At 40.7% G+C, this 185,371-nt stretch carries 135 protein-coding genes and 1 pseudogene; 88 read left to right on the plus strand and 48 right to left on the minus strand.

Annotated elements, in window-relative coordinates; all coding sequences use genetic code 11:
- Positions 1 to 572 precede the first annotated feature (572 nt).
- Positions 573 to 1,418 (minus strand): LysR family transcriptional regulator, encoded by an 846-nt coding sequence (locus AAEU31_RS12660; protein ID WP_054560757.1) that lies wholly within the window; start codon positions 1,416 to 1,418, stop codon positions 573 to 575.
- 124 nt (positions 1,419 to 1,542) lie between these two features.
- On the opposite strand from AAEU31_RS12660, the gene AAEU31_RS12665 reads away from it, so the two are divergent.
- From AAEU31_RS12665 to gcvP, 4 genes are all read left to right on the plus strand, one after another.
- The gene (locus AAEU31_RS12665; RefSeq protein WP_062570363.1) at positions 1,543 to 2,142 is read left to right on the plus strand and encodes a hypothetical protein; all 600 of its coding nucleotides are present in this window, start codon (positions 1,543 to 1,545) and stop codon (positions 2,140 to 2,142) included.
- Between the two features lie 180 nt (positions 2,143 to 2,322).
- A complete protein-coding gene (gene gcvT / locus AAEU31_RS12670) occupies positions 2,323 to 3,405 on the plus strand; it encodes a glycine cleavage system aminomethyltransferase GcvT (protein ID WP_199526747.1) in 1,083 nt (360 codons plus the stop codon).
- 51 nt (positions 3,406 to 3,456) lie between these two features.
- The gene (gene gcvH, locus AAEU31_RS12675) at positions 3,457 to 3,846 is read left to right on the plus strand and encodes a glycine cleavage system protein GcvH (RefSeq protein WP_062570365.1); all 390 of its coding nucleotides are present in this window, start codon (positions 3,457 to 3,459) and stop codon (positions 3,844 to 3,846) included.
- Positions 3,847 to 4,045: 199 nt separating this feature from the next.
- On the plus strand, positions 4,046 to 6,934 hold the full coding sequence (gene gcvP, locus AAEU31_RS12680) for an aminomethyl-transferring glycine dehydrogenase (protein WP_421967365.1): 2,889 nt from the start codon (positions 4,046 to 4,048) through the stop codon (positions 6,932 to 6,934).
- 143 nt (positions 6,935 to 7,077) lie between these two features.
- On the opposite strand, the gene AAEU31_RS12685 is transcribed toward gcvP, so the two are convergent.
- The 4 genes from AAEU31_RS12685 to AAEU31_RS12700 are packed head-to-tail and all read right to left on the minus strand — an operon-like array spanning position 7,078 to position 17,066.
- A complete protein-coding gene (locus AAEU31_RS12685; protein WP_421967366.1) occupies positions 7,078 to 11,208 on the minus strand; it encodes an esterase/lipase family protein in 4,131 nt (1,376 codons plus the stop codon).
- 24 nt (positions 11,209 to 11,232) lie between these two features.
- Positions 11,233 to 13,446, minus strand: a complete 2,214-nt coding sequence (locus tag AAEU31_RS12690) for a DEAD/DEAH box helicase (protein WP_421967367.1) — start codon at positions 13,444 to 13,446, stop codon at positions 11,233 to 11,235.
- A complete protein-coding gene (locus AAEU31_RS12695; RefSeq protein ID WP_269408919.1) occupies positions 13,443 to 14,750 on the minus strand; it encodes an ATP-binding protein in 1,308 nt (435 codons plus the stop codon). The genes AAEU31_RS12690 and AAEU31_RS12695 overlap by 4 nt, the downstream gene beginning before the upstream one ends.
- 3 nt (positions 14,751 to 14,753) lie before the next feature.
- Positions 14,754 to 17,066 carry a tellurite resistance TerB family protein gene (locus AAEU31_RS12700; RefSeq protein WP_421967368.1) on the minus strand — a complete coding sequence of 771 codons (2,313 nt, stop codon included), beginning with the start codon at positions 17,064 to 17,066 and terminating at the stop codon, positions 14,754 to 14,756.
- Positions 17,067 to 17,703: 637 nt separating this feature from the next.
- Here AAEU31_RS12700 and AAEU31_RS12705 point away from each other — a divergent pair.
- The 24 genes from AAEU31_RS12705 to AAEU31_RS12820 all read left to right on the plus strand — a co-directional run bounded on the left by AAEU31_RS12705 (position 17,704) and on the right by AAEU31_RS12820 (position 52,825).
- Positions 17,704 to 18,564: a TnsA endonuclease N-terminal domain-containing protein gene (locus tag AAEU31_RS12705; RefSeq protein WP_105200887.1), complete on the plus strand. Its 861-nt coding sequence runs from the start codon at positions 17,704 to 17,706 to the stop codon at positions 18,562 to 18,564.
- On the plus strand, positions 18,554 to 20,800 hold the full coding sequence (locus AAEU31_RS12710) for a TnsB C-terminal domain-containing protein (protein ID WP_421967369.1): 2,247 nt from the start codon (positions 18,554 to 18,556) through the stop codon (positions 20,798 to 20,800). The genes AAEU31_RS12705 and AAEU31_RS12710 overlap by 11 nt, the downstream gene beginning before the upstream one ends.
- The gene (locus AAEU31_RS12715; protein ID WP_421967370.1) at positions 20,793 to 22,280 is read left to right on the plus strand and encodes an ATP-binding protein; all 1,488 of its coding nucleotides are present in this window, start codon (positions 20,793 to 20,795) and stop codon (positions 22,278 to 22,280) included. The genes AAEU31_RS12710 and AAEU31_RS12715 overlap by 8 nt, the downstream gene beginning before the upstream one ends.
- Positions 22,280 to 23,215 (plus strand): TniQ family protein, encoded by a 936-nt coding sequence (locus AAEU31_RS12720; RefSeq protein WP_421967371.1) that lies wholly within the window; start codon positions 22,280 to 22,282, stop codon positions 23,213 to 23,215. The genes AAEU31_RS12715 and AAEU31_RS12720 overlap by 1 nt, the downstream gene beginning before the upstream one ends.
- On the plus strand, positions 23,208 to 24,827 hold the full coding sequence (locus AAEU31_RS12725) for a TnsD family Tn7-like transposition protein (RefSeq protein ID WP_421967372.1): 1,620 nt from the start codon (positions 23,208 to 23,210) through the stop codon (positions 24,825 to 24,827). The genes AAEU31_RS12720 and AAEU31_RS12725 overlap by 8 nt, the downstream gene beginning before the upstream one ends.
- A 732-nt stretch (positions 24,828 to 25,559) precedes the next feature.
- On the plus strand, positions 25,560 to 25,880 hold the full coding sequence (locus AAEU31_RS12730; RefSeq protein WP_421967373.1) for a hypothetical protein: 321 nt from the start codon (positions 25,560 to 25,562) through the stop codon (positions 25,878 to 25,880).
- Positions 25,880 to 26,329, plus strand: a complete 450-nt coding sequence (locus tag AAEU31_RS12735; protein WP_421967374.1) for a hypothetical protein — start codon at positions 25,880 to 25,882, stop codon at positions 26,327 to 26,329. The genes AAEU31_RS12730 and AAEU31_RS12735 overlap by 1 nt, the downstream gene beginning before the upstream one ends.
- A gap of 434 nt (positions 26,330 to 26,763) precedes the next feature.
- Positions 26,764 to 29,454, plus strand: a complete 2,691-nt coding sequence (locus AAEU31_RS12740; RefSeq protein WP_421967375.1) for a hypothetical protein — start codon at positions 26,764 to 26,766, stop codon at positions 29,452 to 29,454.
- A gap of 451 nt (positions 29,455 to 29,905) precedes the next feature.
- Positions 29,906 to 31,420 (plus strand): sigma-54 interaction domain-containing protein, encoded by a 1,515-nt coding sequence (locus tag AAEU31_RS12745; protein WP_421967376.1) that lies wholly within the window; start codon positions 29,906 to 29,908, stop codon positions 31,418 to 31,420.
- Positions 31,421 to 31,466: 46 nt separating this feature from the next.
- Positions 31,467 to 34,883: a DEAD/DEAH box helicase family protein gene (locus tag AAEU31_RS12750; RefSeq protein ID WP_421967377.1), complete on the plus strand. Its 3,417-nt coding sequence runs from the start codon at positions 31,467 to 31,469 to the stop codon at positions 34,881 to 34,883.
- 22 nt (positions 34,884 to 34,905) lie between these two features.
- On the plus strand, positions 34,906 to 36,447 hold the full coding sequence (locus tag AAEU31_RS12755; protein WP_421967378.1) for a class I SAM-dependent DNA methyltransferase: 1,542 nt from the start codon (positions 34,906 to 34,908) through the stop codon (positions 36,445 to 36,447).
- The gene (locus tag AAEU31_RS12760) at positions 36,444 to 37,592 is read left to right on the plus strand and encodes a restriction endonuclease subunit S (protein WP_421967379.1); all 1,149 of its coding nucleotides are present in this window, start codon (positions 36,444 to 36,446) and stop codon (positions 37,590 to 37,592) included. Before AAEU31_RS12755 ends, AAEU31_RS12760 begins: the two co-directional genes overlap by 4 nt.
- A gap of 42 nt (positions 37,593 to 37,634) precedes the next feature.
- Positions 37,635 to 39,293 (plus strand): AAA family ATPase, encoded by a 1,659-nt coding sequence (locus tag AAEU31_RS12765; RefSeq protein WP_421967380.1) that lies wholly within the window; start codon positions 37,635 to 37,637, stop codon positions 39,291 to 39,293.
- A 2-nt stretch (positions 39,294 to 39,295) separates the two neighbouring features.
- Complete coding sequence (locus AAEU31_RS12770; RefSeq protein ID WP_421967381.1) at positions 39,296 to 40,180, plus strand: hypothetical protein; 885 nt, start codon at positions 39,296 to 39,298, stop codon at positions 40,178 to 40,180.
- Between the two features lie 159 nt (positions 40,181 to 40,339).
- Positions 40,340 to 42,241: a DEAD/DEAH box helicase family protein gene (locus AAEU31_RS12775; RefSeq protein WP_421967382.1), complete on the plus strand. Its 1,902-nt coding sequence runs from the start codon at positions 40,340 to 40,342 to the stop codon at positions 42,239 to 42,241.
- Positions 42,242 to 42,243: 2 nt separating this feature from the next.
- The gene (locus tag AAEU31_RS12780; RefSeq protein ID WP_421967383.1) at positions 42,244 to 43,047 is read left to right on the plus strand and encodes a hypothetical protein; all 804 of its coding nucleotides are present in this window, start codon (positions 42,244 to 42,246) and stop codon (positions 43,045 to 43,047) included.
- A 345-nt stretch (positions 43,048 to 43,392) separates the two neighbouring features.
- Positions 43,393 to 44,658 carry a DUF2130 domain-containing protein gene (locus AAEU31_RS12785; protein WP_421967384.1) on the plus strand — a complete coding sequence of 422 codons (1,266 nt, stop codon included), beginning with the start codon at positions 43,393 to 43,395 and terminating at the stop codon, positions 44,656 to 44,658.
- A 358-nt stretch (positions 44,659 to 45,016) separates the two neighbouring features.
- A complete protein-coding gene (locus AAEU31_RS12790; protein WP_421967385.1) occupies positions 45,017 to 45,886 on the plus strand; it encodes a TnsA endonuclease N-terminal domain-containing protein in 870 nt (289 codons plus the stop codon).
- The gene (locus AAEU31_RS12795; protein ID WP_421967386.1) at positions 45,876 to 48,065 is read left to right on the plus strand and encodes a TnsB C-terminal domain-containing protein; all 2,190 of its coding nucleotides are present in this window, start codon (positions 45,876 to 45,878) and stop codon (positions 48,063 to 48,065) included. Before AAEU31_RS12790 ends, AAEU31_RS12795 begins: the two co-directional genes overlap by 11 nt.
- 10 nt (positions 48,066 to 48,075) lie before the next feature.
- Positions 48,076 to 49,638, plus strand: a complete 1,563-nt coding sequence (locus tag AAEU31_RS12800; protein WP_421967387.1) for an ATP-binding protein — start codon at positions 48,076 to 48,078, stop codon at positions 49,636 to 49,638.
- On the plus strand, positions 49,638 to 50,567 hold the full coding sequence (locus AAEU31_RS12805) for a TniQ family protein (protein WP_421967388.1): 930 nt from the start codon (positions 49,638 to 49,640) through the stop codon (positions 50,565 to 50,567). Before AAEU31_RS12800 ends, AAEU31_RS12805 begins: the two co-directional genes overlap by 1 nt.
- A 31-nt stretch (positions 50,568 to 50,598) precedes the next feature.
- Positions 50,599 to 52,182, plus strand: a complete 1,584-nt coding sequence (locus AAEU31_RS12810) for a TnsD family Tn7-like transposition protein (protein WP_421967389.1) — start codon at positions 50,599 to 50,601, stop codon at positions 52,180 to 52,182.
- 73 nt (positions 52,183 to 52,255) lie between these two features.
- A complete protein-coding gene (locus AAEU31_RS12815) occupies positions 52,256 to 52,573 on the plus strand; it encodes a hypothetical protein (protein ID WP_421967390.1) in 318 nt (105 codons plus the stop codon).
- A gap of 9 nt (positions 52,574 to 52,582) precedes the next feature.
- Complete coding sequence (locus AAEU31_RS12820) at positions 52,583 to 52,825, plus strand: hypothetical protein (protein ID WP_421967391.1); 243 nt, start codon at positions 52,583 to 52,585, stop codon at positions 52,823 to 52,825.
- Between the two features lie 26 nt (positions 52,826 to 52,851).
- Here AAEU31_RS12820 and AAEU31_RS12825 read toward each other — a convergent pair whose 3' ends face one another.
- On the minus strand, positions 52,852 to 53,661 hold the full coding sequence (locus AAEU31_RS12825) for an ImmA/IrrE family metallo-endopeptidase (RefSeq protein WP_421967392.1): 810 nt from the start codon (positions 53,659 to 53,661) through the stop codon (positions 52,852 to 52,854).
- Between the two features lie 10 nt (positions 53,662 to 53,671).
- Complete coding sequence (locus tag AAEU31_RS12830) at positions 53,672 to 54,010, minus strand: helix-turn-helix domain-containing protein (RefSeq protein WP_421967393.1); 339 nt, start codon at positions 54,008 to 54,010, stop codon at positions 53,672 to 53,674.
- 108 nt (positions 54,011 to 54,118) lie between these two features.
- Between AAEU31_RS12830 and AAEU31_RS12835 the strand changes: the two genes are divergently transcribed.
- The 9 genes and pseudogenes from AAEU31_RS12835 to AAEU31_RS12875 form a co-directional block, all read left to right on the plus strand.
- Complete coding sequence (locus tag AAEU31_RS12835; RefSeq protein WP_421967394.1) at positions 54,119 to 54,343, plus strand: DUF2188 domain-containing protein; 225 nt, start codon at positions 54,119 to 54,121, stop codon at positions 54,341 to 54,343.
- The gene (locus AAEU31_RS12840; protein WP_421967395.1) at positions 54,297 to 54,749 is read left to right on the plus strand and encodes a metal-dependent hydrolase; all 453 of its coding nucleotides are present in this window, start codon (positions 54,297 to 54,299) and stop codon (positions 54,747 to 54,749) included. The genes AAEU31_RS12835 and AAEU31_RS12840 overlap by 47 nt, the downstream gene beginning before the upstream one ends.
- Before the next feature lie 159 nt (positions 54,750 to 54,908).
- Positions 54,909 to 56,153, plus strand: a complete 1,245-nt coding sequence (locus tag AAEU31_RS12845) for a nucleotidyltransferase domain-containing protein (protein WP_421967396.1) — start codon at positions 54,909 to 54,911, stop codon at positions 56,151 to 56,153.
- Complete coding sequence (locus tag AAEU31_RS12850; RefSeq protein WP_421967397.1) at positions 56,143 to 56,634, plus strand: type II CBASS E2 protein; 492 nt, start codon at positions 56,143 to 56,145, stop codon at positions 56,632 to 56,634. Before AAEU31_RS12845 ends, AAEU31_RS12850 begins: the two co-directional genes overlap by 11 nt.
- The gene (locus AAEU31_RS12855; RefSeq protein ID WP_421967398.1) at positions 56,631 to 57,734 is read left to right on the plus strand and encodes an SAVED domain-containing protein; all 1,104 of its coding nucleotides are present in this window, start codon (positions 56,631 to 56,633) and stop codon (positions 57,732 to 57,734) included. Before AAEU31_RS12850 ends, AAEU31_RS12855 begins: the two co-directional genes overlap by 4 nt.
- Positions 57,735 to 57,750: 16 nt before the next feature.
- Entirely contained in the window at positions 57,751 to 58,074 is a 324-nt protein-coding gene (locus AAEU31_RS12860; protein WP_421967399.1) for a hypothetical protein, read from the plus strand.
- Between the two features lie 27 nt (positions 58,075 to 58,101).
- The gene (locus AAEU31_RS12865) at positions 58,102 to 58,824 is read left to right on the plus strand and encodes a hypothetical protein (RefSeq protein WP_421967400.1); all 723 of its coding nucleotides are present in this window, start codon (positions 58,102 to 58,104) and stop codon (positions 58,822 to 58,824) included.
- 431 nt (positions 58,825 to 59,255) lie between these two features.
- Complete coding sequence (locus AAEU31_RS12870) at positions 59,256 to 61,730, plus strand: hypothetical protein (RefSeq protein ID WP_421967401.1); 2,475 nt, start codon at positions 59,256 to 59,258, stop codon at positions 61,728 to 61,730.
- A 341-nt stretch (positions 61,731 to 62,071) separates the two neighbouring features.
- Positions 62,072 to 62,194 (plus strand): annotated as a pseudogene (locus tag AAEU31_RS12875) (integrase); the annotation flags it as partial.
- A 298-nt stretch (positions 62,195 to 62,492) separates the two neighbouring features.
- Here the strand turns inward: AAEU31_RS12875 and pdxR are convergent.
- The gene (gene pdxR / locus AAEU31_RS12880; protein WP_421967402.1) at positions 62,493 to 63,965 is read right to left on the minus strand and encodes a MocR-like pyridoxine biosynthesis transcription factor PdxR; all 1,473 of its coding nucleotides are present in this window, start codon (positions 63,963 to 63,965) and stop codon (positions 62,493 to 62,495) included.
- Positions 63,966 to 64,063: 98 nt separating this feature from the next.
- Here pdxR and AAEU31_RS12885 point away from each other — a divergent pair, with 98 nt between their 5' ends.
- Entirely contained in the window at positions 64,064 to 64,780 is a 717-nt protein-coding gene (locus tag AAEU31_RS12885) for a GNAT family N-acetyltransferase (RefSeq protein WP_421967403.1), read from the plus strand.
- Positions 64,781 to 65,358: 578 nt separating this feature from the next.
- On the opposite strand, the gene AAEU31_RS12890 is transcribed toward AAEU31_RS12885, so the two are convergent.
- The gene (locus AAEU31_RS12890) at positions 65,359 to 66,807 is read right to left on the minus strand and encodes an efflux transporter outer membrane subunit (RefSeq protein ID WP_421967404.1); all 1,449 of its coding nucleotides are present in this window, start codon (positions 66,805 to 66,807) and stop codon (positions 65,359 to 65,361) included.
- Between the two features lie 115 nt (positions 66,808 to 66,922).
- Here AAEU31_RS12890 and AAEU31_RS12895 point away from each other — a divergent pair, with 115 nt between their 5' ends.
- The 6 genes from AAEU31_RS12895 (at position 66,923) to AAEU31_RS12920 (ending at position 76,099) form a co-directional block, all read left to right on the plus strand.
- Entirely contained in the window at positions 66,923 to 67,540 is a 618-nt protein-coding gene (locus AAEU31_RS12895) for a TetR/AcrR family transcriptional regulator (protein WP_421967405.1), read from the plus strand.
- Positions 67,541 to 67,619: 79 nt separating this feature from the next.
- Complete coding sequence (locus AAEU31_RS12900; protein WP_421967406.1) at positions 67,620 to 68,735, plus strand: efflux RND transporter periplasmic adaptor subunit; 1,116 nt, start codon at positions 67,620 to 67,622, stop codon at positions 68,733 to 68,735.
- On the plus strand, positions 68,732 to 71,797 hold the full coding sequence (locus AAEU31_RS12905; RefSeq protein ID WP_421967407.1) for an efflux RND transporter permease subunit: 3,066 nt from the start codon (positions 68,732 to 68,734) through the stop codon (positions 71,795 to 71,797). Before AAEU31_RS12900 ends, AAEU31_RS12905 begins: the two co-directional genes overlap by 4 nt.
- Positions 71,798 to 71,837: 40 nt before the next feature.
- Complete coding sequence (locus AAEU31_RS12910) at positions 71,838 to 72,647, plus strand: oxidoreductase (protein ID WP_421967408.1); 810 nt, start codon at positions 71,838 to 71,840, stop codon at positions 72,645 to 72,647.
- 54 nt (positions 72,648 to 72,701) lie between these two features.
- Entirely contained in the window at positions 72,702 to 73,988 is a 1,287-nt protein-coding gene (gene fabF / locus AAEU31_RS12915) for a beta-ketoacyl-ACP synthase II (RefSeq protein ID WP_421967409.1), read from the plus strand.
- Positions 73,989 to 74,509: 521 nt separating this feature from the next.
- A complete protein-coding gene (locus AAEU31_RS12920) occupies positions 74,510 to 76,099 on the plus strand; it encodes a Na/Pi cotransporter family protein (RefSeq protein WP_167658077.1) in 1,590 nt (529 codons plus the stop codon).
- A 357-nt stretch (positions 76,100 to 76,456) separates the two neighbouring features.
- Here AAEU31_RS12920 and AAEU31_RS12925 read toward each other — a convergent pair whose 3' ends face one another.
- The gene (locus tag AAEU31_RS12925) at positions 76,457 to 76,960 is read right to left on the minus strand and encodes a hypothetical protein (protein ID WP_421967410.1); all 504 of its coding nucleotides are present in this window, start codon (positions 76,958 to 76,960) and stop codon (positions 76,457 to 76,459) included.
- 489 nt (positions 76,961 to 77,449) lie between these two features.
- Here AAEU31_RS12925 and AAEU31_RS12930 point away from each other — a divergent pair, with 489 nt between their 5' ends.
- The 7 genes from AAEU31_RS12930 to AAEU31_RS12960 all read left to right on the plus strand — a co-directional run bounded on the left by AAEU31_RS12930 (position 77,450) and on the right by AAEU31_RS12960 (position 90,366).
- Positions 77,450 to 81,256, plus strand: a complete 3,807-nt coding sequence (locus AAEU31_RS12930) for a glycosyl hydrolase (RefSeq protein WP_421967411.1) — start codon at positions 77,450 to 77,452, stop codon at positions 81,254 to 81,256.
- Positions 81,257 to 81,594: 338 nt separating this feature from the next.
- Entirely contained in the window at positions 81,595 to 82,077 is a 483-nt protein-coding gene (locus tag AAEU31_RS12935; RefSeq protein WP_235404572.1) for a hypothetical protein, read from the plus strand.
- Positions 82,078 to 82,440: 363 nt separating this feature from the next.
- Positions 82,441 to 83,307: a hypothetical protein gene (locus AAEU31_RS12940; protein ID WP_199526767.1), complete on the plus strand. Its 867-nt coding sequence runs from the start codon at positions 82,441 to 82,443 to the stop codon at positions 83,305 to 83,307.
- Positions 83,308 to 83,316: 9 nt separating this feature from the next.
- Positions 83,317 to 84,399 carry a DUF4785 domain-containing protein gene (locus AAEU31_RS12945; RefSeq protein ID WP_421967412.1) on the plus strand — a complete coding sequence of 361 codons (1,083 nt, stop codon included), beginning with the start codon at positions 83,317 to 83,319 and terminating at the stop codon, positions 84,397 to 84,399.
- Between the two features lie 589 nt (positions 84,400 to 84,988).
- On the plus strand, positions 84,989 to 85,570 hold the full coding sequence (locus AAEU31_RS12950; RefSeq protein WP_421967413.1) for an acyl carrier protein phosphodiesterase: 582 nt from the start codon (positions 84,989 to 84,991) through the stop codon (positions 85,568 to 85,570).
- Between the two features lie 677 nt (positions 85,571 to 86,247).
- On the plus strand, positions 86,248 to 87,786 hold the full coding sequence (locus AAEU31_RS12955; protein ID WP_135925786.1) for a glutamate synthase-related protein: 1,539 nt from the start codon (positions 86,248 to 86,250) through the stop codon (positions 87,784 to 87,786).
- A 471-nt stretch (positions 87,787 to 88,257) separates the two neighbouring features.
- Positions 88,258 to 90,366 (plus strand): TonB-dependent siderophore receptor, encoded by a 2,109-nt coding sequence (locus AAEU31_RS12960; protein ID WP_421967414.1) that lies wholly within the window; start codon positions 88,258 to 88,260, stop codon positions 90,364 to 90,366.
- 58 nt (positions 90,367 to 90,424) lie between these two features.
- On the opposite strand, the gene AAEU31_RS12965 is transcribed toward AAEU31_RS12960, so the two are convergent.
- Positions 90,425 to 90,733, minus strand: coding sequence for a hypothetical protein (locus AAEU31_RS12965; RefSeq protein ID WP_421967415.1), 309 nt, complete (start codon positions 90,731 to 90,733; stop codon positions 90,425 to 90,427).
- Positions 90,734 to 90,776: 43 nt separating this feature from the next.
- Positions 90,777 to 91,724 carry a GlxA family transcriptional regulator gene (locus AAEU31_RS12970; protein ID WP_421967416.1) on the minus strand — a complete coding sequence of 316 codons (948 nt, stop codon included), beginning with the start codon at positions 91,722 to 91,724 and terminating at the stop codon, positions 90,777 to 90,779.
- Between the two features lie 119 nt (positions 91,725 to 91,843).
- On the opposite strand from AAEU31_RS12970, the gene AAEU31_RS12975 reads away from it, so the two are divergent.
- A complete protein-coding gene (locus tag AAEU31_RS12975) occupies positions 91,844 to 92,380 on the plus strand; it encodes a cysteine hydrolase family protein (protein ID WP_235382650.1) in 537 nt (178 codons plus the stop codon).
- Here the strand turns inward: AAEU31_RS12975 and AAEU31_RS12980 are convergent.
- Positions 92,361 to 93,260, minus strand: a complete 900-nt coding sequence (locus tag AAEU31_RS12980; RefSeq protein WP_421967417.1) for a LysR family transcriptional regulator — start codon at positions 93,258 to 93,260, stop codon at positions 92,361 to 92,363. The genes AAEU31_RS12975 and AAEU31_RS12980 overlap by 20 nt on opposite strands.
- Positions 93,261 to 93,366: 106 nt before the next feature.
- Here AAEU31_RS12980 and AAEU31_RS12985 point away from each other — a divergent pair, with 106 nt between their 5' ends.
- The 3 genes from AAEU31_RS12985 to AAEU31_RS12995 all read left to right on the plus strand — a co-directional run bounded on the left by AAEU31_RS12985 (position 93,367) and on the right by AAEU31_RS12995 (position 99,029).
- Positions 93,367 to 94,200, plus strand: a complete 834-nt coding sequence (locus AAEU31_RS12985; protein ID WP_421967418.1) for a type 1 glutamine amidotransferase domain-containing protein — start codon at positions 93,367 to 93,369, stop codon at positions 94,198 to 94,200.
- A 43-nt stretch (positions 94,201 to 94,243) separates the two neighbouring features.
- Positions 94,244 to 95,398 carry an iron-containing alcohol dehydrogenase gene (locus AAEU31_RS12990; protein WP_135925774.1) on the plus strand — a complete coding sequence of 385 codons (1,155 nt, stop codon included), beginning with the start codon at positions 94,244 to 94,246 and terminating at the stop codon, positions 95,396 to 95,398.
- Positions 95,399 to 95,960: 562 nt separating this feature from the next.
- Complete coding sequence (locus tag AAEU31_RS12995) at positions 95,961 to 99,029, plus strand: Ig-like domain-containing protein (RefSeq protein WP_421967419.1); 3,069 nt, start codon at positions 95,961 to 95,963, stop codon at positions 99,027 to 99,029.
- A 155-nt stretch (positions 99,030 to 99,184) separates the two neighbouring features.
- Here AAEU31_RS12995 and AAEU31_RS13000 read toward each other — a convergent pair whose 3' ends face one another.
- Positions 99,185 to 101,983: a TonB-dependent receptor gene (locus tag AAEU31_RS13000; protein ID WP_421967420.1), complete on the minus strand. Its 2,799-nt coding sequence runs from the start codon at positions 101,981 to 101,983 to the stop codon at positions 99,185 to 99,187.
- Positions 101,984 to 102,285: 302 nt separating this feature from the next.
- Complete coding sequence (locus AAEU31_RS13005; protein WP_135925771.1) at positions 102,286 to 103,071, minus strand: IclR family transcriptional regulator; 786 nt, start codon at positions 103,069 to 103,071, stop codon at positions 102,286 to 102,288.
- A gap of 432 nt (positions 103,072 to 103,503) precedes the next feature.
- On the opposite strand from AAEU31_RS13005, the gene AAEU31_RS13010 reads away from it, so the two are divergent.
- The 4 genes from AAEU31_RS13010 to AAEU31_RS13025 all read left to right on the plus strand — a co-directional run bounded on the left by AAEU31_RS13010 (position 103,504) and on the right by AAEU31_RS13025 (position 109,442).
- Positions 103,504 to 104,646, plus strand: coding sequence for a Gfo/Idh/MocA family protein (locus AAEU31_RS13010; protein ID WP_421967421.1), 1,143 nt, complete (start codon positions 103,504 to 103,506; stop codon positions 104,644 to 104,646).
- A 19-nt stretch (positions 104,647 to 104,665) separates the two neighbouring features.
- A complete protein-coding gene (locus AAEU31_RS13015; protein ID WP_199526781.1) occupies positions 104,666 to 106,441 on the plus strand; it encodes a sodium:solute symporter family protein in 1,776 nt (591 codons plus the stop codon).
- A gap of 268 nt (positions 106,442 to 106,709) precedes the next feature.
- Positions 106,710 to 108,206, plus strand: a complete 1,497-nt coding sequence (locus tag AAEU31_RS13020) for a hypothetical protein (protein WP_421967422.1) — start codon at positions 106,710 to 106,712, stop codon at positions 108,204 to 108,206.
- Positions 108,207 to 108,440: 234 nt separating this feature from the next.
- Positions 108,441 to 109,442: a family 43 glycosylhydrolase gene (locus tag AAEU31_RS13025; protein ID WP_421967423.1), complete on the plus strand. Its 1,002-nt coding sequence runs from the start codon at positions 108,441 to 108,443 to the stop codon at positions 109,440 to 109,442.
- A 67-nt stretch (positions 109,443 to 109,509) separates the two neighbouring features.
- Here the strand turns inward: AAEU31_RS13025 and AAEU31_RS13030 are convergent, their stop codons facing one another.
- Complete coding sequence (locus AAEU31_RS13030) at positions 109,510 to 110,319, minus strand: DUF2306 domain-containing protein (RefSeq protein WP_421967424.1); 810 nt, start codon at positions 110,317 to 110,319, stop codon at positions 109,510 to 109,512.
- A 227-nt stretch (positions 110,320 to 110,546) separates the two neighbouring features.
- On the opposite strand from AAEU31_RS13030, the gene AAEU31_RS13035 reads away from it, so the two are divergent.
- The gene (locus AAEU31_RS13035; protein WP_421967425.1) at positions 110,547 to 111,683 is read left to right on the plus strand and encodes a helix-turn-helix domain-containing protein; all 1,137 of its coding nucleotides are present in this window, start codon (positions 110,547 to 110,549) and stop codon (positions 111,681 to 111,683) included.
- A 3-nt stretch (positions 111,684 to 111,686) separates the two neighbouring features.
- Here the strand turns inward: AAEU31_RS13035 and AAEU31_RS13040 are convergent, their stop codons facing one another.
- Complete coding sequence (locus AAEU31_RS13040; RefSeq protein ID WP_421967426.1) at positions 111,687 to 113,414, minus strand: response regulator; 1,728 nt, start codon at positions 113,412 to 113,414, stop codon at positions 111,687 to 111,689.
- A gap of 1 nt (position 113,415) precedes the next feature.
- A complete protein-coding gene (locus AAEU31_RS13045) occupies positions 113,416 to 113,955 on the minus strand; it encodes a heme NO-binding domain-containing protein (protein WP_199526785.1) in 540 nt (179 codons plus the stop codon).
- A gap of 188 nt (positions 113,956 to 114,143) precedes the next feature.
- On the opposite strand from AAEU31_RS13045, the gene AAEU31_RS13050 reads away from it, so the two are divergent.
- Both AAEU31_RS13050 and AAEU31_RS13055 read left to right on the plus strand, forming a co-directional pair.
- Entirely contained in the window at positions 114,144 to 115,751 is a 1,608-nt protein-coding gene (locus tag AAEU31_RS13050) for a sensor domain-containing diguanylate cyclase (RefSeq protein WP_421967427.1), read from the plus strand.
- A 158-nt stretch (positions 115,752 to 115,909) separates the two neighbouring features.
- Positions 115,910 to 117,523 (plus strand): RICIN domain-containing protein, encoded by a 1,614-nt coding sequence (locus AAEU31_RS13055; RefSeq protein WP_421967428.1) that lies wholly within the window; start codon positions 115,910 to 115,912, stop codon positions 117,521 to 117,523.
- Between the two features lie 58 nt (positions 117,524 to 117,581).
- Here the strand turns inward: AAEU31_RS13055 and AAEU31_RS13060 are convergent, their stop codons facing one another.
- Entirely contained in the window at positions 117,582 to 118,730 is a 1,149-nt protein-coding gene (locus AAEU31_RS13060) for a PA0049 C-terminal domain-containing protein (protein WP_421967429.1), read from the minus strand.
- Between the two features lie 264 nt (positions 118,731 to 118,994).
- On the opposite strand from AAEU31_RS13060, the gene AAEU31_RS13065 reads away from it, so the two are divergent.
- From AAEU31_RS13065 to AAEU31_RS13075, 3 genes are all read left to right on the plus strand, one after another.
- Entirely contained in the window at positions 118,995 to 119,789 is a 795-nt protein-coding gene (locus AAEU31_RS13065; protein ID WP_421967430.1) for an alpha/beta hydrolase, read from the plus strand.
- A gap of 72 nt (positions 119,790 to 119,861) precedes the next feature.
- Complete coding sequence (locus AAEU31_RS13070; RefSeq protein ID WP_421967431.1) at positions 119,862 to 120,419, plus strand: DUF2975 domain-containing protein; 558 nt, start codon at positions 119,862 to 119,864, stop codon at positions 120,417 to 120,419.
- Positions 120,419 to 120,625: a helix-turn-helix domain-containing protein gene (locus tag AAEU31_RS13075; protein ID WP_054560721.1), complete on the plus strand. Its 207-nt coding sequence runs from the start codon at positions 120,419 to 120,421 to the stop codon at positions 120,623 to 120,625. Before AAEU31_RS13070 ends, AAEU31_RS13075 begins: the two co-directional genes overlap by 1 nt.
- Here the strand turns inward: AAEU31_RS13075 and AAEU31_RS13080 are convergent.
- On the minus strand, positions 120,622 to 121,392 hold the full coding sequence (locus AAEU31_RS13080) for an AraC family transcriptional regulator (RefSeq protein ID WP_421967432.1): 771 nt from the start codon (positions 121,390 to 121,392) through the stop codon (positions 120,622 to 120,624). The two genes, AAEU31_RS13075 and AAEU31_RS13080, sit on opposite strands and share 4 nt — an antisense overlap.
- Entirely contained in the window at positions 121,385 to 121,831 is a 447-nt protein-coding gene (locus AAEU31_RS13085) for a carboxymuconolactone decarboxylase family protein (protein WP_421967433.1), read from the minus strand. Before AAEU31_RS13085 ends, AAEU31_RS13080 begins: the two co-directional genes overlap by 8 nt.
- A gap of 159 nt (positions 121,832 to 121,990) precedes the next feature.
- Here AAEU31_RS13085 and AAEU31_RS13090 point away from each other — a divergent pair, with 159 nt between their 5' ends.
- Positions 121,991 to 122,239, plus strand: a complete 249-nt coding sequence (locus AAEU31_RS13090) for a hypothetical protein (protein WP_421967434.1) — start codon at positions 121,991 to 121,993, stop codon at positions 122,237 to 122,239.
- A 94-nt stretch (positions 122,240 to 122,333) separates the two neighbouring features.
- Complete coding sequence (locus tag AAEU31_RS13095; protein ID WP_036966724.1) at positions 122,334 to 122,564, plus strand: hypothetical protein; 231 nt, start codon at positions 122,334 to 122,336, stop codon at positions 122,562 to 122,564.
- 65 nt (positions 122,565 to 122,629) lie between these two features.
- On the opposite strand, the gene AAEU31_RS13100 is transcribed toward AAEU31_RS13095, so the two are convergent.
- The gene (locus tag AAEU31_RS13100) at positions 122,630 to 124,900 is read right to left on the minus strand and encodes a TonB-dependent receptor (protein WP_421967435.1); all 2,271 of its coding nucleotides are present in this window, start codon (positions 124,898 to 124,900) and stop codon (positions 122,630 to 122,632) included.
- 378 nt (positions 124,901 to 125,278) lie between these two features.
- Here AAEU31_RS13100 and AAEU31_RS13105 point away from each other — a divergent pair, with 378 nt between their 5' ends.
- The 3 genes from AAEU31_RS13105 to corA all read left to right on the plus strand — a co-directional run bounded on the left by AAEU31_RS13105 (position 125,279) and on the right by corA (position 126,914).
- Positions 125,279 to 125,416, plus strand: coding sequence for a hypothetical protein (locus AAEU31_RS13105; RefSeq protein WP_421967436.1), 138 nt, complete (start codon positions 125,279 to 125,281; stop codon positions 125,414 to 125,416).
- Positions 125,417 to 125,476: 60 nt separating this feature from the next.
- The gene (locus tag AAEU31_RS13110) at positions 125,477 to 125,665 is read left to right on the plus strand and encodes a hypothetical protein (RefSeq protein ID WP_421967437.1); all 189 of its coding nucleotides are present in this window, start codon (positions 125,477 to 125,479) and stop codon (positions 125,663 to 125,665) included.
- Between the two features lie 292 nt (positions 125,666 to 125,957).
- Positions 125,958 to 126,914, plus strand: a complete 957-nt coding sequence (corA, locus tag AAEU31_RS13115; RefSeq protein WP_421967438.1) for a magnesium/cobalt transporter CorA — start codon at positions 125,958 to 125,960, stop codon at positions 126,912 to 126,914.
- Positions 126,915 to 126,974: 60 nt separating this feature from the next.
- Here the strand turns inward: corA and dps are convergent, their stop codons facing one another.
- The 5 genes from dps to AAEU31_RS13140 all read right to left on the minus strand — a co-directional run bounded on the left by dps (position 126,975) and on the right by AAEU31_RS13140 (position 131,197).
- The gene (dps, locus tag AAEU31_RS13120; RefSeq protein ID WP_135925754.1) at positions 126,975 to 127,493 is read right to left on the minus strand and encodes a DNA starvation/stationary phase protection protein Dps; all 519 of its coding nucleotides are present in this window, start codon (positions 127,491 to 127,493) and stop codon (positions 126,975 to 126,977) included.
- A 224-nt stretch (positions 127,494 to 127,717) separates the two neighbouring features.
- Entirely contained in the window at positions 127,718 to 128,137 is a 420-nt protein-coding gene (locus AAEU31_RS13125; RefSeq protein ID WP_054551886.1) for a CBS domain-containing protein, read from the minus strand.
- A gap of 80 nt (positions 128,138 to 128,217) precedes the next feature.
- Positions 128,218 to 129,228, minus strand: a complete 1,011-nt coding sequence (locus tag AAEU31_RS13130; RefSeq protein WP_421967439.1) for a substrate-binding domain-containing protein — start codon at positions 129,226 to 129,228, stop codon at positions 128,218 to 128,220.
- Between the two features lie 119 nt (positions 129,229 to 129,347).
- Complete coding sequence (locus tag AAEU31_RS13135) at positions 129,348 to 130,484, minus strand: GGDEF domain-containing protein (protein ID WP_421967440.1); 1,137 nt, start codon at positions 130,482 to 130,484, stop codon at positions 129,348 to 129,350.
- 122 nt (positions 130,485 to 130,606) lie between these two features.
- Entirely contained in the window at positions 130,607 to 131,197 is a 591-nt protein-coding gene (locus AAEU31_RS13140) for a LysE family translocator (protein WP_421967441.1), read from the minus strand.
- 98 nt (positions 131,198 to 131,295) lie between these two features.
- Between AAEU31_RS13140 and AAEU31_RS13145 the strand changes: the two genes are divergently transcribed.
- Together AAEU31_RS13145 and AAEU31_RS13150 are read left to right on the plus strand one after the other, a co-directional pair.
- Positions 131,296 to 131,745 carry an Lrp/AsnC family transcriptional regulator gene (locus AAEU31_RS13145; RefSeq protein ID WP_138556612.1) on the plus strand — a complete coding sequence of 150 codons (450 nt, stop codon included), beginning with the start codon at positions 131,296 to 131,298 and terminating at the stop codon, positions 131,743 to 131,745.
- Between the two features lie 372 nt (positions 131,746 to 132,117).
- The gene (locus AAEU31_RS13150) at positions 132,118 to 133,485 is read left to right on the plus strand and encodes an alkaline phosphatase PhoX (protein WP_421967442.1); all 1,368 of its coding nucleotides are present in this window, start codon (positions 132,118 to 132,120) and stop codon (positions 133,483 to 133,485) included.
- Positions 133,486 to 133,561: 76 nt separating this feature from the next.
- Here the strand turns inward: AAEU31_RS13150 and AAEU31_RS13155 are convergent, their stop codons facing one another.
- On the minus strand, positions 133,562 to 134,470 hold the full coding sequence (locus AAEU31_RS13155) for an alpha/beta fold hydrolase (protein WP_421967443.1): 909 nt from the start codon (positions 134,468 to 134,470) through the stop codon (positions 133,562 to 133,564).
- A gap of 119 nt (positions 134,471 to 134,589) precedes the next feature.
- Positions 134,590 to 136,959 carry a TonB-dependent receptor domain-containing protein gene (locus tag AAEU31_RS13160; protein ID WP_421967444.1) on the minus strand — a complete coding sequence of 790 codons (2,370 nt, stop codon included), beginning with the start codon at positions 136,957 to 136,959 and terminating at the stop codon, positions 134,590 to 134,592.
- Positions 136,960 to 137,210: 251 nt separating this feature from the next.
- Between AAEU31_RS13160 and AAEU31_RS13165 the strand changes: the two genes are divergently transcribed.
- Together AAEU31_RS13165 and AAEU31_RS13170 are read left to right on the plus strand one after the other, a co-directional pair.
- A complete protein-coding gene (locus AAEU31_RS13165; protein ID WP_138556608.1) occupies positions 137,211 to 138,467 on the plus strand; it encodes an MFS transporter in 1,257 nt (418 codons plus the stop codon).
- Between the two features lie 68 nt (positions 138,468 to 138,535).
- Positions 138,536 to 139,009: a VOC family protein gene (locus tag AAEU31_RS13170; protein ID WP_281546466.1), complete on the plus strand. Its 474-nt coding sequence runs from the start codon at positions 138,536 to 138,538 to the stop codon at positions 139,007 to 139,009.
- Here the strand turns inward: AAEU31_RS13170 and AAEU31_RS13175 are convergent.
- Positions 139,006 to 140,643 carry a BamA/TamA family outer membrane protein gene (locus AAEU31_RS13175; protein ID WP_421967445.1) on the minus strand — a complete coding sequence of 546 codons (1,638 nt, stop codon included), beginning with the start codon at positions 140,641 to 140,643 and terminating at the stop codon, positions 139,006 to 139,008. The two genes, AAEU31_RS13170 and AAEU31_RS13175, sit on opposite strands and share 4 nt — an antisense overlap.
- Positions 140,644 to 140,879: 236 nt before the next feature.
- On the opposite strand from AAEU31_RS13175, the gene AAEU31_RS13180 reads away from it, so the two are divergent.
- Both AAEU31_RS13180 and AAEU31_RS13185 read left to right on the plus strand, forming a co-directional pair.
- Positions 140,880 to 142,196 carry a DASH family cryptochrome gene (locus AAEU31_RS13180; RefSeq protein ID WP_421967446.1) on the plus strand — a complete coding sequence of 439 codons (1,317 nt, stop codon included), beginning with the start codon at positions 140,880 to 140,882 and terminating at the stop codon, positions 142,194 to 142,196.
- 110 nt (positions 142,197 to 142,306) lie between these two features.
- Positions 142,307 to 143,989: a sensor domain-containing diguanylate cyclase gene (locus AAEU31_RS13185; protein ID WP_421967447.1), complete on the plus strand. Its 1,683-nt coding sequence runs from the start codon at positions 142,307 to 142,309 to the stop codon at positions 143,987 to 143,989.
- On the opposite strand, the gene AAEU31_RS13190 is transcribed toward AAEU31_RS13185, so the two are convergent.
- The 8 genes from AAEU31_RS13190 to fucP all read right to left on the minus strand — a co-directional run bounded on the left by AAEU31_RS13190 (position 143,975) and on the right by fucP (position 153,904).
- The gene (locus tag AAEU31_RS13190) at positions 143,975 to 144,544 is read right to left on the minus strand and encodes a DUF2799 domain-containing protein (protein WP_421967448.1); all 570 of its coding nucleotides are present in this window, start codon (positions 144,542 to 144,544) and stop codon (positions 143,975 to 143,977) included. The two genes, AAEU31_RS13185 and AAEU31_RS13190, sit on opposite strands and share 15 nt — an antisense overlap.
- Positions 144,545 to 144,672: 128 nt before the next feature.
- Positions 144,673 to 146,340 carry an asparagine synthase-related protein gene (locus tag AAEU31_RS13195; protein WP_421967449.1) on the minus strand — a complete coding sequence of 556 codons (1,668 nt, stop codon included), beginning with the start codon at positions 146,338 to 146,340 and terminating at the stop codon, positions 144,673 to 144,675.
- 113 nt (positions 146,341 to 146,453) lie between these two features.
- Entirely contained in the window at positions 146,454 to 148,337 is a 1,884-nt protein-coding gene (locus tag AAEU31_RS13200; RefSeq protein WP_421967450.1) for an acetate--CoA ligase, read from the minus strand.
- A 406-nt stretch (positions 148,338 to 148,743) separates the two neighbouring features.
- The gene (locus AAEU31_RS13205; protein WP_421967451.1) at positions 148,744 to 150,924 is read right to left on the minus strand and encodes a tetratricopeptide repeat protein; all 2,181 of its coding nucleotides are present in this window, start codon (positions 150,922 to 150,924) and stop codon (positions 148,744 to 148,746) included.
- A gap of 39 nt (positions 150,925 to 150,963) precedes the next feature.
- The gene (locus AAEU31_RS13210; protein WP_138556599.1) at positions 150,964 to 151,719 is read right to left on the minus strand and encodes a substrate-binding periplasmic protein; all 756 of its coding nucleotides are present in this window, start codon (positions 151,717 to 151,719) and stop codon (positions 150,964 to 150,966) included.
- A gap of 84 nt (positions 151,720 to 151,803) precedes the next feature.
- Positions 151,804 to 152,184 (minus strand): hypothetical protein, encoded by a 381-nt coding sequence (locus AAEU31_RS13215; RefSeq protein ID WP_135925735.1) that lies wholly within the window; start codon positions 152,182 to 152,184, stop codon positions 151,804 to 151,806.
- Complete coding sequence (locus tag AAEU31_RS13220) at positions 152,184 to 152,534, minus strand: hypothetical protein (protein ID WP_421967469.1); 351 nt, start codon at positions 152,532 to 152,534, stop codon at positions 152,184 to 152,186. Before AAEU31_RS13220 ends, AAEU31_RS13215 begins: the two co-directional genes overlap by 1 nt.
- 80 nt (positions 152,535 to 152,614) lie before the next feature.
- A complete protein-coding gene (gene fucP, locus AAEU31_RS13225) occupies positions 152,615 to 153,904 on the minus strand; it encodes an L-fucose:H+ symporter permease (protein WP_421967452.1) in 1,290 nt (429 codons plus the stop codon).
- Between the two features lie 154 nt (positions 153,905 to 154,058).
- Between fucP and AAEU31_RS13230 the strand changes: the two genes are divergently transcribed.
- On the plus strand, positions 154,059 to 155,189 hold the full coding sequence (locus AAEU31_RS13230; RefSeq protein ID WP_421967453.1) for an ROK family transcriptional regulator: 1,131 nt from the start codon (positions 154,059 to 154,061) through the stop codon (positions 155,187 to 155,189).
- Between the two features lie 33 nt (positions 155,190 to 155,222).
- Here AAEU31_RS13230 and AAEU31_RS13235 read toward each other — a convergent pair whose 3' ends face one another.
- Both AAEU31_RS13235 and AAEU31_RS13240 read right to left on the minus strand, forming a co-directional pair.
- Positions 155,223 to 157,262, minus strand: coding sequence for a S9 family peptidase (locus AAEU31_RS13235; RefSeq protein WP_199526811.1), 2,040 nt, complete (start codon positions 157,260 to 157,262; stop codon positions 155,223 to 155,225).
- Between the two features lie 142 nt (positions 157,263 to 157,404).
- Complete coding sequence (locus AAEU31_RS13240; RefSeq protein ID WP_421967454.1) at positions 157,405 to 158,637, minus strand: TMEM143 family protein; 1,233 nt, start codon at positions 158,635 to 158,637, stop codon at positions 157,405 to 157,407.
- A 237-nt stretch (positions 158,638 to 158,874) separates the two neighbouring features.
- Here AAEU31_RS13240 and AAEU31_RS13245 point away from each other — a divergent pair, with 237 nt between their 5' ends.
- The 3 genes from AAEU31_RS13245 (at position 158,875) to AAEU31_RS13255 (ending at position 162,092) form a co-directional block, all read left to right on the plus strand.
- Entirely contained in the window at positions 158,875 to 159,783 is a 909-nt protein-coding gene (locus tag AAEU31_RS13245) for a GGDEF domain-containing protein (RefSeq protein ID WP_421967455.1), read from the plus strand.
- A gap of 59 nt (positions 159,784 to 159,842) precedes the next feature.
- The gene (locus tag AAEU31_RS13250) at positions 159,843 to 160,427 is read left to right on the plus strand and encodes a YqaA family protein (RefSeq protein WP_135925729.1); all 585 of its coding nucleotides are present in this window, start codon (positions 159,843 to 159,845) and stop codon (positions 160,425 to 160,427) included.
- A gap of 78 nt (positions 160,428 to 160,505) precedes the next feature.
- Positions 160,506 to 162,092 carry an L-lactate permease gene (locus AAEU31_RS13255; protein WP_421967456.1) on the plus strand — a complete coding sequence of 529 codons (1,587 nt, stop codon included), beginning with the start codon at positions 160,506 to 160,508 and terminating at the stop codon, positions 162,090 to 162,092.
- Between the two features lie 58 nt (positions 162,093 to 162,150).
- Here AAEU31_RS13255 and AAEU31_RS13260 read toward each other — a convergent pair whose 3' ends face one another.
- Both AAEU31_RS13260 and AAEU31_RS13265 read right to left on the minus strand, forming a co-directional pair.
- Positions 162,151 to 164,091, minus strand: a complete 1,941-nt coding sequence (locus tag AAEU31_RS13260) for a phytase (RefSeq protein WP_421967457.1) — start codon at positions 164,089 to 164,091, stop codon at positions 162,151 to 162,153.
- A 58-nt stretch (positions 164,092 to 164,149) separates the two neighbouring features.
- A complete protein-coding gene (locus AAEU31_RS13265; RefSeq protein WP_421967458.1) occupies positions 164,150 to 166,450 on the minus strand; it encodes a TonB-dependent receptor plug domain-containing protein in 2,301 nt (766 codons plus the stop codon).
- A 284-nt stretch (positions 166,451 to 166,734) separates the two neighbouring features.
- Between AAEU31_RS13265 and AAEU31_RS13270 the strand changes: the two genes are divergently transcribed.
- From AAEU31_RS13270 to AAEU31_RS13285, 4 genes are all read left to right on the plus strand, one after another.
- Positions 166,735 to 167,652: a GGDEF domain-containing protein gene (locus AAEU31_RS13270; RefSeq protein ID WP_421967459.1), complete on the plus strand. Its 918-nt coding sequence runs from the start codon at positions 166,735 to 166,737 to the stop codon at positions 167,650 to 167,652.
- Complete coding sequence (locus tag AAEU31_RS13275) at positions 167,636 to 168,634, plus strand: helix-turn-helix transcriptional regulator (protein ID WP_421967460.1); 999 nt, start codon at positions 167,636 to 167,638, stop codon at positions 168,632 to 168,634. The genes AAEU31_RS13270 and AAEU31_RS13275 overlap by 17 nt, the downstream gene beginning before the upstream one ends.
- Before the next feature lie 155 nt (positions 168,635 to 168,789).
- Complete coding sequence (locus AAEU31_RS13280) at positions 168,790 to 170,142, plus strand: magnesium transporter (RefSeq protein WP_253038738.1); 1,353 nt, start codon at positions 168,790 to 168,792, stop codon at positions 170,140 to 170,142.
- A gap of 208 nt (positions 170,143 to 170,350) precedes the next feature.
- Complete coding sequence (locus AAEU31_RS13285; protein WP_135925723.1) at positions 170,351 to 171,256, plus strand: tetratricopeptide repeat protein; 906 nt, start codon at positions 170,351 to 170,353, stop codon at positions 171,254 to 171,256.
- Here the strand turns inward: AAEU31_RS13285 and AAEU31_RS13290 are convergent.
- The 5 genes from AAEU31_RS13290 to AAEU31_RS13310 all read right to left on the minus strand — a co-directional run bounded on the left by AAEU31_RS13290 (position 171,253) and on the right by AAEU31_RS13310 (position 179,397).
- On the minus strand, positions 171,253 to 171,801 hold the full coding sequence (locus tag AAEU31_RS13290) for a hypothetical protein (protein ID WP_421967461.1): 549 nt from the start codon (positions 171,799 to 171,801) through the stop codon (positions 171,253 to 171,255). The genes AAEU31_RS13285 and AAEU31_RS13290 overlap by 4 nt on opposite strands.
- Positions 171,802 to 171,953: 152 nt before the next feature.
- Positions 171,954 to 174,473 (minus strand): TonB-dependent receptor plug domain-containing protein, encoded by a 2,520-nt coding sequence (locus tag AAEU31_RS13295; RefSeq protein WP_421967462.1) that lies wholly within the window; start codon positions 174,471 to 174,473, stop codon positions 171,954 to 171,956.
- A 134-nt stretch (positions 174,474 to 174,607) separates the two neighbouring features.
- Positions 174,608 to 175,591 (minus strand): GGDEF domain-containing protein, encoded by a 984-nt coding sequence (locus AAEU31_RS13300; RefSeq protein ID WP_421967463.1) that lies wholly within the window; start codon positions 175,589 to 175,591, stop codon positions 174,608 to 174,610.
- Positions 175,592 to 175,741: 150 nt separating this feature from the next.
- Positions 175,742 to 176,119: a DP-EP family protein gene (locus AAEU31_RS13305; RefSeq protein ID WP_421967464.1), complete on the minus strand. Its 378-nt coding sequence runs from the start codon at positions 176,117 to 176,119 to the stop codon at positions 175,742 to 175,744.
- Positions 176,120 to 176,142: 23 nt separating this feature from the next.
- Positions 176,143 to 179,397 (minus strand): nSTAND1 domain-containing NTPase, encoded by a 3,255-nt coding sequence (locus tag AAEU31_RS13310; RefSeq protein ID WP_421967465.1) that lies wholly within the window; start codon positions 179,395 to 179,397, stop codon positions 176,143 to 176,145.
- Positions 179,398 to 179,635: 238 nt separating this feature from the next.
- On the opposite strand from AAEU31_RS13310, the gene AAEU31_RS13315 reads away from it, so the two are divergent.
- Positions 179,636 to 180,064: a hypothetical protein gene (locus AAEU31_RS13315; RefSeq protein ID WP_421967466.1), complete on the plus strand. Its 429-nt coding sequence runs from the start codon at positions 179,636 to 179,638 to the stop codon at positions 180,062 to 180,064.
- Positions 180,061 to 180,252: a helix-turn-helix transcriptional regulator gene (locus AAEU31_RS13320; RefSeq protein WP_062570454.1), complete on the plus strand. Its 192-nt coding sequence runs from the start codon at positions 180,061 to 180,063 to the stop codon at positions 180,250 to 180,252. Before AAEU31_RS13315 ends, AAEU31_RS13320 begins: the two co-directional genes overlap by 4 nt.
- Positions 180,253 to 180,348: 96 nt before the next feature.
- Here AAEU31_RS13320 and AAEU31_RS13325 read toward each other — a convergent pair whose 3' ends face one another.
- The gene (locus AAEU31_RS13325) at positions 180,349 to 181,539 is read right to left on the minus strand and encodes an MFS transporter (protein WP_199526826.1); all 1,191 of its coding nucleotides are present in this window, start codon (positions 181,537 to 181,539) and stop codon (positions 180,349 to 180,351) included.
- Positions 181,540 to 181,806: 267 nt separating this feature from the next.
- Here AAEU31_RS13325 and AAEU31_RS13330 point away from each other — a divergent pair, with 267 nt between their 5' ends.
- Entirely contained in the window at positions 181,807 to 182,658 is an 852-nt protein-coding gene (locus tag AAEU31_RS13330; RefSeq protein ID WP_421967467.1) for a universal stress protein, read from the plus strand.
- A gap of 104 nt (positions 182,659 to 182,762) precedes the next feature.
- On the plus strand, positions 182,763 to 184,895 hold the full coding sequence (locus tag AAEU31_RS13335) for a TonB-dependent receptor (RefSeq protein ID WP_421967468.1): 2,133 nt from the start codon (positions 182,763 to 182,765) through the stop codon (positions 184,893 to 184,895).
- Positions 184,896 to 185,371 lie beyond the last annotated feature (476 nt).

Below are 185,371 nucleotides of genomic sequence, written 5' to 3' on the forward strand. Positions count from 1 at the left end.
ATTTTGCTGAACTAAGTTTAAACTCTTGAGAAAAAGAGCGACGTTGTTTTGTCATAGAACACCTCTGTTTGAGTGGTAATAATACCACCTAAATTAGTGTCCGGTTTCATTGAAGCACAACAAAGAGAGGACAATGAGAAAAGAATGAGAAAGACCATAAAGCTATGTAGTCTTTCTTCTAAAGCGCAGCGTCTCTTATCCTCTTTGTGATTATTACTTTCTCTATGTAGCGCGAAGCGCCTCGGTGTACTCTGTGGTTCAATATTCTTTTGCACAAAGAGAAGATAATGAGAAGAGAATGAGAAAGACCATAAGATTATGTAGTTTTAACTCTAAAGCGTAGCGTCTCTTTTCCTATTTGTGAGTATTACTTTTTTTATGTAGCGCGAAGCGCCTCGGTGTACTCTGTGGTTCACTATTTTTTGCACAAAGAGAAGATAATGAGAAGAGAATGAGAAAGACCATAAAGCTATGTAGTTTTTCTTCTAAAGCGCAGCGTCTCTATACCTCTTTGTGAGTATTCATTGAATTACGAGATATAAAATCGTTTTTACAATTTTGAAAACTCACACCTACGTCAAACGTAGGGCGATGAATTCGGCGAGTTTATCTACGGCGGTGCCTGGATCGTCGGTGCGTTTAATTAAACTAATACCGATTTGACCAAGCTCGGGGAGGTCTTTGGTTTGCAGTTGGTAGTTAAGCTCATTTGGCACGGTACTTTTTGCCAGCACTGTAATGCCTAAGCCTTCTTTTAACGCCGCAGTTAGGCCGGTTAAGTCGGCATTACTGTAGGCAATGCGGTATTTAATACCCGCACTTTGTAGTGCTTCGATTGCGCGGCGACGATATATACATCCCTCAGGGGCGGTTACAAGCGTGACCACATCGTTCTGTGCAAGGTTTAAATCACCTACCCATACTAGTTGGTCTTGCATAAAAATAGGGAACTTAGCTGATTCGAGCTCTTCGTTTAATGCCAGCACTAAATCGAATTGATCTTGGCGCGAGACCGACAACAAATGCTTACTCAAACGAGAGCGCACTTCGAGCGATACGTCAGGGTAGAGGGCCACGAAGTCACCAATAATTGAAGGTAGAATACGTGCGGCAAATTCACTGGGGATCCCCAAGCGCACTTTACCGGTCACGTTTTCGCTGGTGAACTGCTGCAAAATAGCATCGTTTTGTTGCAGCATTTGCTTCGCTAATGGCATAAGTAATTCGCCATACTGATTAAGCACTTGGCGCTGGCCTTGCTTTTTAAATAGCTTATGGCCCAGCATGTCTTCAAGGCGCTTTATTTGTAAGCTCACAGCCGGTTGTGATAGCCCCAATAATTCACCCGCTTTGGCAAATCCGCCAACTTCAACAACGGTGACTAAAGTACGTAAACTATCGGTAGAAATGTTTTTCATTAAAAAATTCTATTTATAGGGCTATATATATAAGTATTATTTATCAATTGATAAATAATTACAATTTGTTGTTGCTAGCACGGCGCAATATACTTCAGCCATTAATGATTGATAGGTGTCACATATGACTTTTACGCCAATAATGTTTGCTCGCCACAGCCAAGCTGAGACCCCAGCAGACAACGTGCTACAAGCTAATAACGATACTGCCATTATGGATTTTAGTGGCACTGAAGCAATCCCATTTTTAACGGCTATTTTAGGTCTTGATATTAATAAGCTAACCGCTAGCGGTTTAGGCTTACGTAGTTCATTAGACGATGACCTAACAAGCAGCTACGCTTATGCCCTGTATTACTTTAACGAAACCGCATTTCGTTTTGTGTTAGGTAAAGATGCCAGCGTGCAATTACAGTCACTTATTAATGAGCAACAACTTCGTTACGACATTGATTATGTAATGCGTGACGACTTAAGCGCACTAACCCTAAGTGGTGAGCAAGCGTTTGATGCCTTGGTCGACAGCTTTAAGCTAACGCCGGGACTGCGTTTATCAGACATGCGCAGCTGCTATGGTGCACAAAGCGGTGAGGTATTTATTACCGCGATAGATAACCAAGCAACACAGCAATTTCAGCTGGTGGCGCGCCAAGCAGAGCTTGATAAATGGCAAACGCACTTACAGCAGCTCGGCTTTGATTTAGCCTTAGCCAACGTTGCTTAAAAGATAAAATTTTTAAAACAGCTACGCACTTGGGTGTTTAGCTGTTTTTTAGTTACAAAATCGCAATTTGGGTGTGACAACTGTGCAACTAATGTATAATCGCCGCCCATGTTATTCCCCCTCATTAAATTGAGGCCACGCCCCACAACTTGTGGGTTAATTTAAAAGTGAAGGAATATTATGACTTCTAAAACAGTTTTACATGCTAAGCACCTTGAAGCTGGCGCAAAAATGGTTGATTTTCACGGCTGGGAAATGCCAATCAACTACGGCTCACAAATCGAAGAGCATAATGCGGTTCGCACAGATGCAGGTATGTTTGACGTATCTCACATGACAATTGTTGATGTTCAAGGCGATCAAGCGCAAGCGTTCTTACGTAAGCTAGTGGCAAACGACGTTGCTAAGTTAACTGTACCGGGTAAAGCACTTTACACAGGTATGCTTAACGAAGAAGGCGGCGTAATCGACGACCTTATCATCTATTTCTTCTCAGAAACGAACTACCGTTTAGTTGTTAACTCAGCAACACGTGAAAAAGATTTAGCGCATTTAGCTAAAGTTTCGGCTGATTTCGCCGTAACGGTTACTGAGCGTCCTGAGTTTGCAATGATTGCCGTTCAAGGCCCTAACGCACGTGCTAAAACAGCAACAGTACTTAACGCGGAGCAACAAGCTGCTGTTGAAGGTATGAAGCCTTTCTTTGGTGTGCAAGCAGGTGATTTATTTATTGCGACAACAGGCTATACTGGCGAAGATGGTTATGAAATCGTAGTACCTAACGATCAAGCTGCTGATTTATGGCAACAACTTCTAGACGCAGGCGTAGCGCCAGCTGGTCTAGGTGCACGTGATACGTTACGTCTTGAAGCAGGTATGAACCTTTACGGCCTAGATATGGACGAAAGTGTTTCTCCACTTGCTGCAAACATGGCGTGGACAATCGCATGGGAGCCAGAAGATCGTAAGTTTATCGGTCGTGAAGTATTAGAACAGCAACGCGCTGACAAGAGCACAGACAAACTAGTTGGTTTAGTGCTTGAAGAAAAAGGCGTATTGCGTAGCGGTTTAAAAGTCATCGTTGAAGGTGGTGAAGGGGTGATTACCTCTGGTACATTCTCACCAACTCTTGGTCACAGTGTTGCGCTAGCACGCGTTCCGCGTTCAACTGGCGAAACAGCCCAAGTAGAGATGCGTAAAAAACTGGTTAACGTTAAGGTTGTTAAACCTTGCTTTGTACGTAACGGCAAATCAGTTATCTAAACTATAAAAAATTTGGTGTTATCACCCAATATAAACCAAAGGAACAAAAAGATGAGCAATATCCCAAGCGAATTAAAATATGCTACTTCACACGAGTGGGTTCGCGACGAAGGTGACGGTACGTTTACTGTAGGTATCACTGAGCACGCACAAGAACTTCTTGGCGACATGGTATTCGTTGAATTACCAGAAGTTGGTGATGAAGTTGACGCGGGTGAAGACTGCGCAGTAGCTGAGTCTGTAAAAGCAGCATCAGACATCTACGCACCAATCGGCGGTGAAATCGTTGCAATCAACGAAGATCTTGAAGATTCGCCTGAAACAGTAAATAACGACCCGTACACTGACGGTTGGTTATTCCGTATCAAAGCATCTGACACATCAGAGCTTGATAACCTGTTAGACGCTGAAGGCTACGCTAACACAATCGACGAAGACTAATTAATTAGTCACGCCGACTAAAAGCCCCGTCTAGATCTCCAGCTAATTAAATGCGTAGCTTGGGTTTCACAGGGGCTTTTATGATTTTATAGCTTACCTTTCCATACGCTGTAAGTTACTAAATCAACACGTTTTTAAGTTATTGCCAGTTACCCATTGGCAGTAACCACTTTTTTTTGGATCATAGGAATCTGGACAAATGTCAAACGCCAAATCTCTTGAACAATTAGAGCAAAAGCAAGATTTTATTCGCCGTCACATTGGGCCAAGCCCAGCGCAAGTAAGCGACATGCTGAGCGCTCTTGGAGTATCGAGTGTTGAAGAGCTGATCGGTCAAACGGTACCTGCAAGCATTCGCTTAGAGCAAGGTTTATCAATTGGCGAAAGCCGCACTGAAGTTGAAACACTAAGCTACTTAAAATCAGTGGCAAGCAAAAATAAAGTGTTCAAATCATACATCGGTCAAGGCTACCACCCAACTCACGTACCACACGTAATTTTACGTAACGTACTTGAGAATCCAGGCTGGTACACTGCGTATACACCTTACCAACCAGAGATTGCACAAGGTCGTTTAGAATCATTATTAAACTTCCAGACTATGACCCTAGACCTAACTGGTCTTGATTTAGCAAGCGCGTCATTACTTGACGAGTCAACGGCTGCGGCAGAAGCAATGGGCCTTGCAAAGCGTGTTGCTAAGTCTAAAGCAAATGCATTCTTCATCGCTGATGACGTGCACACACAAACAATCGACGTTGTTGCAACACGTGCAGAGCAGTTCGGCTTTGACGTTATCGTTGGTAAAGCAGCTGAAGCACTAGACCACGATATTTTTGGTGCGTTATTCCAATACCCATCAACAACGGGTGAAATCACTGACGTAACCGATTTAATCGCTGGCGTACAAAGCAAAAAAGCGATTGCCTGTGTTGCTGCAGACATCATGAGCTTATTACTGCTTAAAGCACCAGGTAAGCTAGGTGCAGACGTAGTGCTTGGTTCAGCACAGCGTTTTGGTGTACCTATGGGTTACGGTGGTCCACACGCTGCATTCTTCGCAACACGCGACAAGTACAAGCGTTCACTACCTGGTCGTATTATCGGTGTTTCTAAAGACCGTTTAGGTAACGACGCACTGCGTATGGCAATGCAAACACGTGAACAACACATTCGTCGTGAAAAAGCCAACTCAAACATCTGTACAGCGCAAGTACTACTAGCGAACATGGCAGCGTTCTACGCGGTTTACCACGGTCCACAAGGCCTTAAAACTATCGCTGAGCGTATCCACCGTTTTGCAGACATCTTAGCGGCAGGCTTAAAATCAAAAGGCTTAAACCTTAAGCACGACACATGGTTCGATACACTGACTGTTGTTGCAGATAACAAAGACGAAATCGTTGCACGTGCAGTAGCAAACGGCGTTAACTTTGCGTCTAACCGCGCAGGTGAATACTCAATTTCTGTATCAGAAACAACAACTCGTGCAGACGTAGCTGAGTTATTCGACATCATCTTAGGTGAAGATCACGGCCTAAGCGTTGACGCACTAGCAAACGAAATCGAAGTAAACGGCAGCAACTCAATTCCTGCAAGCCTAGTACGCGATGACGAAATTTTAACGCACCCTAACTTCAACTCGTACCACAGCGAGACTGAAATGTTGCGTTACATCAAGCGCCTAGAGAACAAAGACTTAGCGCTTAACCACTCAATGATCTCATTAGGTTCATGTACGATGAAACTTAATGCGACAGCTGAGATGATCCCAATCACTTGGCCTGAGTTTGCAAACCTACACCCATTCTGCCCACTTGATCAGGCAGCAGGTTACCAAATCATGATGACAGAACTACATGATTGGTTAGTAAATATCACAGGTTACGATGCAGTTTCACTACAACCTAACTCAGGTGCACAAGGTGAATACGCAGGCTTAATCGCGATTCGTAAATACCATGAGTCACGAGGTGAAGGTCACCGTAACGTATGTTTGATCCCAAGTTCAGCGCACGGTACAAACCCAGCGTCTGCACAAATGGCAAGCATGAAAATCGTGGTAGTTGACTGTGATAAAAACGGTAACGTTGATATGGCAGACCTTAAAGCGAAAGCCGAAGAGGTATCTGAAAACCTATCTTGTATCATGATCACTTACCCATCTACACACGGTGTTTACGAAGAAACAATTCGTGAAATCTGTGACATCGTGCACCAGCACGGCGGTCAAGTGTACATGGACGGCGCAAACATGAACGCGCAAGTAGGTGTTACAAGCCCAGGTTCAATCGGTTCTGACGTATCGCACCTTAACCTACACAAAACATTCTGTATTCCACACGGTGGTGGTGGTCCAGGTGTTGGCCCAATCGGTGTTAAATCTCACCTAGCGCCATTTATGCCTAACCACAGCGTAATTAATGTTGCTGGCACAAACATCGGTAACGGTGCGGTTTCTGCTGCTCCTTACGGCTCAGCAGCTATTTTACCAATCTCGTGGGCATACATTGCCATGATGGGCTCTGAAGGCTTAAAACAAGCAACAGAAATGGCTATCGTGAACGCTAACTACTTATCTGAGAAGCTAAGCGAGCATTACCCAATTTTATACCGTGGCCGTAACAACCGCGTTGCGCACGAGTGTATTGTTGACCTACGCCCACTTAAAGAGCAAACAGGCATCACTGAAATGGACGTAGCTAAACGTCTACAAGACTACGGCTTCCATTCACCAACTATGTCATTCCCAGTAGCTGGCACACTAATGATTGAGCCAACTGAGTCTGAGTCTAAAGTTGAGATCGACCGTTTCATCGAAGCAATGGTGTCAATCAAGTCAGAAATCGACCGTATCGCATCTGGCGAATGGTCAATTGAAAACAACCCGCTAGTGTTTGCACCGCACACACAAGCAGACGTACTAGGCAATGAGTGGGATCGTGCATACGACCGTTTCTACGCTGCATTCCCAGTACCAAGCGTAGCAAAAGACAAATTCTGGCCTACAGTAACCCGTATCGATGACGTATACGGCGACCGTAACCTAGTTTGTTCATGCCCAGCGGTTGAGACATACCGTGACTAAGTGATCACGTGATAACGACAATTGAAGTTGGAAACCACGTAATCGAAGTTGGAAACTGCAATTGAAGTTGGAAACTAACTAAGTATAGAAGGCGAACCAGAAATGGTTCGCCTTTTATTATCGCTAATTCTCGATATATTTATTTACCATTCAAATCGCTCACCATTTTCAGTGTCATGTTCTACTTCTCTTTCATATTCTCTTGCAATGTAAGCTTCCCATTGTGGCTTTTTAGCAATAGCCCATTCTGATACTCTTTTATCAGTTGAATCTATCAATGGTTGAAATAAAGGTAATCGAGACTCAAGTATTTTTGCCCATGAGCCTGCCCCTCCACTTGGAGTGAAGTTAGATAAGTATTTATCCAAAACCAAAGCAGGTTCTGGACAAGCTTGTAATAATTCAATCGCTAATGGTGTCCACTCTAAAGTTTTTTCATTTGATTGGTAAGGTGTAATAATCGATGCTAAAGCCGGATAGCTATCTTTGCCGTTGTATTTACACCAATTTAACGTGCTTTTTATATTAACTTTCGAGAATGGACTTACTTTCTTGTCAAGCCTACCTTTTATTGCATTTCTTATCTGAGGTTCTATTTCTTTATTTTTACCTATAAATATTTCAAGGGCTAAAATAGGATGTAATTGAATAATTGTGGACATAAATTCTGGGAAATCATATCTGTCGATAATATGAGTCAAAATTTTCGCTTTAATTGCTTCTAGAACAGTTAAAGCATACTTTTCATTTGTACCGGCAGAAAAGCATACATTGGCTATTTGGGTTAAACTATAATCGCTGCCACCTGAAGTTCCTCTTTCTTCAGCGTAATTGAATGATGCTAAAAGTGACGCTGATTTCTCTTTAAGCAAATCTGAAACAACATAGTGTTGGTTTTGCTTTAGCTCGTGAAAGCGCATTGATAGTATTTCTATGGCAACTGCCTGGCCGTCTTGTTGTTTCCAAATTAAATCCAATATTTCACATAGCTGATCGTCGGGTATTGGTTCGTGACTGCGACCACATGCTAAGTTTCTATACATCCAAACTGGAGATGTATTTTCTTTTAATGCTTTGAGTATTCTAGCAATTGCATCTTGGTCGATAACGTAACTCAGTTGGACTAATATAAAGTATTTCTTGAGTTCAGGGTGTGTCATGAACTTATCTAAGAAAGTATTAGTGAGGCTGATATTAACTTTCGAGAGGTGCTTAATTTGACCACATAAGAAGTTAATGTTTCGTTCTTTCTCAGGAATTTCTTCTAATGCAGAAATAGTAAGGGTTAATAACTCTTGGTTATTATGCGTTCCTTCAGCACAGCCTTCTCCAAATTCAAATAAGTTAGAGTTAGAACCACTGTATGATAGAAGTTCAGTCAACATAGATTGAAGTAACTGACTATCAGTATTTGCTACTTTTACCCCCAAATCTATAGCGTACTGCTGCCCTTTTTTATAACCATGTTCAATTAAAATACCATTCTCATCGTATTCATCTAAATCATGAAATTTCCATTTATCAGCCAATACATACATGTTTATATCGTCTAATAAGGACTTAGGTGATAATTGGTTTGCGATTGATTGCAACCGCTGTTTTTCCTTTTCTGTGGAAGTTTTGCAATCCCATTTTAAAATATCATGAATGGCAGAAAAGCCATCAGCCCACATTCCTAAAGTGCTTATTTTTATACAAGTACTTTCAATTAAATTTCTTAAGTGATTTTGTCGCCACAAGCTACGCAGGCTTTTGCCTAGTACTTTTTTAGCTCGTTCTGAGTGAGGAGTTTTATTAGTGATAAATTCAGATGTATATTCAATGAACAACTGATACCAGTCTGCAACATCTTGGTTGGTTTTTGGTCTATAACCAAAGTCTCTTGGATTTGCACCAAAATCAAAGCTATGGCTTGAGGAAAAGTGCCAAGCTTCAAGAGATGAATCTAATAGCTCGAAAGCAAGATATACACTCTGCTCGTTAGCGGTAGAAATTAAATTCTTTATAACATCTAAACGCTGTTCTTTGGTTGCATGTGTTCCAGATAAATAAAGTTGGAACAATGATTTTAAAATATCTCTGATAGAGTTGTAATTCTCAGTTTTACCTTCAGATAGTGAGAATTGACATAGCAATTTGGCACATGTGCCGAAATACTGTTCCTCATATGCAATAGATCTAATAAGCCTTGTTATTGCGGTGAATTGTTTATTTTTTCGTGTACAAAACTCAGGTTGTTTAGCTAAGGTTTCAATGTAAAGTAAAACTTCTTTAGTTGAAATAGGAGCTATATTGGTGAGCAATACCCAGGCAAGTTCACTTTTACCCTCGGCGTATAGTTTATGTAATAATCCATTTTCATTTAACCAATCATTAACGATGATTTTGGCTTCTTCACATTTTGGCAAGTAGCCTAGTCTCCTTGAAAAGGATTTTAGTAAGCGTTCATCTGTTGATTCATTAAAGTTATCAGAAATAACACCTGTACTTATATTTTCTAACGCATACTTTGCTAACCTATTCGCAATTGGGTGCGGTAAAACAGCCATCCATTTACTTCGTTGCTGAACTAAATTTCGACGCTTTAGCTCTTTAGCTGATTCATAAATATCTCTTGTTGGAATTTCTGATAGTTTACTGAGGAAAGTAATATCATCACTATAAGTCTTCTCACTGTTAATTTGGAATGAATAAACGAGTGAAAGACATTGAGCTGCTGTTTCGAGTGACTTTTCATTAGCATGACGTTGGTAAAATAGCCTTTTAAATAGTTCTTCATCCCTTAAACTTGAGATGTTTTCGTCTTTACCTATTGTTTCAGCTAAAGCTAAAGCTATTCTTGAGTTACCACCTGAAAATTCACTGATTGTTCTAGAGTTTTGCTGACCTAGATGCTGATATCTAGCGTTAAGTATTTTTTCTATAATCTCAATTGAAGATGGTTCTAAAGAGAATACTTCAGTTTGCTCAGGTTGGTCTTCTCTTAAATCATATTCGACAGTCAGTAAATTGGTGTTGCTGCTTTCAGTGCTGCATAAGGTTGTAAGAGATCTATGTAGGTCAGGCGGACAGTTATCTATTATTAAAACTGCTTGTCTCCCTTCACCAACGATTTTTTCAGCCAAAGCTTGAGGTGTTGGTTTTGGGCCGTTTGCCATATCAGTATAAAATACAGCCTTGTGGGGCAAAGGGTTGTCACCAATACGCTCATCAAACAAGGCTTGCACGAACCTAGTTTTTCCAACACCAGATAAACCAACAAGTCTAATAGACGCTTTTCTTTCTAATAACTTATTTCTAATAAGGTTTAAGCCGTCTAAACCTTTAAGTCCTTCATTATTGCTTGAAGATGAATCAAGCAATCTAACCTGTTCATCAACGAAATATTCACCGGTCGTTCCATGGGGGCAATTTGCCCAGTTACTATATCCTTCCCATGCGTTTATATCGTTATTAAATCGTGAACTTATCCATAGCTTATGAAAATCTCTTTTTTTTTGAGATACAAATTCTTTGATATGAGTATATATCTCATCATTTTTATCATTTGGCTTACAAATGTTTTCATGACTAACCGCAATAGGAATAGCTCTAATCCCAGCTATACCTGGATCAGCACTGTCTGGTTTAACAACAGTGATAGTACCGTACATTTTTTCAGTTTCTATAAGGACAAGATGTCTCAGTACTTTGTGCTGGCACCAATCTCGATACCAAGTATTTAATTCTCTTAGGTTTGGATCATTTCGACTTAATGATGCAGCAACTATTGATGGTTTTTGGAGGGTTAGACACCTTAGAAGTGCTCTGGAAGCTAAATTATGACCTGTAGAAGCAATATCAGCACCTAGATGAGGTGTGCCCAGAAACGCCACGCCAGTAACCCTGCCAACGAATTGCTGAGCAATTTCTCTTTTTATCTGATCATTTGCAAGTCTCATGATTTGCTTTGTAATTAATCCTCCAAGGCTATGACAAATAAATATTATTTCTCCTTCAGCTAATTCAGGTACCTTTAGTATGTGTTCGAATATATTTGTAGCAAGATCTGGAATGCCCATTCCTGAACTATTAAATTTAAGCTTTGGAGCATCATATTCTACTGTCCATATATTTAGATCATCACAATCCTCCATAAGCCACAGTGGCCAAGCCTTCTGCTTAGTATTTCTATCTAACCATGTACTTTCTGCATTACCACCCAGTCCATGCATGAAAATCACATGAACATCTTTGATTTCATTATGGTTTGATCTTAAAACGATTTTTGCCAAGGAGTTTTCTCTCTTATTCTTATGTTAAATACTTAGTGGTCTATCTTGCTTTATGTTTTGCAACCACTCAGCTGTAGTTGTTAGGTCAAATGCTTTTGCTCCATACCCTATGGATAGAATACTTTCTGGCAAGAACTCATCGAACTTCTCGATACGTTTTTCCTGTACTTGTTGTGCTAGTTCTGTTTCTGTTGGGAGTTCCGTTGAAGCAAGTTTGAGCAATATTGAGCGAACACTTTCTAATGGCGCTTTTTCTACTTCTATGACTCCTGCATATGCGCCAGCTTCAAACCCATGTTGGATTAGCAAGGCGACAATTGTATTTACCACTTTGTCGCCAAGCCATGGGAATATATAAGTAGTATTGCCAACCTGGAGCAGTGGTTCTCTAGAGAGCTTTGCATCTTCGAAATATCGTACGCTTTCACCAAACAGTTCTCGTGCAGCTGAATCAGCGAAGTCGACTTTCTGATCCCCCACAGAAATTCTGTAGTCACCGTCTTTTAATATTTGGAACATCTCTTGCCGGACAACATCATGTATGTTCAAGCCAGCACCACCAAATTTAGGCGGCTTGCCACCTTTTGCATGCTCCACATAAATGACTTTCTTTTCGCTATCTATGTCGTTTACTTTCCAACGTTTTCCACCGAAAACAATATGCTGACCTTCCAATACCAATGAATCTACAGGCAGCGTTCCGAGTGATTTTGTTCCACATACAATCCGAAACTCTTCAGGCGTTTTGAAAACAGCATAGAACGAGTAATGGCTTGTCAGCTTTTCTCCCAAAAGGCCAAGAACCAATTCACCACTTCCTAACTGAGTTATGAGTTCTGTTTTGCCCATGTGGACAAGTAGTGCTTTAAAGTTTTCAACATTAACGTTTTGAAAAGGGCCATCTTTACAGAGCAAACTAAATAATTGCTCGGCTCTAATTCCTCCCCATTGTGCAGTAACCGCAAGTACTTGGTGAAGGAGTGTTGAGAAGTGGTAAAGTGATGTATCAGCTGGTTCATACCATTTACTGCCGATAAGAAGTCTGATCATGGCCAGAGATTGAATAAGCTCCAATCTCAGCTTGTCGATGACGCTAGAGTCTTTTGTCAATTCAGCTTCAGCGATTAGCATTCGCAATATTGAGGCTCCACCGCGTCTTCCTGAGCGTCCCATTCTTTGACGTAAACTTGAAATAGAGTGGGGGGCTGTTACTTGAATTACGGAGTTTACCTTGCCGATATCAATGCCTAGTTCAAGAGTCATTGTGCAAATCGCTGTGGTAGGATAATGCTCCTGTTGCAATCGCTTTTCTAAGCTTTCTCGAAGATCTTTAGATAGCGAACCATGGTGAGGAAAAAATTCATTCGGTACAATTTTCTCTTCACAGAAGTCAGATAATGTAGCCGCAATGCTTTCTGTACGGCTTCTACTATTTGCAAACACAAGGTGATTTCCGCCTCGACAAAATTTAAATAAATCTTGGCAGATCGTATATTCGGCATCATTGGAAGACTCAGCTTCTAAGTTAGCAGGGTTGACATACCCCTTTACCTGAACCTTCAAGGTGGAAGTCGAATGTGTATCTTTGATGATCTTGCAAGGTAAAGAGCGATTAGGGCGAAGTGATAGAGGTACTTTCTCTAACTCACCAAGCGTAGCACTCAAAGCGACTCTCGGGATTGGTGTTTCTAGTCTTCCGAGAAGGTGTTCAAGTCTATGAAGTAAAGAGAGTAAGTGATGGCCGCGCTCAGAGCCAATAAAGGCATGAAACTCATCAATAACGATATATTTCAAATTAGAGAATGCTGCTTTGATCCAGCCAGAGTCACTGATGAGTAATGACTCCAATGACTCAGGTGTTATTAACACGACACCGGATGGTGATGCTTTTAATTTCTTCTTTCGGCCCTGTGAGCTATCACCATGCCAGGGAGTAACCGGTATTTCTAACAGGTCAGACAGACTTTCTAAGCGCCTATCTTGGTCATTTATAAGGGCTTTTAGAGGGCTAACGTAAAGGATCCCTACACCCGTTTCTTGAGGTGCTATGGCGCTGAGCGCAGGCAAGAAAAATGCCTCTGTCTTTCCTGCTGCGGTTGAAGCGCTGATCAGCACATCTGTCTTTTCAGACAATATAGGTTCAATAGCAAGGCATTGTATTTCTCGTAAGCCAGTCCAGCCTTGTTTGAATATCCAGCGCTGAATCCGATGGTCTAATTTTTCATGTTCATCAATCATAGTTTGAAGTCAGCAAATCCATCTTCATTGTCCTCTGTTTCGAGTTCAACATCGGAAGGCTTATCTTCATTAATTGCTACTGATGAGATTAGACTATGCCATGCAATTTGCGGGTTTTGGTCGATCACCGCGAGCATATCTAAAAATGCTTTAATGGTGTTACGTGGCGTTCGAAAATACGCATCTCCTATAGTTTGGCTGCAATGCTGTAAGAACGCTTTGAGAGATTCGTCTGGAACCAAGTACTTTGCTTCGTCACCTTCAGCATAAACGTGACGCAAGTTTTTAAGCAAAATATAGAGTTCTTCAGGGGTTAAGCTAGCGAGGTGTAGTGCCGGTGACGAATAATCAATCACGCCCGCTTGTTTAGCAAAACTGTTATCTGCCAACCTAGATTGTAGTGCTTCATAGCTATACAAGCCTTTACGTGGATCTAGCAAAAACTCAGGGGTTCCGCCGAGAAGGAAACCCAAATGCTCAGCGCTTCCTTGCAAGCAATCGTTTAGAATTCGGAGTATTTGCTCATAGTTAGAAGTTCTCGCTGTGGTGTTGTTCAACTTATATAGATTTACCATCTCGTCTAAGTTAACTAGAAGCCCTTGGTAGCCAGCTTGTCTGACAAATAAACTCATTAATTTCAGCGCATCATAAAAAGATGTATCCGAAATAATTGTTCGAACACCTAGGTCATTTCGGGCATCGGTTTTAGTTGAATACTCTGCTCGTAACCATTTTATGGCGTTAGCTTTTAGTATCTCATCATCTTTCTCATGACCTATCCAATAAGCCTCAATAACTTTAGCAAAATCATAACCGCCAACGAGTTCAGAAAGTGATGCTAATTTTTCATGGATAATTGAATTTATACTTTTTCCTGAAGTATCAGCTTCTTTCATCGCTTCTGTGATGAACTTTTCAACTACACTGGTTAAAGCATTACCATCAGGTTTGTTGCGAGTCGCCATGTTACGCATTAGCTCAGAGTAAAGGTTTCTAGCTTGACCAGCCGATGCATGAATACGTCTATCAGGAGATAAGTCTGCATTGACGGTTACAAGCTTATTCTCTAGAGCAATAGCACGTACAACACTTAAAAAGAATGTTTTACCAGAACCATAATCGCCGATAATGAGCCTGAAAGCTGAACCTCCATCTGAGATCCGATCAATGTCTTGGATCAGAGCTTTTAATTCATTTACTCGACCAACTTGGATATGCTGGATTCCAATCTTAGGAGTCACACCTGACTTCAGAGATTGGATAATTGCATCCCTTTCTTTAGCTCGTATTCTTTTTGCAACCATTGTTTATCCCTTCAATTCTTCTACGATTTCTAGATCGACATAGATATCACCATCGTCATCTAGAACTGGCGCATCGACTTTGTCATAAGCCCAGTCATTAATAGTTTCTAATGCGCCATCAACCATTATGTTTAGTTTGCTGCACAGTTCATGAACTTCTTTACGTGGCCACGACTCTTTAGCTATCAAAGTTTCAAAAAGTTCTTTGTAAGGGCTCTCTAAGCCTTCTTCATTGACATCAGTTGTGGGGATCACTTCCAGGTCAGCTTCTTCATCAACGGCAAATATACTCTCCAGCATACTCTTTGCATCGTTGGTGTCACTTTCATGCATAGCCAGAATACCTTCATCCAACTGAAAGGTACTTTTATCAATTGAAACGTCTTTAGGTGTGGCAGAAATAGGCTGTTTACTGGAGGCAAACGCATGAATGTCACTTGTAACGAGTGATTTATCTAAGCCTAACGAGGTATATAACTTTTCAATTTGCTTAATTTCAGAAGCATCGATTCTTCCATCAGCAAGAGCGATGGAAAGCATGAATCTTTTCAAGAATTCCACCTGTGGAACGCCGAGTTTTTCAATCCTAGCTTTCAAGCCGGTATTATTTACAGGGGCATTTAGACGCCAAGTTAAATATGCATTTAACGAGTTCTTTTCAGAAGGTGAGAGTTTGTCATCGTGGTTTATCAACGTTTGTAAGGCGATTTTCTCATGCTGATCTACAGTACCGTCTATCGTTGCGACCATTGCCCCTAACCTAATTGCTAAACTTACTTGGTTGAATGCCGAGCTTGGCTCAAAAAACTCTCCATGGCCCGGTGAGAAGAGCACAATGTTGTCATCGATTTTCAATTTTGCATGGTGAAAACGTTGGTCTGGCGCAATACCTATTTCAGCCTTAGCAGCCAAGTTAGCGACAAGTTCATTTTCTTTTTTGTTAAATGCCTTAGGGAGAGGTGTACCTGTATGAGTCCAGAAATCCTTGACAGTGGTTAGTCCATCATTTGAACTAATTATCTGATTTGCCCAAGACTTAAATGTTTCTATAACTGGTGAATTTGCTTCGTTTGCCAGTTCTTTAGGTAATAACATCAACGCTGCAATGTCACTCCTTGAGGTTTCAGCTTTTCCTAAGTAACGGCTATAGCTGCTCAATTCTTCTGTACATTGTTCGGCAATAGGAATGAGCTTTTTAATTGGGCCTTTGAGAATACTTGGATCAGGTAAGTCACCCAACTCCAAATCAACCCCATGCACACCATTACTTGCCGCATGGTATGAAAGTCGCAGTTTAGTTTTATTGGGTTTTACGGAAATTCCTTCGCCAAACTTTTCAGAAAATCTAATTTGGAAAAGCTGGCTAAACTCTTCTTCACATCTACGGGCGGGAGTTTTTAGGGAATACTCGAATGTATTTTTTAGCCACTCTAAAGCTAAGGGAGCTGTTACAGGGTTTCCATTGGCTATAGTTGTTGCAAGTTTTACTTTGAATGACAATGCATTATTAGTTTCTGGTATATCTGACAGTCTATCTTCAAATAAGGCGGGTCTTTGAAGTGCCATTAGTTCGAGGAAATTAGCAGAGTATCCTCTGAACGAACGATTTGCGTTAAAAACGCTATTGAGACGCAACACTTCTTCAAATATTGCTATGTACTCTTCATTAGATATTTGATTATTTGATTTGTTTTCGATGACTCTTCTCTCAAACCCGTAGAAATAGATGAAGACATAACCAATTGGCGTATTGGGGTTTGAGCGATCAGAGGCGAGCCAATCTAGGTAAGCGCCTCTACAGCCTTTAGATAAGGATGCGTAAGTTGGCCAGTACCCTAAGGATTCATCAGTGTATATTTCTGAATCTACCGAGGGACTTGAAGCCGGGCGTTTATCATCCACTAGAGATGGCTCTATACCGTACCCATCTAGTGAATTCATTACTCCACCAAAGTAGAAAAAGCCTTTCGTTAACTGCCTTCCATTAACAGAAAGTTGTTCTTCTACACTTATCCATCGACCTTTTTGTTTGTTCGTTGTTTTTTCTGGCTCTCGGCCAAAGCTTGTATGAATAGTAAAAGTAGCAAAGTCATCATCATCGTCTAAATAAGCATGATTAGACGAACTGGATACACTTATGCTGGAAGAGCCTACAGCAATACTGGGGGATGAGGTTCTACTTTTAGGGACTTTTGTTTTTTCAGAAAAAGGTTGGGGAGTTCTTTTAGGGGGAGGATTGTGTGCAGAAGGTTTACTGTTACCTTTAAATAATTTATAAATCAAATAAATTACAAATAACCCAATAATAAATTCCATTTTATTTCCTCTTTTTCCAAGGCTCTAAATTAGGTTACTTTGATCCTTGTTTTTTATATGTTTTGATTGATTTTTTATATCAAATAAAGATAAATAATGCAAAATTTGAATCAGTAAAAGTGATCAATAGTGGTGTGATAATTTAAGCTTTTCAAGAGCTCTACTCCCTTCAAAACAAATATAATCCTAAATAGCCTTGTGCGGCCATTCAATACATGACCAACCTATCATTGTAATGAAATATCTACCACAAAATGAAACCCAGCAAAGGTTGAGTAAGCGGCAACTCCTACTCAGGCTAGTTCAGTAATTTGTCTACAATTGAATTGCGGTAAAAAGTTACATTTGCGATCGGGCTTGGTTCTTACACGGTACTTTTCTCATTAAATTGCAGCATTAATATACTCTTTCTAAATACCTTATTCTTTCTGGTTATATACATACTATATTTAAATATAAGCGGCTGTTAATAATTGTTTTTCAAGTCTTTGATTTTACAAAAGCTCAAAAATTGACCACTTTAAATTATTAGTGCCTACTAATAAAATTCTTTAATTATCAGTATATTATGTGTGTTGATGTAATTTGAACGTTCGACTATCTTCCTCTTTTTTTACTATTCAAAGAGGAAATCTAGATGAAAAAAGTCACTCAACCTATCATCACAGATAAAGAGCGAAGTCGCATTGCTCGATATTATGCAAAAGTCAAAAAAGAGGGATATCGCCCTTGGATTACTGTCAGGCAGTCTCACACGATCGGGCAAGGGCAGATCATATACAGTCACAAAACCAAACGCGCTCATCACTTTCTGAGCCGTGGAGAACTTCAGGCATTTTTTCACTTTGAAGCAAACAAACGAGTGAAAAATATCTTAGAGCAATTCCCGCTTCCCATAGCAGATACGATGCAAGTGGCTACAGAGCTTAATATCGTGCACCCATCTTCGTATCAAGAAGCGGTAAATTTCAATGGTCATCGTCCAGCGAAAACGATGACGCTGGATTATTTAGTGATTCACTCCGACAAAAGCCGACATGCTTATAATTTCAAATACTCTGATGCGTTAGATAAAAACATTACCAGTCCGCAAGCTGTAGCGCGGACAAACGCTAAAGCGGAAATAGAGCGAATCTACTGCTTACAAAATAATATTTCGTGGACACAGTTGACCGAGAAGTCATTTGATAAATCAGTAACAAGCAATCTGCGTTATTTTCGCGAATGTTATGACTCTCCTTATGATATTGATATTAGTGATGACTTGAAATCCGCTGTGCTTTGTCACTTAACGCTTAATTTCGAAAACTATCCCACAGCTACAGTGCGCAATAATCTTGAACGCACTGCAAGTGATATCAATCTGCCATTACATCAGATCCAAAGCATTTTTCAGATGCTCGCTTATGAGCGTGTGCTGCATTTTGACTGGACGACTGAGATTAATCTAAACCGCCCGTTACCAGCGGTAGCGAAGGAGGTGGACTATGTTTGTTAATCAGATTATTGCTTCCGTTAATCCGAAGCACCCCGAAGTGAAATACCGCATCGTAGCGGAAGAAAAAGACGAAATTGCTGTCTCTGACTTGAGTTGTAACAGACCTCGTCGACCATTTACAATAAAAATTAAATATTTTGAGCAGAAAGTAAAACGTAAAGAGTGGGTGTTGTTACCTCCGAATATACCCGATATTTTGTTCGAAGATGACAGCTATTTCAAACAAAAGCTTTTAGCTAAAAAGCTCAAATTACTCAAGAAAAATGCAGCTAATGATGAAGTGAAAGACCCTCTGGAGATGCGAGATGCCGCCTGGTCGACAATTAAGCCTCTTGTGAAGGATCCTGAAAAGTTGCATCGTTATCTATTTGGTGATCCTAAGGGATTATTGCAAGAGCTGATTGAGCTTTCTCAGCGCAATAAGAAATATGTCACTAGCATGTTAAATCGCTATTTTCGGGATGGTGGGATAAAAAATGCCTTACTCCCGAATTATTACTATTGCGGTCAAAACTTTTCTCTCCCTGACTCTCCAATATTGAATGAGGATGGGCTGCACGATCTTTCATCCAAACCCGGTCCAAAAACGGTTAACGGAACTGCTTATCGTCATGTCACGCAAAAAGACGTTGAGGATATTGAACAGTTTGCACGTTCGCACTTACGCAATCGCAAGGAAGTCGTACTTCAAGACTTATATGAAGACTATATCTATCGTTACGGCAGCGTATCAATTCGACCAAAAGGGGCAACGATTGATGAGATGATAGAAGAATTGCGTGTTCCGCTTGGTAACAATCACGTGATTTCGTCAAGGGCGTTCAAACGTCAAATTAATAAAATTGTGTCTAAATTGACGTGGTTAAGAAAGCGTGTCGGTGAGAAAAACTATACACGAGATCACAAAGCGAGAACGGGAAGTGCGAAGCACGGATTGCGCGGTGCAACAAGTCGCTATGAAATTGATAGCACAATATTAGATGTCTATGTGCGCTATGAGTTTTCGAATGAGTTAATGTCAATTGGTAGACCGGTTCTGTATTTAGTGGTCGATGTTGTGACCAGTATGATCGTTGGCATGCACATCGCTTTTCATGGCCCTGACTGGACAGGGGCCTGTCACGCTTTACTCAATGCATGTTCTGATAAAGTCGAATTTTGCAAACAGTTCGGAGTCAAAATCAGCTCCGAGGATTGGCCGTGTTGCCATCCTCCGCGTGAGTTAACGGCAGACCGTGGTACAGAAAACAGTGATAAGAATATGGAGGCCTTGCTCAAAGGTAAAATTGGCATAGAAGTGGTCAATTTAAATGCGTATCACATGGGAGTGTGTAAAGGCACTGTAGAGAAAAGTTTCGATATTATTCAAAAGAAAGCATTTTCTCCGCTTGAGCACGGTAAAGTCATCAAGATTAATAAATTTGATGAACAACATCCTAGCCGCAACAATGTTTTGACTAGCGATGAGTTAACTCGCGCAATCATTAAGTGTGTTCTTCACGCTAATAATCACTCTACACGTATTAATAATCGTACCTTCGAAATGGAGCGCGACGGTGTGGCATTTGCCCCTCGCGATGCTTGGAATTACAGCTTAAGCAACTGCGTCATTGCACCTGCAAAGTTGCCTCGGGAGCAATTGTTGTTCGGTTTGTTGCCGGAGGCAAAAGTCAGTGTGCGAAGCCAAGGCGTGTATTTCAAGGGGTTGTATTATTCTTCTACTGATTTTGAGCGTTTGCCGCTTTTAGAGCTTTCTAAAAATTTTGGTCGTCAGTCTATCTCAATTCGTTACTCAGAGAGCTCGACGAATCATATCTGGTACAAAGACGAAGAAACTAAGACAGTATATCAACTTGAGCTTACAGAGCGCAGTGAAGCTTATAAAAACATGGTCTGGGAACAAATACATCATCGTATGGTGATCTTAAAGTCTCAGCTTGCTGTCGCAGAGGAACAATCTCGGATTAGTTCAGTGATTTTAAGATCTGACTTACGCACCTTAGAGAGAATGGCTAAAACGCGTACTAATCAGCATCAAAAATCGCAGGCTAAAGGGATTGTGTCTGATATCAAAGATAATCGAAAAACCGAGGCTGATAGACAGTATCATCAGTATCGACAAGATATTGAAAAAGGCATGCAAGGTGCCGTTAAAGATATTGCGCAAAATGATTTAGTCAGTTCTTCATCAGACATGTTTGGTAATCCGAACGCTGTGGAGGTGACTCATGGCTAAAGCTAACTATATTCGTCATCCCAATCCGATGCACCGTGGCAACCCGCTTGTCGAAGGGTTAGGCTTTCCGCTCGCTAAACAGCAGATTCATACACAGTGCGGAGTATCATTTGTTGATGGATTAGATTTGACCGGTGTCCCAGAGGAACTTCATGGCTATTACACTCGCTCTAGTATTCTTAACTTGTTTAGTTTGCACGTTGTGCAAGATGAGATGGTTGAGATTTATGAAGCGATTCGGCTTGGCATTGAAGTGTCTTACCTCGGGCGCAATCCACTCAATGATGATTGGCAAGGTATTTTAGCGGCTATTGAAGCTGATAAAGATGCACCGCTTAAGTCATTAAATATCAGACGTCTAAACTTGCTTGAGAACAGCTATACCTTCTTGATATCCGGTTTGAGCGGGCGCGGTAAGTCCAGCATGGTCAAGCAAGCGCTGGAGCAGATTGAGCAAAAGATTGAACACACGGCCTATTCTATGTCGGATGCCACAATGAAACCGTGTCCATTGACGCAGATAACGTATGTATACGTTGAACATCATGATCGAGTCGGTCAGAAAGCATTTTTAAAAGCCATATTAGACGCGATTGATGAAGCAACGGGTGAGCAATATGCGTATAAGCAGCGCAATAGTAGCGTGTATGAACTGATCCAAACGGTGCGTAAAGCGGTTGTTAAGCATCATATCGGCGCTTTAATCATAGATGAAGCACAAAACTTTGCGCCTAGCTCAAGTGATTTCAAGATCGGCACCAATGAAAAAACGTCGATGAAGTTTGTGGAAGAACTGGTAAATACCTTAGGGGTATCGACAATTTTTGTTGGCACCTTCAGTGCGCTAGAGCTTTTTGCTAAAGAGATGACTATTACACGGCGTACACTTCGCGCCGGTTCACTCAATTTGGCTAGCTGTGATGTCGAATCAGGATTTTGGAAAAACCTTTGTCATGCATTATTCAATTCTGTTCGATTCTCAGCCGCCAGAGACAGTGATGAAGCGCTTCGCTATAAACTGCATGATTTAACTGCGGGCATTCCTGCTATTGCCGTATCGGTAGTTCAAGCAACATTGCGCTTTTTAAGCTATTTTGAAGCTTCCAAACAAACTCTGACTGCATCCGCGTTAGAGCATGTATTCCTCAAACAGTTTTCGCCTTTGTCCGGTCCCATTGCGGCATTACACAGCATGCGTGTTGGTTCTGGTTACAAAGCATATGAAGACTTAAAACCCATGCGTTTACTTGAGATGGTTAATCCTAAGAATGCCCATCATGATGTCGAAAAGCTTAAAGCTGTCGAGAGCAAAGCGAAGCAGATGATGCAGGAATGTGAGCGAGATAACGCAAAGCTGCTAAGAGGTAAAGTGCAGGTGATACCTCACAAGCCACCTCGAACGGCGTATGAAGTGGATGCGAGCCAAGAAAGTGACAAGATGTCCCCTGATAACTTTTTATCGATGTTAGGGGAAGACTGATGACTCATTGGCGAACAATATTGCCTGGGGAAGATTGTCAATCTGCCCCGGCTCGCTGGCATTATCTTGAACGCATTACGTGTTTAGTTCCTGACGAGCCGCTAATGCGACTTGCTGTGCGCAGTGTGTCACCTCATCAGGCTTTCGGCGCATTAGAAAACGAAGCACTTAATGCCATGGGTAAGCTTGAAGATAGTGAATTTCATGCTGAACATAGTTTGGTGAATTATTTTCGAGCATTTTTACCACAAGATTTAGTGTGGGAAAAAGCAAAGGAGCCTAACCAAGTTGTAAGAGGAGGAGAGTCAACGCATGTTGCACGCTGGCGTTGGTGCCCGATGTGTGTGGGTGAAAACGAAGCTCATTATGGTTTGGCGTACTTTCATCGAAACCATCAGTTGGCTGGCGTATTTTATTGTCACAAGCATGATGAAGCATTAATTGATAGTTGTCAGGCATGTGGTTGGCGACAGCATCGATTGAATGAACAAGCATTTCCTCCAAAGGGAAATACTTGTCCTGATTGCGGAGCCTGGCTTGAAGCTGCACCTATCGCGATGACAGATACGATGAAGCGAATTGAAGCGGCGAGTCTACGGCTAGCTCATAGTCCTATTATGCGTGATAGGCGGTTAGCGTTAGTTAAGCGCGTTCGGGAGTTGGCTGAGGTATCGACACTTGAGCGAAACAGTGTGGCGGAGCGGCGATTATTGGGGGTATGGCAAAAGCGCTTCTTGTCATACTTTAGTGAGTACGAGCTCAGCGCTTGGTTTCGTAATCTTAAACTGCACAGAGGGGTTTTATGTCACCCAATGATGCTAAGTCCGCACTTAACGCAAATAAGTTCAGTAGCCGCTCATCCACATCCTTTGGTGTATTTGCTTTTAGAAGACTTTATTGCAGTAACGTACCCTGAGCTGGCAACGCATGGATAAGCTCAGGCTTTTACCCGGTGAATGTGGGTATAGCTTGGCAGCGAGAGCCCATTTACTGTCTCCCTACGGTTCGTGGAAAGTGACGAACCAAACTTTATTCGGACGCGAATCTGTCCGTATCAATGCCCTGTTACCGGGGCATTTATCATCACTAGCGCTATTGGCAGACAGCACTGTTGAGCACCTTCGCCTTGAAGCATCAGCCCATCCTCTCGTCGCTTTTGGATTGAGCGATAAAGAAAAGCGACTCGCATTGGCAAACAGTGAAGTGCAAAACAATGCATCAACAGTCTACGAGCAAGCCAGAATGGCTGCTAGCAAGTTGAGCTTCGGCAATGTGTTGAAGTGCTGCTGTGCTTGTATGGAAGAAGATAAAGCGCGGTATGGGCTGGCGTATTGGCACACCATGCATCAACTTCATGGGGTTTCTGTCTGTCCTGTGCATGCGAGAGTACTGTCTACCGTTGAAGCCGGTGAAGGGGCGCTAAACCATGCTTACGAATTACCCCTTGTATACAATACGCTCAATCTTGAAGTCGAGTCGAATGCGCTCAAGTTAAGTCGCTACATCGTCGAATTACATGCGTTATTAAGCCAATTTACCCCACTAGGAAGTATGTCCGAGCGGTACATTGCGTGGTTAGATGCGAAAGGTTTTATCACTGCTGGTGGGCGAATACGCTGGAAACAGCTAAAAAAAGAATTACAGCGTACTTGGCTCACTCTTTTTGATGTTCAAGGCAAAGTGCTGCCTCCAGAGCTGTCTACATTTCATTTTGTACCCCGGTTAGTGCATCAAGATGCACCAACTCATTATATTCGTCATGTATTACTAATGGCGTACCTGACTGACTCACCTGAGCAGTTCTTTGCTGGGCAGAAAAGTAAGTCGGCCGTCATACCGCATCAGAAAACGCATACAGTGCCCGAAGAGCGCAAGGTGCTTCAACTGCTCAAGCAACACTGTTCTCTTCGTCAGTGTGCCGCACAGCTAAAATGCAGCGTAGGTTATGTGAAAGGAGTGGCCCTTCGACACCAAATTACGATTGAGAGACGTCGCAAACGCATCACTCCACAGATGGAACGCTGCATATGGCGTAAAGCCTTTGTAGGTCAGCATCGGCAGGACATTGCGCATCAGTTAGGATTGTCAATTGGAGCCGTAGAGCAAGTTATTCAGTCGCATGCAGGTTTATCCGCATGGCGTCATCATCTACTGATGCAGCAGCGAAAACTAAGCAATCGAACATCGCTGATAAACTTTATGAGGCGGTTTCCTGATGCATCACGCAATGTGATTAAACATCAGTGTAATGCATATATGTGGCTCTATAAACACGACAACGCATGGTTATACGCTCAGCTTCCTGAAGCGAAGTCACCAGGTAAGCCTCAAGGCATAAACTGGGCTGTACGAGACTTGGTGTTGTGTGATCAGCTTGAAGCGCTGCAAGGTAAGTTTACTTCGTTGTCTGCAATCGATAGAGCTGTGGGTGGTCACAGTTGGCTAAGGCGCTATCGTGAAAAGGTTCCGTTGGCTTTTGGGTTGGCTCAGCAGATTTTGGCTCGCGGGACTTCAAACTCGCGGGACTTCAAAAGAGTAATTTTTTAAAATTGGTAGACAGTTATTTATTGTTATCAATTAATCTTGTTATTCCGCAACTGCGTTGCGAAGAAAGCCAGTTAAGTAAGATACAAGCAACTCAAACAGCTAATTAATAGGTTTTTAATGCCTATCTCTCACCAAAAACATGTTTTATTGTCTCCAAATAAGAGACTAATGGTTTCAAAAAAAATTGCAAGCATGAATTTGCTAAGTCATTGATTCAGGCTGTTCGTTTGCTTGTTTTGCAACCAAAATGGTAGAAAAAGTGCTTGACAGGAAAACTGTGAATTTTGGTAATTGGTTTATAAATCAATCTATTATATGAAGCCTGTTGCATGTGTTTTCTGTTTGTAGAGTATTCGTTTCTTCGGTTTTAAAGAGTGACATTGGAAATACAGAGAACTATCGAAAATGGACTGTTCGCGGCTAATTTGCTCTCAACTTATCAAAAATGGGGGATAGCTCATAATGCGTGGTTATGTTTAATGGGCTTTCTCCTCTGATTTTACTGCTATTCAACTCTGTTAAGGGGGGATTTTACAGACTTGAACTAATTAGGTTGCGATAGCGTCGTTTTTTGAGCGTTTAATCGTTTTGTTTTTTGTTCGTCGAGACCATTAAACAATTTTTTTGCGAAATTTTAGTGACACTTCCGAGATTTAAGTGACACTTCCGAGATTTTTCCCACTTTTTGTCTCATTCTATATAGAAGGTTTTTTATCGCTCTAAGGGGCTCATATGTATGCGACTGCACTTGAACAGCACCTTCGTGAACACTCACCGAATGTACTCATTTACACCCCTTTGCTGGTGGACGATAAGTTCGTGTTCATAATGAATCGATTACTTCGGACACTGTCCGGCATGGTTGAAGGCGGCGAAGTGGAAGTGCTTCATGTTGAGATATGCCCCGAAACACACATTCCAACCGTTCAGCTGATGTTACCGCCTCAGCTTAATGAGAAAGACTTTGGAGCATTATTTGACGATACGCAGAAGCTATTACATCGAGCAGCTGCTCAAGAGTGGAAACGGCAGTCAACTGAGGAGAAGCTGTAATGAATATCTTATTTTTATGCACCTCGAATTTAAATCGCAGCAAAACAGCTGAAGAGCACTTTGCAGCAAAAGACCCATTACGTGAATACCGTTCTGCGGGTTTGAGTGAGAAAGAGTGCAAGCGAAACAATACAACATTATGCAGTGAAGAGTTATTAACTTGGGCAGATGTCGTATTTGTCATGGAGAAGGAACATGTTCGCCGTATCGAAAAGTACACTGGTCAACGCTTCTTAGAGAAAATCATCAACCTCAATATTCCGGATAAATATCAACGTGGTGAGCCAGCTTTGATCGAGCAACTTGAAAAACGCCGAGATGCGATGCAATTTGAAGAGTTGTTTGCTCGTATTGAATCGCCATCTTCTACTCGTGCGGCACTACGTCTTTTTAATGTTAGCAATGAAGAGCTTGCGGCAACTTTTAAGCCTAGCCCAACTGAAAACTAGTCTTAAAAATTAGTAACTAGTAGCCGAAATTACTCGTCGAAAAGAAGTTTATAAAAAATCTCCCGCTGATATGGTCATCTTCAATGAGTTGGAGCTTACGATTTCTCAATAGTGCTTTTTTCCATTATTAATGACATAAACACGACACTACAGTGGAAAAAAGCATTATTGTGTGTCTATCCATTTGAGGAAGATCATTTCGATGTTGTTACTACTGTATCTTTTAGTCCACGCAAGTTTGATTAGAAAGGATTAGGGTTTTAGAAAAGTCGTAAGTAAATTGACTTACTAACCTTTTTAAATACTTGTTAGTATTTCGAAGGATGTGTAATGTCGTTGTTTGGGGGGGGTGAGCTGGTTTAATTAATTTTAAAGATAAACCCGCCACAAGCTTATGATATAACCAATAAATAGCGACCACTAAGGAGATTTTAGTGTTCAAAATTGACACAAATAAAGCGCTTAAACAGATCTTTTCTTTTATTATTGCATACTTCAGGCCTTCGCTTGCAAAAGTCCTTATTTGGCCATTACTAGTTACAGGATTAGGTTTATTAAATCCCCCATTATGGATTGAAATAGTAAATTGGATATTAGTTAATCAATCGATTTTTCCTCAATACAAGATACCGCTTGCAGAACCAAATGGAGTTTGGGGTTGGTCGTTAATATTGTTAAGTGTCTTTGTTTATCTTGTTGAAACAGTTGCTCAAGTCGTCAAGAGTAAAAACGAAGGTGGTATTGCACTTTTAAATAAATTTGAAGATATTCAGGCAAATAAAGCTGATGAGTTTGTTCATAAATTAGATAAAGAATTTGACTTACCTCGTGTAAAACCATCGCATAAAGTTGCCCCTCTTTGTGAACATCATGTGCATGACCCTATTACTTATGGTGTGTTAGAAAAGCACTTCGAAAGTGGAAAAAATATTGGTATTTTGTCTGGTGCTAGCGGTTCAGGAAAAACACAAGCTTTAATTGATTATGTCAATAGGTGCGCTCAAAAATTTGATAACCAATTATGGATCAATGGAGATGATTGGATAGATGGATATGCTCTTAGTGATATACATAGAACGCGTGGTGGTAAACCAATAAATGTTGTGAAGACATTTAATTCATCTAAAACTATCTTAGTTATTGATAGCATTGAACGAATATTAAATGACAATGACTTTAGGGACTTACAAGGTGGGTTTTCCTTAGGTGGAATTGTTGTGCTTAGTTCCCAGCTAAGTGACCCTAATAATAAGTTATATATTTCAAAGCCAAACATCCAGAAAAAGCAAGCTATTGAAATACTTGGTGAAAATCCATCTAGCATTAGTGAGGCATGTGATGAGTTTTTGAAAGCATGTAGCTTCTCTCCCTTAGTCTTAGCTCTAGCAAGAAAGGTTATTTCAAAGGGAAAGAATAGTAATGATAAGTTTTATCGAGATGTTTTGGATGTGCCTGTTGACATTATTGATCATAAAGGGGAGTCAATAATAAGTAACATTTTGAAAAAGGTCCCTCCCGCTACACTAAAAGCATTAAAGAAAATTGCCAATTCAAATCTAAATTTTTACGATTCCGATTTCTTAGAGTTTTTCATTAATAAGTTAGAACTACATAACCTTCAAGGTTTGTCTATAGTTGTTCAATCCAACACACCAGGTATATTAAGGTTGCATGATCTGGTAGCGATTGCAGTTAGAGAAAATATAGATCAGAGTTGTATGGTAAATTCGATTTCTGAATATGTCGGCAAAGCCTCTGGTGAAATGACTCCAAGTATTCTTCGGCAAGTTCATTTGGCTAAGAAACAGATAAGGGATGAAGTAGAAAACAATCGTATTGGCAAGGTTGACTGGTTAACATATAGCCTTCTTCAAATTGAAGATAGTTACAAAAAGATCATCCATGATGAGCTGTATAACAAGGAGTTTACAGGTGAGCTATCATTGGCCGAAGTTATGTGTATTATTGACTCTAAAGAGTCTTATTCTTACTCAATCGCTCAAGATTCTCGAATTGATTACTACGAAAACTGTGCTAAAGATTACGAATCAGCCTTAAATATATATCAATGTGATGAGATCAGAGCAGAGCTAATGCATCATAGGGGAAAAGCTTTAAGGCGATGCGAAAAGCACGAACAGTCATTAGAGTGCTTTGAAGAATTGCTTAAGTTAAAGCCCAATTGGCATGCAATTCATGGTCAAATAGCCCACCTAGGAAGTCTGTATAGAGTTAGTCCACGAGTTAGAGAAGCTGGGGAATTTTCTATAAAAGTGCTTTTAAAGGATATCTTATCAGACTCTTCAGTAGTGCCTCTCAGGGTCTCTTTGGCTGCAATAGCGAGGATAAGATCTTACTATAGTGTTAAAAATGAAATCTCAAATAATCCAGAACAAGTTCAAAAATTAGCTAGTTTAATAACGATGTCAAGTATGGAAGGGTTAGATCAATTCTACGAGGCATTTGTTTCATTTACTTCTATTTTTGGCTATCACCATAGTGATTGCTGTTTAGACTTGGCTGAAAGTATTCCTGACATGCTTGAATTGCCGCCTGAGTTCGTCTCTAAAAGGCAATGGGTTAGTGCTTGTGAGGCATTAGCAAATATTTCTGATGCAGCTAATCGTCAAGGTAAGAGTGTAATTTCTAAGAGATTATCTGATGCTAGCTTAATGTTTGCTGATAAGTTATCTGCTCGGACTGAGCTTAAACCTTTCGACGCTAGAGCTGTGGCCAAATCCTACATTATATCAACAAAATATGATGAGGCTCTTAGTGTATTGTCAAAGGTTTCGCAAAAAGAGCAAGCTTCACACTGGACTTTGTATCGGAAATCGCAGGCTTTATTGGGACTTGGTAAAAGTAGTACACCTCCAGATAGTGAAGAATATATGGCTATGGCTTTAAGTTGTGCGAAAAGTGCTTTAGAAAATGCATTAGAAGATACAAAAGCTAAAGATAGAATTTCTATATATTATGAGTTGAGAAGTCAGTGCCTGCTTGCTAATAAAGAATATACATTAGCAAAAGCGGATTTAGTTATGGCGATAGAGTTGTGTAAAGATGATAAATATTTGGAAGATCTAAAAAGTCGACATCAAGCTATAGAGTTAGAGGTTGCTTAAATGACTGGTTTAATACTCAAAATATGAAAACGACGTTAACCCATTTAATTTGAATTAGGTGTTCTCGAACCCTAATTTGCTCTTTGGCAACGAAGTTAAGCTCTGATATATAAGGCCCCGTAGTCTAGTTTCTAACTACTATTGCTTTACCAGTAAGTTTTCTGAAACAAAAAAGGGCAAAGTTTCCAACTAGGTTTGTAACAAACAATCTCTTAAGTTATTGAAAAAATATAGGTGCTGAGTTTCCAACTTCGATAGTTGTGATCATCACGGCAGATCTGAATGGAAACTAGCCCAATGTACTTGGAAACCGTAAATGTACATGGAAACTAGTTAGATCAGATTGTCGAATATTTAAAAGGTGAGCAAATTAGCTCACCTTTTTTGTATGTAATAAATATTAGATAAGGTAAGATTATTTACAATTGAATAAGAATAATAAGTGTGGACTGTGAAAACTTTATTTACGTGGTTTGGTCAAGCTGATATTGATGGCATGAAGGAGGATACTTCCTCTCCGATTTCTAATATCGCGTTAAAGCATCCTGAACCCTTCGACCAAATAGTAATTATTTCGAATATTTGGGAAGACGAAAGGCGTGACTATATTCCTTGGTTGGAAAAAAAATTAGCTATAGCTCAACGTCCCTTTCAAGTAGTTGAAGGTCACACTGTTAGGATTACAAGTCCAATAGATTACGTATCTATATCCAAACAATCTCAGAAGTGGATCAATAAACTTTCAAGTGAAAGCGAGAAGCTCTATATAAACTTAACTTCTGGCTCACCGGCTATGTCAGCCGTAAGCATTATATTGGGTAAAGCTAAACCTAACACATATTTCTATCAATCAAATAGAAATAGAGAAATATTTTTAGATGACATTCCTTTTGATTTTGTAGCTGAACATGATGCTTCAGTAGCTAGGGCAATAACCTCTAAAGCAACTAAATTACCTACCAATGACAAAGCTTTTGAGGACATCATTGCTGTCTCACCACAAATGCTTGAGGTTGTTAATAAAGCAACGAAATTAGCTCCTCTTGATTTACCTGTCTTGGTGTTAGGCGAAACAGGCACTGGTAAAGAAGTTATATCCAATGCGATTCATAAAGCTAGCAGTCGTGCTTCTCAACCGATAAAAACGGTGAACTGTGGCGCTTTACCCGAAAACCTAGTCGATTCAATTCTTTTTGGGCATGTAAAAGGGGCGTTCACTGGCGCATTAAAAGAGCATAAAGGTTTATTTGAACAGGCAGACAGTGGAACTTTGTTTTTAGATGAAGTCGGTGAATTGTCGTTAGATGTCCAAGTTAAGCTATTAAGGGCGTTACAACAGGGTGAGATCACCCGCGTTGGCGATGATAAGACAATAACCGTTGATGTCAGAGTAATTGCTGCTACACATCGCAACTTGGTTGGCATGGTTGAGAATGGTGAGTTCCGTGAAGATTTATTTTATCGATTGGCGCTTGGTGTAATTGAAATTCCGCCATTAAGAAATCGTGAGAAGGATATTGAACCCTTAGTAAACGCCTTGGCAAAAGAAATAAATGATAGTGCAAAAAAACATCCAAACTATAAAAGTAAGAAAATTTCCAATAAGGGAATGAAGTTTATATTGGCACAGCCTTGGCGAGGAAATATACGGGAGCTTTGGAGTACCTTGAATAGAGCTTTATTACTCTCTGACAAAGATGAAATATCCGATTTAGATATTCAAAATGCACTTATAAAGCGAGAAAATAAACAAAAAGAACAAGATATTCACTTGGCTTACGGTGATGTGGTGGACTTAAAGCAAATAACTGAAAGTATAGAGAAAAGTTACGTGGAAGCTGCGCTGAAAGCTACGGGCAATGGTCGGGTAAAAAGCGCGGAAATGTTAGGCTTGGGTAATCATCAGAATCTAAGAAATATGATGAAGCGCTTGAAGATGATCTCTGATAATGAGCCTGAAAAATAGAGTTGGCATTGCAATTGCGATTATAGGAAATAAGGAATAACTAGGAATGAAGCAATCAATGAATTTTGAGTTCTTAAGAAAAGACTGGCCTGAATTAGCCGACTTTGGTGCTTACGCTGAAGAATACGCTTTTAGCGACCCCCAAAGTGCGCTAATTAAGCTGCGTTCATTCAGCGAATTTATGGTGAACTTTATTTACCGTAAATTGAACTTACCATGTTTGCCAAAAGCTTCATTCCACGAAAAGTTAATCGGTGAAGACTTCATACAACTAGCTTCAGCACCTGTTTTAGATAAATTTCATGCTATTAAAACATTGGGTAATAAGGCTGCTCATGAAAACAAAGGCACTGACAAAGATGCTATGTTTGGCGTTAAACAGTCATACCAACTAGGGGCATGGTTTTTTTGTAGTTACCACAATGTCAAAGCTGATACGGTTCCTGAATTTATTGAGTTTAATACCGATATTTCAGCGGCGAGCAAATTAAAGAAAAAATTAGAAAAGAGTGACGCCCTTTATCAGCAAGCAATGGCTGAGTTAGAAGAACAGCGCCTAGTAAACGAAAGAATATTAGCTGAATCGAAACAAGCAACAGCTACTCGTGATGAGCCAGTATTTGAAGCCTTTACAACAAACAGTCAATCTATCTCTAAAACGCTGGATTTCAACGAGGCGGAAACGCGAAAATACCTTATTGATATGGAATTGCGTGAAGTAGGCTGGGATGTTGCAGAAAATGAAGTATCAACAGACGAAGTTGGACAAGAAGTACCAGTTAAGTATCAACCTACTGATTCAGGTAATGGGTCTGTAGATTATGTTCTGTGGGATGACGATGGACTGCCTTTGGCTGTTGTTGAGGCCAAGAAAACGTCAAAAGATGCTCGCATAGGCAAGAAGCAAGCGAAAGATTATGCCGATGGTTTAGAAAAGGAACATGGGCAGCGACCAGTCATTTTTTACACCAATGGACATGACATCTATATATGGGATGATGATCAAGATTACCCGCCTAGAAAGATCTATGGATACTACTCAAAAAGCTCATTGCAACATTTAGTTAAGTTCCAGCGAGTAGAAAAGAAAAAGCTATCAGATGTCACTATCGATGCAGGCATTGCAGGTCGTCGTTATCAGTTAGAGACCATATCTCGCGTACATGATACGTTTGAGAAAAAACGTAGAAAAGCATTAGTTGTTCAGGCAACGGGTACGGGCAAAACTCGTGTCTCAATTGCACTAACTAAATCCTTGCAAGACGCGAAATGGGCAAAGCGTATCCTGTTCTTATGTGACAGAAAAGAATTGCGTAAACAAGCTGACCAAGCTTTTGTCGAGTTCTTAGGTGTTAAGCCTTATGTTGTAGGAAAGAGTGATAAAAAATACGAAAGCACAGCGCGTATATTCATTGCCACCTATCCGGGCATGATGGGGATCTATGAAAAGTTTGACGTTGGTTACTTCGATTTAATTGTTGCAGATGAGTCGCATCGTTCAATCTACAACGTATTTGGCAATATTTTTAAATACTTTGATTGTTTACAAGTTGGTTTAACCGCAACGCCTGTAGAAATGGTCTCGCGCTCAACTTGTCAATTGTTTGATTGCGGTTATAAAGACCCAACTGCTAACTATCCGTTAGAAAAAGCAATATCAGAAGATCATCTTGTGCCGTATGAAATTGTCTCGATGACAACCAAGTTTATGCGAGATGGTATTAATCAACGGTCTTTAACTAACGAGCAAATTGCAGAGTTAGAAGATCAAGGCGAAGACCCCAACGAATTTGAGTTTGACTCAAAAGACATTGATAAGGCTATCTTAAACAAAGATACCAACCGTAAAGTACTCCGAAATTTAATGGAAAATGGTATTAAGGACAAAGACAATCAATTAATTGGTAAGTCGATTATCTTTGCCAGAAGAATCGATCACGCTCGTTTGCTTAAAGAACTGTTCGATGAAATGTATCCAGAGCTAAGTAACGGCTTTTGTGAAGTTATTCACTCAGATGAGCCGAGAGCAGAAGCATTGATCGACCAGTTTAAGGTGACTGAGGAAGAAAAGGCGAAAGATCCTTCGTTACCAGACCCAATAACGCTGGCGATATCAGTTGATATGTTAGATACCGGGATTGATGTGCCAAGTGTGGTAAATCTTGTTTTTGCCAAACCTGTAAAATCGAAGGTTAAGTTCTGGCAAATGATAGGCCGTGGTACACGCCTATGTGAAAACTTATTTGGTAATGGAAAACATAAAACGCGCTTCTTAATTTTTGATCACTGGAACAATTTTGATTACTTCGAATTTGAATACGAAGAAGTCGAGCCAACTAATAGCAAATCACTGGCGCAAAAGCGTTTCGAGTTAAGAATGGTACTAGCGTCAACTGCGCTAAATAAACTAGAAATCCCTGCGTTTGAAACAGTAATTAAGTTAATTCAACAAGACATAACAGCCTTAGATACTAAGAACATTAATGTACGTGACAATTGGCAAATCGTTGAACAAATGTCAGATACTAAGCTGTTAAAGCAGTTTGCTAAGCCAACAGTTGCACTACTTGAAAGCGAAATTGCGCCATTGATGAACTGGCTTGATATTCGTGGGCAAAGTAAAGCACTTCGTTGGGATTGTTTAATTGCTCAAACACAAACAGAATTATTAAAAAATCCTCAAGCAATTGGTGAGCTTAAATTTGAAATTAAAGGTGTGTTAGAACGCTTACCTAAAAATACAGCTCAAGTGCAAGCCAAAGCCGCTGAAATCAAGTTTCTGATGGATGACAATAATTGGCACAGCATCACATTTGATGAGCTAGAGTTACATCGTATTGCGTTAAGAGAAGTCATGTATTTACTAGAAGGTGAAATTCTACCGCCAAATCCCGGCCCTAAATATACGGATGTGCTAGAGGATGACGCTGAGACAGAATACAAAGCGAGAGCAACGAACATTCACACGGTTGATTACAAAATCTATCAGCAAAAAGTGCAGGAAGCATTAGAGCCGATTTTTGAGAGTGATCCAGTTATTCAAAAAATCAGAAATGGGCAACCTGTTACTGAAGATGAAATTGTGCAACTCAATGGCGTTATTCATGCCAAATACGCAGATTTAGATCTTGAAACCCTTAAAACGTTTTACCCGGACACCACTGAGCCACTAGACAAGTTGCTCCGCAGTATTGTTGGCATGGATGCTAAATATATTGAACAGAGTTTCACGGCTTTATTGCAAAACCACCGTATGCCACCTCAGGCGATGCGTATCATCGATATGTTGGTTGGGCAGATTGCCAGAAGCGGCGGTATTAAAATGGCTGATTTAGACAAAGCGCCATACAACAGAATATATGAAGGTGTGCTTGGTAGCGGCGAAGATGACGTTTTTTCATTATTAAAGTCATTAGAGCTACCAACACCGTTAAACAAATTAGATACGTCTTTTAAAGACTAATTAGAATTGAAAAGAGAACACTATGATCACTGGTAAATTAAAAAGCGATATTGACAAGTTATGGGAAGAGTTCTGGACGGGCGGTATCGCTAACCCTCTGACCGTAATCGAACAAATCACTTTTTTAATGTATGCCCGTTTGCTCGACTTACATGAGCAGCGCGATGAAAAACGCCAAAAGTTAAGAGGTGGAGAGTTCAAGCGCCGTTTTAGTGAAGACCAACAACATATTCGTTGGCACCGCTTCATCCACCAAGATAAAGACAGCATGTTAAAAGTGGTGCGTGATGAGGTATTTCCTCATTTCAAAAGCACTTCGGGTGAAGGTTCATTGTTTGCTGAATTTATGAAAGACGCACAATGCATGATCCAAAAACCAACGTTAATGGAATCCGCAGTTGAGATGATCAACAAATTGCCATTGGAAGACAGCGATACCAAAGGTGATTTATATGAATATCTTCTAAGTAAGCTAACAACAGCAGGCATTAATGGTCAGTTTAGAACACCGCGCCATATCATTCGCGCCATGATCGAAATGCTAGACCCTACCCATGAAGATCGCATTATCGACCCTAGCTGTGGCACAGCCGGATTCTTAACGGTGGCCTATGAGTATTTAATGGAGAAATACACCTCACCAGAAGGTATCCATACTGAAACATTAGTGAATGAAAAAGGCGAAGAGCAAAAGGTAAAAATCTTTAGTGGTGATTTGCTGGTTGAGCATCGTGATCATGTAAACACCGATATGTTTCATGGCTTCGATTTTGATACCACCATGTTACGTATCGCCGCGATGAATTTAGTAATGCATGGCGTGACTGAGCCTGATATTCATTACCAAGACACATTAAGTGGCAGCTTTACAGAGCGTTTTCCAACACAAAGTAAAGACTCTTATACCATATGCGCAGCCAACCCACCGTTCAAAGGCTCACTGGATGAGGAAGACGTTGACCCGGCTATATTACGCATGGTGAAAACCAAAAAGACAGAGCTATTGTTTGTCGCACAAATTCTTCGTTTACTTAAAAACGGTGGTAAAGCGGCGATTATCGTGCCTGATGGCGTACTATTTGGTTCATCAAATGCACATCAACAATTACGTAAACACATAGTTGAAAATAATGAACTGCAAGGTGTTGTTTCATTGCCATCCGGTGTATTTAAACCATACGCTGGGGTTTCTACGGCTGTTCTTTTTATTACCAAAGGCTCTCAAACGGATCATGTTTGGTTTTACGATTTACAAGCTGATGGCTTCTCACTAGATGATAAACGCACACCGATTAAAGATAATGATCTTCCTGATTTAGTAGCCAAGTTTAAAGCCCGTGATAAAGCTGTTGCAGGCACTGAAGCCAACGATAAAACTAAAAAAGCATTTTGGGTAAGTAAAGACGAGATTGTTTCTAATAAATACGACCTGTCGATTAATCGTTATAAAGAAGTGGTTTATCTACAGGAAGAGCATGACGATCCAAAAGATATTCTGGCAAATTTAGTTAGCTTAGAAAACGAAATATTAGCTGACTTAAAAGATCTGGAGAAAATGCTGTGAGTTGGCCTTTAGTTAAACTGGGGACACTGTGTAAGGTTGTTCGCGGAAGCAGTCCTCGTCCCAAGGGAGACCCCAAGTACTATGGGGGAAATGTACCTAGATTAATGGTGAGCGATGTTACAAGAGACGGAAAGTTTGTTACCCCAAAAATAGACTTTTTGACAGAAGCAGGAGCAGAGAAAAGTCGCCCTATGAAAAAAGGTGACTTTATAATCGCTGTTAGCGGACAACCCGGTCAGGCATTGATTTTGGCAATTGATGCATGTATTCACGATGGTTTTGCGGGATTAAGAGAATTAGATGAATCTAAGGTCAATAAAGATTATTTATTTCATTTTATGAACGCTACTAAGGAGCGATTTTCAGCCTCAGCAACAGGAGCTATTTTTAAGAACCTTACAACAGAACAGATTCGAGAGCTAGAAATCCCACTTCCACCACTCAATGAACAACAACGAATTGCTGCGATTTTGGATAAAGCCGACAGTTTGAGCCGCAAACGCCAACAAGCCATCGAACTCGCCGACGATTTCCTCCGCAGCGTATTCCTCGATATGTTCGGAGACCCTGTTTCTAACCCGAAGAAGTTTCCAGTATCAAGAATTGATAATATTTGCAAAATAGTTAGAGGAAGTTCTCCTCGACCAAAAGGAGATCCTAAATATTATGGGCCGGGAGTTCCAAGGTTAATGGTTGCAGATCTCACTAGAGACGGAAAATATGTTACGCCTATGATCGATAGCTTGACTGTGGAGGGAGCGAAAAAAAGCAGGTTTACTTCGAAAGGAACTGTAGTTATGGCTGTAAGTGGAAACGTAGGTCTAACATCTATTCTTGCGATAGACGCATGTATACACGATGGTTTTATTGCATTTAATGAGTTGGATGAGGAAAAAGTAAAGCCCGAGTTTCTTCAAGAATTAATGATGTTTCTTAAAGTTACACATTCGACTAGACAAGCAGGTGCTATCTTTCAAAATTTAACGACTAGTCAGATAAAAGAAATGGAAATACCCTTGCCGCCTACAGAGCTGCAAAACAAGTTTATAACTGTTTCTAAACTCAAAACTGAAATTGTTGAGAAGTACTCAACTTTGGGATTGTTTGAGTCGCTAAGTCAAAAGGCATTTGCTGGTAAACTGTAATTAATAAACAAGGAAGTGAGCAGCTAGCTCAATAATAATCATATGAGAATAACAAAATTATCGTTAACGAACTTTAAATCATTTAAGCAAGAGCAAACCATAGAGTTCGCGCCAGTAACCTTATTGTTTGGCCCGAATAGTGTTGGTAAAAGCTCTGTAATTCTATCGCTGTTTTACCTTCAAGAGATTCTTTCTAAGGGGCAGGCAAATCCATCAAGGATAAATGCACTAAAGTCAAAACAACTTGGTGGCTTTTTATCTTTAGTGCATGGAAAAGATCTTTCCAACGATATTATTATTAAAGTTGAATTGGATAAATTAGGCTTAATTGGAAAAAGCTATTTATCGGAAGCATCAGAACTGACTCAAGCAATCATTGATGATGACTCTCTATTGTTAGATGAGCAAGCATTCCTTATGCCTTCAGTGGTAGAGAATAGTGAAAAGATTGAGCTTGAGTTCACAATTGCTTGGTCCGACATCATTAATAGTGCCAAAATTAAGTCATACAGGGTATGGAGCGATGGAAACTTCTTAGGTGAGTTATCTTCCGATTTGAATCAAAGTGGTTCTTCAATATCCAGATTGAATTTTAAACACTCATTACTCCGCCCTGAAAACCATAAGGAATGGTTAAATGTTATAGAAAATACAGATTATCCAATTTCTCCCGAAGCACTCGAACACGACTCAAAGATTGATAATTTTGTTGTTGAAGATAACGGCTGTAATTCTTTCTTTCAATTCTACTTGGAAGAGAAATCTGACACTGTAATTCGTCCAAAAAGCTATGATGAGTTAGATCAATATCAAAAGAGGGAATACCACCCTCTTGATGATTACTCTATCATGCCAATTTCTGTAAATTGTAGGAAGGTCGGGTTACCAGACTTGAATCAATTTATGGATATAGCAGGTATCTATAAACCTGACATAGGGATTAATGCAGAATACTTAAATTATGCGCAAATGCAGTCGGTCTTTACCGAAATATTTGTAGCACCATTAGATAACTTACTCGCAATACTTGAACAAAGTGCGAACATTGGCCCCCTGCGCACTGTACCTGATCCAAATTTTATTACTAAGTCAGAAACCGAACAAAAAGACTGGTATGACGGGCGAGCTGCATGGGATTTGCTGGCAGCAGACAGAAGCGAACTAAGTACAAATGTATCCACATGGCTAAATCGTTTAGGTTCAGGTTGTAGAGTTACACATCCAAATGACATGCCATCTGCTGACATAGTAACTCAAGCTCCTTTTCTGTTTGATGAAAATTCTAGTTTACCAGTGTGGCCTTCTGAGTTGGGGGTTGGCATTTCTCAAGTAATACCTTTGGTTGTAGCAGCTAATACAGTAAGAAAAGGAATTGTAGCAATAGAGCAACCTGAGCTTCATATTCACCCTAGAATTCAAACTGAGCTTGGCGACTTGTTAACTCAAGTTAACTCTAAAGCAAGTTTTCTAATAGAGACACATAGTGAACACCTAATTCTGAGATTACTGCGTCGAATCAGGGAAACTCATTTTGGCGAAAATACACAAGAGAAAAAGATTGGACCTAAAGATGTTTCGGTAGTTTACCTAAACCCATCAGATGATGGCGTTAAGGTAATTCACTATGAGGTTACAGAAGATGGTGACTTTACTAAGGATTGGCCGGATGGTTTCTTTGAAGAGCGTTACGAGGAGCAGTAAGGATGCTTAGAGAATATGCGATAGATCCCGATGCTATTTATAGAAACCTAGATTCACTTCAACGGTTTTTAACGGACTTTCACGCTGAGAATGGCAGGGTTATAGCGGCTGTGCCTCGAAACTGGTTTGATGAACAAAAGCGGAAGGTTGCGGCATTAGGCTTGCTTCCAAACGCAAAGCGAAATGTTTTAGATAAATTGACCAAAATAAATAATGCGTCTCTTATCAGTGGATATACGATTCCTAGAGCAATTGAACCTTGGTTGGAACAAGCGCTGCACATCAAAGCGCAAACTGAACTAAATGGAATAATGTCTTCTAGTTATTGCGCCGAAAATCAGATATTTGACTACAGTAATTTATTAATGAATTTTCCTAACAACTGGGAAATTGACAGTTCGATATCGGTTCCTCGAACAGCCGTTGATTTATCAGGGGCAATTGAGCGGTCATTAATTTTAGCTACAACGGTATTCTATGTCGATCCTTACTTTTCAGCAGCCGATAATCGTTTTGTTAGTCCCCTTATGGCTTTTATCAGGAAAATGGAACAAGGGCGTTGTAAATCGATAATTATTCATACAACGGACAGAGGTGCTGATAGAGCATCCCATGTTTTAAACCTTCAACAAGTAATTAAGCCATTATTATCAACAGGGTTTACCGTTAAGTTATTTATGTGGCAGCGACCGCAAATGCATGACCGATTTATTCTGACTAAAAATGTAGGGTACTCATTTGGTCACGGCTTAGATGAGGCTGAATATGCTACAGCGCTGGCGGTTAACATTGACCGTTTATCTGAATCTGCAAGAACTGAACATTTTAGATATTTTTCAGCTAAAGATGACACAAATGATAACGTAATTAGTGTTACAGGCACTTAGATGAGAATTTAAAAAAGTAACAAAAATTATATTTTAGGTATAAATATTACTTAAAATGTATTCGTAAATTTATCATTTACTTTTGAAACAATGGGTTATGGATTGGCTTGACTGTTGCAACTTTGTAATTGTCTTTTAGCCTACTAATGAGGGATTAATATGAAAAACAAAGCTGAACAACACCGCGCCAAAATAGAAAGACTGCTTAGTGAACCAAGTGTATTCAAACATCAACGAGATGCTGCACGCAATACCTACTTAGCTCTACAGGGTGAAACGCGAGCTGTAATAATGGCTGCTGAGATGCAAGCAGGAAAGTCAGGTGTCGCATTAGCTACCGCATGTTACCAACGTAACAGCCTCAGTGATGAAGATATCTGTAACTCGAAATATTTAAAAGATACGCTATACGTCATGACAATGGCGGACACCTCTTTGTTAGCACAAGCCAAAGAAGATTTGAAACCTGCGAGTAATGTTGTGGTTTCGAACTTAGTCCATTTTCTTGCAGACATAGAAAAGAACTTCAGACGCCAAGATCCTAAACTAATCATCGTGGATGAGTGTCATTATGGCTCTGGCGATACATCTGTTAGGTATGAAGCGCTATTTGATTACCTTCAGAATGAAAATACCGACTGTCGAGTTGTATTTATATCTGCGACACCGTTAAGTGCTTTACTGGCAACTGAAGGCGACTCATTAATAAATAGGGGCATACCCACCAAACTCGTTTTCCATCGAACCAGTGATGATTACTTTGGGGTCAGAGAGATGCTGGCTGAAGGCCAAGTCATCGACTTAGAAAGTAGAACTCGCAATATTCAGTTTAAATCAGATGCACAAGACGTTTTTATAAATCACTTTAACAATTATGAAGGTGAAGGCTGGGCTTTAGTTAGGGTTCCAGCAGGCACGGCAATGGAAGCTAAACGTTTTCTGGCTGAGTATTGTGTGCCTGAGGATAATATATTTATTTTAGGTAAGAAATTATCTGGTGTGCCTGAAGAAGAGCATACATCAATTGATGACTTCAAAGACGAATATAAAACAGCAATGGAGTTTGGGCAAAAAGTTATCGCTATAACAGTTGCAGGGTGTCGAGCTGGAATAAACTTTGGCCTCGACATGAAGAAGAACATTATTGCTACTTGGGACAGTACCGTGTCTAACATTGCTGCTGTCGTACAAGCCAATATTGGTCGAGCTTGTGGATACCACACCAACAGAAAAGCAATCCACTTCACTAATTTAGATGCGACTCAAGCATATGGTGAGTTACTCTCATATCTAGAACAAACATGCTCTAAACAAGCAACTGGTAACATTAAAGGGCTTAGAGACAAATACAACGATATTTGTAAAAGCTATGAAGTTAAAGGGTTGGATGTTGGCGCAAGAGTGTCTAAAAATGGCGAGTTGAAAGGTCGTAAAAAGCTAAACGACTCTCAAACATTTTTAACTGATGGTTATTATGCCATTCCTGCTAAGTTGCATGATCCAGATTTTGACTTTCGTACTTACACCAACGATGAAACAGTATTACAAGCTATTGATGCGATTAGGCAAGTGTATCTAAAAGACAGTCCCATTGCGCCCAAAAGCTCTCGCTCACTGCGAGGTTATAAATGGATTAAAGCGCACTGGGTTAATGGTGATACTTATGATAACCCTGAAAAGGCATTAGCTCTCGGTACAATGTGGGAGCGAGCATTGAACTTAACCGAAAAATTAAATGTCGGTGAAGATGTCGAATTCAATCTAGCTGTCACACCCGGTGGTAACGAAAAAACATCGGATAAAGAAGTAGCAGTTAAAATCTTCAGTGTATATAACCGCTCACGAAGAGTAACAGACAAGCGTTGCATGACGGAAGAAGATGTTCATGACGTATGTAATTGGTTTGGTGTTGAACCAGATGACACTTTGCTTCTAATCTTCAAAAGAGGGAACTACTGTCCATTAAGAACCTCAGAAAAAGAGAGAACTGCCAAGGTGCAAATAGCTAAAGGCAATATTTTGGAAGGTAATCACTTCCAAAAAGTTGAAGAAGAGGCTTAGCTATGCATGATGAAACCGAATTATATCGGCAAATGAGTGCGGTTCATGCCAAAGACTATAATACATGTTTTTACTGTGGCTGCATTGCGACTAAGTATGATTTGGCCCCTCCACTTAAATTTGCTGAATTCTATTTGAAAACCAGAGAGGATGCAGACTTTTATCGCGTTCCTAGCTGCCAAGAGTGTTTTGATTTTTTAAAAAACGATAAGAGCAGCTTATTAGGTCAGCGCGTTGATAATGTTAAAGGTAAATTAGCCCGAAAATACCAAAAAGCGATTCGAATTTATGAAATGTGGGAACATGATGAGTTAGAACAGCTTGATTACCAACTTCAAAGAAGCGTGAAAGCAGGCTTAGAACTTGGAAAGGAATCATATGAGAGATACAAGTTTAAAGGCTTTGAATTTGAGGCTGATGGCGAAAAGCACTCAGCTCATTATGTAAGTGACAAAAGGTTTACCATATTTGGTGAACCATATGACAGTTTCCGGGATGCGCTCGATTATGGCAGCAAAGCATTTCGAATTCCAAAAGCTAAACTCAGAGACTTGTATGCTGAGCACAATAATGACTTTGACGCCGCCATTCGCTCTTTCCAAGAGTTGATGGCTCAAAAGTTATATGAAAAAGAACTGAAGCAGAAGTGCAAAGCTTTTGCTGATGAGCATAAACAGAACATTAAATTTGTTATGCATACGGTAGAAATCTATAGAAAACAAAACGACACTCTTACTATAGATGCAGCTCTTGATAAGCTATATCAGGAGCGGATCAAAAAAATCAATCAGAGTTACAGTCAGTAGTTCCATTCGAATCAACCAATACCAACTACTTCTTATTTAGCAGTAAGTAACAAAGTCATTTACTTACTGCAACCTCAAGCCAACTGATCCCCAAAATCATTTCGTTTGCTCTGCACTACAGCCAATCATTTGAACGGCATAGATCTATTTAATTTTCATATCGTTATAAAAAATTTCGTAGTGGTGTTTCATTTACAATTTAAAGGTAATTATAGTTACCAAAATATAAATATTCTTACTATTTTCTTTTTTTGATTTTAGTAAAAGTCAATAAATTCAACAGGATAACTTTTGGCATCAAGATTGTAATAGTTGGCATGTGTTTAACTATTGTGAGATTTTGCCATGAACTCAAAAATCATTCTTAACGCCGACGACCAAATTGCTTGTCCGCACTGTAACAGTGAATTCCCAATCAAAGAGGCTGTTGCGAAACACCTGATTGAAAAACACGAAGATGAATATCAGCAACTGCTCAGTAAAGAGCTGGTTAGCCTTCAAGAGCAAGCCGCAAAAGATGCTGAAAAGTCTATTGCGAAAACATTTAAGAAGCAGATTGAGACGCTTCAAGAGCAGCTTGCTGAAAGCCAAGATAGTGCTAAATCATTGCAAGCAAGAATTGCTGAAGAGAAGAAAAAGGCGGAAGACACGATCCGGGAGTCGGTCAAACTTGAGCATGATGCTTTGGAAGAGTCTTTGAAATCCAAAGAAGAGCAATTGGCAAAATTCCGCAAGCAAGAACTTGCATTGCGCAAAGCTAAAACTGAGCTTGAAGATAAGCAAAAGGATATGGAGCTTGAGTTAGCTCGTCGTGTTGAAAGTGAAAAGGAATCGCTGCGTGCATCGATTGGTGATGAGTTCAGGCTTAAAGAAGCTGAGCTTAGGAAGAAAATCGACGATGCGTCAAAGGCTAATGAAGATCTAAAGCGCAAATTGGAACAGGGATCACAGCAACTTCAGGGAGAAGTGCTAGAGCTTGAACTAGAGCATGAACTTGCTCAAGCGTATCCGTTAGACGATATCGACCCTGTTGGAAAAGGCACTCGTGGTGCGGACGTCATTCAAACGGTTCGATTAAGAACAGGTACGGTTTGCGGAAAGATTGTTTGGGAGACCAAGCGTGCCGAGAACTGGTCAAATGGCTGGATCACTAAGCTTAAGGCCGACATGCAAGAAGTGGCTGGAGATATTGCGGTATTGGTTTCTACGGCGTTCCCGGCGGGAATTGAAGAGCCAATGGTAATGAAAGATGGCGTTTGGTTAGTTAAGCCTGCGTTAGCCAAAGGGCTATCAGAGGCCCTAAGAACGGTATTAACCGAAGCTCAGCGCCAAAAAGCGGTGAGCGTAGGCAAAAATGAGCAAATGGAAGCGCTCTATGACTACATCTGTAGTACGCAGTTTGTGCAGCGTATTAAGGCGGTAGTCGATCACCAAGAGCAAATGCGCTTGGAGCTGGAAAAGGAAAAATCAGCGATGCAGCGGATCTGGAAGAAACGCGAAGGGCAAATCGGTGGCATTACTAATCAAATGATGTCGATTTGCGGGGAATTACAAGGATTGTCGCAAGGAAGCATGCCTTTATTAGATGATATCGCCTTGTTAGGCGACTAATTAAGGATATTGGCGAGACCTCCAATTTAGCTGGAGGTCTTATTTTGTAGCTCAAAACACAGTTAATAACGAAATTTTTGCAAAAAAATTGAAATTTCTTAACGTGATGAAAATTAAGAAAATGTCAATTTTTGACGTGTTTGTTCGAAATCGTTAGTTAGTTATACATATTTGTATAATAAGTATTTTTAATTGACTGATATCTAATGAATTGTCTTTCAATCAACTCCTTTGTAAGGAGCTGGAATAATTAATAAGTAATAAAATAACGTATTGAATTGTAAGAAGTATTGCAATTTGCTGTATAAAAAGTGAGCTGCTATGAATTTATAGTTTATGAAATTTATAGGAGTTAATTATGAAAACTGTAAAACAGCCTGAAATCACTCAAAAAGAGTTGAATAAAATCATTGCATATCACAATGACGTCGAAAAGTACGGGTACAAGCCTTGGAATACAATTCGACAGTCTCACACTTATGGTCAGGGTCAGGAGATCTTAAATCGTTTTAACGACCGAACCATCCATTTATACAGCCGTGGTGAAAGACAGTTATTTGTTCTACTTGAGGCTATGCCAAATGTTATCGATATCAAAGAGCAGTTTCCATTGCCGCTCAATGAAACACTGGACTTGGCATCAGAGCTTAATATTAAGCATCCCGGTGCTTACAAAGAGCGTTTTGAACATGACGGGATTATCCCAGCTAAAACCATGACATCTGATTTGGTGGTAACGTTCCGCTTAGCAAACAATGAAGAAAAAGTCGTTGTTTACTCGTTTAAGTACCAACAATCTCTAGATTATTTAGCTAACCCCAGAACCGCAAATCGGGCTTGGGATAAGTTAAAACTTGAACGAGAGTACTGGCATCGAGAAGAGATTGAGTGGATGTTAATGACTGAGCAGTGTTACTCACCAATTTATATCTACAACTTAGAATACCTCCGAGAATGTTTCGAGTACGCAGAGTTACTGGATGTCAGTGAGGACTTTTATCAATTATTCATTAAAACGTTTCGCCAATATGAAGACAAGTACGCGGTTTATACGTTGAGAAACATTCTGGAAAAGGTTTCTGATGAGCTAAGTATGGACTTGTTCCATGCTCAAGCCTTATTCCAAAAAGCAGCGTATTTTAAAGATTTGAAAATTGACCTGTTTCAGGAAATCGAATTATTTCGACCTCTAATCGCTAATCCTGTGGAGGTGAAGTATGCAGCTTAATCAGAAACTAGTTAGTACGAATAAAAATCCAGCTGAGTATTTGATTGTTGACGTGAGCCAAGAGCATGCGCAAGTTGCTATTGTAGATATGTTGTGCGATCCACCTAAACGTCCTAAAGCTCAATCATTTGCTTGGGTTCAGGAAAAGTTGGCCTCAAAAGAATTAAAACTGGAAGAGCATGATCACTCGGATCTATTGATGGCTGATGATTCAGAACTTAAGCCAAGTTGGATAAAAAGACGTGATGCGGCTTATTTGGCAATTTCTAGTTTAGTGGAAGACCCATATCAGTTGGATCAATATTTTTATGGTGAGCCTAGTGGCATCTTAGCTCGCTTAATTAAAGAGTCTGGACGCAGCAGAAAGTGGGTTCAAGCGTCAATTAATCGATACTTCCGATACGGTAGTGTGCCGAATGCGTTGTTACCTCACTATGAAGAATTAGGTAAAAAATACGTTGGTCCCGAAAAGCCGATTTACAACAAAGATGGCAGTACTTGCCTTAAATCTAAACCCGGCATAGACACTAAATATGGTAAACCCTTCCGATATATAACAGTTGAAGATAAACACAATATTTATGAGTTCTCTAAAAAACTTAAAGAGCTACAAGAAGTTAACTTGCAGGATTTATATGAAGATTACTGTAAAGAATACTGCGTGGTCGCTGTTAGACCAGAAGGTGCTGAAGACGATGATATTGCTGAAGAGTTTTATGCTGTATTGCCGCGGGTCCGTTTAATTAGTCCGAGAGCTTTCAAGCGCTATCTTAAAAAATGCATTGGTACATTGGAGTTTATTCGTAGACGAACTGGCAGCATATTGTATGACAAAGATCACGCTGGCAAACCGGGGTTAGCAGCTCATGGCTTACGCGGTCCACGAAGTCGTTATGAAATCGATAGCACAACTGCTGATGTCTACATACGTTACGAATACTCAAATGATGAGCAACTGAGTATTGGAAGACCAACAATTTACTTTGTAATTGATGTTGTTAGCTCAATGATTGTTGGTGTTCATGTTTGTTTTCATGGGCCAGATTGGCACGCCGAGTCACAAGCACTATTTAATGCGTTTACTGACAAAGTTGAATTTTGCAGACAATTTGGGATTGAAATCACGCATAAAGATTGGCCCTGCGCAGATATTTGTAAAGAACTAACGTTAGATAGAGGCACAGAAAATGGTCATAGCGCTATTACTTCTTTGCTTAAAGGTAAGATCGGTATCAAAGCAGCGAATTTTAACGCTTATCATCGCGGTGATTGTAAAGGAACCGTTGAAAAAGCTTTTGATACTGTTCAAGGAAAAGCGATACCTCAGCATGAAGGTAAGGTTTACAAGGCTCCTAAAAAGGAAAATGCTCACGCTTCTAGAGGTGCTGTATACACCTATGATCAGTTTATGCGGCGTCTGATCAAAGAAATTATTCATCGTAATAACACTGCATCGAGAGTTGATAATCACAATTTTGAAATGTGTCGTGATGAGGTTGGCTTAACACCTCGTGATATTTGGAATTGGGGTCTTAAACAGTCCATTTTTCCACCCATTAAAAAGTCTAAAGATACGCTCTTGTATGCGTTAATGAAAAAGGAACGCGCTATGGTCACTGACAAAGGCGTTAGGTTCAGAGGAGTATTTTACAATAGCCCTGAAGTAATGGAGCTTAAATGGCTTGATAAAGCTAAGAATGACGGTCGATTTGAAATAGAGATACGATACACGGATGTTAATTCTAATCATATCTGGTGTCGTCATCCTGAGGAAAAAAATAAAGTGATGCAAATGGAGATCACTGAAAGAAGCTGCAAATACAAAAATCGACTATGGGCGCAGGTTTTAGCTCACCAAGAACAAGTGAAACACCTTCTGGCTCTCCTCGATGAACAGCGTTTTAGTGAGCGTGTTCTTCTTAATATGTCTCTAGAAGAAATGGACAATGCTATTAAAGATGAGCTTCGCATACTTAAAAAATCTCAAGCGGTTAGCCCTGATAAAACGGTAAGAGACAGAAAGAAAGCGCATGGTGATATGGAAAAACAAATTCAATATCAACATTTGTTAATAGCGATGGAAGATGCATCCAATTTCACTGAAACACCAGATCCCCATGTGGTAGGTGGGGAGGAGCTTTTAGACCCAACATACAAACGTAAAAATGTCGCAGTATAGGAGAATTCACATGACAAATATTACATATATTTCACATCCAAACCCTAGCTGCAAAGGCAACCCTTTAATTGAAGGGTTAGGATACCCAATGTTGCAGGAAGAAGTTGAAAAGGCATGCGATGACGGTGTTAGGCCACTAGGAACGTTGAACGACGTTCCTGTTCAATACCATAGTTATTATATCCGAAGCGCCATAGATAACTTGGCTGAATGTTATATTGCTCGTGATGAAGTTTACGCTTTATATGAGAAGCTGCGTCGAATGATTGAGGCGGGGTATAAAAATAGAAACCCTGCTGATGCGGCATTTAAGAACAAAATGATAACGGCTGTTCATCAAGATGGAAAAAACCAGCAGGAGGCTATTCACTTGAAAGCCATTACGGGTCAGAGCATAGACTCTATGCTAAGAGCAAACGGAAGCTTTTTGCTGGCTGGCCTAAGCGGAGCCGGAAAAACTTCCTTGATGGTTCGTATATTACAGCTAATACAGCAAGTGCTTTATCATTCAACCTACATCGACCCTGATGGTAATGAAATAGAAATTGAAGAGCATCAAATCCCTTACCTCTATGTGCAAATACATAATCGTAAGGGGCAAAAAGCATTTCTGAAGACCGTGATAGAAGCTATTCAAGTCGCAACTAAAATTCCATATTTAACACGTGATGTGAAAAATGGCGATTCAGTTGATGATCTTATTCGTTTAGTTCGTAAATTAATGCTTAAACACAATGTTGGTATATTAGTTATTGATGAGGCGCAGAATATTGCACCTAATGTTGCTACGGATAAGGACAATAAAACCCTGATTAGCAATGAAAAAACCTCAATTAAGTTTATCGAGGAAATCTTTAATCGTATCGGCGTACCGCTCTTTTTCATTGGCACGTTATCGACGTTAAAGCTATTTGGTAAAGACGTAACTATAAGCCGCCGAACTCTAATTGATGGAAGCCTTATATTGTTAGGGGCTGATGTGGAGGGTGACTTTTGGAACAGATTCTTCAACCAAATAAATCTAAGTCAATTGTTGGATGGAAAACATGATCCTGAAGATCACTTAAAGCGTCACCTGCATACCCTCACACGAGGTATCCCAGCTATCGCGATTAGTTTAATGCGAGCAACATTGACTCATATGTCTAAGTTTGACAAAGGTCAGCAAGGCGTGACGATAAAGGCTTTATCTCACGTATTCCGTCAGCAGTTTTCGGCGCTTCAAAAGCCTTTAAAGGCTCTTAAAAATGAAAAGTACCACTTATATGAAGACTTAGCGCCCTTAGCCGACTTAGTTGAGATTAATAAAGAGGTCTCTGAGCAGTTGGCGGAATCTGAGTCTGAGTTAAAAAATCGGGATAAGGACAAGAGGGAGCAAACGATATCAGACACGGACAAGGAAGCGGACGCAAAAGTCGAAAATGAGTTAGAAAAAGTGCGTAAGGTAAAAGTTAAATCAAAACGGTCAAAAGTACCTGTAATGGATGCAAAGCTTGCTGCAAAAATTGGAGCGAAAACGTTATTGAAATCAGGCTCAGGTCCAAAACCTAGTGTTATCCGGGAGAATTCTTAATGGAGCAGTTACAAAAACTACTCCCCGGCGAAGATTTGTTTGGTTTGGTTGGTCGTTCATATGTCATGAGTAGCTTTAGGGACTTTAGTGCTATGCGTCAGGAATGGCAATTAACACACTATCGCCATCTTCCGGGCGTATTCATTAGTCGGGATTTTGAAAAGCTGATAGAAGTGTTAAAACTGGCTCCTAGTGATGTTCACGCTAAGCATACATGCTTCAATATGCTCAATTCATCCATTTCTCAAGATGAGCTTGAACATCACCGCAGTCTTTCAAAGAACGTTACTTTTAACATAAAAGGTAGTGAGCTGGCACAACCTTGGCGTTGGTGCTCTGAGTGTGTAAAGGAGGATATCGAAAGCTTTGGTATCCCTTATTACCATCGTGATCACCAAGTTCCCGGCGTGAAACACTGTTCGAAGCACAAGTGTGTGTTGGTCTCAAAGTGTAATTCATGTGGAAATGAGATAGGCCAATTGAAACAGCAGCCAATCCCACCACCAGATGGGCATTGTATGAAATGCGGAAGTGAGTTTGATCGCGATATGATACTTACATCGCCGAGCATGCCTGCTGTTGAGTCACTTTGTTTAGAAATGGCTTATGGGCGGTTAAGTATATCGCAGCAGCAACTCGCTTCAAGGGTTCAATATTATTTGGGGATAAGGCAAGACGATATTGAGCTTGATGTTGCTAGAGCCTCGATAAGAGCATTTTATAGAGATGTTATCGACTTTTATGGTGCAGATGAGTTACGAGTTTATTTACATACGATAAAGGAGCTAAAGCAGGGATTAAAATGCCCTGCATTCAAGGGTGCGCGTGTCTATGACCAGTATTCTACTGGTTTGCCGCTTCACCCTGTTGCAATAGCTGTCATTTGGCATTTTTTAGATGAAATGCTCGGTAACACAATGGCAGCTTGATGTTATGCCTAGCTTCAGTTATTCGCATTATATGAAAGGTGAGTCAATTTATGGATTGATCACTAATTACCATGTTGCCAGCGGTAATCGGAGCTGGAAACAGACAAATTTAGATATATTTGGCCGCACACACGTGCGGCTTCATTCCGTGTTACCCAATAATATCAAGGCGATAGCGCAATTCTTCAACGTAGAGCCTGAATACTTGCTTTCTCATGCGACAGGTTATCCTCTCTACGCGTTTTCATTGTCAAACCAAGCTTCTAAGCTAAAGAAAGTACTCTTATCACCAAAGGGACAGTTGATTACGAGTTATTCATTGCAAGCTCAATCATCGCTGCGATTAGCCAAACAACACCGATATTGCACAAAGTGTATCGAAGAGTCTTTTGACAAGTTAGGTACATTACCTTGGCGAATCGAACATCAACTATACGCTGTAAGCCACTGCCCTGAGCATGGAGAACCATTACTTTATCTAAATTCAGGGGAAGGAGGTATTAATAGACACTACTGTTTGCCAGAAGGCGGTGAACCAATCTTATTGGAACCAAATGATAAAGCAGTCCGCCTATCAATCTTTGTTACTAAATTATACCGTTTACTTCAGGATGACAAACTGCCTCGTAGCGTGATTGATTTGTATACCGAGTGGTTGACGATAAAAGGCTTTTTAACCAAATGTGGGCACATAAGAATGCGTTTTTTGGTAGATGAATTGTTTAACTATTGGAAAGAGCTATTCGAAGCTACTGAAGAACTGATACCTCTTGAGTTGTGTAACTTTAATTATGTGGCGGATATCATTCATGAGCGACGTCCAGTCCATTATTTAAAACACGTTTTGCTAATGGCTTATCTCGCAAAATCACCCGAAGATTTTTTTGCTTTGAGTAAAGCACCCAAAACCGCTTATGAGCCTTTAAAGCAGCAAGACTCAGCATTGGAAAGTAATGTATTTAAGCTTATTGATGATGGCAGCAGCCTGAGAAAGATAAGCGCTAGCTTAGGAGTATCAGTTGGCTACGTAAAACAACTCGCACTTCGTAATAATTACGAAATTGATCGACGTCGATGGAAGTTAACCGATGATATAGAGCGAGATGTTTGGCGAAAAGCATTTGTTGGATGGCATAGAGCTGATATTGCAAAACATCATGATGTATCGGTTAGCACTGTTGAGCAACTTATTCAAAGCCACCAAGGTTTATCTCATTGGCGTCATCATTTGGTCATGGCAAAACGAAGAGCCAAAAACCGCAGTGCTCTATTGCAAGCTATTGAGACCAATCCTCAAATTACGCGAAACGAATTAAAACGGTCATTTAGTTGTTATATGTGGCTTTACAAGAATGACCGCCAGTGGTTGTATCAAAACTTACCATCATCTCTAATTAAAAAGTATTACCCTTCAGTCGATTGGGCCGCAAGAGATAAATTTCTCGCTATAAAAGTTAAGTGTTTACCGGGGACATTCGAATCATTATCTGAGTTGGACAGAGCGTTAGGAGGGCATGGTTGGTTGCTTCATGATGCGAATAAGTTACCTGAGACAATGAAACAGGCAACTTTAATCCTTTCAAATTCAATAGGTAATAAAATAGTTAAGAATTAGATCCATGCATTCATTATATTTTTAACTGGGTATTTTTTACTATTGTTGGACAACCTACGCAGGAGTTCAACACATGAATACTATCGTTTCAGATTGGCAAATTGTTTCAGTAATGGATAAAGACGAGCACATTGGTGATGTGCTCTGGGCGACATGTGTTGAGGATATGACATTTAGATTTTTTAAAGGCGACTACATATGTACGTCAAGGATCATTGAGAGGCAGCCAAGTAACCAGTTGATAAGAACGCATAGTGGTAGCATTTACCAGACACTAGGTGAGGGTAAGCATTCGGTTATTCAGTTAAGTGATTTTGAATTACTTAGAAATGGGTTTAGCCCAGAACAAATTAAAACTCTAAATGATGCAACGTCAAAATTTGTTCACTAGGAGTGAAATATGGCTAACAAACTAATTGATTTTAAAAATGCTCAATGTTCTGCCTGCCAGAGAAAAAGCATCGATGTTCGAACCGAAGTTTTAGTGCCAACGGAGCAGGCCAGAAGAGAAAATCGAATAGTTAAGAAAATTATTTTTCGATGTAAAGTGCATTTACATTGTGATGTAGATGAAATGGAGCGGCTTGCGGCACTTAAAACTTACTCCTTAGGAGGAAAAGCTATACTTCCAGAGCAAATTTAATTTAATTTACACAGAATAGGCTATCTTTAGATTTCTTCTATATCTTCAATCCAAAGTAACGTAGCAGCCCATCCATTTTCCTGCACTAGTGTTTCTTCAATTATTGTTTCTGGGTACTTAAGCCTGTTTGAAGGCGAAAACCAAGTGTCAATACCAACTTCACTGCTCGTAATAGTGTTTATTTTAGCTAAATCGACAGATGCTGTATGGCTATGAACAGGTATTATGCTTCCTTTATTTGCATTTAACCATAGCGGGTTATTGCTGCAATTTAGGCCATATGAAATCTTTTTATCTTTTGAAATAATGATCGCCAAATGATCGCCATGCAAATTAATATAGTTGTTTGCACAAGCTTGAAGACTTACGTCACAAAGTGATTTAAGGTTTAAGATATTTTCGAAGCTTGGAGCCTTATCAATGAACCCTCGTTGCGTGATTAGTTTATGAGGCATCAGCAATTTTGAGGAAAATAAATTAGCTTCTGACTCTATATCCAAGAGCTTCGAATTTCTATTTGGCCTTGCTTTTAAGTCCTTTGGTGAGCATTGCATATTGTGCCCATGCCTAGGAATTAAAAAATGTCCAAGTTCATGGCCCACAGTGAATCGTTGTTTTGTAGGAATGGTATTTTGGTTTACAACAATTATTCCCTGACTTTTTTCTTCGTTTGCAACTAACGCACCTTCTAAACTTTCTAAAGCCGTGTAGCGGATATCTCTGATACCAACTACTTCTGCAATTGTTTCTAAAGGTATAGGGAACGAAATATTCGGATTTTGTTTTAAAATTTCGTCAACTATTTCTGAAGGCCGAGTAAGATCGGCTAGTTCCATTAGCTCAATGTTAATTCCCATTACTATTTTTTTTCTCTAATTCCTTGGCTAAGTTCTCTAAAATAAACAAATCAGACTCAGATAAGTTTTTATCTGCGATGCTTCTAGCAAAAGCTTGGATGGCATCATTTTCTTCTGATGCACCAGTGAGATAATCGATAGTAACAGAATAGTATTTTGCTAGATTATTGACTAGCTCAAGAGAAGGATTTTTTGAAGTTCCCCTCTCTAATTCCCATATATGGGGCTTTGAAGCTCCTACACTATCAGCTACTTCTTGAAGAGATTTACCTTTATTTAGACGAAGTTCTTTAAGTTTTGACCCTAACGACATTTTTAATGCATCCATAGCGAAATGACAGTTAGATAAATCTAACACAAATATATAGATTTGTCTTGATCTAATTATTTCGTTAGATTAATCTAACGATAATGTTAATTATGTAAGGAGTAAAAAATGAGCGGAAAAAACCAACATGTAGTACCACATGAGTTAGGTTGGGCTGTTAAAGGGGCCGGAAACTCAAGAGCTACATCTATTCACTCGACACAGGCTGAAGCAATTGAACATGCTAAGAGTATTGCGCAGAACCAACGCTCTGAGATGTTGATTCATGGACAAAGCGGAAAGATCCGTGAAAAAAACAGCTACGGAAATGATCCTTTTCCACCAAAAGGTTAGGGGTTGTAATAATTTTATTTTTCAAGATTTAGGAGAGTTTATGCCAAATGGCAAAACGCATATGTTAGTTGGAGCTGGAGTAGGACTTGGGGTAGCACTTATTGATAAAGATAAGCACCAAATAAGCCATAACCCAGCATTTGGGGCTTTTATCGGTGCGATATCAGGAAAATTGCCGGATATCATAGAGCCAGCATTGAACCCTAATCACCGTCAATTTTTTCACAGTTATACGGTAATGACAGCATCTATTGCAGCAATACTTAAAGTATACAAATGGTCTCCAGATACAAACTTTGAAAAGTTGATACGAGGCTTTGTATTAATTGGCGGGTGCGCTTATTTGAGTCATTTAATTTGTGATTCTACCACGCCGAAGGGGTTACCATTAGTTGGTAAATTATAAATGTAAATAAAATTACTAACTGGATATTTAATTTACCAATCTTGTTGTTGTTTGATATTTAAGTTATTGAAAAGTATTGTAAATTTTGTTGGCGTGAAAATTGTTATTGACCTTGCAATGACACGTTTGAATTAAGGTTTTAATTTTGAAGGAGGTTACATGCCAGCGTTATTCACTAATGCTCGAAATTTGAGTAGACAACAAAAGATAATGCTCACTGATGTTATTGATCGAATTTTTTCTGGATTGGATTTAACAGATACCCAGCGAGAGCGAATAGAAACAGCTTACAAAGCTGTTGGAAGCTACTTAGCGAGTTGCGATGAACCGTTATTAGAAGGTGCAAAAGTCTACGCACAAGGCTCGGTTAGGTTAAGGACTGCGGTCAAACCGTTAGGGCGAGATGAGTTTGATGTAGATCTCATTTTGTTTCTGCCAAATGCGAAAAATGCCAGTCGTGATGAAATCGTTAGTGTTGTAAAACAGCACTTACTGAAGCACAACGTATATGGTGAGTTGTTGGAGGAGCTGCCGCGTGGTTTTCGTATCAATTACAAAGGCGATTATCATTTAGATATAACACCTGCCAAAGAATATGACTCAGCACAGCTACTCGGGTATCCACTTTGGGTTGTTGATAAGCGAAGTGAATTTAAAGAATCAAACCCTGAAGGAATGGCATCAACTTTCGATCAATGTTGTCTACTTAAACCTAAACTTGTGGTTCAAAAATCACTATACGCAGCTTTGAATTCGAGGTCTGTTGAGGAATTACCTGACCAAAGCATTAAACACTTATTGAATCGTATTGTTCAAATAATAAAGCGCCATAGGGATGTATGGGCACAAGATAAAGGCAATATATATGCCCAATTCAAACCAATTTCAGTTCTTCTAACAACGTTAGCTAGCAAGGCATACAAAGAAGTAGTTGAAGCAGGCAAAGAATATGATAATGAATTTGATTTAATTTTGGATGTTATTGAGTTGATGCCACATCACATCGAAAGCGAGCTTGGTCAAATATTAGTAGCAAATCCTGCAATGAGAGCAGAGAACTATGCAGAAAAGTGGAATCGTGTCAAAGACAATGAGGGATTTAAGCTTCAGCAAGCTTTTTTTGAATGGCATAAAGCTGCGGTACTTTCTTTTGAAAATATGATATCGGATGAAAAAAATGGTTTAGATAATTTGTTTTCATCGCTTTCAAGTTCGTTTGGCTCTCGTGCGGTTGCAATGACTCGTGATAAGTATATTGCAGAAATAAACAATGCAAGAGAAAAGGACAAGCTCAGCGTTATCTTAGGAAGTGGAGCATTGACCGTGACGCAATCAAAAAGCGCTAGCGCAAATGTTACCCAAGCGATCACACCTGTTCGCAGGAATCAGTTTTATGGCGACTAAGTCATCAATTCTTTCTCAATTAGAGAATCCTGTCATTAGTATCGCAGACCAATACATAGCTTTTAAGTCTTGCTGTAAAGGTGATGTGGCGATTTTGGATAATGATAAGACTGTTCAATGGACAGGCTATTTGCAACCAACACCACTTTCAAGGCTCTACAAGGTAATAATAAAGTATACCTTAAATAAATTGCCAGTTTGTATTGTGACAGAGCCAGATTTAAAGGTATTGGCCTCTGGTGAAGCTATTCCACACACTTATCAAAATAATACAAGTATTAAAGGGACACAGCTTTGCTTGTATCTGCCAAAAGTTAAAAAACTGAATAAAGTAAGCGAGTGGCAGCCAACGATGTTTGTTGCCGATACTTTTATCCCTTGGGCCTCTGCTTGGTTGTTTTATTTTGAATGTTGGCTTTCAACTGAAAATTGGCATGGTGGCGGTGTAGAGCATGATGGATCATTAGAGGTACTTGAATGATGGCTTCTGTTAACTATTTTATTAAAAAGGCTACTGACTGGCTTTTTAGAAAGAAGTCCCCAGCTTTATATGCCGCTAGGTCTGGATTCTTTTTGATGACGGTTTCTTTAACTGGAAGCTGGGCAATGTTCGTAACTTATTATGACAGCGAGCATTTTTTTAAAGTTAACTATCACTCTTCACATGTAGGTGCTTTCATCGCGCTAATAGGGTTTCTATTAGGTTGTGCTGCATTTATTGGAGGATTGCTCTGGGAGTTTAAATGCTATATCGATGAATCTAAGTTAAGGGCTAGGAAGAAGATAATTGTTATTGAGCAAAGAGGGCTTCTTGATACCACTGACACGCCACTGGAAGATTATATAGCTTCCCATTCAAATATAAATACGGAATCGGTAATAAACGATGTTCGTGAAAGGATTACCAATAACGTTATTACTCGCCCTGATTTGGCTCTGTTAAAACTTCAACACTTAAATAACGATATTCAAGTACGTAAGGAACGCTTGAATTCAAGCGATATATCGATTGCCTATGGCGGCATTATGCCTGTCCCCTTTGCTTTTTATACTGGATATATGCTAGACGACGAGACAAATATATCGATATATGACTGGGATCGTGACGAATCTAGTTGGAAAGAAGTGGATGAAGAAGATGACTTTGAGACGTTTGGTATTACGAGTAACGATATAGCTACACCTGAGGCCGTTATCGCTATTTCATTTTCATATTTAGTGGACAAGGTTGCTATAGAGTCCGAATTTGACGGAAAATCAATTCATTATTTAACTCTGCCCAAAAGAAATAGAAATAATCATTGGTCTAGAGCTAAGCAAAACAGGCTTGCTGGAGACTTTTTAGAGTTTTGTAAATCATTGCAAGAGCGTGGAGTTGACAAAATACACTTAATTTTAGCTTCACAAAATAGCGTGTCTTTTAGGTTCGGCCAAGTATATGACAAGCGCAACTTACCACGTTTGGCTATTTATCAATATGAAAAACATGCTGATATCAAGTATGCATGGTCTATAGCTATCCCATGCATTTCTGATACATCACCCTCAATTAATTTTAAAGAATCAATTCTGGCTGCATAAATTATGGAGTAAGAGCATGGTGTTTTTAGAATTGATTGGTTTTCTTATTTTTGGTGTGTTGTTAGGTGGTTGGCTTTATTCTGGGCTGTTATCCCTACTTGTCTGTACCTTCGGGAAAAGTGACTTTATCTTACCGGGATTTATCGCTGTAACACTCGTTTTTCTGGGTGTCTGTATTAATTTTGAGTTCTCACTAATAACCTTTTTAACTCATAGTGAAGAACCTGTGACTGGGCCAATATCAGCAATCAATTCAGTTGTTGATAAAGTGAAATATCCACTGTTAGTAGCAGGTTCAATTATAGGGGCCAAGCTGAGCTATAGAGTTTTTTATTTTTAATAATCATATAAATTGGAGCTTCAACATATGATAGATCAACATGGCAAAGATGGTAAAGCCGAACAGTCTGTAAATAAGTCGGTTGGAAAAAAGTTGTGTGAGTTATATGGCGATGTAAAAGAGTCATTTAGCTTGGAATACATAACTAACTTATCTTCTGGTCAGGCTATTGGTGAGTTCTTAAAGCTAGCATTTGCCCCGATGTATCTAACGTTTTTTCTAGGTCTATTTACTTTATTGGCCGATAAACAATGGAACGGTGTGTTTCTTAACGCTATAGATGAATTTATGCAATTAACAGGGCTAAAACTATGTTTATACATATTACTTTTTGTCTTTGGTTTTAGTTTGTTGTTTTATCGATGGGAACGATTAACTTCTTTTTTCGCTGTAGTTATTAGGACATTGTCGCATACTGGATTTGCTATATCGGCAATATTGGCGGGAGTTATGATCGGTATTGCTGTACCAGCTAGCATTGATGCAAACAGAATAGGTCCCCTTGGAGCTTCCTTAACTATAGCGCTAGGTATGGCGGCATTGGCAACAATTTTCTATTATTCTGTAAAGCTATTTTGCAGCAATTTAAGGTCGGAAATAGATTCTGCTTTTGGTGAGCATACAAGTAAAGTTACTGCTATTATTGGAGTGATCGTAATTGGAGTTGCATTTAATTCTATGTTCATAGAAGAAAAATGGGATAGGGAACGTGAACAAGTCACAGCATGTGACTCTAAAACAGGTGTTTAAGCCCATGGCCTTGAAAGCCTTTTAAATAAAGGCTTTCAAGAGGTTTCCAAATACTATTGCACAACGCCTTGTTTTTTTCATTGAAAAATATGGCAAAGTTTCCAACTAGGTTTGTAACAAGGTTTCTCGTAAGTTATTGAAAAATACAGGGGCTGAGTTTCCGACTAGTTCTGCCGTGATCATGATTTGATAACTGGTAATGAAGATTGTGACAGTTTTAATGAAGTCTGTGACAGGTAATTAAGATTGTGACAATCTAGCTAGTAGAACACTAAAAAGGCGAACCGAAAGGTTCGCCTTTTTGTTTACTCGTTTTTGCCCCAAAACGTGTTAGCAAGCGTTATAACTTCTTTTTATGACGAACAATTTGACCTAACTTCAATACTATTGCAGAGTGCTAACAGGACTATGGTTTTGATAAGTTTTGCTAAATGGAAAATAAAAAAAGCGTCAATGTAAGATACTCAAATCGTCCAGTTAAAGTTGCATTTATTGTTCCTTTAGCTGATGACAACACTCAGTGGATTTTAGATGGTATTTTTGACGAAGCATACTCTCGTTGGGGTGGTATTAAATCTTTATTAATCCCTTTCAGTAATGACGCTTTCATACCTGATAGATATTTAGACTGGCTAGAACAATATGATCCGGATTTTGTTTATTCCTATGTAGATCTAACACCAGAACAAATCAATATAATCAATGAGAAATCTCTACCTATTGAAATGATAAAGCATGAAGTTCATGGTGAAGTTGAGAGGTGGAATCAATTCATTCCTAGTTGGCCTTATGGCTTTGTTCCTATTAGAGCAATTTCTACAATTAGCAGTCCTTATGCGAAGTACCAAGGTTGGTCAAATGAAACTCAGCCAAATATGTACATAACGCAACACTATGAAAATGATGAATATCGATTCTTACCAGATAACTTTGGTATATCTCAGGGTGGTGGTGGTTCTAATCTAGGGCGGCAGAATATTTTCGGCACTGTTTGTTATTGTGCACAAGATCTGCCCATATATAACAATGTTGGTGATGAGCGTTGTCATAGCTTAGCTGAACTTTTGGGCAGATTATCCCAAAAACAGGTCAAAACTTTCTCAATGCTTTCGAGCATTCATGCATCAATGATTAACCACCCAAATGATTATGACTGGTCAAATAGTTTTAATTTATTTGTTGGCGATACCGCAGCAGATCGGCTGAATTTTTGGAACAGCAGGTTGTTGTCTAAAAATAACGAACAACATGATTTCAGCGCTCTCTGTATTTCAAAATCTCATCTTGATGACAATAACTTTTTAATAGCATTAGGTACGTTTATTAATGCTCATAATTTCAAAGGGCAAGGTAAAGGCCCTAATTCTTTAAGCTTACGAAGCTTATCTATTGCCAAAGAGGACTGCCAACAACTAGCCCAACAACTGCAAAACTATACTCATAGTCATGTTACAGTGCCAGACAAGTTCGACAGTCCTGCATTACCGAGTGAGCGAGCATTCAGTGATCATTATAGTATTGAGTCAGGAATAACAAGCTCTCTAAAAGTCTATGAGCGCAATAATAAGTTTGTAGTAAATGAAGTCGAGCACTTTAAATATCTAACGCCTGATCTATATGATTTTAAAACAGGGCAGTGTGTCTCTAACCTACAGATAGAGAAACCAAAAGAAAATTATGAAGTGGTAGATGGTTTCAATGATTGGAAGCTACCGAGACGACTTGAGGCGACATTAGCATTCACTAAAAATCGTGCGAAAGTATCTAGACATGGTTTCATTACCGCAATCCCTGATGCTCCACGACAAATTTTTAATGGAATACCAAAACATGAGTTAACTATTTCTTTGTCAATACCTAATGAAGAAGAAGTATTGCAGTGTCTCGTTCTAGAGTATACCCATAGGATAAGGTTTGAACATGATATGCGTATACAATTGGTCACTGACAAATACTATGACTTAGAATTGTCCGATAAAGGTCAAAAACATCGTGGTGTTATCTCATTGTTTAACGGCGACCTGTCTCATGCGGGCATCTTAGCTAATTCTTACTGGCGAAAAATAGTTAGAAAGTCGATAGGTAATGAAAAAGAGTCATTTTCTCTTAATAAGCTTACATCGATAATTGATCAAAATACTCCTGTAAGCCTCGCACACATTACTGATCAAATGAGACTTGGAAACGTTGGTAAAACAAAACAGTATTTAAAAAATAACCTTAAAGACACCATCGAATACTTAGTTCATCAAAACATATTAATTCAGGAATACAGATGGCGTTGTTCATACTGCGGTAATGAAAATGGATTGACTCTAGACACAATCAAACTGGATAACAATTGCTCAATTTGTAATAAGCTGCATAAAACGCCAATTGATATGGAGTGGAAATACAAAGTTGCTCCGTTTATAACCTCCGCACTTATTGAGCAAAATGGATTGACCGTACTTTGGGCAATCGATCATTTAATGGATGTTTTCCGTCGTGCACAGGCATTTTATTTACCCGAAATTAACCTCTTTAAAAATCGCGAAGGCAATGAGAATAATGAGCTTGATTTACTTGCTGTCATTGATGGTAAATTTGTTGCGGCAGAAGTTAAACTAAGTGCAGCTAGCTTTGTAGATAACCCTCACGAAGTCGCTGCGTTTATTGATGAAATCCAAAGGTTGTCCCCTGATATAGCCTTTCTTATCTGTGAGCAATACTGCCAAGAGCAGGCTGATATAGATGAGTACAAGGCAAAAATAGAAGAAATTACTGATAATATTCGTGAAAAAGTTCCTAATGTTGAAGTGAAGGTTATTGTTGCGAATGAGATAGATAGCTTTACTGAGGTACCTATTGAACTAGGGCCTTATGGTGAAAGAACCCATGCGTTTTTTGAGCGGTTGGATGAGTAAATCATGAGCACAAGATCATGAGTGTATTGTTGCGTAATCATCGCTACTCTACAGTTTTTATGATTTAGAAATGAATTTTCTAAAAGGTGAGTCTTACAAATTAATCTAACTCACTTTTGTCCAGTGATGAGTTAACATCAAACTAGCAGCATTTAAGCTTTAAAGAATTATAAAAATAGGCCGATACAAAACCATGTAACTGAAACAGGGACGTGTTATGAAGGTTATTTCTGAAAATTTACCGCAGCCACTAAATAATCACAATGTGACATTAGAATCACCCAAAGATGGGGAGGTTCTTTTAAATACTGAGCTGAAAAAGTTGGCGGATGACATATATCACTAAAGCTACTTTGGTAAATGCTCGAACCAAAAATATACGGACCGTTCAGTTACTAGTTGGTCATACAAAAACTGATACCACCATCAGATATTTGGGAATAGAGATTGAAGACGCCATTTAGGTATCGAGAGAAAACGATTATTGATTTAACGTAGGCAGTTTTCTTGCGCTGCCTTTACCTCAAAATGAGTTGAGCATTCATTTCAGTTGCACTCAATTCAGAGTGTTTCACGATGCAATTACTAATGTAATAGGTAAGCGCTTAATTACCGTTCTTCTATTAAGCAATTAGAGAAAGTGGCCAATTCTATGTTTTTAAGTGGCTCAATTAAATGAATAGAGTTCTCTCGATATCAGTTTACTTGTACTTGTGTTGATTTGGTCTTTGTTTGGGGCTGTTTATCGGTATTTTTAGGGTATTAAAATTTATACTCCTTAAATTTTATTAATTTGGAAAGAATATCTACCGCCTCAGGTATTTTATCCTTGTGAGTATTTCCATAGCCAATGACTAATCCACTATGGTTGGACTGAGCTTTACTATAAAATGTAGAAAGAGCATGCACGTTAATGCCTAGTTCCTGTGCTTTCCTTGCAATATATTTATCATCGATACTTACTGGCAACTTTAAAGTCAAATGCATTCCTGCACTGCCGCCAAGTATCCAATTCTGTTTAAAGTGTTGAACCAGTGCTGTTTTCAATACTTTCTGTCTCTCTCTATAAATACGCCTCATTCGTCCAAGATGACGTCCAAACTCGCCACTTGTCATAAAATCAGCAAGTGCAGTTTGTTGGATCTGATTGCTACTCCTTAGCAATTTTGATAGGACAGGAGCTGCTTGGTTCATTATTTGTTTTGGAAGAACCATAAAGCCGATTCTTAATGTGGGATACATCGTTTTACTAAATGAACCAATATAAATCACAGGAGAATTGTTTATTAACCCTTGCATGCTGGCAATAGGTGAGCCTAAGTGGCGAAAATCACCGTCGTAGTCATCTTCTATGATCCAAGAGCCTGCTTTTCTGGCCTGGTCAAGAAGTTCAAGCCTGCGCGACACTGAGAGTACGGATCCTGTCGGATATTGATGAGCTGGAGAGGTAAAAACCAACTTGGGAACATTGGTTAACCACAGATCATGAGGAACGGAAATCCCCTCTTTATCTACAGGAATAGGGATTATTTTAAACGTTTCGATATCTAATACAGACTTAGCTCCGTTATAACAGGGGTCTTCTATCCATATTGTATCGTCAGGATTAGTCATTAACTTCACACAGAGTTCAAGGGCTTGCTGCGCTCCCTCAGTAATAACAACTTGCTCAGCATCGCATTGAACTCCCCGCGAAATTTGCAGGTGTACTGCAATCGCTTTTCTTAGCGACTGTTCACCAAGAGGATCTTTACTTGCTAACGAATGACGATAAAGCTGTTTTACAGCACGCTCGAGTGAACGCCGCCATAATGCCAATGGAAAGTCCGTCAGGGAGGGTAATCCTGGAGCTAAAAGTGCGGCTGTTGGCAGTGATTGAGAACTAACATCTGAAAATGTTTCCCACCGATTGGCTAAGGTAAATGGTTTTTCTTTCGTTTCTATATCAGAATTTAAAACCTCACTTTGAAGGTTCAATTTGGCAACTCTTGTGCCTTGTTGATCCGCAATAACATACCCTTCTGCCGCTAAGTGTTCGTAGGCCAATACGACAGTATTGCGTGAGATGCCAAGTTCAGACGCGAGAGTTCGGGAAGAAGAGAGCACAACTCCTGAAGGTAAACGCCCTGACAAAATAGCTCTCTGTAATCGTTCTACTAATTGTTTATGTAAAGAGATTTTCTCGCCAGTTGGTGTCTTTGCATAAGGTTCAAGAACGCCAGTAATGTCAATCATCCTCGTGGTACCATAAAATATATTATATGTGGCTCTTTTTATCATACCATGGTTCTTTTATTTTGGGTTCACCTAGAAACACAAAATAGGAAAGTGAAGTGGCAGTAAGATTAAATGAATTTCAGCAGCCCATAGGTAGAGATTTAACAGGGTGGACAGAAGCAAAACAGCCAGAGAAAACGACATTTACAGGACAGTTTTGTCGTTTAGAACGTCTTGATGCTTCACGACATGCTGAAGAGCTCTTTGATGCATTTCAAGATAATTCTGATGATCGAAATTGGACGTATCTGCCTTACGGTCCATTTAGTTCGTACGATGTATACCGCGAATTCCTAGTAAGTATGGAAGGACTCAGTGATCCGTTTCATTATACAGTCATCGATAAATCGACAAACAGGGCAGTGGGTACTCTCTCTTTAATGCGTATTGATCAAGCGAACGGAGTAATAGAGATCGGTCATGTTGTTTACTCTCCAAGAATGCAGCGGACACCACTTTCAACAGAAGCCATGTCCCTTTTACAAGATTACATTTTTGGAGAGCTTGGGTATCGACGATTGGAGTGGAAGTGTGACTCATTAAACGAGCCTTCTCGAACCGCTGCGGAACGTTTTGGATTTACATTTGAGGGCATTTTCCGACAGTTGCAAGTAACCCAAGGACGAAACAGAGATACAGCTTGGTACTCGCTTCTCGACAGTGAGTATGCGGTATTGAAATATGCATATAAAGCATGGCTTACCCGAGGTAACTTTGATGAATCGGGTCAGCAAGTAAATAAGCTGGCTGATCTCATTTCCAAATTAAGATAACTCAGTTATAAACTTGTCGGTGTTTACCGATAAACATAATGCCTTAGTAAAGTGTCAATCAACTACTTACTAAAGCTTTTTCTGACTTTTTTTGCGATTATTAATTGCCTTTGCATACTTTTTATATATCTAAAAGTCGATAGGCTACCTTTCATCACTCACGTTTGAGCAAATGGTTGTGGGCAATATTAAGTCGTGTTTTGGGTGTCAGTGGCAATGCACAAAATACATTTAATCTGTGATTCAAAAACGTGTATCTATACGTTTTGAAAATTCAAATACATCGCAGACAAACTCCTAGTCTGCGATTTTAACGACGATTTTTCCTTCTGTATGGCCCTATACTAGATAATAAAGTGCTTGATTGGTTTGCACTTCTAGATTCAATAAGTTTGCGAATTTCGTTGAGCGACCCACCAAGCTTAGTCGTTGTCCAAGTATTTGTAATAATACTAGGTATTGATTCTTATTGCTTCAACTTGAGCACTAATGGGATGAAAAGGCCTTCTAGGATGTATTGCTCCTTCCTGTTATTGATAACGTTTGATTCGAATTTAACCCAAGTGAAGATGTTGACATTACAGGTTTTCATCATCAGCTTGCCAGCCACCGCCAAGTGCTTTAAACGCACCTATTGCTGACATTATAGTCTCGGCTCTTGCAAGCGTTTCCTCATCCGATGCTCGCAGTAAACGTTCATCAGCTTGAAGTACCTCTAACTTGCTGCTTATTCCCCTCTGGTACGCAGAAAATGAGGCGTTACGTGCATGTTGAAGCGCATCAACTCCCTGCGATACTATCTCAGTTTGTTGCTCCTTTTTTGCCAATGTTATGAACGCACTTTCCACATCTTCAGTGGCTTTCAGAACCGCCAGTCTATAGGCAGCAAGCATTTCTGTTTCACGGCCTTTGGCCTGCGCAATTTGAGCATCGATTCGACCAAAATCAAACAAGCGCCAACGTAAACCCAAGATGCCAGCAGCTTGGTTAGCGCCGTTTCTAAATAAATTTCCTTCAGTTATAGAAGTCGCACTACCCAGCAGCCCACTCAGTGAAAATTTTGGATAATACTCGGCAATCGCGGCACCAATCTTTGCATTTGACGCTGCCAGATGCCGCTCAGCAATGATAAGGTCAGGGCGGCGCGTGAGCAAGTCACCTGGTGTCCCCATGTTGATAGTCTTTGGGATTAAAGGAAGCGGGGCGCTTGTAGCAAGTTCTGCGCGATGTGATCCGGGAGGTGTCCCCAGTATCACGTCTAGTGCGTTCATTGTTGTCTCTAGGTTTGCCTCCATAATCGGAATAGTCGCTTGATATTGAGCGAGCATCGCTTGTGTTTGATGAACTTGGCGCTCTGGTACTAACCCTTTGCTGTAAATGAGATTAGTCAAATCGAGCATCTGCTGATGGGTTTCTACTTGTTTTCGAGCAATGTCGAGTCGAGCTTGTATGGCACGAATGTTGACGTAGATGCTTGCGGTTTGTGCAGCTACGGCCAATTGCGTTGCCGCAATTCCTGCTGAAGTTGCTTGGTACTCAGCTTGAGCCGCCTCTTGGTCTCGGCGGAGGCCTCCAAACAAATCTAGCTCCCAACTAGCATTCAGGTTGGTTTCGTAACTGCTGCCATAACGATCAAAGCTTGGGGATGAGTTCAATACTTGTCCCAAAGGAGTTTCGACTGATTGATAGGCGCGAGCTGTCTGACCCGAGATTCCTCCGGAAGGAAGCAGGGCTGCATTCGCAGCACCCAACCCTGCTCTGGCTTGAGCCAGTCTTGCCGTTGCCTGAGCCAAATCAAGGTTCTGATCAAGGGCAATGGCGATGTAATGAGTCAGTTGCTTGTCACCAAATTTTTCCCACCATACTTGTAGATGAGCATCGGTCGTTGTTTCTTGTTTGCCAACAGAGACCTGTCCATAAAAGTGATTGGGGGTAGACAGTTTCGGAGGGATGTAGTCAGGCCCAACAGCACAACCAGCTAACAAACTGCTTAAAGAAAGCATAAGGAATGAGTGTTTTATAAGCATATTATTACCAATAATTGACAACGAGTGACCATATTACCATTTGGTCACTCGTTGTCAATCTAGCCGTTACACGTTAGAATTCAGACACGAATATATAGAAGTTAGAGAGAAGGTTATGGGTGAAGAGCACAACAGTCCTACATTGAATCGAGGTCCTGTTGATCATGATGTGCGTGATCAGATTGTTATGGCAGCTACAGAACATTTCAGCCGCTACGGTTATGGAAAAACCACTGTCTCAGATTTGGCAAAATCAATTGGTTTTTCAAAGGCATATATATACAAATTCTTTTCTTCTAAACAAGCCATTGGCGAAAGTATCTGTACAAACTGCTTAGGTGGGATTGAGGCCGACGTTCGAAAAGCGATAGAAGATGTTGACCAGCCGCCAGAGAAGCTGCGTCGGATGTTTAAAGAAATTGTTCAGGCAAGCTTTCGGCTATTTTCCCAAGACCAAAAGCTCTATGAAATTGCTGCTTCAGCCGCCGCTGAACGTTGGCTGGCAACTATTCACTATGAGCAAAACATTAAATTGCTACTTCAAGGGATTCTTCAAGAAGGGCGTCAATCAGGAGATTTTGAGCGAAAAACACCGTTAGATGAAATGACGACAGCTATCTATCTGGTTATGAGACCTTATTTGAATCCTCTTATGTTGCAACACAACTTTGATTTCATTGATGAGGCTCCAGTTCAGCTTTCCAGCTTGGTTCTTCGCAGCCTCGCACCTTAAAATAAAAAGTGACTATTGACTAATTTGGTCACCAGTATAATAATTGCACTCCTGAACAGTCCTTCATGGAGCCTTATGTATGTCTCGTTACAACATACTTACAATTGCAATTATCACTGTTTTACCGCTGGTCTTAACGGCTTGCGGTGAAGAAAAGCAGTCCGATCCCCGTACTGAAGCGCCTCTGGTGCGGACCGTTACGATTAGTACGTCCAGTGCTGAATCACGTTCTTTCACTGGCGTCATAGCGGCTCGAATAGAAAGCGACCTTGGTTTTCGTGTATCAGGTAAGGTGCTAAAACGCCTTGTGGATACCGGACAAGTGGTGAAGCGCGGACAAGTACTGATGCGACTTGACCCTATAGACCTGAAGCTCGCTGCTCATGCCCAACAAGAGGCCGTTGTGGCGGCCAAAGCTGCGGCGAAACAGGCGGTGGAAGATGAAGCCCGCTATCGGGATTTACGCGGCACTGGCGCTATATCTGCTTCGGCTTACGATCAAGTAAAAGCCGCTGCGGATACGGCGGAAGCTCAGCTGCGTGCAGCACAAGCACAAGCTGAAGTTGCAATCAATGCTACCCAGTATACGGATCTTGTCGCTGATGCTGATGGAACCGTAATTGAAACTCTTGCTGAGCCTGGGCAAGTTGTGAGTGCCGGTCAGATAGTGGTCCGAGTTGCGCATGCAGGAGCTCGGGAAGCAGTGATCCAGTTACCTGAAACCTTGCGCCCTTCATTGGGTTCCACGGGACAAGCACAGCTTTTTGGCCGACCTGATATGTCGTCGGTTGCAAAGCTCAGACAGCTTTCAGATGCCGCAGACCCCGCCACACGTACTTTTGAAGCAAGATATGTACTTACCGGAGCACTGCAAGACGCTCCTTTAGGCTCTACCGTTACCATTAACGTAACCAATGAACGCTCCGTTTCAAAAACAGGGTTGCAAGTACCCATTGGTGCTTTGTTTGATGCTGGTAAAGGAACAGGAGTTTGGAGTGTCGATGGAGAGCCTTCTAAAGTATCTTGGCATCCCGTCACGGTTTTAGACCTTGGCGATGATTCTGCGCTTGTTAGTGGTCAAATCAAACAAGGTGATCAAGTCGTCGCTCTCGGAGCTCATCTGTTACACGATGGTGAACGGGTGCGTGTTGCAGTTTCTTCTTCCGGGTCAGTTGCAGGGGGAGCACGTCCATGAGCGAGAGTCGTTTCAATCTCTCGGCGCTCGCAGTACGTGAACGCGCCGTCACTCTATTCCTCATACTGTTAATCTCTATTGCTGGAGTTATCTCATTCTTTAAGTTAGGGCGTGCTGAGGATCCTTCTTTTACTATCAAGGTGATGACAATTGTCACCGCTTGGCCCGGTGCTACCGCCCAGGAAATGCAGGATCAGGTTGCCGAGAAGATCGAAAAACGGATGCAGGAGCTACGTTGGTATGACCGTACCGAAACCTTCACTCGTCCAGGACTTGCCTTTACCACGTTGACCTTGTTGGATAAAACGCCTCCATCTGAAGTACAGCAGCAGTTTTATCAGGCCCGCAAAAAAATCGGAGACGAAATTCGTAATCTTCCTGCCGGTGTCATGGGACCATTCATTAATGACGAGTATTCCGATGTCACTTTTGCGCTTTATGCACTCAAAGCCAAGGGTGAGTCTCAACGATTACTGGTTCGTGATGCAGAATCACTACGTCAACGTTTGCTTCATGTCCCTGGTGTTAAAAAGGTCAATATTATCGGTGAACAGCCAGAGCGTATTTATGTGGAGTTTTCCCATGAACGCTTGGCAACATTAGGGGTAAGCCCACCGGAAGTTTTTGCTGCTCTCAACAATCAAAACGTGCTGACGACCGCGGGTTCAGTTGAAACTAAAGGACCAGAAGTTTTTATTCGTTTGGATGGTGCTTTCGACAACTTAAAAAAAATACGCGATACCCCTATTGTAGTTAAAGGGCAGACGTTAAAGTTGTCAGATATTGCTACGGTAAATCGCGGTTATGAAGATCCGGCCACATTCATCGTACGAAATGACGGCGAGCCAGTGCTGTTATTGGATATCGTTATGCGTGATGGTTGGAATGGTCTTGACCTTGGCAAATCGCTTGCCGAGGAAGTTGGTGAGATTAATGCCGAAATGCCTTTGGGTATGAGTCTATTCAAGGTAACAGATCAGGCAGTGAACATTCACGCTTCAGTCGATGAGTTTATGATCAAATTCTTCGCAGCATTGGCCGTTGTGATGCTAGTAAGCTTTGTTAGTATGGGATGGCGGCCAGGTGTAATTGTTGCTGCGGCCGTGCCTTTAACGCTTGCCATTGTTTTTGTTGTCATGCTGGCGACGGGGAAGAACTTTGACCGTATCACTCTGGGCTCTTTGATTCTGGCGTTGGGGTTATTAGTGGATGACGCCATTATTGCTATCGAAATGATGGTGGTGAAAATGGAGGAAGGTTATAGCCGTATTGCCGCCTCTTCCTATGCCTGGAGTCTGACCGCAGCTCCCATGCTTTCAGGAACACTGGTGACTGCTGTAGGATTTATGCCCAATGGCTTTGCACGTTCCTCTGCCGGTGAATATACCAGCAATATGTTCTGGATTGTCGGGATTGCACTTATCGCATCCTGGGTAGTTGCGGTGGTATTTACACCATACTTAGGAGTCAAGTTATTACCTGACTTTAAGAAAGTCGAAGGTGGGCATGGTGCAATTTATAATACGGCTCGTTACAACCAATTCCGCCAGTTTTTGGGACGGGTCATTGCCAAAAAATGGTGGGTAGCGGTATCAGTCGTAAGCCTGTTCGTTATCGCTGTACTCGGTATGTCGGCTGTTAAGAAACAATTTTTCCCTATTTCTGACCGACCAGAAGTGTTGGTTGAAGTGCAGATGCCTTACGGTACTGCTATCACACAAACTAGCGCAGCTTCGGCCAAAGTTGAGCATTGGTTAGCGCAACAAAAAGAGGCCAAGATTGTCACCGCTTATATCGGTCAAGGGGCTCCAAGATTCTTCTTATCTGTAGGGCCTGAGCTTCCTGATCCTTCTTTTGCCAAAATCGTCATTCGTACTGACAACCAAGAAGAACGAGAGGTGTTGAAACATCGCCTGCGTCGAGCTATCGCTGATGGTTTAGCGCCGGAAGCGCGAGTGCGTGTGACTCAACTGGTATTCGGCCCCTATTCGCCATTTCCAGTGGCGTATCGGGTGACAGGTCCTGATCCAGGTGCATTGCGCAACATTGCGAATGAAGTACAACAGGTTATGGAAGCAAGTCCCATGATGCGCACTGTAAACGCAGATTGGGGAACTCGTGTACCTACCGTACATTTCTCATTGCAGCAGGATAGGCTTCAGGCTTTAGGCTTGAACTCCAATAGTGTCGCTCAGCAGTTACAGTTCTTGCTAAACGGTATACCAGTAACCAGTGTGCGGGAAGATATTCGTACCGTTCAGGTAGTCGCTCGCTCATCGGGTGAAACACGGCTTGATCCATCTAAAATAGAAAACTTCACTCTGGCAGGAGCTCACGGTGAACGTATTCCTTTATCTCAAGTCGGTAACGTTGAGATTCGACAGGAAGAGCCAATCATGCGCCGTAGAGATCGGGTGCCAACTATTACTGTACGTGGTGATATTACCGAAGGCTTACAACCGCCGGATGTATCGCATGTAATTACTCAGCAATTACAACCCATCATACAAAAATTGCCTAGTGGCTATCATATTGTGGAAGCGGGCTCTATTGAGGAGTCCGGTAAGGCCAGCGTAGCCATGCTGCCACTTTTCCCGATCATGATAGCGCTAACTCTATTGATCCTCATCCTCCAAGTGCGCTCATTTGCTGGCATGGTGATGGTATTTCTAACGAGTCCTTTGGGACTAATTGGCGTGGTGCCAACTTTGCTTTTGTTCCAGCAACCATTCGGTATTAATGCGTTGGTCGGATTGATTGCTTTGTCCGGAATTTTAATGCGTAACACATTGATCCTAATTGGACAAATTCACCACAATGAATTATCCGGTTTGGACCCATTCCATGCGGTTGTTGAGGCCACAGTGCAGCGTGCTCGCCCAGTAATACTTACGGCTCTGGCCGCAATTCTTGCTTTTATTCCCCTCACACATTCTGTGTTCTGGGGAACACTGGCTTACACGTTGATTGGCGGAACTTTTGCTGGAACCGTTTTAACACTGGTATTCCTTCCAGCCATGTATTCGATATGGTTCAAAATCAGACCTAACCACGTTAGCTGATTCTGAATTTTTTAATGCTCATATTTTAAGAGAAAATTTTATGTCTAAATTAAAAAATGTTGTTGTAGTAACGGGTGTATCATCTGGAATTGGTCGTGCAACCGCTGAGATGTTTGTCAAAAGAGGGTGTGATGTCTTTGGCACGGTACGTAACATAGAAAAGTCTGCGCCGATATCTGGTGTTAAACTGGTCGAAATGGATATCCGCAACGAAGAATCTATTCAACGTGGAGTCCAATCCATCATTGCTAAAACCCAAAGGATTGATGTTCTTGTAAACAGCGCAGGTGCGAGCTTGATTGGCGCTACAGAGGAGTCTTCTGTTGCCGAAGGTCAAGCTCTTTTTGATACTAATGTTTGGGGGGTGTTACGCACTATACAAGCGGTATTACCGTATATGCGTGAGCAGCGTTCGGGGCGTATTGTTAATATTAGCTCTGTGCTGGGGTTTCTACCAGCACCTTATATGGGTTTATATTCTGCCTCTAAACATGCGGTTGAAGGCCTTTCTGAGACCCTAGATCAAGAGGTTCGTGAATTCGGAATTCGAGTTTCACTGGTCGAACCTTCATTCACAAAAACCAATCTGGATATTAATGCTCCTGTTGCCGCTGAGCTTATATCGGCCTATGACTCAACTCGCGGGGTTGTTTCTCAAGCCATTCAAAACAATGTGCAAAAAGCGCCGGCGCCTGATGGAGTAGCAAATACAGTAGTTCATGCTGCATTGGGAGCGTGGAAAATGCGTCATACACCAAAAGGAGAAGCTTCACTTCTTAGAAAATTACGTCGCTTCATGCCTGCTAACCCAGTTGAAAAAGGCATCAGAAAAACATTTGGCATGAAATGACCCTCATTTTGGGGCTAGTTCTTTCGATATACTTTTGAAACAAGAGATATAATCATGAGTAAAACTAATGAAGTGAGAGTGGTTGTCACTGGTGTGGGGGTCGTAAGCCCTTTGGGTGTAGGTACCGAGGTGGTTTGGCAACGAATGCTAGCGGGACAATCAGGAATTCGAAACCTACCTAAAGATGTCGCTGATGGAACGGGAGCGAGCGTGGGTGGTTTAGTCCCTACATTGGAAGAAGACCCTCTAGCAGGTTATGACCCCGACAGTCTTATTTCGGTTAAAGAACGTAAGAAGATGGACCGTTTCATTGAGTTTGCACTTGTTGCAGCGGATGAGGCGCTAGCGCAAGCGAACTGGCATCCAGTAACTGTAAAGGAGCAAGTACGAACAGCAACGATTATTGCTTCAGGGGTTGGAGGATTCGGAGCTATTGCCGAGGCGATCCGTACAACAGATTCTCGAGGGCCCCGTCGCCTATCGCCTTTTACTGCCCCTTCTTTTCTTGCCAATATGGCGGCAGGTCAGGTATCAATCAAGCATGGATTCAAAGGGCCTCTGGGTGCACCAGTAACAGCATGTGCGGCTGGGGTTCAGGCTATCGGTGATGCGGCTAGGCTTATTCGGAGCGGTGAGGCGGATATTGCGATATGCGGGGGAACAGAGGCCGCTATCGATCGGGTTACGCTTGGGTGTTTTGCTGCGGCTCGCGCTCTATCGACAGGGTTTAACGATAATCCTAAAGAAGCCTCACGTCCGTTTGACCAAGACCGGGATGGATTTGTGATGGCCGAAGGGGCAGGTTTATTGGTCATTGAATCGTTAGAGCATGCGAAGGCGAGAGGCGCTAAGCCTTTGGCTGAAATTGTTGGATATGGAACCAGCGCAGATGCTTACCATTTAACTGCTGGCCCAAAAGACGGCAATGGTGCACAGCGAGCTATGCAACAAGCTTTGATGCAAGCGGGGATAGCTCCAAGTGAGATACAACATATCAATGCGCATGCTACCTCAACTCAAGTTGGAGACAAGGGGGAACTGGCCGCAATTCGGGCTGTATTTGGTGAGGGGGCGGATGTAGCAATTACATCAACAAAGTCTAGTACAGGCCACTTACTTGGAGCCGCAGGTGGAATAGAGGCTATATTTACTTTGCTGGCAATCAGAGATCAAGTTGTACCTCCAACTTTGAATCTTAACCATCCAGATGAGTCAGCTCGGGGGCTGAATTTAGTAAAGTTGATTAAAAAGGATATAAATATTCAGTATGCGCTATCAAATGGATTTGGTTTTGGAGGGGTTAATGCCAGCATCGTGTTTCGGCTTTGGGATCGAGACTAGTTTTAGACGTTTACTTCGACACTAGATACATCCACCTGAACAATCGTAAGCGACCACTAAACTGGTGCTCGAACAAACTGAAATATTCGCCGACGGATCGCACAATTAAAGTGCAAAGGAAAGGTCATTCCTTTCCTTTTACTAATTTATTCACTTAAAATTTGAGAGTTGGTGCACTTGGAATTGAGTCACCTAGCACCTAGCACCTAGCTAACATGTGTTCTTAAACTGATAGCTTACGGCTGTAAGCTCTTATGTTTATCGCGCGAAATAAATTTCACGCCTACGGATGAGCATTTCAATTTAACTATGCGCAGGCACTATCTAATCTGAGTTCTAACGACTGATATCTAATATCTCTTTTTTGTTCGGCGTTAAAACGCCTCCTAAGCCTCGAATCTCGCTCCTCGTAACTCGCCCCTAAAACCAGTTACTTTGTTTTCGATCATTGCGCTATAAGGTACTCAAATCTATACTTTTTGTATCGATCTTGATTAACAATATCAGCACTTTATAAGCGAATGGAAAATCTGAACATAGCCATGGCTGGGCTAACCGCCATTATCCTTTTTATTTTTGGGCTTGAGAACTTTTCTCGGGAAATTGAAAGTATATCGGGGGAGCGCTTTCGTAAATCGTTAAGTCGCGCGACTAACATTCCTATTTTTGGGGTGCTAATTGGCGCTGTGGTGACGGCCTTTATTCAATCGAGTTCTGCGACGTCGGTGATCACCATAAGCCTGGTTAATGCGGGTGTGTTAACGTTTAAAAATAGTGTCGGTATTATTTTTGGGTCAAATGTGGGCACCACCATAACGGCTCAGCTGGTGGCTTTTAAGCTGACGGTATTTGCTCCAGTGATCATTATTATTGGCTTTTTTCTGTCGCTGACTCGCAATCGCTTTTCTATTTTTGGTAAGGCGATTTTCTATTTCGGTTTTGTCTTTTTTAGCCTTAACCTGATTTCTTCATCACTTGCGCCATTACAAAACAACCCTGCGTTAATTGAGATTTTAACTCAGCCGCAAAACCCACTTTTAGCGATTTTAGTGGGCTGTGTATTTACTGCTATGGTGCAGTCGAGTTCGGTGACTACTGGGCTTGCCATTGTTTTTACTCAGCAAGGTATTTTGGGGCTTGAGAACGCGGTACCCATTATTATGGGGGCCAATATTGGTACCACAGCAACTGCTATGATCTCGGTGTTTGGTATGGATATCGCAGCAAAGAAAGCAGCGTTGAGCCACCTGTTGTTTAATGTGGGTGGGGTGCTTTTGTTTCTGCCTTTCATTTTATTGTTTGGTGATAAGTTAAGTGAAATTACGCTTGATCCCGCTGTCGCACTGGCAAACATCCACTTTATTTTTAATGTGGTTGCGAGTTTAGTTTTTATTGTTTTTGTTAACCCTTTTACGCGCTTTGTTGATTTTCTGCTTGGTGAAGGAAAAATGGACTTTGAACGCCTTGAATTGCCCACCTACCAAGAAGATGAAGAGTTTCAGCATGTCGTCGATAAGTTAGAATCAGGTAACCAACAACTGCTTAACTTCTTAAAAGAAAACTACAATCAGGTCACGCTGAGCTTAGAGACCAACTACAAGGGTATTCAAGATACTGCACAAAAACGCTTGGAATATGTCAGTTTTGTTGAGAAGGAATACATCACTTATTTCACTACTATTGTTAGTAAAATCAATGACGAAGAGCAGTCGCGAGAGTTAATGCTGCAAATTAACCGTTTTGATTATTTGTTCCAAATTCATGATTCCATCATTGATCTGTTTGAAAGCAAGCGGATTATGAATGAACAATTTATTGAATTAGAAAGCGATATTTTGATTATGATCCGTGAACTTTCGAGTGATACGCTGACCTTGTTCACCCATACCAGCGAGAATTTAGAACAACCTAAAAATGACGAAATAGATAAAGCAGCTAGGTTATTGCAACTGCATCTGAATCAGGCGCAGCGTAAGTTATTAATGCTACTTGCTGATACCAACAGAAAAGATGCCGGTACACTGACAAATTTCGTCACCTATTCACAGCGCCTTAAAGATAAACTGCTGAACTTACATAAAATGTATTCACGCAAAAATGCCGAGTTGTAGGAGGCATTTTTAATGCTGAAACCCAACAAGTTAGCAAGTTACAAGGGGAAAGGGTAAAGGAGCTTGTAGGTTTAAGTCATAAGTTCTATGCTAGATTTTGCCTGAACATCGCCAAGGTCAACCCCGATACCAATGACGTGAAATTTATTTCGCGCGTCGTAATGAATTATGTTTCCCTCTAAAGCAGAGCATCTTTTGTCCTCTTTGTGATTATTGCAATCTCGGTGTAGCGCGAAGCGCCTCGGAGTGCTCTGTGGTTCAATATTTTTTGCATAAAGCGTAACGGATGTGAAAGAGAAGCCCCTCCTAAGATTCAAGAGCCTATGAATGGAAAAACGTTTTTCGTTACAGTTATTCTTACAATTGCTCTTTAATATACTGTAATTTATTTTTGTGACGTCTCTTATACCTTTTAATAACGAGGGAGCTAGTTTTAAGTTGTTTGCTAAAGAATAACACCGCTAGTAATAAGTTAAACAAAATAAAAAAGCTAGATAACTTTAAAGCATTAACAGATTGGACGTAAAGGTCCGTTAATAAAATTATAAAAAAAGTAAAAAGTGATATTGAAATCGCTGTAATAACCAGCCCTTTAAAAATTTTTATGACCCAGGTTTTACCAATAGATAAAAGTACACCAAGTGTTATACATGCACATGTTCCAGAAAAGAAAACAATTACTCTAGGTGTCAGATCTTTAAATGATTCATAAGGCCAAAGAACCATTAATACTAAGAATGCAGCTGATGAGTAGCTAAAAATACTAGCAACTATAGATATAGCGCAAGTTAGAATGTATTTAAAATTTTGCTCGATTTCAATCAAGGGGGTATTTTTAGTCTTCACTTTCTTAGCTTTCATATAAATTAATTTTTATTTAATCATTATAAATCCTTTTAGTGAATTCGATAGCTTTGTTTTTTGTAAAACTTTTTACCGTTTTTATTATTTTGATACCGAAAATGTAATTAGTTTTGTTTTTTTTGATGCTATGTTTTTTGCTTTTCACTTAAATTTTATAAGGTGTTGTTTTAAAAGTTTAATATGTAAATGTTTTGTTTTTTCATGATTTAAATAAGCATTTAATTGATGTAGTCATTGCAACAGGTTAAAAACTAAGCTACAAATTAAAATGCTTAAATGTAAGCGCTTTCATTTTTGTTTTGTATTTAGATAAGCCTCAACCCGGCAACGCTATATTAAATGTAAGCGAGAGATTTAGAGGAATAAGTAATTATGGAGAATAATAATGAAGCAGAGTTTACATACATTAATTTTTATTAAAATCAGTTGGGTAGGGAAGTTAATACATATTCAAAATGCTGCTCGCGAATATCAAGGAACTGAATTATGAAATTATTTTCAAAAACAGCTTTCGTGTTAGGGATGTTGTTGGTTGGCTACTTGCCAGCATCACATGCTGCTTGGGAGGCAATCAATGGCAATATTAAAATTGGCCAAGGTAAGCGCACCTACAATAAGAGCGAGAAAATATTAGGTGTTGTCGTTAAAATTAAAAATGAAAGTAATAATCAATATATTGAACCCTTAAGGTTAGTTATCTCTCAAAGTAGTCATAATGTCATAAACCAAGATGGGATTACCGAAAGTGGTTTACCTTATATTTTGCTAGAAGGTGTTATTTTACCGAGAAAAAAACTACATACATTTCTTGAGTTTTCTTACACACCATCGAAGCTATTTTTTGATGGTTACTTAGAGCAGTATATTGAAGACCCTGAGCCAGAAGATATTACGCCACCCGTTATAACTTTAGTGGGTGATGCAGAGTTTGCCCATGAACAAGGCACTTTGTTTGTTGATCCTGGTGCGACAGCTATTGATGATAAAGACGGTTCCGTCGATGTTGTTGTTGATGGTACTGTTGAAGAAGTTGCCGGTAGCTATACCTTAGTGTACTCAGCCTCGGATGTAGCTGGTAATAGTGCTTCAGTATCGAGATTAGTCACCGTTGCAGATACTTTATCACCAGTAATTACATTATTAGGCGATCGTGAAATTACTTTAGCCTATGAACAGAGTTATGTTGAACTTGGTGCTACAGCCTCAGATTTAGTTGATGGTGATGTCACGGTTGATATAAGCGGTGAAGTATTAGCAGAACCGGGGGAGTATACGATTACTTATACTGCATCAGACTTGGCTGGTAATTCGGCGACAGAAACGCGATTAGTGACGGTGTTGGAAGCACCAGTCTTTGAATTAATCGTGCTGAGAGGTGGTGAAGTTGGCCAAGAGTGGGACCGTAAGTTAAATGCGTTTGATGCAGCTATAGATTACGCTGAATGCAATGAAGATGGTGGTGCGGGTTGTCCAAGTATTAGTTGGGAATGGGTATACGATACCGAGCGTGGTAACGTACTACAGATTTCACATGCTGATAATAATCAACTAGCGGGTTTCTTTATTGGTTCGTCAGATGCTGTAGATCTTTCTGCTTTTGAAACAGGGCAATTAAAATTTGATGTGCAAGTTGTCAGTGGTGATAGCAATATTACTTTCAAATTAGATTGTTTTTACCCATGTACGTCTGGTGACTATCCAATTGGCGAGAAAGGTAAAGAAGGTTGGGAAACGGTTACTATTGACGTAGCTGATTTAAATAACCGCGGCTTAAACCTTCAACAGGTCAACACTGGAATTGTTATTTGGGCAAGCCAGTTCACTAATACCGTATTTAAGTTAGATAATATTCATTTTATAGGGAACGGTGATGTACCGCCTCCGCCACCACCAGTTGATTTTGAATATCAAATATCAAATTACGGCTTAGGAACAATTTCAAATGCAATAAACCCGAACAGTTATCGCTGTGTTGTTGATTACGGTAACTGGATTTACAACGCTGGTGTTGTTGAGCCAGCGATTGATGCATGCGATGCTCTAACGGGTATTCCAACTGGCACTCCCAAAAAACGCTACCCTCAAGTTATTGGTGATGCAGCGACCAAACCGACACCAACACATAAGTGGTGGGGGTCAGTCTCATTCCTAGGGGAAATGACAATAGGCGATCCAAATGATGGAGCCTATATTACGCCAGATCCTATCACTGCCAGAATTACTGATCGCGGGTTTAGGATGATGGGTATTCCGGCTGGGTTGCGTACTTCGGGTAATAGTTTTGGCTATCAAATCCCAGATCCATTCAGTGAAGTATTTGACGGTTTAGCAATTGCCAATAGTATACACAGCGATTTAAACGCTTATGTTAGTGATTCTAGCGATGCAAGTGTCACTATTCAGTGGCTAAATAGTGACGAACTAGTGGTAATGCAAGCGACTTTTGTTCATGGATCATCTTATGTTTACCTTAAAGCATTTGACGGTGACTTTGTTATAAAAAGCTTGCGAGCCGATGGGGGTGAAAAAGGTGTTTATTTTCAAAAAGACAATCATTTGGGCATATGGACTAATGTTGCCGGTAATCACAATAACTTCTTGATAAGCGGCGAAGGTACAACGGTATTTGAAAATATAAGCTCAAATAGTATTGGTGTAATCAACGAAGCGAAAGAAATTACTGTAAGCTGGTTACCTGTGCTGAATGCAACACCTACTGAAGCGCAAATAAATGCCTTTGCTACATTAGCCCGAAATGTTGTTAACCGAGTTGAAATAGATTACGCGGTAGATAGAAGGGATAACAGTGTGACTGTTACTCACCGTTACTTTGATGCAAATAGCCAGCCTATTTCGACGCTTGTAGGACTACAGCCGCTGCATTGGAAAAATGCAAACCTAGCAACTCAATACCCAGTGCGCTCAGCTCGTGGTATTACTAAGTATGCTCAAGTCAGCGAGTTTTCATATAAGTTACCTTATGTTGGGGTACTGCCTAGTTTGCCAACGCTTTCTGACAGTTTGGATGAACAAACCTTTGTGACCTTACTTGATGAGTTTTTTACGATTGAAAAAGCAATGTGGAATACCAGAACTGATGCTTATTGGTCTGGTAAAAACTACAGCAAAGTTGCCGAGTTAATTGCATTAGCTGACCAAGCAGGTATGCAATTACAAGCAAACGAGATGCGTAATTGGCTCAAAGCAGAGTTACAAGATTGGTTTACTGCAGAAACTAATGATGCGTTAGATGAAGTGAAGTACTTTGTTTACGATAATGATTGGAATACGTTATTAGCGCTTGAAGAGTCATTTTCATCGCATCAACAATTGAATGATCATCATTTCCATTATGGCTACTTTATTCGCGCTGCGGCCGAAATTTGTCGCGTAGATAAAGCATGGTGTAGTGCAGATCAATTTGGTCCTATTATCGAATTATTAATCAGAGATTTTGCCGCAGGCAAAAACGATGAAATGTTTCCGTATGTAAGAAACTTTGATCCTGCTAACGGTTTTTCATGGGCGTCAGGTAGCGTTAACTTTGTTCGAGGTAACAACAATGAATCTACCTCTGAGGCTGCTAATGCGTACGGATCTATTGTTCTATATGGATTAATTACTCAAAACGAGGAGCTTGTTGAAAGAGGAATGTATTTGCATGCATCCACCTCGGCAGCATACTGGGAGTATTGGAATAATATTGATGGCTTTGCTCAAATGAATGATGAAGCAAATAATTTTCCTAATGATTATCCATATATCACAACATCGATTATTTGGGGTGATGGAGCCGTATTCTCTACTTGGTTTAGCGCAGCTTACGCGCACATATTAGGAATACAAGGATTGCCAACCAATCCACTTATTATGCATGTAGGCTTATACAAAGATTATATGAATAACTATGTTGATCTTGGTTTGTCTGAATCGGCAAATAATTTGCCGTCAGGGTTAATACCTGACCAATGGCGAGATATTTGGTGGAACTTGATGGCAATGACTGATGCAAGCAGCGCTATTGATGACTACAACTCAGTTGATAGTTACGAGCCAGAAGTGGGAGAAACTAAAGCTCATACTTATCACTGGATCCACACATTAAATAGTTTGGGCCAAATTGCTACAGGTACCGGTGCGTTAACTGCTGACCTCCCTAGTGCAATGGCGTTTAATAATGCAGGTGTAATAACTTATGTTATTTATAACTACAACGATACCCCAGTCACAGTTTCCTTCAGTGACGGTACTGCAGTGATTGCCAATCCTAACCAGTTCACAGTTTTAAAATAATTACGATATTAATACTTAGACATCACTAAAAAGCCCATTTTTAATGGGCTTTTTTAACTGAATGTAAGCGAAAATAAACGAACATAGACATCAACTTTTAGCATTGAAAAGAATAGAGTATTTAGTCGAAGGTATGTTCGTTTTTTGAATTAAGTGTTGAATTAGTTTTACCTTGATATTTATATTAAATTAATAGCTATTAATGATTTTTTTAAATTTTTTATTTGAATTGGTTTTAATTTTTTTTGAAGGTTTTTGGTTATGGTCTATTATTTAAATTGTTATTTTTTTTGTTTTTAATTTAAATAATCGCTGTTCAATTAAAGCAAGGAATGGTAATGAACTTTGTGATTACTTATTTAGTTGCGTGGCTATTGTTAGTCGCGTTGTCATATGCAGGGTTGGAGTATTTTGCAACACATACTTTCATCAAGAGTATCGATTTAGCTCTAAGGTGTGCCTTGGTAGCTGTAATAGGTGGCATACTATATTGTCTACGCTCTGTCTATTTAAACCGGTGTCTTCATGACCAGTGGAGTAAATCATGGGAAGTTTGGTATTATTTGAGGCCAATCACTAGTTTCATTTGTGGTGTTGTAGCGTACATATTTTTAAAAGCGGGATTAGTTGTTTTAGATGCGTCTCAAAATACCGCGGATGATAGTTATGGGAATTATGGTTACTATGCTTTTGCTTTCTTTGCAGGATCAAATGTAGATAAATTCGTAGCAAAAATTGAAGAAATTGGTAAATCTTTATTTGGTATAGAAAAAACAAGAAATTCAAAATTGAGTGATCTAAAAAAGGAAAATAAAGAATAAATGAGTTTTTTATACTGTCTTTTTATTAATCCCAAAAATAAGAGGGTGGTATTTTATTTAATTAAGTTTGAATTCTAGATAAAGATTATTGCCTAGAACAACTTTTTGACAAATGTTCAAAGCTTTTGAATGGACAAAAGAGCAGGGTTTAGTTTAACTATTTCAGTAAACAACGCAATTTTTATATACCTAGCACCTCCCCCCCACGTTTTTCTCCAAAAACTAATAATTTGTACTTAAAAAACACCCAGAAGTTAAATTATTGTAAATTTATTCTTGCTTTCGTACCTGTTTGGTCTATGTTTTTGGTCGGAGGTCACTCCTCCAACCTGATAGATATAATTACAATCAACAGGAACACACATGAAAATAAAAACACTCTCACTAGTGCCAGCTTTAATGTTGGCAGCGGGTATCAGCCACAGTGCTTTTGCTGCGCAAGGAGTCGCATTTGTGCACGGTACAGGCCAGCAAAGCGATGCGTATAATGACTATTGGACAGGCAGTTTTGTCGACACGGTTCGCCAAGGTTTACCAAACAGTAGTAATTACACGGTCATTAATTGTGATTTTGATCAGTACATGTGGGCCGATGCGGCATCTGGCTGTTTGGCAGGGCAGCTCACTACATTTATCAATAATAAAAACATTACTGATTTAACTCTGATCACCCATTCTAATGGCGGTAATGTGGTGCGTTGGATTTTATCTAACCCAACATGGGATAGCCGTTATCCAAATATTATTAGCAAAGTCACGCGTACCATTGCTCTGGCTCCTTCAAGTGGTGGTACGCCTCTGGCCGATGCGGTCATAGCAGGTAATTCGTTCGAGCAAAGTTTAGGTTGGCTTTTAGGCTACGGCAGCGATGCAGTAAAACAACAGCAGGTATCTTGGATGGCGTCGTATAACGCACAGTGGTTGTATGGCACACCAAACCGCCCAAGTTTACCGTCTCGATTCGAAACTGTGGTGGGCAGTGATGTTGAATCAGCGGTATGGGATAGCGACAGCTATTGTGGCGGTTATCAAAATCAAGTGGGCCTTGAAGTAACACAAAACTGGTTAGACAGTTGTTCAGATGGCTTTTTAAATTGTAGTTCTCAGTCGTTAGCTGGGGTGGTGTGGTTTACCGATAAATCACGAACTAAAGGCCGTGAACCTTTAAGTCATCAGCAAAGCCGACGCAACTGCTTTGGTTTGCCAGACATGCTTAAAAATCGAATTTAGGAGCCCGCTATGATTAATAAGTTAACCACACTCGCTGCTGCAATTATGCTTGTAAGCAACGCAGCACAGGCTAATGAACAAACGGTTTATCAGTTTCCTCAAGTTCAACCAGCTTTGAGCGCTCAACTTGAAACACTAGAAAAAGACAGCGTTGAGTATTGGCAGAAAGTTTCGGGTAAAGAGCTTAAACGCGGCGTGCCTGTATTTGTAAACCAAGCTGATAACTTTATTCGCATTGCGCCAAAAGCACGTTTTGATAACGGCGAAGTATTTAAGCCCCATGGCCTTCAGCTTGATAAGTTGTCGGTGCGTGATGACAACTTTAGACAAATGCCAATGCAAACTATGGTTGCACAAGAACAAATGGAAAATGCAGGGTTTAGCGATGGCAGTGTTGGATTAAAGCTTGGTCAGGTAAATGGCAAAGCAATGTTAAGAACAAGCCAAGCGCTTAACGACAACGACAACTACTTGCTGCATGTGATCGAAAAAGGCTCGAGCAATGCTTTACATGCTAAATCGCAGTTTAAAGTAAAAGATCAGCAACAACGTGTCGCTATGCAGCTAAGTATGGGTAAAAAGCGCTTTAAAGATAGTGATGTGAAGTTAACGCTTTCAAGTCCTGATGGCGAAAAGCTAGATGTACGTTACGAAAATGGTGAAGCCGTATTTAATTACCCGCTTGAAACCTTAGGTGCAATAAATGGTTACTATGAGCTTGAGGCCAGCGTAGACACTAAAGTGAATGGTCAAACGGTAAAACGCTCTATAAAAATGCCGTTTGTGCATAGCTCACAAACCATCAGTATGGATAAAGCCAAAGTAACTGCGCTTGGCAATAATAAATACCAAGCCAAGGTACCGGTGCAAGTGACCGACTCAGGTCGCTACGCCATTCGTGCTACGTTAACCGGCAAAGGCGATAAAGGTGAACGTATCAAACTAGCAACGGTTGAAGTAGCAAAACAGATTGATAGCTATGATAGTTTTACCATGCCTTTTGTGGTCACCAAAGCAGCCAAAGCCCCATATGAGCTGGTGGATATTGAACTTACCGACCAAACGCGAATGTTAAAGTTTGCTGGGGAGTAAAGGATAGCTCTTATTGTATGTTGGGTGGAGCGAAGCGAAGCCCAACAAGTTAGCGAGTTACAGGGTAAAGGTGTAAGGTACGAGTTTCGAAGTGAAGAAGGTGTTTTAACGCCGAACCGGTAGCAGCGGGTTTACCCCGCGTAATTTACAGTTTTTCTCTGTTTAGCGCGAAGCGCCTCGGTGTACTCTGTGGTTCAATTTGTTTTTTGCACAAAGAGGAGAGAATGAGAAGTGAATGAGATAGACCAAAAGAGTATTTTGTTTTTTCCTCTAAAGCGCAGCGTCTCTTATCCTCTTTGTGACTATTATTTTTAAATGCTGTTTTTCTCAGTGTAGCGCGAAGCGCCTCGGTGTACTCTGTGGTTCAATATTCTTTTGCACAAAGAGAAGACAATGAGAAGTAAATGAGTAACCCAATAAAACTATTAGTTACTTTCCTCTAAAGCGTAGCGTCTCTTATCACTCTTTGTGATTATTCAGTGGATTACGCGATATAAAATCGCTTCTAAAATTTTGCTAACTCGCGCCCCTAGACCCTTTCACGTGTATTCTTTTACAATGCATAAAATGACTTAATTTAGAGAATGCGTTGAACTACTTGGCCCACCTTTACTTAGCACAACCGACGGCTGATTCACACTTTGGAAATCTGCTTGGGGATTTTGGTGGGCGTCGTTATTCAGCGCAGTTACCTGACGCGGTTAAAAACGGCCTTGAAAATCATTATTTGGTTGATAGGTTTACCGACTCACATCCCCTTGTCAAAGAGGCTAAGCAGTATTTTTCGCCAGCACGTAAACGCTTTGCAAGTGTCGCGATTGATGTGGCGTTTGATCACTTTCTTATTCAGCATTGGCATCGCTTTAATGAGCAGCCATTAGCTGAATTCAAACAGCACAGCTATGGGCTTTTAAATGCGCGCCAAGCCATGATGCCATCACGCATGCAGCAAGTTGTGACCAGTATGACTAATAATGATTGGTTTAAAGAATATGAAACACTCAATGGGGTCGGCCTTGCCCTTGATAACATCGCCAAGCGTATTCGTTTTGCTAACAACTTTGCAGGAGCGGCAGACGATATTGCTCGTCATTATCAGCAATTAGACGCGGTGTTTTTAGCGTTTTTCCCCGAGCTGGTTGAGCATGTGAAGCTGAAGGGGATGGAATGAGTTGGCGAGTTTCTAGAGTAAACGGGAAAGGAGCTATTTGCTGGTAGGTCGGGTAGAACGGAGTGAAACCCAACAAGTGAACCGGTAGCAGCGGGTTTACCCCGCGTAATTTACGGTTTATCTCCGTGTAGCGCGAAGCTCCTCGGTGCACTCCGTGATTCAATTTATTTTTTTGCACAAAGAGAAGAGAATGAGAAGTGAATGAGATAGACCAAAAGAGTATTTTGTTTTTTCCTCTAAAGCGCAGCGCCTCTTATCCTCTTTGTGACTATTATTTTTAAATGCTGTTTTTCTCTGTGTAGCGCGAAGCGCCTCGGTGAACTCTATGGTTCAATTTGTTTTTTGCACAAAGAGAAGACCACAAAACCACCAAATTTGTTTTTAATAATCCCTCTAAAGCGCAGCGCCTCTTATCCTCTTTGTGAAAATTACCCCACAGCGGTTTACAAACCAATTTACCTCTTACCTTAAAATATGAAATGGCTGATATCTTGGCTGCTTGTTGCGGTTATATAGTCGGTTATCGATAGCTAAGTAAACTCCAAGGCGCTTAAAAGCTCGTTATTTAACTGAGCTGAACTACCCTTTGTAAAGCATGTAAGCCTTAAATTAATACTTACCTCAATCCCAGTAACTTGAACATAGCAATGTAATGTAGCAACCGTGAGGGAATAATAATGAGCAAACCCATAATTGCAGCCGTTTCGCCGAAAAAAGTCACCTTAGAGCAGGGGCAAGAATACTATTTTTGTGCCTGTGGGCGTTCTAAAAACCAGCCATTTTGTGACGGCTCACATGCCGGAACCGATTTCAAACCCAAAGCATTTACAGCAGAAGAGTCGGGCGATGCCTATTTATGCCAATGTAAGCACACCGCTAATGCGCCATTTTGTGATGGTAGTCACAAGCAATTTGATCAAAGCCAAGTTGGTCAAGAAGGGCCGGGCGTACAAATTCAAGCCTCTGATTCGCCTGTAGCTACTGCAACCAAAGAGGAGCCCACCGTTGAGCTTATTCATCAACTGGCACGTGAAGGGTTATCAAAGCTTGGTCATCATGGCCCTATGGTGTCGATGGGTGTGCCGCGATATCAATTACCTAAATGGGATGATTTACAACTAATGGTGGCACAAATGGCAACGCAACCGTTAATGGAAGATGTAGCTGTTAATACCGAACTTGTGATTGGTCCGCGAGCGAAAAAGCCATTAAAGCTGGCTATTCCGCTTTTTGTTTCAGATATGAGTTTTGGTGCTTTATCTGAAGAAGCTAAAGTATCGTTAGCAAAAGGAGCAGAACTTGCTGGTACGGGTATTTGCTCGGGTGAAGGCGGTATGCTTCCTGAAGAGCAGCAAGCCAATTCACGCTATTTTTATGAATTAGCAAGTGCAGGTTTTGGTTATAGCGAAGATAAATTAAAAAACGTGCAGGCCTTTCACTTTAAAGGCGGACAAGGTGCAAAAACAGGCACGGGGGGGCATTTACCGGGCAACAAGAATGTTGGCAAAATCTCTGAGGTTAGAGGAATTGAAGCGGGTACTTCGGCGATTTCACCCCCAACATTTAAAGACTTACACAGTGCGGCTGATTTCAAAAAATTTGCTGATAGAGTCCGCGAAGTAACTGGCGGTATTCCAATCGGGTTTAAACTAAGTGCTAATCATATTGAGGAAGATATTCAATTTGCGCTCGATGCGAGTGCCGATTACATCATTCTTGATGGTCGTGGTGGTGGTACTGGTGCAGCCCCTGAGATCTTTAGGGATCATATTAGTGTACCGACTATTCCTGCACTTGCCAGAGCAAGAAAGTACTTAGACGAACAAGGTGCAAGTGATGTTACTTTGATCATTACAGGTGGTTTACGTTTACCCATTGATTTTGTAAAAGCGCTCGCTCTTGGTGCTGATGGGGTGGCGATTTCAAATAGTGCAATGCAAGCAATTGGCTGTGTTGCTGCGCGTATGTGTAATACCAATAACTGTCCAGCAGGGATTGCCACACAAAAGCAAGACTTACGTCAGCGCTTAAATATTGAAAAGTCGGCAAATCAATTAAAGAACTTTTTTGAAGCCTCAACAGAGTTAATGTCGGTAATGGCTAGGGCATGTGGGCATGACTCTTTAGCTAAGTTTAATGCTAATGACCTAGCAACGTGGCACAAAGATATGGCGTTGTTATCTGGTGTTAAGTACGCGGGCGTTGGCAGTGTGTAAACTGTAACGCTTAATCGTAAAAGTTATTTCACTTTAATTACTTCAATCACCGAGTACATATAGCGTACAGATTAATTATGGTAAACAATCTGTTGCTATGTGCCTCGGTGCATTCTTTGGTTTTTAGTGATTATTAATAAAAGTTTGTTTCTGGTTAGGTTTATCACCATGGGCTATAACTTATCTCACAAGAAAAATGCATTGCCTCCAAATTTTAAACAATCAAAGTTAACACATTCAAAGCATAGAAAAATGCTTTAGTAACTTTTCTTAAAACACCTGTTTAATCGACTTAGAGTATCTCTTCTAACCTGTAGGTTTTCTCACTAATCGTACAAAGACATTGCAGCTCTAATTAAGGTAGCACTTCGAGTTACATTTAGTTATTATAGTATAAATGATAATTATTGCTATTACTTATCATCTTTAAAGACTTAACCGATTAAGCTGTATTTATACCCAAGAGATAAAATGACTATAATTAACCGATTCCACTGTTCTGTACTTTCAATTGCTATTAGTACAATTTTGACTCCAGCCGTTTATGCCAAAACAGCATCACCGAACATAGAAAAAATATCAGTTTCAGGTGTTAGGCAAGCGTTTCGTGGTGATGTTCCTATGAGTGAGCAACCACAGAGTGTTGAATTTATTTCTGGTGAAAACCTCGATGATGCGGCAGTGAACACTTTGACCGATATTTTTGACCTAACTCCAAGTATTGCTGAGCAAAATGATTTTGGTGGTTTATGGGAAAGCTTTGCAATACGCGGGTTAGTTGGCGATGAGAGTATTCCATCAGGTTTCTTAATTAACGGCTACTCATCTGGCAGAAGCTTCAGTGGTACACGTGATACAAGTAATATCGAATACGTAGAAGTGATGAAAGGACCTGGCTCTGCGCTTTATGGTCGTTCTGAGCCAGGGGGGACAATTAATATAATCACTAAAAAACCACAGTTTGCAAAGCAGGGTTATATAAAAGTAACAGCAGGGAGTTGGCAGAATTACCGCGCAGAGGCTGACTACACCAATGCTGTTTCAGACAATGTTGCTTTTAGAGTTAATGGTGCTGTTGAAGAGGGTGAAAGTTTTCGAGATCATCATGAGTCAAGCAAAACGGTCGTTACGCCTTCAATTCTATGGTTAATTTCAGATACATCAAAGTTGAATTATGAGCTTGAGTATGTAGATCAAAGTACAACCTTCGATCGTGGTATTGTCGCCATTGAGGGAAAAATAGATGCGTTACCAATTGACACTTTTTTAGGTGAACCAAGTGATAAACCTACAGAAGTTGACGCTATTTCTCATCAACTTACGTTTGAGAAGCAAATTGGACAGTGGTCTCTTTTGAATGGTTTAAGTTACAGTGACTCAAAATTTTTAAGTGAGTCGAGTGATGCCGAACTTGCTCCAAGTAGACAAATTTATTTCAAAGATGGCGAAACATTAAGTAGGCAGCATAATCAGCGCGACTTTCAAACTGAGTACCTTTCAGCGCGAATAGAACTTAGCGGTAGTGTTGAGCTTGCAGGTTTGACACACCACTTATTAATTGGAGCAGATGCCAGCAAGTTCGATTTTGATAAACTGTGGTATCGATATCGTCCAACACTTGAAGACACCCGTTACGCAATTAATATGTATAATCCAGTGTATGGAAAAGCAGCGCCTGAAGGGTCTCTTTTATTCAACAGTACTGAAGTACAACATAGTTATGGAGTGTATATTCAAGATCAACTAGACCTTACTGAGCAGTGGAAAGTGCAAGTAGGTGGTCGTTTTGATTGGTTTGATCAACAAATAGATAATCATATTAATCAGCAACAGTCTAAAAGTGATCAAAGCACATTTAGCCCGCGTGTCGGTTTAGTTTATGTCTACTCAGACAGCCTCCAATACTACTCAAGTTACTCTGAAGGCTTCAGACCTAACAGCGGTTACGATAGTAAAGGAGATGCATTTGAGCCTGAAGAAACAACATCTTTCGAAGCGGGTATTAAGTTTACTACCGATAGTGTAAGTGGAAGTTTTACAGTATTTAGTGCCGAAAAGAGCAATATGCTAACTACAGACCTACAAACTGGTGTATCTACTGCGCTAGGTGAAGTGACAAGTGATGGCATTGAGCTAGATTTACATGGCAACATTACAAGCAATGTATTATTTGATTTTGCTTATACTTACACAGACGCTAAAACAGCAAACGATACAGTCAACCCAGATTGGTGGGTAAAGCTGCCAAAAGGCAGTCCGTTACTTAATATCCCTAAACACAGTGCAAATGCTCAAGTTAAGAGAGAGCTAAACGACCTAATAGATTTAGATGCAACTGTTGGGCTTGCTGTACAATATGTTGGCGAGAGGCTTGGAGAAACCATCGATCCTACCTATTACTTACCTTCTTACACTTTGGTAAATATGTTTGCAAAATACAATGTGACTAATGACTTAAGCTTGCAATTTAATGTAAATAATTTGCTGGATAAAAAATATTATTCTAATTCGTACTCTGCTATTTGGACCCAACCAGGGGAACCTGTAAATTACAAGTTGAGCTTAAATTATAAATTTTAACTAAACCTCAGTTATTTACACCAGAGGTTAGGCCTACGATTATTGCAGCAGTTGCTGCTTAATCGTCTGGCCCTTTTAGGGTAAATATTAAATGCCTGCGCATGTCTTTTAAAATCACGCCTTTTTTTAGCATTGCGCCACTCAGGCGCTTTTGCCACTTTAATAATTCTGGTGTGGCAGCATCAAGAGTTTGTTGATTTTCAAATTGAAAACATAAAAGCAATGAGCCTGGAAATAAGTGGTATTCCACATCGAACCAGCATTGCAACATGCCTTCAAGCTCAGCGCGGCCTTGCTCTTCAAGAGCATCGGCAACATTTAATACAAGGGCTTGTTGTTTTAATTGTACTTTAGAAAGCTTTTTCATTTAAAAACCAAAATCGAGTCGAAAAACTAATTATACCCAAGCTTTAAGCTTGGCGAAATGCATTACGCCAATCTCTAGGTGATAAGCCAAATTGCTTGCGAAAGTGATGCCTTAAAGTAACAGCAGAGCCAAAACCACATTTTTCTGACAAGTGCTCTAATGATAAATCGGTTGCTTCTAGTAATTGCTGTGCATAGTTTAAACGCTGATTCAAAAGCCATTGTCCTAGGCTTTGCCCTGTAAGAGACTGAAAGTGGCGGGTGAAGGTACGTCGGCTCATATGCATTTGTTTTGCAAGTTCATCTATTGTGTGTGTGGCACACAGATTTTTTTGTATTTGTTCAAGTAATGACGCTAAGCGCTCGTCTGCAACATTGTTTGGTACTGGTAAAGCGACGAACTGCGATTGCCCGCCTGTTCGATAGGGAGCTGTTACCATTATCCTTGCTATGGCATTGCTCTGCTTACTACCTAAGTACTGACGTACTAAGTGTAAACAGCAATCAATGGCTGCTGCGGTTCCTGCCGATGTATAAAGCTGGTTATGTTTAAGGTAAAGCACTTGATTGTTAAGCTTCACTTTAGGAAAACGTGCTTTGAAGTCATTGCTATAGGCCCAATGGGTGGTTGCTTCAATATTATCTAAAAGCCCAATGTGCGCTAACGCATAAGCTCCTAAGCAAAGTCCTACAATAATAGCGCCACGCTTATGCGCGGTTAGCAAGCTGGTTGTTAATTCTTTAGAGGGAATTGTTTCAGGGAATGGCCAAGACGGAATAATTATAATATCTGCCTGATCAAACTTTGAAATTGAGTGACGCGCTTGAATATCAAACCCCGAGCTTGAGGGCATTACAGCCTTACTTTCGCTGCACACTGCTAAGTTAAATTCTTTGATGCCTGCCGACCGAGCAGCCTCACCAAACACCATGCATGGTACTGCAAGATGAAATGGGCTGATATTTGGAAATGCTAATACTGCAACGTTCAAGGTAAAACCTTATCAGATACTTTGGCCCAATATTATCGATAAATGGTTTTTGGGTCACTGTTTGCTGCGTTAAAAATTAAGCAAACTGTGCCACAACACAACTCCAAAAGGTTCTCACAATGACAAATACAGCTTTATTGATTATCGATTTACAGAATGATTATTTTGCAGGTGGTGCATTTCCTCTATGGCGGGCTAAACAAGTAAAAGATCAGCTTGTTGAGGTAATAAAACAAGCAACAGAATGTGGCATTTTACCTATCCATATTCAACATATTGCTGAATCACGACAAGGCTTGGCTCCTTTTTTTAACCAAGATACGATAGGGGTCAATATTCATCCTGATATTTTAAAAGCAGCACCAGAAGCTCCTGTGGTTGTAAAACACTATGCAGATAGTTTTTATCAAACAAATCTCGATGATATTTTAAAGCAGCACGGTATTAAAAAACTTTTGATCGCAGGTATGATGACTCAAAACTGTGTGACTCATACGGCGATATCTGAGCAAGCAAAAGAATACGACGTGGAAGTATTAACGGATGCGTGTACAACCGTTACTGAAATGCTTCACTTAATCGCTTTAAATGCCCTTGCCCCGCGAGTAAAGCTATTAGAGTCAAATCAAGCTTTGCTTAGTTTGCAAAGTAATTAATATTCGCAAAGGCTGAAATAACATCTTTGGCAAATGCAATGCGAGGATGCTTTAACGCGCCTTTGTTCCATACTAAGTAAATTATGTTTTCTGGGCCAACAGGGCCCAGTTGTACAAGCTCTCCAGCTTTTATCTGATCGCGGCATAGGTAATCAGGCAACACAGAGTAGCCAATACCTGAGCGAATAATATTGCTAATTGCACGAATGTCAGGGCAAATAGCTATCACGTTTGAGTGGCATTTTGCGTTGAACACAGACTCAAAGTATTGCCTAATTAGAGGCAGCTCTTCATCATAAGCGACAACATTGTAGCTTGAGAGAAGGTCTGCGGTGATGGTGCTATCTTTAATTTCTCTTCCGTGAAGGCGGTTCATTACTAAAATAAGCTTTTCTCTATCAAGTACTAAGCTATCAAAAAGTGAAGGATCGGGTTCGGAGGCGGCAATAGCGATATCTGCTGCACCAGATTGCAAGGCATCAAAAATATTCACCTTATTACCAATATGCAGAACAAGGTTTACATTGCCAGATTGCAATAGGTTGGCGATTTGTGGCCCTGACACACTACTAATATATTCGGCAGGCCCTGCGATATTTACAGTGCCATATACGGCACTTGAGCGGGCGCGGATTGACATAATTTTTTGCTCTAAAATATCAATGTGACCAGACACTTGCAGTGCTAAATCGTGCGCAGCGGCGGTCGGAGTAACTCCGCGAGCTTTGCGTTCAAACAACGCTTTACCAACGACTGACTCCATGGCTTGAATATGGGCCGAAACCGAAGGTTGCGACAAACCGAGGTTAGCTGCTGCTTTTGTTATATTTTTGCAGCGATAAACTTCCACAAAGGTTTTTAGCTGTGTGAGGTAAGACATAAAATAGGCGAGCCATAAATTTTCTGATTGCTTCCCTTAATTTATCCGAATTCACACAAGCGCGCAAACAGCCTATTCTAGATGCATTCAAATAAGAGGATAAATCATGAACAAGGTTTTGCAGTGTTTAACATTCGTAGCAGCTTCGACTATGTCATTATTTGCTGTGGCAAGTGAAGGCGAGGTATTAGTCATTTTATCAAGCGAGACAACCATGGAACTTGCTGGTGGGCACAGCATTGAGACAGGTTATTACCTTAACGAGTTTGGTGTACCTGCAAAAGCTCTCGCAGATGCGGGCTATGAGCTTGTATTAGCAACGCCAAAGGGGAATGCTCCGCAGGTTGATAAAAAATCAATCAGCGTAGATTACTTTGCTGGTGATGAGCAAAAAATGAGAGAGATCCAAAAATTTATTGCATCGTTACCCAATATTAATGATACCGCTAGTTTGAGAGAGATTTTGGCAGGTGGTTTGAGCCAATATGATGCAGTGTTTATCCCTGGTGGTCATGCTCCGTTGATTGATTTAGCAAATAATCCTGAAGTCGGTGAAATTTTGCGCCACTTTAATCAACACGGTAAACCTACGGCGGCAATTTGCCACGGCCCAATTACCTTATTATCGGCACAAACTGAGCCTAAGGCGTATTACAGTGCAATCCAAACTGGGCAGACGGCGTCAGCAAGCAATTGGATTTATGATGGCTATAAAATGACAATATTTTCTGATCCAGAAGAGCGAGTGTTTGAAAGCAGTTTAGAAGGTAAAAAGCTTAAGTTCTATCCGGCTATGGCAATGGAAAACGCCGGTGGAAATATGGCATTTGCCAGCGAGTGGCAGCCTAACGTGGTTGTTGACCGCGAACTCATTACGGGGCAAAACCCATTTTCAGATACGTTGTTAGCTGAAAAACTATTAAAAATGTTAGCAAAGTAAATTTGTTAAAGTATTACCTATCAAAAATTTAGGAGGCAAATCGATGCTAAACTTTATTTATAAAAATCAAACAGAAATTTTATTTGGTAAAGGTCAAATTAGCGAAATTTCATCACGCTTACCAACCGATGCAAAGGTGTTGTTACTCTACGGTGGTGGCTCAATAAAGAAAAACGGCGTATACGACCAAGCTATGAGTGCACTAGCCGATGTTGACGTTATAGAGTTTGGTGGCGTTGAGCCAAACCCAACTTACGAAACACTGATGCAAGCGGTTACAACGGCAAAAGAGCACCATGTTAACTTTATTTTAGCTGTTGGTGGTGGCAGTGTTATTGATGGCGCTAAGTTTGTTGCTGCAGCCTATAACTATGCTGGGGAGCCGTGGGATATCCTTGTTAAAGGGGCAGAGTTTAGCAATCCTTTACCAATCGGTGCGGTATTAACCTTACCAGCAACAGGCTCTGAGAGTAATGGTAACTCAGTGGTAACTAAAAAAGAGACGTCGCAAAAGCGCGCTTTTTCGTCACCAACAGTACAACCTGTTTTTGCTGTACTTGATCCTGAATACACGTTTTCGTTGCCTGCACGTCAGGTAAGTAATGGTGTGGTTGATGCGTTTGTTCACGTTATTGAGCAATACTTAACGTATCCTGTTAATGCACCATTACAAGACCGTTTTGCAGAAGGTATTTTGCAAACCTTGATTAGCGAAGGGCCAAAGGCGCTGAGCGAGCCACAAAATTACGATGTTAGAGCTAATGTGATGTGGTCGGCTACGATGGCACTGAATGGTTTAATTGGTCAAGGTGTACCGCAAGATTGGTCTACACATATGATTGGCCATGAATTAACGGCACTTTATAACCTTGATCATGCGCAAACGTTGGCGATTGTTCTACCTGCCTTAATGCATGTTCAAAAAGAACAGAAATCAATTAAGATTCAGCAGCTTGGTGAAAGAGTGTTCGGACTAAATTATAGCGATGAAGCTGAGCAAATCGATAAAACGATTAAAGCTGTACAGGACTTCTTTGAGGCCATGACGGTGAAAACACGTCTAGCTGATTATGACCTTGACGAGCAAGCTATTGAGGCCGTTGTTGCTAATTTAGAGAAAAACGAGCTAACGAAATTAGGTGAGCATGGTGATATTGATTTAGAAAAGGTGAAATCAATCTTAGCATTAGCACTTTGAGTTAGTTAAAACTTAATATGAAGGGGCGTAATAGTGATTAACTGTTACGCCTTTTTTAATGTCTAAAGCCCAAGCAATAAGCAAAGTGGGCAATGGCAAAATAGTCTAGATGCCAGAGCGCATTGAGTCTTTGCTCTTAAAAAATGCAAATTCACAGAAGCAGTGCCTTTAACTTCAGTACTACCTAAAGCAGCTTGCTGCGGCAGTCTTTAATAATGCTATCTATGTGTTTGATGGTGCGGGGAACATAACAAAGGGTTGACCGTGAGGTTATTAATTTCAAAGCAATTAATTTCAATGTAAAAGTACGAGACAAGGAGCGAAAATAACGGGGTGTTATATTGGTTGATGAGGGAATACGTTCGCTAAGTGAAGCAAGAATTGTGTTGTATTTTTTAGCAATTTTAACATGAAGGATACAATTACCTTGACCGTGTGTTTCTGATAAGGGAAAATGCACGGTTTTTAAATTAAAAATAGAACTTAGTACCAACATCTAAAGTGAACTCACCTCCGGCTATTGTTTAATCGAGAGCTAAAGCACTACCTTAAGGATAGGGAAATGACCAAACTAACATGTCTAGCGATGCTTTTACTTAGCACGCAAGCTATCAGTGCGACTAAAAGCACACCTGAATATAATCAATTTGGCGATGCGACTTATTCAAATTCGCAACCAATTAATTATGACGAATCTTATTTTACAAGTCGCGCACAGCAAAATATCGCGCCGACTACTTCGTTGAGTAAAACCTTAGCGACAACAACTACATTAGAATTAGAAAACATAGAGCTTACCTCGGTGTTTCGCCGTTTTTCATTAAGTAATTCAACAGGTCTCAATGGTCTTTATGCTGTTGACTTGTTCGGTAACGGTAATAAGCAAATTATTTCGGTGCAACAAAACGATTTTAATATTATTGAGTATAAAGATAATCAATATTCAGTCGTTGAAGGTTTCGATTCTCAGGATTACATCACTGATAGTACATTGGTAAAAAGCATTGCCGATGATACATATTATTTAATACTTATGACGAGCAGTCAGATAGTAAAAATTAACTTACTAACAATGAAAGTCGAAAGTACTAAGAATGTAGTTTCTAGCCAATCAGTTACGGCAAGAGATATTAATAACGATGGTCAGGACGAGCTTATTGCTATTGCCAATAGCCAGATTTTAATACTAGACCAGTCAGACCTTTCTGTTATTTCAGAGCTTGAGTATTACGGTAACAAATTTGTTGTTGGTTCGTTTACCGAGCAAAATGTTCACGAATTAATGCTTGAAGATGGCAAGTTGTATCGTATCTCTGAAAATACAATAGATTATATAAAAACACTGAACAGCCAACTAACAGGTATCCATTTACAAAGTGTTGATACAAACCAAGATGGCTTAGATGAAGTCATTAATGGCCAAGGCTGGTATTCAATTGAGTTAATCAGTCCAAATACAGACAGTATTGTGTGGACAGCCAATAGTGATTTAGATATTTCAAAAATTATAGTTGCAGATATCAATAATGACGGTGCCCAAGAGCTAGTATATGGCGATGGTCAGTGGGGGCAAATTCATGCTTTGTCTTTAAGTTCTGGCGAGGAGTTTTGGCAAATCAATAACCCTGAACACAGTGTTTCAAGTATTTTGGTGGATGATTTTAATCTTGACGGCAAAACAGATATTGCATGGGGAGCGGGTTACACATCTTCAGGTGATGACGGGTTTTATATTCATACCGTTGAAGATAAGTCTATGCAATGGTCGCAAACGATCACTGTCTATTCACAATTTTTGCTAGGACTTGCTGATATTGACGGTAAAGGTGGAATTGATGTTATTTTTTCTGAGAATGGCACAAATAAGCTTCAAGTTATTGATATAGAAACAAAAGAGCAGGTGTTACCTAGCATTGCTTTGACCGATGGTTGGAATGACTACCAGTATGTAATTACTGCTGATTTATTCAATGATGGCAAAAACTATTTAATTGTTGCTGGCTCAGAAACTTACACTGGAAATATACAAGTATTTTCACCAGAAAATGGAAACTTACTGTATACAGTTCCTTTTCAAAGTGGCGACCAAATTTCAACGATTGAAGCCCATGACATCAATAACGATGGTCTGTTAGAGCTGATTGTAGGTAACGGCGCATCACACACCGGCAGTGAAGGTTCTTATATACGAGTTTTTAATGGGCAAACGGGTGAGCTACTTAAGCAATCACCTCGCTTACAGAACTTTTGGGGTGGGGTTTCTGGTATAGTCGCAGGCATCGATACACAGCAAAGCAGTAAAGAATTATTTGCTTTAACAGGTAATCAATTAGTTAAATATAATTACACTGATAATAGTGTCACTAATTACTCTTTAAACGACAGTTTTAAGTCGCTAGAGGGTGTTGTTGTTGATGGTAAAAAAGCGCTTTATGTTGCCAATCAGTATGGCCTTTTATTCTCGTTCAAAGAATCAGGAGAAATGTCAGAAGTTGCTCAACTATGTGACAATTCATTAAACAATATAGTATCTACACGCGCAGGTTTCATCTTATTTAGTTGTGAAGATAAGTTTGGAGAATACGACTTAATTAATGATGAACTGCTTTATGAAGTAGCGCGTGCAAATCAACGCAGTTCTATTGTGAGTGCAACATACAATGGTGTGGACTATTCACTGCTTTCAGGAAAATCTATAGAGGTGTTCTCGAATGAAGCCGCAGCACCTTTAGCTACACCGCAAGATAGCGAGGTAACATCTCATGTGCTTGCAGCAATCGACGTTAATCTTAATTTGAGTGATATTGATTTTGTAGTGTTTGAAAATAGCCCTAGCCTTGGCCAATTAACGTTTATTGACCGCAAAACAGGGCAGTTCACATATACGCCTAACGGCGCTGTAGGTGTTGATGAATTAGCGTTTTATACAGTAAAAGGTCGTTCACGTTCTGAGCTCGCAAAGTTCACAGCTACCTTAACAAATCAGGCGCCAGTCGTTGAAAACTCAACGATTAAAACACACTGGAATACACCCTTGATACTTAATTTGCCAGCCTCTGATGCAGATGATGAGCAACTTATTTTCACTGTAAAAAATGAGCCTCAACATGGTCATATTGAGTTACTTGATCAAAACATGGGTGAAATTAAATACACGCCGAGTGGTGAATCTTTACAGCCTGTTTCAATTACTTTTACCGCGCAAGACTCCCTTGAAGAGACGGCACTTGCCAATGTTGTTGTTGAATTAACAAATACCACACCAACAGCTACAGATTTAAGTTATGAAACTTATTACTCAACGGTAGTTAATGGTCGTTTTATTGGCAATGATGAAGACAGTGATGAGTTAGAATTTGAGCTAGTAACAAGCCCAAGTTCTGGCGAGCTTAGTTTTGATAAGGACACCGGCTTGTTTGTCTACGAGCCTGCGGGTGAGTCGACTTATGCTGTTAACTTTAGTTACCGAGCAAAAGACAGATTTGCTTCTTCAGAGGCTAAAACTGTCGTGATTAACGTAGTTGGCAAAGCTGACAACTCAAGTTCTGATTCAGGTTCTGGTGGTAGCGTGTACTACTTAATATCTTTGCTGTTAGCCATGGTCGCGTTTAGACGTAAACTTAAGCTATAAGTAAAAGTAGTTTATTTATGCTGTATCAATTTACTTGGTGCAGCATCTTTATGTCTGCTGTTAAATATTGGCATCACGAAAGATAAATAGTTCACAAAAAAAGCCTCCGTTAGGAGGCTTTGGCTTAGGTATATCACCTACAACAACATAATGAGTTAGAAGGTACCGCGAATACCTACGTAGTATTGGCGACCTGTAAAGTTGGTTGTCGCAATGATTGACTCATCGTTATTAAAGTAACGATCGAAGCGCTCATTGGTTAAGTTTGTCACATTGAATGTCAATGAGTAATTGTCATTGATTTTATATGACGAGCTTAAATCAAGCTGTTGGTAGTCGTTTACATGACGAGGGCCTGCGAAGAAACCAAATGATGGCTCAAGTAAGTATTTCTCACGATAGTTGTAAGATAAACGAACTGATGCTGGACCTTTTTCATAGTAACCAACTAAGTTATATACATTCTTCGATAGACCTGTGTAGCTGAATGTTTGACCTTCAAAGCCATCACCAAAGTCAGTGTCACTGTCTGTATAAGTGTAGTTTGCTAACATGCCTAGACCATCAAATGGAGCAGGTAAGAAATCAAACGTTGTTTGGAAACTTAACTCAGCACCAGAGATAGTTGCAGAAGCCGCATTTCGTGGACGGTCTACAGATGCCCAATCAATTCCAGCGATTGTTTCTGGCGCACTTGAATTAAATACGAAACCATCGATCTCTTTTTGGAATAATGCACCACTTAGAAGACCTGTGTCGTTGAAGTACCACTCAAGTGATAAATCGAATGAATCAGATTCAAACGGTTCAAGGGCCGGGTTACCAGCAGAACCTGTTAGAGTTGTAGTACTAAATGTAAAACGCGGTGAAAGCTGTGAAAGCGTTGGGCGTGTTACAGTTTTACTTGCACCAAAGCGTAAGTACACTTCGTCAGTTAATTCAGCATTTAAGCTTAAACTAGGTAAGACATTTGTGTAATTACTGCTCGTTGAGCTTGTTTCACCAACAACATCGTAGTCACCGGCACTGCGGATGATGATTTCTACAGGTAGTGCACCCGTTGCTTCTACATCAGTTTTGACTGCACGTACACCAACATTACCTTTTACTGGAATGTCTGCAACGTCAAAGGCCATGTTTGCTTTGATGTAAGCCGCGGCAATGTCTTCTTCAACTTTGAATGAGCTGATGCTATCAAACTGTCTTTCAACACCATACTTGTTGTGGAAATCAGTTGGGTCACCAATAACAAAGCTACGTATTACATTTGCATCTGGCGCTTCACCTAAGAAATCGTCAACAGGGAAGTCAAGTAAGTTGATTGCAGATGTTGGTAGTACCGCAGGAACACCATTTGCACCTGTAAAGCTATTACCTACATATGCTTTGATCTCTTTTGCACGTTGTGTGTAACGTACACCAGCCTCAAGACTTGTGAAATAGTCATTGTCTAAGAAGTATTTGGCATCAAAAGCGAATGATAAAGACGTATCTTTTACATCACGGGCATTTGAATTACCAAATGCAACACGGTAGTTGTCAGGATCATTCAGATCAGTGCCTGTAACATATAGATCAGGAATACCATTATCTGGATTACGTGCGTCATATACTACGTCTGCAAAGGCTTGTAGTAGTACGCTCTTCAGATCACGTGTTTGCTCGCCTTTTGAATAGCCGATATCAAAATCAAGTACCCAATCTTCATTTGGTGCCCAGTTCACGTGTGTACCAAGTGCTAGAGTATCTGATTCAAGTTTAGTTAATTCTGATACACTTCGGAATTGTGTTTGTGGTGCAACGGCATAAACAAGATTATCGTTTTCAACAACAGCTTCAGTAACTAAGAATGGGAAAATACCACCTACACCACGACCGTTAGGATCATTAATATCGGCAGCTACCCATTGACTTGGATCTTGTGGGCCACGGAATTGGAAACGAGCAGGCAGTTGCAGTGCTGTCTCATCAACATCGAATGTTGCATATAAACCATCGAATGTAATGTTCAACTCATCGCTTGGCTGAAATTCAATAACTGCATTTAAACCTGTACGAGTTCTCTCATCACCATAGTATTGAGTTAGTGGCTCAATTGGGTATAGAGAGTTAGGGTAATCGATACTACCATCGTTAGTTCCACCTGGAACTGTGGCAAGATCAGGGCGAATTTCAACACCGTCTCCTGTACCTGGGCCAAAGTTTACATTACCCCAAGAGAAGTATTCATCTTCACGCGTTTGACGTTCTGAATAGGTAACACCTACAAGTACACCAAACTTTTCATCGTCAGATTTCCAGTTCACGATACCTGACAAGCGAGGATCTGTTGAATCTGCAAGTTCACTGTAAACACCTTCGGCTGACCAAGCACCCGAAAAGCCTACTTCATCAGCATCAAGCGGTTTACGCGTTTTAATATCTGCGTTACCACCAATACCGCCTTCAAGTTGGTCTGCTGAAACGGTTTTATACACGTCCAGTTGTCCAATTAACTCAGAAGGAAGTACATCAAGAGAGAATTGACGGCCAATACTACGGCCAGACGATAATGAACGACCGTTTAGTGTTACCTGTGTAAAGTCAACTGGTAAGCCACGGATTTGTACATATTGACCACCAAGGCGACCATCTGTACTACCATTCGTGCCACCATTTGGGCTACCACGAGGACGGTCTATCGAAATACCCGGAACACGTTGCAACGACTGCGCGACGTTTTCATCGGGAAATTTGCCCATATCCTCAGCAGCAATTGAATCAAGAATTTTGTCCGAACCGCGTTTTGTCGCGATAGCTTCTTTCAAGCTCAATCTTACGCCGCTGACTGCAATTACTTCGATATCATCATTTTTAGCATCCTGTGCTTGTGTATTCTCCTCCGCCGCTACTGTGCTTCCCATTAGAGAGAGCGCTACAGATAAGGCTATTTGGCTTCTGGTGAATTTCATCATATTGACCCCCATCGCTCTAAGCGTATTGTTATCGTGAATGTTCAAATGTCCATTCAGTGATATATAAAGACTAAAATTCCGTCAACGCGCTTTAGTGATTACGTTGTTTAGATTTCTTAGTTAAAATTTTGCCAAGATTAATGTTTTATAAATGAAACAAGTTGGTTGCAAACCTGTTAACAAGACGTTTTCAGAATATTCCTGAAAAACGCTTTTTCACCAGAAAAACAGCACGTACCAAAAGACAAATAAGTATTTAAAAGTGGGGAGGTGAGGTAAGCGCATAATTAGTTGTGCATCCGTCAATTCTCGTCGTTAAAGCCCATTTTCTTTGAGATTAACAATGACGTGTCTTTAAGTTTTCTAATTACCTCATCAAAATTAGCATTACGAGATTCATCACGATACATAAGTATCGATGTTAATAATACGGCCACTGCATTATGGTAGTAATCAAATATAGGCACACCGATATCGTATACGCCTGTCAAAACAGGGCTCGGCATAGCTTCGTGGCCTTGCTCTTTTACCCTTAACCAAATATTTCGCAGTGCCATCAAATCAAGTGAAACCTCGGGGTGATTCTCTTGATATGCCTTAAGCATGCGCTCGCGATTGTCATAAGATGCAAAAGCAAGTAACACATGACCAGCACAATTATCAGTGAGCGGGCCTCGCCCTCCGACTGGTAAGGTTAAGCAGTTACTGTTGGTGTCATAATCTTGGTGCGAAAGTATTAAACCGCCGCCATCGGAGTACACGACTAAATGACAAGATTGTTGAATTTCGCTACAAAGCGTTTGAATGATCGGAAATGCAACGTTGTTTAAATGGTGGACTGGGGCGTACCGGTGGGTTAGTCGATATAGTTTTAGGGACAGTCTGTAAACACGTTCTTGCTGAAAAAACTCAAGATAATGTAAATCATTTAGTACTGCGACCATACGAAATATTTCAGCTTTAGATTTCCCTAATGAATCAGAAATTTGCGTAAGGTTAAGGCCTTCAGGAGTTTTTGCCAGTAATTCTATAATGGCCATGCCTTTCTCAAGAGCAGGTGCTTTATACTTGGTATCTTTCTCAGTCATTGGGTACGTCTAATCACTTATAAAAAGAGGTTGGTGGTCATACATAAGTGTAGACTTTTTGTTAACTTATGCACTTTTATATCGCTGCAAAAAGCGGTAAAAGTATGTGTATATCGCATCTATTTCGTTTTGGTCAATAAACCAATTCTTATTTTTATATAAAAATTATAGCGTTAAACTGCCTATAAATTATTCATCAAACGTTTTTTAAACAACGTTTAGTCTCCATTGAACCAAAACATAGCTAGGCAATAGTTAACAGTCTGCTTTGTAAATTTCATGTTTTAAATGTGAATGTTTTGTATTTGAAACCCTGCTTGCGTTTAGTTTCATTAAAAAAATCTCATTCATGTCAAAGTCACAAGTGATTGACCTAGTAAGTCGTCCGTTACTAACGTAAGTAACAGTGCATCAGTTGCTAGGAATAAAATTGTGAAAGTAGGTATTTGTGGTTTAGGTGACCGTTTGAGTTATGTCGCCAAAGTTATGCATGAGCTAATCCCAAACTTTAATTTGGTCGCTTTTGCTGATCCGGAATCTGTAAAAGTTGAATACATGGAGTCCCATGGTATTTCAATGCGATCTTATGATGATCTTGCGGATATGTTAGCTAATGAGCAGCTAGATATGTTGATGATTGGATCACCCAATCATATGCATTTAGAGCACCTTAGATTAGGAATTGAAGCAGGTTTACTGATTTTTGCAGAAAAGCCAATTGTCATGTCAGAGCAGCAAACCTATGACGTACTTGAACTTATCGCTAAGCATAATGCGTTCGATAAAATTCTGGTAGGCATGGTTTTACGCTATGCTCCTTTATACAAAGATTTAATTGCTGCTGTTTCTTCAAAGCTATTGGGTGACATTACAAGTATTGAAGCTTCTGAGCATATTCCACCAGAACATGGTGCATTTTTTATGCGTGATTGGCGAAGACACCATGGTTTGTCTGGGGGCTTCTTACTTGAGAAATGTTGTCATGATCTCGATCTATACCAAGGTCTTGTGAAGAGTCGTCCAAAAAAACTTGTTAGTTTTGGTGGTCGTAAAACATTTACGCCAGAAAACAAACATCTTGGTAAACACCCTGTTTATCATCAACGTAAGTCACGTTGGAATGGTATTGATGAAGTGTTTGATAACGACTCGGAGTTGGTGGATCACCAAACAGCGCTTATTGAGTATGAAAATGGCATAAATTTAAGTTTTCATACAAATTTGAACGTACCGAATGATTATCGTCATTTCAGTGTGTTTGGCACGATTGGTATGGCTGAAGGAGATTTTGTACGAAATTACTTTAAAGTACATGACTGTATTACCTCAGGCGCTCTTATCGATAAGTCATACATACATGATGATTCAGTTTCTATGCACTACGGTGCTGAAGAGGAAATGGCTGCCGATTGGATTGCTTACTTTGAAAATGGAACACCGTTACCAGTTTCAATTGTTGATGCTTTACAGGCTGGCTTAACGGCTATCAAGCTAGACGAAGCAAGGCAAACAGGTTCGATTATCGATATGACAGAAACATGGAAAAAGTTTGATAGCTACCTAAATAAAAATTAAAACACATCGGGAGATTCACATGGTCTTAATTGATTGGTTAATAGTTGCGTTTTATGTAGTAGCAGCCGTTGTTATAGGGATGCTCTTTACAAAAAAGGCCAGTGAAAGTACGGCTGATTTTTTTGTTGCAGGTCGATCATTACCTTGGTACATCGCTGGCACATCCATGGTGGCAACGACGTTTTCGTCAGACACCCCCTTGTTTGTGGCTGGGGCCGTGCGTGAGCAGGGCATCTATGCAAACTGGATCTGGTGGGTTAGCGTAATCGGGGTAATTATCTCTGTATTTTTCTTTGCTAATTTGTGGCGTCGCTCTAAAGCACTGACAGAGATTGAATTAATCTCACAGCGTTATGATAAGAGCTTAGCCACAGATTTTTTGCGTATATTCAAAGCGATATTTGATGGTGTATTTGTAAACTGCATCATTATTGCTTCGGTTACGTTAGCAATGTCAAAAATTATAGTGGTAATTTTAGGGCTCTCACCAGAGCCCTTATTTGCAATTCCTTTATTTGGCGACATTACTGCGACGACATTAATTCTTATTGTATTAGCGGTTGCTGCTGTTGTTTATACCGCTATGTCGGGTTTATATGGTGTTGTGTACACAGACCTAATTCAATTTGCGCTCGCAATCATTGGTTCGATGGTTTTAGCTGTTATCGTTTATGTTGATTTGCAAGATCATGGAGGTATCGTAGCTGCAGTTGAAGCGTCACCTGGCTTTAATAGTGATACGTTAAAAATGATCCCTGATTTTGAGTGGGATCTAAAAACAGCCACTTTCTTAATTTTGGTTTGCATAGGCTGGTTAAACTATGCCCCAGGGTTTGGCTTTTTCCTTCAGCGAACATTAGCTGCGCGAAGCGAAAAAGATGCCATGCTGAGCTTGTACTGGTTTGCGTTTTGTCACTTAGTATTGAGAAGCTGGCCGTGGATCATTGTGGGTGTGGCGTCATTAGTGTATTTCCCAGCGATCGCCGATGCCGAACAATCTTATCCTATGATGATTGATGAGTTTTTACCTGTAGGTTTAAAAGGCATAATGGTGGCGTCGTTACTTGCTGCCTTCATGAGTACTTTAGATACGCAGCTAAACTGGGGGTCGTCATACTTGGTCAACGATGTTTACGAGCCTTATTTAGTGAAAGGACGTGAAAAAGCGCATTATATAAAAGTTGCACGCATCAGCATGCTAGCACTCACTCTGTTTGCTCTAATAGTCACGACTCAGCTGGAGAGTATTTTGGGAGCCTATGAGTATATTACCGTTATCATTATTCCGATTTCAGTTGTATTAATAGCTCGTTGGTATTGGTGGCGCATTAACGTTTGGTCAGAAATAAGTGCACTTTTATCTGCAGTAATTGTAGGTAATGCAATGATGTATATTTTACCTGATGAAGGCGATGCTAAATGGTTTGCTGTTCGTATGCTGATAACCACATGCGCAACTTTGGTTATTAGCTTAATTGTGACATTGCTTACAACGAGCAAAACACCCAGCCCGAAAACAATTGAATTTTATAGCCGCCTTAAGATTCACGGTAGAGGATGGAAAAAAGTTAGAGACATCACAGGTATAGAGCCAATAGCAGCTGGAATTAAAGATAATGCTATTGCCTGTGTCGCGAGTATTATCTTTATTTATTCCCTACTGCTTGGCATAGGTAACGCCCTGTTTGAAGATTGGTCTACCTTTGGTTATTACTTAATATTCATAATTGCATCTGGTTGGGTGGTAAAAATTAAGATGCCAAAAGTAATAGCTTCATTAAGACAAGAAGTATAACAAAAGAGTTTTTTAGTTGTGTCGCAAGCCATGCAGTGCTCTTGTAAAGAGCATTTGCATGGCTTTTTTTTGTTTAAAAAATAGATTTTAAACACTTCAGCATACTGTTTATTTATAGCCATTTTATATCTGAAACGTAATTATTTTTAATGTCTTACAGATAAAACATAGAGAGAATAGTGATGTGTAACTTTGTAATTTATTTGTTAATTAAAAGCGGTTGTGTAGACTCATATTATAGCCTTTAATCATCAGTGGTTTAGAAATAATGAATAATAAACTCCTCAAAATCGTTCCAAGCATTGCTCTAGCCTTTGCTTCATTAAGCGCTTGCTCATCAGAGTTACCTAAAGAGGTTAGGTGGATGCAAGATGCCAAGTGGGGCATTAGCCATCATTATCTGGCAGGTGGGACGTTAGATAACGCTTGGTATCAAATTACCGATTATGATGAATGGAATAACTATGTAAATGGATTTGATGTTGACGCTTATGCACAAAAGGCAGAAAAATTAGGTTACAGGTATGTGATTTTTACCTTGACCCAAAATCGCGGTTATTTGTCTACAACCAGTGAGATATACGATTTACATTCACCTGCTTGTCCAAAGGTTGAGGTTGCTCCAGGTTGTAAAACTCAACTTAACTCGAATCAAGCTGATTACACCCCATCACGCGACCTTGTTTTGGATTTGGCGCTTGCACTTAAAGCAAAAGGCATCAAGCTAATTGCATATCTACCTTCTCATTTAGGAGATAGATGGACGGGCACAAAAGTGAAAGCGCCTTATCCAGATTGGTTTTTAAAAGGGTTTATTAGTGAGCGAGCAAAAAAATGGGGCGATAATATTGCTGGTTGGTGGTTTGATGGTTGGTACCAAGCTGATGAGTCAGAGCAAGAATTAGCTGCAAACAATGCTTACCCAGTTGCTGATAAGTTAGCTGAGTCAGTGCGAAGTGGTAATCCTAACGCTGTTATCACTATTAGTGATGGATTTGACTATAGCTTCATTCCAAATGACCCACAAAGTAACTACACCCAAGGTGAGCATAATGAGCTTCCGCCCATTCCTGAATCAGGCGAAGTGACAACAGCACTTGGCACCAAAGTGCAGTGGCACGGCTTTACATATACATCACTGGAAGACCCACTTTTTGGTGGTTGGGGTCAAGTAAAACGAAGCTTAAAATACAGCAATGAAGAAGTCGCCGAGCGGGTTAAAGCTATTTCGCAAGTCGGTGGGGTTACTACTTTAGATGTTGCGATTAATCCAAATGGCACTTGGTTAGTCGACCGCTTAGTGCAGATCCAAACAGTCGGTAATACAGTGGGTACAACGCAAGATACAACTTACTCAGGCCTTGAATTAGTCAACGATGATGATCCACGTATCCAATACAGTGAGAATGGGAACTGGCAATCTGTAAGCCAAACGAATACTGGAGAGTATAAGCAAGATATGCACATAACCGAAGTAAATGGAGCTTATTTTAGTTACCAGTTTACTGGCTCGAGTATTGTCTTTGCTACTTCAAAAGCTGCAAACCAAGGTGACGTAGAAGTGATCTTGGATGGTCAATCACAAGGGACGTTTTCAATTTTTGACGGTAACAATTATCGACAAGTACAAAGCATTGTTTTTGAAAAGCATGACTTGGCAGCGGGGCCACATACTTTAACCGTTAAGAAAGTTTCGGGTGATGTTATGCCCGTTGATGTAGTGTTATCGAAAAAACCTGAAGAATATAAAGCCAAATCGCAATAGCGATACCTAAATCAAGGGTGGAGTGATGTCCCCCTTTTTATTTTAGAGCAAGCTTAGAGTCGTCTAAATTGTGCGTTTTTAAGCTTGCTTTTTCTTGTCTATATTGAGTTTACCTCTAAAAATCTGCTGTACCTTACATTTCCTTTTACCGTTTGCTAAAAATAATGCTATATTTGTGGTTCTCATGAAAAGTAATAAAATAATACAAATAAAAATCAATGATCAGGTTTCAATATGACATTAAACACTAATAGCCCGCTAGTAGAGCAACGTGCCGACCCGTTTGTGCATAAGCACAGCGACGGCTTTTATTATTTTACCGGTTCTGTACCCACCTATGATCGCATTGAACTTCGTAAGTCTGCGACTCTAGAGGGCTTAAAAGACGCTGAGACCTTTGATATTTGGTTTAAACACGACAGCGGCCCAATGAGCCGACATATTTGGGCACCTGAAATTCATTACCTCGATGGTAAGTGGTATATCTATTTTGCAGCCAGTGAAGAACAAGATATCTGGGCACTACGCCCGTATGTACTTGAGTGTAAAGGTCAAGATCCATTAAATGACGAATGGGTTGAGCTTGGCATGATGCAAGCAGCTGACGGCGATGAAAAGTCGTTCACTGATTTTTCTTTAGATGCCACCATTTTTGAAAATAACGGTAAGCGTTACTTTTGCTGGGCAGAGAAAACCGGTGGCCAATTTGCGGCATCAAATCTTTATTTAGCTGAAATGGAATCGCCAATTAAGCTAAAAACCGCACAGTTTATGCTAACAACCCCTGATTATGATTGGGAACGTGTCGACTTTTGGGTAAACGAAGGCCCAGCAGTGCTTAAAAATAACGGGAAAATCTTCATTGCTTTCTCTGCAAGCGCAACTGGTGCATGTTACTGCATGGGCTATATGGAAGCTGACGAAAACAGTGACTTGCTTGATCGTAATTCTTGGACTAAAACACGTATGCCAGTGCTTGAAACAAGTGTTGAAAAGAAAATTTTCGGCCCTGGTCATAACTGTTTTACTGTTGCTGAAGATGGAGAAACACCACTGTGTGTTTACCATGCCCGTGACTATGAGCACGCAGTAGGTGAGCCAAGTGTGGTGCCAAAAACAGATACGCGTCCACTTGAAGAGATTGTAAAAGATCCGCTTTACGATCCAAACCGCCACGCTCGTGTTATGGAAGTTAAGTTCGACGAAAACGGCCGCCCGTTATTTGAATTGTATTAATTTACTGTAATGCAGATTAAAAGTATTAAGCCACCTATATAGGTGGCTTTTTAGCTTTAAAGCTTGGTTAAGCGGTGATGGCAGGATACCAGTTTGCCAGCGTCACCCCAAATAAGCCGATTAAAAATACGACAGATATTAACGCCATCAAAGATGCAGTAGCGAGAGTGATAGATGTATGGGGAGTTTGCTCTGCATAGCGGACAAGCTCAGCGATTAAAAGAGGAACTAAATAAGAGCAAAGGCTTACGGCAATCACTGCTGGCCCTGTGAAGGTCGCGGTATCAACGCCTAAGGTGCCAAATACTAAAAACCATGCAAATATCATTAATCTAAAAAACAACACACCATTAGCTGCAAGGTATAAGCGTATCGCCCAAGTTTTATGCGCGTTGAAGTCACTAGCCCGCGCAGTTTTAACCGCGAATATACTTGATACAATAACCACAAAGCCGCCAAACATCGTCAGTGCATGCATCAAGGTATTACCAACGGTGCCCCTTACTATCATTAAGTACATGCCCGCAAATGAAATACAGCAAGCTAAAACAACAAAGACACGGCCATTATAACGATGAAATGTTCTGTATTTTGCTCGCAATTTTTCAATGAGCTGTAAGCTTCCACCAAGGATCATCACGACTGCAAATAATACATGCACTGCATACATTAAATTCCCGGTAGCATCATTGGCAACATAGGCGGTGTTATTTAGTCGGTTCCAACCTGATAGGCCTGTTGTTAATCCTGTCATTCCATAACCAAGAATGAGGTAAACCACAAAGCAAATTTGTGCCATTAGCAGGCTAATAAACCAAAGTTTTTTACTGTATTCGAGCGCCTTCAAAGGCGTGACTTTGCTATTTCTGTTAGACATAACCAATTCCATTACATTTTTCTAATACCGCAAATATAAAGGGCTAGAGCAAGATTTCTTCTCAAATTCGAAATTTGAGCAATGAAAAACTGTATTTATTTATGACTACTAAAACAGGGATTGACACATTCACTAACAAACTCTTTTTGCTATGTTGATTTTGAGACAGTAAACTTGTTTGATTGGTAAATAATTCATCAAACACCCAATTTAAGGTATGCCGAGTTATGCAAAATACTTCCCCTTATTACGTGCTCGTTTTTGTCTGTATGGGGCTAATGCTGCTAAATGGCATGAAAAAGGATAAGCAGCTCATTCATTATCTGTTTGCTGTATTTTGTGGCTCGCTTTGCATGGTTGGTGTGCAAAAAATCAGTGCACCAAGTATAGGTGTTTACAGCTATTTAATTGGCTTATTTACCTGTGCTACCTGTAATATGTCTTGGCTGATTTCACGTACTTTATTTCGTGAGCACAAACCTATTTCTACCGTACATATTGCAGTGGCAGGCGCGATTGCGGGGTTAATTATGTTCAACCAAACTTGGCATTATTTAGTAAGTATTGATGTGCAGGTTTTCCCTGATAGCCAATTTATGTGGCGGTTAAAGCAAGGTATGGCCGAAATAACAGTGCTGCTATCTTCAAGTATTCTGGTGCTGTCTTTTTGGGAAGCATTACGAGATTACAAAGATAAAACCGACACACAAAAGTTGCAGGCAAAAATTTTTGCTAGTTGCTACTTTTTAGCGGTATTTAATGCCAGCATTTTGCCTAAGTTTTTATTTATTGAAAGCGAATTTCAACGCTTTGAGCCGCTTATAATTACCTCATCTGCGTTATTGATTGTACTTGCGATGCAGTTAGTGATGTTTTTGCAAAAACGTGCTCATAGTAGCGTGCCTGAATCAGTTGATACTGAAGTAGTGAACTCTGAAGATGTAAGCACAGCTCACAAACAAACTGAGTTGTCTGAAAATAAAGAGGTAGAGCCTGAGATTATCACGGGTATAGAAGCACTGATCAACAAGCAGCTTTACTTACAAAGTAATTTAAAAATCTCTGATTTTGCACAAGTATTAGCAGTACCTGAGTACAAGATTAGCCGCGCTATTCGACATCATTTTAAAGCCACTAATTTTAATTTATTTATAAATCAGTACCGAGTTCAATACGCACAAACGCTATTACTAAAAGATGAAGCAAGTCATTGGAGTATTCTTAGTATTGCATTGGAAAGTGGTTTTTCTTCGCTTGCTACCTTTAACCGTGTTTTTAAAAGCATTGTCGGGGTAAACCCTAATGAGTTTCGTAAGCAGAACAACTCATTAGTTGAACAACAAATCGTGGAGCTTACTGATTAGCGTTCACAGTGGTTTTTGAGTTAAATGCTCTGCAATGACCTCAAACATAGTTTGTACTTCTATAGGCTTGGCTATATAACCTTGCATCCCTGACTCTTTGGCTTTGGTGAGGTCGGCTTCCATGGTGTTGGCAGTCATGGCAATAATAGGGATATGGGCAAAATTTGGCTGCTCTTTAATTTTATTCGCTGCGGTATAACCATCCATTCTTGGCATTTGGCAGTCCATCAAAATACAGTCGAATGTGTCTTTTTCGACAGCTTCAATGGCCGCAATACCATCTTCGGCAATATCAACAATAAAGCCATTTGAGCGCAATATTTGTGATGCAATTTGTTGGTTAAGCGGATTGTCTTCAACTAATAAAATTCTTGAACCAGCGAGTTTTTTAAAACAGCTGGTATCAATTTTGTTTGTTTTCTTTTTCTCGATACCTAAGACGTGATCCAGTGATTTACATAAGTTAGCTTTGATAATTGGTTTTAATAAAATTTCATCAATATTTTTATCAAGCTTAGTTAAGCTACTTTTTACTTTTTGATTTTCAAATGAGGCAAGAATAATTATTTTCTTAATATTGATAGTAAGCTGTTTTTTTAGGTTATTGAGAAGGGAGCTGTGTTCATCATTAAAAATATGCCAATCAAGGAAAATAAAGTCATAGTCTTGGCTGGGATCTATGTTTAATAGTTTGTCATCATGATAAGAAATACTATCAACTTTTATGCCCAACTTTTCGAGTAATTTAAAAAGGTGCCTTTCTTTTACATGGTCTTGTTCAATTATTAGCGCACTTTTGTTTTTGTAATCGTTTGTATTATAGTTACTTTTTACAGCCGACTTACCAAAAGATGCGGTGAAGCTAAAGCAGCTGCCAGCATTTAGCTGGCTATCAACGTGAATATTGCCACCCATTAATTCAACTATTTTTTTACTGATCACTAAGCCAAGGCCTGTACCTCCAAATTTTCTTGTTGTTGAAATATCAGCTTGAGAAAATGGCTTAAATATCGTCTTGACCTGCTCCTCAGTCATACCAATCCCTTGATCAGTGACTTTAAATTCAATTTGAATATTCTCATCAGTTTGCGATACACATAAGAGTGTTAACTTAACATTTTTATGATTTGAAAATTTAATTGCATTACTAAGTAGGTTTAACAGTACCTGATTTAACCTTAACGTATCGCCAATGAGGTATTCGGGAATATTATCATCAATATCAAATATGACCTCAATGTTATGTTTTTCAATCAAGCTACTGGCTAAGTTAGCCAAAGTGGATAAAAGGTCATTAATATTGAAATCATTACTTTCTAATTCTAATTTATTCGCTTCGACTTTTGAAAAGTCTAAAATATCGTTAATGATCCCTAGTAAAGACTTAGCTGATAATTGAATTTTCTCAATGTAATCATATTGTTTGTCAGTTAACTCAGTATCTAAGGCAAGGTAAGCCATGCCTAATATAGCATTCATCGGAGTGCGAATTTCGTGGCTCATATTAGCTAGAAACATTGATTTTGCATTATTTGCAGTATCAGCAGCTATTTTGGCTTTGTTTAAGTCATCAGTGCGCTGGGCAACCTCTTGCTCTAGTGTTTCGGCTGCTTTTTTTAGAGTCATATTCGCTTCATATAACTCTAATGACTTCTGCTCAAGAAGCGCTTCAGCCTCTATTCTAGCTCGGCGCTCTCGCTCTAATCGACGTTTAAAAAGGTTCTCATCCACGCTAGATTACTTTTGTTAGGGTAAAAATGGCCGATTGATAATCAGGTTCAATCTCACTTTTAACGGTCAATGTTTCATTAAAATGTTCGCATGCTCCTTCGATTAACCCCTCAGCTAAACAAGCAAAAGGGTTATATGAGCGATAGAACATTTGCATTTGTGTATCACTAATACGTTGTGTCCAAAAGCTTGGCAGCTCTGCATCACTGTATAGCTTCTTGACTTCGATATGAACGTGACGGTCAATAGTATCAAGGAAGTCAAAGGTGTTACTGACGTTTTTGAAAAAATGTGGGAATAATACAAAGAAGCGACCTAACAGGTACTTACCATAGGCATGTACAAGCTCATCAACAGGCTTATCAATATGTTTACTTAGTGAAGTGACTAGCATGATCAATTCTTTATTATCATAGTTGCCCACACTCGTATAAGCACCATCAGTGAACAGTGAGTTTTCTGTGATTATTTTATCCACTAGTTCATATGAGAACTCATGTTCAACCATATCTATAAATTCAGTAAAAATAATACCTTTCATGCATAAATCTAACGATTCCTCATAATAAAAGTTTAGATGTAAAAATTAGATTTACAATTTCATACGAGTAAGGGGCATCGTACTTTATCCTTTATTGACAGATTATTAGCTGACTAACAAGCAAACAGGCAAAAGGGGATTATACTGGTAGTACTTAAGTTGTTCTTTTGTGGTTGGTGTACTGCTTTATGGTTATAGGAACGAGACTGAAAAAACGTTTACTTCTTGCTTTTACCTTTGCTTGCTTTGCTATTTTAGGTGCGCAGACCATTATTAGGCATTTTTGGATTTTGCCCTCTTTCGAGGCAATGGCTAAGCAAAACGACAAAATTGATATTCAACGAGTTCAATCACAACTACAACAAGAAATAGATGCTTTATCGAAAATGGTGTTCGACAGCTCGGCTTGGGACGTCATGTATAATGCAGCCAAAGAGCGCAATGCAGACTGGTTCAACAATGATTATATTATTGCAGATGCGCTTCAACGATTAGACGTTAATGGTTGGTATTTGTACGATACTGAAGCTGTAATTATTGCAGGAGGAAGCTTTGACAATGAGTACCAAGCCTATTCTCCAGTCATTCTTGAGACACCAAAACTACTCATAGATAATGATTTGATTGTTTTACCGAGTGATTTGAATAGTCAATCAGAGCCATTAATTTCTAAAGTTCACTTTATACAAATTGATAACAAGCCTGCATTAACTGTGTCTTATAATGTTACTAAGTCAGATGGATTGGGCGAACCGACCGGCTCTTTAATGATGTGGAGTTTTATTGATGAAGCATTTATTGAGACTTTAACGCCCGGGCTTGCCGAGGATATTGGCTATTACGAAGGTGAGGAAGCACAACGTTACTCTGATTATTTAACCACAGTTTTTGGCAAAAAAAATACAGATTTTCAGCCGAACACTTACAATGATCAACTCTATATTGGTGTTGAAGATAAATATTCTAACCTTCTGTTTGTATTATCAATTCCTACCAGAGAACATACCTATGATAAAAATTTATTTGATAGTTCTTTGCTAACCGGATTAATGATATCTGGTTCTGTGTTTATATTGTTTTATCTTTACATTAATCAACAAGTTTTACGCCCCCTTAGTAAAGTGAAAGTGTCGGTATATTCGGCAATCAGTAACAACGATTTTAGTATCCGTGCTAATTACCATGGTGACAATGAATTACACCAGTTAGGACAAGGTATTAATGAACTGTTCTCATTAATTGAAACACAGCGCGCTGAACTGTTTGCACGCCATGCAAAACTTGAGCAAATCAGTAATACAGATGCAATGACTTTACTGGCAAATCGTCGAGCATTGGATAAGCATTTAGAAGATCTTGCTAATGATCCGCAATGTGAAGAGACCGCAGTATCATTTATCGTAGCTGATGTTGATCACTTCAAACTCTATAACGACTATTATGGCCATGAACAGGGTGATAGAGCGTTGTGTAAAGTGGCCAAAGTTTTAATGACTATAGCAGCGCCCGAGGATTATTTTGTAGCTCGATATGGCGGCGAAGAATTTGTAATGGTGCTTAGTAACACCGATGCAAAGAGAGCGTTTGGTGTTGCTGAGACACTTCGTAAAGCGGTAGAGTCTGCAGCTATTGTGCATGAAGGACGAAGTGACGTTAAGTTTGTTACTTTATCGGTCGGCATTGCCTGTAAGCCTGTTGCCACGCAATTTGATTCTAATACATTGTTTAAGTTGACCGATGAAGCGCTGTATCAAGCAAAAGCGCAAGGTCGCAACTGTTGTGTGCTGAGCAGCTAATTTTTACCCTCGTTATAAACACTTTCTTATCTGTTGATTCTCTCCTTTATACGTTTGTTTACAAAATAGATACACTTTTGCTTTTATTATTTTACATTTGAATTAATCTAAACACTCCAATATGTAATTTAATAATACTATTAGAGGTGGTTTGTTTTATGTTTAAAGTGATACAAAGATCTAAAAACACTTCAATACTGAAATTAGGTATTGCTTTATTGGGGGCTTTATCTTGTTACTCAGTAGAGGCTGAAGATTGCAATGCAATGCCTGAGTCGGGTCAATTATATTCAGTTATTAACCGCGGCTCAGGGTTAGCTTTAGATATTAATACGACTGATTCAACTGCTGCACCCAACGTCATAACGTATGACTATTGGGGAGGCAATAATCAGCAGTTTCAATTTATTAAAGAGAGTGACGGTTATTGGATTATTCGCTCCGTGTACAACAATAAAGTGCTCGATGTGCTTGATTCGTCACAGTCTAATGGAGCGAATGTTATCGTTTATGATGATTGGCAAGGAGCAAACCAACGTTGGCAACTTAAGGCATCGTCATCAGGCGGGTTTAACATTGTTAATAAGCTGACCAATAAAGCACTGACAGTGGCAGGAGCAAGCAATGCAGCTAATGTTTATCAAAATGATGATACGGGAATTAGTTCGCAAAGATGGTTTATAAACCCTGTCGATTCTGTATGTGGCAGTGGGGGTGACGGAGGTAATCAACCAACGCCCAATAATTTAGTAGGATTTGCAGCACAACCAGGCCAGGATGGCTTATCGACAACCACAGGGGGTGGCAATTCGACACCAATTAGAGTCACAAGCTGTGATGCGTTAAATAATGCACTGGGCTCATCGTCTCCAGCAGTGATCCACATACCTGATAATACGACGATTAATTGTCATACCAGCAACAGAGTTGTACAGGCATGTCCTTTAGATTGTGGCCAATGGAACGACTTTGGTAAAACTTGGTATCGAGTACCAGTTGGTGGTCAAAGCTGCAGCGAACTAGGCAGCACTTCAAATTCACTGGTTAATGTTACTCGCAATGAACGCCGTATTATTGTTCGCTCTAATAAAACTTTGCAAGGCTTGGGTAAGAACTCAAAACTAGTAGGTGCCAGCCTCGTTATAAGCAAACAACGTAATATAATTATTAAAAATCTGATGCTTGAAAATATTAACCCTGCACTTGTAGAAGCGGGGGATGGGATCTCAATTGACGATAGTAGTCATGTTTGGGTTGATCATATGGCTTTTAATAAAATAAGTGATGGTTATATCGATATTGATAATAGTCAAAATATTACCCTTAGTTGGAATCGTTTCTATGGTTATAACACCCAAGTTTGCGCTAATCAGCATTGGTACACTCACTTATTTAGAAACTCACAGGTGACTGCTCATCACAATTTTTGGGATACGGCTGCGGGAAGAAACCCTAAAATAGATGGTTACAATTCTCGCGTTCATATGTTTAATAACTACTGGAAAAATATTACTTACTTTGCAATCAGTGCAAGTGATGGCGCTGAAGTGCTTGTTGAAAACAATTATTTTGAAAACGCAGCAAAGCCACATTGGAATCAAGGCTCTGGGTATTTTAGTGCATCGGGAAATATTTACACGGGACGCTCAGCAACTGATCAATACAGAGATAATGGTGCGTCGGTTTTCACTGATATTCAGCTTTATCCTTATAGATTAGATAGTGCGAATACGTTAGGTAGTAAAGTTGATGGGGGAACTGGACCTCAATAGTTATAAGGCCTGTTTTGTTACTCAGCGCATGTTTTTAACATGCGCTGAGTAAGTTTCATTACAGTGCCGCTAAGCTGTGCTCTAGCATGGCTTTAATTTGCTTAACAATTTTAGCTTCTGTTTCTGGTTCAAATTGTTGAATACGTGGTGTATGAATATGCCCCGTTGGAATGTCTGAATTAAGCTCATCACGAAGACGAATACTGCGGTACGAAATCTCATTAGATAAGTAGCCGCCACCGCCACCTTTAACCGCAACCGCACCTTCTAACTCTTTAAGTGATTTTGGCTCAAATGCTTTTTCTAGAGTCACAACTTTATGATTGTCGTTGATTGGGAATGGCCCTTTGGCTTGTTGCATTTGCTTAACTGGTAAGCTAAAAGTTACAAATTCATTGCCCGGAAGTGGGCGGTCGTTAAGGCTCGAAATTTTCGGTGCAGTCGCTGTACCGCCATACACAATATTGGCGTTATCGGGCGCCGTTACACTGCGGCGTTTACCAGGAAAGCGTTCAAGATCAAAGTCTTTGCTACCCATACTGATAGTGGCAATCATATCAACATTATTAAGTGCGTAATACGGCGCAAGTAATGACTCGATGATACCTTGGTCAAAGTCTTCGTAGCGTACTGGCACCATCACAGTATTGATCTCAGCGCTAATGCCATTGTAATTAATAACTTGGCCATCAAGTAATAATGCCGCAACACCTGACGGGTTACTTTGATTAATATTTCTATCTAATAAGAATGGATCAAAGCCGGTAATTAAAATGCGTTTGTCGGTGTTTTTACTGTAATCAAGGTCAGTGCGGCCACGGCTGCCATTTTCAAGCATTGTTAATAATGCGGTTTGTTCGCTGTTGGTCATTGCAAACTGTGGTTTAGCACTGCGAATAATCTTGCTTGAAAGTAAACGCGCCCAATACAGTTCACGGTCGTCGAAGCTATTGGTTTTAATGATACGTGCTTTGGCGTCGCGCCATAATTGTTTGGCGTAAGCATCAATAAGGTCACTTGCCTGCTGATAACTGGTGGCAGCTTGCCACTGTTTTTCAAAATGATTTACTTGATCAGAGAAAGCGCTCAACACCTTTGGCATTGCTTTGCTGGCTTTTTCAATACGCAGTTCTTCAACGGTTAAATTGGCTGCAAATGCAGTAAATGACGAGGCGATTAAGCTGGTGGCAAGTAAAACTTTTTTCATGATTATCCTATTTAGTTACAGCACGTTTGGTAGGCTTGCGTTAACTATCCTATGGATAAAAGCCGAGCGCAAATAAAATCGCTCAACACAGAATTTGAAAAATAACGAATTAACGGAGATAGCGCTTTTAATCAAAGTTATTTCTCAAAGGAAGTGCTTTCAATGTTCGATACTAAATAATTAATTACTGTTTATCGATAATTTAAGTTTGTTTTTTAACTTATCTAGTGCCATAGTAGTTTTTTTACTAGAAGGATCGTGAAAATGAAATTTGGTTCTATTGCAGTGGTTCCGCTGATTGTGCTGTTATTAACTGGTTGTACGACAATTAAAGTTGAGGAATCTCACTTTTTATACCCTGATAAAAAAATAACGATGCAGGAAATACAAAGTGTTAATGCCACCGCCAAAACACAGGAGATAACTTTAACTACCGATGAGGGTACTCGACTTAAGGGTACCCTTATTAAAGTTGCAGATGCTCGTGCTACGGTAATTTACTTTGGTGGTAACCAGTTTCGCGTTAGTGCCGCAGGTGGGGAGCCTGCCAAGCTACTTTTACCTTTTCAAGTTAATATTTTAATGATGGATCATCGTGGTTATGGGCTTAGTTCTGGAGTACCTAGTGTAGCTAATCTGCAAGCTGATGCATTACAGGTATTTGATTATGTAAAAGGTAGATCAGACCTAAATACTTTGCCAGTGGTGATCCATGGTCATTCTTTAGGAAGTATGATTGCCGGTTACCTTGCCAGTCAGCGTAACGTTGATGCTCTGGTACTCGAAGGGAGTGTGACAAATGTTGAACAGATGATAGCAGCACGAATTCCGTGGATTGCTAAACCGTTTGTTAGTGTTGAGTTTAGTGAAGAGATTAAACAAGTCGATAATTTAAAAGCGTTACAAGTTTATCAAGCACCGCTATTAATAATCACCGGTGAAAAAGACACTCAAACTCCACCTGAGTTAGCCAAATCACTATATCAACATGCAAAATCTCAGCAAAAGCAGATTTACATTGCAAAAGGAAAGCACCACTCTAATGCGTTAACAGGTTAACAGGTTAACAGGTAAACAGTTAGCAACTCATTATGAGCAACTTCTAAAACAAATAACATTGAGTAAATCGTCATGAAAAAAATTGTTTGGATGAGTTCATTTATCCTAAGCCTGCTAATTTTTACGCTTATTAGCTTGTTAGTAACAAGCATTATTGTGCTTTTCAGTGACAGTAATGTTTTAAGTTTTACACAAAGTAATGGTGCGCATATGTGGATTGGTCTTGAAGTCAGCGGCTCTTGGCAAGGAGTAGCACAAACATTAAATGAGCATGGTTTTGATAGTGTTTTATGGCTTGGTCTTGTGCAATTGCAACCGTTTATTCTGATCAACATAATTTTGATTCGGTTATTTTTGCTTTACCGACGTGGATCCTTCTTCGCTATTGAAAATATACAATGTTTTAAATGGTTAGGTGGCGTATTATTGATGCAATTTGCACTAGTTGTGTGCTACCCGTCACTACTTATAACTCTTCTTAACTTGGCAGCAGGATCAGATATCGGAAGGGTCGTGGCTATTCAAGATACTGATATTATAGGCTTAGTGATGGGATTAATTATTTATGTTATTGGTTGGATCATGGGTCAAGCGCAGCAGCTACAAAAAGAGCAAGAGTTAGTGATTTAATGGCGATTATTATTGATTTAGATGTAGTGTTAGCTAAGCGAAAAATGAAGTCTGCAGAATTAGCTGAAGCGATAGGTATTACGCCACAAAACTTATCAGTTCTTAGAGCTGGGCGAGCTAAAGCTGTGCGCTTTACGACCTTAGATGCAATTTGTAAGCACTTAGGTTGTCAGCCTGGTGATATTCTGCGTTTTGAGGATGACTAACGAAAAATAAGCTTTGTTTGTTTAGTTTGAGAGTCTTTTAATAACTTGCGGTATTTTGCTGGCGTGATGTGCATTATTGCTTTGAATTCTTTGATTAAATGAGGCTGATCGGCAAAGCCACATTCTAGTGCAATATCTGCAAAGCTCATTTCGGGGTTATCTTTAATCGCTTGTTTAGCAAGTTTTACCCGGTATATTCGCTCAAAATACTTAGGGGTGACACCGCATTGATCCTTTATTTGCCTTTCAAGCTGGCGTTGACTGAGAGGGGCAAGTTGATAAGCGGTTTCAAGTGGTGTTAACTCAATAAGGTTACCGATTAAGTGTTTTGAGTGTTTGTTACTTTGGTTTATGTTTTTATTATTAGTAAAGTGGCGACTAATAAGCGCAACAAACGCTGCTAAGCTGGCGTTATCTTGCAGGCCTTCAGCTATGGCGCACAGTGAAGGCGTAGTAATCAGCGGATGGTCGTTTCTTTTTAGCTCTGGCAATACGGTTGGGTTAAAGCGAATACCACAAAATTGAGCACCTTTAGAAAAGCTGAGCTTAGAAGCATGAGTTGAGGTTTGTTGAAAAGCATAGGGATGCGCAAGAGATTCATCATCCAATAAAACTTCACCTGTAACGGGAAAAATAACCCCAGTTGCACCATCACAAGCCAGCCATTGTTCACCTGCTAAGTGTGCTTTGGCATACCATATAGCCTGTATACTCTCGCCAAGATTGCCCTCTGGGGTTTTTAGTTCTAGCGTTAAATGGTTATTCATTAAACTCCACAGTAGGCTTAAATATCTTCACTACACGATTCCAACTATTAATCGCGTTAATAGCAATGGTGAGTGCAACCAAGCCTGGCTCCGTAAATTGATTTTCTAGGGTCTGGTAGAAAGTATCATCAATCGTTTGTGCTTGTGTCAATTTTTCACACAATTCTAAGGCTAGTCGCTCGTGCTGTGAGTAAATTGGCATGTCTTGCCAAGCACTTAAAGCAATAATACGGTTGTTAGTTACACTGTACTCTCTGGCTTGTTTGGTATGCATAGCAATGCAATACGCGCATTGATTTAGCTGGGATACTCTTAATTTCACTAGCTCCCAAGTCGTTAAGCCGAAAGTTGTCTCGGCTGCTTGTTTAATTAACTGTTCTTGATCAATTAGATGTTTTGTTAATTGAGGTTGTAAAGCAAAATAATTGGCTCGGTTCATGGTGATTCCTAAGCTGTTTGAAGAGCAATAAGTGTAACGATGGCGATAGGCGAAATATTGCAAAAAATCGACATTTATGGTGGCAAATTTACGCACTGGTTCGCACCTTATTTTTAATCCTGCTATGCTACGCCCATTAGCAATCACTGAGTATTTGAGATGATTAACGATAACGATGTAATTGAAACATTAGACGAATTAGAAACGTTTTTACGCCTAGTTGAAAATGGCGGTTTAGGACTTGAGAATGTAACCGGTGTAGCCCTTGCAACCAACAATAGTGATGGCCGCCCATTTATCGCGGTACTTGATGATAAACATCAACTTTTACTTGGCCGTTACGTAAGCAATGATGTGTATGAAAACGGTAAAGATATGGTGCGATATGGCGTGAAAAAACCGCATTAAAAACGGGTTTTGTACCTATAATGTTGTGCTTTTATGCCTGTAGTATAATAATATGTTCTTATCGAGCGCTAAATTAATTAAAAAATGGAAGTATATGAAGTTTTTAAGTGTTGCTCTTTTAGCCGTGTTAATGACCGGTTGTGCGAGTTCAAGTGATGAACAAGCAAGTAATGATGGTTTAATTTGTAAAATGGAAAAGCCAACGGGTAGCAATATACCTAAGCGTGTTTGTCGTACTCCAGAACAAATTGCAGCAATGGAAAAAGAAGGCCGAGATGGCATTCGTGATATTCAACGAAATAGCACAAATACAGTGAGACTATAATCGCTGAATAGATTTTTCTGAATCGAATTAATAAGGGCCACGTGTAAATACGTGGCCCTTTTTTGTTATAGTGCGGTGCGTATACCGAGGGCAATACTGCGACCTGGCTGCGGGGCTAAATATCGTAAATAGCTTTGATGTGGGCGTATTTCTTGGTTTGTTAGGTTGTCTATAGTTATAAACAGCTCATTATCAAATCCCAAAAGTGAATTTGCGTAACGAATGTTCATGCCCATACTGTAGTAGCTTGGTGATGCGTGTTCAAACTTTGCAAGCTGCTCTTGCGCTTTGCTGTGTTGGTAATCAATTGTGGTTTTTATATTTTCAAATTGCCAATGAATTGCTGCGCCATAGCTGTCGGCAGGCGTGCGAGGAATGCTATCCCCTTCGAGTCGACGGCGAAAATACTCAGCCTCTTGGGCTTCATCAGGGTTAAAAAAAGCCTCTGGTGTAAAAGGGTCATAGCTTCCGTCAAATTGATATACCGGTGTGTTTTTTGTTTCGTCAGCATACGCAGTAAAGGTGAAATCGCCTAAATTTTGCGTGTTGAGTGTATAGTTGAGCTCAACTTCGAAGCCTTTATTTAAGGTATCTGCTTGACGCCATTCTTTAACATACACACCTCCTCTGTATACTCCTGTGCTGCCTAGGTAAATATAATTATCGTAGTTATTTTCGTACCAACTCGCAGTCAGGCTTAGGTTGTCGAAGTGAAAACCTGTGCCAATTTCGTGCGCTTTATTCACTTCTTTTTCGAGGCTTGAATTACCTTGCTCTTCAATTAACAGTGCGTAATGTGGGTTACTTGCATACAGTTCATTGATACCGGGGGCGCGCTCGGCATGGGTCGTACTTGCATCGACATACCAAAACGAAGAAATATCCCAATTTGCAGACAATGAATGATTAAACAGCTCAAACTCATTATCTTTTATGGCTGCTCCTTGACCTCGTCCGGGCTGATAGTGGTCGTTAATAGTTGGCGTGTAATTGACTTTTTCGTAGCGTGCTCCAATTTGCAACGAAACAGGCCCAAGTGCTGCATCTTGCAGTATGTATGCACTTTGGCGTTTAGCGTTAATGTCGGGTAGGTAATTGTTTTTGCCACTGCCTTGTTTTTCACTTCTATCGACAACGAGTCCGAATGCACCAGCGAATTGTTCTGTAAATTGATAATTTAACGTTGGACTAAGTTGCCAGTTTTTTAAAACGAATGTGTTCACGCTGCTCTCGTCGAGATTTTCGTCGTCTAGCTGTTTTGAGTACACCGCTTTTATATTGAACTCATTTAAGTATGGATTAGCTGAAAAATGTTTTTGGTAAAGTGCATCAATACGATATTGAGATGAGTAAATACGAATATTTCCCGACTGTTCAGTCTGTTGTGCATCGTGTGAATGCACTGCTGGACGGGCTATGTGAACAAACCCCGGTATTGCCCTATTTGCGGAGTTGTAATTCACAGACATACCAAATAACTGCTCATCGTCAAATCGCTGACTGCCACCAAAAGTTAAGTTTGTTTGGTAATAACTTGAATTGACTACTTTATTTTTAGAGTTAGCGAGTTGATGAGTAATTATTTGCTGCTCAATAGGGGTGACATCAACAAACTGAGTGCCATCATGCTCCCATGTCGGTCTTGCCAAAGAAACTTGGCATTGGCTTACCTGTTGGCTATTTAAAACCAACGAGTCCCAATTTGAGCAGTCTGCTGCTTTGCTAGTATGAGGAACTTTATAATCACTCTGCTCGCGATAAAGAAGGTTAACGTTATACGCAAAGTCGTGTTCTTGACCGCTTGCGGTGCCAAGCACAGAGGACGGGGCATTGTAGCCCGTTTGAATTTCAAGTTTGTCTTCTTTTTCAATACCTTGTTGTAAGGGAATACGGCCATCATTTATATCAACAATCCCAGCCATGGCTTCACCACCAAAAGGAATTGTTGCACGAGCGCCTTTAAGTACCGTGATCGATTCTGCAAAAAAAGGCTCAATAGGTATGAGTTGATCGTCGCTCACCGCTGACATATCACGAATAGGCATGCCATTACTGGTGATCAGTATTCGTTGGCCTCCTTGACCACGAATTTGTGGCCGACTTGCCGAAGAGCCGAAAAAACTGGCACTAACACTGGGTATTTGTGAAAGCGTATCACCCAATGTTGTTGCTTTTTGTTGCTCTAAAAGATCACCAGACAATACAGACTTACCTACAGCAACCTGGTTTATGGGGGAATAGTCTTTTATGTCGCTTTTTATCTCTATGTGTTCGATTTCATTTGCGTGCATAGATGAAGAGATACCTAAGCATAAAAGGGAGATTTTAAATTTCATTACTTTCTCTTTGTTATGTTACATCATAACAATTATATTCTGTATCTAAATGCGGTTCAAACAATTACGTTCATTATTAACTTAATTTTTAAGTGGGCTTAAGTAGGGTCGGTTAGAGTTCTTTCCAGAAAGGAGCACTGCGACGCTGAAAAACCTTGCTAAGCAACTGTTGATGGATATTTTCTACGAGCTTTTTTCAAGGCACTATTGATTCGCCAATGCTTCTAAGTAAAGCACAGAGAATCAGATAAATGGTACAAAACACACCACGTCGTTATTAATTTAAGTCGGCTTTTGCTTGCTTAAAATATCGTCATTACTATAAATTAAAGTGCCTATTAGTTTTACTATAAGTTGTCTTAAAATAAGGATAATCATATGACAGATAATTACACACCACCTGAAGCAAGCCTTGAAATTCCCACAGAGAATAACTCAGGACAAGGTAAGGTGGGCGAGTTACCAGAAGGCGTAAAGGGGTTTAGTTGGGGAGCGTTCTTTTTAAGCTGGATTTAGGCAATTGGCAACAGTACGTGGATAGGGCTATTAGCTTTAGTTCCTTATATTGGTTTTATTGTGTCTATTTACTTGGGCTTTAAAGGCCGAGAGATGGCGTGGCAAAACAAACGATGGGACAGTGTTGAGCATTTTCAACGAGTGCAAAAACAATGGTCATTTTGGGGAGTACTGATTGTTGGTGGCCTATTTATACTGGGTATCGTGGCAGCTATTTTACTTCCTGCGATGCAATCATATAGCTATTAAGCTTTATACTGACAAGTTTTGTTAATGCCAGTTTTTACTGGCTCAATATACCATCAGGATATTCGCTTTTTATAAAATAACACAGTGAACGGCGTCGATAATATTGAAGACTTTGTCAGTACAAATAAAAATGAAGTAGAACAAATGCAACAGCTCGGTGCATAGCAATACTGCCATTATAAAGTTTAAAGCCCCTTTGTTGGGGCTTTTTTTAGCCTTAACAAATTGAGCATTGTTCATTATGACGAACAACTATAGTATTTCAGTAATTTGATTAATTAGGGCAGGGCGTATGTTACGATTTTTTTCTATTAACCAAGGTGTGATCACCGAAACTGAGCCAGCTGCAGATACGCCTCTTGTTACTTCTATTAAAAATGCCCACTGGATTGACACCATAAATCCGACTGAAGAAGAGCGACAAGCGCTGGCAAGCACGCTTAATATCACCTTACCCGGCGCTGATGATGTTGAAGAAATCGAGGCATCTTCCCGTTGTTTTATCGACCACGAAGGCCTACATGTGCATGCGCTTTTTATGTCACCAAATGAAGGGCGCTTTAATACGGTGACTGTGGCTTGTTTGTTACAAGACAACTGTTTGCTGACAATCCGCGATGATGAATTAGCCGATTTTCGTTTATTACGACTTCGCGCTCGTAAAGGGCAAGTGGCGTGTGATAATCCTAAACAACTTTTAGTGACTCTGTTTGACCAAAAAGTCGAAAACCACGCTGATATGCTTGAAGATATGCATCATCAATTAGAAAAACTCAGTGCCTATGTACTTGAAGAGGACGACTCAGATTTAGAAGAAGCCGTCAGCCGGATCTCGCGCCTTGAAGATAACAACGGTAAGGTGCGATTATGTTTGATGGATACGCGCCGAAATATTTCGTTTTTACTGCGTCATTTAGGTGCACCAACTGAAGACCGCGAGTCACTACGTGAAATTGTACTCGATATTGATACCCTTATGTCTCACTGTACATTTTTGTTTGATAAGGTGAATTTCTTAATGGACTCGACTCAGGGTTTTATTAATATCGAACAAAACCAAATTATTAAAACCTTCTCAATTGCCTCTGTGGTGTTTTTACCTCCGACCGTCGTTGCCAGTATTTATGGCATGAATTTTAATAGCATGCCTGAGCTGCAATGGGCATGGGGTTACCCGTTTGCGATTGGCATCATGTTGCTGTCTGGCTTTGCACCTTATTTGTTCTTTAAACATAAAGGTTGGCTGTAGCAAAGCATAAAAAAGCCCAGCAAATGCTGGGCAAGGGGTCTTCGGATAGACTTTGCGGTTTTAGCCTTTCAATTCGCCAGTAGACGATTCGATATGCGCACGAACAAACCATTGGAATTGTTCTAGATCAGCCAGTTGGCCGGTGATCATATCTTCAGAAACAGGGTCTAACTCAGCAAGCTTTTCGATTGCTGCACGGTGATCTTTATTAACGCCGTTATACACTTTATCAAGCGCTGTTAGATGGTCAGTGACTAAGCCTTTGCCAATTGAGTAGTCTTGCCAAGTGCGACGATCAACAATTGATTGCGGTGTGCCAACAGGTACGCCGCCCATGGTTGCAATTCGCTCTGCAATCGTATCAGTCATCTCTTGCACTGCGCTTACTTGTGGGTCTAGCATTTCGTGTACACCAATGAAGTTAGGACCAACAACATTCCAGTGAATGTGTTTTAAAGTGAGGTGTAAATCGATTAAAGCGACCATACGCTGGTCTAAAATTGCAATCGTGTCAGCTGCAGCTTGGTCTTTAACACCGGGTGCTGTAAATTCTGCGATTTTTGATGATGAATTACTCATTACTCCTCCGAGATTATCTATAAATTTCCTTTCGCTTTTAGTTTAAAAGCGCGCTTGATTAGGTAGAAGCAAACGTTGTGCCTAAAATGGTATTTTGGTAACCAATTGAATTTAAAGGGTTAGTTTTGTTTTATTTTAAGGTGGAGTGGTTGTGATGAGGTATGGGTATGAAAACTCTGCACACCTTCTGTAAAAAATTCAGTGTGCAGATACAAATTTACGACTTAAGAAAGTAATGCCGCCGCTAAACGAACAAAGTCAGATGAGGTTAGAATTCCCACTAAGTTGTTATCTTTATCAACCACAGGCATGCAGCCATGACGATTTTCAACAAAAAACTTAGCAACTTCGTGTAGCGGCTGCTCTGGTGAGATACTGGTAAAATCAGTGGCCATAATATCAACCACTTTAGTTTGCTTTTCTTTGCGTTCAAGGGCGCTGGCGCTGTAATTAGCCATGATATTCATTACCTGAGCAATCATGATTTTTTGCGTTAACATGCCAACTAAACCGCCGTGTTCGTTGATCACTGGGATATGTCGAACATTTTTCTCTTTCATTAGATTATGCGCGTCATGCAGGGTATTTTGCGCGCTAATGGCAAATGGGTCTGGCGTCATTAAATCACTAACTAGGTGTGTCATTGCTAAATCCTTACAGTTAATTCAAGTTGTGGTAAGTCTAGCGCTTATCGAGTTAATTGCACTTTAGTGAGATCAAAGTTTTAGTGATTAACTGTGCATGTACCTGCATTACTTTGCTGACAATAATGAAAGTCTAGGTAATAGTGAGACTTGGCTGGTCGCTCACCTTTTGTTAGGTATTGATACATCAATTCGGCAGACAGGCGTCCCATTTCAAATGGATTTTGACCAATATTAGCCGATGATAATCCTTGTTTTAATACTTCTAATTGCATTTGTTCTGTATCGGCAGAAACAATGACCACCTCTTTACTGGCAATACGTTGTTTCTGTTTAGCAATCACTTTTGCGTAGTTAGGATTAAATTGGGCAAAACCTGCTACAGCTAAAAATAGTGGTGGGTTTTCAATATTAAGTAGTTTGTCGAGCTGACCCAGTGATACTTCACGTTTTCCTAAACTATATAAAGGGCAGCGGTCAAACTCGCTCCAGCCATTTTCACCAGTTAAGCGTTTATCTTTTTGCCCTGATAACGCATAACGAACACCTTCAATGCGTTTGTTCAAATTAGGTGTTGTGGAATGTCCAGATTGAATACAGACTTGGTTAATTTCTTTGTCAGTGAATTTTTTTAGTTCGTTCCCTAAAGCCACACCATAATCAAAATTATTAGTACCCACATAGGCTAAACGATACTGCTGATCATCTTCGAGCAAATCAGAGTCAAAGGTAATTACAGGAATATTATTGTCTTTAAGCTTTTTTAAAGCGCGTTCAACGAGGTAATTAGAGTCTGTAGTAGCGATTAATAAACCACTAATGTTGTTTCTGCGCACGAGGTCGGTGATCACTAATACTTGCGTGCGGATATCTTGAAAGTCTTTAGGGCCATCGTAAATACATTCAAAATCGAGATGCTGTTTTGCAAATTGCTCACACCCTTTAAAGGCTTGCTGATAGAAGCTATCGTTTTTGGTTTTACCCACAACAGCAATAACATATTTAGCCTGAATCGGCAGGGCAAAAAGCCATAAGCTGGCACAAATAAACAACCAGTTTAATTTAAAATTTAATAATACTTTTAAAGACATAGCACTACATATTGCAATTTAAGTATAAGCACGCACTAATTATAGTGGTAGAGTTTGAATTTACAAGATTAATACAAAAGCATTTGCTTGTTTGGTATATTTGGTTCTTTATTCTGGTTTTAGGTGTTAATTTCGACTCGATTACGGCCATTATTTTTCGCTTCATAAACCGCTTTGTCTGCGCGATTCACTAAGCTTTCAAAGCTGTCATTTACTTGCCAGTTAGTTAATCCAAAACTAGCGGTAACCGATATACGATGCTCTTGAAAAGCTATTTGACTGGCTTCAATGGTTTTACGAAGACTGTCTAAAAATTGTCTCGCTGAGCTGATGTCGGCTGCAAAGAATAGCAGTAAGAATTCTTCACCACCAAGGCGGCAACATAAGTCTTCTTTTTTTAAATGGTGTTTCATTAAATCAGAGAACACTTCGAGTACTAGATCACCGCCATCGTGACCGTATCTATCATTAATTTGCTTGAAGTAATCAATATCAACAACGCAGGCATAAAGGCTAGAAGTTTGGTTCGGGCTGAATAATTGCTGTTGTTCGATAATAAATTGCAGTCCGCGGCGGTTATAAAGTCCGGTAAGCGGATCCTTTAAAGACAGCTCCAAATAACGTTTCTTTTCGTCAACTAATAGTGTCGTGATGAGTCCAAGACCTGTCATAACAAATACAGTTGCATGGGCAATTACAGTAAGTGAATAAAGGGTTGCTAAGTTGTGCTCATGGGTAATGATACTCAGTTGTGAAATGGGCACTAACAGTAAGATACATTGCGCCATCGACAACACAGTATTGCCTATATTTTTCTCACATACAGCACGCTTTGTTGTGTAGTAAATCAGTGCCGGTAGCACGCTTAATGTATAACAAGCTTCGACTAAGGCCAGTTGGTTAATATTTTGAGTAAGGATGGCAAATACAGAAAAAATAGCCCCATGAGCAATAATTATCTTATTAAATCGACAGGGTTCGTCGTGGTTATAAATAGATAATTGCAGCAATGTCATGGAGATCATATAAATCACCACACCAGAGCGAAAGCTCGGCGCAAGGTTGAATAGATCTTGGATCCAAAGCCATGCAAAGCCAATTACACCGAGATAAAAGAATAGATTAAATAGGTAAATTGAGCGGTTATTAAAACTACTGCGCATCAGGCGCGTAGCTATAATGGAGCAGGTTACTACCGTAATAAGTAAGAAGACGAAAAAGCCGTGGTAAAAGTAATTCTCTACGTTACTAGCCATGAATCGCACTGAAAAGATCTAGATAAATAAATCTTAGCACAGGGTAAATTTCTCATCTTAAAATCTTAAAATACGACTGCCAAAGGCTATGTACGTAATACTTCCTAGCAAATCTTGCTCATTTAAAACAAACTAAACATCACTGAAGCGATTAATAGTATTGCCATTAAGTAGTTAAATGCTTTTAAGCGCTTTGGGCTGGCAAGCCAGTGTTGAAGCTTTTCGCCAAGTAGAGTCCACGAGCTGACGCATGGCAGGTTAATTAAACCAAATATGAGGCTTACTACTAACACTGAGGTGAGGTTTTTGTCTGGGGCATACAAGCTTACTGCACTTAATGCCATTGCCCATGCTTTTGGGTTCACCCATTGAAAAAGTGCAGCCTGAATAAAGGTAAACGGCTTACTTTCACTATTGGCTTTTTGTTGAGCGCTACTTGTGGCAATTTTAAACGCCAGATAGAGTAAATAAGCAATACAAAACACTTTTAATATCAAGTAGCTTGGTGGAAATAAATCAAATAGTTGCATGATGCCAAGGCCCACTAAAACCAGCATCAACATAAAGCCAAGCGTCACGCCAAGTAAGTGTGGTGTGGTTCTTTTAAAGCCAAAGTTGGCACCTGAGCTCATCAACATTAAGTTATTCGGTCCAGGAGTAATTGATGACACCAAGGCAAATAACGCCAGGGCTGTTAAAATTTCAAAACTCATTGCTATCTCTCCACTTTAATTTTATGCAATTATAAGTTGAATTAAGCGCAATTTTTGCGCTTAATGTTGTTATATGCATTCAAAGTTCACAACATAAAATGAAAAAAGATAAAATTAACGACAGAATATTGCATGAGCTTAAACGCAATGGCCGAATTGCCAATGCGGAGCTGGCAGATAAAGTGGGTTTATCGCCATCGGCATGCCTTCGTAGAGTGCAAGAATTAGAAAAACTTGGGGTTATTGCGGGGTATCGAGCAGTGATTAACAACCAAGCTGTGGGCCTAGGATTTATCGCTTATGTTGGGGTTGGCTTAAATGAGCACTCAACAGTATCTCAGCGAGCATTCGAGCAAGCCCTTGAGTTTATTGATGAAGTAAAAGAGTGCCACAATGTAACTGGCTCGTTTGAATATTTGCTGAGAGTCGAGACGGCAGATCTTAAGTCTTATAAAGCGTTTCATGCTGATGTGCTCGGCTCAATACCACAAGTACGCACCATTACAACTCATGTAGTAATGGAATCACCCAAAGATGAACGTGCATAACGACAGAGTTTAAGCTTTTTAGTTGTTATTACTGATTTATAAAAACACATAGGCAGCAGTAAGCTGATACATAGCCATGTCTCAGTTACTGAATTTGCATCAAAACGTTAGCCGTCATTGGGAATACCATGTCGCCATCTTCAACTTTTATACGTAAGTTTTCAAAACGTGTGTTAAATGCAAGCGCCGTCCAGCCACGACGTTTTACGAAAACTCTAAATCAATATTTTTTAATGCTGCACGGGTTCAATCACTAAAATCAAGCTTTATGACAATTTCGTGAAGATTGTGATAATGTAACTTTTTATCGTTTCTTTGCTTTATAATGCCATTTTATTTGTATGATAAACTTGGGTTTAGCTTGGAGTTAGTATGGTTTCACGTCGAGATTTTTTAGTAGGGGCAGGCACGTTAGCCTTTTTAGGATTATCAAAAAGTGCCATAGGAAAGGTGTCATTAGGTGATTTAAAAACAACGGCTGTCGGCTTTGGCCCGTTAATTCCCGATCCAGATAAGTTGCTCGATTTACCTGAGGGCTTCAGTTATCAAGTCGTTTCAAGTTTAGGTGAGAAAATGTCTGATGGCTTTACTGTACCTGATAAAGCCGATGGCATGGGCTGCTTTGCACTTGGTAATGACCGTGTTGCATTAGTGCGAAACCATGAGCTAAAACCAAAAGATTTAACGAAAGCTGAAGCAAGTATTGCCAACCATAAAACGCCCCTGGCTTTTGATACCAACAGTGATGGTGTGGCGTTACCCGGTGGCACAAGTCATATCGTTTATAACTTAAAAACCCATCAAAAAGAGCAAGAGTACTTGTCATTAGTTGGCACTATTCGTAACTGTTCTGGCGGTATCACGCCATGGGGCACTTGGCTTACGTGCGAAGAAACCACCGATACTAAAGCCGATGGATTTAACCAAGACCATGGTTATATTTTTGAAGTACCCGCAAATAGCAAAGGCTTAATTAAACCTGAGCCATTAAAAGCCATGGGTCGATTTAACCACGAAGCGGCTGCTGTTGATCCGCGCACAGGCATTGTTTATTTAACTGAAGACAAGGGTGATAGCGTCTTTTATCGCTTTATTCCAAAAGAGTATGGCAAGCTGCATAAAGGCGGGCAACTACAGGCTATGATGGTAAAAGGTAAGCCACAATTCGATAGCCGTAACTGGAACAATAAAGCCATGAGGCTACATCAAGAGCTTGAGGTTGAGTGGGTAAATCTAGATAACCCAGAAAGCCCGAAAGACGACTTACGGCTACGTGGATACAAGCAAGGCGCGGCACTGTTTGCTCGCGGTGAAGGTATTCATTGGGGTGATAAAGAGCTTTATTTTTGCTGTACCAATGGTGGTAAAAAACAACTTGGTCAGGTTATGAAATATCAACCGTCAGAATTTGAAGGCACCGATAAAGAAGCACAGCAACCCGGTAAAATCTCGTTGTTTGTAGAAAGTACCAGCAAAACCCTCTACAACTTTGGCGATAACTTAACCGTGTCACCTAATGGGCATTTAATTGTCTGTGAAGACCAATACACCGATGTGGTTGATAACCATCTTCGTGGTGTTACACCTCAAGGCCAAGTTTATAATTTTGCCCGTTTGGTTGCGCAAACTGAGCTGGCCGGTGCCTGTTTTTCACCGGATGGAAGCACCTTGTTTGTAAATGTTTACTCACCTTCTAAAACGCTAGCTATAACAGGCCCATGGCATCAGTTTAGTGTTTAATTCTGTAGGCACTCTTTTATGAGTGCCTCAATTTACTGGAAGCTGTTAATATAGTTGGTCCGCATAGCCATGAATTCTAATTATTCTTACAGTTCACTTTATTAGCATGCTTTGCAATCCATTTAGTCATTTTTTTCATTAAAGCGGGTGGAAAATCATGGCCCATTCCGGGCACAACTTTTAACTTACTGCGCTTTATTAACAGAGCGGTATTGATGCCCGCAGACAGTGGCATAACAGGATCAGCACTGCCGTGGATCACTAACGTTGGGGCTTTGATCTTCTTTAAAAGTTGCTCGCGATAGGGCGTTGCGGCAATGGCTGCAAGCTGACGTTTAAAGCCAGTTTGATTCGTGTGGGCACGCTCAATATAGCGCTCAGCATTGGCATATAAAGCGTGTTCATCTTGTGGGTAGGCCGGGCTGCCAATGAGTTGGTTTAGCCGAACATTGTAATCAATCGCAGCTTCTTTATTACTGCTACGGGGGCGTATTTTAGCGAGCTTTACCAACAGGTTAATGTTTGAACCCGAAAACGATAACGGCGAGCTGCTCGACATAATTGAAGTTAAGCTCAGTACACGTTTTTTATACTTTGCCGCGGCAATTTGCGCAATCATGCCACCCATCGAAGCCCCCACTAAGTGTGCTTTTTTGATATCCAGTGCATTCATTAATTCTTTTACATCGCGAGCCATGTCATCGAGCGAATAGGGCAGCTTTGCGCGAATGGGAAATCGGCGGCTAAGCCAATGCTTTACAAGACTCGGCTTGCCTAATTCATCCAATGATGAAGATAGCCCTGCATCACGATTATCAAAACGAATAACCCTAAAGCCTTTTTCGACCAAGCCAAAATAAAGCGACTCTGGCCAAACGGTAAATTGAGCACCTAAGCCAATAATTAAAATGATCACCGGCGCATTTTTATCGCCTTCATCTTGATAACTAATACTGATACCACTGGCTGTAAGGATATGTTCCATAGACTGACAAATAAGCTTACGCAGGTATCATCAGCTTAGAGTGTGAAGTTGGCAGTTTAGTGACAGAAAGAAGAATAGACAGCATATGGCTTCATGCTGTCTATTTTCAGGGAGTTTTCTTAGAAGTAAGCGGTCACGCCAATCCAGAAGTTACGGCCTTTATCTTTAACGTTGTAGTCGTCTGTGAATGTAACTTCGCTAACTACACCGCGACCTGTTAGGTATTCATACTCACCATCGCCATTTAGGTCGGTATAGCTAGTGCTATATGAGGTGAAATCTTCGTCTAATAGGTTGTTTACACGAGCATTGATTTGCACGTACTCATTTACATAGAACTGCGCACCTAAATTAAGTAGGTTGTAGTTTTTGTAGTACAGCGCTTTGTCGTGCACGTTATCCCAGCCGCGGTAACGGTCTGAACGATATACACCTTGTAGGTATAGGTTTATAAAGTCAGTCGCTTCCCAGTTTAAGGTAAGGTTTGCCATGTGCTCAGCGGAGTTCGTTAATGGCTGACCTTGTTCTGGGCCACTTTTTTGTTCGCTATCAGTCCAGGTGTAGTTACCGTTAATCGATACTGTTTTGGTGATAGTATATTGTCCTGCAATTTCAACACCTTGTAGATCTACTTCGTCGATATTGATTTTTTGGCTGTAGCTATCGTAGCCAAGCTGATCGTACTGACCTAAGTTCACACAAGGGCGCACATCGTTAGTTTGTTCACAGCTTAAAATAGTGTCGCCGCGGGCAATTTTGTCTTCAAATTTGGTGTTGTAGTAAGTCACATTAATGTTGTGATCGCCATCAAGCGAAGTCCAGTAAAGTGCAACTTCTGAGTTCACACTGGTTTCTGGTTCTAAATCTGGGTTACCCGCAAATGGGCTTGTGCCCTGACCACCAAATCCGGTGATACCGTCGTAAAGATCAGTGGTTTGCGGCGTTTTATAACCTGTACTTACACCACCTTTTAAGGTCCAAGTGTCAGAGAGGTTATAGACACCGTAAACGCGCGGTGATACTTGGCTACCAAATACATCATGATCATCGTAACGAGCGCCTAATGTGAAGGTAAAGTTGTCGGTTGCCATCCAGTTATCTTCGGCAAAGATTGAGTACATGTTTTGCTCTTGTACTTTACCTGCTTGGTCACTTTCAAGGCCAAATACGCCGTCTTTTAATTCACCGTCAATAAGCTGGCCACCAATTGCTAGGTTATGGCTACCAAAGCTGCCGGTGATAGGAATATCAAAGCGTAAATCATAGGTATATTGGCTGCTTTCTAGTGGGCGAGCAGGGCGCGGTAGGAAAGTTTCTTCAGCTAAGTCTTTACGTGCTTGCTCGTCCATTCCTTCGTATTCGCCAGTACCATCGTACATCGCTTGCAGCTTTAATCGCTCGCTTACACTTAGCGGTAAAGTACGGCCATTATTTTGCGTATCAACATAAGAAACAGAGGCCTTCACCGTTGCCCAATCAAGCTCGCCATCGTAGCTGATTGACCACCATTCACGATCAAACTCTTGGTCTGCTGCATAACCTGCACGCGGGTTTACTTGGCCGCGGCGGTCTTGCCAAATTGATTCAATATTATCTTTAGTGCCAAGCGGGTAAGTAATTGTGCCTGATTCAATGTCGTAGCTTGGCGTGTTGTCGTACACTTGGCTTGAATTATCATAATCAAAACGTAAATGATGCGACTCAAACGGGGTATAAGTTAACGTAAAACCATACTGCTCGTTGGTGTTATCAACGGTACGACCACCACTCCCAAAGCCTAATGAACGAACATGTACAACACCATTAGGATCGGTTGCTGGTTCAAATGTTGGCGATGATGCTTGTTGCTCGTAAACACTGCCGCGTACACCTAAACTTAAAACGTCTTTGATAAGCGGGCCCATCACACTAAAGTCAGTGGTAATGTCATCACCAAAATCATCGTTTTGTTGTAATGAACGGCTAAATGAAACAGCACCGCTCCAGCTATCAGTGTGCTTTTTAGTGATGATATTGATTACACCACCCAGCGCATCTGCACCATAAAGCGTTGATGCAGGGCCGCGAATAACTTCAACACGCTCAATGGCATCAACCGGTGGTACGTGGTTAAACGCGTTGCCACCAAAATTATTTGGATAAATATCGCCATGGTTATTTTGGCGTTTACCATCAATGAGTAACAGGGTGTATTCACCTGTTAAACCACGCATACTCACACTGCCTTGGCCGGTTTTATCACGAGTTGTGCCAATGTCGATACCTTCTAAATACTGTACAGCATCAAGCACTGAGGTGAAGGCATGAGACTTAATATCTTCATTGGTGATAATTGAAATACTTGCAGGTGCTTCGGTAACTTTTTGCTCAAAGCCTGTTGCAGTAATCACTAAACGTTCCATATCTTGTTTAGGCTTAGCGTCATCAGCAAAGGCTGAAAAATGTGTTGCTATGGCAAGCGCCAGTAAGCTTGGTTTTATTGATTTCATTGTAGGTTTCCAGTTCTTTATGTTGATTTTCCCTTTGAGGAACGGTGCGTATAGTACAGAAATTAAAAATACAATCAATAATTATTCGTATTTAGATTTTTTAGACTTTAACTCATTAAATAATATTTTTAGTTGAGTTGTTTTGGTTCTTAGCTAATTAATGCGGTGTTACAAATGAGCGGTAGATTAAATACTCTTAGCAGAGGTTATTGAGGTATATTGTTTTAACCATCACAATTAAAATTTTAGTAATGAATTCAGATATCTCTTTAGCGCGCTTTAAGCAATTTCCTGTGCTTATGTGGATCTTCTTATTTGGCTCGTTTATTACCCGTGGCAGTTATTACATGGTGTGGCCATTTCTTGCGGTGATCTTGTACGAAAAGTTTGCGTTATCGGCGACTGAAGTCGGTTTGGTACTTACCAGTGCTGCCGTGATTTCGGTGTTCACCAGTTTTATTGGTAGCAGCCTATCAGATAAAGTGGGCCGGCATACGCTAATGTACATTACTGGCGTGCTGTATATCATTTCTTTCTCGTTGTTAGCTGAGGTAGAAACGGTAGCAGGGTATGTGATTGTGATGACCTTATGCTCGATAGCAACCGCACTTTGGCGACCATTAACCAGCGCGGCGATTGGCGATATTATTGATGATGCACAAACTCGCGAGCTGGCCATGCAGTCGCTGTACTTTATTGTAAATGTGGGCTGTGCGGTGGGGCCATTAGCTGGGGTATGGCTAGGTTTAACTGGTGAGCAGTCGAGCTTTTATATTACCGCAGCAGCATTTGCTATTTTATTGGTGCTACTTGTTTGGGGCTTTAATTTTAGTGATAAAGCCGCAAAAAATACTGCCGCAATTGACGAGCCCGAAGAGAAAAAACCAGCTGTACAGGGCAAGCAAATCTTACGTATTTTATTTGCCGATAAACTGCTGCAATGTTTAATTTTAGCCAATATTTTGTGCATGTTTATTTATGCGCAAATGGATAGTTCACTCATACAATACCTCACTCGTGCAGAGGCACCCGATCTACTTGCACTTATTTCTGCGCTGATATTTACCAATGCATTGGTGATCATTTCAAGCCAATTTTTGCTGTTAAAAATGATGGCACGATTTAACCTAACGGTGCGAATTCAAATTGGTTTAGTGCTATTAATGGTGTCGCAGTTTTGGCTAGCACTTAATCCGATCGATTTATTTTGGGGCTGGATTGGTGCAATAGTGGTGATGAGTTTGGCCGAAACCATTTTATTTCCGACGATGAACGTGCACCTCGATAGGCTCGCGCCATCTCATTTACGTGGAGCTTACTTTGGCGCGGCTTCGTTTTACGATTTAGGGTTTGCTTTAGCGCCGCTCGGTGGCGGTTTAATTTTAGATTATTACGATGGCCCAACCTTGTTTTTTGTCGCGGGAGGGCTTTGCCTTGTGGTGATTTACTTATACGCCATACTCGAAAAGCTACCCAGACCAGATTTTGCAAACTCATTATCAAAGTAAATTTATAACGTGAAATTGCACAACAGCTGCTACCTTTATAACTCACACATTTAACGTTGAGGTGTAACATGGCTGTTTCTGCAATCCCAAAAGGTTTCCATGCGGTAACCCCGTATTTGGTTATTGAAGGTGCCACTAAGGCGATAGAGTTCTACAAACAAGCTTTTGCTGCTGAACTTGTAATGCAAATGCCTCTGCCTGATGGTGGAGTGGCGCATGCTGAAATAAAAATTGCCGATTCTCATATTATGCTTTCTGATAATTGCCAAGATGTGCAGTTTAAATCGCCGCAACAACTTGGTGGCACACCAGTGACCATTATGTTGTATGTTGAAGATGTCGATGCTGTTTTTGCTAAAGCCTTGTCGCTTGGCGCGAAAGAGCTGCGCCCCGTGCATGATCAATTTTATGGCGACAGATCAGGGACTTTAGAAGACCCTTTTGGCCATATATGGACTATAGGCACACACAAAGAAGACCTCAGTGAGCAAGAACTTATGCAGCGTATGAGCGAGCTTATGAGTAAAGAGCAGGATGCTTAAAAAGTTGTTTCAACCGACATTCCTATTTGCCATGAATCCACCTCTTGGTAACTGCCAAGTGGCGTACTAAAGTCGATATGGATCACATTGTCGTTACTTGAGCGCGATGAATATAGGCGAATACCCACACCCGCACTGGTTAGCATTGAATCTGAAATATTCGCAGTTTCAGTGCTGCCAAATGCCTGCCCAACATCAACAAAGCCAACAAAGCCTACATCTACGAACTGATACAAATTAATATTAGGGTACATTCTTAGCTCAGCCGTTGCTTGTATGCTTGAAGTACCATGTTGGTAACTTTCTGGGAAGCCCCGCATGCCTTCTTCACCGCCAACAGCCAGCGGTTTATCAGCAAATTCATGATTTTGCCAATGACCATTTACATGCGCATAAAAAGCAAATGAGTCTGACCAGCGATAGTTCATTTGTGCTTTTGAATAGATAGCTAAGCGATCATCAAGCTCAGTTCCTACATTGCCTTTGAGTCCAGCGGCAAATCGATACAAGGCGTTATTGTTAAACCATGCTTTGGTAAGGTTAGTATCATATAAAAAGCCTTGGCCAAAATTTACGGTATCGATGGCAAACTTTGAATTTAGCTCCCAGCCGAGATTAACGTCTTCGTTGTGGTTTATTAGGTCAATATCGTGCAATACGGCGTAATTGTCCTCTATCCAATGTAATCCGACCCAAGGCGCTGCAATGGTGTAATCGTTAAGGCCTGCAGGTAAAGGCTTTGTTTGAAAAGGGCGGTAGCTGACATCTTGGTAATCAATCCCAGCAAGCCAGTGGAAGGTTTGCTGGCTGTCTTGCGATAAAATTCCGCCGTAAGCAAACTGGGCGATTAATTCATCAGTAAAAAACTCTGAACGAGTTTGACCATTTTGATAGATATAACTTTTTTGCTTTTGAGATTGTGCAAAGTAGCGCATTAGTACGTCACTACTGCGTTGATAAAAAGGCTGATGATAATCCACTAAAAAGACTTGCCCGTCATCGTAATCATCAGCTTGTAAAGTGAGAGTTGCATGAGGTTGCCAAAGCACTGGCATCTGCAGTACTGAGTGGTAGCCAGAGCGTTCATGATCTGATTTATACTTTAATGATGCGCGAATACCGTAGCCTAAAAAGTTTTCTTCTTTAAAGCCTAAGCTGTACTTATTATTGCCGCTACTACGGCCAAAATTAATGGTTGGTAATAAACTCCAGGTATCCCACGTATCGATTTGCACCACGCGTGGCTCATCTTCAAGGCAGTCGTTTGTATAGCTAATTTTGGCATCTCTTAAGTATTTTTTGCCGCGTAGGATGCGCTCTGCTTCTTGAAGCTGGCGTTCGCTAACTTGGTCGCCTTCTTTAAAGGTTATCTGTTCGCTGATTACGTTTTTCTTGGTATCAATATGTAGCCAATTGATAAAGCGATGCAGTGCAGTCGTTTCAGGATCATTGGCGTCAAAAATCGTGTGTGTATCAATGTTGAGTTTATCAACGAAGATGTCTTTATCTTCACTCAACTCAGTTGTAGGTTTGCTTTTTACTTCACAAACAACATCTAAGCTTAAAGGTTCTTTTGCATAAACTGTCCCTGTAGCAGTGCATGAAAATAATAAAACGGAGGTTATTTTATTCATCTTTGTTATGCCTACTAAATATCAAGGAGACGCGGCGATTTGCTTTATCAACCTTTAAATTCTTTACAGTTCTCAGCATAAAATCGCTAACTTAAGAAAAACTTAACTAAAACTTAAACTTGATTGAAGATTGTAAGGTCATGATTAATAAGGGATATTACAATCAACTAAGGCGAAATTAATCGTGAAATAGCTGGCTTACGTATGATTTCTTAAGGTTTCTAATAGAGTAAGTAATGAAAAAGCGTGTTTTATATTGGCTGCAAAATGATTTACGCCTAGTCGACAATGAAATTCTATCTGAGTTAGCTGATTTTGATGGCGAGCTTGATTTAGTGTTTGTGATTGAGCCACGCTGGTTTAGGCAAATTAACTATCAGTCGAAATCGTTTGGTACGCATAAATTCAACTTTTTACGTGAGAGTCTCGCGGCATTTGCACAAACAGTCGAGAAGCTTGGGCAAACACTGCATGTGATCACTGGTGAGCCTGAGCAAGTAATTAGTCAGCGATTGCAAAAATATGAAATTGAAACATTGGTTTGTACTGAGCAGGTTGGTGTTTATGAGCAAAAGCAGCTCAATAAAATCAAAGCATTATGCCCACATGTGACGGTGAAAACCTATCAGCAAGATACCTTGTTCAAGGCAAGTGACTTGCCTTTTCAACTTGATAACCTCCCTAAAAACTTTACTGCTTTTCGTAAAAAGGTAGAAGCTGAGTCAACCTTTATAGCAGCGCCTTTGCCAGCGGTCGGCCTTTTGCCTCACCCAGTTCAGCTATGTCCTGAGCAAGCTGTAGATGATGTTCCTGCTCACTCAGGCAGTTTTAAAGGTGGTTTAATTGCAGCTCAGCAGCATTGCAATGCATACTTTTCGTCTAAAGCTCCAAGCAGTTATAAAGAAACGCGTAACGAGTTAGATGGTTTTAATAACAGTACCAAGTTCAGTGTATGGCTCGCTGGTGGCACAATTAGCGCAAAACAGCTGTACAGAGAGGTTGAAGTATACGAGCTTAAAAACGGGGCGAATGAGTCTAGTTATTGGATAAAGTTCGAATTACTGTGGCGCGAATACTTTAAGTGGCATGCAGTACAGGCTGGTGCAAAACTTTTCCATTTTAAAGGACAAAAGCAAAGCGCGCCTCTGACTACCTTTAATAGTCAGCGCTTTGAGGCGTGGTGCCAAGGCCGCACGCCGTTTGCTTTGGTGAACGCAATAATGCATGAGCTTAATGCGACAGGCTATATTTCTAATCGCTCGCGCCAAATTGCGGCAAGTTGTTTGGTCAACGAACTTGAGCTTGATTGGCGCTACGGTGCGGCTTATTTCGAGCAACAGCTCATTGATTATGATGTAGCAGCTAATTGGGGGAATTGGCAATACATTGCGGGTGTCGGTGTTGACCCCAGAGGAGGGCGGCACTTTCATATTAATAAGCAAACAGCGCTGTATGATCCTTTGGCTCGTTTCATTCGCAAATGGCAAGGTGATGTTACCGTCTCTGAGCTTATTGATGTTGTCGATGCAGCTGATTGGCCAATAGCCACTTAGCTGTTGTAGATCAATATACTTGCCTACTCTGTTAGAGGTTTTATTGTTTGTTAACTAATATAAATATAGAGGCTTGATTGGTGCCATTGGGTTAGCGAGCAAGGAAAACTATGATATTTAGTAAAGGCTATGAGACGGTCAAATCTAAGCTAGGTTTAGATGTGGCTCAATTAATTCTTGATGGCAGTGATGCAGGAATTTGGCTTTGGAATATACAAACCGGCGAAACAATTTTTAATGATAAGTGGGCTAAAATCGTTGGCTTCACCTTAGACGAATTAAAGCCTGTATCGATAGAAACATGGATGAATTTAGCCCACCCAGATGATTTAGAAAATTCAGAAAAGCTTCTTAATGCTCACTTTCGTGGTGAGTCTGAGCGTTATATTTGTGAAGTTCGTATGAAGCATAAAAAAGGGCACTGGGTAAAGGTGCTTGATAAAGGTAAGGTGCAAAGCTGGGATGAAGCAGGTAATCCTGAATGGATGCTAGGGGTTCACATTGATATTACAGAACAATGGCTCAAAGAACGTGAAATAGAGTTTTTGCACGCTAAGCTACAAACCTTTACTGACAATCTTCCCGGGTTTGTTTATCAATTTGTAATTGATGAGCAAGGCCATGCATCATTTCCTTTTGCAACAACTAAGGTGGTTGATATTTATGGGTGTACACCTGAAGAAATAAAACAATCAGCCAGTATCTTAACAGACACAGTTCATCCAGATGATTATGAACGTATTTACAAAAGTGTTGTGCGGTCACGCGTTAGTTTAGACGATTGGCATGAGGTTTTTCGGGTTAATCATCCAACCAAGGGATTAATATGGGTTGAAGGCAAGTCTTCACCTGTAGCACATCAAGATGGAAGTGTTGAGTGGAATGGGTATTTAGAAGATGTTAGCGAAGAAATTAAAAATAACGAGCAAATAAAACTACTTACAGCTGTTTTTTCGACAACCAGTAGAGGCATCATAATCACCACCTCAGAACCTAAAATTGTTGATGTAAACCCTGCTTTCGAACAAATAACGGGATTTAAAAAATCTGAAGTTTTAGGAAAAAACCCTGCCATTTTATCTTCAAGCCGTCATCCTTGTGAGTTTTTCAAATCTATGTGGCAGACATTACTTGCTGATGGCTCTTGGCAAGGAGAAGTGTGGAATAAACGTAAATCAGGCGAGGTATTTCCTGAGTTATTATCGATTGATGCTTTATATGATGACAGCGGCAATGTAAGTCATTACATTGGCGCATTTGATGATATTTCACAAGAGGTGGCAAACAGACAATTATTAAGTGAATTAGTCAATCAAGACCCATTAACTAAATTACTAAACCGACGCGGCTTAGATATTCAATTGAATGCATTTTCAATGCAAGCACCCGTCGAGCATAATTACTTTTCGTTAATCTATATAGACCTCGATAACTTCAAACTTGTTAATGATACTTTTGGCCATGAAAAGGGCGATAATTTACTGTTAGATATCAGTGAGCAACTTTCATTACAGTTAAGAGATAATGATGTGTTGGCGCGTATTGGCGGGGACGAATTTGTTATTCTACTGCCGACCTTAGCAAAACGCTTTGTTTGTCAGGATATTGCCGAGCGTTGTCAAAAAGCGGTTGAAGCAGTTGCCAAGCGTTACGCAACATTGTTACCCGTTAGTGCAAGTTTTGGTATTGCGATGTTTCCAGAGGATGGTAAAAATGCCAAACAGTTGCTCGCCTCAGCTGACGAGCAAATGTATAAAATGAAGCTAAAGAACAAATCGTTACCACTCGGTTGATATTTCGACGCTAGGTAGTTTATTTAAAAGCGGTAGTAAGGCGCGCTCTTTGCGTAAATCTTTGCGTTCGTTTTCTAAATCTTTGCGTTCTCGATAAAGCTCTTTTTGCTGGCCATTATCAAGCTGATTGCTATTAAGCTCTGCGCGAATATCTTTTAAGCGGCGGTCAATGTCGTCAATTCGCTCATCAATGTATATCAGTCTTTGCTGTACTTCGTACCTATCATTACCTTCTTGCCATGCTTTACGAAAAGCAGTGCTGTTACAAACGCCATTGTAAGATGCGCCTTGCATGCCAAGGGTAAAGCCATTTTCGGGCTCACAATACACCGCCAGACCCTGATCGTATCCCACTTTATATTCAGCAATATTGGCACTTACGCCATATTCGCTGCATTGTGATAAGGCATCTATGCCATCACGATACTCAGTGCCATCTGCACCATGCTTATAACCAATACCATGCCAATTGGCTTGTAAACATTCATCTTTACTTACCGAGGTACAGCCTGCTAATACGGTTAAAGAAAGCAGGGCAAGGATCCATTTTCTCATTGAAATTTCAGCTTGAACTATTAATAACTTACTTGATTCTAGCCTGAAATATTATTTTTTAGAAAGTTGTTTTTGTATTTCATAACAATGCCCTCACATGATTAAGTATTATTGCCGATTAGTATCCATCACCACTGACAGAACCGCTGGGCGATGCGAATATTTGGCTGTGCATTTTTTAAATGTACTAAATGCAATATACATAACGCGGTAAAGTGACTGCGTTTTATAAGCTGATGACGGTCAAAGCGCATGATCTCGTACCATAGCTTAAACAGCTCACCAAAACGCATCAGGTTGTTATTGTTAAATTGCCACTGCGACTGGTAGTTTACTTTGATTGGGCAGGGCATATGGCCCGGATAGGCTTGCCATGGTGCAAGCATGGCACGCGGATAACTGGTTTTCAGCCAGCGCTGATAAAAACGGTGCTTACGAACATATTCAACAGAGACTGCTAAAGGATATTGCAGTACTTTCCACGAATAAAACGGATGAAAGAACTCCATTTTAAACTCGCATACTTGCTCGTTTGGAATGCTCAAATGATGGTGCTGATCATTGAGTAGCAAAAACAATTGAAATGCTTTTTCGAGTGGTAATTCAGCCAAGGGTTTAAAACTAAGTTTTAGATTATCAATTAGTTTTTGTTGCAGCATAGATGCATTATGAACCACTGACTTTGGCAAATAAGCGTACTGCTGATCTAAATAAGCTTGAATGAGTTTATCAAGATTGTTTTCTTTTGCCGCAGCGTAAATAGCGTCGCCATAAAACACCGCACCTAAGCCAACACTGCCGCCATTACCAGACCAACTAATTTGTGGTCTTGAAACGGTTTTATATTCATTGTGATGTGCTTTGCGCCAGTATTTGCCAAGGCGCTGCTCAACGGAGAGCTTTTGCGTGTCGCGTACTTGCACTACTTCAAGTTTAAGGGCATTTTGCGAAGCATATTGTTTTGCGCAGTAGAGATCTTGGCTATCTGATTGCGAAAAATTAAACGACTTTAGCTGAACCCCTTGGCGTAATAGCTCGCAGTTAATTAACCGTGAATCTAAGCCGCCCGACAGAGTACTGAGCACTTTTTTATCGGTGTGCATCGCTTTTGTGACAACACTGCGAAAAGCCTGAGTAACGCCTTCAATTGCATCGGTCACCTCTCGGTTTTGTTTGGCAAGGGCGACCCAATCAAAGTAACGTTGTTTTACCACGCCGTGGCTGGCATCAAAACGTAATATTTCGCCTGGGTATGAGCATTTAATGTTTTTATAAGGCGTGTGATCTAAAAGCGGGTAGCCAAGTACCGCAAGCTCTGTGAGTGCTTCGGCATCGCTTTCAAGCTCAATACTTAGCTGTTTAAATATCCCCAAGTTGGTTGAAAACAGTAAGCCTTGCGCCGTTTTTAAGGTGTAAAATGGTTTTAAGCCAAGTGGGTCTGTGGCAAGGACTAAGCTGCCTAATTGGCTATTAAACTGGCAAAAGCTAAATACTCCTTCACATTGCTGCAAGCAGGTGTTGAGCGAGCTTGTATTTGCCATGGCCTTTAAATCATCACTACGAGAGCTACTGAGTAAGGGATGACCAATCAGCGTTGCAATTTGCGACTCAGTTTGCAACCAACTCGCTTGTTGGTATGCATCAAAATCATATTGAAAAATAGCTCCATTATCACAATCAAAGCGCTTAACATCTGCTTTTTTATAGCGATTAAACACATCAGCTATTTGATTAATAAAATGAAATTCTGTTTTGCCTAATTCATTGAATTGAATATAACCTGCGATAACAGCCATGTTAACCACCTTTTCGTTTGCTAACTTACTAGTAAAATTGCAAGCCATAGGCCAAAACGAATAAAGGCCGTAAACAAGGCCTTTGGGTAACATTACAAAATTACAAACGCAGATCAGCGATTGTTAAGTTGTTGGTTTATCTCATCAAATATACTCGCATCATCAATGGTAGATGGAATTTGTAGTTCTTCACCATCGACCAATTGACGTAAGTTCTTTCTGAGTATTTTCCCTGAACGGGTTTTTGGGAGGCGCTCAACATGCAAAATGTTTTTTAAGCAGGCAATGGCGCCAATTTGATTTCTTATCGAGTGAACTAACTGTTGCTCGACTTCTTTGCTATCGCCAAGGTAATCATCTTTGAGCACAATCATTGCCATGGGTAGTTGCCCTTTGAGTGCATCATTAACCCCAAATACTGCGCATTCAGCAACAGCAGGGTGGGCAGCTACAATTTCTTCCATCTCACCGGTTGATAAGCGGTGCCCTGCCACGTTAATCACATCGTCGGTACGACCCATAATAAATAGATAACCATCGTCATCAATATAGCCGCCATCACCAGAGAGATAATAACCCGGGTACTCGCTTAAATAGCCCGCTTGAAAGCGTTCATTGTTTTGCCAAATTGTAGGTAAACAGCCCGGTGGTAAGGGAAGCTTTATAACTACAGCGCCGCTTTCGTTTGCTGCACACTGCTCACCGTTCATATCAAGAATTTGTACATCAAAGCCCGGCGTCGGTACCGTAGAGCTGCCCGGTTTAGTGGCAAGTTGTTCAATACCAATTGGGTTACACGCAATTGCCCAACCTGTTTCTGTTTGCCACCAGTGGTCGAGTACGGGCAAGCCCGTTTTGTCTTTTAGCCACTCATAAGTGGGTGGATCGAGGCGCTCGCCGGCCAAAAATAAACGCTTTAAACTTGAGGTGTCGTATTGTTTAAAGCCCTCAGCGTTAGGGTCTTCTTTTTTAATTGCGCGAAACGCAGTAGGAGCACTGAATAAGGCGCTGACTTTATAATCTTCGACAACACGCCAAAACGCACTGGCATCAGGGGTTCTAATAGGTTTGCCTTCATAAAGTACGGTGGCACAGCGATAAATGAGCGGCGCATATACAATGTAAGAGTGACCAACTACCCAGCCAATATCAGAAGCTGCCCAAAATACCTCACCGGGTTTCATGCCATACACGGTTTCCATGCTGTAATGCATTGCAACTGCGTGCCCCCCGTTTTCTCGAACCACCCCTTTAGGAGTTCCTGTAGTGCCTGATGTGTAAAGAATATAAAGCGGGTCGTCACCTGCAACAGGTACTGCAGCGACTGCACTTGCTGCCTCAGAGGCTGATTGCCAATCGATGTCTCGGCCATCTTGCATCTCGGCGATGGCTTGTTCACGCTGAAACACAATACAGTGTTCAACAGCATGCTTGGCGTTGTCGAGTGCTTCATCAAGCAGTGGCTTATATTCAATTACATGATTGATTTCCACCCCGCAAGACGCAGTAAGCACAAGCTTAGGCTTTGCATCATCAATACGCACCGCGAGTTCGTGCGGTGCAAAACCACCAAATACAACGGAGTGAATGGCACCGAGGCGCGCACACGCCAGCATACCAATAACCGCTTGTGGGATCATTGGCATATAAATGACTACGCGGTCACCTTTGCTTACGCCAAGGGATTGCATGAGTCCTGCAAATTTAGCAACTTGAGTTTGTAACTCGCCATAAGTGTATTGTTGTTTAGTATTGGTAACAGGGGAGTCGTAAATCAGTGCAGTTTGGTCGCCATAGCCTGCCTCGACATGTTGGTCGAGGGCTAGGTAACAAGTGTTTAGCTGACCATCGGCAAACCAATGGTAAAAATCATTATCGTCATATTGATAAGGAGCACTTGGCTCTTTAAACCAAGGAATTCGTTTACTTTGCTCAAGCCAGAACTGACCCGGATCGCGCTGGAACTGTTGATATTGTTGTTGATATTCGCCCGCCATTGTGAGGCTCCTATACTTTTTAGTGAGAGTAATATCCAAGCTACCCTAAGATGCATGTTTCAGCGCTATCACAGGGAATTCAATACAAGGCGTGGCAATGTAGGAATGTGGGTACCTTTCAAATTGTCACAACACAGTAGTGGGTTTCCTGTGAAGCGCCCAAAGGGCAAGGCTAAAACGCATTTATCCAGCGTTATTGATTCTAATAAGGGAACACCATTATTTGCAATCAATGCCTTGTCTAAATGCGTTTTATCTCTTGCTGAATTCTCGCATCTTAGGGTAGCTTGGATATCTAAAATGTAGGTGTTTTTTTGATTAAATAATATGCGACCTTGGTCGGCATTAATTGGGCTAGATGTAGTGAAACCGCCCGGTTTAGGGGCGATTTCAGGGAGTTGTGATGCTAAACGTGTTGTTCACTAATAAGCGGTAAGCAAATGAGGATCTTAACGCCACCTAACTCACTGTGCTCAGCTTTTATAGTGCCTTTGTGTGTTTCAATCAGGCTTTTACAAATCGCCAGTCCAAGGCCTGAGCCCCCCGTTTGACGGCTGCGCGACTTATCAACGCGGTATAAACGTTCGAATATTTCAACTAACTGATTGTCGGTAACGCCGGGTGGGGTATCTTCAATGCTAAAAGAAATGCTCTGCTCTGAGGCTGTCGCTACAAATTTAATTTTGCCGGGTTTATCAGTATAAAAAGTACTGTTCGATAAAAGGTTAGTCAGTACTTGCTTAATTTTATCGATATCCCATGTCACCTTGATATCTGCTGCAAGGTGAATGTTACTGGTAAATTCAAAGCCTTTGCTTTGTACAAAAGCAGCAAATTCTTGTTGCCAAACGGATAATACATCAGCAAGTAAGTAGGGTTTTAAGTTAAGGTACAGGCTATCTGAATCTGCTTGTGCTAGTTGATGGATATCACGGATCAGTATATTGATATCGGTAAGTTTTCGATTAATTGCATCGTAAGAGGCATCAACGTCTTTGGCGATATTGTATTGCAATGCTTCAACTTGCAATTGTAGTGCTGTGAGTGGCGTGCGAATTTCATGAGATACATCGGCTAGTAAGCGGTTCTTTTTATCAACAACTTCTTGTAACAATTGTGCTCGTTCGCTGGCAAGTTTACGCTTTTTAAATGAGCGGTAGCCAAAGCCTGATATCAGTAAAATCACGCAGCTTAAGCCCAATAACCACGCTTTAAATTGCCATTCACTTTCGCTTAGTTGGGCGGCTTGAATTTGCTTATCAGCACTCAATTGATTGATTTCTTGCTGATTTCGCATAAAAGCCACTTGGCTTTGCATTGCGGCCACGGTTAAGTCGTGCTGATTTTTACCGGTATTATCTTCAAGGGTTTGATAGCGACTTTGCGATTCAAATGCTTGTTTGTACAGTTGTAATGCAAGGTAAGAGTCAGTGAGTAGTTTATTTAAGCTGATTTGATCTTCAACATCTTGCAGCTCGTCAGCCTGTTTTAAAGCTTGCTCTGCGGTTTTAATAGCTTTTGAATGATCATCAAGGGCTTGATAGATGCGTGTTTGAGTGATCCCTAAAGAGACTAAGTGTGATCGAAAATTATAGTCAGTAGCGATTGCTAAAGCGCGATCAATATATGCTTGCGCTTCACTAATGTTGCCTTGTTTTAAAGCAATTAACGCCATTAAATTATACGAGCGACATAGCCCTGTGTTTGAAGATGATTGTTGATAATAGCTAATCGACTTCTCAGCGTAATCGGTGGCTGTAGCAAGTTCACCTTGTTTAAGTGCAGCATAGCCAACTTTCATGGCACTATTACCAATATCGACTTTAGAGCCAATTTCTAAATCCAACACGTGAGACATTTTAAAGTGCTTTAACGACTGAGCATTGTCACCCATACGTCGATAAACTTCGCCAATTTCATAAAGCGCATCCGCAATGCCTTTTTTATCATCAAGTTTTTGATGCAAAGAAAATGATAGAGTTAAATTTGCAAGCGCCGCATTGTGATCGCCAATAATGGCTTCAATAATACCTAAGTTTTGTAGCGCAGATGCATACGATTTTTCGTCATCGAACTCGCGTAAAATATTGACTGCTTTTTGTGCTTCGCTTAGAGCAGCTATGTATTTATCTTGCCAGCGTAAAATAGCTGCTAATCGCTCATAAGACTGGGCTATCAGCATAGAATCTTGTATCTGTTTGGCAATGGATAATGCATCTCGGTAGTGCTGCTCTGCTGTTAGAAAGTTACTTTTTCTACCTTGTGCGTAACCCTGAATAAGCATTGCTCGTACCGTTACAGCCTGATTATTTTGTGTTTGTCCGTACTCTAGTAGTTGCTCTGCATAGCTCAGTGCTTGGTCATAATCGCCATTGCTTACATTCATAAACGCCAACGATTCGAGCGCTTCTTGAATGATCTGTGGCTGATTGATGAGGGTTGTATCGTTAGTTAATTGCTCAAATATATCCGTTGCTTGGCTTGGATCACTGTTACGTAGCAATTGTGCTTCGTTTAGTTTTTCTTGAGCCTGTTCAGGAGTTATTGCAAAGGCGCTTAACGATAGGCAGCTAAGGGCGCAAGCCAAAGCTAAGCTTTTGTAAAATAATGGAGTATTTTTCATTTTTTATTTGGGTAAAGGCAACTGCCATTTTTGTAAAATTGCTTGGTATTGACCGCTTTGCTTCAAAGCTTTAACTGCATCAGTTAATTGTATAGCGAGTTGTTTGTCTATATTAAGGTTTGCAGCGAGGTAAAGGCCTGAAGGAAAGTCGTCTAAGTGCAGGCTTTTATGAATGTCACTAGGGTCAACTCCAGATAATGCCAGTTCGTTTTGCAAGGTTAGAGTGTTGGTAAGCACAAAGTCGATGCGCTCTTTTTCAAGCAATTGCCAAAGTTGATGGTAATGACTGACTAGCACCAAGTTTTTATCTTCATTAAATCCCGCTTGCTTCAAATAATGTTCACTTGAATAGCCTCGAATAGTCGCTACACGGTACTGCTGGGCTTGCTTTAAGCTAAATATTTTGTGGCTTTTACTCGATAGATCCACTAAATAAGCATCTGAAAAATAGGTTTGTGCTAACCACTTAAACCGGCTTTCACGAGCTGGATTTTTTAGTAACGAAATCATTAACATGTTTGGATTGTTTTCAAGCTCATAAAAAGCCCGTGCCATTGGCATAATTCTGAATTCGCCGGAGATGTTTGCGCGTGCCAGAGCTGTTTTTACTACTTCAACAAGCGCACCGTCTGCTTCGCCTTGCTGATTTTTAAAATGGTACGGTGGTAAATCTTCGGCAAGAAAGGTCAGTGTTTTCGCAGCCGTCGCACAACTGATGAAACAAAGCAGGGTAGCAATCAGAAATGAGCGGAGCAGCATAAAGACCCTTTATCCTTAAACAAGTTATTAACATATTAATTAATATTAGTGAAAAGGTATAGGTTTTTAGCTGCTGCGTAAGATTTAGTTACTTTTTTTACTGCGAGGAGCACCCAGTAAAATACCTATATGACAAACACATACAGATAAAAATGCGCTTACGCCAAGTGCGCCGCCGTAGCCATGCAAACGTGGCACTAAGTATTCAAACAACATTGCAAATAGTAACGAAGATATGGCTAACGTGAAGATACCAAAGCGCTTTGGTGCGCTCATGCCAATGAAAGTCCCGCCAAAGAAAGCCACGCTGTAGAGCTCCACATCAACAGATAAAAGGCTCAAGACACTAAATGCAATAATGCTGGTAGCCGCTGATGCACGGATACCATCAAAGCGATTATGATGCGCTAAAAAGTACGTTGAGTAGGCTCCTAATAAAGCGGTAATAGCAATAAATAAATCCATTAAAAGACCCCTTTTACCAGCATATAAAGCGCTACACTGGCAAAAGCAACGCTACCAAGACGACCACCAAAACCTGCAAATAGATTCATAGTTAATACGTAAAGGCTGGCACCAATTAAAGAGATAAAACTCAGTTCCCAGTAGCTGTTGATTAAACTTGATGAGCACATGCCAGCAAAGCTGCCAGCGTATATGGCTGCATAAGGGTGATTACCAAAACGAGCAGGAAAAGGAATGAATGTGCCAACTAACCCAGTAACTGCGGCAGATAAAACAAGGGCAACATTAGCTTGGTCATGAAGTAAAAAGCAGGCAAAACAGCCAACAGAAAAGGCCAAAAACTTGACCATGAAAAATGTAATATGTGCCATTAATTGACGATACACCTCGCTTAAGTAGGTAAACGAGGTGCATTATCTCATTGATGCGTTTAGTCCTGCAACTGCGCTTTGGCGGGTATTGCTGCTACTTTGGTATGGTGACCATACAAAGCAACAATTAAAAAGCAAACAAGTGGTACAACAAACGAAACCGCAGTGTTAAAGGCATCTATGGTTGCGGCTTGGATCAGCGGTAAAAATGCGCCTCCTAAAATAGCCATTACTAAGCCTGCTGCACCAACTTTTGCATCTTCACCCAGACCTTCAAGTGCTGTGCCGTAAATGGTTGGAAACATCAAAGATAGACAGCTTGAAATAGCAACAAGTGCGACTACGCCCATTAAATTAACTTGCGTTGCAACAAAAAAACAAAGTACAGCTGCAACTAAAGCCATAAAACGCAGTAATTTAGCGCCGCTTATAAAGCGCATGAGCCATGTCATAATGAAGCGAGATACTAAAAATACCAACATCGAATATTGTAATACTTGGCCACCAGTCACCTCTGTGGTGTTAAGTGCTTCCATGGTGTAGCCAATGGTGTAGGTCCATACACAGGTTTGAGCGCCAACATTAAAAAATTGTGCCAGCACACCAAATCGATAATGCTTGTTTTGATACAAATGTTGAAAGGTCTTTTTAAGTTTGCATGGCTGCGCTGCTACTTTTGTTTCTGTTGCAGGAGAGCGGCTAAAGAAGATACATAGCCATAGCAGGATTAAACAACAGGCCATGCCCACATACGGCACCATCACAGCATCGAGTTCAGCACTAACAACGGCTTTTAATTGTGCCTCATTCATCAAAGCACGGCTTGCACTATCGGCTTGATTTAAGTTTGGTAAGATCAACGTCGCCGCCAAAAACACACCAATATTAGTCCCAACGGGGTTGAAAGCTTGTGCCAGGTTAAGTCTGCGGGTGGCTGTTTGCTCGCATCCTAACTGCATGACATAGGGATTTGCAGAGGTCTCTAAAATAGATAAACCACCTGCAAGTATAAACAAGGCCAATAAAAAGTGGCTATAGAGCATGGTTTGGCTAGCAGGGTAAAACAATAAGGCACCACAGGCGGCCATGGCTAAACCTACTAACAGCCCCGTTTTATAATTAAACCGTCTATTGATCATGGCCGCCGGTAAAGCTAGGCAAAAATAAGCGCCATAATAACTAAACTGCACCAATGCTGATTGCAAGGCACTCATCGAAAATGTTTTGCTAAAAACTTTCACTAATGGGTCTGTCATATTGGCTGCAGTGCCCCAAGCAGCAAAGCAAATTGTAAGCAGAATAAAAGGCCATAGCATTTGGCGCGATACAATAGCGGACTGTGTTTGCATAGTTCACCAGATTAATGTGTTCATATTGTTGTGGCCGACAGTATTCACGACTATAAATAATAAATCAACCTAGTTGATTTATTATTTTGACTGGTAGATAGTACTCCAAACAGGTCTAATAGGCCGCTTATCAGGTTGTATCAAGAAGGATGTTATGAAGAGCAGTTTATCGCGAGCACCAAGAAGCAATAACGAGCGCGCAATTTTAAGTTTAATTAGGCAGCAGCAAAGCATGCCTAAGGCACAAATAGCGAAGGCGTTAGCTTTGTCTGCTCAGGCGGCAACAGTGAATATCAACAAGCTCGAAGAAGATAAGCTATTGCTTCGTGATGCACCTGTTAAAGGCCGAGTAGGGCAGCCAAGTGTGCCATTTAGGCTTAACCCTGATGGCGCGTTTAGTTTTGGTTTAAAAATCGGACGACGACGCTTCGATCTGATACTCGTTGATTTACAAAGCACGCAAAGAGCGTCTGTATCTTTGGAGGTGAATGAGGCATCGGTTGATGAGCTTAAAGTATTTTTAGAAACACATATTCCTCAATTAATCAGTCAATTAGCACCTGAGCTGCGCTCACATGTGTGCGGGCTTGGGGTCGCTATGCCGTTTGATATTTGGCAATGGCAAGCAACTTCAGACTCAGCAAAAAATCCCCTTAGCCAATGGCAAAACTTTGATTTGAAAGGCTACTTAGAAAGTCAGTTTCAGTTACCTGTTTATATTAGTAATGACAATAACGCAGCCTGCTGTGCAGAGTTAAGCCTCGGAAACCCTAATAACTATAGCGATTTTTTATATGTCTATTTAGGGGCTTTTTTAGGTGGCGCTGTGGTGATTAACCATCAGCTTCTCGAAGGCAAAAGTGGTAATGCCGGTGCAATAGGCTCCATGCTAAACGCTGAACGGGAGCAGTTACTTAGCCAATGTTCGTTACTGTCATTGCAAAGCGAGTTTAATAATGCGCAACTTGGCATTTCTGTGTATGAGCTAACAGACAGTCAGTTTGCAGAGCATAAACGGATAGTTCAGCCTTGGCTTGAAAAAGCCGCAGAGGCTATCAATATTGCCATGCATAACAGTTTAAGTTTGTTAGATATGCAAGCTGTGATTATTGATTCGCCGTTACCGAGTATGGCGCTTGAACAGCTCAAGCAGTTATCAATTGCAGCATTTGCACGCTTAGATAGTCGTGGACTACGTAGCTGTGAAGTGAGTTTAGGTGTGTGCGGAGAAAAAGCGCAGTCAATAGGCTCTGCCCAACTTGCGCTTAGTCATCATTATTTTTAAACAGGAGTGAGCAGCTCACTCCTGGTTAATTTATTACTTCTGATATTGTTTGAACCACGCAAGCGTGTATTCAATTTTCGAAATCATACGCGATGGACGACCCGCAATACCATGTGGTGAGCCCGGCACACGAATAAGCACGGTATCTACCTTTTGCAGTTTTAATGCTTGATAGAATTGCTCTGATTCTGAAATTGGCGTACGGCGGTCTTCTTCACCTGTCATGATCAATGATGGCGTGGTTACGTTACCCACTAATGAAAGCGGCGAACGTTTCCAGTAGTGTTCAACATTATCCCATGGCATGCCCGGGAACTGGTTACGAATTTGACCAATGTAGCTGTCGGCAGTCAGTGTTTTACTTAACCAGTTGATCACTGGTTTGGTAATTGCAGCCGCGTTGAAGCGGTTTGTTAAACCTACAGCATAAGCTGTTGCAATACCACCTGCTGAACCACCAGCAATAAATAGGTTATCTTTGTCGATAAACCCTTTCGCTATCATGGCATCAACCGCTGAGTTATGGTCAGCAAAGTCTTCTTCTGAGCTGTATTTACCATCTAGTAATAAGGCAAAGTCTTTACCGTAACTTGTTGAACCACGGTAATTTACATATACAACCACATAACCTTCAGCGGCATAACGTTGTAATTCAGCAGTAAAGCTTGGGCCATAGGCTAGATGTGGACCGCCGTGAATTTCAACCATTAATGGATATTGCTTGCTCTCATCAAAATCAGGTGGCGTGATGTACCAACCTTGAATGGCTTGGCCGTCAAACTGCGACTTAACATTCAGCTCGTGTACTTTACCTAGCTTTTTATGGCCTAATATATCTTCGTTTAATGAAGTAAGCGTTTTAGTTTTACCTTTGTATAGGTAGCCTAAATCAGCTGGGCGATACTCGTTGCCTTTTGTATAAGCAATTGCGCCATTGTTGGCCATGCTAAAACTACCGCTAACATACGGGCGACCAATCGAAGTGCCCGATAGCGTATCAGTTAAATCAGTTACCTTACCGCGGCTGGTTACTTTAGCGAGCTTACGCTTACCAAAATCATCGTATTGAATAACAAAGTCGCCATCGCCTGACCACTTATAATCAGCCACTGAACGGTCTAATTTTTCAGTAATATGCTTGATTGATTTATCATCTAAATCAAGTAATGACAGCGTTGAGTTAATATAAGGCACAGGGGCGTTATCACGAGCAACAAAGGCTAGTTCATCACCGTCTTTAGCATAGTAAGGATTGCTTTCTCGGCCCGGTAAATCTGTTAGCTGTGTAAGCTCACCTGATTTTACGTTAATTTCATATAGGTCTGACTCAGTAGTGCGGTATTCCCAGTCATCATTGCGATCAGCAGAAAAAGCCAGTTTTGTGTTACTTGGATCCCAAGCAAGTGGACCATAGTGCTGATAATCACCCGATGTTAATTGGCGTGGTGTGCCACCCGAAACCGGAATAACAAAAACGTGACGATATGAAGGTTCTAAAAAGCCTGCACCATCAGCTTGATAACGCGCTTTTTCAATTACTTTAACTGGTTTTGACCACTCGGCGCCTTTTGGTTTTTTTGGCAGCTTTACTGATTTAGCGAACGCAGATTTACCTTCCGGAATGCTCATAGTGAAGGCAATTTGCTCTGAGTCATTGGACCAAGTTAAGTTACGTACTGATTTTGGTAGTTGCGTTAATAATGCTTGTTTGTCTTGCGCTAACCAATAAACGTGAAGTTGATTTGAGCCGCTTGAATTGCTGGTAAAAGCAATTTTTTGGCTATCTGGAGACCAAGTTGGTTGGCTGTAGTTATGTTCATCAGAAAACAGCGGCGTGTGTTGACCAGACTTTAAATCGTAAAGCCAAAAGCTACGTTTGTTGCCATCTTTCATGATGTCGTAGCCGCTACGCACATAAACAATTTTTTTACCGTCTGGGCTTATTTGTGGGTCGCCTGCGTATTCAAGTTGAAAAATATCTTCAGAAACAAATTTGTCGTTAGCATATACCTGAGCTGTTGTTGCTGCGCACAGCAAGCTGGCTCCAATAAAAATTGATTTTTTTAATTGCATGGAATGGTCTTTTTTTAGCCGTAAAATTTTATCCTAAAAGCAGACCATGCTGTGCGCAAGCACATTGAGATAAAGTTGCATTTACCCCAGTTGAATTGACTCGAAGTCCATTTGTGCTTCGCTAGTACCTGATTTTAAAGGCTTAGGCAAACTTAAAATAGTCATCCCAACGACTATCTAAGCGTTGTTTGGCATTGGCTAAATCAACCGCCGAATAAAGATCATTGTTTTGATTAACCAGTTCAAGCTTGACGAGTTTGTCTAAAGCATCATCAATTTCAAAGTCGAGCTGGCAATTATGTTGCTCGTTAAACCATTGCTCAATTTGCTTATCTAATTGCTCTGCAGTCATCTCAGATTTGCTCTTTAATAAAAAGGTGTAGGCAAGCAGCGCTTCTTTTACATCTTCTTCTTCAGCTGCATCAACGAGGGTATGAAAAACACCTGCGTTGTTATCGAGATTTTTAAAATACAAGTTGTCGGCCAGTGCTTTCATAAAGCGAATTTTACGATTTTTAAACTTGCTCCACTCTTTAAATATAAAGCTGCCAAACACACCCATGCCGATTGCAAAGGTAATAAAGTGCTGCTGACTCATATGCACTTCTTCGCTGCGCCAACCACCCCAAAAAGCAATCAAGGCAATAAGCAGTAAAATTGACGCGCCTAATTTTGTTACCAGCACCACAGCACCACCAATCAGGGCAGATGAGCCAATAATAAGTTTATCAATCGGGCGCATTTTTACTTCGCTATTCGGAAACAGCATTTCTAAATCGGCTTTGGGGACATTCTGGAATAATTTGACGATGGTTGAATTGGGCTCGAATCCTACCGGCATTTTGCCTTTTTGTAAAAAGTACTGCTCGTCTTTAAAGCGAATGAATATGGCAACGCGGTCATAGTTGGTGAACTGAATTTGTTTTTTGCGCAGTCCCCAAAAACTGCGTAGCGTCTCGGTTTTTTGCGATTCGCCGCGACGATAAAAGACCACTTCTGCAAAGTCGTTAAACTCAACAGCCAAACGGACTTTAAATAAAGACTCTTCTTTAAGTGCATCTTGTAGGTCTTGATCAGTAATGGTTTCAAAATTGGCGGCATTGAGTACCGTGGCAAAATCTTTAGCAAAAGCTGATTGATAGTTGGCACGCTCAGCATCGGTAATAGGTTTCAGCGTGCGAGTGTCGCTATTTGGGTCAAATGGCGCATAGTTGTTTTTTAATGACTCCAGCAACCCGTGATATTGATAATGGGTCACGCTTTGCAAAAGTGTAGCAAACTCCATAAACGAACTTGATTGCGACTCACCTAAATAGGCTTGGCAAAGGTTGATGATGTCGTGTTTACGAAAAGGAATAAAGCGTGCGTTAATCATTATGCTAATATTTATTTAAACAAAATTCGCTCAGATGATAAAAAATTAATCTCGAGAATGCGACTGTTACAAACAAATAGCATGACGTTAGACTTTTTTGCTGGTTAAAAGGGATTGTTTTAGGTTAATTACTCCAGCCAAAATGCTGGTTTTTAAAATTCACGGTCGCTTTGTCATGCACTTTTAAACACGCTTTGCTAATGTTGAGCCAATTGCAGTAAGTTGTCGTGATCTGTTATGAGTATACAACCTCCACCAATCGAAGTTAAAGCTGAGTTAAACTCAGTACCTCTAGTTATAAAGCAGCTTTTTATAAGCGTGTTCATTATTTCATTGTTGATGATTGTGGTGACATATCTTTACCATTTTAATCGATTAGAAAATGATATTTATCTCAATGGCGTATTAACAGATGCTATTAATTTATTGATCCTCATAAGTATATTTGCCTTTGTGCAAACATCGGTAGTAGCACAAAGAAGCTATTTATTTTTAAGTATTGGTATTTTTCTATGGAGTGTCGGGCTGACCTTCGACTTTCTAGATGAACTTGTTTTTCAGCCTATTTGGGTGGGAATTTATATCGAGGATATTGCTCGAACAATTGGTATGTTGGTTACTGGCTTTGGTTTATTTTTAGCTTTGTCAGACTTAGCTAAAACCCGTGAGCAACTTGAAGAAGAGCTAAAAACTGATGTGCTTACCAAAGCTTATAATCGCCGTTATTTCTACCACTATGTACTGCAAAATCAAGATACACCACATAGTATTGTGATTGTAGATATTGATCACTTTAAAGCGATCAATGATGAACATGGTCATGATGTTGGCGATCAGGTGTTGATTGATTTTGTATCGCAATGCCATAAGGCATTAGACCCGCAAATTTTATTTGCCCGTATAGGTGGTGAAGAGTTTGCTTTATTTGTTCCGACTGAAGATCAAGAAATATTGAGTCAGACATGTCAGCAACTATTGTGCTTGGCCAGTAACGTGATGGTTACGCCGAGTAAAACACTCAGTGTGAGTGTAGGTTCAGCTATAAAACGCGCCACAGAAACATTTAGTAATGCAATGAAACGAGCTGATCAGGCACTATATCAGGCTAAAAACCAAGGCCGTAGCCGTTATATTCATAAACCGTAAGGGACGGTTAAGGGTTTTTGTTGTACCCTAAAGCCGAGCAAAACGATTAAGGATGAATAATGGCAATTGCTAAAAAGTTAAAGCAAAAAACACGGCAGTTTATCGACTCTAAACATATGCTTAAATCGATTACGGTGGCATCATTTTTAGAGTCAACCATAGTGCCTATACCGCTTGAAGCTGTGCTTGTTCCGTTAATGCAAGCTCGCCGTGAAAAGCTGTGGTTAATCGCATTAATGGCGACCATTGGCTGTATTATTGGTGCTATTTTTGGCTATGCCCTTGGTTATTACCTATTTGATGTAGTAGGCGATTGGGTAATTAATACCTTCTCAAACCCTGAGCAATTCGAGCAAGTTAAACAAAAAATGCAAGCGCAAGGCTTTTGGTTTGTATTGACGCTCGGCATAGTGCCTATTCCATTTCAAATTGCCATGCTTGCCGCGGGTGCAACTAAGTATTCAATTTTTCTATTTTTACTGGCTACGGTCATTGCGCGCTCAATCCGTTACTTTGCACTTGCTGCAGTTGTTTATTACGCGGGTAATCAGGCTGAGCGAATTATTCAAAAGCACAAAACCAAAGCCTTAGTCGCTATTTCTGTGTTAGTACTGTTAATTTGGTGGCTTAGCACACTCATTTAACAAATAAAAAATACTGATTATGGTTATCCTGTCTATACTTTTAATTAAGGAAAGCACTAAAAAACAACAGGATGACCCATGAATACCCTAGTGGCTGCACTGCCTATTTTGCTATTGATCTGGATGATGGTAAAACGCAGCCCCATCGCTTCTTACATTGCTTTACCAATAACGGCGCTGCTCGCTGCTTTACTGCAGCTGTTTTACTTTCAAGCTGATTTAAGGCTGTTGCTTGCCAATGTGTTTGCTGGTGTGTTGTCTGTCATGACGCCCATTTCGATTATTGCCGGGGCTATTTTGCTTAATCGCATGTTGGCAATATCAGGAGCCGAAACCACGATTAAACACTGGCTCGAATCAATAAGTAGTAATCAGGTTGCGCAATTGATGATCATAGGTTGGGCATTTGCATTTATGCTCGAAGGCGCATCCGGGTTTGGTACGCCAGCGGCTATTGCTGCGCCTATTTTAGTCGGGCTTGGTTTCTCGCCTTTTAAAGTGATTGTTTTCACTCTTATTTTAAACTCAATTCCCGTTTCTTTTGGTGCTGTGGGCACGCCAACGTGGTTTGGCTTTTCGGCGCTACAGTTAGATGATGGGCAAGTGCTGGCTATCTCAAAATGGACGGCACTGTGCCATGTTATTGCTGCTTTGGTTATTCCTATGATTGCGCTGTGTCTTGTGCTGCCACTAAAAAAGGTGCGTCAAAATAGCGTATTCATTTATCTAAGCGTGTTTTCATGTGTCTTGCCTTATTGGTTGTTTGCCCAGTGGAACTATGAGTTTCCATCACTGATTGGTGGTGCAGTGGGGCTATTAGTCACTATTTATTTGGCAAGCCGGGGAGTGGGTTTAGATAAATCAGCTGCAAATACACAAAGCTCGAAAAACAAGGTTGAGTTCACACCTAAAACGCTGTTTGTAGCGTTATTCCCGCTATTACTCTTGATTGTTGTGCTGGTCATAACCCGTATTCATCAGCTGGGTATTAAAGCACTGCTTAACGACGAAACGCTCTGGCTGAGTGTCAATTTGGGCTTTGCGCAATTTGAATTAAGCAAAGCGCTGATCCTTTCTTTACATGAGATATTTGGCACGTCGGTGGGGTGGTCGTATAAAACCTTGTTTGTTCCAGCACTGATCCCGTTTGTATTGGTGGTGTTGATCTGCATGCCGTTACTTAAAATGAGTAAGCCACAAGTAAAGCAAATGTGCTCCGACACCTTAGGCCGTATTGCTATGCCATGTATCGCTTTAATCGGGGCGCTGGTGATGGTGAATATTTTAATGCAAGGCGGCCATAATGCGCCCATATTCTATATGGCGAGTACTTTTGCTGATTTAAGCGGGGAGCACTGGGTGTTATTTGCTTCGTATTTGGGGGCACTCGGCACTTTCTTTTCAGGCTCGGCAACGGTGTCTAATCTTACCTTTGGCGGTATTCAATATGGTATTGCACAGCAAGTGGGCTTATCAGAAACTTTAGTGCTTGCGTTGCAATCAACGGGAGCGGCGATGGGGAATATGATCTGCATTAGCAATATTATTGCTGTAGCCAGTATTGTTGGAGTGAATAATCAAGAAGGGCCTGTGCTTAAGAAAACCTTTTTGCCGATGCTGATTTACGGTGCAATTGTAGGATGTTTTAGTTATCTATTTTACTGATTAAACATGTGCAGATAAAAAAGGTGCCCAGATAAACCGAGCACCTTTACGGAGTAATTTATTGAATAGCTTTTTTTACTTCGCGCCAATCAATAATTTTAAAGTTTTGCGGTGCCTGTGGCATACGGTTGTAACCATCTTGCACAATTAGCACCCCTTCAGGGTAGCCCGGTAGCGCAGCCGGTGTTACCGTTAGGCCATCGGTTTCTGAAACGCCATCTATTGCTAACTCTAAGTTATTGCTGATTGCAAACTTACCTGCAAATTCAAGGCTAGGGGTATTGCCATCGATAATTTTATAAAGCACATAGCTGTAATCACCTTGGCTAGAAACCACTAAATAGCGGGCATCTTTTGCTTGGTAGATTTCCATGCCTTCTACATCATCAACCAACATATCGTTCACGGTTTGTAGCATTACAGGTTTATTTCCTGCTGTTGGCTCAGCGCCAATAAACCAAATACCTTCGTCTTCTTCACCTAAAAATAGCTGTGCGGTTTTATCATCTGCACTGCAACCTTCAGGTTGGCTCGGTACACTAAATTCGCGCACTAGTTGTGCTGATACGCTCTCATTATTACCTGTTAGTTTGTATTGCTGAAATAGGCCTGATTTGTCATTCATAAACACATAATTGCCTGTGTTTGATGAGTACATACACATACCGTAAATTTCGTTTAGGGTTGTTGGCAACTCAGCAAGATGTTGCACCTGATTGCTTGTATCAACAGTGTAAACACTGATGCTGTTATGAGAACGGTTACTACCTGCAATCCAGGTATTCGTTGCGTTGTTGATACTGGCATGTTGGCGCACATCAACATTATTTAAACGGCCTGTTTCTAGCGCTTGTAGCTCTTTGCCTGCAAGGTCATACACCATTAAACCGCGGCGTTTATCGGTGCCTAAAATTAGGCTTTTTGCTGCATTATTTGGGTTTACCCAAATTGCAGGGTCATCGGCGGCATCACCAAAAGCACGCACTGCATCGGTTTGCGCTTGTGCATTGATATAAGTAACAGCCGCTGTTTTAGCGCTATTTTGTTGCTTAGCTTGTGCTTTAATTTGCCCATCGATTTGACCTTTTACATAATGACCTGATTCATCATCGTACAGCACGATATCAGCTTGATTATTGTTAAAGCTCACTGCGGCAGATTCAATTGCCAGTTCACCAGCAAATTGCCAGCTGCTAAAACGCTTTGTGCTATTTTCGTAGCGATGTAATTGGTTATCATCAGAAGTGGTAAACCATAAGCTACCATCTTCTGTTGTGCTTAAGCCACCAACTTCAGGCGCTAAGCTGCCAAATGGCGACATCATAGCAAGGGGCTTTTTATCGGCGCGCGATTCAGCGTCGGCGTTAATTTGCCAAATGCCTAGCTCGCCTTCGCTTAGGTAAAGGGTTTTACTGTGATCATCAACCGCACAGCCTGATGTTTCACTTACGCCAGCAAACTCGCGTAATTCAAGGTTTAACGCGCGCTTGTTTGCCATATCAAACACCAGTGTTTCGCGAATAAGACCACGAGCGTCTGCCACAAACGCCGACACAGCTTGAGTGGTCGGGTTGGCAAATAAGCACACTGCCTCAGGCTTTGCTTTTGGTGGGCTAATACGACTAATTTCAGTTAACTGCCATTTAGCTGCTTTTTGTAAGCTAAAGATCACCGCTTGGTCGGCTTCGTTGTCGATGCTAGCAACAAGGTAACTGTTTTTGTTGATAGCCTTAACAGACAGCGCTTCGAAGTTACCTTTTTGTAATGCGTGCTGTTTACCTGTGGCATCAATAAGCTGTAGACCTTGCCTTTGTGAGCTTAATAGCCAAGCGTCATCAGCAAGGGCTGCCGCTTGTGAGCCTTGCATATTTCCAGTTGTGCCAAAGGCTGTTAATTGGTTTTTACTTGGCGCCTCGGTTGCCGTTGTTTGGCTACACGCTGCTAGGGTGCTCAGTATTACTGCACTGGCAACAAGATTAAGTGGTTTTTTAAAATTCATGGGATCCCCAAATATACAACAAGGCAGCAATGCGCTGCCTTAATAACTCTTATGTGTATTAAAACGCGTAGCGCAGCATTAACTGAATAACAGGGCCTGCTTCTTCAGACTCCAGTTCATACTCGTCAAAGTCGCGGTTGATTTGGTCATCAACCGTGTCGAACTTGTTAAACGTTTCGTCTTTGCTTGCATCAAGTAGGTTTGAGCCCACTAAACGAAGCGTGACGTCTTGCCAGCGTTTTTCTACGAATACTTCAAGGTCTGCGCCGTAGTGTGTAGTCACTTCTTCACCCACGATACGGCCATAAGCATCACCTTGTTTACGGTAAGTTGCACCGAACGAAGCGCCTAAATCAGGTAGGTCTTGAATAAAGCCAACGTTAAACACATAGTCAGATTGGTCGTTGAATTTACGGCTACCGAAAGTGTCATCTACTTCTGAATCAAGCCATGAGTAGTTAAAGAATACCCCGGTGTTTGGCATCCTAATGGCGCTTAGCGGCGTTGATAAATCAAGCTCGATACCTTTTACATTGCCATCACCAGTGTTACGCGGTTGCAAAATGTAAGTACCATCACCTTCTGAGCCTTGTTGGCCTGTATTAGCAATTTCGATAAGGTCAGTGACATCGCGGTAGAACACGTTGAGTCCTACTACGCCGCTTTTACCTAAGCGATACTCATAGCCTAAGTCCATACCCCATGATGATTCTGGTTGTAGGTCTGGGTTACCTAAAAAGTCGTTATCGCCTAATTCTTTTTCTAGTAGAGCTGGGGTGATGTAATCAAAATCAGGGCGACGTAAGCTACGTGCAACCGAGGCACTAACACGGCCATTTTCAGAGACGTTGTAGCGTAAATGTGCCGATGGTAAGAAGAAGTCATAATCGTTTTTAGCGCTCACACCTTCAGCTTTGTCTGTAATGGTTGAGTCGGTTGTTTCGTAGCGCACACCTAACTCCCACGAGAAGTCTTGGTCTTCGTGCTTAACTAATGCAAATACATCTAGGCGGTCTTCTTCGAGTTTATTTACGCCACCAGCGGCTGCTTCATACTCGTTGTTAAAGCCTGCCAGTGACAGAGGTGTTTTGCTGAACTGATCCCAACTAGTAAAGCTTTGTTCACTTTCACCTTCGGCTTGATAAACCGCAGTATCGCGCTCTTTACCTTGTACAAAGGCACCGAATTGAATTGTTTTGTTCTCGCCTGCAAATAAGCTATGTTGCCACTGTAATGACCACTCTTTGTCATCAAGGTCTACAGTTTCTTCTTCTTCCTCAAACACCATAGGTAGCTCAGAGGTATCGATTTCTACTTCTTGCTCGTAAACAGACTCTTCAAAGCTTGCAAAACCAAGCTTAAATTTACTGGTGCCACCAAAAAGGGGTAACTCATAACCCGAGTTGATGTTGTAGTTGGTTTGGTCGATGAAAGACACATTGGCGTTGTCGGTTTCAAGATTACCGCCTTCAACAATTGAGTTATTGATTGCTGTTGGATCGTCATATTCAAATGAACGCTCATCTTCAGTACGGTCGGTATCAACCCAAATCGCGCTGATATCAAACTTGCTGCCATCATCAAAAGCAATTTCGTAGCTGGCATTTAGCGAGGTATCGTCACCGTCGCGAATATCTGATTGATCTTCGCGGTTATCGAATTCTTCGGTTTTGTAATTAGCGTTATTCTCTGGGCTGTCGCCATAGCGTAGGCTTGATTTTTGTTTTGGGTTATAACGGCCTTGTAAGTTAGCGCCAAGTAATAAACGACCGCCAGCAAACTCGGTGCCGTAAACACCAGCAAAGCTTTCTTTTAATTCGCCATCGTCATAACGCAGACCGCCCGCACGCAGGTAACCTCCATCTAGGCTGTAACCGTCACGCAATACAATGTTTAGCGTACCGGCAATGGCATCCGCAGAGCGGTTTGCACTTGAAGCACGAATAATTTCTACACGCTCAATTAGCTCAGCAGGAATACGGTCAACAAAGAATGAGCGGTCAGCACCTGCACCAGGTACTTCTTCACCGTTAATAAGGACCTTTGTGTAAGCCGGGCTTAAGCCACGCATACGCGCGCCATCAGATTCTAAAACATCCGATAAAAACGTCACACTAGGTACGCGTTTTAGTGCATCACCGGCAGTAAGCGGTTCAAAACGTTGAAAGTATTCTTGTGAGTATTCAAGCGTCGGTGCCAGCTCCTGTGAGCGGTTGCGATAACCGATTTCGCCATAGACAACAAGCTCTTCAGAGACTTTTACTTTTTTCTCATCGCTGTTTTGTTCGTCTTGTGCGTAAGCGGCAAATTGGCATAAGGCGAGGGCGCTTACTAACGCCTTCGTTTTAAATTGTTTCATGGGTTTGCTCCTGGTTGTCCTTGGTTTGATGAGCAAAGTACGCAGCTTAAATGACGCAAATGTGACAGAAAATCGCTAACAGCCTGTAAAAACAAGTGATTAGCGGATTTTAAAAGTACTTTTGAGCTGCAATAACCCCATCTTGTTAAGGTAAATACAGTGCTTAAGGGGTTTAACAAGGTTTGACTGTCGTTTTGCTGTCACATCATTGAGCTAATATGACCCTGCTGCTTTAAACGCTAACGAGTTAGCATGGCAGCGTGATTTATTGTTAGGTACTGAGAATGCGATATAACCCTTTTACTCATCATCGACTTTTAACCAATGCAGTTATTGCTCTATTTGTAATTGCGTTTTTGCTAAGCGCACAAGCAGGAGAATTAAAGCCTCTTGCTGATATCGCATGGTTAGATATTTTAGGCGAGGGTGGCATTGTGCTAATGACCCTTACTTGGATAGCTGCGCTGCTTATTTCGAGGCCGCCCGGCAAAGTCACCAGCTTTTTAGTGCTTGGGCTTGGGCTTTTTATGTTTTCAGCTTCCCTTGATTTATTTGATGAGTGGTTACATCAACCAACCAATACGTGGCTTACTTGGATTGAATCGTTACCTGCGCCGATAGGCATGATTTTCACAAGCCTTGGGCTTTATCAGTGGCATCAAGAGCAATACGTGCTTAACAGGCAATTAAAACGTCGTGAAGCACAGCATCGTGAGCATGAGTTAGTGTGCTCAATAACAGGGCTGTATAAGGCTGATTACTTACAAGCAGTGTTAAAAGAACAATTAAGTGAGCCACAGCCACTGCAACTGGCAGCGATTGATATTCGTGGATTTGCTGATTTTAACGCTGAATTTGGTTTTATCGAAGGAGACCGCTTACTACGTGAAGTAAGCGAGCTTTTATTGATGAATTGCCGCCTTACCGATGTAGTGTGCCGCTATGCGGGAGACTGTTTTATGGTGCTGATGCCAAATACCAGCGCAGTACAAGCAAAAGAGCTGGTGGCGCAAATTACCTCGGCGCTGAGCCATTGTGCTTTTAAGGTTGAAGGCGAAAAACACGCTAAGTTTCAAGATGTAACAGCGGCCTTAGTAGGCAGTATGCAAGGCGATACACCACACCGTTTAAGCTCGCGTTTACACGCTAAGTTACAACAACAAAAACAACAAAGAGTCAGCCATTGTGAAGCCGTATCTTAATCAAGATGACAAATACCTCACCGCACAAGGGTTAATTACCACGCTGGTGGAGCTGGCCTTAAGTCGCGGCATTGCACTGCATAAGTTACTCAGAGGCACAGGTGTGTTTGAGCAAGACTTAATGAGTGTGCAGCATCAGTTTAGTATTTCGCAGCAAGTGCGCTTATTGACGCAGTTTAAGCAACTAATGAAATCCGCCGACAGCGGTTTTTTATTAGGGAGTCAGCTGGCAAACGATACCTCTGTTGCCGCCCAAGGCGTGTTACATGCAGCGCATATCGGCCAAGCTTTAAAGCAGCTACATAATTTGCGCATGCAACTAGCCCCTTTGTTATTTAGTTATAGTTATGTGCATAACGAGCAGTATTACATTGTGCTGCAAAACGCAGTAGGCTTGGATGATGAAATAAGCCAGTACGTTATGGAAATTTACAGCGCCGCGTTTTACCAAGTTCTTAAAAAAGTGGCGGGTGAGCGAGTCCCTTGTCAGTTTGAGTTTGCCTATAAGCGCGCCAGACATAGCCAAGAATACGAGCAACACTTAGGCCTTAAAGTCGCTTTTGAAAAGCCTATAACTCGTTGGGTATTGAATAAACACGCGCTTAGGCTCACTAACCCCGTGTTTAGTAGTTTTAGGTTTTCACAAATTAACTCGCAACTAGCGGCATTAAATTCTGCAAATAGCACTTTTGTGGAAGCCGTAAGCCGATTAATTTATCAAACTCCGGCGTTAAATTTAGAGCAGGTAGCCAGCCAATTTGCTATGAGCCCCGCAACCTTCAAACGCAAACTAAAAGCCCATGGCGTGCGTTTTTCTAGCTTGTACGATGAGCAAAGCAAGCGCAAAGCGATTTACCTACTTGCCATGCGCGAGCAATGCAATGAGCAAGTCGCCATGCGCTTATCATTTTATGATATTGCTAATTTCAGACGAGCATTTAAACGCTGGACCGGGCTTACGCCAAGTCAATTGAAGGGCTAATACTAACTTAGTTTTACTGAGTGATAATTGAAAAAAGTCCTTAAGCTCACCTATATGACTGATTGGATGAAGATAAAAATATATCAATTACGGGCAGTTATTTTAATTAAGCTGCGTTAGACTACTGTCATTGATGTAATTAACCGAGGTCTCAAATGATTGAGTATCCTGTTGACCAACTTCCCCAGTTAATTGATGACTTGCTTCAGTGTGACACTACAACACGTAAAAATAAGTTACTTGCTGATGCTAAAGAAAAGCTTTCTACTGAGCATTTATCGTTATTGTTTGAAGCATTACCTAAAGAACAACGTTTAGAAATTTGGCAATTACTTGATGAAGATACCCAGCATGAAATTTTCATTAACTTAGGTGGTGATAGTTGTCGCTGGTTGTTACAGAGTTTAGATGAAGCTGAGGGCTTTAAGTTACTTGACGAAGTTAGCGTTGAAGAGCTACTTGAACTTGAAGAAATTATTCCCGAACGCTTTGTTGATTATGCACGCAGACAACTTGATGAAGTTCAAACGAAGCAATACGACCTTGCACAGCAATATAATCCTGAGCAGCTAGGTCACTGGCTCGATTTTGATGCGCTTAAAGTGTCAGAAAAACTCACCGTAGCTGGCGCGCGTAAAATTTTTCAAAAAGGCTTACCACAGTACACCGAAGTGATTTATTTGGTGAGTCGTAAAGGCACACTCATTGGTGAAGTGGCAATTAATTCGTTATTTAAAGCCAATGATAACGACAGCCTGCTGGATTACGCGAACCTTGATGTGTCAGCTTTACACGCTGATGACGACTTATACGAAGCGGCCGAAGTGGTTATTCATAGCGAAAAAATGGCGATGCCAGTGGTTAACGCCGACAACAAACTATTAGGCCGTTTGTCGGTGTCATCAGCCTATGAATTACGCCAAGAAGTAACAGACGAAGCCGCTGCAAAAGCGGGTGGTCTACGTGAAGACGAGGATCTGTTCTCGAGCGTGACCAAATCGGCAAAAAACCGCGGTATATGGCTTGGTATTAACCTAGCAACGGCATTTTTAGCCTCTTGGTTTATCGGTTTGTTTGGTGCAACTATCGAGCAAGTGGTTGCACTAGCGGTACTTATGCCAGTTGTCGCTTCTATGGGCGGTATTGCAGGTAGTCAAACGTTAACGGTTATTGTGCGCGGTTTAGCACTCGGTCAGGTGACCGACTCTAACCGCAGAGCGCTGTTGAAAAAAGAGCTAAGAGTAGGGGCATTAAATGGCTGTGTTTGGGCCTTTGTGATTGGCGTGCTTACTTATTTCTGGTTCAACGATGGCATGTTAAGTTTAACCATTACTATCGCTATCTTACTTAATTTAGTGGCTGCCTCGTTATCGGGAGTCGTGATCCCATCTATTTTGGATAAGCTCAAAATCGATCCTGCTCTTTCAGGCTCTGTGATTCTTACCACAGTCACCGACATTGTGGGTTTTGTCACCTTTCTTGGCTTAGGTAGTTTGTTGCTACTCTAAATAATTTTAAAGCAGGTTAACTCGGTGCTTAGCCTGCTTTTTTGTTAGTCATGCAATTTCAAACTTATTAAGTGTATAAAAATGCTTAAATTCACTGTGTGAAGAATCTAAATTATTAATATTAACTATAAATTTAACTAAAAAGTGCTGTAATATAGCAGGATATTTTGTTATTTTTCTGTGTGTATTGTCACTTAGAAGTTAGTAGATGAAGAAAAGTTTAACCTTTTTGTTATTTAGTTTCTGCAGCTTTAATGCTTTAGCATCAGAGAACTTTAGTGACCATGAGATATTCTGTAGCCAACAACCTCAGGCTCTATGCTTAGATTATATTAATCAACAGCTAGCGGTAGCAGAGCCTGGTTCGGCACGCTGGTATGAAATTAAGTCGTATCAGTTTGATTACTTTTACGACAAAATGGAATATCTCGCCCTTAAAGATAGCACCGAGCCATTTATAAATGGCAAAGACCTTCCTGTTGTTTTTCAAGTTCAAGTTTATTTTTATTACGCAAAGTCGATGCAATATTTCGGCAATCATGAACAAGGCCGCAAATTCGCGACTTTGGCATTTGAAAACCTACAGGCTATTTTCGATTCATTCGGTAACCCAATGCGCATGGTTGAATTGGCCAATTTGCAATACGTGTTTGGCAACAAAGAAACAGCATTGCACATATTAGATAGGGCTGAACGTCGCTTTGGAAAGAGCAAAGATCCTATTTTTCATTTTGAACTTGCTTCAAATAAAGCTAATGTTTTCCATTCACTGGGTGATGTAGATGGAGCACTCGCAAGTCGTCGGGTTGCTGTAGATTGGATTTTAAAAACAAACCATAAGCGTAAAATCTCTGTAGCGTTAGGCAATTTAGCGAGAACGTATCAAATACTTGCTCAGTACGACGAAGCAGATAAATTGTATGTTCAATCACTTAAGTATATTGATGTAGAGTCTGATCGTTTTGTTCTTGCTATTTATAAGCTACGCTTGGCTGAAATCAATTGGCAGGCAGGCAAGCCAGAACAAGCTTTAAAGTGGTTTAAGCAAGTGCATAAAGGTGACATTCGTAAAACACACGCGAAGCTTTATGCACAGCTAGAAAACGTACTTTAAATATTGTAAAAACAGCCCGGTTTTTCGTCTTCACCCGGCGCTAAAATTTGTAGGTGAGTTGACTCACCTTGTTCCATCAACGGTTTCATAGTTTTATCAAATTGTTTAGCGGCATGTTCAATTAATTTTGCTTGCTGTTCTAACGCTTTAAAATCGGCATCATGAGCAGCCATAAGTTTATTGAGTTCTTTAGCCAGTTTATCTTGCTCTTTTAATAAGCTTTTATTAATTCGTAGGTGGTTCTCGTCTTCAATAACTGCTTCTTCGGTGATCGCTTCTATTTGCTCAGAATAGTCAGTAACTTGTTGTTCTATTTCACTAATTGGTTGTTCTAGCGCTTCTAGTTTTACTTGTTCACGTTCAAGCTCTAGGTATGCAGCAATCTGTTCGTTATTGAGGGTACTTTCGCTTACCTTTTTACAGTCTTTAAAAGTAATAACGCGATAATCGCCCTGAGAAACTGCATTATCTGCGTTTGCTAAACTGATGCATGCAGCACTTGCAGTGATGAGGAGTGCTCTTGTGGTAAAATTTCGTAAATTCATGATGCTGTCCTTCCTAATAGGTAATGTTAATTAGTTAGTCGCAGCAAGTGGGAATAAAGTTTATGGCATAGGCGCTTTTTTAAATATTATTTAAAAAAGCGCCTAATTTTAAAAAGTTAGCTGTGTGCTAGCCTAAACCAGCACACATTAATTTAGAAGCTATAAGTGATGTTACCGTAAATAAAACGGCCATCTAAGCTGTATGGCGCAAAGCCACTATAAGGGAATATGTGGTTAAAATCGCTATAACCAATATTGCTTACAGTATCTTGAGGGTACTGATCGAATAGGTTATTGGCACCTAATGCAAACTTCCACTGCTCATCAGGGCGATAAGCCACTTCTAAGTCAGCAATCCATTTTGCATCAAGTACTTCATCGTTTTCAGCACTATTTGAGGTATCAATAACTTCACCATAACGAGTTGCTCGTAATGTGGTTTGGAAGTTTTCATAATCCCACGTTGCAGATAGGTTCCATTTATCCGCTGGTGTACCTTTTTCAAAACGAGTTACTTCTCGACGAGAAAAATACTCGTAGCTGTCACCTAATGCCTCTAATTCCGGTGGATTTTCTTTAACGTGTGTTACTTCAGTGTCGTTAAAGTTAACCGCAGCACTTAAGCGTAAATCACCATAGCTTTCTAAGCCTAATGAGTAAGTAGCAACAATATCAACACCTTGTGTACGTGAATCAATGGCATTGGTGAAGTAGCGAACGCGTTGTGTATTAACTTCGCCAGCTTCGGCTAAAATCGCTTCAACTTCTGGGCCGCTTAAGTTTTCAGATAATACGATACGGTCATCAATTTCAATGCGATACGCATCAAGCGTTAAGCTAAAACCGCCTTGAGTAAAGATGAAACCTGCCGTCATATTAACTGACTCTTCAGCATCTAAATCACGAGCCCCTAGTGCTTGCGCTGCAGGTTCATCTACAGGGAATAAACCTACTTCACTTGGCACACCATTCTCAAATAAAGTACTTACCGACTTATATGAAGTTTGGGCAAGTGATGGCGCTCTAAAACCTGTGCTAATTGCACCACGTAACGACAGTGACTCATTAATGCTGTAACGCGAAGCTAGTTTAGAGGTAAAGGTACTACCAAAATCGCTGTAATCTTCAAAACGACCTGCTAAAACAAGGTTCCAATCTGTTGTTAGATAAGTATCAAACTCAGCAAATATTGCAATGTTATGGCGGCTTTTATCAGTTGCACTTTCAGGTGAGAAACCCGGTAATACTTGTGCGCCACCGGCAGCAACAGGGTTACCTTCGTCATCTAATACGGTTAGGTAAGAGGCCGTTTCACCCGCTTTGATTTGATAGTTTTCGTGGCGATATTCAGCACCAATCGTCACAAACACATCATCAGGTAAACCTAAATCTAGCGTGCTGCTGGCATCCATATTGACTAGGTATTGCTCATATACGAGCGAGCCATCATCAAATTCTGTTGGGCTGCTAACACCCATAGAGGTATTTAAACTGTTGCTTACGCCAATACCAAAGTCATTGCGACCATAATTGCTGCTTACATCCCACGTCCAGTCATTGGTTTCGCCATTAAGGCCAATTGCAAATGAGTAGTCATCTACATCAGTATCTATTTGCGGTAAGAAGCCGTCAGGATACACTTCAGTTAAGTTACGAGAGTCTTTGGCACGACGATAAAAGCCACCCGAGTTACCTTCACGGTTTGAGTAACTTGCAAAAGAGTAAAGTGATAACGAGTTATCAAACTCATAACCTAGGTTATAAAAAAGCGCGAAATCTTCAATGCTTGCTTTACCAAAACGGTGGTTATAGCGGTCAAAGTCGAATTCACGAGGGTCTAAATTGCCATTTGCGTCACGGCTGTACTGTTCGCGTTGGTCAAAACCAGAGCGATTCGTTGGCTCGTTATTTCGTGACTCAATAGACAGGTTAATAAAGCCATTATCACCCAGCGCAAAACCCGCGTTAGCGCTTGCTGTGCGTGAAATACCATCATTTACTTCACGGTCGCCACCAGTCTCAAAACTTAGGTTGCCTTCGCTATCAGTTGTGGTGTTTAGTAGCTGAGGAGACCCTGCCATTTGTGTATCGTATTCACCATATGTGAAGCTCACGCTGCCGCCTTCATCGGCGTCTTTTAATACAATATTGATCACACCAGCAATCGCGTCAGAGCCGTATTGAGCAGCAGCACCATCACGAAGTACTTCTACGCGTTTAATTGCTGAAGTAGGAATATTATTTAAATCAACAGCTGTTGAACCACGGCCTACGGTACCGTTTAAATTTAATAGTGCACCCGCATGGCGGCGTTTACCATTGATAAGTACTAATGTGTGGTCAGGAGCTAGGCCACGTAAAACAGCCGGTTTTGCATGATCAGTTCCATCAGCAATGGTGGCACTAGGGTAGTTAAAGCTAGGTAACTGAGAGGCAAGTACTTGGCTCATATCAAGTTGGCCAGTGCTTGTTAGATCGCGACTTGTTAATAAATCGACAGGTACAGTACTTTCAGAAATACTACGAAGGCTTCGGCGAGTACCTGTTACAGAAATAACTTCAACATCTTGAGCAGTGTTTTCTGTTGTTTGCTCAGCAGCGATTGCAGTCACTGATGTAGCTAGCGTACTTGCAATAGCGAGTTGCAAAGGTACTTTTTTAAAAAGTGTCATTGTTGGATCCCTTGTGACGTTGATTTCACGTTGCAGTTTATCAATAAAAAAGGAACAAACAAATAACATAAAAGTATACTATATGATTATCTAAACAAGCTATTTAGCTCATAGTTCTACACTAAAATAACCTTTTATGCGCTTATGCTTATTTTATTTCTGCCCTCTGTTTTTGCTCGGTATAAAGCAGTGTCTGCAGCACAAATTAGTGCCTCAGAAGTACGGTATTGATTATTAAACTCGCAAGCAATTCCTTGACTTACACTTATTCTAAAATCACTCGGTAGGCCAATTTCAGTAAATGACATATTGTTTATTTTTATTTGAATATGCTTTGCAATAACTGCTGCTGTATCTTTTTGACACCTTGGTAATATAACCGCAAATTCTTCACCACCATAACGGGCTGCCAAACAGTCATGAGAGGGGAGTGATTCTGCAATTATACTTGCTACTTTTTGTAAGCACTTATCGCCTTTAACATGACCGAACCGGTCATTAAATAATTTAAAATAATCAATGTCGATTAATATAGTGCTAATAGCTTGGTTGGTTTGTACGCTTTCTTGCCAATGCTCTTTTAATGATTCCTCAAGGGTTAATCTATTTGCAAGGCCGGTTAAATGGTCAGTGGTGGCCTGTTTAACTAAGCGATTATATTGCTCTTTGTGCGATGATAAATCATGTAATACACAAAGAAATAAATTATCTGCAACGGCAATGTTTTTTGGCAAGCTTGAAATACATAAATCCGCTTCAAGGGTTTTACTATCGGCGCGGTTTATTTTAACTTCGTTTGGACCAAGGCTTATCGGCGAGTCTTTATGATCTAACCAACTGAGTAGGGTATACATGTATTTATCACGGTCGGTGTCGTGTAGGTAATGTAACAGGTTTTGACCGATTAACGCTTCTTGGTTGTCACCTAAAAGTTGTGCCGCCATCGGGTTTGCAAATTCAAACGTGCCTTGACCATTAATGATAAACACCCCTTCAGGAATGTTCTGAAACATTTGGGCAATTAGTGCAAGTTGCTCTGAATTGATAGACTGCGCAAGTGCGTTTTTAGCTTCTGATTGAGCAGTGCTTGGTTGTTCATTTTTGTTGTTAGTAGACACGTTCGTTTCCTTTTTGCCGATGCAAACGATTTTGGTGTCTATAAAGTTACTTAAAAAAGTGCAAATTAACCTTCTGGTAATCTTCTGGTTTTAATTGTTTGTTTTTAAATGTAAAAAAGCTCCATAAAAGGAGCTTTAAGTGAGTGTTTTTTAGTCTTCTTTATCATTTTTCACTTGTGGATCGGCACTTTCATAGCTTGTGCCATTGCACTCAACGATGAAAATCATACACGCAGTGCCGCTATTTTCATCAGTATCCGCTATTTCAATTGTTTGACCATCATTAGTGACTTTAAAGCTAAAGTCTTGCTCGCAATCACCTTCAAGGTTTGCAAATTTCGCGCCTGTAAATTGAAAGCCAGCATCCACTGTTGCATCATCAAGTGTATAAATGCCTAGGCTGTTTCTTTCATTGACAGTACCGCCTCCAGAAACTTGCTGACCGTCTTGGAAGTATGTAAATAAAGCTTCATTTTCAGTGTTAAGTTTAATATTCACTGTAAAGTTGAAAGTTTGACTTTCGCTCATTATTATTACCTTCTAGTTGTTTTTTATAGTTCAAAGTTAGTAATGCCTAACTCTATTAGTTTACTTTTAACTGTGTTTACCTCACTTACCCTATTTAAACAGGTGTAGGCTTGAATAAGTGGGTAAGTTCTTTTTATACTTTTATCGCCGTTTTTATTTTCTTCAATTGCATTAATAGCTTCTTGGCATGCTTTTTGTCTTGCTATTTTGTCTTCAGAAAGCTTTGCTTTAATTAAATTAACCTTTATCAGAGCAGCGAGGTTTTCTATTTTGCTAGTGTCAGATATTCTCTCAATAAAGTCTGAGTTGCTCTCTAATTTTAACAAGAGGTCTTTGGCTTCGTTTAAAAGGTTTCGATTGATTAAATAATGAATCACTCCTATTTGAATATTTATTAAAGTTGTATCTGAAACCCCTTGGTTATCAATGTAACTCAAAACATCTTTTACTCTTTCACTTGTTTTACTTTTATCTAACAGCATTAATTGGTATGCAAGTGTTCTATAAAAGGTGCGTTGAAACTTTTGATTTTTTGGATCTTGGATTCTTGCTCGATTAATTGCATCAGTTGCTTTTTCAGCTTTTAAAAATGCTGCTCTCTTATTTGGAAAATAGCTCAATAAAAAGCTTTGTTGCATAAAAGTGTTTGCTAAATAATTATGTAAGCTTGCGTCATTCGGCGATGTTTCAAGCATGTTGATTAGCTCTTGAGAGGCTTGTTCAAGTAGTTCGAGTGCAGCGTTTAAATTACCGAGCCTTTCTTCTGTGGTTGCAATCCAACTAATGGTGTCTGTTTTATCGCGTAATAAATTTTTGTTATTCGGTTTAAGCTCAAGGGCTTGGTTTTTCAGTTTTAAAGATTCAGTAAAGCTCTGTTTTGCAAGTGCATAATTAAACTGCTTTAAATACAACGAACCAAGAGAATTGTGCGAGTAAGATAGCTCCATAATAGAGTTAAAGTCATTAGGGGCAAGCTGATACATTTTTTCACTATAAGCCAAGTAACGTTTAAACATTGGCTCAGTAGCTAAGTAATTACTTTGCTCATAAGTTAAATTACCAAGCCAGAACGCATTGGCCCCTGCGAGCATTAAAACATCTAGGTTATTGGGTTGAATTTTTAGTAATGATTCTAGGCGCATTCGCGCATTTTCAAAGGCGGTGAAGGCCTCGTCGGTTTTGCCGCGAGAGTAGGCCACTTCGCCCATAGCCTCTAAGGTTTGAGCGTATTGAAAACGGTTATTAAACTCGGCTTGTGTATCGCTAAAGTCAAACAACGAAGGCGCTTCTTCGTCTTGATTAGTAAAATACTCAAGGGCTTTGTTGCTAATACCATCAAGTAAATCCATACGTTCAACGCTTCTAAGTTTGTCGGCAAATTCACCGACCATAAAGCCCAATAAACTTTCAGCTTCTTGGCGTTTTTGTTTTGCTATTTGTTCGGCGTGATAGCTGCGCACGCTCATAAATGTGGCAATAAAGGTTAAGCACACAAGTGCAGCCGCTGTTATTTGTAACACGCGTTTTTTACGTTTGGCTTTATTGTTAGAAGCCTTAATTAACGCTTGTTCGTCACACGATAAGCTAAACATAGGGTTTTTAACTAGGCTTTGTGCTTCTTGCAGCGGTTTGCCTTGCGCTAATAAAAAGTCGCTGTGTTTATGTTCTAGCAGCCATCGCTCGGTGGCAAGTTGCACGCGGCTTTGAATTGCTAAGCTTTGTTGGTGCTCTTGCACCCAATCAATGGCGCGTTGCCAATGGCGCAGCAGCGCTTCGTGGGCAAGGCTAAAGCAGGCTTGCTCATTTTTAAGGTGCGACACAAACAAACGGCTGTCGACCATAGCCTGAACAAGCTTGGTCGCAGCAGGGCTGGTTAATTCGCTCCAACGTGCAGCGCGGCTGGTGAGCGTTTCGCCATCTGGATTTAAAGTGATCAGTTTAGAAAGTACTGCGGCAAGTTCAGTTTGTTGGTCTTTGGGTAATTGGCAAAATACTTGTTCGGCTTTTTGGCCGATGGCTCCTTCGATGGTGCCTAGGGCTTGGTATTCAGAAAACAATAATTCGTTGTCTGGGCTGCGCTGCAAGTAAAGCTGCTGCAAGGTGTATTGCAGCATTGGCAATGCATCTGGGTTATTGGCAGTATCGTTACAAAGTTGTTCATCAAGCGGTGTGTGATGCTCTGGGTGATGTTGCCAACTTAAGCCTGCTGCAAGTGCTGGCAAACGGATCATTTGCTTAAGCTCAGAGCGAGTTGGCGCTAATAAGTCAAAATGTGCGCCATTGGCTTTACCTGCCATTAAACTTGGTTGACTCACTACTTGCGGGTAAAAGTCATTACGACAGGCACTAAAAATGATCATGCAGCCACTTGTTGCTAAGCGCTCAATAAGTGCTAAAAGCTGGTTGCGCTCGTCATCGCTAAATAGCGGCGATGACAATAGCACTTCGAGCCTGTCGATAAATAAAAATAAATAGGGCGTATTGCGCTCTGCATTTAGCGCTGCAAGTGCTGCTTTACAGCGGGAAATAACCTGTTCTGGGTCTTTTAATAACAATTCAGCCAACGCATCGGCGCTTATATCGCTAAGTACAGGTGCGTCGTTTATTTCTAAATCGAGCAAGGTTGAGGCTAAATCAAGCAGTAAGCGCTCTTTGCTGACATCGGCAAAGTCGAGTTGGCAGTAACTGTGTACTCTAATACCATCGTAGCCATTACTCGACATTAAAGCGGGCAATACACCTGCATTAACTAATGACGATTTACCTGAACCACTGGCTCCCAAAATTAAGCAAAATGCGCGACCAAACTCAATTTGAGCCGACACTCGCTGTAGCAAAGTGGCAATTTGTTTGTTACGACCAAAAAATACATCGGCTTGCTCTGGTGCAAACGCACTTAAGCCAACAAAGGGCGAATCACCTTGCCAACTGGTTTGGCTGGCTTTTTGTTCTTCGTTGAGTGGAAAGTTGATTTCGGCAATAACCCGATAACCACGTTTACGAATGGTTTCTATGTAATGCGGATCACTTGCTTTATCGTCAAAGGCTTTACGTAATTGGGTGATCACTTTATGTAGGGGGTTGTCACCCAGCGCCACATTTGGCCAGCAATGGCTGATAATTTCTTCGCTCGTTAGTAGCTCACCTTGTTTTTCGCATAGCAGCAGTAATACATCCATCGCCTTTGGTTCAAGATGCTTTGTTTGTTCACCGCGTCGGATTGAGTTGGTGGCCGGAGTAACTTGCCATTCGCCAACGAAAAACAGTGCCGTATTCATAGTGTTATCTTCATTGTTATTGTTAGAAACGCAGTCCGATTGGACCGATTTTATATTAGATTACGGAATTCTTTGATTAATACAATATTATGAGATTAACAGCAAGCGCCTTGCCTTTTCTGACATTAAAAAATCATATTGATGTCGTGTATGTAAAACTTTTTGTAAAGTTTGTTTGACTTTTTGTGTTGCTAGGTTAATCTTTAGTCAAGTTTACTTTACTTTTAAGGTGAGAATAATGGATCAGACAGGATTAACCTTTAAACAACGTAATAAGCAGAACACACAAAACCTCGCTAAATGGACATCAGCATGGGTGATTACTTTAGCAATTGCCTCATTTGGGCCGCATTTTTTATGGCAAGAGCAGGCTGTTTTTAGTGTTGTGGCAATCTTACTTAATGTAGTAGTTGGCATTATGATGATTTTATCGAACAAACGACAACTTCAAGGAATGGATGAGCTGCAGCAGCGTATGCACCTTAATGCAATGGCGATTACCTTGGGTGCAAGCTTAGTATTTGGTTTAGCTTATTCGGTAGTGCAATCAAGCGGTTTAATTAGCTTTAAAGAAGATATTTCACACCTCGTACTCTTTATGGGCTTAACCTATTTGGTGAGTCTTTTAATGATGAATAAGCAGTTAAACGACGAGGGCGAGGAATGAAAAACCGCTTGAAAGTGCTTCGTGCTGAGCACAATTACACCCAAGCAAAATTAGCCGAATTACTCGATGTATCAAGGCAAACAGTGAATGCTATCGAAAAAGGTAAATTTGATCCAAGTTTGCCATTAGCATTTAAAGCCGCGCGTTTATTCAACCTGAGTATCGAAGAGATATTTCAGGATGAGTAAGTCTGATAGCGTAAGAGGCGTTTTAACGCCGAATGTTAAATCATTCTTGTTAAACGCCTTTTTGCTACGCGATATAAAATCGCAGCTACATTTTTGTTAACTTTCGACTCGTAGTTTTTTCATCTGCATCGCACTTAACGACCACATTAAAAAACCACCTAAGAATAGTGCCGCAGAAACATAGCCTGTTTGACTAGGGAGTGCGCCTTCGGCAATAGCCATGCCGCCAAGCCAAGGGCCAATGGCATTAGCTGTATTAAACGCACACTGTACTAGCGCACCAATCATGGCATGCCCCTGTGGTGACACATCCATTAATAGCGATTGGATCACGGTACCTAAACCAACACTAAAGCCAATAAAGAAAATCACCGCGTATAACAGCCAAATATTATGGCTTGCGCTTACATAACTGGCTGCAAATACTACAGCACCAATTAGCGCTGCGCCTGTGGTTTTCAGCGGTGAGTGGTCGGCGGCTTTACCTAATACATAGTTACCTAAAGTACAGCCAATACCAAACATAATCATCGCAATAGAGATAGTGTAAGCAGGGGTATGGGTGACTTCTAAAATAGTGTCGGCAATGTAAGTGTAAACACAAAATACGCCACCAAAACCAATAATGATGATACCCAGAATAGTCCATACGAGCTTGTTCTTTAATACACTTAACTCATCGAGAATCGATGTTGGCGCGGTATTTTTTACGTTAGGTACGTATTTCACAATCAATACCAAGGCAACTAACGCAAGTACAGCGGTGCCTGCCAAACAATAACGCCAGCTAAAGTTTTGCCCCACTAGGGTGACCATGGGCACACCAACAATAGTGGCAATGGTTAAACCCATAAATACTTTTGACATAAAGCTTGCGCGTTTATCGGCAGGGGCGATATCGGCAGCCAATAAAATAGCAGCGGCGAAGTAGGCACCGTGTGGTAAGCCACTTAAAAATCGAAATAAAATAAGTTGTTCAAGCGAGTTTGCAAAAGCACTTAAACCATTGAATAAAAACATCATACTGACAAACATCAACAGTGCATTTCGCTTACGCATGTTGGCGGTTGTGATCATAAATAGTGGGGCACCGACAACTACGCCAATCGCGTAAGCACTGATGGCATAACCACTTTGCGCTGGCGTAGACGAAAATGTTTCGCTGATCAGGGGCAACATTGGCATCATAGAAAATTCTGATAGGCCCAAAATGAATGTGCCTAAAGCCAATACTATCAGAATGGTAAACGTGCTTGCGTTGCCTTGGGAGTTGGCTACGTTAGTCATGTAATTCCTTTAAAATAAATTTAAAAACAAAATAGATTTTTGATAATTGAAAATGCCAGTAACAAATACTTTGTTCTGGAGTAGAGGTGTGTGCCCAACGCTATTGTAATACAAATTAATGGGCTTGATACAGTACTTTTTGGAACGTTCTATATTTGTTTGCTATAAGAAAATAACCTGAACTTCTTAAGTCTTTGCTGTTCAAAATAAATACAGAGAAAAAGCCAACTATACTTGGTTAACTGAATTGGTTTAAAGGAGAGCGCAATGAAAAAGATATTTGCCTGTATCGACGGTTCATGCATGACCGATGCGGTGACAGAAGCGGCTATTTGGATTTCTAAGCGCTCCAGCCATCCAATTAATTTTCTGCATGCATTAGAGCCACCTTTGCCGCAGGGCAGTGATGATTTAACCGCAATTATTGGTTTAGGTTCGCAAATCTCATTGTTAGAGCAATTGGCAAAACTTGAGCAAGAACGCAACAAAGTGGCGTCGCAGCATGGTCAATTATTGCTAGATGAAGCAATGAAAAAAGCCGAGCATGCAGGCCTAACCGAGATTGAGCAACAGCAGCTTTCAATGAGTCTTGTTGATGCCTTACTTGAACATGAAGACAATGCCCGTGTGATGATTATTGGCCGCTCTGGTAAAGGCCATTACGATGATTTTAAAGTACTGGGCTCGCACATTGAAACGCTGATCCGTCAGGTGCATACCCCGGTTGCGATTGTGCCGCCGCAATTTCATGAGCCCACTAACTTTATGCTAGCTTATGATGGCAGCGAAAGTACCGACAAAGCGATTACGCAAATTATCAATGGCGGCATTTTATCCGGCTTAGATTGCCATTTGGTGATGGTGGATAAACAAGATGGTCACTGCCAAGACAAGCTTGACACTGCCTCAGCAAGATTTGCTGAAAATGGTTTTAATGTGAGAGCGCGCATGCTCGATGGCGATGTTTATCAAGCGCTGTGGCGATATAAAAGTGACCACGCCGTTGACTTAATGGTGATGGGCGCATTTGGTCATTCTAAATGGCGGCAATTCTTTTTAGGCAGCACGACCTTAAAAATGCTTGAAGATAGCCGTATTCCTTTAGTGGTGCTGCGCTAAGTTATTTACCTGTGGCAGGGTGCGACAATATGTCACGTGTTCAGACTAATTAATGAGTTTTATAATCGGCGTCATTAATTATTTGCTTTGATTTTAAAACAGTTATGAACACGCTATCTTCTCGCCCTGGTTTTTTATTTTCTAAAATTGCTGTAGCACTTAGCTGTGTTTTAAGTATTTCGGCCTTTGCAGATGATTCTATTGAAGTGATAGAAGTACAAGGTCATGCCCAAAATAACCATCAATTAGTTGGCTCTGCAGACGCGTTACTGAAAGATTTAGGTGTTGATTTTTCAGCGGCCGGAGGAGTGTCTAACTTGCCGGTGATGAACGGCATGATGGGCGATAGAGTTAAAGTTTTAGTCGATGGTGCTGATGTCACAGCAGCGTGTGCTAACCAGATGAACCCGCCACTCTCTTATGTGTCGGCAAACCAAATTGCCACTTACAGTGTTGTTGCTGGTGTATCACCGGTAGGCAGTGGCGGGGATAATATTGCCGGCGTTATTAGGGTAAATACGATTGCCCCTGAATTTAGTGATTCAGACTCAGTGAACTGGCGCGCAGGCTATGTTACCGCCCAGTACAAAAGCGTTAACGACAGCCAAGCATACGCGCTAGGTGCCAGCCTTGCGAGCAAACAGTTTAGCTTGTCTTACCAAGGCAGCTTTGAAGATGCTAACAGCTATGATGATGGGCATGGTGAGCGTGTACTTGATACCTTATATCGAGTGCAAAATCATGCCTTAACGGGCGCTATTCGTGATGAGAAACAACAGCTTGTAGTTAAGCTAAGTCATCAAAAAATTCCTTACCAAGGCTTTCCTAATCAATACATGGATATGACCGATAACACCAGCTATGGCTTAGTTGCTCAGTATAAACGAGAGCTTGAAAATGGTGATTTGCAGGTGCAAGTGAATGCGCATGATGTAAAACACGAAATGGGTTTTTTCAGTAATGAGAAAACCGGCATGATGCCAATGAATACCGATGCACAAGATTACAGTTATCAAGTTCACTGGCGCACTGATTTATCAAAACAGTCATCATTAATGCTAGGGCAAGAATATTACGGTTATCGAATTGATGACTGGTGGCCAGCGGTTGCAGGGTCAATGATGATGGGCCCAAATGAGTACGTAAACATTAACGATGGCAAACGTGACCGCCTTGCGGCATTTGCTGAGTACCAAAACCAAGTAAACCAAGCATGGTGGGTGTCGGCAGGTGTTCGTGTTGAGCAAGTCTCCACAGATACTGGCGAAGTGCAGGCTTATAACGAAGGTGGCATGAGCGACATGGCTAATATGGGCTCAATGATGGATATGTCAAAAACCGACGCCCAAGCTGCGATCGAATTTAACCAATTAGACCGTAAACGTGACGACACTTTAGTTGATATCAGCTTGCTTGCTCGCTATCAATTATCGAATAACGATGAGCTGCAATTTGGTTTAGCTCGTAAAAACCGCGCCCCTAATTTATATGAGCGCTATAGCTGGGGTGTAGGTACGATGGCAACTACCATGATTGGTTGGTTTGGCGATGGAAATGGTTATATTGGTAACCCAGATTTAAAAGCCGAAACAGCGCACACATTGAGTTCAAGCTACACCAAACTTGCCAAAGACGATAGCTGGCAAGTAACCGCAAATGTTTGGTACACGCAAGTAAATGATTATATTGATGCTGAAGTGACTAAGAGCTTTAATCGCACTGACATGGCGCATAGCAAGCGTAATATTCTTACATTCACTAACCTAGATGCGACACTTTACGGTGCAAAACTGGCGGGCTTGGTAGAGCTTTACAACACAAAGCAAGCAGGAAAGTGGCAGTTAAAAGGCTCACTAACCAGTACTCATGGCGAACGTGATAATAGCAATGAAGACTTATATCAAATTATGCCACTGCGCACTGAGCTGAGCCTAGAGCACGAATACAAAGGCTGGCAAAACGTACTGAGCTGGCAATGGGTTGATAGTAAAACCCATGTTGATGAACGCCGTTTAGAAAACCAAACCGACAGTTATCAGCTATTGGCTATCTCAAGTCAGAAAACGTGGCAAAATTTAACCTTTAAGTTGGCAATTACTAACTTACTTGATGAATACTACCAACAGCCACTTGGTGGTGTAAGTATTGCTAATTACAAGCAAGATATGAGCAATGGCTTTGAGCAACTTGCCGGACAAGGCCGCTCGTATAATGCCAGTGTAAGTTATCGGTTTTAGAGAAAGCTATCAGCTTTCAGCTGTCAGTTTGAAGCTGAACGGTGCTGCTTACAGGCCTTTACCAAATGCCTAGCTCGTAGGAGGTACTTTGGTGCCGAAATATCTTCACAAAGAGAACTGAATGACAAGACAATGAGGGAAAACAATAAATTACTTGTTGTATTCTCTAAAGCGCAGCGCCTCTTATCCTCTTTGTGAAAAAATGTCTTTGATGTAGGCGTGAAATTTATTTCGCGTTAAAACAAATTGCACAAAGAGAAAAGAATGAGAAAACAACGTGGGAAAACAATAGATTACTTATTATTTTCTCTAAAGCGCAGCGCCTCTTATCCTCTTTGTGCAAAAAATGTCTTTGTTGTGGTCAACTAATTCCGGACAGTGAATTAAGTTTTTCTTCTGCTATAGCAGGGGCAACCATTTGATTATGGCTATGTGGCCTGCGCCAGTTATAATAATTCATCAAATAATTACTAATA

Source organism: Pseudoalteromonas thalassia (assembly GCF_049257215.1).
Taxonomy (GTDB): Bacteria; Pseudomonadota; Gammaproteobacteria; order Enterobacterales; family Alteromonadaceae; genus Pseudoalteromonas; species Pseudoalteromonas lipolytica_C.

Coding starts and splice junctions, on each gene's coding strand:
- AAEU31_RS12765 (WP_421967380.1), top strand. CDS start 37,635: ATGAGAATAACAAAATTATCGTTAACGAACTTTAAATCATTTAAGCAA.
- AAEU31_RS13255 (WP_421967456.1), top strand. CDS start 160,506: ATGAATACCCTAGTGGCTGCACTGCCTATTTTGCTATTGATCTGGATG.
- AAEU31_RS12820 (WP_421967391.1), top strand. CDS start 52,583: ATGGCTAACAAACTAATTGATTTTAAAAATGCTCAATGTTCTGCCTGC.
- AAEU31_RS13055 (WP_421967428.1), top strand. CDS start 115,910: ATGTTTAAAGTGATACAAAGATCTAAAAACACTTCAATACTGAAATTA.
- AAEU31_RS13060 (WP_421967429.1), bottom strand. CDS start 118,730: ATGAAAAAAGTTTTACTTGCCACCAGCTTAATCGCCTCGTCATTTACT.
- AAEU31_RS12955 (WP_135925786.1), top strand. CDS start 86,248: ATGAGCAAACCCATAATTGCAGCCGTTTCGCCGAAAAAAGTCACCTTA.
- AAEU31_RS13145 (WP_138556612.1), top strand. CDS start 131,296: ATGAAAAAAGATAAAATTAACGACAGAATATTGCATGAGCTTAAACGC.
- AAEU31_RS12835 (WP_421967394.1), top strand. CDS start 54,119: ATGAGCGGAAAAAACCAACATGTAGTACCACATGAGTTAGGTTGGGCT.
- AAEU31_RS13045 (WP_199526785.1), bottom strand. CDS start 113,955: ATGAAAGGTATTATTTTTACTGAATTTATAGATATGGTTGAACATGAG.
- AAEU31_RS13195 (WP_421967449.1), bottom strand. CDS start 146,340: ATGGCTGTTATCGCAGGTTATATTCAATTCAATGAATTAGGCAAAACA.
- corA (WP_421967438.1), top strand. CDS start 125,958: ATGTTACGATTTTTTTCTATTAACCAAGGTGTGATCACCGAAACTGAG.
- AAEU31_RS13070 (WP_421967431.1), top strand. CDS start 119,862: ATGAAAAAAATTGTTTGGATGAGTTCATTTATCCTAAGCCTGCTAATT.
- AAEU31_RS13050 (WP_421967427.1), top strand. CDS start 114,144: ATGGTTATAGGAACGAGACTGAAAAAACGTTTACTTCTTGCTTTTACC.
- AAEU31_RS13335 (WP_421967468.1), top strand. CDS start 182,763: ATGAACACGCTATCTTCTCGCCCTGGTTTTTTATTTTCTAAAATTGCT.
- AAEU31_RS12925 (WP_421967410.1), bottom strand. CDS start 76,960: ATGAAAGCTAAGAAAGTGAAGACTAAAAATACCCCCTTGATTGAAATC.
- fabF (WP_421967409.1), top strand. CDS start 72,702: ATGAGTAAAACTAATGAAGTGAGAGTGGTTGTCACTGGTGTGGGGGTC.
- AAEU31_RS13325 (WP_199526826.1), bottom strand. CDS start 181,539: ATGACTAACGTAGCCAACTCCCAAGGCAACGCAAGCACGTTTACCATT.
- AAEU31_RS12805 (WP_421967388.1), top strand. CDS start 49,638: ATGGAGCAGTTACAAAAACTACTCCCCGGCGAAGATTTGTTTGGTTTG.
- AAEU31_RS12860 (WP_421967399.1), top strand. CDS start 57,751: ATGGTGTTTTTAGAATTGATTGGTTTTCTTATTTTTGGTGTGTTGTTA.
- AAEU31_RS13240 (WP_421967454.1), bottom strand. CDS start 158,637: ATGATTAACGCACGCTTTATTCCTTTTCGTAAACACGACATCATCAAC.
- AAEU31_RS12995 (WP_421967419.1), top strand. CDS start 95,961: ATGACCAAACTAACATGTCTAGCGATGCTTTTACTTAGCACGCAAGCT.
- AAEU31_RS13250 (WP_135925729.1), top strand. CDS start 159,843: ATGGCAATTGCTAAAAAGTTAAAGCAAAAAACACGGCAGTTTATCGAC.
- AAEU31_RS13190 (WP_421967448.1), bottom strand. CDS start 144,544: ATGAGAAAATGGATCCTTGCCCTGCTTTCTTTAACCGTATTAGCAGGC.
- AAEU31_RS13270 (WP_421967459.1), top strand. CDS start 166,735: ATGCGATATAACCCTTTTACTCATCATCGACTTTTAACCAATGCAGTT.
- AAEU31_RS12960 (WP_421967414.1), top strand. CDS start 88,258: ATGACTATAATTAACCGATTCCACTGTTCTGTACTTTCAATTGCTATT.
- AAEU31_RS13130 (WP_421967439.1), bottom strand. CDS start 129,228: ATGTCTTTAAAAGTATTATTAAATTTTAAATTAAACTGGTTGTTTATT.
- AAEU31_RS12940 (WP_199526767.1), top strand. CDS start 82,441: ATGAAAATAAAAACACTCTCACTAGTGCCAGCTTTAATGTTGGCAGCG.
- AAEU31_RS13210 (WP_138556599.1), bottom strand. CDS start 151,719: ATGCTGCTCCGCTCATTTCTGATTGCTACCCTGCTTTGTTTCATCAGT.
- AAEU31_RS13285 (WP_135925723.1), top strand. CDS start 170,351: ATGAAGAAAAGTTTAACCTTTTTGTTATTTAGTTTCTGCAGCTTTAAT.
- AAEU31_RS13180 (WP_421967446.1), top strand. CDS start 140,880: ATGAAAAAGCGTGTTTTATATTGGCTGCAAAATGATTTACGCCTAGTC.
- AAEU31_RS13330 (WP_421967467.1), top strand. CDS start 181,807: ATGAAAAAGATATTTGCCTGTATCGACGGTTCATGCATGACCGATGCG.
- AAEU31_RS13265 (WP_421967458.1), bottom strand. CDS start 166,450: ATGAAACAATTTAAAACGAAGGCGTTAGTAAGCGCCCTCGCCTTATGC.
- AAEU31_RS12695 (WP_269408919.1), bottom strand. CDS start 14,750: ATGGTTGCAAAAAGAATACGAGCTAAAGAAAGGGATGCAATTATCCAA.
- AAEU31_RS13020 (WP_421967422.1), top strand. CDS start 106,710: ATGAATAATAAACTCCTCAAAATCGTTCCAAGCATTGCTCTAGCCTTT.
- AAEU31_RS12750 (WP_421967377.1), top strand. CDS start 31,467: ATGAAGCAATCAATGAATTTTGAGTTCTTAAGAAAAGACTGGCCTGAA.
- AAEU31_RS12890 (WP_421967404.1), bottom strand. CDS start 66,807: ATGCTTATAAAACACTCATTCCTTATGCTTTCTTTAAGCAGTTTGTTA.
- AAEU31_RS12905 (WP_421967407.1), top strand. CDS start 68,732: ATGAGCGAGAGTCGTTTCAATCTCTCGGCGCTCGCAGTACGTGAACGC.
- AAEU31_RS12720 (WP_421967371.1), top strand. CDS start 22,280: ATGACTCATTGGCGAACAATATTGCCTGGGGAAGATTGTCAATCTGCC.
- AAEU31_RS12845 (WP_421967396.1), top strand. CDS start 54,909: ATGCCAGCGTTATTCACTAATGCTCGAAATTTGAGTAGACAACAAAAG.
- AAEU31_RS13280 (WP_253038738.1), top strand. CDS start 168,790: ATGATTGAGTATCCTGTTGACCAACTTCCCCAGTTAATTGATGACTTG.
- AAEU31_RS12755 (WP_421967378.1), top strand. CDS start 34,906: ATGATCACTGGTAAATTAAAAAGCGATATTGACAAGTTATGGGAAGAG.
- AAEU31_RS12705 (WP_105200887.1), top strand. CDS start 17,704: ATGAAAAAAGTCACTCAACCTATCATCACAGATAAAGAGCGAAGTCGC.
- AAEU31_RS12830 (WP_421967393.1), bottom strand. CDS start 54,010: ATGGATGCATTAAAAATGTCGTTAGGGTCAAAACTTAAAGAACTTCGT.
- AAEU31_RS12990 (WP_135925774.1), top strand. CDS start 94,244: ATGCTAAACTTTATTTATAAAAATCAAACAGAAATTTTATTTGGTAAA.
- AAEU31_RS13215 (WP_135925735.1), bottom strand. CDS start 152,184: ATGGATTTATTTATTGCTATTACCGCTTTATTAGGAGCCTACTCAACG.
- AAEU31_RS13000 (WP_421967420.1), bottom strand. CDS start 101,983: ATGATGAAATTCACCAGAAGCCAAATAGCCTTATCTGTAGCGCTCTCT.
- AAEU31_RS12850 (WP_421967397.1), top strand. CDS start 56,143: ATGGCGACTAAGTCATCAATTCTTTCTCAATTAGAGAATCCTGTCATT.
- AAEU31_RS13235 (WP_199526811.1), bottom strand. CDS start 157,262: ATGCAATTAAAAAAATCAATTTTTATTGGAGCCAGCTTGCTGTGCGCA.
- AAEU31_RS13030 (WP_421967424.1), bottom strand. CDS start 110,319: ATGTCTAACAGAAATAGCAAAGTCACGCCTTTGAAGGCGCTCGAATAC.
- AAEU31_RS12855 (WP_421967398.1), top strand. CDS start 56,631: ATGATGGCTTCTGTTAACTATTTTATTAAAAAGGCTACTGACTGGCTT.
- AAEU31_RS13245 (WP_421967455.1), top strand. CDS start 158,875: ATGAGTATACAACCTCCACCAATCGAAGTTAAAGCTGAGTTAAACTCA.
- AAEU31_RS13290 (WP_421967461.1), bottom strand. CDS start 171,801: ATGAATTTACGAAATTTTACCACAAGAGCACTCCTCATCACTGCAAGT.
- AAEU31_RS12780 (WP_421967383.1), top strand. CDS start 42,244: ATGCATGATGAAACCGAATTATATCGGCAAATGAGTGCGGTTCATGCC.
- AAEU31_RS13230 (WP_421967453.1), top strand. CDS start 154,059: ATGAAGAGCAGTTTATCGCGAGCACCAAGAAGCAATAACGAGCGCGCA.
- AAEU31_RS12785 (WP_421967384.1), top strand. CDS start 43,393: ATGAACTCAAAAATCATTCTTAACGCCGACGACCAAATTGCTTGTCCG.
- AAEU31_RS12825 (WP_421967392.1), bottom strand. CDS start 53,661: ATGGAACTAGCCGATCTTACTCGGCCTTCAGAAATAGTTGACGAAATT.
- AAEU31_RS12870 (WP_421967401.1), top strand. CDS start 59,256: ATGGAAAATAAAAAAAGCGTCAATGTAAGATACTCAAATCGTCCAGTT.
- AAEU31_RS12795 (WP_421967386.1), top strand. CDS start 45,876: ATGCAGCTTAATCAGAAACTAGTTAGTACGAATAAAAATCCAGCTGAG.
- AAEU31_RS12920 (WP_167658077.1), top strand. CDS start 74,510: ATGGAAAATCTGAACATAGCCATGGCTGGGCTAACCGCCATTATCCTT.
- AAEU31_RS12975 (WP_235382650.1), top strand. CDS start 91,844: ATGACAAATACAGCTTTATTGATTATCGATTTACAGAATGATTATTTT.
- AAEU31_RS13105 (WP_421967436.1), top strand. CDS start 125,279: ATGACAGATAATTACACACCACCTGAAGCAAGCCTTGAAATTCCCACA.
- AAEU31_RS12930 (WP_421967411.1), top strand. CDS start 77,450: ATGAAATTATTTTCAAAAACAGCTTTCGTGTTAGGGATGTTGTTGGTT.
- AAEU31_RS13170 (WP_281546466.1), top strand. CDS start 138,536: ATGGCTGTTTCTGCAATCCCAAAAGGTTTCCATGCGGTAACCCCGTAT.
- AAEU31_RS12710 (WP_421967369.1), top strand. CDS start 18,554: ATGTTTGTTAATCAGATTATTGCTTCCGTTAATCCGAAGCACCCCGAA.
- pdxR (WP_421967402.1), bottom strand. CDS start 63,965: ATGATTGACATTACTGGCGTTCTTGAACCTTATGCAAAGACACCAACT.
- AAEU31_RS12980 (WP_421967417.1), bottom strand. CDS start 93,260: ATGTCTTACCTCACACAGCTAAAAACCTTTGTGGAAGTTTATCGCTGC.
- AAEU31_RS13125 (WP_054551886.1), bottom strand. CDS start 128,137: ATGACACACCTAGTTAGTGATTTAATGACGCCAGACCCATTTGCCATT.
- AAEU31_RS13165 (WP_138556608.1), top strand. CDS start 137,211: ATGAATTCAGATATCTCTTTAGCGCGCTTTAAGCAATTTCCTGTGCTT.
- AAEU31_RS12900 (WP_421967406.1), top strand. CDS start 67,620: ATGTCTCGTTACAACATACTTACAATTGCAATTATCACTGTTTTACCG.
- AAEU31_RS13185 (WP_421967447.1), top strand. CDS start 142,307: ATGATATTTAGTAAAGGCTATGAGACGGTCAAATCTAAGCTAGGTTTA.
- AAEU31_RS12965 (WP_421967415.1), bottom strand. CDS start 90,733: ATGAAAAAGCTTTCTAAAGTACAATTAAAACAACAAGCCCTTGTATTA.
- gcvT (WP_199526747.1), top strand. CDS start 2,323: ATGACTTCTAAAACAGTTTTACATGCTAAGCACCTTGAAGCTGGCGCA.
- AAEU31_RS13100 (WP_421967435.1), bottom strand. CDS start 124,900: ATGAAATTTAAAATCTCCCTTTTATGCTTAGGTATCTCTTCATCTATG.
- AAEU31_RS12800 (WP_421967387.1), top strand. CDS start 48,076: ATGACAAATATTACATATATTTCACATCCAAACCCTAGCTGCAAAGGC.
- AAEU31_RS13320 (WP_062570454.1), top strand. CDS start 180,061: ATGAAAAACCGCTTGAAAGTGCTTCGTGCTGAGCACAATTACACCCAA.
- AAEU31_RS13065 (WP_421967430.1), top strand. CDS start 118,995: ATGAAATTTGGTTCTATTGCAGTGGTTCCGCTGATTGTGCTGTTATTA.
- dps (WP_135925754.1), bottom strand. CDS start 127,493: ATGAGTAATTCATCATCAAAAATCGCAGAATTTACAGCACCCGGTGTT.
- AAEU31_RS12725 (WP_421967372.1), top strand. CDS start 23,208: ATGGATAAGCTCAGGCTTTTACCCGGTGAATGTGGGTATAGCTTGGCA.
- AAEU31_RS13155 (WP_421967443.1), bottom strand. CDS start 134,470: ATGGAACATATCCTTACAGCCAGTGGTATCAGTATTAGTTATCAAGAT.
- AAEU31_RS12690 (WP_421967367.1), bottom strand. CDS start 13,446: ATGATTGATGAACATGAAAAATTAGACCATCGGATTCAGCGCTGGATA.
- AAEU31_RS12700 (WP_421967368.1), bottom strand. CDS start 17,066: ATGGAATTTATTATTGGGTTATTTGTAATTTATTTGATTTATAAATTA.
- AAEU31_RS13025 (WP_421967423.1), top strand. CDS start 108,441: ATGACATTAAACACTAATAGCCCGCTAGTAGAGCAACGTGCCGACCCG.
- AAEU31_RS13160 (WP_421967444.1), bottom strand. CDS start 136,959: ATGAAATCAATAAAACCAAGCTTACTGGCGCTTGCCATAGCAACACAT.
- AAEU31_RS12985 (WP_421967418.1), top strand. CDS start 93,367: ATGAACAAGGTTTTGCAGTGTTTAACATTCGTAGCAGCTTCGACTATG.
- AAEU31_RS12865 (WP_421967400.1), top strand. CDS start 58,102: ATGATAGATCAACATGGCAAAGATGGTAAAGCCGAACAGTCTGTAAAT.
- AAEU31_RS13140 (WP_421967441.1), bottom strand. CDS start 131,197: ATGAGTTTTGAAATTTTAACAGCCCTGGCGTTATTTGCCTTGGTGTCA.
- AAEU31_RS12895 (WP_421967405.1), top strand. CDS start 66,923: ATGGGTGAAGAGCACAACAGTCCTACATTGAATCGAGGTCCTGTTGAT.
- AAEU31_RS13315 (WP_421967466.1), top strand. CDS start 179,636: ATGGATCAGACAGGATTAACCTTTAAACAACGTAATAAGCAGAACACA.
- AAEU31_RS13015 (WP_199526781.1), top strand. CDS start 104,666: ATGGTCTTAATTGATTGGTTAATAGTTGCGTTTTATGTAGTAGCAGCC.
- AAEU31_RS12790 (WP_421967385.1), top strand. CDS start 45,017: ATGAAAACTGTAAAACAGCCTGAAATCACTCAAAAAGAGTTGAATAAA.
- AAEU31_RS13085 (WP_421967433.1), bottom strand. CDS start 121,831: ATGAACCGAGCCAATTATTTTGCTTTACAACCTCAATTAACAAAACAT.
- AAEU31_RS13095 (WP_036966724.1), top strand. CDS start 122,334: ATGAAGTTTTTAAGTGTTGCTCTTTTAGCCGTGTTAATGACCGGTTGT.
- AAEU31_RS13075 (WP_054560721.1), top strand. CDS start 120,419: ATGGCGATTATTATTGATTTAGATGTAGTGTTAGCTAAGCGAAAAATG.
- AAEU31_RS13260 (WP_421967457.1), bottom strand. CDS start 164,091: ATGAATTTTAAAAAACCACTTAATCTTGTTGCCAGTGCAGTAATACTG.
- AAEU31_RS13305 (WP_421967464.1), bottom strand. CDS start 176,119: ATGAGCGAAAGTCAAACTTTCAACTTTACAGTGAATATTAAACTTAAC.
- AAEU31_RS13220 (WP_421967469.1), bottom strand. CDS start 152,534: ATGGTCAAGTTTTTGGCCTTTTCTGTTGGCTGTTTTGCCTGCTTTTTA.
- AAEU31_RS13135 (WP_421967440.1), bottom strand. CDS start 130,484: ATGGCTAGTAACGTAGAGAATTACTTTTACCACGGCTTTTTCGTCTTC.
- AAEU31_RS12665 (WP_062570363.1), top strand. CDS start 1,543: ATGACTTTTACGCCAATAATGTTTGCTCGCCACAGCCAAGCTGAGACC.
- gcvH (WP_062570365.1), top strand. CDS start 3,457: ATGAGCAATATCCCAAGCGAATTAAAATATGCTACTTCACACGAGTGG.
- AAEU31_RS13035 (WP_421967425.1), top strand. CDS start 110,547: ATGCAAAATACTTCCCCTTATTACGTGCTCGTTTTTGTCTGTATGGGG.
- AAEU31_RS12735 (WP_421967374.1), top strand. CDS start 25,880: ATGAATATCTTATTTTTATGCACCTCGAATTTAAATCGCAGCAAAACA.
- AAEU31_RS13150 (WP_421967442.1), top strand. CDS start 132,118: ATGGTTTCACGTCGAGATTTTTTAGTAGGGGCAGGCACGTTAGCCTTT.
- AAEU31_RS13175 (WP_421967445.1), bottom strand. CDS start 140,643: ATGAATAAAATAACCTCCGTTTTATTATTTTCATGCACTGCTACAGGG.
- AAEU31_RS13090 (WP_421967434.1), top strand. CDS start 121,991: ATGATTAACGATAACGATGTAATTGAAACATTAGACGAATTAGAAACG.
- AAEU31_RS12945 (WP_421967412.1), top strand. CDS start 83,317: ATGATTAATAAGTTAACCACACTCGCTGCTGCAATTATGCTTGTAAGC.
- AAEU31_RS12935 (WP_235404572.1), top strand. CDS start 81,595: ATGAACTTTGTGATTACTTATTTAGTTGCGTGGCTATTGTTAGTCGCG.
- AAEU31_RS13080 (WP_421967432.1), bottom strand. CDS start 121,392: ATGAATAACCATTTAACGCTAGAACTAAAAACCCCAGAGGGCAATCTT.
- AAEU31_RS12770 (WP_421967381.1), top strand. CDS start 39,296: ATGCTTAGAGAATATGCGATAGATCCCGATGCTATTTATAGAAACCTA.
- gcvP (WP_421967365.1), top strand. CDS start 4,046: ATGTCAAACGCCAAATCTCTTGAACAATTAGAGCAAAAGCAAGATTTT.
- AAEU31_RS12715 (WP_421967370.1), top strand. CDS start 20,793: ATGGCTAAAGCTAACTATATTCGTCATCCCAATCCGATGCACCGTGGC.
- AAEU31_RS13200 (WP_421967450.1), bottom strand. CDS start 148,337: ATGGCGGGCGAATATCAACAACAATATCAACAGTTCCAGCGCGATCCG.
- AAEU31_RS12815 (WP_421967390.1), top strand. CDS start 52,256: ATGAATACTATCGTTTCAGATTGGCAAATTGTTTCAGTAATGGATAAA.
- AAEU31_RS13005 (WP_135925771.1), bottom strand. CDS start 103,071: ATGACTGAGAAAGATACCAAGTATAAAGCACCTGCTCTTGAGAAAGGC.
- AAEU31_RS13295 (WP_421967462.1), bottom strand. CDS start 174,473: ATGACACTTTTTAAAAAAGTACCTTTGCAACTCGCTATTGCAAGTACG.
- AAEU31_RS12775 (WP_421967382.1), top strand. CDS start 40,340: ATGAAAAACAAAGCTGAACAACACCGCGCCAAAATAGAAAGACTGCTT.
- AAEU31_RS12910 (WP_421967408.1), top strand. CDS start 71,838: ATGTCTAAATTAAAAAATGTTGTTGTAGTAACGGGTGTATCATCTGGA.
- AAEU31_RS12660 (WP_054560757.1), bottom strand. CDS start 1,418: ATGAAAAACATTTCTACCGATAGTTTACGTACTTTAGTCACCGTTGTT.
- AAEU31_RS12810 (WP_421967389.1), top strand. CDS start 50,599: ATGAAAGGTGAGTCAATTTATGGATTGATCACTAATTACCATGTTGCC.
- fucP (WP_421967452.1), bottom strand. CDS start 153,904: ATGCAAACACAGTCCGCTATTGTATCGCGCCAAATGCTATGGCCTTTT.
- AAEU31_RS13310 (WP_421967465.1), bottom strand. CDS start 179,397: ATGAATACGGCACTGTTTTTCGTTGGCGAATGGCAAGTTACTCCGGCC.
- AAEU31_RS12730 (WP_421967373.1), top strand. CDS start 25,560: ATGTATGCGACTGCACTTGAACAGCACCTTCGTGAACACTCACCGAAT.